The sequence below is a fragment of the Streptomyces piniterrae genome (assembly GCF_005048155.1).
Classification (GTDB): Bacteria; Actinomycetota; Actinomycetes; order Streptomycetales; family Streptomycetaceae; genus Streptomyces; species Streptomyces piniterrae.
Genome location: NZ_SUMB01000010.1, coordinates 228,653 through 390,640, shown reverse-complemented (window position 1 = coordinate 390,640; position 161,988 = coordinate 228,653). Strand labels below are relative to the sequence as shown.

141 protein-coding genes, 5 tRNA genes and 1 pseudogene (1 of these 147 running past the window's edge) are annotated in these 161,988 nt (G+C 71.1%); 45 read left to right on the top strand and 102 right to left on the bottom strand.

Annotated features, from left to right (window positions below):
* The 3 genes and pseudogenes from FCH28_RS38710 to FCH28_RS27625 form a co-directional block, all read left to right on the top strand.
* Window positions 1-270 (top strand): annotated as a pseudogene (locus FCH28_RS38710) (hypothetical protein); the annotation flags it as partial.
* Window positions 271-433: 163 nt separating this feature from the next.
* Entirely contained in the window at window positions 434-1,783 is a 1,350-nt protein-coding gene (gene gabT / locus FCH28_RS27630) for a 4-aminobutyrate--2-oxoglutarate transaminase (protein ID WP_136742847.1), read from the top strand.
* Window positions 1,784-2,340: 557 nt separating this feature from the next.
* Window positions 2,341-3,219, top strand: a complete 879-nt coding sequence (locus FCH28_RS27625; RefSeq protein WP_342781671.1) for a phosphatase PAP2 family protein — start codon at window positions 2,341-2,343, stop codon at window positions 3,217-3,219.
* Here the strand turns inward: FCH28_RS27625 and FCH28_RS27620 are convergent.
* The 6 genes from FCH28_RS27620 to FCH28_RS27590 all read right to left on the bottom strand — a co-directional run bounded on the left by FCH28_RS27620 (window position 3,122) and on the right by FCH28_RS27590 (window position 10,618).
* Entirely contained in the window at window positions 3,122-4,540 is a 1,419-nt protein-coding gene (locus tag FCH28_RS27620) for an NAD(P)/FAD-dependent oxidoreductase (protein ID WP_246103261.1), read from the bottom strand. The two genes, FCH28_RS27625 and FCH28_RS27620, sit on opposite strands and share 98 nt — an antisense overlap.
* A gap of 5 nt (window positions 4,541-4,545) precedes the next feature.
* Complete coding sequence (locus FCH28_RS27615; protein WP_136742846.1) at window positions 4,546-5,385, bottom strand: ABC transporter permease; 840 nt, start codon at window positions 5,383-5,385, stop codon at window positions 4,546-4,548.
* Window positions 5,385-6,320 carry an ABC transporter permease gene (locus FCH28_RS27610; protein WP_136742845.1) on the bottom strand — a complete coding sequence of 312 codons (936 nt, stop codon included), beginning with the start codon at window positions 6,318-6,320 and terminating at the stop codon, window positions 5,385-5,387. Before FCH28_RS27610 ends, FCH28_RS27615 begins: the two co-directional genes overlap by 1 nt.
* Window positions 6,317-7,513: an ABC transporter ATP-binding protein gene (locus tag FCH28_RS27605; protein ID WP_136742844.1), complete on the bottom strand. Its 1,197-nt coding sequence runs from the start codon at window positions 7,511-7,513 to the stop codon at window positions 6,317-6,319. The genes FCH28_RS27610 and FCH28_RS27605 overlap by 4 nt, the downstream gene beginning before the upstream one ends.
* A gap of 117 nt (window positions 7,514-7,630) precedes the next feature.
* The gene (locus FCH28_RS27600; protein WP_136742843.1) at window positions 7,631-8,878 is read right to left on the bottom strand and encodes a polyamine ABC transporter substrate-binding protein; all 1,248 of its coding nucleotides are present in this window, start codon (window positions 8,876-8,878) and stop codon (window positions 7,631-7,633) included.
* A 213-nt stretch (window positions 8,879-9,091) separates the two neighbouring features.
* Complete coding sequence (locus FCH28_RS27590; protein ID WP_136742842.1) at window positions 9,092-10,618, bottom strand: gamma-aminobutyraldehyde dehydrogenase; 1,527 nt, start codon at window positions 10,616-10,618, stop codon at window positions 9,092-9,094.
* Between the two features lie 201 nt (window positions 10,619-10,819).
* Here FCH28_RS27590 and FCH28_RS27585 point away from each other — a divergent pair, with 201 nt between their 5' ends.
* Window positions 10,820-11,527 (top strand): riboflavin biosynthesis intermediates N-glycosidase, encoded by a 708-nt coding sequence (locus tag FCH28_RS27585; protein ID WP_246103259.1) that lies wholly within the window; start codon window positions 10,820-10,822, stop codon window positions 11,525-11,527.
* A 62-nt stretch (window positions 11,528-11,589) separates the two neighbouring features.
* Entirely contained in the window at window positions 11,590-12,663 is a 1,074-nt protein-coding gene (locus FCH28_RS27580; protein ID WP_425472008.1) for an adenosine deaminase, read from the top strand.
* 78 nt (window positions 12,664-12,741) lie between these two features.
* On the opposite strand, the gene FCH28_RS38295 is transcribed toward FCH28_RS27580, so the two are convergent.
* Complete coding sequence (locus tag FCH28_RS38295) at window positions 12,742-13,227, bottom strand: Imm1 family immunity protein (RefSeq protein ID WP_169314261.1); 486 nt, start codon at window positions 13,225-13,227, stop codon at window positions 12,742-12,744.
* Between the two features lie 314 nt (window positions 13,228-13,541).
* Here FCH28_RS38295 and FCH28_RS27570 point away from each other — a divergent pair, with 314 nt between their 5' ends.
* A complete protein-coding gene (locus FCH28_RS27570) occupies window positions 13,542-14,237 on the top strand; it encodes a hypothetical protein (RefSeq protein WP_136742839.1) in 696 nt (231 codons plus the stop codon).
* Between the two features lie 27 nt (window positions 14,238-14,264).
* On the opposite strand, the gene FCH28_RS27565 is transcribed toward FCH28_RS27570, so the two are convergent.
* Complete coding sequence (locus tag FCH28_RS27565) at window positions 14,265-15,635, bottom strand: alpha/beta hydrolase family protein (protein ID WP_136742838.1); 1,371 nt, start codon at window positions 15,633-15,635, stop codon at window positions 14,265-14,267.
* Window positions 15,636-15,844: 209 nt separating this feature from the next.
* Here FCH28_RS27565 and FCH28_RS27560 point away from each other — a divergent pair, with 209 nt between their 5' ends.
* The gene (locus tag FCH28_RS27560; RefSeq protein WP_136742837.1) at window positions 15,845-16,831 is read left to right on the top strand and encodes an ArsR/SmtB family transcription factor; all 987 of its coding nucleotides are present in this window, start codon (window positions 15,845-15,847) and stop codon (window positions 16,829-16,831) included.
* A 57-nt stretch (window positions 16,832-16,888) separates the two neighbouring features.
* Here FCH28_RS27560 and FCH28_RS27555 read toward each other — a convergent pair whose 3' ends face one another.
* Together FCH28_RS27555 and FCH28_RS27550 are read right to left on the bottom strand one after the other, a co-directional pair.
* The gene (locus FCH28_RS27555) at window positions 16,889-18,070 is read right to left on the bottom strand and encodes an ABC transporter substrate-binding protein (protein ID WP_136742836.1); all 1,182 of its coding nucleotides are present in this window, start codon (window positions 18,068-18,070) and stop codon (window positions 16,889-16,891) included.
* A gap of 182 nt (window positions 18,071-18,252) precedes the next feature.
* Window positions 18,253-19,707: a gamma-aminobutyraldehyde dehydrogenase gene (locus FCH28_RS27550; RefSeq protein ID WP_136742835.1), complete on the bottom strand. Its 1,455-nt coding sequence runs from the start codon at window positions 19,705-19,707 to the stop codon at window positions 18,253-18,255.
* A 170-nt stretch (window positions 19,708-19,877) separates the two neighbouring features.
* Between FCH28_RS27550 and FCH28_RS27545 the strand changes: the two genes are divergently transcribed.
* From FCH28_RS27545 to FCH28_RS27520, 6 genes are all read left to right on the top strand, one after another.
* Complete coding sequence (locus tag FCH28_RS27545; RefSeq protein WP_187363936.1) at window positions 19,878-20,372, top strand: Lrp/AsnC family transcriptional regulator; 495 nt, start codon at window positions 19,878-19,880, stop codon at window positions 20,370-20,372.
* A 2-nt stretch (window positions 20,373-20,374) separates the two neighbouring features.
* Entirely contained in the window at window positions 20,375-21,736 is a 1,362-nt protein-coding gene (locus tag FCH28_RS27540; protein WP_136742833.1) for an aspartate aminotransferase family protein, read from the top strand.
* Window positions 21,737-21,979: 243 nt separating this feature from the next.
* Window positions 21,980-22,720, top strand: a complete 741-nt coding sequence (locus tag FCH28_RS27535) for an ABC transporter ATP-binding protein (RefSeq protein WP_136742832.1) — start codon at window positions 21,980-21,982, stop codon at window positions 22,718-22,720.
* On the top strand, window positions 22,702-23,856 hold the full coding sequence (locus FCH28_RS27530; protein WP_136742831.1) for a hypothetical protein: 1,155 nt from the start codon (window positions 22,702-22,704) through the stop codon (window positions 23,854-23,856). The genes FCH28_RS27535 and FCH28_RS27530 overlap by 19 nt, the downstream gene beginning before the upstream one ends.
* Before the next feature lie 28 nt (window positions 23,857-23,884).
* Window positions 23,885-25,039 carry an LOG family protein gene (locus FCH28_RS27525; protein ID WP_136742830.1) on the top strand — a complete coding sequence of 385 codons (1,155 nt, stop codon included), beginning with the start codon at window positions 23,885-23,887 and terminating at the stop codon, window positions 25,037-25,039.
* A gap of 177 nt (window positions 25,040-25,216) precedes the next feature.
* Window positions 25,217-26,236: a DMT family protein gene (locus FCH28_RS27520; RefSeq protein WP_246103256.1), complete on the top strand. Its 1,020-nt coding sequence runs from the start codon at window positions 25,217-25,219 to the stop codon at window positions 26,234-26,236.
* 87 nt (window positions 26,237-26,323) lie between these two features.
* On the opposite strand, the gene FCH28_RS27515 is transcribed toward FCH28_RS27520, so the two are convergent.
* The 9 genes from FCH28_RS27515 to rpsB all read right to left on the bottom strand — a co-directional run bounded on the left by FCH28_RS27515 (window position 26,324) and on the right by rpsB (window position 36,288).
* Window positions 26,324-27,394: an ABC transporter ATP-binding protein gene (locus FCH28_RS27515; protein ID WP_136742829.1), complete on the bottom strand. Its 1,071-nt coding sequence runs from the start codon at window positions 27,392-27,394 to the stop codon at window positions 26,324-26,326.
* Window positions 27,395-29,050 carry an ABC transporter permease gene (locus tag FCH28_RS27510; RefSeq protein WP_136742828.1) on the bottom strand — a complete coding sequence of 552 codons (1,656 nt, stop codon included), beginning with the start codon at window positions 29,048-29,050 and terminating at the stop codon, window positions 27,395-27,397. It lies immediately after the preceding gene.
* Between the two features lie 38 nt (window positions 29,051-29,088).
* Window positions 29,089-30,171, bottom strand: coding sequence for a thiamine ABC transporter substrate-binding protein (locus FCH28_RS27505; RefSeq protein WP_136742827.1), 1,083 nt, complete (start codon window positions 30,169-30,171; stop codon window positions 29,089-29,091).
* A 257-nt stretch (window positions 30,172-30,428) separates the two neighbouring features.
* Window positions 30,429-31,535 carry a dual-specificity RNA methyltransferase RlmN gene (gene rlmN, locus FCH28_RS27500; RefSeq protein ID WP_136742826.1) on the bottom strand — a complete coding sequence of 369 codons (1,107 nt, stop codon included), beginning with the start codon at window positions 31,533-31,535 and terminating at the stop codon, window positions 30,429-30,431.
* Window positions 31,536-31,637: 102 nt separating this feature from the next.
* Complete coding sequence (locus tag FCH28_RS27495) at window positions 31,638-32,801, bottom strand: phosphatidate cytidylyltransferase (protein WP_136742825.1); 1,164 nt, start codon at window positions 32,799-32,801, stop codon at window positions 31,638-31,640.
* On the bottom strand, window positions 32,801-33,358 hold the full coding sequence (gene frr / locus FCH28_RS27490) for a ribosome recycling factor (protein ID WP_136742824.1): 558 nt from the start codon (window positions 33,356-33,358) through the stop codon (window positions 32,801-32,803). The genes FCH28_RS27495 and frr overlap by 1 nt, the downstream gene beginning before the upstream one ends.
* A 175-nt stretch (window positions 33,359-33,533) precedes the next feature.
* Window positions 33,534-34,304, bottom strand: coding sequence for a UMP kinase (gene pyrH / locus FCH28_RS27485; protein WP_136742823.1), 771 nt, complete (start codon window positions 34,302-34,304; stop codon window positions 33,534-33,536).
* A 162-nt stretch (window positions 34,305-34,466) separates the two neighbouring features.
* Window positions 34,467-35,303, bottom strand: a complete 837-nt coding sequence (tsf, locus tag FCH28_RS27480) for a translation elongation factor Ts (RefSeq protein WP_136742822.1) — start codon at window positions 35,301-35,303, stop codon at window positions 34,467-34,469.
* Between the two features lie 106 nt (window positions 35,304-35,409).
* Window positions 35,410-36,288 carry a 30S ribosomal protein S2 gene (gene rpsB / locus FCH28_RS27475; RefSeq protein ID WP_136742821.1) on the bottom strand — a complete coding sequence of 293 codons (879 nt, stop codon included), beginning with the start codon at window positions 36,286-36,288 and terminating at the stop codon, window positions 35,410-35,412.
* A gap of 341 nt (window positions 36,289-36,629) precedes the next feature.
* Between rpsB and FCH28_RS39940 the strand changes: the two genes are divergently transcribed.
* Window positions 36,630-38,033 carry a murein hydrolase activator EnvC family protein gene (locus tag FCH28_RS39940; RefSeq protein ID WP_342781670.1) on the top strand — a complete coding sequence of 468 codons (1,404 nt, stop codon included), beginning with the start codon at window positions 36,630-36,632 and terminating at the stop codon, window positions 38,031-38,033.
* A gap of 143 nt (window positions 38,034-38,176) precedes the next feature.
* Here FCH28_RS39940 and FCH28_RS27460 read toward each other — a convergent pair whose 3' ends face one another.
* From FCH28_RS27460 to FCH28_RS27375, 17 genes are all read right to left on the bottom strand, one after another.
* A complete protein-coding gene (locus FCH28_RS27460) occupies window positions 38,177-38,716 on the bottom strand; it encodes a TetR/AcrR family transcriptional regulator (RefSeq protein ID WP_136742888.1) in 540 nt (179 codons plus the stop codon).
* Between the two features lie 106 nt (window positions 38,717-38,822).
* The gene (gene whiG / locus FCH28_RS27455) at window positions 38,823-39,659 is read right to left on the bottom strand and encodes an RNA polymerase sigma factor WhiG (protein ID WP_136742819.1); all 837 of its coding nucleotides are present in this window, start codon (window positions 39,657-39,659) and stop codon (window positions 38,823-38,825) included.
* 359 nt (window positions 39,660-40,018) lie between these two features.
* Window positions 40,019-41,341, bottom strand: a complete 1,323-nt coding sequence (gene dprA, locus FCH28_RS27450) for a DNA-processing protein DprA (protein ID WP_246103254.1) — start codon at window positions 41,339-41,341, stop codon at window positions 40,019-40,021.
* A 126-nt stretch (window positions 41,342-41,467) separates the two neighbouring features.
* Window positions 41,468-43,075 carry a YifB family Mg chelatase-like AAA ATPase gene (locus FCH28_RS27445; RefSeq protein ID WP_136742818.1) on the bottom strand — a complete coding sequence of 536 codons (1,608 nt, stop codon included), beginning with the start codon at window positions 43,073-43,075 and terminating at the stop codon, window positions 41,468-41,470.
* Window positions 43,075-43,395, bottom strand: a complete 321-nt coding sequence (locus FCH28_RS39435) for a YraN family protein (protein WP_246103277.1) — start codon at window positions 43,393-43,395, stop codon at window positions 43,075-43,077. The genes FCH28_RS27445 and FCH28_RS39435 overlap by 1 nt, the downstream gene beginning before the upstream one ends.
* A gap of 612 nt (window positions 43,396-44,007) precedes the next feature.
* A complete protein-coding gene (locus FCH28_RS27435) occupies window positions 44,008-44,316 on the bottom strand; it encodes a DUF2469 domain-containing protein (RefSeq protein ID WP_003980220.1) in 309 nt (102 codons plus the stop codon).
* Window positions 44,317-44,354: 38 nt separating this feature from the next.
* Window positions 44,355-44,840: an NUDIX hydrolase gene (locus FCH28_RS27430; protein WP_136742886.1), complete on the bottom strand. Its 486-nt coding sequence runs from the start codon at window positions 44,838-44,840 to the stop codon at window positions 44,355-44,357.
* 136 nt (window positions 44,841-44,976) lie between these two features.
* Window positions 44,977-45,714: a signal peptidase I gene (lepB, locus tag FCH28_RS27420; protein WP_136742816.1), complete on the bottom strand. Its 738-nt coding sequence runs from the start codon at window positions 45,712-45,714 to the stop codon at window positions 44,977-44,979.
* A gap of 51 nt (window positions 45,715-45,765) precedes the next feature.
* Window positions 45,766-46,539: a signal peptidase I gene (gene lepB, locus FCH28_RS27415; RefSeq protein ID WP_425472010.1), complete on the bottom strand. Its 774-nt coding sequence runs from the start codon at window positions 46,537-46,539 to the stop codon at window positions 45,766-45,768.
* 94 nt (window positions 46,540-46,633) lie between these two features.
* A complete protein-coding gene (gene lepB, locus FCH28_RS27410; RefSeq protein WP_136742814.1) occupies window positions 46,634-47,701 on the bottom strand; it encodes a signal peptidase I in 1,068 nt (355 codons plus the stop codon).
* The gene (lepB, locus tag FCH28_RS27405) at window positions 47,694-48,458 is read right to left on the bottom strand and encodes a signal peptidase I (protein ID WP_136742813.1); all 765 of its coding nucleotides are present in this window, start codon (window positions 48,456-48,458) and stop codon (window positions 47,694-47,696) included. Before lepB (FCH28_RS27405) ends, lepB (FCH28_RS27410) begins: the two co-directional genes overlap by 8 nt.
* A gap of 92 nt (window positions 48,459-48,550) precedes the next feature.
* Window positions 48,551-48,898: a 50S ribosomal protein L19 gene (gene rplS, locus FCH28_RS27400; protein ID WP_136742812.1), complete on the bottom strand. Its 348-nt coding sequence runs from the start codon at window positions 48,896-48,898 to the stop codon at window positions 48,551-48,553.
* Window positions 48,899-49,031: 133 nt separating this feature from the next.
* The gene (gene trmD, locus FCH28_RS27395; protein ID WP_136742811.1) at window positions 49,032-49,847 is read right to left on the bottom strand and encodes a tRNA (guanosine(37)-N1)-methyltransferase TrmD; all 816 of its coding nucleotides are present in this window, start codon (window positions 49,845-49,847) and stop codon (window positions 49,032-49,034) included.
* A complete protein-coding gene (gene rimM, locus FCH28_RS27390) occupies window positions 49,847-50,416 on the bottom strand; it encodes a ribosome maturation factor RimM (RefSeq protein WP_136742810.1) in 570 nt (189 codons plus the stop codon). The genes trmD and rimM overlap by 1 nt, the downstream gene beginning before the upstream one ends.
* A gap of 85 nt (window positions 50,417-50,501) precedes the next feature.
* Window positions 50,502-50,741 carry an RNA-binding protein gene (locus FCH28_RS27385; RefSeq protein ID WP_003980229.1) on the bottom strand — a complete coding sequence of 80 codons (240 nt, stop codon included), beginning with the start codon at window positions 50,739-50,741 and terminating at the stop codon, window positions 50,502-50,504.
* A gap of 2 nt (window positions 50,742-50,743) precedes the next feature.
* Window positions 50,744-51,184 (bottom strand): 30S ribosomal protein S16, encoded by a 441-nt coding sequence (gene rpsP, locus FCH28_RS27380; protein ID WP_006602842.1) that lies wholly within the window; start codon window positions 51,182-51,184, stop codon window positions 50,744-50,746.
* Window positions 51,185-51,340: 156 nt separating this feature from the next.
* Window positions 51,341-51,931 (bottom strand): hypothetical protein, encoded by a 591-nt coding sequence (locus FCH28_RS27375; RefSeq protein ID WP_136742809.1) that lies wholly within the window; start codon window positions 51,929-51,931, stop codon window positions 51,341-51,343.
* Between the two features lie 586 nt (window positions 51,932-52,517).
* Between FCH28_RS27375 and FCH28_RS27370 the strand changes: the two genes are divergently transcribed.
* The 7 genes from FCH28_RS27370 to FCH28_RS27340 all read left to right on the top strand — a co-directional run bounded on the left by FCH28_RS27370 (window position 52,518) and on the right by FCH28_RS27340 (window position 59,097).
* On the top strand, window positions 52,518-53,405 hold the full coding sequence (locus FCH28_RS27370; protein ID WP_136742808.1) for a methyltransferase domain-containing protein: 888 nt from the start codon (window positions 52,518-52,520) through the stop codon (window positions 53,403-53,405).
* 117 nt (window positions 53,406-53,522) lie between these two features.
* The gene (locus tag FCH28_RS27365; RefSeq protein ID WP_136742885.1) at window positions 53,523-53,927 is read left to right on the top strand and encodes a transcriptional antiterminator; all 405 of its coding nucleotides are present in this window, start codon (window positions 53,523-53,525) and stop codon (window positions 53,925-53,927) included.
* Window positions 53,924-54,283: a DUF2620 family protein gene (locus FCH28_RS27360; RefSeq protein ID WP_136742807.1), complete on the top strand. Its 360-nt coding sequence runs from the start codon at window positions 53,924-53,926 to the stop codon at window positions 54,281-54,283. Before FCH28_RS27365 ends, FCH28_RS27360 begins: the two co-directional genes overlap by 4 nt.
* A 5-nt stretch (window positions 54,284-54,288) precedes the next feature.
* On the top strand, window positions 54,289-55,632 hold the full coding sequence (locus FCH28_RS27355) for a YhfT family protein (RefSeq protein ID WP_136742806.1): 1,344 nt from the start codon (window positions 54,289-54,291) through the stop codon (window positions 55,630-55,632).
* Between the two features lie 63 nt (window positions 55,633-55,695).
* Window positions 55,696-56,649 (top strand): phosphotriesterase family protein, encoded by a 954-nt coding sequence (locus FCH28_RS27350; protein WP_136742805.1) that lies wholly within the window; start codon window positions 55,696-55,698, stop codon window positions 56,647-56,649.
* Window positions 56,646-57,926 carry an aminotransferase class V-fold PLP-dependent enzyme gene (locus FCH28_RS27345; protein WP_136742804.1) on the top strand — a complete coding sequence of 427 codons (1,281 nt, stop codon included), beginning with the start codon at window positions 56,646-56,648 and terminating at the stop codon, window positions 57,924-57,926. The genes FCH28_RS27350 and FCH28_RS27345 overlap by 4 nt, the downstream gene beginning before the upstream one ends.
* Window position 57,927: 1 nt before the next feature.
* A complete protein-coding gene (locus FCH28_RS27340; protein WP_136742803.1) occupies window positions 57,928-59,097 on the top strand; it encodes an alanine racemase in 1,170 nt (389 codons plus the stop codon).
* Between the two features lie 271 nt (window positions 59,098-59,368).
* Here FCH28_RS27340 and ffh read toward each other — a convergent pair whose 3' ends face one another.
* The 5 genes from ffh to nsdA form a co-directional block, all read right to left on the bottom strand.
* The gene (gene ffh / locus FCH28_RS27335; RefSeq protein WP_136742802.1) at window positions 59,369-60,919 is read right to left on the bottom strand and encodes a signal recognition particle protein; all 1,551 of its coding nucleotides are present in this window, start codon (window positions 60,917-60,919) and stop codon (window positions 59,369-59,371) included.
* Window positions 60,920-61,047: 128 nt separating this feature from the next.
* Window positions 61,048-63,447 (bottom strand): [protein-PII] uridylyltransferase, encoded by a 2,400-nt coding sequence (locus FCH28_RS27330; protein WP_246103276.1) that lies wholly within the window; start codon window positions 63,445-63,447, stop codon window positions 61,048-61,050.
* Between the two features lie 282 nt (window positions 63,448-63,729).
* Window positions 63,730-64,068 (bottom strand): P-II family nitrogen regulator, encoded by a 339-nt coding sequence (locus FCH28_RS27325; protein WP_136742800.1) that lies wholly within the window; start codon window positions 64,066-64,068, stop codon window positions 63,730-63,732.
* Window positions 64,065-65,438, bottom strand: a complete 1,374-nt coding sequence (locus FCH28_RS27320; protein ID WP_136742884.1) for an ammonium transporter — start codon at window positions 65,436-65,438, stop codon at window positions 64,065-64,067. Before FCH28_RS27320 ends, FCH28_RS27325 begins: the two co-directional genes overlap by 4 nt.
* 294 nt (window positions 65,439-65,732) lie before the next feature.
* A complete protein-coding gene (gene nsdA, locus FCH28_RS27315; RefSeq protein ID WP_136742799.1) occupies window positions 65,733-67,229 on the bottom strand; it encodes a transcriptional repressor NsdA in 1,497 nt (498 codons plus the stop codon).
* A gap of 473 nt (window positions 67,230-67,702) precedes the next feature.
* On the opposite strand from nsdA, the gene FCH28_RS27310 reads away from it, so the two are divergent.
* The gene (locus FCH28_RS27310; RefSeq protein ID WP_136742798.1) at window positions 67,703-68,410 is read left to right on the top strand and encodes a bifunctional DNA primase/polymerase; all 708 of its coding nucleotides are present in this window, start codon (window positions 67,703-67,705) and stop codon (window positions 68,408-68,410) included.
* Window positions 68,411-68,578: 168 nt separating this feature from the next.
* Here the strand turns inward: FCH28_RS27310 and ftsY are convergent, their stop codons facing one another.
* A complete protein-coding gene (gene ftsY, locus FCH28_RS27305; protein ID WP_136742797.1) occupies window positions 68,579-69,811 on the bottom strand; it encodes a signal recognition particle-docking protein FtsY in 1,233 nt (410 codons plus the stop codon).
* 420 nt (window positions 69,812-70,231) lie between these two features.
* Between ftsY and FCH28_RS27300 the strand changes: the two genes are divergently transcribed.
* Complete coding sequence (locus tag FCH28_RS27300) at window positions 70,232-71,707, top strand: purine-cytosine permease family protein (protein WP_136742796.1); 1,476 nt, start codon at window positions 70,232-70,234, stop codon at window positions 71,705-71,707.
* A 418-nt stretch (window positions 71,708-72,125) separates the two neighbouring features.
* Here the strand turns inward: FCH28_RS27300 and FCH28_RS27295 are convergent, their stop codons facing one another.
* From FCH28_RS27295 to FCH28_RS27280, 4 genes are all read right to left on the bottom strand, one after another.
* Window positions 72,126-73,544 carry a sugar porter family MFS transporter gene (locus FCH28_RS27295; protein ID WP_136742795.1) on the bottom strand — a complete coding sequence of 473 codons (1,419 nt, stop codon included), beginning with the start codon at window positions 73,542-73,544 and terminating at the stop codon, window positions 72,126-72,128.
* A gap of 217 nt (window positions 73,545-73,761) precedes the next feature.
* Window positions 73,762-77,715, bottom strand: coding sequence for an AAA family ATPase (locus FCH28_RS27290; RefSeq protein WP_136742794.1), 3,954 nt, complete (start codon window positions 77,713-77,715; stop codon window positions 73,762-73,764).
* A gap of 347 nt (window positions 77,716-78,062) precedes the next feature.
* On the bottom strand, window positions 78,063-78,266 hold the full coding sequence (locus FCH28_RS27285) for a hypothetical protein (protein WP_006602857.1): 204 nt from the start codon (window positions 78,264-78,266) through the stop codon (window positions 78,063-78,065).
* Between the two features lie 380 nt (window positions 78,267-78,646).
* Window positions 78,647-78,928 carry an acylphosphatase gene (locus FCH28_RS27280; RefSeq protein ID WP_136742793.1) on the bottom strand — a complete coding sequence of 94 codons (282 nt, stop codon included), beginning with the start codon at window positions 78,926-78,928 and terminating at the stop codon, window positions 78,647-78,649.
* Window positions 78,929-79,105: 177 nt separating this feature from the next.
* Between FCH28_RS27280 and FCH28_RS27275 the strand changes: the two genes are divergently transcribed.
* Window positions 79,106-80,029 (top strand): CAP domain-containing protein, encoded by a 924-nt coding sequence (locus tag FCH28_RS27275; protein ID WP_169314260.1) that lies wholly within the window; start codon window positions 79,106-79,108, stop codon window positions 80,027-80,029.
* A 117-nt stretch (window positions 80,030-80,146) separates the two neighbouring features.
* Here FCH28_RS27275 and FCH28_RS27270 read toward each other — a convergent pair whose 3' ends face one another.
* The 10 genes from FCH28_RS27270 to FCH28_RS27225 form a co-directional block, all read right to left on the bottom strand.
* Window positions 80,147-80,371, bottom strand: coding sequence for a hypothetical protein (locus FCH28_RS27270; RefSeq protein WP_136742792.1), 225 nt, complete (start codon window positions 80,369-80,371; stop codon window positions 80,147-80,149).
* 164 nt (window positions 80,372-80,535) lie between these two features.
* Complete coding sequence (gene mutM, locus FCH28_RS27265; RefSeq protein WP_136742791.1) at window positions 80,536-81,471, bottom strand: bifunctional DNA-formamidopyrimidine glycosylase/DNA-(apurinic or apyrimidinic site) lyase; 936 nt, start codon at window positions 81,469-81,471, stop codon at window positions 80,536-80,538.
* Window positions 81,472-81,549: 78 nt separating this feature from the next.
* Window positions 81,550-82,422: a ribonuclease III gene (rnc, locus tag FCH28_RS27260; RefSeq protein ID WP_169314259.1), complete on the bottom strand. Its 873-nt coding sequence runs from the start codon at window positions 82,420-82,422 to the stop codon at window positions 81,550-81,552.
* A gap of 7 nt (window positions 82,423-82,429) precedes the next feature.
* Entirely contained in the window at window positions 82,430-82,603 is a 174-nt protein-coding gene (gene rpmF / locus FCH28_RS27255; RefSeq protein ID WP_028802425.1) for a 50S ribosomal protein L32, read from the bottom strand.
* Between the two features lie 2 nt (window positions 82,604-82,605).
* Window positions 82,606-83,205 carry a YceD family protein gene (locus FCH28_RS27250; protein ID WP_246103250.1) on the bottom strand — a complete coding sequence of 200 codons (600 nt, stop codon included), beginning with the start codon at window positions 83,203-83,205 and terminating at the stop codon, window positions 82,606-82,608.
* Between the two features lie 193 nt (window positions 83,206-83,398).
* Window positions 83,399-84,589 carry a cell division initiation protein gene (locus FCH28_RS27245; protein WP_136742788.1) on the bottom strand — a complete coding sequence of 397 codons (1,191 nt, stop codon included), beginning with the start codon at window positions 84,587-84,589 and terminating at the stop codon, window positions 83,399-83,401.
* A 129-nt stretch (window positions 84,590-84,718) separates the two neighbouring features.
* Window positions 84,719-85,201, bottom strand: coding sequence for a pantetheine-phosphate adenylyltransferase (coaD, locus tag FCH28_RS27240; protein ID WP_281289767.1), 483 nt, complete (start codon window positions 85,199-85,201; stop codon window positions 84,719-84,721).
* Window positions 85,202-85,227: 26 nt separating this feature from the next.
* Complete coding sequence (gene rsmD / locus FCH28_RS27235) at window positions 85,228-85,827, bottom strand: 16S rRNA (guanine(966)-N(2))-methyltransferase RsmD (RefSeq protein ID WP_136742786.1); 600 nt, start codon at window positions 85,825-85,827, stop codon at window positions 85,228-85,230.
* Between the two features lie 159 nt (window positions 85,828-85,986).
* Window positions 85,987-89,022, bottom strand: a complete 3,036-nt coding sequence (locus FCH28_RS27230) for a helicase-related protein (RefSeq protein WP_136742882.1) — start codon at window positions 89,020-89,022, stop codon at window positions 85,987-85,989.
* 174 nt (window positions 89,023-89,196) lie between these two features.
* Window positions 89,197-90,867: a DAK2 domain-containing protein gene (locus tag FCH28_RS27225; protein WP_136742785.1), complete on the bottom strand. Its 1,671-nt coding sequence runs from the start codon at window positions 90,865-90,867 to the stop codon at window positions 89,197-89,199.
* Between the two features lie 232 nt (window positions 90,868-91,099).
* On the opposite strand from FCH28_RS27225, the gene rpmB reads away from it, so the two are divergent.
* Window positions 91,100-91,285 (top strand): 50S ribosomal protein L28, encoded by a 186-nt coding sequence (gene rpmB, locus FCH28_RS27220; protein ID WP_006602870.1) that lies wholly within the window; start codon window positions 91,100-91,102, stop codon window positions 91,283-91,285.
* A 111-nt stretch (window positions 91,286-91,396) separates the two neighbouring features.
* On the opposite strand, the gene thiD is transcribed toward rpmB, so the two are convergent.
* Window positions 91,397-92,227: a bifunctional hydroxymethylpyrimidine kinase/phosphomethylpyrimidine kinase gene (thiD, locus tag FCH28_RS27215; protein ID WP_136742784.1), complete on the bottom strand. Its 831-nt coding sequence runs from the start codon at window positions 92,225-92,227 to the stop codon at window positions 91,397-91,399.
* A 10-nt stretch (window positions 92,228-92,237) separates the two neighbouring features.
* Window positions 92,238-93,206, bottom strand: coding sequence for a thiamine-phosphate kinase (locus FCH28_RS27210; RefSeq protein WP_136742783.1), 969 nt, complete (start codon window positions 93,204-93,206; stop codon window positions 92,238-92,240).
* Between the two features lie 158 nt (window positions 93,207-93,364).
* On the opposite strand from FCH28_RS27210, the gene FCH28_RS27205 reads away from it, so the two are divergent.
* Together FCH28_RS27205 and FCH28_RS27200 are read left to right on the top strand one after the other, a co-directional pair.
* Window positions 93,365-93,598, top strand: a complete 234-nt coding sequence (locus FCH28_RS27205) for an Lrp/AsnC ligand binding domain-containing protein (protein ID WP_136742782.1) — start codon at window positions 93,365-93,367, stop codon at window positions 93,596-93,598.
* A gap of 9 nt (window positions 93,599-93,607) precedes the next feature.
* Entirely contained in the window at window positions 93,608-94,096 is a 489-nt protein-coding gene (locus FCH28_RS27200; protein WP_136742781.1) for a DUF3515 domain-containing protein, read from the top strand.
* A 40-nt stretch (window positions 94,097-94,136) separates the two neighbouring features.
* On the opposite strand, the gene FCH28_RS27195 is transcribed toward FCH28_RS27200, so the two are convergent.
* The 3 genes from FCH28_RS27195 to FCH28_RS27185 form a co-directional block, all read right to left on the bottom strand.
* Window positions 94,137-95,273 carry a D-alanine--D-alanine ligase family protein gene (locus FCH28_RS27195; protein ID WP_136742780.1) on the bottom strand — a complete coding sequence of 379 codons (1,137 nt, stop codon included), beginning with the start codon at window positions 95,271-95,273 and terminating at the stop codon, window positions 94,137-94,139.
* Window positions 95,274-95,495: 222 nt separating this feature from the next.
* On the bottom strand, window positions 95,496-96,497 hold the full coding sequence (locus FCH28_RS27190) for an NAD(P)H-dependent glycerol-3-phosphate dehydrogenase (RefSeq protein ID WP_136742779.1): 1,002 nt from the start codon (window positions 96,495-96,497) through the stop codon (window positions 95,496-95,498).
* Window positions 96,494-97,360 (bottom strand): lysophospholipid acyltransferase family protein, encoded by an 867-nt coding sequence (locus FCH28_RS27185; protein ID WP_136742778.1) that lies wholly within the window; start codon window positions 97,358-97,360, stop codon window positions 96,494-96,496. Before FCH28_RS27185 ends, FCH28_RS27190 begins: the two co-directional genes overlap by 4 nt.
* Window positions 97,361-97,497: 137 nt before the next feature.
* On the opposite strand from FCH28_RS27185, the gene cofC reads away from it, so the two are divergent.
* Window positions 97,498-98,187 carry a 2-phospho-L-lactate guanylyltransferase gene (gene cofC, locus FCH28_RS27180; protein WP_246103248.1) on the top strand — a complete coding sequence of 230 codons (690 nt, stop codon included), beginning with the start codon at window positions 97,498-97,500 and terminating at the stop codon, window positions 98,185-98,187.
* A 677-nt stretch (window positions 98,188-98,864) separates the two neighbouring features.
* Here the strand turns inward: cofC and FCH28_RS27175 are convergent.
* From FCH28_RS27175 to leuC, 5 genes are all read right to left on the bottom strand, one after another.
* The gene (locus FCH28_RS27175; protein ID WP_136742776.1) at window positions 98,865-99,077 is read right to left on the bottom strand and encodes a hypothetical protein; all 213 of its coding nucleotides are present in this window, start codon (window positions 99,075-99,077) and stop codon (window positions 98,865-98,867) included.
* 89 nt (window positions 99,078-99,166) lie between these two features.
* Complete coding sequence (locus tag FCH28_RS27170) at window positions 99,167-99,820, bottom strand: HU family DNA-binding protein (RefSeq protein ID WP_136742775.1); 654 nt, start codon at window positions 99,818-99,820, stop codon at window positions 99,167-99,169.
* Window positions 99,821-99,945: 125 nt separating this feature from the next.
* The gene (locus FCH28_RS27165; RefSeq protein ID WP_136742774.1) at window positions 99,946-100,191 is read right to left on the bottom strand and encodes an SCO5555 family protein; all 246 of its coding nucleotides are present in this window, start codon (window positions 100,189-100,191) and stop codon (window positions 99,946-99,948) included.
* Window positions 100,192-100,327: 136 nt separating this feature from the next.
* Window positions 100,328-100,936, bottom strand: coding sequence for a 3-isopropylmalate dehydratase small subunit (gene leuD / locus FCH28_RS27160; RefSeq protein ID WP_136742773.1), 609 nt, complete (start codon window positions 100,934-100,936; stop codon window positions 100,328-100,330).
* 5 nt (window positions 100,937-100,941) lie between these two features.
* A complete protein-coding gene (gene leuC / locus FCH28_RS27155) occupies window positions 100,942-102,372 on the bottom strand; it encodes a 3-isopropylmalate dehydratase large subunit (protein WP_136742772.1) in 1,431 nt (476 codons plus the stop codon).
* 173 nt (window positions 102,373-102,545) lie between these two features.
* Between leuC and ndgR the strand changes: the two genes are divergently transcribed.
* The gene (gene ndgR / locus FCH28_RS27150; RefSeq protein WP_030414225.1) at window positions 102,546-103,262 is read left to right on the top strand and encodes an IclR family transcriptional regulator NdgR; all 717 of its coding nucleotides are present in this window, start codon (window positions 102,546-102,548) and stop codon (window positions 103,260-103,262) included.
* Between the two features lie 235 nt (window positions 103,263-103,497).
* Here the strand turns inward: ndgR and FCH28_RS27145 are convergent, their stop codons facing one another.
* Complete coding sequence (locus tag FCH28_RS27145; protein WP_187363935.1) at window positions 103,498-103,977, bottom strand: DUF4188 domain-containing protein; 480 nt, start codon at window positions 103,975-103,977, stop codon at window positions 103,498-103,500.
* 154 nt (window positions 103,978-104,131) lie between these two features.
* Here FCH28_RS27145 and FCH28_RS27140 point away from each other — a divergent pair, with 154 nt between their 5' ends.
* The gene (locus tag FCH28_RS27140; protein WP_187363934.1) at window positions 104,132-104,779 is read left to right on the top strand and encodes a MerR family transcriptional regulator; all 648 of its coding nucleotides are present in this window, start codon (window positions 104,132-104,134) and stop codon (window positions 104,777-104,779) included.
* A gap of 44 nt (window positions 104,780-104,823) precedes the next feature.
* On the opposite strand, the gene FCH28_RS27135 is transcribed toward FCH28_RS27140, so the two are convergent.
* The 9 genes from FCH28_RS27135 to FCH28_RS27095 form a co-directional block, all read right to left on the bottom strand.
* A tRNA-Glu gene (locus FCH28_RS27135) sits at window positions 104,824-104,896 on the bottom strand.
* Window positions 104,897-104,956: 60 nt separating this feature from the next.
* Window positions 104,957-105,028 (bottom strand) — tRNA-Gln (locus FCH28_RS27130).
* A gap of 16 nt (window positions 105,029-105,044) precedes the next feature.
* Window positions 105,045-105,117: transfer RNA gene (locus FCH28_RS27125), tRNA-Glu, on the bottom strand.
* Between the two features lie 62 nt (window positions 105,118-105,179).
* Window positions 105,180-105,252 (bottom strand) — tRNA-Glu (locus FCH28_RS27120).
* Between the two features lie 21 nt (window positions 105,253-105,273).
* Window positions 105,274-105,345, bottom strand: a tRNA-Gln gene (locus tag FCH28_RS27115).
* Window positions 105,346-105,433: 88 nt separating this feature from the next.
* On the bottom strand, window positions 105,434-106,159 hold the full coding sequence (locus FCH28_RS27110) for an HAD family hydrolase (protein ID WP_136742771.1): 726 nt from the start codon (window positions 106,157-106,159) through the stop codon (window positions 105,434-105,436).
* Between the two features lie 272 nt (window positions 106,160-106,431).
* Window positions 106,432-107,919, bottom strand: coding sequence for a glutamate--tRNA ligase (gene gltX / locus FCH28_RS27105; RefSeq protein WP_136742770.1), 1,488 nt, complete (start codon window positions 107,917-107,919; stop codon window positions 106,432-106,434).
* Window positions 107,912-108,673: a fumarylacetoacetate hydrolase family protein gene (locus tag FCH28_RS27100; protein WP_136742769.1), complete on the bottom strand. Its 762-nt coding sequence runs from the start codon at window positions 108,671-108,673 to the stop codon at window positions 107,912-107,914. The genes gltX and FCH28_RS27100 overlap by 8 nt, the downstream gene beginning before the upstream one ends.
* A 111-nt stretch (window positions 108,674-108,784) precedes the next feature.
* The gene (locus tag FCH28_RS27095) at window positions 108,785-108,997 is read right to left on the bottom strand and encodes a hypothetical protein (protein WP_136742768.1); all 213 of its coding nucleotides are present in this window, start codon (window positions 108,995-108,997) and stop codon (window positions 108,785-108,787) included.
* Between the two features lie 637 nt (window positions 108,998-109,634).
* Between FCH28_RS27095 and FCH28_RS27090 the strand changes: the two genes are divergently transcribed.
* The 8 genes from FCH28_RS27090 to FCH28_RS27055 all read left to right on the top strand — a co-directional run bounded on the left by FCH28_RS27090 (window position 109,635) and on the right by FCH28_RS27055 (window position 120,123).
* Entirely contained in the window at window positions 109,635-113,342 is a 3,708-nt protein-coding gene (locus tag FCH28_RS27090; RefSeq protein WP_136742767.1) for a sensor histidine kinase, read from the top strand.
* Entirely contained in the window at window positions 113,343-113,765 is a 423-nt protein-coding gene (locus FCH28_RS27085) for a roadblock/LC7 domain-containing protein (protein WP_136742766.1), read from the top strand.
* 104 nt (window positions 113,766-113,869) lie between these two features.
* On the top strand, window positions 113,870-114,280 hold the full coding sequence (locus FCH28_RS27080) for a DUF742 domain-containing protein (protein ID WP_136742765.1): 411 nt from the start codon (window positions 113,870-113,872) through the stop codon (window positions 114,278-114,280).
* On the top strand, window positions 114,261-114,854 hold the full coding sequence (locus FCH28_RS27075; RefSeq protein ID WP_136742764.1) for a GTP-binding protein: 594 nt from the start codon (window positions 114,261-114,263) through the stop codon (window positions 114,852-114,854). Before FCH28_RS27080 ends, FCH28_RS27075 begins: the two co-directional genes overlap by 20 nt.
* 464 nt (window positions 114,855-115,318) lie before the next feature.
* The gene (locus FCH28_RS27070) at window positions 115,319-118,420 is read left to right on the top strand and encodes a nitrate- and nitrite sensing domain-containing protein (protein WP_136742763.1); all 3,102 of its coding nucleotides are present in this window, start codon (window positions 115,319-115,321) and stop codon (window positions 118,418-118,420) included.
* 10 nt (window positions 118,421-118,430) lie between these two features.
* On the top strand, window positions 118,431-118,844 hold the full coding sequence (locus FCH28_RS27065) for a roadblock/LC7 domain-containing protein (protein WP_136742879.1): 414 nt from the start codon (window positions 118,431-118,433) through the stop codon (window positions 118,842-118,844).
* A gap of 84 nt (window positions 118,845-118,928) precedes the next feature.
* Window positions 118,929-119,564, top strand: coding sequence for a DUF742 domain-containing protein (locus FCH28_RS27060; RefSeq protein WP_136742762.1), 636 nt, complete (start codon window positions 118,929-118,931; stop codon window positions 119,562-119,564).
* Window positions 119,545-120,123, top strand: a complete 579-nt coding sequence (locus FCH28_RS27055) for a GTP-binding protein (protein WP_073447656.1) — start codon at window positions 119,545-119,547, stop codon at window positions 120,121-120,123. Before FCH28_RS27060 ends, FCH28_RS27055 begins: the two co-directional genes overlap by 20 nt.
* Window positions 120,124-120,283: 160 nt before the next feature.
* On the opposite strand, the gene FCH28_RS27050 is transcribed toward FCH28_RS27055, so the two are convergent.
* From FCH28_RS27050 to ureA, 13 genes are all read right to left on the bottom strand, one after another.
* Complete coding sequence (locus FCH28_RS27050; protein ID WP_136742761.1) at window positions 120,284-120,940, bottom strand: DUF4360 domain-containing protein; 657 nt, start codon at window positions 120,938-120,940, stop codon at window positions 120,284-120,286.
* A 300-nt stretch (window positions 120,941-121,240) separates the two neighbouring features.
* Window positions 121,241-121,450, bottom strand: a complete 210-nt coding sequence (locus FCH28_RS27045) for an acyl-CoA carboxylase epsilon subunit (protein WP_136742760.1) — start codon at window positions 121,448-121,450, stop codon at window positions 121,241-121,243.
* Window positions 121,451-121,510: 60 nt separating this feature from the next.
* Complete coding sequence (locus FCH28_RS27040) at window positions 121,511-123,094, bottom strand: acyl-CoA carboxylase subunit beta (RefSeq protein ID WP_136742759.1); 1,584 nt, start codon at window positions 123,092-123,094, stop codon at window positions 121,511-121,513.
* 253 nt (window positions 123,095-123,347) lie between these two features.
* A complete protein-coding gene (locus tag FCH28_RS27035; protein WP_136742758.1) occupies window positions 123,348-125,753 on the bottom strand; it encodes a polysaccharide lyase 8 family protein in 2,406 nt (801 codons plus the stop codon).
* A gap of 128 nt (window positions 125,754-125,881) precedes the next feature.
* Window positions 125,882-127,522, bottom strand: coding sequence for a citramalate synthase (gene cimA, locus FCH28_RS27030; protein WP_246103246.1), 1,641 nt, complete (start codon window positions 127,520-127,522; stop codon window positions 125,882-125,884).
* A 287-nt stretch (window positions 127,523-127,809) separates the two neighbouring features.
* Window positions 127,810-129,210 carry a S28 family serine protease gene (locus tag FCH28_RS27025; RefSeq protein WP_246103244.1) on the bottom strand — a complete coding sequence of 467 codons (1,401 nt, stop codon included), beginning with the start codon at window positions 129,208-129,210 and terminating at the stop codon, window positions 127,810-127,812.
* Between the two features lie 192 nt (window positions 129,211-129,402).
* A complete protein-coding gene (locus tag FCH28_RS27020) occupies window positions 129,403-130,734 on the bottom strand; it encodes an MFS transporter (protein ID WP_136742757.1) in 1,332 nt (443 codons plus the stop codon).
* Between the two features lie 128 nt (window positions 130,735-130,862).
* The gene (locus FCH28_RS27015; RefSeq protein ID WP_246103242.1) at window positions 130,863-131,237 is read right to left on the bottom strand and encodes a hypothetical protein; all 375 of its coding nucleotides are present in this window, start codon (window positions 131,235-131,237) and stop codon (window positions 130,863-130,865) included.
* Window positions 131,234-131,647: a hypothetical protein gene (locus FCH28_RS27010; RefSeq protein WP_222852454.1), complete on the bottom strand. Its 414-nt coding sequence runs from the start codon at window positions 131,645-131,647 to the stop codon at window positions 131,234-131,236. Before FCH28_RS27010 ends, FCH28_RS27015 begins: the two co-directional genes overlap by 4 nt.
* A 120-nt stretch (window positions 131,648-131,767) precedes the next feature.
* Window positions 131,768-132,376, bottom strand: coding sequence for a TetR/AcrR family transcriptional regulator (locus FCH28_RS27005; protein ID WP_136742756.1), 609 nt, complete (start codon window positions 132,374-132,376; stop codon window positions 131,768-131,770).
* Between the two features lie 79 nt (window positions 132,377-132,455).
* Complete coding sequence (locus tag FCH28_RS27000; RefSeq protein WP_136742755.1) at window positions 132,456-133,496, bottom strand: agmatine deiminase family protein; 1,041 nt, start codon at window positions 133,494-133,496, stop codon at window positions 132,456-132,458.
* A 119-nt stretch (window positions 133,497-133,615) separates the two neighbouring features.
* Window positions 133,616-135,316 (bottom strand): urease subunit alpha, encoded by a 1,701-nt coding sequence (locus FCH28_RS26995; RefSeq protein WP_187363933.1) that lies wholly within the window; start codon window positions 135,314-135,316, stop codon window positions 133,616-133,618.
* A complete protein-coding gene (ureA, locus tag FCH28_RS26990; protein WP_136742754.1) occupies window positions 135,313-136,029 on the bottom strand; it encodes an urease subunit gamma in 717 nt (238 codons plus the stop codon). Before ureA ends, FCH28_RS26995 begins: the two co-directional genes overlap by 4 nt.
* A gap of 257 nt (window positions 136,030-136,286) precedes the next feature.
* Here ureA and FCH28_RS26985 point away from each other — a divergent pair, with 257 nt between their 5' ends.
* On the top strand, window positions 136,287-137,741 hold the full coding sequence (locus FCH28_RS26985; protein WP_136742753.1) for a cytosine permease: 1,455 nt from the start codon (window positions 136,287-136,289) through the stop codon (window positions 137,739-137,741).
* Window positions 137,742-137,837: 96 nt separating this feature from the next.
* On the opposite strand, the gene FCH28_RS26980 is transcribed toward FCH28_RS26985, so the two are convergent.
* Window positions 137,838-138,935 (bottom strand): branched-chain amino acid aminotransferase, encoded by a 1,098-nt coding sequence (locus FCH28_RS26980; protein ID WP_136742752.1) that lies wholly within the window; start codon window positions 138,933-138,935, stop codon window positions 137,838-137,840.
* 378 nt (window positions 138,936-139,313) lie between these two features.
* Window positions 139,314-140,354 (bottom strand): 3-isopropylmalate dehydrogenase, encoded by a 1,041-nt coding sequence (locus FCH28_RS26975; RefSeq protein ID WP_136742751.1) that lies wholly within the window; start codon window positions 140,352-140,354, stop codon window positions 139,314-139,316.
* Window positions 140,355-140,483: 129 nt separating this feature from the next.
* On the opposite strand from FCH28_RS26975, the gene FCH28_RS26970 reads away from it, so the two are divergent.
* A complete protein-coding gene (locus tag FCH28_RS26970) occupies window positions 140,484-142,076 on the top strand; it encodes a purple acid phosphatase family protein (protein ID WP_187363932.1) in 1,593 nt (530 codons plus the stop codon).
* Between the two features lie 99 nt (window positions 142,077-142,175).
* On the opposite strand, the gene FCH28_RS39765 is transcribed toward FCH28_RS26970, so the two are convergent.
* Window positions 142,176-142,307 carry a hypothetical protein gene (locus FCH28_RS39765; RefSeq protein ID WP_281289762.1) on the bottom strand — a complete coding sequence of 44 codons (132 nt, stop codon included), beginning with the start codon at window positions 142,305-142,307 and terminating at the stop codon, window positions 142,176-142,178.
* Window positions 142,308-142,666: 359 nt separating this feature from the next.
* Between FCH28_RS39765 and FCH28_RS26965 the strand changes: the two genes are divergently transcribed.
* From FCH28_RS26965 to FCH28_RS26950, 4 genes are all read left to right on the top strand, one after another.
* The gene (locus FCH28_RS26965) at window positions 142,667-143,299 is read left to right on the top strand and encodes a CDP-alcohol phosphatidyltransferase family protein (RefSeq protein ID WP_136742750.1); all 633 of its coding nucleotides are present in this window, start codon (window positions 142,667-142,669) and stop codon (window positions 143,297-143,299) included.
* A gap of 92 nt (window positions 143,300-143,391) precedes the next feature.
* Entirely contained in the window at window positions 143,392-144,201 is an 810-nt protein-coding gene (locus tag FCH28_RS26960) for a phosphatidate cytidylyltransferase (protein ID WP_246103272.1), read from the top strand.
* Entirely contained in the window at window positions 144,198-145,106 is a 909-nt protein-coding gene (locus tag FCH28_RS26955) for a lysophospholipid acyltransferase family protein (protein ID WP_246103240.1), read from the top strand. The genes FCH28_RS26960 and FCH28_RS26955 overlap by 4 nt, the downstream gene beginning before the upstream one ends.
* A gap of 145 nt (window positions 145,107-145,251) precedes the next feature.
* The gene (locus FCH28_RS26950; protein WP_136742748.1) at window positions 145,252-145,926 is read left to right on the top strand and encodes a Uma2 family endonuclease; all 675 of its coding nucleotides are present in this window, start codon (window positions 145,252-145,254) and stop codon (window positions 145,924-145,926) included.
* A 59-nt stretch (window positions 145,927-145,985) separates the two neighbouring features.
* On the opposite strand, the gene pruA is transcribed toward FCH28_RS26950, so the two are convergent.
* Window positions 145,986-147,617 carry an L-glutamate gamma-semialdehyde dehydrogenase gene (gene pruA, locus FCH28_RS26945; RefSeq protein ID WP_136742747.1) on the bottom strand — a complete coding sequence of 544 codons (1,632 nt, stop codon included), beginning with the start codon at window positions 147,615-147,617 and terminating at the stop codon, window positions 145,986-145,988.
* 118 nt (window positions 147,618-147,735) lie between these two features.
* Complete coding sequence (locus FCH28_RS26940; protein ID WP_136742746.1) at window positions 147,736-148,662, bottom strand: proline dehydrogenase family protein; 927 nt, start codon at window positions 148,660-148,662, stop codon at window positions 147,736-147,738.
* Window positions 148,663-148,900: 238 nt separating this feature from the next.
* Between FCH28_RS26940 and FCH28_RS26935 the strand changes: the two genes are divergently transcribed.
* Window positions 148,901-150,244, top strand: a complete 1,344-nt coding sequence (locus FCH28_RS26935) for a helix-turn-helix domain-containing protein (protein ID WP_136742872.1) — start codon at window positions 148,901-148,903, stop codon at window positions 150,242-150,244.
* Between the two features lie 47 nt (window positions 150,245-150,291).
* Here the strand turns inward: FCH28_RS26935 and FCH28_RS26930 are convergent, their stop codons facing one another.
* From FCH28_RS26930 to FCH28_RS26895, 8 genes are all read right to left on the bottom strand, one after another.
* Window positions 150,292-150,900, bottom strand: coding sequence for a TetR/AcrR family transcriptional regulator (locus FCH28_RS26930; RefSeq protein ID WP_136742745.1), 609 nt, complete (start codon window positions 150,898-150,900; stop codon window positions 150,292-150,294).
* Window positions 150,901-151,006: 106 nt separating this feature from the next.
* Entirely contained in the window at window positions 151,007-151,975 is a 969-nt protein-coding gene (locus FCH28_RS26925) for a DUF2382 domain-containing protein (RefSeq protein WP_136742744.1), read from the bottom strand.
* A 257-nt stretch (window positions 151,976-152,232) separates the two neighbouring features.
* Window positions 152,233-153,837 (bottom strand): phosphoglycerate dehydrogenase, encoded by a 1,605-nt coding sequence (gene serA, locus FCH28_RS26920; protein ID WP_136742743.1) that lies wholly within the window; start codon window positions 153,835-153,837, stop codon window positions 152,233-152,235.
* Window positions 153,838-154,105: 268 nt separating this feature from the next.
* Window positions 154,106-155,104: a ketol-acid reductoisomerase gene (gene ilvC, locus FCH28_RS26915; RefSeq protein WP_136742742.1), complete on the bottom strand. Its 999-nt coding sequence runs from the start codon at window positions 155,102-155,104 to the stop codon at window positions 154,106-154,108.
* 101 nt (window positions 155,105-155,205) lie between these two features.
* Complete coding sequence (gene ilvN / locus FCH28_RS26910; protein WP_136742741.1) at window positions 155,206-155,730, bottom strand: acetolactate synthase small subunit; 525 nt, start codon at window positions 155,728-155,730, stop codon at window positions 155,206-155,208.
* 26 nt (window positions 155,731-155,756) lie between these two features.
* Complete coding sequence (locus FCH28_RS26905) at window positions 155,757-157,619, bottom strand: acetolactate synthase large subunit (protein WP_136742740.1); 1,863 nt, start codon at window positions 157,617-157,619, stop codon at window positions 155,757-155,759.
* Between the two features lie 208 nt (window positions 157,620-157,827).
* Entirely contained in the window at window positions 157,828-160,812 is a 2,985-nt protein-coding gene (locus tag FCH28_RS26900) for an EAL domain-containing protein (RefSeq protein WP_136742739.1), read from the bottom strand.
* A gap of 314 nt (window positions 160,813-161,126) precedes the next feature.
* Window positions 161,127-161,988, bottom strand: partial view of a 2-hydroxyacid dehydrogenase gene (locus FCH28_RS26895; RefSeq protein WP_136742738.1) — the 3' portion only. Its footprint extends 125 nt past the window's final position; only the last 862 of its 987 coding nucleotides appear in the window; its start codon lies beyond the right edge, outside the window — the gene reads right to left on this strand; it ends in the stop codon at window positions 161,127-161,129.

The following is a 161,988-nucleotide window of genomic DNA, read 5'->3' as shown; positions in this document are numbered from 1 at the left end:
GCCGGCATGGCGGGCGGGGCGGCGGGCGGTGGCGGGGCGGCCGGCGCGGCGGGCGGCGGAGTGGCCGGTGCCGCCTGGCTCGGCACCGCCGGTTCGGGTCGGTGCGCTCCGCCGGACGGCGGGGCGGCGGTCTGCGGTGCGTCGTGCGTGCCCTCGGTGTCCATCCTGTGCCCCTGTTCCCCCTTGATCAGCCGCGATCGGCCCGGATCGGACGTGATCGGCATCGACCGGCCCGGACCGGCCGCGATCGGCGATGCCGGTATGCCGTGATGCCGCGGGGTCAATCTACTGGCCGTACGCCCTCGCTATGTCCGGTGCGGACAACGCAACACGCGCACTTCTCCCAACCGGAACATGCCAGACCCGGCGCCCCGCCCCTAGCCTGCGAGAACAACACTTCCGTACGTCCGTGTTCCACCCCCAGGAGACTGCTATGACCGAACTGTCCGGAGGCCCCGCCGTCCCCCAGGAGCGTCGCGTCGTCACCGCGATCCCCGGGCCCAAGTCGCAGGAGCTGTGGGCCCGTAAGCAGGCGACGGTGGCCAACGGCGTCGGGGCCGTGCTGCCCGTCTTCGTCAAGCGCGCGGGCGGCGGTGTCCTCGAGGACGTGGACGGCAACTCCCTCATCGACTTCGGCTCCGGTATCGCGGTGACCTCGGTCGGCAACAGCGCCGAGGCCGTGGTGCGCCGCGCCACCGCGCAGCTCAACGACTTCACCCACACCTGTGCGATGGTCACGCCGTACGAGCCGTACATCGCGGTCTGCGAGGCGCTGGCCGAGCTGACCCCGGGCGACCACGCCAAGAAGTCCGCGCTCTTCAACTCCGGCGCGGAGGCCGTGGAGAACGCCGTCAAGGTGGCCCGCGCGTACACCAAGCGCCAGGCGGTCGTCGTCTTCGACCACGGCTACCACGGCCGGACGAACCTGACGATGGCGCTCACGTCGAAGAACATGCCGTACAAGCACGGCTTCGGCCCGTTCGCGCCCGAGGTCTACCGGGTACCGGTCGCCTACCCCTACCGCTGGCTGACCGGCCCGGAGAACTGCGCGAAGGAGGCCGCCGCCCAGGCCATCGAGCAGATCACCAAGCAGGTCGGCACGGACAATGTCGCGGCCATCATCATCGAGCCGCTGCTCGGCGAGGGCGGCTTCATCGAGCCGGCCAAGGGCTTCCTGCCCGCCATCGCGAACTTCGCGAAGGAGAACGGCATCGTCTTCGTCGCGGACGAGATCCAGTCCGGCTTCTGCCGTACCGGCCAGTGGTTCGCGTGCGACGACGAGGGGATCGTCCCGGACCTGATCACCACCGCCAAGGGCATCGCCGGCGGTCTGCCGCTGGCCGCCGTCACCGGCCGCGCCGAGATCATGGACGCCGCGCACGCGGGCGGCCTGGGCGGCACCTACGGCGGCAACCCGGTGGCCTGCGCCGCGGCGCTCGGCTCGATCGAGACCATGCGTGAGCAGGACCTGAGCGCCAAGGCCCGCCGGATCGGCGAGATCATGAAGCCGCGCCTGGAGGCGATGGCGGAGAAGTTCGACATCATCGGCGAGGTCCGCGGCCGCGGCGCGATGATCGCGATCGAGCTGGTGAAGTCCGGCTCCAAGGACCCCAACCCGGAGGCCACCGGGGCGCTCGCCAAGGCCTGCCACCAGGAGGGCCTGCTGGTCCTCACGACCGGCACCTACGGCAATGTGCTGCGCTTCCTGCCGCCGCTGGTCATCGGTGAGGACCTGCTCAACGAGGGCCTGGACATCATCGAGGCGGCGTTTGCCGCGCTCTGAGCTCCGTAGGAGCTGAGCCGGCGAGCGCGACGACGAGACCGGGCGCGGCCCGGGGAACGGCATCCGCCGCTCCCCGGGCCGCGCGCCCTTTTCCGCCCCCTTTCGCGCCCCCCCCAAATGCCCATATTTGCCGGCGCTCCGGCGTCGCCGCACACGCAACTGGCGGCATGGAGTGAAGAAGATGTGCGGGGCCGATGGCGGCCGGGTGATCCGCCTGTCGGCCGTGCCGTGCGTGCCGTACGGTTTCTGCAGATGAGAAACACCCCGCTCGCAGGGGACTGCGGGCGACGCCCGGTCGGCGCTTCCCCGGCTCCGTCCAGGCTGTGCCCTCGCGCACAACACCGGGCCCCCTTCCAGGGGATCCGGGAATCCTCACCGATCGGACGCCCGCCCGCCCCACACCCCCCGGGGCGCGCGGGACACCGGTCCGCGCGGCCGCCTCGGAACCACCCCCCTGTCCCGAGGCGGCCGACCCCTTTTTCGAGTTTTTCGAGGTTCTCAAGGTCTTCAGGGGTTCCGAGGTTGCCTAGGGTGCCCGGGTGCCCAGATTTTCCAGGTTGCCGAAGTTTTCCGCGCTCCCCAGGTCTCCGAAGCCTCCGGGCCTCGCCGCCGGCCTGCTGAGCGCGCTGCTCTTCGCCGTACTCACCTGGCAGGTGGCCTGGCACGGCCCGCTGCGCACCCTCGACGAGCGGCTCGGCCGCACCGTCGCCGCCGGCGCCATCCCTGCCCGGGCCGCCGAGCTCTTCGCCGATCTGGGCAACACGGTCGTGGCGCTGCCGGTGCTGCTGACGGCCGCCGCATGGGCCGCGTGGCGCGGCTGGCGGACGGGGCGACGGGCGGACGTCAACGACCCTGCTGCCGCCGTGCGTTGGTGGCTGCCGCCGCTCGCCGCCGCGCCGGCGTTGGCCGCGGTGCCCGCGCTCGTCGTCCCGCTGAAGCTCTGGCTCGCCCGGCCGGGACCGCCGCAGATGCGCGGCGGCACACACGACGGCTTCTATCCGTCGGGCCATGCCGCCACGGCGGCCGTCGCATACGGCGCGGCCGCCCTGCTTCTGACGCACAGTCAGTGGCACAGCGGTCGGCGACGGAGCAGCCGGCCACGTAGCGGCCGGCGGGCAGCCGCCCGGGTCCCGGCCCCGCTCGTCCTCACCACCGGCGCCGTACTCCTCAATATCGCCGTCGGCATCGGTCTGGTGCGCCAGGGCTATCACTGGCCGCTGGACGTGCTCGGCAGCTGGTGCCTGGCCGGGGTGGTCCTGTCGGTGTGGTGGGCGGTGTGCGCGCGGTGGGCGGCCGGGCCGGTGAGCGGGTCCGGCCGCCGACCGCCGAAGGCGTGGCTCAGCTGTCGAAGCCCAGCCCCATCTTGTCCATCGCCTTCAACCACAGATTGCGCCGCCCGCCATGCGTGTCGGCGCGGGTCATCGACCACTGGGTGATGCCGATTCCGGCCCAGCGCAGCGGCTCGGGCGGGAACGGCAGCGGCTTGCTGCGCACCATCTCCAGCTCGGTGCGTTCCGTGCGCTCGCCGCTGAGCAGGTCGAGCATCACGTCCGCGCCGAAGCGGGTGGCGCCCACGCCCAGGCCCGTGTATCCGGCGGCGTACGCGACCCGGCCGGCGTGTGCGGTGCCGAAGAACGCGGAGAAGCGGGCGCAGGTGTCGATCGCGCCGCCCCAGGTGTGGCTGAAGCGCAGGCCCTCCAGCTGCGGGAAGCAGCGGAAGAAGTGCCGGGCGAGCTTCTCGTACGTGGCCGGGTGCTGGTCGTATTCGGCGCGTACGCCGCCCCCGTAGCGGTAGACGATGTCGTAGCCGCCCCACAGGATGCGGTTGTCGGCGGTGATGCGGAAGTAGTGGAAGTGGTTGTTGCTGTCGGAGAGGCCCTGGCGGTTCCGCCAGCCGATGGCGGCGAGCTGGTCGTCGGAGAGCGGCTCGGTCATCAGGGCGTGGTCGTAGACCGGGACGATGTACGGGCGGATCCGTCGTACGAGGGACGGGAAGGCGTTGGTGCCGAGCGCGATGTGCCGGGCGAAGATCCGCCCGTAGGGGGTGCGGACGGCCATGCCCAGGCCCTCGGACGCCAGGGCGGTGGCCCGGGTGCGCTCGTAGATCCGTACGCCGAGGTCCAGGCAGGCCTTCTTCAGGCCCCAGGCGAGGCGGGCCGGGTTGAGCATGGCGACACCGTCGCGGTCCCACAGGCCTGCGCGGAAGGTCGGTGAGTCGACCTCGGCGCGGAGTTCGTCCTGGTCGAGGAACCGGTGGCGGTCCAGGCCGAGCCGGGCGGCCTCCTCGGCGGCCTCCCGGAGCTCGGCGACCTGGTGCGGCTCGGTGGCGATGTCGATCTCGCCGGTGCGCTCGAAGGCGCAGTCGATGCCGTAGCGGGCGACGGCGTCCTCGATGGCGTCGAGGTTGCGGATGCCGAGCTCTTCCAGCTTGGCGAGTTCGCCCGGCCAGCGGGCCAGGCCGTTGCCGAGGCCGTGGGTGAGGGAGGCGGCGCAGAAGCCGCCGTTGCGGCCGGAGGCGGCCCAGCCGATCTCGTTGCCCTCGACGAGGACGACATCGCGCTGCGGGTCGCGTTCCTTGGCGATCAGGGCGGTCCACAGTCCCGAGTAGCCGCCGCCGACGACGAGCAGATCGCAGGTCTCGTCGCCGACGAGGGCGGGCAGGGCCTCGGGCCGGTCGGGATCCTCCAGCCAGAAGGGTGTGGGGGCGGCGTCCGCGAGCGCGCGGACCGGGTTGGGGCTCATGGCAGCTCGTGCCATGGTTCTCAGCTCCTCTTGGGGCGTTTGCCGGCCAGTTGGCCGACGACTACGCACAACACGGCGACCAGGAACATCGCCGTTCCGATGACATTGATCTGGACAGGTGTGCCCCGCTGTGCCGATCCCCAGACGAACATGGGGAAGGTCACGGTGGAGCCGGCGTTGAAGTTGGTGATGATGAAGTCGTCGAAGGAGAGCGCGAACGAGAGCAGCGCGCCGGCCGCGATGCCGGGGGCGGCGATCGGCAGCGTCACCCGGAGGAAGGTCTGCGCGGGGGACGCGTAGAGGTCCTGGGCGGCCTGTTCCAGGCGCGGGTCCATGCTCATCACACGGGCCTTGACGGCGGTGACGACGAAGCTCAGGCAGAACATGATGTGGGCGATGAGGATCGTCCAGAAGCCGAACGCGATGCCCATGTTGAGGAACAGGGTGGCCAGCGAGGCGGCCATGACGACCTCGGGCATCGCCATCGGCAGGAAGATCAGGGTGTTGACGCCGGACCGGGCGCGGAAGCGGTAGCGGGCCAGCGCGAAGGCGATCATCGTGCCGAGGACGGTCGCGCCGAGGGTGGCCCAGACGGCGATCTGGAGGCTGAGGCCGAGGGAGCCGCACAGGTCGGCGACGCCGCACGGATCGGTCCAGCCGTCCGTGGAGAAGCGCTGCCACTGGTAGTTGAAGCGGCCGTTGGGCTTGTTGAACGAGAAGACCATCACGACGAGGTTGGGCAGGACCAGATAGGCCAGCGTGCACAGGCCCGCGATCGTGATGAGGTTGCGGCGCAGCCAGCGCAGCCCCCTGTTGGGGGCACGTCCCGCCGTGGTCGCTGTGGTGTCGGATGCCGCCATCAGACCAGATCCTCCGTCCCGGACTTGCGGATGTAGATCGTGACCATCGTGAGGATGGCCGCCATGAGGATGAAGGAGAGCGCGGCGGCTGTCGGGTAGTCCAGGACCCGCAGGAACTGGGACTGGATGACGTTGCCGATCATCTTCTGGTCGGTGGAGCCCAGCAGTTCGGCGTTGATGTAGTCGCCGGCGGCGGGGATGAAGGTGAGCAGGGTGCCCGCGACGACGCCCGGCATGGACAGCGGGAAGGTGACCCGGCGGAAGGTGGTGGCCGGGCGGGCGTAGAGGTCGCCGGCGGCTTCGTGCAGCCGGGGGTCTATGCGCTCCAGAGAGGTGTAGAGCGGCAGGACCATGAACGGCAGGAAGTTGTAGGTCAGTCCGCAGACCACCGCGAGCGGGGTGGCCAGCACCCGCTGCCCTTCGGTGAGCCCCAGCCAGCTGGTGACGTCCAGGACGTGCAGCGAGTTGAGGACGCCGACGACGGGTCCGCCGTCCGCCAGGATCGTCTTCCAGGCCAGCGTACGGATCAGGAAGCTGGTGAAGAACGGGGCGATGACCAGGATCATCACGAGATTGCGCCAGCGGCCGGCCTTGAAGGCGATGAGGTAGGCCAGCGGATAGCCCAGGAGCAGGCAGAGCGCGGTGGCGGTGCCGGCGTACAGCACCGACCGGAGGAACTGCGGCCAGTATTCGGCTATCGCGTCCAGGTAGGTCGCGAAGTGCCAGGTGACCTTGAAGCCGTCCTCGAGGGAACCGGTCTGGATGGACGTGGACGCCTGGTAGACGAGCGGGGCGGCGAAGAAGACCAGCAGCCAGAGGATGCCGGGCAGCAGCAGCCAGTAGGGGACGAGGCGCTTGCGGGTGGGGGCCTTGCGTATGTCGAGCGGCTCGGCCTCGGGCTCGGCGGGTGGCGCGGGGGCCTCTGTAGTACTCATGCGGCCTCCTCGTCGAGGTCCGCACCCGCGTCTGCGTCCACTGTCCCGGCAAGCAGGGACTGATCCGCGTCGAGCCCGAAGGTGTGCCCCGGGCTCCAGTGCAGAACGACCTCGGCCCCGGGCACCAGCCGCCCGTCGCGCTCGATGTTCTGCTCGTAGACGGCGAGTTCGCCCAGCCCTGCCGCGTCTATGACGTACTGCGTGGAGACGCCTATGAAGCTGGCGTCCTTGATGCGTCCGGGCAGCCGGTTGCGTCCGTCGGCTATGGACCCGGCGTCGTCGGCGTGCGCCAGGGAAACCTTCTCGGGACGTACGCCGGCCAGCACCTTTCCGCCCGTGCGGGCAGCGGCGCTACATCGTTCGGCGGGCAGCCGGAGCTTGGCGTCGCCGGCCTTGAGGAGCAGGTCGCCGTCTTGCCGGCCCCTCGCCTCGACAACTTCCGCCTCGATGAGGTTGGAGGTGCCCAGGAAGTTGGCGACGAAGGTGGTGCCGGGGTTCTCGTAGAGGTCGGCGGGAGCGCCGAGCTGCTCGACCCGGCCGCCGTTCATCACGGCCACGGTGTCGGCCATCGTCATGGCCTCCTCCTGGTCGTGGGTGACATGCACGAAAGTGATCCCGACCTCGGTCTGGATCCGCTTGAGCTCCAGCTGCATCTGGCGGCGCAGCTTGAGGTCGAGGGCGCCGAGCGGCTCGTCGAGCAGCAGCACCTGGGGGTGGTTGATCAGGGCGCGGGCCACCGCCACGCGCTGCTGCTGGCCGCCGGAGAGCTGCTGCGGCTTGCGGCGCGCCATCGGGCCGAGCTGGACGAGGTCGAGCATCTCCTCGACCTGCTTCTTGACGGACTTGATGCCGCGGCGGCGCAGCCCGAAGGCGACGTTCTCGAAGATGTCCAGGTGCGGGAAGAGCGCGTAGTTCTGGAAGACGGTGTTGACCTGGCGCTTGTAGGGCGGCAGGTCGGTGACGTCCTGGCCGGAGAGTTCGACGGTCCCGGTGGTGGGGTCCTCCAGCCCGGCGATCATCCGCAGCGTGGTGGTCTTGCCGCAGCCCGAGGCGCCCAGCAGCGCGAAGAACGAGCCCGCGGGGACGGTGAGATCGAGCGGGTGGACGGCGGTGAAGGATCCGTAGGTCTTGCTGATGCCGTGGAGGCGGACGTCGCCGCCGCTGCTGCTTTGGGGGGTCGCGGTGTGGGTCATGTCGTTCGTCCCGTGTGTCGGAGGGCGGAACAGCTCATACGGGCCTGGCGGGGTGTGGGGGCCCAGGCGAGGGTGGGGGTACCCCCTGCTCGAACGGAGCTGAGAGCTTGGGGGAGGTCAGGCGCCGGTGAGGTCGGAGAACTTCTGCGCGAACGCCTTGCTCTCCTTCGCGGACAGGGCGCGGAAGGAGTGGGACCTCTCGGCCATCTCCTCGTCCGGGATGATCAGCGGGTTGCGGGCCGCCTCCTTGTCGATCTTGGCGAGTTCCTCGCGTACGCCCTCCACGGGACAGACGTAGTTGATGTACGCCGCGATCTTCGCCGCCACCTTCGGCTCGTAGAAGTAGTCGATGAGCCGTTCGGCGTTCGCCTTGTGACGTGCCTTGTTCGGGACCATGAGGTTGTCGGTCGACGTCATACAGCCGGCCTTGGGGATGGCGAACTCGATGTCCGGGTTGTCGTTCTGCAGCTGGACGACGTCGCCGGCCCACGCCACACAGGCGGCGAGGTCGCCCTTGTCCAGGTCGGTGGTGTAGTCGTTGCCGGTGAAGCGGCGGATCTGCTTGGAGTCGACGCCCTTCTGGAGCCGGGCGATGGCCGCGTCGAAGTCGTCCGCGGTGACGTCCTCGGGCTTCTTGCCCATGTCGAGGAGGGTCAGCCCGACGCTGTCGCGCATCTCGGTGAGGAAGCCGACCCGGCCCTTGAGCTTGGGGTCCTCCAGCAGCTGGCTGACCGAGTCGACCTTGCGGCCGCCGGTGGCCTTCTTGTTGTACGCGATGAGCGCCGGGATGCCCTGCCAGGTGTAGGAGTGCGCGCGTCCCGGGTCCCAGGCGGGGCTGCGGAACTGCGGCGAGAGGTTGGCGTAGGCGTGCGGCAGATTGGCCGGGTCCAGCTTCTGGATCCAGCCGAGGGAGATCATCCGCGCGCACATCCAGTCGGTGAGCACGATCAGATCCCGGCCGGTGTCCTGGCCCGCCGCGAGCTGGGCCTGGATCTTGCCGAAGAACTCGTCGTTGTCGTTGATGTCCTCGGTGTACTTGACGGCTATGCCGGTGCGCTTGGTGAAGGCTTCCAGCGTCGGGCGGTGCTTGCCGTCGTCGGTGACGTCGATGTACTCGGTCCAGTTGGAGAAGTTGATGCGCTTCTCCGCCTTGGAGTGGTCCTCGGAGCGGCCGGCGTCCGTACGGCCCGCGGGCGGGATGCCGCAGCCGGACAGGGCGCCGAGGCCGGCCGTCGCGGCGGCCGCGATTCCGCTCGCACGCAGCAGTGAGCGCCTGGTCATGGCCAGCCGGCCATGGGTCAGACTGCTCCGCATCGCGGTGAGTTCGGCCTGGGACAGGGGTTCGGGCTGCTCGTGGTGCTCCATGCGCGGTGCCCTTTCAGGGGGTGAGCCCGGCGCTCGGCCGGTGGTGACGATGCCGCGCGGCGCTGGCCGCAGAGGGGGCGGGGGCGTGGGGCGTGGTGGGGGTGGGGGCACGCCGTGATCGGGGGACGGGCGGGGGCGCGTCCTTGCGGGTGGGGCTGGGGGCGAACCTCATGGGTGGGGTGCTGTGCGGAACTCGTCGGCGGCCGGCGTCCCTTACGGGCGGTCCCCGAAGACCGTGCGGTGCCAGTCCTTCCTGGCGACCGCGGTGTTGTCGTACATGACGTGCTTGACCTGCGTGTACTCCTCGAAGGAGTAGGCCGACATGTCCTTGCCGAAGCCGGACGCCTTGGCGCCGCCGTGCGGCATCTCGCTGATGATCGGGATGTGGTCGTTGACCCAGACGCAGCCCGCCTTGATCTCGCGGGTGGCGCGGCCGGTGCGGTAGACGTCCCGGCTCCAGGCGGAGGCGGCGAGCCCGTAGGGGGTGTCGTTGGCGAGCGCGATGCCCTCGTCGTCGCTGTCGAAGGGCAGCACGGCCAGCACCGGGCCGAAGATCTCGGACTGCACGATCTCGCTGTCCTGGGGCGCGCCGGCGATGAGCGTGGGCCGGTAGTACGCGCCCCTGGCCAGCTCGCCGCCGGGGGCCTCGCCGCCGGTGACCACGGTGGCGTAGTCACGCGCGCGGTCGACGAATCCGGCCACCCGGTCGCGCTGGGCGTGCGAGATCAGCGGCCCGAGGTCGGTGGACGGGTCGAAGGGGTCGCCCAGCCGTACGGTCGCCATCAGGTCGGCGACGCCGCTGACGAACGCGTCGTAGAGCGGGCGCTGGACGTAGGCGCGGGTGGCGGCGGTGCAGTCCTGGCCGGTGTTGATCAGCGATCCGGCGACCGCGCCGTGCACGGCGGCCTCCAGGTCGGCGTCGTCGAAGACCACGAACGGCGCCTTGCCGCCCAGCTCCAGATGCAGCCGCTTGACGGTGCCGGTGGCGATCTCGGCGACGCGTTTGCCGACGCCGGTCGAGCCGGTGAAGGAGGTCATGGCGACGGCCGGGTGGCCGACGAGGTGTTCACCGGCGTCCCGGCCCGCCCCGGAGACGATGTTGATCACGCCGTCCGGCAGCCCGGCGCGCTGTGCGGCCTGCGCGAACAGCAGCGAGGTCAGCGGGGTGATCTCGGCGGGCTTGAGGACGATGGTGTTGCCCGCGGCGACGGCCGGCAGGATCTTCCAGGCGGCCATCTGGAGCGGATAGTTCCAGGGCGCGATGGAGCCGACGACGCCGATCGGCTCGCGGCGGATCACGGAGGTGTGGTCGGCGCTGTACTCGCCGGCCGCCTTGCCCTCCAGGTGGCGGGCGGCGCCGGCGAAGAACGCGGTGTTGTCGATCGAGCCCGGCACATCGAACTCGTCACTGAGCTTGATCGGCTTTCCGCAGTTCAGGGATTCGGCGAAGGCGAGGTCCGCGGCGTCCTCGGTGAGTTCGGCGGCGAAGCGGTGCAGCGCGTCCGACCGCTCGCCGGGCGTCGCACCGGCCCATACGGGGAAGGCCCGCTCGGCGGCCTCGACGGCCGCGTCCACGTCCGCCGTCGAGGCGAGTTCGTAGGAGTACACCGTCTCGCCGGTCGCCGGGTCCACGACCGCCTGCGTACGGCCGGACGTGCCGCCGCGGAGGCTCCCCGCGATGAATTGCGCGCCCTCGGCGAATCGCTCGCTCACATCGAATCGCTGGAACCGTTGATTCATCGTGCTCTCCTCCGCCGGTGCGCCGGGCTGCTCGGCGGCAGGTCCTGGCGTAGCTATTTCCGGAATCGATGGCTGATCCTGACAGAGGCGCAGGGCCTCAACAAGTGATTCCGTTGTTGCCATTTGGTTACGCAACGAAATCTGCGGTTTCTGCGCTCGGGGCCCCGACACGTTGTCAGTGCCCGCTGACAGAATCCCGGCATGATGCACGACATCACGGGGGACAGCATGGGGATCATGGCGGGGAACGGCGTGGGGGACGGCACGGGCGCCGGTACGGACGTCGGTACGAACGTCGGTACGGGCGCCGGCGCGGCGGCCGAGGCGGGAAGTGCGGTCCGGCGCGCCGCGGACGGGCCGCGCTCGGTCGAGGAGCTCCGTGCGGCGGCGGCCGCCGGGAAGCGCCTGAAGTACGTGCACTTCTGGGGTCACACCCCGCGGCGCGACGGCAGCCTCGGAGCCGGCTGCTTCAGCCAGTGGTGGCCCTCCCCCTTCACCGTCGACGGGGTCACCTACGCCACCGCGGAACACTGGATGATGGCCGGCAAGGCCCGGCTCTTCGGCGACGCGGAGGCGGAGCGGCGCGCGATAGCCGCGAGCCACCCCAAGCAGGCCAAGGGCATAGGGCGTACGGTCCGCGGCTTCGACGACGCGATCTGGCAGCGGCACCGCTTCGACCTGGTCGTCGAGGGCAGTGTGCACAAATTCGGCCAGGACCCGGAGCTGCGGGAGTACCTGCTGGCCACGAATTCCCGGGTGCTGGTCGAGGCCAGCCCGCTGGACCGGGTGTGGGGCATAGGACTGGCCGCCGACGACGAGCGCGCCGCGCAGCCGGAGCGCTGGCGGGGCCTGAACCTGCTCGGCTTCGCCCTGATGGAGGCCCGGCAGCGGCTGGCCGAGGAGGCGTAGCGGGCCGGCGGCGCGTGGGTGCGCAAGCCCTGCCCCGCGCCGCCGGCCGGCCCCCGCATACCATGGCCAGTCCGTTCCGCACCCGCCGCACACGCCTTGACCTGGAGGAACCGTTGTCCGATCTCGATGCATTCATCGCGGGCCTGCCCAAGGCTGAGCTGCATGTCCACCACGTCGGATCGGCCTCTCCGCGGATCGTGTCCGAGCTGGCCGCCCGCCACCCGGACTCCGCCGTCCCCACCGACCCCGAGGCGCTCGCCGACTACTTCACCTTCCGCGACTTCGCGCACTTCATCGAGGTCTACCTCTCCGTCGTGGACCTGATCCGCGACTCCGAGGACGTCCGGCTGCTGACCTACGAGGTCGCCCGGGACATGGCGCGCCAGAACATCCGCTACGCCGAGCTGACCATCACCCCCTTCAGCTCGACCAGCCGCGGCATCCCGGACGCCGCCTTCGTCGAGGCCATCGAGGACGCCCGCAAGGCCGCGGAATCCGAGCTGGGCGTGGTGCTGCGCTGGTGCTTCGACATTCCCGGCGAGGCCGGTCTGGCGGCCGCGGAGGAGACCGCCCGGATCGCCTGCGACCTGCAGCCCGAGGGCCTGGTGTCGTTCGGTCTCGGCGGCCCCGAAATCGGCGTCCCGCGCCCGCAGTTCAAGCCGTACTTCGACCGCGCCATCGCGGCCGGCCTCCGCTCCGTACCGCACGCCGGTGAGACGACCGGCCCCGGCACCATCTGGGACGCCCTCACCGCACTCCGCGCCGAGCGCATCGGGCACGGCACCAGCGCCACCCAGGACCCCGCGCTGCTGGCCCATCTCGCCGAGCACCGGATCCCGTTGGAGGTGTGCCCCACCTCCAACATCGCCACCCGGGCCGTGCGCACCCTGGACGAGCACCCGATAAAGGAGATGGTCGACGCCGGCGTGCTGGTCACCATCAACAGCGACGACCCGCCGATGTTCGGCACCGACCTCAACACCGAATACGGCGTCGCCGCACGGCTGTTGGAGCTGGACCGGACCGGGCTGGCCGACCTGGCCAAGAACGCCGTCACGGCCTCCTTCATGGACGCCTCCGCCAAGGCCCGGCTCACCGCCGAGATCGACACCTACACGGCCGGCTGGCGCGGGTAGCCGGGCGGGCGGCCGGAGCGGCGGGGCGGCCGTGCGGGCCGGAGGCGCGGTGACGGCCGGGCACCCTCGTGCCCCCGCCTACTCCACCCGCCACGGCGCGCCGAGCCCGTCCGGGAAGCCCGCGAGGAACTGCCGGACCGCCCACCGTGCGGCCGCCGCGTCGACCAGCTCGTCCGCGGGGAAGTACGCGCCCTGGCCGCCGCACACCAGCCAGACGGACTCCTCGGGGACGTGGTTCGGGTCCTCGTCCGGATGCCGGGCGCCGCGGTCTCCCGTGCGCGCCCGGTAGCCCGCCGCGTTCGCGGTCCGCTCCCCCGCCCGGCACAGCTGGAGCAGCGCGCCGTCATCACGCTCACCGGTCACCAGAAAGACGCCCGGCCCCCCGCTGATCGTGAGGCAGCCGCCGCCCTCTTCCCAGCGGTCGAGCGAGAGTTCCGTACAGACGTCGCCGTCCAGTTCCGCCAGCGCCGCCTCCAGCGCGGCGCGGTCCGGGTCGCGCAGCACCCTCGACCGGCAGATTCCCGCCTCCCAGCGGCTGACCGCCGCCTTCATGCCGTACGCCACGGGTGACCGCAGCCCGCCGGCCCGTGGACGGAGTCCTGGCGGGCACGGGGCGTAAAGGGTGCGGGGGGACCTTGCTTGGCGCGGGCCGAGGTGGGGACCCGGGCGCGGAGCGGGCTGCGGCTCATGTGCGGAGCATACGGTCGCCGCGCCCTGACCTGCACACTTCCGGCCGCGGACGGTGGTCGTCGGGACGGTGCCGGCGGCGCACCGCGGCAGAAGTCGCCCTGCCGGGCGGGGACTTGCCACATTGTCGAGAACTTGTCCCATCCGGCAGGAATCGGTCCGTTGTCAGACCTCTGCGCTTTCATGGAGGGGTGACTGTTCTCGACGTAGTAAGCCGGCTGCCGGACGTTCCCGTGCTGCGGGACCTGTGCCGGTCCTTGGCCATGCTCGATGCGATCCTCAGTCCCGACCACCTCCTTCGCTCCTACTCCTTCGACCGGCGCTGGGGCCCGTCCCAGGAGATGGCCTCGATGGACAACGGCCAGGGCGACGACTTCTCCCTGGTCCTCGTGCCGGCCGGGGCATGTCTGCGCGGCTTCGACCACGAGTCGCCGATGAGCCCGTATGCCGGGGACGCGGACGGGACCTGGCCGGGGATATGCGACGGCATTCCGGACGAGCTGCGGTCGGCGGGCATCACGGAACCCGCGTTCTGCGACGAGGACGGGCTGCCGAGGGTGACGGCCTGTGTGTGGCGGACGCCGGACAGTCCGGTGTGGCGGGCCGGGGACATCGACTTCCCCCAGGGCCACCCCGACCCGGACGGCTCCGACCGCCTCTTCCGGCTGCTGCTGGACCCGACGCCGGACGCCTACCACGCCTTCGCGCAGGAGTACCACGGGGCGCGGCCGGAGCTGTCCGCCGTACAACACCTCTACGCACTCAGGCCGTTGACCCCCGAGATCGTCATGGCCCTCAACCCGGAGGTCACCCTGGACGCGCTCTCCGACGACATCGAGTCCATCGGCTATCCGCACTCAGCCACCCCGGAGGGAGAGGACGGGTGAGCGGCCCGCGTCGGCCGCCATCCCCCGTCAGCCCGCGGGCAGTTGCCTGTCGAAGAACGAGCGGAGGTCATGCCGCACCCGGGGCACCGATTCCGCCGGATCGATCGCGCCGACCAACCGGTTCCGGTCGTCGGCGGTCATCAGCCCGGCGGCCTGCAACTGGGGGGCCATGGCGGCGTAGTCGGTGAACACCCAGTGCGCGGCGCTGTCCAGCTGCGTCCGGCGGGTGCGTCCGCCCGGATGCGCGAGCATGGCCGACCACGAACGCCCCAGGGCCCTCCTTTCGGGGAAACCGTCGGTGCCGACCAGGAGCAGCGGCCGGTCCACCCCGTGCCGGGCGACCGGGAAGAGCTTTCCTTCCCGGCCGGGCTTGTCCGGCGGGTAGTCCAGATAGCCCTCCAGGTTGACCGCCGCGGCGATCCGCCGGTCCTCGTACAGCGCCTCGGCCGCGGCCGTCCCGCCGGCCGAGTGGCCATAGACGCCCACCCGCCGCAGGTCCAGCACGCGATCCAGGTGCTCCGGCAGCGCGCGCCCTTCCGCGTCGGGATTCCGCCCGGCCGCCAGCACCTCCAACTGGTCCAGCACAAACCGGATATCCGCGATCCGGGTATGAATCACGGTGCGGAAGATCTTCGGGTCCCTCCGGGGATCGGCGCGGAAAACGGTGGGCCGGATCCTCTCCGGCCGCTCCGCCGTCGTGTTCGGGAACTCGACCTCGCCGGCGTCGCCGGGGTGATCGATGATCACCACCACATAGCCGTGACTGGCCAGTTCTTCGGCGACCCCGGTGCCCATGGTGCGCGGGTCCCCGCCTCCCGGGGTGTAGAGCAGCACCGGCCGCCGCGCGCTCCGCGCGGGAGCCGCGGCCGGCGCTCCCGCATGGGAATGGGTCGTGGTGGCCGCCCAGTTCACGCCCTTCTTCGGCAGCCGGTGCACGGAAACATCGATCATCTTGAACATGCCCGCGGCCCCCTCGGTCATCTGCCGCGCGACCGGATGACCGCGGACGGTGCGGGCCGGATAGAACACGTCGACCATCACTTCCCGGACGGGAATCTTCGGGTCCCACGGGTCGCGCCGGGTGCGATCGACCAGATGGAGCGTGGTGACCCCGACCTGATGCGGGCCGGTCGGCGCCGGCAGCCGCACGGTGCGCCCGCCCCCCTCCCCCGTCCCCGCCTTCGGGCCGGGTGTCTTAGGGGCACCCGCCTTCCCCTGCCGCCCCGTCGCGGCGCCCGTATCTCCTCCGCCGGCACCGCCGCAGCCCGCGAGCACCAGCGAGGCGCCCAGTGTGGAAGCCCCCAGCACTGCCGACCTGGTGACGGCCCGTCGGCCCACGACCGCCCCGGCGGCCGGGTAGCCCGTACCCTCGTCCCCGCCGGTCTTCTTCTGAACCATGGCTCCCCCTCGCACCTCTGTGACGTCGGTCCTTGCCCTTCCGGCGGCCCCCTGAGTGAATGCAGCAGGCACGGCCGCCCATGACTGTCCACGGCTGTCCATGACTGTCGATGACCGGGCATGACCCGAATGCTGACGTCCGGCGGGGTGCGCGGTCGATCGTTCAGCCCCTGTCCGAAACGATGGCGCGGCGGCGCCCGGGGAGAGTAGTGATCCGGATCCACTTCACCGCGGCCGACTTCGCCCGGGTCCGGTTCGCGTCCCGGCCGGCCCCGCTGCAGGAGCTGAACACGGCCCTGCTGAAGATGTGCGTCCGCGACGACGGGCTGCTTTTCGGCCGCTGGAGACAGCGGCTGCTCCACTCCTTGCCGGTCACCGTGCTGCCGCTGCGAGACCTGGTCCCCGGCGTCGAAGCCCCCAGCTTCATCGACGTGTTCAGCGAGACCCTGAAGGAGGGGCTGGACACCGTCCGAGCGTCCCGCCCCGACGTGGTCCGTGCCGAGATCGAGCGGGTGTACGCCCGCCGCCCGTCCCCCGCTCCGCCATGGATCCACGATCTGCACCGAGGGGACGCCGACGCCTGGCAACTCCTCCGTCGCGCCCAGCACGCGGCCTTCGACACGGTGCTGCGCCCGGTATGGCCGTTGGTGCAGGACCTGCACCAGGCGGAGTTCACCCGCCATGCCCTGGCCACGGCCGAGCACGGCATCGGAGCCGCTCTCGCGGAAGCCGTCCCCGGCTCCCGACTACGCGACGACGTCTGGGAGTTCGCGGCTCCCGGCGGGCGGGACATCGAGCTGCGCGGTCGCGGTGTGCTGCTTCTGCCCACCTTCCACTGGACCGGCCACCCCCTGGTCTCCGACCTGCCCGACAGCCCGGTGGCCGTGACCTATCCCGCCGGTCCGGGCCTGCCGCTCCCGTCCGCCGGACCGGGCCGCACGGACGACGCGCTGGCCGGAGTGCTCGGACGGACCCGCTTCGCCATGCTGCTGCTGCTCGCCGAGGAGCACAGCACCAGCGAACTCGCCCGGCGGCTGCGCGTCAGCAATGCGACCGCCTCCACCCACACCGCGGCACTGCGCGGCGCGGGCCTGATCACCTCGGTCCGCGCCGGACGAGCCGTCCTGCACCGGCGCACCCCGCTGGGCGGTCTGCTGGTCCGGCGACGCGCCGTACCAGGCACCACGCACCTCTGACGGCCCCCACGGCGAGCCCCACCTCACGGCGAGCCCCACCCCGTACAGCGCCACCCCCTACAACCCCACGATCCCGTTCCACTCCTTGGCGAACCCCGCCCGCTCCTTGGACGTGATGTCCCGGGCGATCGCCAGCCGCTTGCGTATCGCGTCGTCGGGGAAGATCAGCGGATCCTCGGCGAGTGCGGCGCGTTCCTTGTCCTTGGAGGAGGCGAGGATGTCGCGCGCGGCGGGAACGGGGCAGACGTAGTTGACCCAGGCGGCCAGGTCCGCGGCGACCTCCGGCCGGTAGTAGTAGTCGATCAGCCGCTCCGCGTTGCGCTTGTGATCCGCGAGGTCGGGGATCATCAGGCTCTCCGCCCACAGCTCGGCGCCTTCCTCCGGCACCACGAACTCGATGTCGGGGTTGTCCGCCTGGAGTTGGATCACATCGCCGGAGTAGGCCTGTGCGGCGAGCACGTCACCGGAGTCCAGGTCCTTGATGTAGTCGTTGCCGGTGAACCGCCGGATGTGCCCCTTGCGGACGAGGGCGCGCACCCGGTCGGTCATCCGGTGGAAGTCGTCGGCGGTCCAGCGGGTGATGTCCACGCCGTCGCCCTGCATCAGCATCGCGAACGCCTCGTCGAGGCCGGAGAGCAGGCTGACCCGGCCGCGCAGATCGTCTTTCCACAGGTCGGCGGTGTGCCGGATCTCCCGGCCGAGCTTCTTGCGGTTGTACGCGATGCCGGTGATCCCGGACTGCCAGGGCACGGAGTGCCTGCGGCCGGGGTCGAAGTGCGGGGAGAGCAGCAGCGGATCGAGGTTCTCGGTGACATGGGGCTGGGCCGCCCGGTCCATCTCCTGGACCCAGCCCAGCCGGACGAACCGGGCGCACATCCAGTCGCTGATGACGATCAGGTCGCGGCCGGTGGGCTGGTGGTTCATCAGCGCGGGGCTGATCTTCCCGAAGAACTCGTCGTTGTCGTTGATCTCCTCGGTGTAGGTGACGGAGATACCGGTGCGCCGCCGGAACGCGTCCAGGGTGGGCCGGCGCTGTGCGTCGTGGTCGTCGACGTCGATGTAGAGCGGCCAGTTGGCGAAGACGAGCTTCCGGTCCCGGTCCGAGCGGTCCCCGGCGGCGCGGTCCGCGGCCTCGACGTACGCGGGCGGCACCCCGCAGCCGGCCACGGCGGCCAGCGCCCCCGCCGAACCGATTCCGCCCATGCCCCGGAGCAGCGAACGCCGCGAAAGATCAGCCATGGTCGGCACTCTCACGTGCCGCGGGCGGAGGCGGCAAGAGACAGATCGTCAGTTGCCGGGCCTCCGCCCGCGACGGTGTGTCGAGCGGTCCGCGCCGCCCGACGGTGTGAACCCCCGGATCCGCGTTACGAGTTCGCCTTCGGATCCGCCTTACGGGTTCGCCTTACGGGGACCCTTGCGGCTCAGCCGTCCAGCGAGGTCATCACGTGCTTGATGCGGGTGTAGTCGTCGAAGCCGTAGGCCGAAAGGTCCTTGCCGTAGCCGGACTTCTTGAATCCGCCGTGCGGCATCTCGGCGACCAGCGGGATGTGGGTGTTGATCCAGACGCAGCCGAAGTCGAGGCTCTTGGACATCCGCATGGCGCGGGCGTGGTCCTTCGTCCACACCGAGGACGCCAGGGCGTACTCGACGCCGTTGGCCCACTCCACCGCCTGCTTCTCGTCGCTGAAGGACTGGACGGTGATGACCGGGCCGAAGACCTCCTGCTGGACGATCTCGTCCTCCTGCTTGAGGCCCGAGACGACGGTCGGGGCGAAGAAGTAGCCCTTCTCGCCGACCTGCTCGCCGCCGGCCTCGATCTTGGCGTGTGCGGGCAGCCGCTCGATGAAGCCCTTGACCTGCTTGAGCTGGTTGGCGTTGTTGAGCGGGCCGTACAGCACGTCCTCGTCGTCGACCGCACCGGTCTTGGTCTCCGCGGCGGCCTTGGCCAGCGCGGCGACGAACTCGTCGTGGATGGAGTCCTGGACGAGCACCCGGGTGGCGGCCGTACAGTCCTGGCCGGCGTTGAAGTAACCGGCGACCGAGATGTCCTCGACGGCCTTGGCGATGTCGGTGTCCTCGAAGACGACGACCGGCGCCTTGCCGCCCAGTTCCAGGTGGACCCGCTTCAGGTCCTTGGACGCGGACTCGGCGACCTGCATACCGGCACGGACCGAGCCGGTGATCGAGGCCATCGCGGGGACCTTGTGCTCGACCATCAGGCGGCCGGTCTCGCGGTCACCGCAGATGACGTTGAACACGCCGCGGGAGTGGCCGAGTTCGTCCAGCACGCTGCCGATGATGTCGGCGATGAGCACCGTCGAGGCGGGGGTGGTGTCGGACGGCTTGATGACGACGGTGTTGCCCGCGGCCAGGGCCGGCGCGAACTTCCACACGGCCATCATCATCGGGTAGTTCCAGGGTGCGACCTGGGCGCAGACGCCGACCGGCTCACGCCGGATGATGGAGGTGAAGCCGTCCATGTACTCGCCGGCCGAGCGGCCCTCCAGCATCCGGGCGGCGCCCGCGAAGAAGCGGATCTGGTCCACCATCGGCGGGATTTCCTCGGAGCGTACGAGGGCGATCGGCTTGCCGCAGTTCTCGGACTCGGCGGCGATCAGTTCCTCGGCACGCTCCTCGAAGCGGTCGGCGATCTTGAGCAGGACCTTCTGGCGCTCGGCCGGGATCAGGTCGCGCCAGGCGGGGAAGGCGGCCTCGGCGGCGGCCATGGCCGCGTCCACGTCGGCGGCGGCCGACAGAGGGGCGGTGGCGTAGGCCTCACCTGTCGCGGGGTTGACCACCTCCGTGGTCCGGCCGTCGGCGGCGTCCCGGAACTCCCCGTCGATGTAGTTGCGCAGACGACGCAGTGCGGTGGTCACTGTGCGCCCCCTTCAGTCAGATGTCCGGTGGTTGAGACACCCAGCCTAGCCATGAACTCGACGTTTTCAACACACCCACCCCCCACGAACAACGGAATCGGTGAAATTCTGATCGCGACACGACTGATTTCATTGATTTGGGGTTGCCATACTGACGAGGCTCGTGCACAGTGAATGACGTGGCGCCTCCTCGTAACAGTCATGACAGAACCGGCACTCCGTCGATCGACTCCGTCTCCCTGGCGATCATCGAGCAGCTCCAGGAAGACGGACGCCGTCCGTACGCCGCGATCGGCAAGGCCGTGGGCCTGTCCGAGGCGGCGGTACGGCAGCGCGTACAGAAACTGCTCGACCAAGGCGTGATGCAGATCGTCGCCGTCACCGACCCCCTCACGGTCGGTTTCCGGCGACAGGCAATGGTCGGCATCAACGTCGAGGGCGACCTCGATCCCGTGGCCGACGCCCTGACGACCATGGAAGAAGTCGAATACGTCGTCATGACCGCAGGCTCCTTCGATCTCATCATCGAGATCGTCTGCGAGGACGACGATCACCTCCTGGAAATGATCAACAAGCGGATCCGCACGCTGCCCGGCGTCCGATCCACCGAGAGCTTCGTTTACCTCAAGCTCCGGAAGCAGACCTACACCTGGGGAACGAGATAGACATGAGCGCGGACCTGTCAAAGACGGCATACGACCACCTGTGGATGCACTTCACCCGCATGTCGTCGTACGAGAACGCCCCCGTGCCGACGATCGTGCGCGGCGAGGGCACCAACATCTACGACGACAAGGGCAAGCGCTACATCGACGGGCTCGCGGGCCTCTTCGTGGTCAACGCCGGGCACGGCCGGGTGGAGCTCGCCGAGACCGCCTACAAGCAGGCCCAGGAGCTGGCCTTCTTCCCCGTGTGGTCGTACGCCCACCCCAAGGCCGTGGAGCTGGCCGAGCGGCTGGCCCACCACGCCCCCGGCGACCTGAACAAGGTCTTCTTCACCACCGGTGGCGGCGAGGCCGTCGAGACCGCCTGGAAGCTGGCCAAGCAGTACTTCAAGCTCACCGGCAAGCCCACCAAGCACAAGGTCATCTCGCGTGCGGTGGCGTACCACGGCACCCCGCAGGGCGCCCTGTCGATCACCGGCCTCCCCGCCCTCAAGGCCCCCTTCGAGCCGCTGGTCCCCGGCGCGCACAAGGTGCCGAACACCAACATCTACCGCGCCCCGATCTTCGGTGACGACCCGGAGGCCTTCGGCCGCTGGTGCGCCGACCAGATCGAGCAGCAGATCCTCTTCGAGGGCCCGGACACCGTCGCCGCGGTCTTCCTGGAGCCGGTGCAGAACGCCGGCGGCTGCTTCCCGCCGCCCCCCGGTTACTTCCAGCGGGTCCGCGAGATCTGCGACCAGTACGACGTACTGCTCGTCTCCGACGAGGTCATCTGCGCCTTCGGCCGCCTCGGCACGATGTTCGCCTGCGACAAGTTCAACTACGTCCCGGACATGATCACCTGCGCCAAGGGCATGACCTCGGGCTACTCCCCGATCGGCGCCTGCATCATCTCCGACCGCCTGGCCGAGCCGTTCTACAAGGGCGACAACACCTTCCTGCACGGCTACACCTTCGGTGGCCACCCGGTCTCCGCCGCCGTCGGCATCGCCAACCTCGACATCTTCGAGCGCGAGGGCCTCAACCAGCACGTCCTCGACAACGAGGGCAACTTCTACGGCACCCTGCAGAAGCTGCACGACCTGCCGATCGTCGGCGACGTCCGCGGCAACGGCTTCTTCTACGGCATCGAGCTCGTCAAGGACAAGGTCACCAAGGAGTCCTTCACCGACGAGGAGACCGAGCGCGTCCTGTACGGCTTCCTGTCCAAGGCCCTGTACGACGCCGGCCTCTACTGCCGCGCCGACGACCGTGGCGACCCGGTGATCCAGCTCGCCCCGCCGCTGATCGCCGACCAGCCGGTCTTCGACGAGATCGAGCAGATCCTGCGCGGCGTCCTCACCGAGGCCTGGGCCAAGCTCTGACCTCACGTCACCCCTCGTCCGGCAGAGCACACGCGCCCGTGCTCTACCGGTAGAGCACAACTAAATATCCAACGGCTCAGATTTCGCTCACTTCAATCCATACGAGTGAATCTGGGCCGTTGTGCGTGCCCAGCGGCGAATACGGGGGGCAACCACTCCTTACCGTGCTAGTGACCGATAGCCTGCATGGTCGTTCACCCGGTCAGGGGAACGAGTCGACGCGAACAAGCAAGAGGTGCGCAGATGGTGGCCCCGCCTGACAACGACGTTCTCTGGGCTCGCGGCCTGCACCACACACACGGCTGCACCACCGCCCTCACCGGTGTCTCCCTCGGCGTCCGCGAGGGCGAGATCCTCGCCGTCACCGGCCCACGCGGCAGCGGCAAGACGACCCTGCTCAAATGCCTGTCCGGTCAACTCACCCCGACCGAGGGCGAGGTCTGGTTCAACAGCTCACCCGTCCACACCCTCTCCTCCCCCAGCCGCGAACGGCTGCGCCTCGACCGGTTCGGCTGGATCGACACCGAACCGCAGCTCGTCCCCGAGCTCACCGCCTGGGAGAACGCCGCCCTCCCGCTCCTGCTGCGCGGCACCGGCCAGCGCTCCGCCAAGCACACCGCGATGGAATGGCTGGACCGCCTCGACGTCGGGATGTGCGCCCGCCGCCGCCCCGCGCAGCTCGACCAGTCCCAGCGCCAGCGCATCGCCGTGGCCCGCGCGCTAGCCAGCAACCCGCAGGTCCTCTTCGCGGACGAACCCACCGCCCCGCTGCACCTCTCCGACGGCACGCAGCTGCTGCGCACCCTCACCACCGCGGCCCGCTCGCACCAGATCACCGTGGTCCTGGCGACCCACGACCCCGAGATCGCCACGATCGCCGACCGGACCGTCTGCCTCGTCGACGGCCGCCGGTCGGGCGCGGCTCCGAGCGACGCCGAGGACGACGACGCGGAAAGCAGGGCAGCGTGCTCGCTCTCCGTCTAGCCCGCGGCTCCCACCCCCTCGTCAAGCTGCGCCGGCTCGGCGTCACCGCCGCCGCGGCCGGCACCGGCTTCCTCCTGCTGTCCGCCCTCGGCCATGCCGCCGGCCACCCCGACTCGACCGGCGACTCCCTCATGCGCCTGCTGTGGTGCGCCGCCCCGCTCGCCGCCACCGCGCAGTTCGCCGTATCCGTGGCCCGTACGGACCCCGCGGCCCGCCTCCACCGGGGCATGACCGCCGCCGGCCTGGGCCCGGTCCGGCTCACCCTGCTCGCCGCGGCCTCCACCGCGCTGCTCTGTGTCCTCGGCGTCCTGCTCTCCTTGTTCGCCTTCTTCCGGTTCCGCGGCGACATCGGCAGCGCCCCCGGCCTCATCGACTCCCGGATGCTCGGCGCCGGCCACCCCGTGCCGCTCGTCGGGGCGCTCATCCTGCTGTCGGTCGTGCCGGTGACCGCCGTCGCGGCGACCGCGGTGGCGCTGCGCCCCCGTGACGAGGCCCCCGCCCCCGAGACCGAGGCCCGCCCCAAGACGGTCCCGCCCGTCGGGCTGCCCTGGGGGATGGCCCTCACGGCGGCCGGCCTGGCACTGGAGGCGTACACCAGCCCCGGCTCCCCCGAGGGGCTGCTGCCGCTGCCCGGCCGTCTGACCGGCAGCCCCCCGGGTGTGCTGGCCGGCTGGACACTGTCCGCCTTCGGCCTCGTCCTCGCCGGCCCCGGCCTGGTGTATCTGTGCGGCTGGCTGCTGTGCGCGGCCAGGCCGGGCGCGCTGCGACTGCTGTCGGGGCGCGTGCTCCAGGAGGAGTCGCGCCGCATCGGCCGCCCGCTCGGTGTGCTGTGCGCGGTCGCCTCCGGCGCCTACGCGGGGGTGAACCTGTACGAAGCCGCTCCCTCCCATCCGTTCGGACCGCTGACCGCCATCGGGGCCGCCGTCGTCCTCGCCTGTGCCGCCGCCAGTGCGCTCACCGCCGCGCTGGAGTCCCGCTCGGCCCGTGCCCACACCACGGCTGCCCTGCGCCGGCTCGGCACCCCCGGTTCCGTCCTCCGCCGCGCCGCCGCTCTGCGCGCCGCCGCTCTTGTGCTCGTGCTGGGTCCGTTGACCTGGGCGGTCGCGGGGATGGCGACCCTTCCGCTGGTGCAGTGAAGGGGCGTGGGGTCGCTGCGCGCCTAACATGACGTGCGTGCAGCCGAATTCACAGCCCCCAGCGCCCCGCCGTGCTCACGGCCACGACTACGAGATCGAGTCCCTGGAGGAGTTCGACCGCGTCGTCGCCTCCGGCAGTCTCGCCGGACACCGCGTGCAGTCGGTCGACCTGACGGACCGTACGTTCGCCCTGCTCGGTACGGACACCGCGGAATCCGTGTTCCTCGGCTGCGAGATGGAGCCCGACGCCGCCGCGAAGGTGCGTGCCGGAGGCGCCCTGGTCTTCCCGCCGATACCGGGCCTGCCGTTCGATCCGTACCGTGGTGACCTGCACGGGCCGGACGAGCTGTTCGAGGGGCTGGTCGACTCCGGTTACGACACCACACCGGACGCCCGCACCTACCGCTGGTACCAGGAGACCAGGACGGACGGCGACATCTTCGCCTCGATGCTGCGGAGCATCCACGACGACGCCATCTCGGACGCCCTGGACGAACATGTCGCGGGCGCACGGGTGGTGGGCATCATGGGCGGGCACGCGCTGGAACGCGACTCCGCCGCGTACGCGGGCGCGGCCCGGCTCGGCCGCCGGCTCACCCGCAGCGGCCTGACCGTCGCCACGGGCGGCGGCCCGGGAGCCATGGAAGCCGCGAACCTCGGCGCGTACGCCGCTCCCTTCGACGACGGCATGCTCGACTCGGCGCTGGAACTCCTGGCCAAGGCCCCGCACTTCACCCCCTCGATCACGGACTGGGCGCGGACCGCCTTCGACGTCCGCCGGAGCTGGCCGGGCGGCGGTGCCTCGATCGGCATCCCCACCTGGTTCTACGGCCATGAGCCGCCGAACGCCTTCGCGTCCCATGTCGCGAAGTTCTTCGTCAACGCGGTGCGCGAGGACGGCCTGCTGGCGCGCTCGAACGCCGGCGTGGTGTTCCTGCCGGGCGCCGCCGGGACCGTGCAGGAGATCTTCGACAACGCGACCCCGAACTACTACGAGTCGCGGGGCGAGCCGACCCCGATGGTGCTGGTGAACCGTGCGCACTGGACCGAGAAGCTGCCCACCTGGCCGCTTCTCCAGGCGCTCGCCGCCGACCGCCCGATGGCACCGCGGATCGCCCTGGTCGACTCGGTGGAGGACGTCCCGGAGGCGCTGGCCCGTCTCACCACCGGGGCGGCCTCCTGAGGCAGCGGGCCGAGGTCCGGCGCTTCGGCCCTGCGCTCCGTTACCGGCCCGTCCGGCCGGCCGCGCCGCCGTCGAAATATCTGCCTGCCCTCCGGAGGCAACTTCGGTCCCGAATTGCACGTCTGCCAAGCCAGGTAATGAACAGGTAATGCAGGCAGTGCGGGAACGGAGCTCTTGGTGATCATCGGCCTTCTGACGGCCGTGGCGGCGTCGGCCTGCTACGGCACGGGTTCGGTCCTCCAGGCGGTGGGGTCACGCAAGTCCGCCCGCCGGGAAGCGGCCGCCGCTTCCACCACAGGTGTCACCCAGCACGGCGGGCCCAGCCTGTCCTCCACCGCCAAGGCCGCCGTGACCTGGGAGTTCATGGTCGGCACGGTGCTGGACTTCATAGGGTTCGGGCTCGGCGCGCTGGCCGCGCGTCTGCTGCCGCTGTTCCTGTCCCAGACGGTGATCAGCGCCAACCTCGTGATCACGGCCGTGCTCAGCATCAAGCTTCTCGGCATCCGGCTCACCCGCCCGGAGTGGGCGTCCATCGCGGTGGTCTGTTCGGCGCTGGTGCTGCTGGCCACCGCCGCGGGACCGGAGGGCGGCGGCGACGCGTCGACCACCACCCACTGGTGGCTGCTGGCCGCCTCCGTCGTCCTCATCGGCGGCGGCACGCTGATCGTGCGGCTGCTCGGCGGACGGGCCGCGATCCTCGCCGGACTGCTGTCCGGCCTGGGCTTCGGGGCGCTCGGCGTCGGCGTGCGGGTGCTGAACGGGGTCGACCCGTTCCACCTGCCCACCCTGCTCGCCGACCCCGCCCTCTACGCGATCCTGGTCGCCGGCATCGGCGGCATGTATCTCCACACGGTCGCCCTGCAGATCGGTTCGGTGAACGGCGCCACGGCGGCTCTGGTGGTGGGCGAGACGGTGGTCCCGGGCATCCTCGGGGTGCTGTGGCTGGGCGACTCCTCCCGTCCGGGTTTCGCCTGGGTCGCCGTCCTCGGTTTCGTGGTGGCGGTGGCCGGGGCCGTGGCGGTCGCCTGGTTCGGCGAGCCGGAGCCGCAGCCGGACACGGCCGACGGAGCAGAGCCGGGGGCGTCGGACGGTGCCTCGGGCTCCGGTGCGGGGACAGCGGACGACGCGGGGTCCGGCCACGGCCCCGCCGACCGGCCCGCCCGCTCCCTCGCCGGCAATCACCCCGGCGCCCCGTAGTCACGGTCCCGCTCCCACCGCGCCCTGCCCGCTCTCCGCGGGCAGGGCGCGGCTCGTGTGCGGTGCGGGCGGCCGTACGCCGCGCCCTTATTCCGGCGCGGCGTCGAGGACCACCACGTCCTCCGAGGCGAAGGCGATGCCCACCCTCTCCCCGGTCTCCGGCGCGTCCCGCAGCGCGCAGGCGGCCTCCAGTCGCGGTCCCGCGGTCGGCTGAAGCAGCAGGGCGACGTGGGTGCCGCGGAACGTCCGGGCCGTGACCGTGCAGGGCAGGCCTTCCGGGGCAGGCGTCAGCCGTACGCCGGCCGGGCGGACCAGCAGCCGGCACGGCCCGTCCGCAGTGCCCTCCGGGACCGGCACCTTGCCCCAGGGGGTGACCGCCGCCTCGCCCTGGACCGTCGCCGCCACCACATTGTCGAAGCCCAGGAAGCGGGCGACGAATTCGGTGGCGGGCCGCTGCCAGACCTCCAGCGGGGTGCCCGTCTGCGCGATCCGTCCGTTCTGCATCACCACGACCCGGTCGGCGAGCGCGAACGCCTCGCCCTGGTCGTGCGTGACCGCGAGCACCGTCGTGCCCAGCTCGCGGAAGAGCCGCCGCAGTTCGACGACCAGGCGTTCGCGCAGCCCGCGGTCGAGCTGGCCGAGCGGCTCGTCCAGCATCAGCAGCCGGGGGCGCGGGGCGAGCGCGCGGGCCAGCGCCACCCGCTGCTGCTCGCCGCCGGACAGCGACGCCACGGCGCGCCGCTGGGCGCCCGGCAGCCCGACGAGTTCCAGCAGTTCGGCGACCGTGCGCTCCTGTTCGGCGCGGGAGCTGCCGCGCATCCGCAGTCCGAAGGCGACGTTGCCGGCGACGTCGCGCTGCGGGAAGAGCTGGTGGTCCTGGAACATCAGCCCCACGCCGCGCCGGTGCGTGGGCACCTGCGACTGGTCCCGGCCCGCCAGCAACACCCGCCCGGCGTCGGCCTGTTGGAGTCCGGCCACCACGCGCAGCAGGGTGGACTTGCCGCTGCCGCTCGGCCCCAGCACACACACGATCTCGTGCGGGGCGACATCCAGGTCCACCGCGTCGAGCGCCGGCTGCCCCTCGGACGTGCCGAAGCGGACGGTCACCCCGCCCAGCCGCAGCATTTCCCGCGCCGTGGTGTCGGCCTGTGCCGTCATCTAGAACTCCCCGGAGTGGTCGGTCGGGCGGATGCGCTCCAGGGCCAGCAGGGCGCCGGCGCACACCACCATCAAGATGGTCGACAGGGCCATCGCCTGGCCGTAGTTGAGCTCGCCGGCCCGCCCCAGCAGCCGCGCCACGGCCACCGGCAGGGTCGGCTGGTCGGGCCGGGCGATGAAGACCGTCGCACCGAACTCCCCCAGCGACACGGCGAAGGCGAAGCCGGCCGCGATCAGCACGGCCCGCCGTACGATCGGCAGATCCACCTCGCGCCAGACGCGCCAAGGGGAAGCGCCGAGCACCGCCGCCGCCTCCCGGAGCCGGCCGTCCACCGCCCGTAGGACGGGCAGCATCGTCCGGACCACGAACGGCACACCCACCAGCGCCTGGGCGAGCGGCACCAGCCACCACGAGGAGCGCAGGTCCAGCGGCGGTTCGTCGAGGGTGATCAGAAAGCCGAAGCCGACGGTCACCGCGGAGACGCCGAGCGGCAGCATCAGCAGCGCGTCGAAACCGCGCACCAGCTGGCCGGCCGCAGGGGTCTCGGCGGAGCGGGTGCGGAGGGTGAGTGCGGCCGCCGCCAGCCCGCCCACGACCAGCGCGATCAGGGTCGCCGCCGCGCCGTAGGCGAGGGAGTTCCACAGGGCGTCGAGCGGGGCGACGGCGAAGGTGCTGTCCGCCGAGCCGGCGGACAGCAAGGTGTCGTAGAAGGCGGGACCGTAGCCGCCCGGGGCGGCGAACGACCGCTCGACCAGCACGGCCAGCGGCATGACGAGCAGGACGGCGATGACGGCGAGCGTTCCCCACAGCAGCGCCCACTGGCCGCGGCCGCGCGGCCGCCGCGCGGTCTGCGCGGCGTCGACCAGGCGGAGGGCGGACTCCCGCCGGCGCACGGTCCATGCGTGCAGCGCCAGCAGTCCCAGCACCGCCGCGAACTGGATCATCGTGAGGACGGCGGCCGTCGGCAGATCCAGGAAGTCCGCGGTCTGCCGGTAGATCTCCACCTCCAGCGTGGAGAAGGTGGGCCCGCCCAGAATCTGCACCACCCCGAAGGAGGTGAAGGTGAAGAGGAAGACCATCAGCGCGGCGGCGGCGACGGCCGGCCCGAGCGCGGGCAGCGTCACCCGCCGCCAGGCCGTGAACCGTCCGGCCCCCAGCACCCGGGCCGCCTCTTCCTGACGCGGATCGAGCTGCCCCCACAGCCCGCCGACGGTCCGTACCACCACCGCGTAGTTGAAGAAGACATGCGCCAGCAGGATCGCCCACACCGAGGTGTCCAGGCGCACTCCCCACAGGTCGTCGAGCAGTCCGCCGCGCCCCACCAGCGCCAGAAAGGCCGAGCCGACGACGACGGTGGGCAGCACGAACGGCACCATCACCACCGCCCGCAGCACCTGTTTGCCGGGGAAGTCGAAGCGCGCGAAGACATACGCGCCGGGCAGCGCGATCAGCAAAGTGAGTGCAGTCGAAGCCGCCGCCTGCCAGACGGTGAACCACAGCACATGGAGCACATCCGGATCGGCCACCACCTCGCCGATACGGCCGAGCCGCCACTGTCCGCCGTCCTTCAGCCCCCGGCCGACGATCGCGACGACCGGGTAGGCGAAGAACAACGCGAAGAAGGCGAGCGGCAGGGCCATCAGGCCGAGCCGCACCGCCGTTCCCCGCCGGGGCCTCCCGCGGAGCGCCCGCGTTACTTCAGAACGAGCGAGGACCACTGCTTGATCCACTGTTCACGGTTCTGGGTGATCGTCGCCGGGGCCAGCGTCGCCGGCTTGTCGATCTTCGCGCCGTACTTCGTGAACAGTTCCGGCACCTTGGCGTCCTTGCGGGCCGGGTTGACGAACATCTGCAGCGGCTCGTCCTCCTGGAACTTCCTGCTCAGCAGGAAGTCCAGCAGCGCCTTGCCGCCCTTCTCGTTCCGCGCGCCCTTCAGCAGACCGCCGAACTCGATCTGCCGGAAGCAGGTGCCGGTGGCGACTCCGGTCGGCGCCTCCTTGGGCGCCGGCTTCTTGCCGATCACCTCGGCGGGCGGGCTGGAGGCGTAGGAGACCACCAGCGGCTTGTCGCCCTTGCCCTTGCCGCCCGCGGAGCCCGAGAACCGGTCGTTGTACGCCTGCTCCCAGCCGTCGACGACCTCGACTCCGTTGGCCTTGAGCTTCTTCCAGTAGCCCTGCCAGCCGGATGCGCCGTACTTGGCGATGGTGCCCAGCTGGAACGCGAGACCCGGGGAGGAGGTCGCGGAATTCTCCGTGACGAGCAGGTTCTTGTACGCGGGCTTGATCAGGTCGTCGAAGGTCTTCGGCGGCGCGATCTTGTGCTGGGTGAAGTAGGCGCGGTCGTAGTTGACGCAGATGTCGCCGTAGTCGAGCGGCGTGACGCGGTGCTCGTCCTTGTCGAGCTGCAGCGCCGCCGGGACGCTGTCCAGGCCCTTGGCCTCGTACGGGCTGAAGAGGTCCTCCTTCAGGCCGCGCGACAGCAGCGTGTTGTCGATGCCGAAGAACACGTCGCCCTGCGGGTTGCCCTTGGACAGGATCGCCTGGTTGACGGCCTTGCCGGCGTCTCCGCCCGGAAGCAGCTTGATCTTGTAGCCGCTCTCCTTCTCGAAGGCGGCCAGCACCGACTTGGAGGCGAAGAACGAGTCATGGCTGACGAGCCTGACGGTCTTGGCGTCCGCCGCGCTCCCGCTGCCGCCCGAGCCGCCGCATGCGGCGAGGCCGGACACGCCGACCGCGGCGGCGAGCGCTGTCGCGGTGATCCTGCTGGTGGTGCTCACTGATTTCCTCCTGGCTGGCCAGGAGAAGACGCGGCCCCGCCCGGTGACCGCCGCTCCGGCGTCGTAGGACGCACGGCGAACGGCCCCGGGCAGGGCGCAACAGCATGAGTGGTGACCGAACTTCCTACCCGGAATGACCCGGGCGAGGTTCAAGGGTCTGCGGGCGCCGCGTTGCTACGACGTCTCCGCACTCTCAGCGCTGTGGCGCTCCCCTGTCGGAATGTGCATTTGTTCGATCACACAGTACCAGCGGGCTGTCAGCGCTCCGAGGCCGCGAGCTGGCCGCAGGCGCCGTCGATCTCCTGGCCGCGGGTGTCCCGGACGGTCACCGGCACGCCGTGTGCCTCGATGGCCCGTACGAACGCCCGCTCGTCCTCGGGCCGCGAGGCGGTCCACTTCGAGCCGGGCGTCGGGTTCAGCGGGATCAGGTTCACATGGACGCGCTTGCCCTTCAGCAGCCGTCCCAGCAGGTCGCCCCGCCATGCCTGGTCGTTGATGTCGCGGATCAGCGCGTACTCGATGGAGATGCGGCGGCCGGACTTCTCGGCGTACTCCCACGCCGCGTCCAGGACCTCGCGCACCTTCCAGCGGGTGTTGACGGGGACGAGGGTGTCGCGCAGCTCGTCGTCGGGCGCGTGCAGCGACACGGCCAGCCGGCATTTGAAGCCCTCGTCGGCGAACCGCAGCATCGCCGGGACCAGGCCGACCGTGGAGACGGTGATGCCCCGCTGGGAAATCCCCAGTCCGTCCGGTTCGGGGTCGGTCAGCCGCCGGATGGCGCCGACCACCCGCTTGTAGTTGGCGAGCGGCTCGCCCATCCCCATGAAGACGATGTTGGAAAGCCTCGCCGGGCCGCCCGGGACCTCGCCGTCGCGCAGCGCGCGCATCCCGTCGACGATCTGGTGCACGATCTCGGCGGTCGAGAGGTTGCGGTCCAGCCCCGCCTGGCCGGTGGCACAGAACGGGCAGTTCATGCCGCAGCCGGCCTGCGAGGAGATGCACATGGTGACCCGGTCCGGGTAGCGCATCAGGACGGACTCGACGAGCGTGCCGTCGTGCAGCTTCCACAGGGTCTTGCGGGTGGTGTCGTTGTCGCACGAGATGTGCCGCACCACGTTCATCAGGTCCGGCAGCAGCTCCGCCGCCAGCTTTTCGCGCGCCGCCGCCGGGATGTCGGTCCACTGCGCCGGATCGTGCGCGTAACGGGCGAAGTAGTGCTGCGACAGCTGCTTGGCGCGGAACGGCTTCTCGCCGATCGCGGCCACCGCTTCGCGGCGCTCGACAGGGGTGAGATCGGCAAGGTGCCGCGGGGGCTGCTTGGCTCCGCGCGGCGCGACGAAAGTGAGTTCTCCGGGTGCAGGCATGGTCCGTCCAGTGTCGCAGACGTCGGAAGTGGCGATCGCCGATGGACGACGAGGGGCCCGCCACATCCCGCGGCAGGCCCCTACGTCGTACGAATCCGCTGGTCAGCCAGACCCCACGAAGATCACATACAGCAGCCAGACCACCGGCGCGGTCGGCAGCAGCGAGTCGAGCCGGTCCATGATGCCGCCGTGGCCGGGCAGCAAAGTGCCCATGTCCTTGATACCGAGATCCCGTTTGATCATGGACTCGCCGAGGTCGCCGAGGGTGGCGCTGGCCGCGACGGCGAAGCCGAGCAGCAGCCCCTGCCACCAGGCGCCGTTCGTGATCAGGAACTGCATGCACAGGGCGCCGGCCGCCATCGCGAACAGCAACGCACCGGCGAGGCCCTCGCGGGTCTTGCCGGGGCTGATGCGCGGCGCGAGCTTGTGCCGGCCGAACCGCCAGCCGACCGCGTAGGCGCCGGTGTCGCTGACGACCGTCAGCAGCAGGAACGTCAGCACCCGCTGCGGCCCGTCGTCCTCGGCCGCGAGCATCAGGGCCACGAACGTCGCCAGGAACGGCACATAGAACGCCGCGAAGACACCGGCGGTGACATCCCGCAGATAGTTCTCGGGCGCCTCCGTCATCCGCCAGACGAGGACGGCGAGCGCGGTCAGCGCCATCGCCACCCAGGCGCCCTCGGCGCCGCGCACATACCCGGCGACGACCATGGCGGTGCCGCCGACCGCGAGCGGCACCAGCGGCACCCGGATGTCCTTGCGTTCCGCCAGCCGCGAGGTCAGCTCCCACAGGCCGACGACGACGGCGATCGCGATCACGCCGACGAAGACGGGCTTGTAGACGAAGAGCGAGGCGAGGATGACCGCGCCGAGGCCCACGCCGACCCCTATCGCGGCGCGCAGATTTCGTCCCGCGCTCTTCTTCTTCGGCTTGTCCGAGTCCTGCGGGCTGTCGTGCCCGGGAGAACCGGGGAAAGCAGTGGGCATGGGCTCCTGCGGCTTTTCGTCGCGGAACGGGGGGCCGCTCGGTCGAGCAGCCCCCCGGTCGTCCCGGTGTTCCCGAATTTCCCGGTAGTCCCGGGTGTCGTCCTGGTGTCCGCCTGCGCCGGGCACGAGGGGCATGGGCCGAGTCTGCGCGGCGTCGCCCCCGCTGTGCAGGGGGACCGCCGAGGCGGGGGGCGCCGCCCGGAGCGAGGGGGCCGCTCCCTGATCGGGTGGTCCCCATTGACCGGCGCCGGGCGGGGCTCCCCAGGATGACTCGTTCATCAGACCTCGAGGAGCTCGGATTCCTTGTGCTTGAGCAGCTCGTCCACCTGCGCTACGTACTTCGCGGTGGTGTCGTCGAGCTCCTTCTCCGCACGGCGCACCTCGTCCTCGCCGGACTCCTTGTCCTTGACGAGCTTGTCGAGGGATTCCTTGGCCTTGCGGCGGACGCTGCGGATCGAGATCTTCGCGTCCTCGCCCTTGTTCTTGGCGACCTTGATGAACTCCTTGCGGCGCTCCTCGGTCAGCTCCGGGAACGTCACCCGGATGATGCTGCCGTCGTTGCTCGGGTTGACGCCGAGGTCGGAGTCGCGGATCGCCTGCTCGATGTTGCGCAGCGCGCTCTTGTCGAACGGGGTCACCACGGCCATCCGCGGCTCGGGAACCGAGAACGACGCCAGCTGGTTGATCGGCGTCATGGCACCGTAGTAGTCCGCCACGATCTTGTTGAACATCGCCGGGTGCGCACGCCCGGTGCGGATCGCGGCGAAGTCCTCCTTGGCGACCACGACGGCCTTCTCCATCTTCTCCTCGGCTTCGAGGAGGATCTCTTCGATCACCACTTGCTCCTGGTCTTTTCGGTAAGAAGCAGAGCCTCGCCCCTGCCGCGCGTCTTCTCCTGCACGGTGTCCGACCGGCAGGCGGTTGTCCATCCCCGTACCGAGGTCTTCCCCCGGCCGGGAGTTGCCGCCCGTACAGGCCGTTGCCCGTACGGAATCGCGGCAGTTGGGGCCGTCAGGCCCGGGTGCCCTGATCGCTGACGAGCGTGCCGATCTTCTCACCCTTCACCGCGCGCGCGATGTTGCCCTCCGCGAGCAGCTCGAAGACGAGGATCGGGAGCTTGTTGTCGCGGCACAGGGTGATGGCGGTGGCATCGGCGACCTTGAGGTTACGGGTGATGACCTCGCCGTATTCCAGGGCGTCGAACTTGACCGCGTCCGGGTTCTTCTTGGGGTCGGAGTCGTAGACCCCGTCCACGCCGTTCTTGCCCATCAGCATCGCCTCGGCGTCGATCTCCAGAGCGCGCTGGGCGGCGGTGGTGTCGGTGGAGAAGTACGGCATGCCCATACCGGCGCCGAAGATGACGACCCGGCCCTTCTCCAGGTGGCGCACCGCGCGCAGCGGAATGTACGGCTCCGCGACCTGGCCCATGGTGATGGCGGTCTGGACGCGGGAGTCGATGCCCTCCTTCTCCAGGAAGTCCTGGAGGGCCAGGCAGTTCATGACCGTGCCGAGCATGCCCATGTAGTCGGAGCGGGCCCGGTCCATGCCGCGCTGCTGGAGCTCGGCTCCGCGGAAGAAGTTGCCGCCGCCGATCACGATGGCGATCTCGTAACCGTCGCGCACCACGGCGGCGATCTCGCGGGCCATGGCATGCACGACATCGGGATCGACACCCAGCCCGCCGCCACCGGCGAACGCCTCGCCCGACAGCTTCAGCAGGAAGCGTCGCCTGTCGCCCTTGGCGGCTTTGTCTGTGTCCGCGCCGTCGGCACCGTGATTCATTGAGCTCTCCTCGTGCACATACGAAGAAGGCCACTGCCGTGGGTCTGGTCCAGATCCCTGTGCGGCAATGGCCTCCTCGTCACATCTGCGGCCGGCCGGTGAGCGGCCGACTGCGTACGACCCTAGCGGGGTCGCAGGTCATTCGCTGCCTTCGCGGCAGGCTCAGATGCCGACCTTGATGCGCGAGAAGCGCTTCAGGGTGACACCGGCCTCCTGGAGGACCTTCTCGACGGACTTCTTGTTGTCGAGCGCGTACGGCTGGCCGAGCAGCGTCGCGTCCTTGAAGAAGCCGTTGAGGCGACCCTCGACGATCTTCGGCAGCGCGGCCTCGGGCTTGCCCTCGGCGCGGGTGGTCTCCTCGGCGACGCGGCGCTCGGCCTCGACGACCTCGGCCGGGACGTCGTCCTTGGCGAGGTACTTCGGGGCGAAGGCGGCGATGTGCTGCGCGACACCCTTGGCGACCTCGGCGTTCTCCTTGTCGAGCTCGACGAGGACACCGATCTGCGGCGGCAGGTCGGGCATGGTGCGGTGCATGTACGCCGACACGTAGCCGTCGGAGAACTGCGCGAAGCGGTCCAGGACGATCTTCTCGCCCAGGTTGGCGTTGGCCTCGTCCACGTACGCCTGGACGGTCTTGCCGGCCTCGATCTCGGAGGCGAGCAGGGCCTCGATGTCGGCGGGGTTGGTCGCGGCGACGTGCGCGGCGAGCGCGTTGGCGACGGACTGGAACTTCTCGCCCTTGGCGACGAAGTCCGTCTCGCACTTCAGCTCGACGATGACACCGGAGGTGTTGTCGTCGGCGATCAGGGAGACCACGGCGCCGTTCTCGGCGGAGCGGCCCTCGCGCTTGGCGACGCCCTTCTGCCCCTTGATGCGCAGCGCCTCGACGGCCTTGTCGACGTTGCCCTCGGCCTCGTCCAGGGCCTTCTTGCAGTCCATCATGCCGGCGCCGGTGAGCTCGCGGAGCTTCTTGACGTCAGCGGCGGTGTAGTTCGCCATGGTCTGTGAATCTCTTCTCGAAATCTCGAAGTCGAAAGATCTACGGGTGGACGGCGGGGGCGGCGCTCGTGGCGCCTGCCCCCGCCGTCGTCAACCGGTCCTGAGGTCAGGCCTGCTCGGCGTCCGCGGCCGGCTTCTCAGCCTCGGCCTCGGCCGCCGGAGCCTCGGCCTTGGGGGCCTCCGCCTTGGGCGCCTCGTCGTCAGTCTTCTTCTCGCCCTCGAGCAGGTCGCGCTCCCACTCGGCGAGCGGCTCGCCGGCCTTCTCGCCCGGCTTCTGGTCGCCGGTGGCGGCGCCGGAACGGGCGATGAGGCCCTCGGCGACGGCGTCGGCGATCACGCGGGTGAGCAGGGTGACGGAGCGGATCGCGTCGTCGTTGCCCGGGATCTTGTAGTCGACCTCGTCCGGGTCGCAGTTGGTGTCGAGGATCGCGACGACCGGGATGTTGAGCTTGCGCGCCTCACCGACGGCGATGTGCTCCTTCTTGGTGTCCACGATCCAGACGGCGCTGGGCACCTTCTGCATCTCGCGGATACCGCCGAGGGTCTTCTCCAGCTTGGCCTTCTCGCGGGAGAGGACGAGGAGCTCCTTCTTGGTGAGGCCGGACGCGGCCACATCCTCGAAGTCGATCTGCTCGAGCTCCTTCAGGCGCTGCAGGCGCTTGTAGACGGTCGAGAAGTTGGTCAGCATGCCGCCGAGCCAGCGCTGGTTCACGTAGGGCATGCCCACGCGGGTCGCCTGCTCGGCAATGGCCTCCTGGGCCTGCTTCTTCGTGCCGACGAACATGACCGAACCGCCGTGGGCGACGGTCTCCTTGACGAACTCGTAGGCGCGGTCGATGTACGACAGCGACTGGAGCAGGTCGATGATGTAGATGCCGTTGCGCTCGGTGAAGATGAAGCGCTTCATCTTCGGGTTCCAGCGGCGGGTCTGGTGCCCGAAGTGGACGCCGCTCTCCAGCAGCTCCCGCATCGTGACGACGGCCATGGCCGTACTCCTTGTTGTTTCTCGGTTCCACTACGGCCGGTCGGCCGCGGTGCCTGACGCCCCGACGCGCCTGCCGAGGAAGGAACCTTGCGGAGCCTTCCGAGGACCGAGGAGCGCGGCCATCGTGCTGCCCGAAAGGGACTGGTGCACTGATGGCGGGGCGTGCGAAGTCGACCCGGTGACCCGGATCGCCACAAGAAGTGTACGGGACGGCCGACGCACCGGGCGACACGCTCCTTTTCGAGCCCCACGCGAGTGACACCGTTGTCCACAACCGCCCGGTAATCCACAGCTTCGGACCAAGATCCCCACGCTGCGGCGGATTACGCCACCGTCGGGACATGCGACGAATCACGCGACACAGGCCAGGAAACTCCGGCCCGGCTCCGACCTCTCCCTCTCCCCTCTCCCGCGACGGGGTCACGCCGCGGCGACCGCGACCGCGACCGCGACTGCGACCGCGACCGCGACCGCGGGGGGCCGGCGGGTGGCACGGGTTGAGGGCGGCACTCGGGTCGGGCGACCCACGAGGCTCATGGGGCTTGCCCGGCTTATGGGGCTCGCCTGGCTTGTGGGCCCTGTCTGGCCGGTGGGGTTTGCCCGGCTGGTGGGCCGCCCCACCTGGCTGGGGCGGCCCACCCGGCGCCGCTGGTGAACCCGCCCCGCTGACCTTCCCCTCTCCCTTCCCCTCTCCCTTGCGGCCACCCTCCCCACGAGGGGTGCCGGACAGGTACGGCCCCAGCTGCTTCTTCCCGGCGCGCGACGCGCGTGCCTCCGTAGCCGTCGCGGTGGCCGCGCTGGCTGCGGCGCTCTCCGTGCCGACGCTGGGGGTGGGCACCGCGTCCGCGACGGGGGTCCCGGTCTCCGCATCGACGATCTCCGCGCCGACGGGCTTTGCGCCGACGGGCTTCGCGTCGGGCCGGGGCGCGGACACCGGGGCGGTGCGAGGAGCAGAGCGCGGGGCGGAACGCGGGGCGGAACGCGGGGCGGTGGGCGCAGTGAAACGCGTGACCTGGCTCGGTGCGGCACGGCTTGAGCGATCTGCAGCATCGGCGCCGGCGACGGACCGGGCCTGGCCGGTGGACGGACCAGCCGGATTTCGCCCCACCGTGTTACGCGGCTGGGAGCCGCCTCCCTCACCCTGGGCGGCGGGCCACCGCGGCGTGGATCTTGCGACCACGGTCGGCGCGACGGTACGAGCGGCCGCCCCTGGCAGAGTGGCCTTCGCCGGGACGGTAGCCGGCCGGGGAGTCCTCACCATCGAACTGCCCCACTCCGGCCGGCCCCCGCTACGCACCACCTACGAACCGGTGCGGCCCACCGCCCATAAGGGGGAACGTGTCACGGCGGGCGAACCGGTCGCCGTAGTACAACGCGGCCCGTTCCATTGCCGGGGGCCATGTCTCCACTGGGGCCTGCGCCGCGGGAAGTCCTACCTCGACCCGCTCTCGCTCCTGCCCCCACCCATGATCCGCGGCGGCCCGTCGCGCCTGCTCCCCGTCATCGGCGTCCCGGTACCCGACGCCGCGGGCCGTACGGGGCCGGCCCCCGCAGAGCCTGAGCGGACAGGGCCCGGCCGGACAGATCCAACGGCCGACGAGGCAGCTGCCACGCCAACGGGAGCTGCACTGGCAGGAGCGGTCGCGCTCACCGCCGCAACACTCTGGGCGCTGGGCCGGCTCGCCACGGCGGCGCATGGGAGGCGCGTGGGCAGGGAGGGCGAAGGAGTGCGTCGCGCGGCGTAGGCGCAGCGCCGGGTGCGGGGGGGGGCGCTGCGCCGGGTGCGGGGGGGGGGACGCCACCACTGCGAGCTGCGGGGCGCGGGGCGGAGGGAGGTGGAGGTGGCGGGGGGGGAGGAGGGGGAGGGGGAGGGGGAGGGCCCCCGGGGTTAGCCGCGGACGCCTCGTAGGGCCATGCCCACCGCCGCCTCCGTGATCTGGTCCGGGTTCTCGGCGGCACCGAGTTCGATGCGCCGGACAGCGGCGTCCACGACGCCCTGCAGGAGCATGGCCGCGAGGCGGGGCTGTTCGTGGCCCAGGGCGGCAAGAGCCTCGACGATCATGGCGATCAGTCCGCCGTGCGCCGCGCGGATCTTTTCGCGGGCGCCGGCGTCCAGTTCACCGGCCGAGATGGCGACGACGGCGCGGTGGCGGCGATCGCCGACCAGGGCCAGCTGCCGCCGTACATACGCCTCGATCTTCCCCTCGGGCGTATCGACGCGCTCCATCGCCGCTTCGACCTCCGCGGCCCACACCGGGAAGTCGACGGCACACAGCTCTTCGACGACGGCCGCGCGGGAGCGGAAGTACTCGTATACGGAGGAGCGGGCGAGTCCCGTGCGTTCGGCGAGGGCGGGGAAGGTCAGCGCTTCCGTTCCGCCTTCGGACAGCAGGGAGCGGGCGGCGTCCAGAAGGGCGCCGCGCTGCATCGTCCGGTGCTCGGCCACAGAGGCCGCTCGAATCCTTGGCACACCACCACTCTACGGATGGCACGCCGGCGGTGGCACTCCGCATCGCGACACGGCGCCATCGGGCTCAGCGTCCGACGTCGGCAAGTTTCGCCCGGAGCTGCAGTACGGACTTGGTGTGGATCTGGCTGACCCGGCTCTCCGTGACACCGAGGACATTGCCGATCTCGGCGAGCGTGAGGCCCTCGTAGTAGTAGAGGGTCACCACGGTCTTCTCGCGTTCGGGGAGGGTGTTGATGGCGCGCGCGAGCAGTCGCCGCAGCTCGCGGTCCTCGGCGATCTCGACGGGATTGTCGGCGGCGGTGTCCTCGAGCGTGTCCATGAGGCTCAGCCGTTCACCGCCCTCGCCGCTGACGTGCAGGAGCTCTTCCAGCGCGACCACGTTCGCCAGGGACAGCTGGCTGAACACGCTGTGGAGTTCCTCCAGGGCGATGCCCATCTCGGCGGCGACCTCCGCCTCGGATGGAGTACGGCGCAGCTGCGCTTCGAGCGTGGCGTAGGCCCGTTCGACGGCGCGGGCTTTCTGTCGTACGGATCGTGGGATCCAGTCCAGCGCGCGGAGCTCGTCGATCATGGCGCCGCGGATGCGGGTGATGGCGTAGGTCTCGAACTTGATGGAGCGTTCGGGTTCGAACTTCTCGATGGCGTCGATCAGCCCGAAGACTCCGGAGGAGACGAAGTCCGCCTGTTCGACGTTGGGGGGCAGCCCGACGCTGACTCGGCCGGCGACGTACTTGACCAGCGGGGAGTAGTGCAGGATCAGCTGCTCCCGCAACCGCCCGTCGCCCGATGCCTTGTAGGAGCGCCACAGCTCGTTGAGGGAGGTGGGCGCGGCGGGGCGCACGCTGGCCCGCGCGGCGGGTGGTACTGCCGCGCGGTCAGACCCGGAGGTGTGCTGGGGCATTCGTCGCCTTGAGCCGTTCTGCCGAGACACTGGTCGGTGGATGTGTGCGGGTGAATTGTGTGTGAGCGTAGCGTGACTACCGTGTCGCGGTGTGCGAGGAAGCGAGGTTGGCGGTACGCAGATACGTTCCGCTGCCCGCACCTCGGGGTTACCTCGTACGGCGTGGCGACACGCGCACACCGTGCCGGATGCGAGACCCCGCCGGGTGGTGGGGCCGGGCGAGGTGGCGCGGCGGGCGGTTTCCCGCGTGTCCGTTGCGCCACATCGTCGTCTCCCTGCGGGTCGGCCCGGCGCGCCGAAGCGAGGCAAACCTGGATTCTGCGGTCATTCCCCTCACCCTTTCACCCGTTCGCCCCAGGTCAAGTACCGCCTCGCCGGGAAGCGTCGGTGGTCTCGGCGCGTCGCGCCAACTCCCAGCGTTCACCGCACTTTTGCACGAATCCGAGGGATTGCAGCTCAAGGAGCTTGCCTTGCGCGAGGTCGCGGGGTGTGCCCGACTCCCGTGCCAGGTGGGCGGTGTCCGCTGCGCCGCGGGCGGGCAGCGCTTCCAGGACGCGCGTGGCGATGGGGTCCAGGAGGTCGCGGGCGAGGGTCGGACCGCGTCGCTCGGGGGCGAGGTCGCCGATGCTTCCGACGAGTTCGACGACTTCGTCGGCGTTGGTGACCACCATGGCCTCGGCGCGCAGGAGTTGGTGTACGCCGGCGGAGAGTCCACTGGTGACGGGTCCCGGCATGCCCATCGTGAAACGTCCGAGGGCGAGTGCTCGGCGGGCGGTGACCAGGGAGCCGCTGCGGACTTCGGCTTCCACGACGACGGTGCCTCGGGTGAGTGCGGCGATGACGCGGTTGCGTTGCACGAAGCGGCTGCGGGTGGGGTGGTCGCCGGGTGGTAACTCGGCTGCCACCAGGCCCTGTTCGGCGATGCGTCCGATCAACTCGGTGTGGCCGCGCGGGTAGGCGTAGTCGACGCCGGAGGCGAGGACGGCGATGGTCGCGCCGTCGGCGGCCAGTGCACCACGGTGGGCCGCTCCGTCGACGCCGTATGCCGCGCCGGATACGACCGTCCAGCCACGGTCGGCGAGGCCGGCGCTCAGGGTGGCGGCCAGGTGGGCGCCGTAGTCGGTGCAGGCCCGGGCGCCCACGATGGCGACTGACCGCAGTGCCCAGAGCCGGAGGTTCGCCGGGCCGCGTACCCATAGGCCGATGGGGCGGGCGTCGCCGAGGTCGTCCAGCTGCCGGGGCCATTCCTCGTCGCCGGGGCAGATGAACCGGCCGCCGAGCGCGGCGACGGCGGCGAGGTCCGCGCCGGGGTCGGTGGCTCGTGCGGCGCGCAGCCGCAGGCCGTCGACCTTGGTCGTCGACGCGCCTTTGGGTGGGGCCGTGTCACCGGACAGTGCGTGCCACAGGGCTTCCGGGCCCATCTCGCGCAGCCAGCGGCCGGCGGTTTCGTCGCCTGGTTCGAGAATGCGGGTGAGTGCCGCGCGCGCCGTGCGCTGTGGCTCGTCCGCGGCGTGCCGTGCCGGTTCGTTCACGTCAGTCGTACGTGTGGGGTGGTGCGGCTGGTCCGTCGTACGCGGCACCTGTCGTTGCCCGGTCGCCATCGCGTCGGTCGTGTGGCTTGGTCTGTGGTCGTCGGCGTTCGCCGCGTTCTTGGCGAAGCCCCATGCGTCTGTCCCGTTCATCGTTCCCCCTGCTGGTGGTGCGTCCGCGCGGTCGCGGTCTGCCCCCCTGGTGTGCCCCTCGCGGTGCGAGCTCTTCGGTTCTCGCCCAGTCGCGTGCCGTCCGCGCTCCCCGGCTGCCGCCGCCGCTTACCCGGCCACCGTCGTTACCGCGCCGCGGCGTACTCCGGTGCGTAGTTCCAGGGCCCAGTTGACGTCTTCCGTTGTGGGGCGGTCGCGGGCGGCGAGGTCGGCGGCTGTCCAGGCGACGCGGAGGACCCGGTCGAGTCCTCTGGCCGTCAGCAGGCCGCATTCCAGGTCGCGTTCGGCCTGTGCCAATGCGCCTGGGTGTACCTGCCATCGCGTTCTGAGTTCGTGGCCGGGGACTTCGCTGTTGGTCTGCCATGGGGTGCCGGCGAAGCGGGCGGCGGCGCGTTCGCGGGCCGCCCGTACGCGGTCGGCTACTTCCGCGGTGGATTCGGCGCCCCTGCCGAGGGTGATGAGTTCGGAGCGGGCGACTGGTTCCACAGCGATCCGCAGGTCCACGCGGTCCAGCAGGGGACCGGAGAGCCTGGCCTGGTAGCGGCGGATCGAGGACGGGCGGCATTCGCAGCCGCCGCCGCTGGTGCCGTGCCGCCCGCAGGGGCAGGGGTTGGCCGCCAGGGCCAGGAGAAAGCGTGCCGGCATGCGCATCATGCCGGCGGCGCGGGCGACGACGACATGGCCGGATTCCAGTGGCTGGCGCAGTGCGTCCAGGACCTTTGCGCTGCATTCGGCGGCCTCGTCCACGAACAGGACGCCGTGGTGTGCCAGCGAGACGGCTCCGGGGCGGGGCAGTCCGGTGCCGCCGCCGACGAGGGATGCCATGGTCGCGGAGTGGTGCGGGGCGCAGTAGGGCGGCCGGGCGACGAGTGGTTGTCCTGGTGGGAGGGTGCCGGCTACCGAGTGGACGGCGGTGACCTCCAGTGATTCGTTGGGTGACAGGGGTGGCAGCAGCCCGGGGAGGCGTTCGGCGAGCATGGTTTTGCCGGCTCCGGGCGGGCCCTTGAAGAAGATGTGGTGGCGTCCGGCGGCGGCTACTTCCAGGGCGCGTCGGGCGTTGTGCTGGCCTGCGACGTCGGACATGTCGAGGGTGCGGTCCCCGGGTGGCAGGCCTGCGCCGATTCCGGTGCCGGGTACGACCAGGCCGGCCAGCAGTGGGTCGGGGCGTCCTTCCTCCAGGGGGTCGTCCTCTTCGGGCACGGGTTCGTCGCTGAGGACGGCGATGAGCTGGCGCAGGCTGCGCACGCCGAGGACGGACATGCCGGGGACGAGCGAGGCCTCGGCGACGGTCTGTTCGGGCACGACGACCTGGCGGTATCCGGCGTCGGCCGCGGCCAGGACGGCGGGCAGTACGCCGCGTACGGGGCGGACCCTGCCGTCCAGTCCGAGTTCGCCGATCATCATGAGGTCGGTGAGTTCGCGGGGGTCGAGGCGCTCGGCGGCGCCGAGGACCGCGCAGGCCACGGCCAGGTCGAAGCCGCTGCCGCTTTTGGGGACGGATGCCGGGCTGAGCCCTACGGTGAGTTTCTTCTGGGGCCATTCGGCGCCTGAGTTCGCCACCGCGGCGCGCACGCGGTCCTTGGATTCGATGAGGCTTTTGTCGGGCAGCCCGACCAGGGTGAAGTTCGCGACTCCGGGTTCCAGGTCGGCCTGGACCTCGACGACGACTCCTTCGACGCCGACCAGGGCGACGGAGCAGGTGCGGGCGAATCCCATCACGCCACCCCGCGTACGTGTTCGACGACGGGTGCGCCGCGGGCCGGCAGGAGCACGCCGACGACGTCGATGCGTACGCCGCCCTGTGGTGGGCCGCCGTGCCGTTCCAGCCAGCGTTCCGCGAGCATGCGTAGGCGGGCGGTCTTCTCGGCGCGTACGGCCGCCATGGGGTGTTCGTACGGTCCGGCGCGGCGGGTTTTGACTTCGCAGATGACGAGTGCGTCGCCGTCTGCGGCCACGATGTCGATCTCGCCGTCGCGGCAGCGCCAGTTGCGGTCCAGGATGCGCATGCCGGCCTCGCTGAGGCGGCGGGCGGCCAGGTCCTCCCCATAGCGTCCGAGGGCGCGCCTGGGGTCGGTGGGGGTGACGGCGGTGTGGCGTTCTGCGTGGCGGCCCGGTTTGCGGTGGGGGCGGGTCCGTGCCGCGCTGCCGGAGGCCTTCCGTGCCCGGCTCCGCGGTCCGCTGCCTGCTTCGTCGCCTGGTCTGCTGCCTGGCCCGCTCCCCGGTGTCGTCCCCCGCGCCGTGGCCCCCTTGCGCTCCGCGCCGTCCGCGGCTCCGGCGGTCTCCCTGCCGGTCTCGGTCTGCGGCCCGGCAACGGCCTTCGACGGGTCGTCTGCCTGCGTTGTGTCCCTGGGGCGCGTCGGCTCCCCGGCTCCCTGGCCGGCCTGCATGGTGTTCATGCGGTACCACCTCCGGCACCGACTGTGACGCCCCCGCCCAGATCTGTTGGATCTTGGTGGACAACGGGCCGGTTGTGGATAACCCGGTCACCCACAGGCGCCACAGCGGCCGGCTGGGAAGGCGGGGCGGCGAAAAACGGGAGGCGGGAGGCGAGAGCCGGGCAGGCGGGAGGACGAGATCAGGCCCTGGGAGCCCTCGCGGTCCCCCGAAGCCCTGGCAGCCCGCGGCGCCCCTCCGCGAAGCGCTGCCCGTCAGCTCCCCGGAAGATCGAGATCGCTCTTGTTGAGCTCCTCGATATTCACATCCTTGAACGTCAGTACTCGCACCTGCTTGACGAACCGGGCCGGGCGGTACATATCCCAGACCCATGCGTCGGCCATCGAGACCTCGAAGAACACCTCCCCCTGGACCGAGTGCACCTGCATCTCGTAGTCGTTGGTGAGGTAGAAGCGACGTTCGGTCTCGATCACATATTTGAACAGCCCGACGACGTCGCGGTACTCCCGGTAGAGCTTCAGCTCCATCTCGGTCTCGTACTTCTCGAGGTCCTCGGCGCTCATGGCAGATCCCCTTCAGCCGTGCGTCCCCCTATTGTGCGTCAGACCCTCTCGGTCTCCAGGAGCACCGGCGCACTTGGGGGCCCTTCGTCGAGCAGTGTGCGCAGCAGCTCGGCGAGTCTGGTCGGATACACCGTCTCATGCGACGCGGACAGTTCCTCCGAAGTCCACCACCTCAGTCCCGATACGCTGCGCCGCTCCAGGTCCGTCAGCCCGGCGGTGTGGGTCGCCGTGCGGTCGGTTCGTCCCAGGTAATACCACTCGTCCTGGTCCCAGCGTCGCCCGTCGAACGGGAAGGAGCAGTGGCGTTTCCACAGGACGGGCCCGATGACAACGTCCGTGATGCCGGTCTCCTCGGCGAGCTCGCGGCGGGCCGCCTCCTCGCGGGTCTCGTTGCCCTCCAGGCCGCCGCCGGGGGTGAACCACCAGGTGTCGGTCGGGTCGTCCGGTTCGAAGCCGTGCAGCAGCAGGATCCGGTCGTCGGGGTCGAGGAGGACGACACGCGCGACCTGGCGGATCTCAGCCATCGGCTCGCCGGCGCCCGCGCCACGGTCCAGCTCCCCGCCCGCGTCCCGGCCAGCGTCCACGTCCGCGTCCAGCCCGCCGTCCCGGTCCGTGCCCCCGTCTGGTCCGCTGACCGCCTCCCGGCCCGTCCCACGCCCCTCAGGCACGCTTACGGCCCTTCCGTCGGGCGATCGGCCCGTGGGCCGCGCCGGCGAGGACCAGGACCGCGCCGGCGAGGACGGCGTAGGTGATGGGCTGCACCGGGCCGGGCTGTGAGATGCCGCCCGGCAGCTCGGCGAAGGCCGCGGGGCGCCGCATCACACCGATGCTGTCGAGCGGCCAGGCGAGGGCGTCCACCCGGGCGTGCACGGCGCCGCGCGGTACCGAGCCGTGGTCGCCGTCGGTGAGGTGGACGCGGGAGTCCATGGAGTCGCTGCGGTGGTCGCCGAGGAGGAAGAGCTGGCCCTTGGGCACGGTGGCCTTGAAGCCGACGGGCGAGGCGGGTCCGTCGCCCTGGAGATACGGTTCCTCGATCGGGGTTCCGTTGACGGTGAGGCGGCCGTCCTTGGTGCAGCAGGCGACCTTGTCGCCGCCGACGCCGACGACGCGCTTGACCATCGGCAGGTCGCCCCAGACCTTGTCCTTGAAGACGACGACGTCGCCGCGGCGTATCTCGGCGCCATCGACCTTTTCGGCCAGGACCCGGGCCCCGGCGGAGATCGTCGGCGACATCGAATCGGTCGGCACCGTGTACGGGCGGTAGATCAGTGCCCCCCATACGAAGCCGCCGAGGAACAGCGCACAGCCAAGGGCCACGGCCAGACCGGACAGCACACTGCCCATGGTCCGGCCGCGGCCAGTGTGCTGTCCGGTCCGGCGTTCCGTACTGCTGCTCATCCCAGCTCCCACCCCGCGGGCGCCCCCGCATCGAAGATCTGGGACGGCACCCTACCCGGGGGTACGTTCTCCGGTCAGCCTACGGCGACGCCACAAAACGATCGGTACGGCGCCGACGAGGCCCAGCGCGGCCGGAGCCGCGGCCATTGTCTCGTTGATCCCGGGCTGGTCGAAGGTGTCGGGCACCGGGAGGGTCGACCAGCGGTTGATGGGCCAGGCGATGGTGAAGGCGCGGCCGACGACCTCGTTGACGGACACGGTGCCGTTGTACTTGAGGTTCTGGTGGTAGCGGGAGTCGAGGGAGTCGTCACGGTGGTCGCCCATGACCCAGATCCGGCCCTTGGGGACGTGGATCGGGCCGAACGGCCGGTCGCCGCAGGGGGTGACGCCCGGGAAGATGTAGGACTCCTCCTTGAGGGCCTTGCCGTTGACCCTGACCGGGCCGGTGCCCTTGCATTCGACGGTGTCGCCGCCGACCGCGATGACCCGCTTGATCAGGTCCTTCTCCTCGGCGGACGGCATCAGTCCGATGAAGCTGAGGACCTTCTGGATGGGGTTGGGCTCGGGCGTCGGCGTCTCGTTGAGCCAGCCTCCGGGGTCGTGGAAGACGACGACCTCGCCGCGCTGCGGCTCCGAGCCGAACCACGGTGTCAGCTTGTCGACGAGGACCCGGTCGCCGCGCTGCAGGGTGTCCTGCATGGAGTCCGAGGGGATCGAGAAAGCCTGCACCAGAAACGTTTTGATCAGCAGCGCGAGCAGCAGGGCGATGCCGATGAGGATGGGCAGTTCTTTCCAGAAGGCGCGCGGCTTCTTGGCCTTCTTCACGCTGCCGATCTCCTCCCGGCCGGCGGGCCCGTCGGACTGTGCTGACCGCTGCGGCTGCGACTGATGCACGGAACTCGCCGCCGGCTGGGGGGACTCACCCTGCCCCGCCGGCTCCTCGGGCTCTTCGGTTCCGGACCGCGCGCCGACCGCCAAGTCCCCCACATCTGCTCCTTACTCCACGCTTTCGCCTGCCCGTCAACCGGTGCAGGCCCACCACTCCCATAACGAGCGGGAGTTCCGCAGGGGTCGGGAGTACAGCCAAAGTCTCGGGAGATACCCTATGCGGCGCTGCGGCGGCGGACGGCTTCGCGCCCGGCGCGTCGCGCACCGTCGCAAAAGTGTCATTCTCCTCAAGGCGCCGCCAGTGGCTGAGCGGCCAGGCGATCCAGGCGGCGCTGCCGACCACGTTCTCCTCCGAGACCGTGCCACGGTACGGCTCGTCCAGGTGGAAGCGCGAATCCGCGGAGTCGGAGCGGTGGTCGCCCATGACGAAGATCCGCCCGGTGGGGACGGTGACGGTGAATTTCAGCTGGGAGGGCGGGTTCCCCGGATGGACGTAGGCTTCGGTGAGCGGGGTGCCGTTGACCGTGATGCGGCCCTGTTTGTCGCAGCATTTGACGGTGTCGCCGCCGACGCCGATCACGCGCTTGATGAGGTCCTGTTCATCGGCGGACGGCAGCAGACCGATGAAGGTCATGAATTCCTTGAACTGCTTGACGCCCGGCGGATCGTCGCCGAATTTCTTCTTCTCGGCGGGCGGCAGCCATCCTCCGGGGTCCTTGAAGACGACGACGTCGCCGCGTTCGGGCTTCGAGCCGAACCAGGGCGTGAGTTTGTCGACGAGGACCCGGTCGCCGATCTTGATCGTCTGCTCCATGGAGCCCGACGGGATGACGAACGCCTGGACCAGGAAGGTCTTCAGGACGAGGGCGATGGCCAGTGCCACGCCGATGAGGATGGGGATTTCCTTGAGGTAGGAGCGTTGCCTGCGGCGTTTGATACGTCGGGCCTGGCGGCGTCGTTCCGCCCGTCCGCCGGTCGCCGGGCGGCCACCGGGCGCGCCATCGGCGTCGCTCGGCTCCTGGGTGCCGGCGCGGCGGGCGCCATGGCCCCGTCCTATGGTGCTCGGGCCCCCGTGGCGGGGCCGTCCGCGCTTACCCATGGGAGCCTGCCGGCGCGGGTATGCCGTCGTAGGACCGCGGGCGGTCGAGGGTGGTCCAGCGGCTCACCGGCCAGCTGATCCAGTCGGCCCGGCCGATCACCTTGTCGAGCGGGACGGTGCCGCCGCCCGGCTCACCGAGGTGGTCGCGGGAATCGCGGGATCTGGCGCGGTGGTCCCCCATGACCCACAGCTTCCCCTCCGGCACCACGATGTCGAATGCCACCGAGGACGGCGCGTCCCCGGGGTGGAGCATCCCCTCGGTCACGGGCTTGCCGTTCACTTTGATCCGCCCCCGTTTGTCGCAGCAGGTCACACGGTCACCGCCGACGCCGATCACGCGTTTGACGTAGTCGGTCTCGGCGGGCCGGGCCAGGCCCAGCGCCGCGCCGGCGCCGCGCAGCAGTCCCGTGACGGGATTCTCCCCCGGCTCCCTGTGAACGAAGGAGCCGGTGCCGTCGAACACGACGACATCGCCCCGGCGCGGCTCGCCGCCGAAACGGTACGCCAGCTTGTTGACCAGCACTCGGTCGCCGATCCGCAGGGTGTTCTCCATGGAGGAGCTGGGGATCAGAAAGGGCTGCATCACAAAGTTGCTCAGCAGCAGGAGGAAAACCAGACAGAGCGCGAGGAGGGTGGCCGGCCGGTGCCGGAGGCCGGCGATACCGGCGAGGAAACGCGCGGAGCGCGACCGCTGCTCCGGCCCCGTGGTGGGGGCGGGAGAGGGGTCGCGCTCCGAGAGCTTTGCGTCGGTGTCCATCGGGTCCTGAGCCTATCCGGCCGGGCCCCGATGCCCGACGTGAGCGTCGCCATGCGTTGCCCCGGCGCAAAAAATCGCCGGGGCGGCACGGCTCAGCTGTCGCGCTTCTCCTTGATCTTCGCGGCCTTGCCGCGGAGCTCACGGAGGTAGTACAGCTTGGCGCGACGGACGTCACCGCGGGTCACGACCTCGATCTTCTCGACGATCGGGGTGTGCACCGGGAAGGTGCGCTCGACGCCGACGGAGAAGCTGACCTTGCGGACCGTGAAGGTCTCGCGCACGCCGGCGCCCTGACGGCGGATGACAACGCCCTTGAACTGCTGCACACGGGAGCGGTTGCCCTCGATGACGCGGACGTGGACGTTGACGGTGTCGCCGGGGCGGAACGCCGGGACGTCGCTGCGCAGCGACGCGGAGTCGACGGAGTCGAGAAGGTGCATGACCTGCTGCTTTCTTCGCTGATGCCACAGGTCATCAGCGGAATGTCGTAAGGAGAGTTTCGGCTGCCGTTCCGTCGGACGGGCGTCGTTCCCCCTGTGGCAGGGGCGCGCGCCGGACGCACACAGCAGCGGCCTATTCTTCCACGGCCTCGCTCGTACGCCCAAATCGGCCGTCCGTTCCCGGTGACCAGCCCAGTGCCGCGAGGATTTCGCGGTCCTTCTTGTCGAAGGCGGCGGGGTCGGCGCGCTCGATCAGGTCGGGGCGGTTGAGGTCGGTACGGCGGAACGCCTCGTCGCGGCGCCAGCGGGCGATCTTCCCGTGGTGGCCGCTGAGCAGCACGTCGGGGATGCCGCGGCCGCGCCACTCCGGGGGCTTGGTGTAGACGGGGCCCTCCAGGAGGTCGGCCATCGCCCCGGGGGCGAAGGAGTCGTCCTGGTGGGAGGCGGCGTTGCCGAGGACGCCGGGCAGCAGCCTGGCGATGGCCTCGACCATGACGAGGACCGGGGCCTCGCCGCCGGCCAGGACGTAGTCGCCGATGGACAGTTCGCGGACGTCGCAGCGGTCGCCGTATTCCTCGATGACACGGCGGTCGATGCCCTCGTAGCGGGCCGGGGTGAACACCAGCCAGGGCTTGGCGGAGAGTTCGACGGCGAGCTGCTGGGTGAACGGCCGGCCGCTGGGGGTGGGGACGACGATCACCGGCCGGTCGTCGCCCTCGGCGGACCCGATGACGGAGTCCAGTGCCTCGCCCCACGGCTCCGGCTTCATGACCATGCCGGGGCCGCCGCCGTAGGGGGTGTCGTCGACGGTGTTGTGCTTGTCGTGCGCCCAGTCCCGCAGGTCGTGTATGCGCACATCGAGCTGTCCCCGGGTGCGGGCCTTGCCGACGAGGGAGACGTTCAGCGGCTCCAGGTACTCGGGGAAGATCGTGACGATGTCGAGGCGCATCAGCTGTCCTCACGGCTGCTGGCACTGTGCTCATCAGCGCCGTCGGCGCGGACGGCCTGGCTCTCGTCGAGCAGGCCGGGCGGCGGGTCGATGACCGCGCGCTGCTCCTCCAGGTCGATCTCCGGGACGATCTCGCTGACGAAGGGGACCATGACCTCGCTGCCGTCGGGGCGCTTGACGATCAGCAGGTCCTGGTAGGGCAGATGCGAGATCTCCAGGATGCGCCCGACGACGGTGCCGTCGCGGGTGACGACATCGAGGTCGATCAGCTGGTGGTCGTAGAACTCCTCGGGGTCCTCCGGGACCTCCTCGGGGTCGACCTCCGCGATCAGCAGGGTGTTGCGCAGCGCCTCCGCGGCCGTACGGTCGAGGACCCCGTCGAAGCGCAGCAGCAGCCGGCCGCTGTGCACCCGTCCGGAGGCGATGGTCAGCGGCCCCGCGGAGGCGGGGTCGGTGGCGAGAACGGCGCCGGGCGCGAGCCGCAGCTCGGGCTCGTCGGTGCGCACCTCCACCGTGACCTCGCCCTTGATGCCGTGGGCGCGGCCGATCCGTGCCACCACTAGCTGCACTGTGCAACTCCTTCTGTGCGGTCCACGGCAACGGGCCGGGGACGGCTCGAAAGCCCTCCCCGGCCCGAGCCGGTGTTCAACTTGTTCAGCGAACCTGGTCGACGTCGACGAGGTCGACGCGGATTCCCCGGCCGCCGATGGCGCCCACGACGGTCCGCAGCGCGCGGGCGGTACGGCCGTTGCGGCCGATCACCTTGCCGAGGTCGTCGGGGTGGACCCGGACCTCGAGGACGCGCCCGCGGCGCAGGGTGCGCGAGGCAACCTGTACGTCATCGGGGTTGTCGACGATGCCCTTCACGAGGTGCTCGAGGGCTTCCTCGAGCATGCTCAGGCCTCGGTCGACTCGGAGGTGGACTCGGCCGCAGCCTCGTCCGCCTTCTTGTCAGCCTTCTTCGCCTTCGGGGTGATGGCCTCACCCTTGGGCTCGTCGCCGGAAGCCTTGGCGGCGGCCTCGAAGAGGGCGCGCTTGTCGGCCTTCGGCTCGGCGACCTTCATGGGCGCCGGGGCCGGCAGACCCTTGAACTTCTGCCAGTCGCCGGTGACCTTGAGGATGGCCATGACGGGCTCGGTCGGCTGCGCGCCGACACCCAGCCAGTACTGGACACGCTCGGAGTCGACCTCGATGCGCGAGGGGTTCTGCACCGGGTGGTACAGGCCGATCTCCTCGATGGCCCGGCCGTCACGGCGGGTACGGGAGTCGGCGATGACGATGCGGTAGTGAGGCGCGCGGATCTTGCCCAGACGCTTCAGCTTGATCTTGACTGCCACGGGAGTGGTGTCTCCTGGTCTTGACGTGGTGGGGCACAACGGGATGCCACGTGGGGTTGCGGTACTCGGAGTGCCCGATGGACGCGTCAGCCGGAGGAGAGAGGGGTCCTGTGCGGCTGTCGAGTACAGCTGTTCATTGTGCCACACGCCGTAAGGTCAGCCGACCGCGGCCACCTCGGGGATCCGGAAGGGTTTGCCGCAGCCGCCGCAGACGATGGGGGCCTGGGCCAGCACCGACGGGACGACCCGGACGTTGCGCCCGCAGTCGCAGACGGCCTTGACGCGGACGCCGCCCCCGGAGGAGCCGTGCCGGGCGGCCGGGCCGCGGAAGCTGCGGGTGGTGTCGGTGGCTGTGGCGGCGGTGTGTGCCTTGAGCGCTCTGGCCAGCCGCTCGATGGTGGGGCGGTAGCGCCTCCTGGCTTCGGGGCTGAGTGTGACCAGCGAGAAGCCGCTGCTGGGATGGGGCTCGTCGACATGGTCCAGGCCCAGCTCCTCGGCGATCGCCAGGAACCGGCGGTTGTGGTAGCGGCCTGCGCGGGAGGTGTCGCGGATGCCGCGGGCGGCGGCGATGCCGTGTACTGCCTCGTGGAGCAGCCGTTCGAAGGAGAGCTCGGCGCCGCAGGCGGACGAGGATTCTCCGATCAGGGACTCGGGCGCGGCCAGGTCCGGCAGCTCGGGGTGGTGCCGTTGAATATCGGCCCACGCGAGCGCCAGCTCGGCGGCGAGGACTGGTGGTGTCGTGCTCACGTCGTGACAACGAGCCGGGGTCGCCCAGTGTTCCGATTCCGGGCCATCCCAAATAATTTGCACGTACCAGTCAGTTTCTGGTCATGCGTGGTGCCACGGGCGGCTGCACCGATCTGCGGATAAGGCGCCTACCAGCCCCTAAGCCGGTATGTACCCCCACGTACGCCGCAGCGAAGCCGGTCGTATCCCGGGGCAACGATCATCGCGGGAATGGTAGGCCCGCCCGATGGACCGGGGCCCGGTGGGGTGTTTCCCGCGTTCGCACCGGCCCGTCGCCGGGCCGTCCGGCCCCGCCCCGTGAATCATTCCGGCCGGTGAATCATCCCGGTAGGCACCACCGTAGGGCCAGGGGGCACGGGCCCGCGGCCGTTGCGTGGCGGAACGGCGCGCGCCGGGGCACCCTGGAACGGCGCTCCGGGTGCGGGCCCGGCGCATATGGGGGCGCGCGGGAGACAACCCCGGCGCACCCCCTGGACGCCCGGACGGTTGCGCAGTTGTCTGGATTGCGGGGGCGCACAACGCGCGGAAACACGGGGGCGGACGGCACTGATCAGCTTCGGGTTCTCGGCGAATAGGGGCGCTTTCGATGTCACCCACGCTCGTGCGGCACCAGCTTCCGACTTCTGTGTCCATGGATTCCGACGGCCTTCCCGCGCCGGTCGGTTCGCGGGCGCGGGCCCGTGACTGGGCGGAGATCCAGGAACGGATGCTGGTGCCGCTGTATGAGGCCGCGTACGACCGTTTGGGGGTCGGGCCCGGCACCCGTTTGCTGGGGCTCGGCTGCGGCTCGGGGCTGGCGCTGTTGCTGGCGGCGGCGCGCGGTGCGCGGGTGAGCGGGGTGGACGCGGACGAGAGCCGGCTGGAGCTGGCGCGGGAGCGGCTGACGCCGGACGTCGGGCCTGCCGCGCCCCGGCTGGTCAGCGGCGGGCCGGAAGCAGCGGCGTTCGGGGATTCCGACGCCGCCTCCGCGTCCGCGTTTGACGTAGTGACGGCGTTTCATCCGGTGGGTTGTGTGAGCACCGTCGAGGGGCTGACGGCGTCGCTGACCGCGGCGGCCGGTCTGACGGAGCGGGGCGGTGCGGTGGTGCTGGGCGGCTGGGGCCCGGTGGAGCGGTGTGCGACGGCGGGGGTGCTGCGGGCGGCGCGGCGGCGGCTGGCCGATCCGCCGGGGGACTACGCAGCCGATTCGGCGGTCTGGCGGCCCACCCACCGGGACGATCTGGAGGAGCTGGCGGAGCGGGCCGGGCTGCGGCCGGACGGCTCGGGCCGGGTGGCCTGCCCCTTCGGGTACGCGGATCCGGCGAGCGCGGTGCGCGGGCTGCTGTCGACGGGGCTGTTCGACGCGGCGCTGGCGGTGACCGAGCGGCGGCTGGTGGAGAAGGAGCTGGGCGAGGCGCTGCTTCCGTATCAGCGGGCGGACGGCACGGTGTGGATGCCGAATGTGTTCCGGTATCTGATCGCGCGGACGCCTTAGGGGGCGCCGGGGCGGCCCGGACGGGGGGACGGGTGGTGTGCCGCGCATACGCGTCGACGGTTTGGGGGATATGTCCCCATCGTGGCTACCGTTGCCGTCGAGGAAGGGCGGCCGCCCATGGATTCCCAGCTCGCCCGGCGTATCCGGCTCTTCCGTGAGAGCGGCCGGGTGCGGCCGGAGGTCACCGCTTTCGTGACGGCGGAGCTGGCGGCGCTGGCCGCCGAGGGCCACCGGGTCACCGAGGACAGTGCGGGGATGCTGACGAGTCATCTGATGATGGCGCTGACGCGGCTGTTGGACGGCGAGCCGGTGACGGAGTTCCGCACCGACGGGGCGGTGGCCGCTGAGCTCGCGGACCATCCCGACGCGGTCGCCAGGGCCCGTGCCGTCGCGGTACGGGCGGGCCGCGAACTGGGCGCCGCGCTCCCCCGCTCGGAGATCAACTTCCTGGCCCTGCACCTCGCCGTCCTGTGTGCCGGCGCCGTGCGGGCGGACACCTCGCCGCGAAGGGACACCCCATGACGAAGATCCTCACCGGTGGCGTCGGCAAGTCCGAGGTGGTCGGCGCCGTGACCGGACTCGGGCTGCCGGGCGTCGAGATCGTCGTCAGCAGTGACATGGACGCGGCGGTGCTGCTGCGGGCGGGGCGGGCCGACTACTTTCTCGGCACCTGTCACACCGGTGCCGGCGCCTCGCTGGGCGTGCTGGTCGGTCTGCTGGGGGCGGCCGCTTGCCACACCTTCGGGCGGTCGGTGCCCAGCGGGGCGCAGATCGAGGCGCTGCTGGACGAGGGCAAGCGGGTCTTCGGGTTCGCCGTGGACCAGATCGACGCGGTCGCGCCCGCGCTCGTCCGTGCCCTCGCGGCCCGTACCCTCTGACCTCCGTGGGCGCCCAACTCGCCGCCGCCGCGGGCGGACTGGACTTCGCTCCGGCGCAGCGGCTGACGGTGATCGGGCTGTGTGCGCTGACCGCGTTCGTCTCGCACCGGGCGCTGGCGGTGTTCAACGACGGGGTGCGGCCGTTCCTGCTGGACTTCGTCCAGGGGCGGACCAGGCGCGGCGCGACCGGCGCGGTGTCCTTCGGGCTCTCGGCGGGTTTCGTCTTCGGGCTCGGCGCGCCGATGGCGTTGTCGTCCGGTGTGCTCAATCCCTGGCTGGTGTTTCTGCCGACCGACGTTCTCGGCATCCTCGCGCCGCGGAAGTGGCTGGCGCCGGTGCTGGGCGGTGCCTGGGGCGCGGTGGTCGTCTTCGGTCTCAAGGGGGCGAATGACGCGGCGCACCGGCTGCCGGTGGACTTTCTGACGGCCATGCAGCAGATGTCGACGCCGATCCTGTTCCTGTTCACGCTGTTTCCGGTGCTGGCGGTCTGCAAGCAGTTCGGCAGGGCGCGGGGCGCCGTCGCGGGCGCGGTGGAGCTGGTGCTCGTCGTGCTGACGATGAAGCTGTGGCCGAAGGTGTTCGCGGGGTCGTTGGCGATGGCGGCCGGGGTGCTGATGCTGATCGGTTTCGCGGTGGCCAGGGATCTACGGGAGCGGCGGGACGGGGCGACGACGGATCAGGACGCCGGAAACGAGACGGGCGTCGACGACCCGATGGCCTCGCTGTTCAGCGCGAGCGCTGCCCGGCTGCGACAGCACCTACCACTGTTCATGGCGCTGGGCGCCGGTGTGTGCCTGCTGTCCCAGACGCACATATTCGGCGGCGGTGAGGCGACCAGCTTCCTCATCGCCCAGGGGCAGTACGCGGAGGCGGCCCAGGTCGACTTCTACCGGGCGTTCGGGTTCCTCCCGTTGATCGCCACCACCGCACTGGCCTCCGGGGCGTACGGCATCGCCGGTTTCACCGTCGTCTACCCGCTCGGCTATCTGCTGCCGAACCCGTGGCTGGCGGTGGTGTGCGGTGCGCTGGTCTTCACCGTCGAGGTGCTGGCGCTCAGCGGGATCGGCCGGGTGCTGGGCAGGCTGCCGTCCGTACGCGACTCCTCCGAACGGCTGCGGAGCGCGATCGGCGACACCCTCCAACTGGCCGTCCTCTTCGGTTCGTTGCTGGCCGCGCAGACGATGGGCGGCGGGCTCGGCCTGCTGATCGTCGGCGGGCTGTATCTGCTGAACGAGGCGATGGGGCGGGTCGTGGTCCGGATGGCTGCCGGCCCCGCCGCGGTCCTCGCCGGCGGTGTGCTCCTCAACGTCCTGTACTGGCTGGACCTGTTCACCCCCCTCACGTCCTGAGCGCGGGCGCACACCGCCCGGAGCGGGACGCGGCCGCGTACGACACGGCCGGGAAGGACCTCCATGACCGACCGGCACAGCCCGCCCGGCCCGCTGCGCACCGTCGCGGGCCCGCTGCCCGCCTCCGCCGTGCGCGGCCCGGTGCTCGCCCATGAGCATCTGGCCCTCGATCTCGCCCGTGGCGGCGACCGTACGGCCACTCTCACCGCACCGCACCGGCCCGCCGTCACCCGTGAACTGGCCGCGCTGCGCGCCGGGTTCGGGCTCGCCCTCGTCGTCGAGCTGACCTGCCGGGGCATGGGGCGGGACGTCCGGGCGCTGGCCCGGATCGCCGAGGAGTCCGGTGTCGCGGTCGTCGCCGGCACCGGCTGGTACCACGAGGCGTTCCACCCGCCGGAGGTCGCCACCGCGGACACCGGGCGGCTGACCGCGTCACTGATCGACGAGATCGAGCACGGGTGCGACGGCACCGGCATCCGGCCGGGCGTCATCGGCGAGGCCGGCAGCCACGGCGATGTGCCGAGCGGGCCGGAGCGGCGGACGCTGACCGCCGCCGCCCGTGCGGCCGTCGCCACCGGCCTGTCGCTGGCCACCCATGCGCGGCTCGGCCGCGGTGGCCTGGCCCAGCTGGAGCTGCTGACCGCGGCGGGGCTGCCGCCGCACCGCATCAGCGTCGGCCATCAGGACCTGCTCGACGATCCGGGCGTGCACCGCGAGCTGGCGGCGGCCGGCGCGTATGTCGCGTTCGACACCGTCGGCAAGGAGGGCTACCAGAGCGACGCGGTACGGCTGCGGCTGCTGCTGGCGCTGCTGGAGGCCGGGCACGCGGACCGGGCGCTGCTCAGCTGCGACATCTCCCGGCACGGCTATCTGGCGGACGCGGGCGGAGGCGGGTACGGGCACCTCTTCCGGTCGTTTCTGCCGCGGTTGCGGGCGGCCGGGGCGGACGAGGAGCTGATCGACGGGCTGACGCGGCGCAATCCGCTGCGGTTCCTGACCGGAGGGGAGCCGAGGTGACCACGCGCCCCACTCGCCCCCGTCGACCGGCTCCTCCGGCGGAGCCGCCGCGTCTCCCCCGCACCTTCCCCCTCCCGACCGTCCCCCTCCCCGACGCGCTGACCCGCCAGTTCCGGCTGCTGGAGTGCACCGCCCGGCACTTCGAGGGGCCGCAGCTCTTCGAGGCGGACGCCGGTGTCGTACCGGGTCACGGGCGGCCGCGGAGCACCGCCCGGGTGGAGGCGGTGCTCGCCGACTTCTTCGGGGCCGAGGCCGCGGCACTGGTGCAGGGCGCCGGCACGGGCGCGATCCGGGCCGCGCTCGGCGCCGTCCTGGGGGCGGGCGAGCCGCTGCTGATCCACCGCGCGCCGGTCTACCGCACCACCGCCGTCACCCTGCGCGGCCTGGGCGTCCATACCGTGGAGGCGGATTTCAACGACCGGCGCGAACTGGCCCGTGCGCTGGCGGCCGGGCGGTTCGGGTGGGCGTATGTCCAGCACACCCGGCAGCGGCCGGCGGACTCCTACGACCTGGGGGCGGTGCTGGCGGAGTGCCGGGCGGCGGGGGTGCGCACCGTCGTGGACGACAACTACGCGGTGCTGCGGGTCCCGGCGTGCGGGGTGGAGCTGGGCGCCGACGCGTCCTGTTTCTCGCTGTTCAAGCTGCACGGCCCGGAGGGCGTCGGCGCGGTCCTCGGCAGCGCCGACCTGGTGGCACGGGTGCGGGCGGACAACTACTCGGGCGGCGGCCAGGTCCAGGGCCACCAGGCGCTGGACGCGCTGCGGGCGCTGACCCATGTGCCGGTGATGTGGGCGGTGCAGTCGCAGGTGGCGGCCGAGGTCGCGGAGCGGCTGGCGGCCGGCGAGGTGCCGGGCGTCGCCGAGGTGACGCTCGCCAACGCGCAGGACCGCTGTGTGCTGGTGCGCCTGGACCGCCCGCTGGCCCGCGCGCTGCCGACCGCCGCCGCGCGGCACGGCGCCGCCCCGTACCCGGTGGGCGCCGACTCCCGCTACGAGATCGCCCCGCTCTTCTACCGGCTGTCCGGCTCCGCACTGGCCGATGCGCCCGAGCTCGCCGACTGGGCCGTACGGATCAACCCGATGCGGGCCGGAGCGGATCTCGTCCTGGACATCCTCCGGCGGGCGCTCGCCGACCTGCGCGGGGGCGGCGGCGGGCGGGCTCCGGACGACCCGTGCGAGCCCGCGGACCAGGCCTCGCACGACGGCCTCCCGCCGCACGCCCACCACTCACCGCACGCCTGCCCCAAGGACCATGTCTCCCTCAAGGACAACGACTGACGTGTTCCTCGACACCGTCCTCGCCCGCAATCCCCGGCTGGTCGCCTTCGCGACCGAGCTGCACGAGGCCGGCGCCATCCCGCCCGACAGCTATGTGCTGGACCTGGACGCCGTGGAGTCGAACGCGGCGCTGCTCGCCGCCGAAGCCGGGCGCCTGGGCCTGCGGCTCTGGCCCGTGGTCAAGCAGGTGGGCCGGAATCCCGAGCTCATCCGGGCCGTCGCCCGGCACCTCCCGGCGTTCGCCGCGATCGACGCGCCCGAGGCCCGGACGCTGTGTGCGGCGGGCGCGCGGGCCGGGAACCTCGGGCATCTGGTGCAGATCCCGTTCCGTGCGCTGCCGGAGCTGCTCGCCTGGCGCCCGGAGGCGGTCACCGTCTACGACCTCGCCAACGCCCGCGCGGTCTCGGACGCGGCCCGGCGGCTCGGCCTCGTCCAGGACATCCTCGTCCGCGTCGAGGGCGTGCCGGGCAGCGTCCATCCGGGCCAGGAGGGGGGTGTACCGGTCGCCTCGCTGGACGCCTTCGCCGCCGCGGCCGCGCGCCTTCCCGGCGTACGTGTCGCGGGGGTGACGGCGTTCCCGTGTCTGGCGTGCGCACCGGACACGGGCCGCCCGCTCCCCGCCCCGAACCTCCAACTGGCTTGCGAGGCAAGGGAGTTGCTCGCCTCCCGCGCCGGGGTGGCCGCCGCCCGGCTGACGCTGAGCGCGCCCGGCGTCACCTCGATGGCGAGCCTTCCGCTGCTGGCCCGCCTCGGCGCGACCCACGGGGAGCCCGGACACGCGCTGACCGGCACCACTCCGCTGCACGCCGTCGACCCGAGGCAGCCGGAGCGGCCCGCGTACGTGTACGTCAGCGAGGTCGCGCATCTGCTCGCGGACGGCCGCCCGGCGCTGTTCGGCGGCGGTTTCTACCCCCGGGCCTCGATCCGGTCCGCGCTGATCCCGCGCACCGGCGCCCGCCTCGCGGTGCGGGCGGCGCCGGCGGCGAACATCGACTACTACCGGCTGCTGGAGCCGGGCGACGCACGGCCCGGCGACACGGCCGTGCTGGCCTTCCGTACCCAGGTCTTCACCACCCGCAGCACGGTCGCCGTCGTGTCCGGACTCGACGGCGGCGCAGGGAAGTTGACGGGGCGATACGACCCTTGGGGACGGCCGGTCGTGGAGCCGTGAGGACCGGGGCGCCCCTGGCCCGTGGCCCAACCGCCCCTTGGCCCTGCCCTGCGGCCCAACCATCCCTTTGGCCCTGCCCTGCGGCTCAACCGCCCCTTTGAACCTGGCCCGCGGCTCAACCGCCCCTTGGCCCTTCCCCGCCGCCCACCCCGCACCTTTGTTTTTTCCCCGCCGCCCACCCCCCTTCGGGGGGTGGGCGGGTGTGGAGGCTCGGTTTCGGGTGCGGAGCCTCGGATTCCGCGCCGGCAAGCGGACGGGCCGGCTCAGGACCTCAGCCCATGAACTTCTTGAACTCCTCCGGGAGTTCGAAGTTCTGCGGGTCCTGCCCGCCCTGCGGCAGCCCCAGCGGGTTGCCGGCCTCGGCGGCCTCGCGGCGGGCGGCCGCGGCCTGCTCCTCGGCCTTGCGCTTCATCGGGTTGCCGCTCTTGCGCTTGCCCTTGGCCTGCTTGACCTGCTTCTTCTTCCGGGAGGCGCCGCCACCCATGCCCGGCATCCCCGGCATGCCCGGCATGCCGCCGCCCTGGGCCATCCTCGACATCATCTTGCGGGCCTCGAAGAACCGCTCGACGAGGTTCTTCACGGTGCTGACATCGACGCCGGAGCCCTTGGCGATACGGGCGCGGCGCGAGCCGTTGATGATCGTCGGCTCCTGGCGCTCGGCCGGGGTCATCGACTTGATGATGGCGGCCGTGCGGTCGACCTCGCGCTCGTCGAGGTTGTTGATCTGGTCCTTCATCTGCCCCATGCCGGGCAGCATGCCGAGGAGCTTCGAGATGGAGCCCATCTTGCGGACCTGCTCCATCTGGGCCAGGAAGTCGTCGAGCGTGAACTCCTTGGGGCCCTTCTGGAGCTTGGCCGCCATCTTCTCGGCCTCGGCCTGGCTGAAGGTCTGCTCGGCCTTCTCGATGAGCGACAGCATGTCGCCCATGCCGAGGATGCGGGACGCCATGCGGTCCGGGTGGAACGCGTCGAAGTCGTCCAGCTTCTCGCCGTTGGAGGCGAACATGATCTGCTTGCCGGTGACGTGCGCGATGGACAGCGCGGCACCACCGCGGGCGTCACCGTCGAGCTTGGAGAGCACCACGCCGTCGAAGCCGACGCCGTCGCGGAACGCCTCGGCGGTGTTGACCGCGTCCTGGCCGATCATCGCGTCGACGATGAAGAGGATCTCGTCCGGGCTGACCGCGTCGCGGATGTCCGCGGCCTGCTGCATCAGCTCCTGGTCGATGCCCAGGCGGCCGGCGGTGTCGACGATGACGACGTCGTGCTGCTTGCCGCGGGCGAACTCGATGGAGTCCTTGGCGACCTTGACGGGGTCGCCGGTGCCGTTGCCGGGCTCGGGCGCGTAGATCGCGACACCGGCGCGCTCGGCGACGACGGAGAGCTGGTTGACGGCGTTGGGACGCTGGAGGTCACAGGCGACGAGCAGCGGGGCGTGGCCCTGCGCCTTGAGCCAGCGGCCGAGCTTGCCGGCGAGGGTGGTCTTACCCGCACCCTGGAGACCGGCCAGCATGATCACGGTCGGCGGGGTCTTGGCGAACCGCAGCCGGCGGGTCTCGCCGCCGAGGATGCCGATGAGCTCCTCGTTGACGATCTTGATGACCTGCTGGGCGGGGTTCAGCGCCTGGGAGACCTCGGAGCCGGTGGCCCGGTCCTTGACCTGCTTGATGAAGGCCCGTACGACGGGGAGGGCGACGTCGGCCTCGAGCAGGGCGATACGGATCTCACGCGCTGTGGCGTCGATGTCCGCCTCGCTCAGGCGGCCCTTGCCCCGGAGGTTTTTGAAAGTACTCGCCAGGCGGTCGGAAAGCGTATCGAACACGGCGGTCGTCGATCCTCAGGGGTCGGGGGCGGAGGTAATCGCCTCCTAGGGTATCCGGCCTGGCAAGCGACCCACCGCGGACCGGCGGCGTGCGGGCGGCCGACGGCCCGCCGGCATGGTGACGCGGATCACTCCAGCGCGCTCTGCACCCCGCGGACGAGGGCCGCGGACTGGTCGGCGGGCAGCGGAGCGCCCTTGGTGTCCGTCACATAGAAGGCGTCCACGGCGTTCGATCCGAGCGTGCTGATGTGGGCGCTGCGGACGCTGACGCCCGCCTCCTCCAGCGCGCGCCCGATCCGGTGCAGCAGGCCGTGCGCGTCCTGGGCGCGGACCTCGATGACGGTCGCGGTGCGGGACGTGCCGGGGGCGACGGTGACGCGGGGCGGCGGGGCGAGGACGGCACGGGAGCGGCGGGCGTAGGCGCGTTCGCGTTCGGCGAGGCGGGCCGGGATGTCCAGCGAGCCGTCGAGGGCGCGGACCAGGTCGGCGCGGAGCCGGACGGCCTGCGGCAGCGAGCCGTATTCGGCGGCCACCCGCCAGCTGAGCAGCAGGACCGGGCCCTCCCCGATGGGGTCGACGGTGCCCAGGTCGGCGGCGCGGACGGTGAGCCGGTGCAGGGCAAGGACGCCGGCCGCGGCGGCGAGGACACCGGGCTGGTCGGGGACGGCGATGAGCAGTTCGACGCCGACCGGCTCCGGGCCGTCGCCGGACTCGGTCGCGTGCTCGCCCACGGGGGCCTCGTCGCGGGTGCGCAGGGCCAGGACCGGGCCGCCGGTGCGGGCCGCCTCGATCGCCAGCCGCTCCTGCTCGGCGGTCGGCTCGTCCGTCGGACGGCCCTCCGGTACGGCCTCCCCCGCGAGCTGCGCGCCGACGCGTTTGACGAGGTCGGCGACGAGTCCGCCGCGCCAGGCGGACCAGGCGGCGGGCCCGGTGGCGAGCGCGTCGGCCTCGGTCAGGGCGTGCAGCAGTTCCAGGGTGCCGGCGCTGCCGACGGCGTCCGCGACCGCGCCGACGGTCTCCGGGTCGTCCAGGTCGCGGCGGGTGGCGGTCTCGATGAGCAGCAGATGGTGCCGTACGAGGGTGGCGATCACCGCGACGTCGCGGGCGTCGAAGCCGAGCCGGGTGGCCATGTCGCGGGCGATGGTCTCGCCGGCCACGGAGTGGTCGCCGGGCCAGCCCTTGCCGATGTCGTGCAGCAGGGCGGCGATCAGCAGCAGGTCGGGGCGGTGCACCCGGCGGGTCAGCGCGGAGGCCCGGACGGCGGTCTCGACCAGGTGGCGGTCGACGGTCCAGGTGTGGACAGGATTGCGCTGCGGACGGCAGCGGACGCGCTCCCAGTCGGGCAGCAGCTGTGTGATGACGCCCTCGGCCTCCAGGGACTCCCATACGGGCACGGTGTGCGCGCCCGCGCCGAGGAGCGTGATCAGCTGCTCGCGGGCCTCGGCGGGCCACGGCACGGGCAGGTCGGCGGCGGCACGGGCGCACCGGCGGATCGCGTGCACCGCCAGCGGCAGCCCGGCCTGGGCGGCGGCGGCCGCGGCGCGCAGCACCAGCACCGGGTCCCGTTCCGGGCGGGCGGTGCGGGCCAGCACCGCCTCGCCGTCGAGTTCGACGACGCCCTCGGCGAGCGGCGAGCGCTCCCCCTTGGCGGCGCCCCGGCCGGGCAACAGCCCGCGCAGCATGGGTTTGACGGAGCGGGCCCGCAGTACCCGGCCGACCTCGCGCCAGGTGACGTCGGCGGCGTAGGAGATGGTGCGGGCGGATTCGTAGGTCTGCCGCAGCAGGGTGTCCGCGTCGAGCAGGCCGAGGGCGTCGGCGACCTGGGGCTGCTCCTGGAGGGAGAGCCGGTCGGTGGCGCGCCCGGTGACCAGGTGGAGCGCGTCGCGGGTGTCGAGCAGGCGGGTGCGGGCGGCTTCCAGGCCGCCGCGGGGGGCGTCGGCGAGCCAGGACGCGGCGACCGCCCGGAGCGCGGTGGCGTCCCGCAGTCCGCCCCTGGACTCCTTGAGGTCGGGTTCGAGGAGGTATTGCAGCTCGCCCTGCCGTTCGGCGCGCTCCTGGCACATCTCGTGGAGTTCGGGCAGTCGCTTGGGGGCGCTCTCGCGCCAGTCGGCGTACGCGGCGGTGCGCAGCGCGGCGGTCAGCTCCGGGTCTCCGGCCAGGTGGCGGGCGTCGAGCAGGCCCAGTTGCACCTTGAGGTCCTCGCGGGCCGCGGTACGGGCCTCGGCGGGGGTGCGTACGGAGTGGTCGAGGTCCAGGCCGAGGTCCCAGACGGGGTACCAGAGGCGGTCGGCGAGGGCGGCGACGGCGCCGGGGTCGGCGCGTCCGTCGTGCAGCAGCAGGAGGTCGAGGTCGCTGCGCGGGGAGAGTTCGCCGCGGCCGTATCCGCCGACGGCGACGAGGGCGGCGCCGTGCACGCCGGAGGCGCTGGCGGCGCCGGCGAGGAGAGCGGTGAGCCAGTCGTCGGTCAGCCGGGCGAGGGCGGCGCGGCGGTCCGGGCCCGTGGGGGCGTCGTCCTGGAGGAGCCGCAGCCGGGCCGCGGGATAGCCGCCTTCGGGGGCGGGCGCGGGGGTGGCCCCGGGGTCGGTGTGCGGGCCCGGTACTCCGCCCGGCCCTGCCGTTTCCTCGACTCTCTCCGTCAACTCGGGCGCTCCTTGGTCGTGTTGTTGCCCGCGGTCACCGCTGTCCCCGTTGTCGCGTACCGCTCGTCCCGTGCCGGCTGCCCCCGTAGGTACTCCGGCTCCGGCCTCCGGCGGCGGTTGCCGCGCCGGGGGCCGGAGCCGGGTCACTCGGACGTGCTGGCTGTAACACCGTTACAGTGCGTCCGGGCCGCGCTCGCCCGTCCGTACGCGCACCGCCTCGTCGACGGGCACGCTCCACACCTTTCCGTCGCCGATCTTGCCGGTGCGGGCCGCCTTCACGACGACGTCCACCAGTCCTTCGGCGTCCGCGTCCTCGACGAGCACCTCGATCCGGATCTTCGGCACCAGGTCGACGGTGTACTCGGCGCCGCGGTACACCTCGGTGTGCCCGCGCTGCCTGCCGTAGCCGCTGGCCTCGGTGACGGTCAGACCGTGCACCCCGAAGGCCTGCAGTGCTTCCTTCACCTCGTCCAGCCGGTGCGGCTTGATTACTGCCGTGATGAGCTTCACGCGTCCACCTTCTTCGTCTTGCCCTGCTTGCCGGCCGGCTCGGCGGTCGCGCCGCCGGTCGCGGGGACCGCTGCCGTACGGGCGACCGAGCCGCCGCCGGTGCCGGTGAAGTCGTACGCCGTCTCGGCGTGCGCGGCCTGGTCGACGCCGGAGATCTCCTCGTCCTCGCTGACCCGGAAGCCCATCACCAAGTCGATGACCTTGGCAAGGACGAACGAGGCGATCAGCGAGTAGGCCAGTACCGCGCCCACACCGATGGCCTGCTTGCTCAGCTGCTCGACGCCGCCGCCGTAGAAGAGGCCCTGGGCCTTGCTCTGTCCTTCGCCGGTGGCGAAGAGGCCGATGAGCAGCGAGCCGACGACACCGCCGACGAGGTGGACGCCGACGACGTCCAGGGAGTCGTCGTAACCGAGCTTGTACTTCAGGCCGACGGCCATGGCGCACAGCACACCGGCGATGGCGCCGACCGCGATCGCGCCGAGCGGGCTGACCGCGCCGCAGGCCGGGGTGATGGCGACCAGACCCGCGACCGCACCGGAGGCGGCGCCCAGCGTGGTGAACGAACCGTGGCGCAGCTTCTCGTACGCCAGCCAGCCGAGCATCGCGGCGGCGGTGGCGACCTGGGTGTTGACGAAGGCGAGCGCGCCGATGCCGTCGTCATTGCCGAGCCAGGAGCCGGCGTTGAAGCCGAACCAGCCGAACCAGAGGAGACCGGCGCCGAGCATGACCAGCGGGAGGCTGTGCGGCCGCATCGGGTCCTTCTTGAAGCCGATGCGCTTGCCGATGACCAGGATGACGCCGAGGGCGGCGGCACCGGCGTTGATGTGGACGGCCGTACCGCCCGCGAAGTCGATCACGCCGAGCTCGAAGAGCCAGCCGCCGGCACCCCACACCCAGTGGGCGACCGGGAAGTACACGATCGTGACCCACAGGACGATGAACAGGGACCAGGCGGTGAACTTCACGCGGTCCGCGAGGGCACCGCTGATCAGCGCCGGAGTGATGATCGCGAACATCAGCTGGAAGGCCGCGAAGACCGAGACCGGAATGGTGTAGCCGGGCCACAGATCGGTGAGGCCGATACCGCTGAAGCCGACGTAGTCGCCGGTCCAGCCGATGATCGAACCGTGGTCGGTGCCGAAGGCCAGGCTGAAGCCGTAGAGCACCCACAGCAGGGTCACCAGACCGAGACTGATGAAGCTCATCATCAGCATGTTCAGCACGCTCTTCACGCGGACCATGCCGCCGTAGAAGAACGCCAGGGCGGGCGTCATCACCATCACCAGCGCGGTGGCGATCAGCATGAATCCGGTATTGGCCGGGCTCAGCTCGACCTTGTCTGCTGCGAGCGTCAGGATGCCTGGGGGCATCGGCGTCTCCTCGTCGTCGATGCGGCCCGTGCGGGCGTGTTTCTGGTGGGCCGACTTGGCCATGAGGTTGTCGCAGCGTGGTTTCGGCCAAACCTTGCCGGTGTTTCACGGCAGTGACGAAGACGGCGGCAGTGTTACGCGCCGGTGAACTGGGGGATCAACACGCGATGCCGCGTTTCAACCCCCGAAACCACCAACCCGGCCACGGTCCCCACCCTCGTTGACCAGGCGGCGGGGGAGCCGAGTCGGGCTGTACGGGGTGGGTGGCCGTGGCCGGGAGTCCTGGGGGTGCGGTCAGCCGACCTCCGCCGCGGTTTCCGGCAGCTGGCGGGAGAGCTCGTCACTCAGCTGGACCACCTCGGCGACACCGCCGAATTCCCGGGCCGCGGTGTCCACCGTCTTGCGCAGCCGGGTGTTGACCCGCTCCGAGCGGACCTGCTTGGCGAACGGGATGGCCTTGTGCGCCATCTCCGCGCAGGCCTCCGGCTCCTTCTGCAGCAGCCGCACCGTCGCCATCCCGATGAGGTTGAGCGCATACGAACGCTGGTGCTCGGGGTCCTGGCGGAACAGGTCGACGGCGCGCTCCATGACGGGCTCGGCGAGCGAGGCGTACGTGGGGCTGCGGCCGGCCACGTAGGCCAGGTCGCGGTAGGAGTGGGCGTTCTCGGCGTTCAGCTCCGCCTCGGAGAAGAAGCGGATCCAGTCCGGCTCCGGCTCGCCGGGCATCGCGTCGGAGAAGGTGTCCTCGGCCATCCGGACGGCCCGCTTGACCTTGCTGGGCTGGCCGATCCCGGCGTACGCGCGCGCCTCCATCGCATACAACATCGCCTGGGTGCGCGGGGTCGCCGTCTCACGGCTGCCGTACTGGGCGAGATGGATCAGCTCCAGCGCGTCCTCGGACCGGCCGAGATGGATCATCTGCCGGCTCATGCTGGAGAGGATGTACGAGCCGAGGGGACGGTCGCCGGCCTCCTTGGAGGCGTGCAGCGCCAGCACGAAGTACTTCTGGGCGGTGGGCTGCAGTCCGATGTCGTAGCTCATCCAGCCGGCCAGCTCGGCGAGCTCCGCGGCGACCTTGAAGAGCCGCTTGGCCACCGATTCCGGGTGCGGCTCCTGGAGCAGGTCGGTGACCTCGTGCAGCTGGCCGACCACCGCTTTGCGCCGGAGCCCGCCGCCGCACTGCGCGTCCCACTGCCGGAACATCGCGGTCGTCGACTCCAGCAGATCGAGTTCCGGCTTGGAGAGCCTGGCCGACCGCCGCACCCGGTCCGGCTGCGCCTCCGCGTCGCCCTGTCCGGCGGGCACCGGCACCAGCCAGCGCTGCATCGGCTCGATGAGGGTCGGCCCGGCGGCCAGCGCGAGCGAGGTGCCCAGGAAGCCGCGGCGCGCCAGCATCAGGTCGCTGCGGGAGAACTCGCTGATGAGGTTGACGGTCTGGGGCCCGGCCCAGGGCAGATCCACACCGGAGACGGACGGGGACTGGTGCGCGGAGCGCAGGCCCAGCTCCTCGATGCCGACCACACAGCCGAAGCGTTCCGAGAACAGCTCGGAGAGGATCCGCGGAATGGGCTCGCGCGGCTGCTCGCCGTCCAGCCAGCGGCGCACCCGCGAGGTGTCGGTACTGATGTGGTGGGCGCCCATCGTCCGCGCCCGGCGGTTGACCTGTCGTGCCAGCTCGCCCTTGGACCAGCCGCTGCGTACGAACCATGAACCCAACTGCGCGTTGGGACGCTTGACGGCGTCGGTGCCGCCTGAACCGCCGGAACCGGCGGTGCCGCCGTTGCCGCCCACTGGAACGCCCCCATCCCTTGCCGCCGCCGAAGCTTCGTCGCGAACCACCCACAGGCTGCCGCCCGTCGCGGCGCCTGTCCCGGGTACATCTACCCGATGCCGGATTCCGGCCACACCTCCAGCCGGTGAGCTACCGGCGGGTTGCCACCGGCATACCCGTGCGAATGATGCCTCTCCGGGGTTCGTGCACTGAAAGTAATCCTACGATCACGCCCCTCGCGAGGGCGATTGCGGAAACGCCACCATTCGCCACCCCTTCGAATGAACTCCCCGGCGGAGTCTCGCGATTGACTTGACACAGGTCGACAACGGCCGGGCGGAGCGAAGCACGCGACGGCGTGCGCACCGCCCCACACCACCCGGCGCACGACACCACATCACCGGCAGCGCGGACCGACGACGGAGCGTCAACACCGCTCCGCGTCAACGCGCCGACTCGTAACCGCAGGCACGGACCACCCGTTGGAGGGGGCATGGGCTTCACGATCGGCGGCATCCGGGAGCGTTCCGGCTCGCGGCGCCGCGCCCGCTCGACCGAAGGCACGGCGGTGGCGGAGTACACCGGACTGTGGGGCTGGGACGTCGTCCCCGGCGCCCGCGCGGTCCGCGCAGGCGGCCGTACGGACTGCTCGTGCGGGGCCGCGGACTGTCCGGCGCCCGGCGCGCACCCCCTGGGCTTCGGCCATGAGCTGGCCGCCGGCGCGACATTAGAGAAGGCCGCGGATGCCTGGGCGGAGACCCCGGGCGCGGCCGTACTCCTCCCGGTGGGCAGGTTCTTCGACGTCCTCGACGTACCGGAAGCCGCGGGCCGGTGCGCGCTGGTGCGCCAGGAGCGGATGGGGCTGCCGCTCGGCCCGGTCGCGGCCACCCCGACCGGCCGCGCGCTGTTCTTCGTCGCCCCCGGAGCCGCCGCCGACCTGCCCGGCCTGCTCTACCGGATGGGCTGGGACGACGCCGATCTCGATCTGCGGCCCCTGGGCCGCGGCGACCACGTCACCGCGCCACCGTCCGACCACGGCGGCCACGGCCCGATGCGCTGGCTGCGTCCCCCGACCCTGGACACCGCGGGCCGGCCGCCGGAGGCCCGGCTGCTGGTGGGCACCCTGGCCTACTGCCTCTTACGCCTGAACCGGCGGCTGCCCCTTGCGCCTAAGCCGGCGCCGCTCTCGCGCAAGCGGTGACTCGCTGCCCTTGCGCCTGAACCGGCGCCGCTCTCGCGTAGGTGGCTGAGCACCGTTGGGGTGCCTCAATCGATGGTTGCTGTACGGGCAGGCGAAGGGCCCCACCGCATGTCCAGCGGTGGGGCCCTTCGGTGATCACGCCCCCGATGGTTCCGGGGGTCGGCGGCGCTAGTCGCCGATAAGAGCATCGACGAACGCCTCGGGCTCGAAGGGCGCCAGGTCGTCCGCGCCCTCGCCCAGGCCCACCAGCTTGACCGGTACGCCGAGCTCGCGCTGGACGGCGACGATGATGCCGCCCTTGGCGGTGCCGTCGAGCTTGGTCAGCACCACGCCGGTGATGTCCACGACCTCGGCGAACACGCGCGCCTGCACCAGGCCGTTCTGGCCGGTGGTGGCGTCCAGGACGAGCAGCACCTCGCCGACCGGGCCGTGCTTCTCGACGACCCGCTTGACCTTGCCGAGCTCGTCCATCAGACCGGTCTTGGTGTGCAGCCGGCCCGCGGTGTCGATGAGGACGACATCGGCGGTCTCGGCGATACCTTCCTTCACCGCGTCGTAGGCGATCGACGCGGGGTCACCGCCCTCGGGCCCGCGGACCGTACGGGCACCCACCCGCTCGCCCCACGTCTGCAGCTGGTCGGCGGCCGCGGCACGGAACGTGTCGGCCGCGCCGAGGACCACGGACTTGCCGTCGGCGACCAGGACGCGCGCGAGCTTGCCCGTGGTCGTGGTCTTCCCGGTGCCGTTGACGCCGACGACCAGGACGACGCCGGGGATCTCGTCGCCGCCGTTGCCGATGCCGTTGGCGGTGTGCACGGAACGGTCCGCGTCCGTGCCGATGAGGGCGAGCAGCTCCTCACGCAGCAGGAGGCGCAGATCCTCGGGCGTACGGGTGCCGAGGACCTTGACCCGCTCGCGCAGCCGGTCGACGAGCTCCTGGGTGGGGGCGACGCCGACGTCCGCGGTCAGCAGGGTGTCCTCGATCTCCTCCCAGGTCTCGTCGTCGAGGCGCTCGCGGGAGAGCAGCGTCAGCAGGCCCTTGCCCAGGGAGGTCTGCGAGCGGGAGAGCCGGGCACGCAGCCGGACCAGCCGGCCGGCGGTGGGCTCGGGGACCTCGACCGCCGGCGCGACGGGCGCCTCGGGCTCGGCCACCTCGACCGGCGCCTCGGCCTCCGCCGTCGGCAGGCCGACCTCTTCGATGGTGCGGCGGGCTTCTTCTCGTGGGGTCTCGGCCTCCTCGCCGACCTGCGGTTCGGCGGGGGGCGCGGTAACGGGTGGGGTGACGGGGGCAGCCGGCGGGGGCGGCGGCAGCTGCTTCTTCTTGCGGCCGCTGACGACGAGCCCGCCGACCGCGCCGAGCACGACCACGGCGATGAGTACAGCAAGGATGACGGTTTCCATAACTCCTTCAGTATCAGCCACGCGCGTCCCGCGGGGGCGCTGCGCATCGCTTCGCTCGGGCCGCTTTCGGTTTCCCACCGCGGGGGCTGTTCGCCGTCGCCCCCCACCGGCCGCCGGGCAGCCCCGCGCGGCGGACCGGCCCGCCGCGGCCGCCACGGCGAGCAACCGCCACGGCGGGACAGCCGAGAACAACCCAGGCCAAAGGGTGGCGGATGGGCTCTCCGACGAGGCCCTGGCGAGCCCGTCCTCGTCGGCCCGCCCAACAGGACGTACAGGCAGAACTTGGATCAAAGTACGATGGTCGTCAGCCACGCAACGCGCGTAGAGTCCTGGCAACCAAACGGCCAGGCATCACAGCCGCTGCCTGCACCTCCTCCCCGGGGGTGCCTTCCAGACCCCCGCGCACGGAGATACCTGCACATGGGCACCACGTCCGCTCCCGAAACCGAAGGCGCCGTCGAGACACGGGGCATCGAGCCCGTCCCCGACAACGAGCGCCAGGGCCGCGTCCGCGAGCTCTTCCCGACCTGGGTCGCCGCCAATATCAGTGTGTTGCTGCTCACCATGGGCGCCTCGCTCGTCGTCAACAACGGACTGAACTTCTGGCAGGTCCTGCTGGTGGCCGCGGTCGCCGCCGCCGTCGCCTTCGGCATGGTCGGCGTGCTGTCGGTCTCCGGTAAGTGGGGCGGCGCGCCCGGCGCGATGCTCTCCCGGGCCGCCTTCGGCGTCCGCGGCAACTACTTCCCCGGGGCGATCCTGTGGGTCGCCCGCTTCGGCTGGGAGACGATCAACGCGGTCACCGGCGCGTACGCCGTGCTGACCGTGCTGAACCTGCTGTTCGGCATCAAGAGCAACAACGTCCTGGTCGTCGTCACACTGCTGGCCTTCGTGGCCGTCACCTACCTGGTGAGCGGGCTGGGCCGCAAGGCGCTGAACGTCTGCAACAAGTACTCGACGTACCTGTTCGGCCTGTTCAGCATCATGGTGCTGGTCTACCTGATCGCCACCATGGACTGGGACGCGGTCTTCGCGAAGAAGGCCGGCACCACCGCGATGGTGATCGCGGGCATCGGCACGATCGCGGCCGGCGGCATCAGCTGGGTCCCGACCGGTCCCGACTTCGCGCGCTACCTGCCGCACTCCGCGTCCGGCAAGAAGATCGTCGGTACGACCGTCTCCGGCGCGGCCCTGGTGCTGCTCCCGATGGTGCTGATGGGCGGCGTGATGGCCGTCTCCAGCCCCAAGCTGGCCGGCCAGAACACCGACCCGATGTCGTTCCTCGGCAGCATCCTGCCGACCTGGCTCGCGGTTCCGTACCTGGTCACCGCGCTGGTCGGGATGGTGCTGATCAACAGCCTCTCGATGTACTCCGCGGGCTTCACCGCACAGACGATGGGCGTCAAGCTGCCGCGCGCCCTGGCGGTCAGCATCAACGCCATCATCAGCCTGGTCGGCGGCCTGTTCATGATGCTGGTCGCGAAGGACTTCATCGGCCAGTTCATCGCCTTCCTGACGCTGCTCGCGGTGTCCTTCTCCGCCTGGATCGGCGTCTACGGCATCGACATGGCGCGGCGGCGCAAGCTGGCGGTCCGCTACGACGCCGACAGCCTGATGGACACCGGCCGCACCAGCCGCTACTGGTACGTCGGCGGCTTCTGCTGGCAGGCCATGACGGCCTGGTCGGTGGCGCTCGCCGCGGGCCTGTGCTTCACCAAGGTCCAGTGGTTCACCGGCCCGCTGGCCACCACCTGGATCGGTGAGAACGGCCTGGGCTGGGCGGCCACCATTCTGATCGCCGCGGTGGTCTTCGCGGCACTGCCGACGCCCAAGGAGACCGCGCCGGCGGCGGCCGGAAGCCGGTCCGCCGAGGAGCGGGAGCCGGTCGAGGTCGGCTGACGGCCACACCGGGCCCGGATCGGGCCGCCGCTGAGCGGCCCGACGCAACGTAGGCCGACATCCCCTTCGCCACCGTCCTGGCGGAGGGGATGTTGTTTTGTGGGGGCGGTTGCGGCGGCGGGTGGTTTCCGGCGGCGGGCGGTTTCGGCGAAGACAGGGCCGGCGCCCTAGGCTCACCCACTGCCTTTTCCGGGCCCAGCCGCCCAGGGGTGGCCGCTCCAGTGCCCGCCCACCCGGGGGTGGCCGTGTCACCGGCGGGCGGGGACGGACCGTAGGACCGGAGACCTGGGACCCGGCCCCGCAAGCCCCACTGCGCGGCACCCGGCAACGTGGGAAGCGGCACACGCACAAGCAACTGCGCCCCGGCTCGGAGTGAGCCGGGGCGCAGCCAGTACTGAGGAGAGGGGCTGGCGGGGGGTTAGCCCATCTCCTCCAACGCCTTGCCCTTCGTCTCCTTGACGTACTTCAGCACGAAGGGGACCGAGAGCAGAGCGAAGATCATGTAGATCACGTACGTGCCGGACAGGTTCCAGTCCGCCAGGCTCGGGAAGCTGGCCGTGATGGCCCAGTTGGCGATCCACTGCGCGGAGGCGGCGACGCCCAGCGCGGCGGCGCGGATCCGGTTCGGGAACATCTCGCCGAGGAAGACCCAGACCACGACGCCCCAGGAGAGGGCGAAGAAGAGCACGAAGACATGTGCCGCGATCAGCGCCACGGTGCCCTCGGTGGTCGGCAGGGTGCCGGCCGCGGTCTTGGCGGAGAAGGCCCAGGCCTCCAGGCCCAGGGAGACGGCCATGCCGATCGAGCCGACCAGCGCCAGCGGGCGGCGGCCGATCCGGTCGACGAGGAGCATCGCGATCACGGTGCCGATGATGTTGATGATCGACGTCGTGAAGCTGTAGAAGAACGAGCTGCTCGGGTCGACGCCGACGGACTGCCACAGCGTCGAGGAGTAGTAGAAGGCGACGTTGATGCCGACCAGCTGCTGGAAGACGGAGAGGCCGATACCGACCCAGACGATCGGCAGGAAGCCCATCTTCCTGCCGAGCAGGTCCTTGAACGTCGACTTGTGCTCGCTGCGCATCGCGTCCTCGATCTCGGCGATGCGGGTGTCGAGGTCGACGGTGTGGCCCTCGACCTCGGCCAGCACCTCCTTGGCGCGGGTGGCCTTGCCGACGGAGATCAGGTAACGCGGCGACTCGGGGATCGCGAAGGAGAGCAGACCGTAGAGCACGGCCGGGACGACCATCACGCCGAGCATCCACTGCCAGGCCTCCAGGCCGGCGATGGTGCCGCGCTGGTCGCCGCCGGCCAGGTTGAGGATGCCCCAGTTGACGAGCTGGGAGACGGCGATGCCGATGACGATGGCGGCCTGCTGGAAGGCGCCGAGCCGGCCCCGGTAGGCGGGCGGCGAGACCTCGGCGATGTAGGCCGGGCCGATGACCGAGGCCATACCGATCGCGAAGCCGCCGATGACCCGCCAGAAGGCGAGGTCCCACAGGCCGAACGGTACGGCGGAGCCGACGGCGCTGATGGTGAACAGCACCGCGGCGATCTGCATCACCCGGATCCGGCCGATGCGGTCCGCGATCCGGCCGGCGGTCGCGGCGCCGACGGCGCAGCCGATCAGGGCGACGGCGATCACCTGGGCCAGGACGGCGGACCCGACGTCGTAACGGCCGCGGATCGCCTCGACGGCACCGTTGATCACGGAACTGTCGTAGCCGAAGAGGAAGCCGCCCATCGCGGCAGCCGCGGTGATGAAGATGACATGGCCGAGGTGGTCCGGGTGGGCCTTGCGGCCTTCCGGGACCGTCGGCGGCGCGGTGCTGGTCAACGTGAACTCCAGTTGCCCGGCTGCGCTGCCGGGCGTCGGGGGCTGGCCCTTCCAGTGGCGCACGGGTGAGGGGCACCCACCACTTGAAGGTAAAAGCAACGTTGCAGAGACTATGCCTTCAAGTTTCGAAGTCAATAGGACGTGACGAATTCGTTTCTCGGCCACCCGAGGGCCAATACGTTCAAGTTGTGAAGGTAAGGAAGATGCGGGAACGGGGTCAGTGGAGCCGCTGGCTGATGACCTTGGATACGCCGTCCCCCTGCATGGACACCCCGTAGAGCGCGTCCGCGACCTCCATCGTGCGCTTCTGATGGGTGATCACAATCAGCTGGGAACTCTCCTGGAGCTCCTCCATGATCCGGATCAGCCGCTGCAGATTGGTGTCGTCGAGCGCCGCCTCGACCTCGTCCATGACATAGAAGGGGCTGGGGCGCGCCTTGAAGATCGACACCAGCAGCGCCACGGCCGTCAGGGACCGCTCGCCGCCCGAGAGCAGCGACAGCCGCTTGACCTTCTTGCCCGGCGGGCGCGCCTCCACCTCCACTCCGGTGGCGAGCATGTCGTCCGGGTTGGTCAGGATCAGCCGGCCCTCGCCGCCGGGGAAGAGCCGCGAGAAGACGCCCTCGAATTCACGGGCGGTGTCGTGGTACGCCTCGGTGAAGACCTGCTCCACCCGCTCGTCGACTTCCTTGATCACCTGTAGCAGATCGGCCCGGGTCTTCTTGAGGTCCTCAAGCTGTTCGCTGAGGAACTTGTGGCGCTCCTCCAGCGCCGCGAATTCCTCCAGCGCCAGCGGATTCACCTTCCCGAGCTGCTGATACGCCCGTTCGGCGGCCCGCAGCCGCTTCTCCTGCTCGGCCCGTACGTAGGCCACCGGCTGGTTCCGTGGGTGTTCGGGGTCATCCGGCAGCTGCTCGCCCTCGGCCGGCGGCGACGGCGGTACGGGCTGGTCGGGCCCGTACTCCGCGATCAGCCCGGCCGGCTCCACCCCCAGCTCCTCCAGCGCCTTGGTCTCCAGCTGCTCGATCCGCAGCCGCTTCTCCGCGCCCAGCACCTCGCCCCGGTGCACCGAGTCCGTCAGCTTGTCCAGCTCGGACTTCAGCTCCCGGCCCTGGTTGCGCTCGGCCACCAGGGCCGCTTCCCGCTCGGCCTTGGCCCGCTCGGCGGCGCCGCGCTCCTCCTCGGCCCGTACGACCGACACCTCGACATGGGCCAGCAGCTGCCGGGCGCCGGAGGCCACCGCCCCGGCCACCTCCGCCTCGTGGCGCAGCCGGGCGCGCCGCCGCTCGGCGCGCGCCCGTGCCTCCCGCTCGGCGCGAGCTCCCCGGTCCAGGGAGTCCGCCCGCCCGGCGAGCGCCTTCACCCGCTCCTCGTGGGTACGCGCCTGGAGCCGGGCCTCCATCTCCGTCTGCCGGGCGTTGGCCCCGTCGGCGGCCAGCCGGTCCCGTACGGACGTGTCGGGCTCCTCGTCGCCGGCGCCGGGGTCCTCCTGGGCCACCGCGAGCCGCTCGGCCAGTTCCTCGGCCTCCTCGGTGGCCCGCAGCAGCGCCTCCTCGGCCCGCGCGGCCGCCGCGCCGGAACGCTCCGCCTCGCCGGCCGCCGCCCGCGCCTGACCGGCGAGCCGCCCCAGGTCCCCGGCGATCTTGGACTTCTCCCGGTCCGCGGCGCGGCGCCGCTCGCCCAGCTCCTCGACCAGCGCGGCGCACTCCGTACGCCGCTCCCCCGCGGCTCGCTGGGCCTCGGCCAGCTCCGCGCAGCGCGCGGCAAGCTCCGCCATCTCGGCGGCCGCCTCGTCGACGGACGCCTGCACCTCCAGCAGACTCGGCGCGCCGGCCGACCCGCCGTGTGCGAAATGCGCGCCGAGCAGATCGCCGTCACCGGTCACCGCCGTCAGCTCCGGCCGCGCGGCCACCAGGTCCTCGGCGTCCTCCAGCGTGCCGACCACCACCACGTCCCGCAGCAGCCGGGCCACCGCGGCCATCAACTCCTGTGGTCCGCGGACGAGTTCCACGGCGCGTACGGGCGCGGAACGCGGGCCGGGAACACAGGGCGTGGAGGGTGGGAGGAGGCTGCGCGTGGAGGGTGGGAGGAGGCTGCGCGTGGAGGGTGGGAGGAGGCTGCGCGCGGAGGGTGGGAGGAGGCTGCGCGCGGACGACGCGGGCAGGCCGGTCCGCTCGTCGCCGTGGGATGCGTCCGCCGTGTCCTGCTGGGGCGCGCCGTCCCCGCCCGTCGCCTGCGGTCCGATCACCGGATGCTCGGGACCCGCTCCGGCCAGCGCCGCCGCCTCGGGCTCCCGTGCCGGGCCCGGGACCCGTGCCACCTGCTCCGTGCCGACGGGGGCGGCCGGGCCGCCGACGTGCCCGGCCCGCTCACCCGGCTCCCCCGGCTCACCGTCCCCGACGGCTCCGGCGAGCGCGGCGGCCTCAGGAACCGCGACGGCACCAGCGGGCCGCACCGCCCCCAGCACCATCGCCGCCCGGCCCCCGTCCTGCTTCCGCAGCAGCCGGATGGCCTCGGCGGCGGTGGCCGGGTCGGTGACCGCGATGGCGTCCGCGGCGGCGCCGAGGGCGGCCGCGACCGGGATCTCGAACCCGGGGGTGACGGTCAGCAGCTCCGCGGCGGGGCCGAGCAGTCCGGTGAGCCGGTCCGCGGCGGCCAGCAGCGCGCCCGTGCCGTCCTTGCGGCGCAGCCCGAGCGCCAGCGCGTCGTGCCGGGCGGAGGTCGCGGCCCGCTTGCGTTCCGCAGCGGTCAGCGCCTCCCGCGCGGCGGTCAGTGCGGCCTCCGCCTCGGCCAGCTCCCGCCGGGCCGCGTCGTGCCGGCCCGCGAGTTCCTCGTCGTCCGCGTCCAGCCCGTCGACCTCGGCCTTGAGTTGCTCGTACGCCTCCTGGGCCGCGGCCGCCCGCTCCCGGGCGCCGTCCCTGGCCTCGGCCAGCCGGCCGATCTCCGCCTGGGCCGAGGCGGCCCGGCCGCGGGCCGCGGTGACCTGCCCGTTCAGCCGGGCGAGGCCCTCGCGCCGGTCGGCGATGGCGCGCGCCACGTCCCGCAGCCGCCGCTCCTCCTCCGCCAACTGCCGCTCCAGCCCGGCGCGGTGCTCGACGGTGTCCTCCAGCGCCCGGCTCGCCGCCTCCAGCGCGGCCGCCAACTCCGCCTCCTGCTCGCGGATCCGGGCCGCCTCGCGCTCCATGTCCTCGGGGTCGCGCCCCTGCCGCTCGTCCGGCGGGGCCGCCGAGGCGCTCTTGACCCGCGCCTCGGCCAGCGAGATCGTGCCGCGCACCCGCTCCGCGAGCTGCGACAGCTCGTACCAGGTCTGCTGGGCGCGCTGCACCCGCGGCGTCAGCGTGCGGACCTCCTCCTCCAGCACCGCCTCGCGCTGCTGGGCGGCGCGCAGCTGCGCCTCCGCGGTCTCCTTGCGTTCCTTGAGCGCCGCCTCGTCCGCGATCTCGGCGCGCAGCGCCTCGCGCAGCGTGACGAGATCATCGGCGAGCAGCCGCAGCCTGGCGTCCCGCAGGTCGGCCTGGATGACGGCGGCCCGCCGGGCGACCGCGGCCTGCCGGCCCAGCGGCTTGAGCTGGCGGCGCAGCTCGTCGGTCAGGTCCTGGACGCGGGCGAGGTTGGCCTGCATCGCGTCCAGCTTCCGCAGCGCCTTCTCCTTGCGCTTGCGGTGCTTGAGGACGCCGGCGGCCTCCTCGATGAACGCCCGGCGCCCCATGGGATCGGCGTGCAGCACGGAATCGAGCTGCCCCTGCCCGACGATGACATGCATCTCGCGCCCGATGCCGGAGTCGGACAGCAATTCCTGGATATCCAGCAGTCGGCAGGTATCACCATTGATCTGGTATTCGCTGCCGCCATTGCGGAACATGATCCGGGTAATGGTGACTTCGGCGTATTCGATGGGCAGTGCGCCGTCGGAGTTGTCGATGGTGAGGGAGACCTCGGCCCGGCCCAGCGGCAGCCGGCCGGTCGTCCCGGCGAAGATGACGTCCTCCATCTTGCCGCCGCGCAGCGACTTGGCACCCTGCTCGCCCATGACCCAGGACAACGCGTCCACGACATTCGACTTGCCGGAACCGTTGGGGCCCACCACACAGGTGATACCGGGCTCGAAGCGCAGCGTCGTGGCGGAGGCGAAGGACTTGAAGCCTCGCAGGGTCAAACTCTTGAGGTGCACGCCGTTGGACTCTACCGGCCGCGCCCCGGCGGGCGGCCCCAACATTCCGCCGCCGCTCCCGGCCCGGTACGGGGGACGGGTATGCCGCGCCGTTCATTTTCGGTTTCACCGGTGAAGGCGCAGGGCACATCAAGCGGTAAGCAAGGCGCCCGGCCGGCGGAACCACGCGGAAGTCGGGCGGGAGCGGGGCGGGAATTCGGGACGACGGGCGAGCAGCCGGAAAGCAACGGGACCGGAAACGACGAAGGGACGCCGAAGCGTCCCTTGCAGATCTTGAAAGAGCTGCAGATCTTGAGAGCGGTGCCTCAAGCGGCTGGCGAGCAGCCCGACTGGCCCTTGGGTGCGGGTCAGGTGAGCGCGGGCTCCGCCTGGGGTACGTCGATGTCCAGCATCGAGTCGTCGCGACGTGCGGCAGCGGACAGCATGTCGTTTTCGGCCTGCATCCGAATAAGCTCGGATTCGAGGTCTTGGACGCGCTGCTGAAGCCGTCGCATCTCGGAGAGGACTCGGGGGTCGGAGCCGCCGACGTAACCGAGAAGCGCCTTTGCCATGATGGATGGTCCTCCACACTGAGTGACCGACCGAAGCGGTGTGGGTCGTGAGGGATTCGCACCCGCGGTGCTTGTCATTACTGGTGTCTTCAATGCCAAACAGCTAAGGTGCGCGGGGATTCCAGAGTCTCACCAAACGGTTTGAGGGTCAACACGATCACACCCCGTATCCTCGGGCACCCGGGAGCACGCGGCCGCGAAGGCACTGCGTCGGCTCCCCAGAAAGGCCCCGCGGGGTGTGGAGATCATCCGTACAGCGGCAGCCTTGCACGGGTCGGCCGAGTTGGCAACCACCAGCCCTTATCTCCTGTAAGCAGCTGACAAAGGCATACCCGGGAGATCGTTTTTGACGGCCGTACGGCCGGTTTCACCGGGCCCGCTCAGCGGATCTCGAAGCCGTCATAACCGCCCCGCGGCGTGTCCCAGATCTCAGTGACTCCATCGACCCGGCCGGGCGTGTCTCCCGTACGCAGCCATTCCAGCAGCTGCTCGACGCGGTCCTTCGGCCCCTCGGCGACCACTTGCACACGGCCGTCGCCCAGATTGACCGCGAATCCGGCGAGTTCACCGATTCGCAGGGCATTGGCACGGGCGAACCAGCGGAATCCGACGCCCTGGACCCGGCCGCGCACCCAGGCGGTCATCCGCACTTCTTTGTTCATGTGCGCACGCTAACCGGCCAATTGCTCCGTGGACACCTCGGCCCCCCCGCGCCATGGCGTACAGTCCCCCGTCAACGAGACTCACTCTTTCGGGTGAATCGTATTGACGCCAGACGGCTGTGCGGCGTGAGCCGCTCCAGTGGAGCCGGTGCTTGCACCGGGGAAGGAAGTCAGCGGATGGGCCGCCATCGACGCTCTGCTCCGCAAGCGCCCGTGTCTTCCGGGGCTCCGCCTGTTGACGCGCCGACGGCCTCGTCCGTCGCGCACGCCCCGGCGCGGCACGGCGCCCACCGCGCGCGCGGCCGCCGGACGGCGCCGGTCCGTACCGGGCTGCTCGGCGCCTCCGCCGCCGTGGCGATGGGTGCGGTGGCGGTCGCGTCCGGACTGATCCCGGGCGGTGGCCAGTTCGGGCTGGGCGGGAGCGACGACCGCGCCGACCGGGTACGCGCCGACGCACTGCCGGACGCGTCACCCCAGGGCAGCCTGTCGGCGACGCCGGCGGACCGCGGCGGCGAGACCGCGAGCCGCGGCGGCGCACGCCCCACGGCCCCGGACACCGACCGCCCGTCCTCGGCGGCCGCACCCTCGACCTCCCCCTCGCCGCGCCGGCCGAGCAAATCGCCCACCGAGGAGTCCGGTTCGCCTGCGCCCGCGAAGAGCACCGGCCGGACCACCGCGGCGACGCCGAAGCCGTCGGCGACCCCCTCGAAAACTCCGGACGCCGGATCGTCCGCCGAGGCCCAGGTGCTGTCCCTCGTCAACCAGGAGCGCGCCCAGGCCGGCTGCTCCCCGGTGACCGCGGACAAGGAACTGGCCGTTCTGGCACAGCGGTTCAGTGACGACATGGCTGCGCGCGACTTCTTCGACCACACCGACCCGGACGGCGACACGCCGTGGGACCGGGCCCGTGAGCTGGGCATCACCGACCTCGGCGGCGAGAACATAGCCCGCGGCCAGGCCAACGCCCAGTCGGTGATGGACTCCTGGATGGACAGTCCGGGCCATCGCGCCAACATCCTCAACTGCGACTACAAGACCCTGGGCGTCGGCGTCCACTTCGGCCCTGGCGGCCCGTGGTGGACCCAGGACTTCGGGTTCTGAGCAGGGCGTTCCCGCCCGCCTCGGCTGCGTCAGCCGATCGGCCGGGCCGTCCCCCGGAGGGCCGCCCCGGCGGGTAACCGCATGGCCAGCAGTTTGATCATTCCGCGCTTCCCGAGCTCAGCGCTGCGGCTGGTCGACCGGCCAGCCACGCTTCTCGGAGAGTCGCGCCACTCGTTCGGCCAGGTCACCCGGTATGTCCACGCCCATCCGGCGGGCGGCACCGAGGCGATGCCTGACGATCCCGAGCATCCAGTCCAACTGGTCATCGCTGCGCGACGCAAACTCCTGGAGCGCTTCCTCCATGAGCTGCTGCCGGTCGATGCTCTCGGCGTCCTGTGTCATGGGCGCTGAACCTACCGGCGCCATCCGCCGGGGTACATCCGCGGAGTGCAGGAGTTATCGGACTGCTACGTTCCGGTACCCCCCGTGCACCGCCCGCCACCCCGCTGCTACCTTCCCGCCATGATCGCGTACCGAAGGGGCCGTGCCGCGTGGACCTGCCGGCTCTATGGCCGGCTCGGCCGGGGCGGGCGCTGGCAGCGGGGGCAGAAGTAGCTGGAGCGGTTCATCCAGGGGCGCCGGCGGATCGGTGTGCCGCAGCGGCGGCAGGGCTCGTCCTCACGGCCGTACGCGTCCAGCGAGCGGTCGAAGTACCCGGATTCGCCGTTGACGTTGACATAGAGGCTGTCGAAGCTGGTGCCGCCGACGGCCAGCGCGGCGTTCATCACGTCCCGTACGTGGCCGAGCAGCTCGGCGGTGCGGGGCCGGGTGAACGTGGCGGTGGGGCGGTCGTAGTGGAGCCTGCTGCGCCACAGCGCCTCGTCGGCGTAGATGTTGCCGACACCGCTGATCAGCGACTGGTCGAGCAGTGCCCGCTTGATGGTGGTCCGGCGGCGGCGCAGCGCGGTGTGGAAGGCGGCGTCGTCGAAGGCCGGGTCGAGCGGGTCGCGGGCGATGTGCGCGATGACGTCGGGGAGGTGGTCGGCGTCGCCGGGGACGGTGTCGTGCACGGAGAGGCCGCCGAAGGTGCGCTGGTCGACGAAGCGGAGCTCGGTGCCGAGGTCGTCGGCGAAGCGGATGCGGATGCGCAGATGCTTCTCGTCGGGGGCGTCCTGCGGCTGGACCAGCAGCTGGCCGCTCATGCCGAGGTGGGCGAGGATCGCCAGGCCGTGGGTGACGGACGGCGTGATGATCGGCGGGATGCCTTCCGCGGCGGTCTGCGCGGCGGGGCCGCCGCCGGTCACCGGGAGCCAGAGGTATTTGCCGCGGCGGCAGGCGGTGCCTATGCGGAGCCCCTTGAGGCGGGCCGCGAAATCGGCCGCGCCGGCGGCGTGCCGGCGGATCGCGCGCGGGTGCAGCACCTCGACCGCGTCGATGGTGCGGCCGCTGATCCACCGCTCAAGTCCGCGGCGTACGACCTCGACCTCGGGCAGCTCGGGCACGACGGGCTCCTAGACAAAGACTTCTGACCCCGTCCGTGGCGACGCGCGGTCGCCCCGGACGGGGTCAGAAACGGTGATTCAGTGTGCCGACGACGTGGTGTCGCCGGAAGCCGGAGCCGGGTCGTCGGCCGCCGGGGCCGCGTCGCCGGACGCCGCCTCCTTGGCCTTGGCCGCCTCGTCCGCCGCGGCGCGAATCGATCGCCACGCGGACTCCGCCGCCTGCTGCTCGGCTTCCTTCTTGCTGCGGCCGGTGCCGGTGCCGTACGAGACACCACCGACGCGGGCAGCAGCAGTAAAGGTCTTCTCATGGTCGGGGCCGGTCTCGCTGACCAGGTACTCCGGGACGCCGAGACCTTCGGTCGCGGTGAGTTCCTGGAGGCTCGTCTTCCAGTCCAGGCCGGCGCCCAGGCTGGAGGACTTCTCGATCAGCGGGTCGAAGAGCCGGTGCACCAGCTCGCCGGCCGCGTCGAGGCCCTGGTCGAGATAGACCGCGCCGATCACCGCTTCAAGGGTGTCGGCGAGGATCGATGCCTTGTCCCGGCCACCCGTGCCCTCTTCGCCCCTGCCGAGGCGGATGAAGGCGCCGAGGTCGAGGCCGCGGCCCACCTCGGCCAGCGCACGCGAGTTGACCACCGCGGCCCGCAGTTTGGCCAGCTGGCCTTCCGGCAGATCGGGGTGGACGCGGTACAGCGTGTCCGTGACCACCAGGCCGAGCACCGAATCCCCGAGGAATTCGAGCCGCTCGTTGGTGGGCAGACCGCCGTTCTCGTACGCGTACGAGCGGTGGGTCAGCGCACGCACCAGAAGGGCGGACTCGAGTTTGTACCCGAGCCGCCCTTCCAGAAGCGTGTGGGACGAGGCTGTGTCCGCCGGAGCCGGTTCCTCCGCGCGCTTGCGCGAGGACGAATTGGCGTCTTCCGCCTTCTTGGGGCTAGACACGGTGCCTGTCACCAGCCGCTCAGACCTCGAGGACCTGGCGCTTGTTGTAGGTGCCGCAAGCGGGGCACGCGATGTGCTGCTGCTTCGGCTCGTGGCAGCGCTCGCACGCCACCAGGGTGGGGACCGCAGCCTTCCACTGCGACCGGCGGTGGCGCGTGTTGCTGCGCGACATCTTCCGCTTCGGAACAGCCACGGCTACTTCTCCTGCTTCTCGTCGACGCCCGCTTCGGCGCCGCCCATGTTGTCCTTCTCGCCGTCCTGGTTGGTCCCGGCGAGTCCCTGCAGTGCCGCCCAACGAATGTCGACGGCGTCGTGGTGGTGGTCCGGGTCGTCCGCGAGCCGCACTCCGCAATCGGAGCACAGACCCGGGCAGTCGTCCTGGCACACCGGCTGCAGCGGCAGTGCGAGCACCACCGTGTCCCGCAGCACGGGTTCGAGGTCGAACAGATCGTCCTCGATGAAGAGGGTGTCCTCCTCGTCCTCCGCGTCCTCGCCGGATTCCGCTGGGCGGGTCCGGGCGTCGGCTTCGGGGTAGGCGAACAGCTCCTGGAAGTCCGCGTCGAGCTCTCGCTCCAGCGGCTCCAGACACCTTACGCACTCCCCCTTCACGGTTGCACGGCCGGTGCCTGTGACAAGCACCCCGTCCATGACCGATTCCAGGCGGAGGTCGAGCTCGATCGGCGCGCCCTCGGGCACTCCGATGACCTCATTGCCGAGGTCCCGGGGGGCCTCGACAGTGCGGGAGAGCCGCTTGAGCGCACCGGGACGACGGCCCAGCTCGCGTGTGTCGAACACGAGCGGGGAACGGTGGTCGAGGCGGGCGTTGATGGCTTCCTGCTTTCTGTACTGCTGGTTTGCGAGCTGCCCGGCACCGGAACGGTGAGTGGGCAGCAGAGATCGCGGACGTGCACACGACCGAACAGTCAGGATACTGGACGGGCCCCGATAGGCCCAATCCGCTTCCGGACGGGCGACGGCCCGGCCGACGTTACTGCCGGCCTTCCTCGTACTGCCGGAGCTGGTCGAGGTTGATCATGCTGGTGTCGAAGAGGCTGGTCTCGTCGAGCGCGCCGGGCTGCGCGGCCTGGCCCTGCGGGGCGTGCTGGGGCTGCTGGGGCGCCTGCTGCTGCGGGAGATAGCCGGTGTTGGGGTCGTAGGCCTGCTGCTGGGGCTGCTGCTGCCAGCCGTAGCCGTAGGGGTCCTGCTGCTGGAGGTACGGGTCCTGCTGCGCCTGCTGGGGCTGCTGCTGATAGCCGTAGACGTCCTGCTGCTGGTAGGCGGCCGGGTCCTGGTAGTAGCCCTGGTCGGGGTGGAGCTGGGCCTGGGGCTGGAGCTGCTGGTCGTCCTGGTACGGCTGGTCGGCCTGGTACTGATGGCCGTCCTGATACTGCGGGAGCTCCTGGGGCTGCGCCGGCAGCTGATGCGTCTGGGGCGGCTGGGGGGCCTGCTCCGCACCGATGCCCGCCAGCTCGGCGAGGTATTCCGCGTCGGCCTGCGGCTGCCCGGACTGCGGATCGCCCTGCGCCGCCAGGTGGGCACCGAGCTCGTCGATCGCCCGCGCGCCCTGGAGCTTGTCGCGGCCGCGGCCGACGGCTTCCAGCGTCTTGGTCAGCACGGCCTGGAAGGCGCCGAACTTGGCGTCCACATAGACGTCGGCGCGCTGCTTGAGGGTCTCCGGGTCGGCGCTTCGCTCCGGCGCCTCGGCGTCCGCCTGGCCGTGCTCGTCCAGTCCCGGGCCCTGGCCGAGCAGCTTCTCGCGGCCGCGGTCGACGGATCCGATGGTCTTGGTGAGGACGACCTCGAAGTTGGCGAGCTTGCTGTCGACGTAGTCGTCGGCCTCGGCGCGGATCTCCTCCGCCTCCCGGCGGGCCTCGGCGAGGATCCGGTCGGCCTCGTCCTGGGACTGCCGGGCGACCTCGGTGTCGGAGATCAGCGAACCGCGCTGGGCGTGCGCCGACTCGATGATCCGCTCCGCCTCGGCGCGGGCCTCCTCGACCATCTGCTGCCGTCCGCCGAGCAGCTCCTGCGCCTGGGCGAGGGAGCCGGGCAGCGCGGCGCGCACCTCCTCCAGCATGGCCAGCAGTTCAGCGCGGTTGACCACGCAGGAGGCCGACATGGGCATGGACCGGGCGTTGCCGACGGTCTCGACGATGTCGTCGAGCTTCTTCTGCACGTCCACCTTGCACTCGCCACTCTCTGAAGGGATGGAACGACGGATCGGGACGACTGTACGGCCACCGGCCCCCGGCCCGACACCTGCCTGACGCCTCATCAGTCGGACGTCGGGTTCAGCGCGGCGGGTGCCGTGTCACTGCTTGTTCTTGAGGCGTTCGGTGAGGGCTTCGAGGACGAAGGGCGGGACCAGGTGGGCGACGTCGCCGCCCCAGGCCGCGACCTCCTTGACGAGGCTGGAGGAGAGGAAGCTGTAGGTGGGGTTGGTGGGGACGAACAGGGTCTCCACTCCGGACAGCCCGTTGTTCATCTGGGCCATCTGGAGCTCGTAGTCGAAGTCGCTGACGGCACGCAGGCCCTTGACGATCGCGGGAATGTCGCGCTGCTTGCAGAAGTCGACGAGCAGACCGTGGAAGGACTCGACCTCGACGTTGCCGTACTCGGCGGTGGCCCGGCGGATCAGGTCGATCCGTTCGTCGACCGTGAACAGCCCCTGCTTGGACTGGTTGATCATCACAGCGACATGGACCACGTCGTACAGCTTGGAGGCACGGGCGATGATGTCCAGGTGCCCATTGGTGATGGGGTCGAATGACCCCGGACAGACGGCGCGGCGCAACTTCGGTTCCTCGCTCTCCGATCCGGTCATGACACGCTTGTTGACGTCGATTCGGCGGACGTCGAAGCGGCGCGACCGTACCAAAGCGTCCCCTCGCCGTAGCGACGGGCCTTGATCGCTTCGAAACCGTCCGGCCATGGGAACGTGCCGCCTCTGGTGCTGCGTTCCACGGTGACGAGTGCCTCCTCCGCTAGCCACCCCTGACCACGGAGTGTGAGGAGGATCTCGCGGAGATCCGCGTCGGTCATGTCGTACGGCGGGTCCAGGAACACGATGTCGTACGGGTCTCCGGGAGCCTGGCCGGCGGCGGTCTGCTCGGCCCTGCCGACCCGCACCTCGGCGCCGGGCAGGCCCACCGCCCGGACGTTCTCGCGGATGGTGCGGGCGGCGCGGGCGTCGGCCTCGACGAGCAGGACATGGGCGGCGCCCCGGGAGAGCGCCTCCAGGCCGACGGCGCCGGAGCCGCCGTACAGATCGAGGACCCGGGCGCCGGCCAGCGTGCCCTCCAGCGACTCCCAGGTGGAGAACAGGCCCTCGCGGGCCCGGTCGGAGGTCGGGCGGGTGCCGTTTCCCGGTGGTACGGCCAGGCGGCGGCCGCCGGCCGTACCGGCGATCACGCGGGTCATGGTCCCGTCCTTACGTGGGTTGGGTGGTGGGAGGTGGGGAGTGCGTGGTCGGTGGTGAGCGGTGGAGCCCGGTGGGCTCCGCTCTCCCACGATATTCCGTCAGGTCGGGGTCAGCGCCCGGCCCGGTGCCCGGACGCGGCGGGAGTGCGGTGATCGATCTCACCCCTTGTCCAAGTAGCGCTCCCGTTCGTCGTCCAGCAGGGCCGACAGCGTGGTCCGCAGCTCGGGGCAGCCGGTCAGCTCGGGGTCGGCGGTGACCAGCGCGGTGGCCTCCTCGCGGGCGGCCGCGATGACCTCCTCGTCGTCGATGACGGTGAGCATCCGCAGCGACGACCGGACGCCGGACTGCGCCTGGCCCAGGACATCGCCCTCCCGCCGCTGCTCCAGGTCGATACGGGAGAGCTCGAAGCCGTCCAGGGTGCCGGCCACCGCGGCGAGCCGGGCGCGGGCCGGGCTGGCCTCGGGCATCTCGCTGACCAGCAGGCACAGCCCCGGCGCCGCACCACGGCCCACCCGGCCGCGCAGCTGGTGCAGCTGGGAGACGCCGAAGCGGTCGGCGTCCATGATCACCATGACGGTGGCGTTCGGGACGTTCACCCCGACCTCGATGACCGTCGTCGCGACCAGGACGTCCAGCTCGCCGGCGCCGAACCGGCGCATCACGTCGTCCTTGTCGTCCGGTGCCATCCGGCCGTGCAGCACCGCCACCCGCAGCCCTTCGAGCGGCCCCTTGGTGAGCTGCTCGGCGACGTCGAGCACCGCGAGCGGCGGCCGCTTCTCCGCCACGTCCTCGGGTGAACTCGCCTTGGTCGCCGCGCCCTTGGTGCCCGCCCCCTTCTTCGCTCCCTTGGGCGCCTCGTCCTCGTCGTCGCCGATCCGGGGGCACACCACATACGCCTGGTGCCCGGCTTCGACCTCTTCGCGGACCCGCTCCCAGGTGCGCGCCAGGAAGTGCGGCTTGTCCTTGGCGGGCACCACATGGCTGGCGATCGGCGAGCGCCCGGCGGGGAGTTGGTCCAGTACGGAGGTCTCCAGATCGCCGAAGACGGTCATCGCGACGGTGCGGGGAATGGGCGTCGCGGTCATCACGAGAAGGTGCGGCGGCTGTTTGCCCTTGCCGCGCAGGGCGTCCCGCTGCTCGACGCCGAAGCGGTGCTGTTCGTCGACGATGACCAGGCCGAGGTCGTGGAACCGCACCTTGTCCTCGATCAGGGCGTGTGTGCCGATGACGATGCCGGCCTCGCCGGTGACCAGATCGAGCAGCGCCTGGCGGCGGGCGGCGACACCCATCGAGCCGGTCAGCAGCACCACCTTCGTGCCGTGGTCGGCGCCGCCGAGCATGCCTCCCTCGGCGAGCTCGCCCATCATCTCGGTGATCGAGCGGTGGTGCTGCTGGGCGAGGACCTCGGTCGGCGCGAGCATCGCGGTCTGGGCGCCGCTGTCCACGACCCCGAGCATGGCGCGCAGCGCGACCATGGTGTTGTGCGTGACGGTGAAGTGGTCGGTCACATAGGCGTGGCGGGGGTGCGCGACGCTGATGCACTGGACGGGCTTGCGGCCGACGTACTCGATGGACCGGATGGCGCGGCGGAAGCCACGGCCACTCTCGCATGGCTCAGCATCCCCTCCGGCTCGCTCACGGAAGGGCGGAGACAGCCTGGGCAGTGCCACGTAGACGCGATGCGGGCCGTGCCGCAGGGGCATGACCGTGGCGTGGCCGCCCAAGGAGCGCACCAGCCAGGCCAGGTCGTCAGCCAGCGGGCCGGCCGCCTCGTAGAAGACCGCGGCACCGCCCGCGGGCGCGCCCCCGGCGTCCATCAGCCCCTGCACCACGGCCAGCCGGTCCTTGAGCGGCGCGTTCCGGTAGGCCTCGGGCACGCGGTCCTCAGGGTCACCGCCGCCGCCCACCGCCTTCCCCAGCTCGTACGGATCGAGCGGCCGCTCCCCGCCCCCTTCCAGGTCCACCGGGGTGGCCGGCGGGATGGACCACTTGGGGCGCCCGTCACCGTCGAGGAGATCGGCGCGCAGCTCGCGCGTGGTCAGCACCCGCTCCCCCGCGTCGCGGGCCCCGACGATCCAGAGATGCTCGTCGTCGCATTCCACCGCGCTGCCGTCGGACAGGACCAGCCGCCAGACCTCCCGCTCCCCCTGCGGGAAGACGCCGTCCACCACGGCGAGCTCGCCGCTCGGCACCACCACCTCCGTGCCGACAGCCATCTCCCCCATGGGCCGGAACCCGTGGGGTGTCAGCACCAGCGCGTCCAGCGGCTGCGCCTTGCCCGAGCCGACCTCGCCCTGGAGGAGGCGGTGCATGGGGTGCTCGGTCGCCAGGTCGTCGAAGATCTCCTTGCTGACCTTGCGCTGCCCGTCGGTGAGGGTGAAGGGCAGTTTGGCGTCGAACGCGTCGAGGATGCCGCCCTTGACCAACTTCCTCGGCACGGCGGGGAGTTGGGTCTCGGCGAGGCGGCGCCGGGCGAGCGCGACCTGGAGGACGAATGCCTCGTCCCACTTCAGCCGGGCCCGCGCATCGGCGATGTCGGCCTTGCTGCCGGGCCGGTGGATCTTCAGCAGCGCCTCGGTGAGCGGGACCAGGCCGCGGCCCTCGCGCAGCGACTCCGGCAGCGGGTCGACGGCGTCCTGCGCGCTGGGGAGCACCGCGTCGACCGCTTTGGAGAGTTTCCAGGACGCCATCTGCTGGCAGGCCGGATAGATCGGGAGCAGCTGATTGGCGAATGCGTTGATCGCGCCGGCTCCGGTGTCACTGTCGGCGTCCCGGTCGAGGAGTTCGTATTCGGGGTGGGCCAGCTGGAGTTTGCGGTTGAAGAGGGAGACCTTTCCGGCGAACATCGCGCGGCGGCCCGGCAGCAGGTCCTTGTGCGGTTTGTGGATGCCCTTGCCGAAGAAGACCAGCTGGAGCCGCCCGCTGCCGTCGGTGAGTGTCACCTCCAGGCGCTGGCCCCTGCCGCCGTTGAATTTCAGTACGCGGGCGTCCGCGACCTGCGCGACGACCGTGACATGTTCGTCCAGCGGCAGGTCGGCGAGGCGGGTCAGCTCACCGCGCTCGGCATAGCGCCGTGGGTAGTGGTGCAACAGGTCGCCGACCGTATGCAGATCGAGATGCTCGGCCAGCACCTTCGCGGTGGTGCCACCGAGGATTTTCTTCAGAGGTTCGTCGAGCGCTGCCACGCCGTCTATTGCACACCACGCCACTGACAACGGCCAGAATCACCGCTTTTCGCGCCTCCGGCCGGGAGGACGGCGCGTGGGGAGACGCGGTAAGACGGCACGTTTCTTTCCGCCGTCTCGGCCACTCGGGTCTTTCCGTCGGATCGGCCCCTCGGGCGCTTTTCGGCTTCGGCGCACCGGGCCCTATTCGACGCCGATCAGCAGCGGTGCCGCGTACGGTCCGCCTTCGTAGACGACCGTGTCCACCGCGAGGTGCCGCTCGCGCACATGGCGCTCCAGCCGCTCGGCGAGAGCCTCCGGAGCGTCCGCGCCGAGCACGAGGGTGACCATTTCCCCGCCCGCCGACAGCATCCGGTCGAGCACCGTCATCGCCGTGCCGGCCAGGTCGGAGCCGATCACCGCGACGTCGCCGTCGATCAGGCCGAGGACGTCCCCGGCCTGGCAGACCCCGGCCATCGTCCAGGACTGCCGCTCCGCGACGGCCAGCTCGGCGTAGCGGGTGGCGCCGGCGGCCGCGGTCATCGCCACCACGTCCTCGTCGAAGCTGCGGCCCGGCTCGTGCACGGCCAGTGCCGCGATGCCCTGCACGGCGGAGCGGGTGGGGATCAGCGCGACCCGTACGCCTTCGGTGCGGGCCTGCTCCGCGGCGGCGGCGGCGGTGTGCCGCAGCTCGGGGTCGTTGGGCAGCAGCATCACCTCGCGGGCGTGTGCCTGCCGGATCGCCTGGACCAGTTCGCCGCTGGCGGGCGGCTCCCCGGGACGTACCGACACCACGGTCGCGCCCGCCTCCGCGCACAGTCCGGCGAGCCCGTCGCCCGGCACCACGGCGACGACGGCCCGCGCCGCCATCTCCGGCTCCCTCGTACGGCCCGTGGTGCCGCCGAAGTGGGTGATGCCGATCCGGTACGGGCGGCCGGCCTCGATGCCCGCCTCCACGGCGGCTCCCGCGTCGTCGACATGGACGTGGACGTTCCACAGGCCGTCCCCGCCGACCACCACCAGGGAGTCGCCGAGGCCGTCGAGCCGCGTCCGCAGGCGTGCCACGGCATCGTCGTCGGCCTCCAGGAGGTAGATCACCTCGAAGGCGGGCCCGTCCTCATGCGGATCGCGGCAGCCGTCCGGCTCCCCGGGGGCCGCCGTTTCGCAGCCCGCCGCCCCGGGGAGCGGGGCATCGGCCGGTACGACGACGGGGACCGCCGAGACCTCCCCGGACAGGGTGTCGGCGAGCGCGCCCAGCAGCGCGACGACTCCGCAGCCGCCGGCGTCCACCACACCGGCCCTGCCCAGGACGGCCAGCTGTCCCGGGGTGGCCTGGAGGGCGAGGCGGGCGCCTTCGTGGGCGGCCCGCGCCACCTCGGAGGCGTCGCCGCCGGCCCGCTCCGCGGCGTCGGCGGCGGCGGTCGCCACGGTCAGTACGGTGCCCTCCACCGGGTGCGCGACCGCCTCGTAGGTCGCTGCCGCGGCCCGGCGCAGTGCCAGGCGCAGCGCCTCGCCGGCGGACGGGCCCGCCGCCCCGCCCGGTGCCGTCGCGGCCGTCAGCACCTCCGTCATCCCGCGGAGCAGCTGCGCGAGGATCGTGCCGGAGTTGCCGCGGGCCCCGATGAGGGCGCCGTGCGCCATGGCGCCCATGGCGTCGGCGAGGCCGGGTGCGGTGCCGGTGGAGGCGTGCCCGTCGAAGGCGGCCTCCACGGCGCGGGTGGCGGATTCGAGGGTGAGATAGAGGTTGGTGCCGGTGTCGCCGTCGGGCACCGGGTAGACGTTGATCGCGTCGATCCGCTCGCGTTCCCGGCCGACCGCCTCCAGGGCCAGCCCGCACCAGGCGCGTACCGCTGCGGCGTCGAGCGGGTACGGCACGTCGTCCTCCTGGTTAACGGGATGCACCCGCACAGTAGCCGCGCTCGGGCGGGGAGTCCGGGGCGGGGGCCGGAGGGCGCGTGATAGTTTCGTTCTACGGGAGCGGCCGTTGTATGCTGCTCCGGTTGCCCGATGAAAATCGGGCCATTCCTCTCCTGGCGACGCCGGCGGTCAATGCACTCGGCTCGTCGGGATTTCACCGTAAGTGCATCTGAAGTCTTTGGAGTGACCCGTGGCTGCCAACTGCGACGTCTGCGGCAAGGGGCCGGGCTTCGGCAAGAGTGTCTCGCACTCGCATCGCCGTACCAACCGTCGTTGGAACCCCAACATCCAGACGGTGCGTGCAGTGATCGGGCGCACGCCGAAGAAGCTGAACGCCTGCACCTCGTGCATCAAGGCCGGCAAGGTCTCGCGCTGACGTCTTAGCCGTAGCGCAGCCCAGCCGGTTGCCTCTGAAGCCGGTCCACCCAGTGGTGGACCGGCTTCCGCCGTTTCCGCGGTATCCGTCCCTCCGGCGCCCGTGTCCCCCTCACTGCCGGCCACGAGAGCGCCAGCCGTGGTCCACGGGCCCGATGCCCGCGCCCAGCCGGAAGCCGGCCGCGATGGCGCCGGTGACATAGTCCTTCGCCGCCGCGACCGCCTGCGGGACGGTGTCCCCCTTGGCGAGCTGCGCGGCGACGGCGCTGGCGAGGGTGCAGCCGGTGCCGTGCGTATGCCGGTTGTCGTGGCGGGGGGCGCGCAGCCAGTGCTCCTCGGTGCCGTCGGTGATCAGGTCGACGGCACCCTCCCCGGCGCCGCCGTCCCCGCCGCCGCCACCGGCCGGCAGGTGGCCGCCCTTGATGAGCGCCCAGCGCGGCCCGAACTCCAGGATCGCGGCGGCGGCCCGGCGCATCCCGGCCTCTTCGACGACGCGCATGCCGGTCAGCTGGGCGACCTCGTCCAGGTTGGGGGTGGCGACAGTGGCGGCCGGCAGCAGCTTGGTGCGGACCGCGTCCAGGGCGGTGTCGGCGAGCAGCGCGTCACCGTGCTTGGAGACCCCTACCGGGTCGACGACGACCGGCACCCGCAGCCCCGCGAGCAGTTCCGCGACGGTCTCGACGAGTTCCGGCGAGGAGAGCATCCCGGTCTTCACCGCCTGCACGCCGATGTCGTCGACGACGCTGCGGAACTGGGCCCGTACGGCGTCGGCGGGCAGCTCCCACGCGCCCTGCACTCCCAGCGAGTTCTGCGCGGTGACGGCGGTGACGACGCTCATGCCGTGGGTGCCGAGCGCCAGCATCGTCTTCAGGTCGGCCTGGATGCCCGCGCCACCGCCGGAGTCGGACCCGGCGACGGTCAGCACGCGTGGGGGTGTCTGCATGCCGCCGAATCTACTCGGCTTCGCCGTTGTCCCCGAAGTGGTCCCAGCCGCCCTTCGCCCACGGCGCACCGTCCACCGTCACCTGGGGCAGCGCGGACGGGTTGAGCACCTCGCCGATGACCTTCCACCGGGCCGGCAGCTTCACGTCCGGCGGGAAGGTGGCCACGATCGCGTGGTCCTCGCCGCCGTTGAGCACCCACTGCATCGGGTCCACGCCGACCGCGGTGCCGATGTCGGACATCTGCGAGGGGATGTCGATCTTCGCGGAGCGCAGGTCGATACGGACCTTGCTGGCCTCCGCGATATGCCCGAGGTCGGCGACCAGTCCGTCGCTGACGTCGGTCATGGCGGTGGCGCCGAGTCCGGCGGCCGCCGGGCCCGCGTGGTACGGCGGCTCGGGCCGGCGGTGCGCCTCCACGAAGGCGCGCGGGGAGCGGAAGCCGCGGGAGAGCACGGCGTGCCCGGCGGCGGACCAGCCGAGCCAGCCGGTGACCGCGACGACATCGCCTGGCTGGGCGCCGCCCCGGGTGACCGGCTCCGCGTTGCGCAGATCGCCGAGTGCCGTGATGGCGACGGTGATGGTGTCGCCCCGTACGACGTCGCCGCCGACGACGGCGGCGCCGGCCACCTGGCACTCGTCGCGCAGCCCGTCCATCAGCTCGGTCGCCCACGTCGCGGGCAGTTCCGCCGGGACGACCAGCCCGAGCAGGATCGCGGTGGGCACCGCGCCCATCGCGGCGATATCGGCCAGGTTCTGTGCGGCGGCCTTGCGGCCCACGTCGTACGCGGTGGACCAGTCACGCCGGAAATGCCGTCCTTCGAGGAGGATGTCCGTACTGGCCACGACCCTCCGGTCGGGCGCGGTGACCACCGCGGCGTCGTCCCCCGGCCCGATCCGTACCGCCGGGGTGGTGGTGAGCCGGGAGGTGAGCTCCCTGATCAGCCCGAATTCCCCCAGCTCACCCACGGTGCCCTTCATGCTGTTGCCCTTCCCATGTGTACGGACGGTCCGTACGTGGCCGACGACTGCGCCGCACTTGCCGAGTTCACCGCGCGGGTCTCCCCGCTCCGCGCGGTGACGCGGTACCGTGGCGTCCCTTCTTCCCACATGATCCTCGTAGCCGCCCTGGAGGTTCCGTGGTACAGGCGTACATCCTGATCCAGACCGAGGTCGGCAAGGCCTCCGCCGTAGCCGAGGTGATCGCGAAGATCAACGGCGTACTGACCGCCGAGGATGTCACCGGCCCCTACGACGTCATCGTGCGCGCTCAGGCCGACACGGTCGACGAGCTGGGCCGCATGGTGGTGGCGAAGGTCCAGCAAGTGGAAGGCATCACGCGCACGCTCACCTGCCCGGTCGTCCATCTCTAGCTCCCCCGTATGCTCGGCCGGGTGATCTCTTCGCGCCGTCGGTTCCTGGCCCTGCCCCTGCTCACCATGCTGTTCGCCGCGGTGAGCTGTTCTTCCGGCGAAGTCGCCGTGCCCTCCCCCAAGGGCGAGGCCGTACGCCAGTGCCGGGCGCTCCACAAGGAGCTGCCGCGGACCGTCGACGGGCTCGAGCGGGGTACCGCGGAGCCCGTTTCCGACTTCACTGCCATATGGGGCGATCCTGCCGTGCAACTGCGCTGTGGAGTGCCGAAGCCCGACGTTTTGACGGCCGGGAGTGAACATTACAACCCCAACGCTGAAGGCGCGGAAGTCAACGGCGTCAGATGGCTCTTCGAGAAGCAGGACGACGGCTATCGCTTCACGGTCGTGCTGCGCAAGGTCTACGTCGAGGTGACCGTTCCCGGGGAGTACGCCCCCGAGGTCAATGCGCTCACCGACCTCGCGGACGCCGTGAAGAAGACCATTCCGGCAGGGGTCTAGGACCCGCACTCTGCGCGCGGGTCCGGGCCCCTGCGGCGCCTCAGCGCAGGCCCGTCGAGCGGCGCAGCGCCGCCTGGATGAGCCGGTCGATCAGCTCCGGGTAGCTCACACCGCTTTCCTGCCACATCCGCGGGTACATCGAGATGGGCGTGAAGCCGGGCAGCGTGTTGATCTCGTTGATCACGAACTCGCCGTTGTCCTGCAGGAAGAAGTCCGCGCGGACCAGGCCCTCGCAGGACGCCGCGTCGAAGGCCGCGACGGCCAGCTCCTGGACCTCGGCGGTCTGCTCGGCGGTCAGCGGCGCGGGCACGATCCCGGCGGCCGAGTCGATGTACTTCGCCTCGAAGTCGTAGAAGTCGTGCGCGGTGACCGGCGGGATCTCGGCCGGCACGCTGGCCCGCGGGCCGTCCTCGAACTCCAGCACCCCGCACTCGATCTCGCGGCCGCTCAGCAGCGACTCGACGATGATCTTGGGGTCGTGGCGCCGGGCCTCCTCGACGGCCTCGTCCAGGCCGGACAGGTCGTCGACCTTGGTGATGCCCATGGACGAGCCGGCCCGCGCGGGCTTCACGAACAGCGGCCAGCCGTGCTCGGCGGCGAAGTCCACGATCTTCTTGCGGGCGGCGGCGGGGTCGTTGTCCCACTCGCGCGGGCGGATGACCTCGTACGGGCCGACCGGCAGCCCGAAGGAGGCGAACACCCGCTTCATGTAGTCCTTGTCCTGGCCGACGGCGGAGGACAGGACACCCGAGCCGACGTAGGGGACGCCGGAGAGCTCCAGCAGGCCCTGGAGGGTGCCGTCCTCGCCGTACGGACCGTGCAGGACGGGGAAGACGACGTCGACCTCGCCCAGCGCCTTGGGCACCGAACCCGGCTCGCTGTAGACGACCTCGCGGTTGATCGGGTCGACCGGGAGCAGCACACCGCCCTCGGTGGTTTCGGCCAGCTCGGCCACATTGGGCAGCCGCCGGTCCGCGATGGCCATCCGCGCCGGGTCGTCGGCGGTCAGCGCCCAGCGTCCGTCGGTCGTGATGCCGATGGGCAGCACGTCGTACTTGTCGCGGTCGATGGCGGCCAGCACGGCTCCGGCGGTCACCACGGAGATGGCGTGCTCGGAGCTGCGGCCGCCGAACACGACGGCGACGCGGGGCTTGTGGGAGGAGGTCTCGCTGCTCATATCGCGTCGAGGGTACCTGCTGACCGGCCGGTAGTCAGTGCCGCGGCGGTCGTTGGCGGTGCCGCGTCGCCGCCCACGCGCCGGCGCGGACGGCCGATCTGACGGACCGCTGTCGCCCCGTACCACTGAGTACCGCCGGTCGCGCGCTGTTCCGCGCCCCTTTGCCGCCCCATGCGGGTGTTCCGCCCCGTGTGGGCGTATCGCGCAGTGCGGTGGTGGCGCTCAGTGCCGTTCGGGCTTGGCGGTGCGCGACATCAGGTCCTTGAGGGCCAGCATCGGCGGCTTGCCCCCGTGGACGATGTCCACGACCGTCTCGGTGAGCGGCATGTCGACGCCGTGCCGGCGGGCCAGATCCAGCACGGACTCGCAGGACTTGACGCCCTCGGCGGTCTGCTTGGTGACCGCGATGGTCTCCTCCAGCGTCATCCCGCGCCCGAGGTTGGTGCCGAAAGTGTTGTTGCGGGACAGCGGCGAGGAGCAGGTGGCGACGAGGTCGCCCATGCCGGCCAGGCCCGCGAAGGTGTGCGCGTCGGCGCCCATGGCGAGGCCGAGGCGGGTGGTCTCGGCGAGGCCGCGGGTGATCAGGGACGCCTTGGCGTTGTCGCCCAGGCCCATGCCGGTGGCGATGCCGACGGCCAGCGCGATGACGTTCTTGACCGCGCCGCCCAGTTCGCAGCCCACGACATCGGTGTTGGTGTACGGGCGGAAGTACGGGGTGTGGCAGGCGGTCTGCAGCCGCCGGGCGACCGCCTCGTCCGCGCAGGCGACGACGGCCGCGGCGGGCTGCCGGGCGGCGATCTCCTTGGCGAGGTTGGGGCCGGTCAGCACCGCGACGCGCTCGGCGGGAACCTTGGCGACCTCCTCGATGACCTCGCTCATGCGCTTGGCCGTGCCCAGTTCGACGCCCTTCATCAGGGAGACCAGGACCGTGTCCGAGGGCAGCAGGGGCGCCCATTCGGTGAGGTTGCCGCGCAGCGTCTGCGAGGGGACGGCGAGGACGGTGAACTCCGCGCCGCGCGCCGCTTCCGCCGGGTCGGTGGTGGCCCGTACGGACGCGGGCAGCTCGACCCCCGGCAGATAGTCCGGGTTGGTGTGGCCGGTGTTGATGGCGTCGGCGAGGGCCGCGCGGCGCGCCCAGAGGGTCACCTCGCATCCCGCGTCGGCCAGCACCATCGCGAATGCGGTGCCCCAGGACCCCGTGCCGAAGACGGCGCAGCGCGTCACTTGCTTTCATCCTCCTGTGCCTGCTGGGTGCTTCGGGACTGCTGCGTACGGGCGGCGGTTTCCACCGGTTCCGCCGGTGCCGCCGTTTCCGCCGGTTCGGCGGAGGCGTCCGCGGCTTTCGCGGCCTCCCGGGCGGCGCGCCGCTCCCGGGCGATGACCTTGCGGTAGTCGAACGGCTCGGCCGGTGCGGGCTCGCCGCGGAGCTCGGCCAGCTGCTCGGTGACGGCGGCCATGATGGTGTCCGTGACGGCGCGCAGGATCTCGGCGGTCGGCTCCTTGCCGTAGAACGCGCTCAGGTCGACCGGCGGTCCCGCCTTCACCCGAAGCGTCTTGCGCGGGAAGAGCCGGAGCTTCTTCTCCTTGGCGTACGGCGGCATCGCGTCATTGGCGCCCCACTGGGCGACGGGAATGACCGGGGCCATGGTCAGCAAAGCCACCCGCGCCGCACCGGTCTTGCCCTGCATGGGCCACATCTCGGGGTCGCGGGTCAGGGTGCCCTCGGGGTAGAAGGCGACGCATTCGCCGCGGTCGATCGCGGCGACGGCGGCCCGGAACGCGGTGGCGGCGTCGGTGGTTTCGCGGTAGACGGGGATCTGTCCGGTACCGCGCATCATCAGGCCGACAAATCCGCTCCGGAAGAGTCCGGCCTTGGCGAGGAATCGCGGGACCCGCCCGGTGTTGTACTGATAGTGCGCATAGGAGAGCGGATCGAGATACGAGTTGTGGTTGACCGCGGTGATAAATCCGCCGTCGGCCGGAATGTGCTCCATTCCGCGCCAGTCCCGCTTGAACAGAACCAGGAGCGGCGGTTTGCAGATGACCGCGGCCAAGCGGTACCAGAAGCCGATTCTGCGGCGGGACACTGGGACACCCTCCTTGTGGGAGCTGAGCTGCTGCGAGCCGGCAGCCGCACGATTGTCGCCCCAGGTACCCGCTATGTCGAGAACACCGTAACCCCGCGGCTCCCGAACGTCGGCGGCAGCGGGTGAGAATGGGCCCGATGCGAAGAGACGGAGCGGACGGCGGCGCGGAGGCGGCCTGGAGCCTGGTGGTGCCGCTGAAACCGCTGGTGCGGGCCAAGAGCAGGCTCTCCCGGGCCACCGGCGAGGAAGTCCGGCCCAAACTGGCGCTGGCCTTTGCCCTGGACACCGTCGCCGCGGCCCTGGCCTGCGAATACGTGGGCGATGTGGCGGTTGTCACGGACGATCCGGTGGCCGGGGAGCGACTCGCGGCACTGGGCGCGCGCATCGTGCCCGACACACCGGCCCGCGGACTCAACGCCGCGCTGACGCATGGAGCGAGCGCGGTACGGGCGCGCCGCCCGGATGCCGCGGTCGCCGCGCTGAACGCCGACCTTCCCGCGCTGCGTCCGGCCGAGCTCGGTCGGGTGCTCCATTCCGCCGCGGAATTTCCGCGCGCATTTCTCGCGGATGCGGCGGAAATCGGGACAACACTTCTGACGGCGACTTCCGGCGTGGAATTGGCACCGGCATTCGGGGGGCCGTCGCGGGCCCGTCACCTCGCTTCCGGTGCGCGCGAGATCCTTGCGCCGGATGTGCCGTCGGTACGCCGGGACGTGGATACCGTCGAGGATCTGCGGGCGGCGCTGAAGCTGGGCGTGGGCCCGTATACGGCGCGACAGGCCCCACTGCTCGCGGACGGGGCGACGGCTCCGGCGGGGGCGCCGTAGTGGCGGCCGGCGGACCCTTAGGGGATGGTCGAACAGATCCCCTAGGGGACGCGAGGGCCCCCTGCGGGTCCACAACGCGGGGGCGCTGGAAGGTATTCCCGTGACGGCCGCTCAACGCGCCAACGCGCCAACGCGCCGGGAGCCGGATTCCGCGGCGCGGAGCGGGATACAGCGATGCGGAGCGCGACTCGGCACGTCCCGAGTCGGATTCGGCCGCGCCCGCAGCCGGATTCGGCAGCGCCCGCAGCGGGATTCGGCAGCGTGCGCAGCGGGATTCAGGCGCCCGGAGCCGGATTCGGCACGTCCGGAGCGGCATACAGCGACGCGGAACGGAATCAGCACGTCCCGAGCGGGATTCGGCCCATCCGGAGCGCGATTCAGGGCGCCCGGAGCCGGATTCGGCGCGCCTGGAGCGGGGATTCCCTCGTCTGGTGCGGATTCGGCCCGTCCTGAGCGGGGATTTCCTGGTCTGGGGCGGGATTCAGCCCGTCCGGAGCGGAGATTCCCCGGTCCCAGGCGGGATTCAGCCCGCCCGCAGCCGGAACCCCGGGCCCGCAGCCGTATTCGGCGCGTCCACGACGCTGTTCAGCACGTCCACGCCGCCGTTCAACGCATCAACGCATCGATGCCGCCATTCAGCGCGCCCACGCCGCCATTCGCCGCGCTCGCGCCGCCATTCAGAGCGTCTGGAGCGTGATGAGGACGATCCGGCGGGCGTCGCCCTCGCCCGGTTCCTGCTCGACCTCGATGCGTACGCGCTGGCCGGGGCGCAGCAGCCGCAGGCCGCCCGCGTCGAAGGCCGCCGCATCGAAGGGCAGCGGGGTCCCGTCGTCCAGCAGCACGCTGCCGGTGCGGGTCTCGGAGTCGTAGGTGTACGCGGTGGCCTGCATGGGAGAGAGCCTAGACGGCCCCCGAACACACCGCGGGCCGGGCTCCCCGAAGGGAGACCGGCCCGACGCCTGGCGTCGCCGCTGCTGAATTACCGCTTGCGGGCGGTGGCCTTCTTCGCGGTCGTCTTGCGGGCGGTGGTCTTCTTGGCGGGGGCCTTCTTCGCCGTCGCCTTCTTCGCGGGGGCCTTCTTCGCCGTGGCCTTCTTGGCGGTGGTCTTCTTCGCCGGTGCCGCCTTCTTCGCGGTGGCCTTCTTGGCGGTGGTCTTCTTCGCCGTCACCTTCTTCGCGGTGACCTTCTTGGCGGGAGCCTTCTTCGCCGCGGCCTTCTTCGCCGTCGTCTTCTTGGCGGCGGCCTTCTTGGCGGCGGCCTTCTTCGCGGCGGCCTTCTTGACCGTCGGAGCAGCCGCACCCGTAAGGCTGCCCTTGGGAGCCTTCTTGACGGCGACCTCGCCGCCCTTCGGGAGCTTCTTCGAGCCGCTGACCAGGTCCTTGAAGCCCTGGCCCGCACGGAAACGCGGCACCGAGGTCTTCTTGACCCGCACGCGTTCACCCGTCTGCGGGTTACGGGCGTAGCGGGCCGGGCGGTCGACCTTCTCGAACGAGCCGAATCCGGTGACCGAAACGCGGTCGCCGGTGACAACTGCACGGACGATTGCGTCCAGTACCGCGTCAACCGCGTCCGCTGCGTTCTGACGGCCGCCGAGCTTGTCGGCAATGGCTTCTACGAGCTGCGCCTTGTTCACGTCTTCCCCTTCGGAGACATTGCTGGAACGAAAGTTTCCAAGCTTTTTCGCACGTTAGGCAGATATATACCGCAAATCAAACACGAAACGGGCTAATCACCCTTGTGCCGCAACGGACTCGACCTTCACGGACTTCCGTCGGTGTGCACATCTTCGGGATAACGACCTTCGTCGAGGTCTTCCATGAACCACTCCAGACGCCTTGCCGCGTCCGCAAGATCGTGTTTAGCCGCGGCCGTGATGACGAGCAGCTTCCGGGTCAGCGCCATCCGTACGCCCTCCGGGACTTGCAGTGTCCGCACTCTTGCGTGTGCGACCTTGAGCCGGTCGGCGACGTAACCGTAGAGCTCGAGTTGGCCGTCGCGTTCCATGCGCTAATTGTGCCATCTGCGGCGAGTTGTCGCTTCACGGGGCCTCAACAGCCGCCCCGACAAGCGGATGCGCCCCCTGCCAACTGCACAGGGGGCGCATCGTACGCAATATGGCTTTGAGCCATAAAACCCGAGGTCAGACCTCGATCGTACGCGGTTTGAACGACGGCCTGTTCGCCTCGTAATCCACGATCGAGGACTCCTCCCGAAGGGTGAGGCTGATGTCGTCCAGACCCTCCAGCAGACGCCAACGGGCGTTTTCGTCCAGCTCGAAGTCGGCGGTCAGCTTGGATTGTCCAGGGGCCTCCGCCCTGACCTGCCGGTCGACCAGGTCGACGGTCACCTCGGCGGTCGGGTCGGCCTCCACGAGCTGCTGCAGCCGGTCCACCGTCTCCTGCGGCAGCACCACCGTCAGCAGGCCGTTCTTGAGGGAGTTACCGCGGAAGATGTCCGCGAACCGCGAGGAGATGACGGCCTTGAAGCCGTAGTTCTGCAGCGCCCACACGGCGTGCTCGCGCGAGGAGCCGGTGCCGAAGTCGGGGCCGGCGACGAGCACCGTGGCGCCCTTGTACGCCTCCTGGTTGAGGACGAACTCCGGGTCCTTGCGCCAGGCCTCGAACAGCCCGTCCTCAAAACCGTCGCGGGTGACCTTCTTCAGCCAGTGCGCGGGGATGATCTGGTCGGTGTCGACGTTGCTGCGGCGCAGCGGGACGGCCCGGCCGGTGTGCGTGGTGAAAGCTTCCATGGTTCTCAGACTCCCGCGGGCGTGGCGACGTCGGTGTCGGACAGGTCGGCCGGTGAGGCCAGATGGCCGAGAACCGCCGTTGCGGCGGCGACCTGCGGCGAGACCAGGTGCGTACGGCCGCCCTTGCCCTGTCGGCCTTCGAAGTTGCGGTTGGAGGTGGACGCGGAGCGCTCACCGGGCGCCAACTGATCGGGGTTCATGCCCAGGCACATCGAGCAACCGGCATGCCGCCATTCGGCCCCGGCGGCCGTGAAGACCTTGTCCAGGCCCTCGGCGACGGCCTCCAGGGAGACCCGGACCGAGCCGGGAACGACCAGCATCCGTACGCCGTCGGCGACCTTGCGGCCTTCCAGGATCGAGGCCGCGGAGCGCAGGTCCTCGATACGGCCGTTGGTGCACGAACCTACGAAGACGGTATCCACGTTGATCTCGCGCAGCGGCTGTCCCGCCGTCAACCCCATGTATTCCAGGGCCTTTTCGGCGGCGAGGCGCTCCGAGGCGTCCTCGTACGAAGCCGGGTCGGGGACGCGGGCCGAAAGCGGTGCGCCCTGGCCGGGGTTGGTGCCCCAGGTAACGAACGGCGCCAGCGTGGCGGCGTCGATGACGACCTCGGCGTCGAAGACCGCGTCGTCGTCGGTGCGCAGGGTCTTCCAGTACGCGACGGCGGCGTCCCAGTCCTCGCCCTTGGGCGCGTGGTCGCGTCCCTGGAGGTAGTCGAAGGTGGTCTGGTCGGGGGCGATCATGCCGGCCCGCGCGCCCGCCTCGATCGACATGTTGCAGATGGTCATCCGGGCTTCCATCGACAGTTTCTCGATGGCGGAGCCGCGGTATTCCAGGACGTAGCCCTGGCCGCCGCCGGTGCCGATCTTGGCGATGATCGCCAGGATCAGGTCCTTGGCGGTCACCCCGTCGGGCAGCTCACCCTCGACGGTGATGGCCATGGTCTTGAAGGGGGCCAGCGGCAGCGTCTGGGTGGCCAGGACGTGCTCGACCTGGCTGGTGCCGATGCCGAACGCCAGCGCGCCGAAGGCGCCGTGGGTGGAGGTGTGGCTGTCACCGCAGACCACGGTGGTGCCGGGCTGGGTCAGTCCCAACTGCGGTCCCACAACGTGGACGACGCCCTGCTCGACGTCGCCGAGCGGGTGCAGCCGGACGCCGAACTCCGCGCAGTTCTTGCGCAGCGTCTCCAGCTGGGTGCGCGAGACCGGGTCGGCGATCGGCTTGTCGATGTCGAGGGTGGGGGTGTTGTGGTCCTCGGTGGCGATGGTGAGATCCGTCCGGCGCACCTGGCGGCCGGCCTTGCGCAGGCCGTCGAAGGCCTGCGGGCTGGTCACCTCGTGCAGCAGGTGCAGATCGATGAAGAGCAGGTCGGGCTCGCCTTCGGCGCGCCGGACGACATGGTCGTCCCAGACCTTCTCCGCCAGTGTCCGTCCCATCGCTTTCCCTCCGGCCGGCCGCTGTGCCGGCCTAACTCGACAGTGCGCGATATGCCCGCGATCCCCGTGCCGGGCCCTACGCCGGGCCCTGGTCGAGGGCCACAACTACAGAGTGACGACTTCGCTGGAAAATTGAACTTGCGTTTCACAGTGTGAGACGTGAGTATCGTTGCATGGACAACTCTAGCGGCGTCGGCGTTCTCGACAAGGCAGCACTGGTTTTGAGCGCCCTGGAGTCCGGTCCGGCCACCCTCGCCGGGCTGGTCGCGGCGACAGGGCTCGCACGACCCACGGCACACCGGCTGGCCGTGGCACTGGAACACCACCGGATGGTGGCGAGGGACATGCAGGGCCGGTTCATCCTGGGCCCCCGGCTGTCCGAGCTGGCCGCGGCGGCCGGCGAGGACCGCCTCCTGGCCACGGCCGGACCGGTGCTCACCCACCTGCGCGATGTGACGGGCGAGAGCGCCCAGCTCTATCGCCGGCAGGGCGACATGCGGATCTGCGTGGCGGCGGCGGAACGGCTGTCCGGACTGCGGGACACCGTCCCGGTCGGCTCCACGCTCCCCATGAAGGCGGGCTCGGCCGCTCAGATCCTGATGGCCTGGGAGGAGCCGGAGCGGCTGCACCGCGGCCTCCAGGGCGCACGCTTCACGGCCACCGCCCTGTCCGGCGTACGGCGCCGTGGCTGGGCCCAGTCGATCGGCGAGCGGGAGCCGGGCGTGGCGTCCGTCTCCGCGCCCGTACGCGGCCCCTCCAACCGCGTGGTGGCCGCCGTGTCCGTCTCCGGCCCCATCGAGCGGCTGACCCGCCACCCGGGCCGGATGCACGCCCAGGCGGTCATCGACGCGGCCGCCCGCCTCTCCGAGGGCCTGCGGCGCAACGGCTAGTACCCCGAGAAGGGGCCGGCCGGGGCAGGAGCCGTTGTCGGTTGCTGTGGCGCCCTGCACGAACGCGGCGCAACGGCTAGAACCCCGAGAAGGGGCGGGCCGGGGCAGGAGCCGTTGTCGGTTGGTGCGGTGGCACCCTGTGTGAACGCGACGTAACCGCCCGACGACGGACGGCGCCCGGCCCGTACGGAGGTGTCTCCGTACGGGCCGGGCGCCGCCGTGTGCCCCCCGCGGCTCAGGCCGCCAGCCGGTCCGCCGCCCGCTCGCCCCGGCGGCCGACCGGCACCACCCCCCGGACCGCGCCCAGCCCGGACGGCGGCATGTTGGCGTAGATGCTCTCGTACGAGCCCGCCGGGACCACGTAGGTCTCGTGCCAGATGCCGACCTTGCCGCGCCCCTCCCGCACCCGCCGGTTGAAGGCGGCCCACGCCGGCCGGTGCTCGCCGTTCTGGTCACTGGCGTAGGCGAGCAGCTTCTCCTTGGACTCCCAGTACTGGAGGATCCCAAAGGTCCGCAGTCCCGGCAGGCCCCGGTAGCCGAGCATTCCCCGTTCCCGGTCCCGTGCCAGCTCCTTGATCATCGGCGGCATCGCCCGGAACACCGGCAGCCAACTGCGCACCGCCCGCCAGCTGTTGACCCGCATCCCGATCAGGAACACCACCACCTCCCCGTCGCCGTCCGCCGTCATCCGTCCCTGCACCGGCTTGGCGCTCATGACAACAACCCCCTTGACCACAGCCACATTGGATAGCCTCACCATCCATGCTTAGATAGTGCCACTCTCCAACATGGGGTGCAAGCGGAATCCGGAACGGGAAACCGGAGCGGGAAACCGGAGCGGGAAACCGACGAGGAAGGGCGCAGGCGCGGTGCGACTGGCGGAGCTGAGCGAACGCAGCGGGGTCTCCACCCCGACGATCAAGTACTACCTGCGCGAGCGACTGCTGCCGCCGGGCCGCCGGATCACCGCCACCCAGTCCGAGTACGGCGAGGAGCATCTGCGCCGGCTGCGGCTGGTACGGGCGCTGATCCAGGTCGGCCGGATTCCCGTGACCACCGCCCGCGACGTGCTGGCCGCCATCGAGGACGACTCGCTCAACCACCACCACCGCCTGGGCACGGCCGTCCAGGCACTCCCCCACGGCCCGGAGGCGGACGAGGCGGATCCCGCGACCGCCGCCGCCCGGCGCACCGCCACCGAGCTGCTGGATCTCCTCGACTGGCGCTTCAGCCGCGAAGTCACCGACATCTCCCGCCCCTTCGGCATGCTCGTCGCCGCCATCGCAGCGCTGGACCGGCTCGGCTACGCCTGCGACACCGCGCATCTGCTGCCGTACGCCCGCCAGGCGGAGCAGCTGGCCGTCGTCGACCTGGACCTGGTCGAGGAGTTCAGGACGCCGGAGGAACAGGTGGAGGCTGCCGTGGCCTTGACGGTGCTCTACGAGCCGGTGCTGCTGAGCCTGCGCCGCCTGGCGGAGGCGGAGGAGTCCAACCGGCGCTTCGGCACCGGGAGTTGAACGCGAGAAGGCCCCCCGCACGAGGCGGGGGGCCTTCTTCTCTGTACCCCCGACCGGATTCGAACCGGCGCTACCGCCTTGAGAGGGCGGCGTGCTAGGCCGCTACACAACGGGGGCAAGTCTTGCTGCAGTTGAGATTCTCGGCTGCAGTTGAGCCTGTCGCGAGGACATGCTGCGCTGGGCTACCAGGACTCGAACCTAGACTAAATGAACCAGAATCACTCGTGCTGCCAATTACACCATAGCCCATGGTGGTATAGACCAGTACCCCCGACCGGATTCGAACCGGCGCTACCGCCTTGAGAGGGCGGCGTGCTAGGCCGCTACACAACGGGGGCCCTAGCGATCCTGCATGAGAAGCAGCGGGTGCGACCCGGACTGTTTCCCTGGGAAGGATCTGTACCCCCGACCGGATTCGAACCGGCGCTACCGCCTTGAGAGGGCGGCGTGCTAGGCCGCTACACAACGGGGGCGTTGCAGATGAGCTCTGCGAGCTGGCCTACCAGGACTCGAACCTAGACTAACTGAACCAGAATCAGTCGTGCTGCCAATTACACCATAGGCCATCAAAGCGCAACCCCCCGTGGGGGGCTTGATTTGATCTGCGCTTCCCGGCCGGGCCTTTCGGCCCTCTCGGGCGGCGCAGGAAGAACATTACCTGATCGTGGACGGGGCTCCAAAACCGATAACTCCGCGCAACAGCGCCGGCAGCTCGGCCAGGCCCGCGATCCGGCGCACATCGGGCGGCAGGTCGTCGCCGGTGTCCTTACGGTCCAGCCATACGGCCGTCAGACCCGCGTCCCGGGCGCCGAGGGCATCGATGTCGAGCCGGTCACCGACATAGGCGACGTCGGCGGGCGGCAGGTCCAGCGCGGCGCAGGCGGCGTGGAACGCCTCGGCGGCCGGTTTGGCGTGCCCCAGCTCTTCGGCGCACAGGACCGCCTCGAAGCGGTCGCGTACGCCGAGGACGCGGAGCTTGCGGTCCTGGTTGCGCAGGGAGGAGTTGGAGAGCACCCCGTGGCGGTGGCTGGTGGCGAGGGCGTCCAGGACGGGGAGGACGTCCGGAAAGAGGGCCCAGGCCGCCTCGAAGTGGGTGAGATAGCGGCCGAACCAGTCGTCGGCCTCGGCGTCGCTCAGGGCCGCCGCCACAAAGTCGCGGACGCGGTCCCGGCGCTGCTCCTCGAAGGCGATGCCGCCCGCCTCGAACCGCCGCCAGTGGATCTCCGTCAGCTCCTTCCAACGGCGAAGGGCCTGGTCGACGGAGGCGAATCCGCTCACCAGGCCCTCGGCCAGGAGGTGCTTCCGCATACCGACGTGATCGGCGTGGGCGTAGTCGAAGAGCGTGTCGTCGATGTCCCAGAGGACGGCGCGGAGCGGCATGGGAGCGACCGTAGCCCAGGTGCGGCCGGGGTTCAGGTGCTCAGCGCACCCAGGCCTTGAGGGGCTCGGTGCCGAGGTCGATGCCGACCGGGCCGGGGAGGGTCACCCGCTCGCCGAACGGGGCGGCCACGACCTTCTTGTACCGGTCCCCATCGGGCTCGGAGTAGACGGTGACCTAGCGGGGATCGCGGATGAGCGACCGCTGACGGTCGTCCATACACGAAGGGTCCGGAAGCCGAGGTGGCTTCCGGACCCGGTGTACCCGTGCGAGGTCAGCCCGCCAGTTTCGCCAGTGCGGCGTCGATGCGGGCGATGGTGCGCTCCTGGCCGAGGATCTGCAGGGACTCGAAGAGCGGCAGGCCGACAGTGCGGCCGGTGGCCGCGACGCGGACCGGGGCCTGGGCCTTGCCGAGCTTGAGGCCGTGCTCCTCGCCGGCGGCCAGGACGGCCTCCTTGAGGGACTCGGGGCTGTTCCAGTCGGCGCCGAGGAGCTTGCCACGGGCCGTCGCCAGCAGGGCCGCCGGGTCGCCCTTCATCGCCTTCGTCCAGGACGCCTCGTCCTCGACCGGCTCCTTGAGGAACAGGAAGTCGACGTTGGCGGTGATGTCGGAGAGGACGGTCAGGCGGGTCTGGGCGTACGGGGCGATCGCCTGCCAGGCGGCCTCGTCGAAGTCCTCGGGGGCCCAGTTGGCGTGCGGGGCCTTCAGCCAGGGCTCACAGGCCGCGATGAAGGACTTCACGTCCAGCTGCCGGATGTGGTCGGCGTTGATCGCCTCGGCCTTCTTGAGGTCGAAGCGGGCCGGGTTGGCGTTGACGTCCGCGATGTCGAACTTCTCGATGAGTTCGGCGATGGAGAAGATGTCCTGGTCGGCGGAGAAGGACCAGCCGAGCAGCGCAAGGTAGTTGAGCAGGCCCTCGGGCAGGAAGCCGCGGTCGCGGTAGAGGTTGAGGGACGCCTGCGGGTCGCGCTTGGAGAGCTTCTTGTTGCCCTCGCCCATGACGTACGGGAGGTGCCCGAAGGCCGGGATGTCCTTCGCCACGCCCAGTTCGATCAGCGCCTTGTAGAGGGCGATCTGGCGGGGGGTGGAGGAGAGCAGGTCCTCGCCGCGCAGGACGTGGGTGATCTCCATCAGGGCGTCGTCGACCGGGTTGACGAGGGTGTAGAGGGGCGCGCCGTTGGCCCGGACGATGCCGAAGTCCGGGACGTTCTCCGGGGTGAAGGTCAGCTCGCCGCGCACCAGGTCGGTGAAGGTGATCGGCTCGTCGGGCATCCGGAAGCGGACGATCGAGACGCGGTCCTCGGCCTCGTAGGCGGCCTTCTGCTCGGCGGTCAGCGTGCGGCACTTGCCGTCGTAACCGGAGGGCTTGCCGGCCTTGCGGGCGGCGTCGCGGCGCTCGTCCAGTTCCTCGGTGGTGCAGTAGCAGTGGTAGGCGTGGCCGGCGGCGAGGAGCTTGTCGGCGACGTCCTTGTAGAGGTCCATCCGCTGCGACTGGCGGTAGGGGGCGTGCGGGCCGCCCACCTCGGGCCCCTCGTCCCAGTCGAAGCCCAGCCACCGCATGGAGTCCAGCAGCTGCTGGTAGGACTCCTCGGAGTCGCGGGCCGCGTCGGTGTCCTCGATGCGGAAGACCAGGGTGCCCTGGTGGTGCCGGGCGAACGCCCAGTTGAACAGGGCGGTGCGGACCAGGCCCACGTGGGGGTTGCCGGTCGGGGAGGGACAGAAACGTACGCGGACGGGGGTGCCGGGGGTCGCGTTAGCCACGCTTGATCACCTTGTTGGTGAGAGTGCCGATGCCTTCGATGGTGACGGCGACCTCGTCGCCGACGTTGAGCGGGCCGACCCCGGCCGGGGTGCCCGTGAGGACGACGTCGCCGGGGAGCAGCGTCATCGCCTCGGTGATGTGGACGATGAGGTCCTCGACGGTGCGGACCATCTCGCTGGTGCGGCCCAGCTGGCGCTGTTCGCCGTTGACCGTGCACTGGATGGTGAGGTCGCGGGGATCCAGCTCGGTCTCGACCCAGGGGCCCAGCGGGCAGGAGCTGTCGAAGCCCTTGGCCCGCGCCCACTGCGACTCGCGCTGCTGGACGTCGCGCGCGGTGACGTCGTTGGCGCAGGTGTAGCCGAGGATGACGTCCTTGACGCGGTCGCGCGGCACCTCACGGCACATCCGGCCGATGACCACGGCGAGCTCCGCTTCGTGGTGCAGCTCCTGCGAGAAGGAGGGGTACGCGATGGGGTCGCCGGGGCCGACCACGGAGGTGGAGGGCTTGAAGAAGGTGACCGGGACGTCGGGGACGGTGTTGCCCAGCTCGGCGGCGTGCGCGGCGTAGTTGCGGCCGATCGCCACGACCTTGTTGGGCAGCACCGGCGGCAGCAGACGGACCTTGTCGAGGGGGACCTTCTGGCCCGAGCGCTCGAATTCCGCGAAGGGATGCCCCTTGATGACGTCGAGTTCGTCGCCTTCGACGACACCGAAGCCGACGTTGCCGTCGATGGAGAATCTGGCGATGCGCACGGGTTGCCGCTGCCCCTCAATTGATCACTGGCCGGAGTTGACACTCCAGGCTATCGCGGGGAAGCGGCCGATCCGCTGCGGTATACCGCCGGTGCCGCCGGGCCGGTCGGGTCAGACGGCGGCGACGACCTTTTCCGGCTTCTCCGTTCCCTCCGGGGCGTCCATCAGGACGGTGCGGCGGGGGTTGGCCGTCTGGGTGGGCAGTTCGACGGTGTGCTCCGGTGCCTCGGGGGCCGCGGGGGCGAGCTCGTCGGCGTCCTTGAGGTGCGCCAGGGTCGTGCGCCGCGGGTTGGCTATGTTGCGGAACATCATCGTGGTCTTCACTGCTTCATGCCTCGCGAGGGGATGCGGAATCGGGGAAACGACATGCCCGCATACCGACATACGGCATCGGGCGTCGGGCATGCCGAAAGGGCTGCCCTTGTCAATCGGGGCAACCCTGTAAAGCGTCAGGCTATGCGCGCTATTCCCTGCGATGTGGTGGACAAGTCAATGATCTTCCTGTGAGTTTCCTCACGAAGGGTGTGACAAATGCCGCATTTCCCATGATCAACATCCAGGGGCGAATCGGACAATGCCGGATTGAAGCGCACGTTCCGCTCCCGATCACCGCACCTGGGACAGTGCGGCCGACCGGTCGAATCGCGGCTAAAAGTCCGTTATTGGTAGCCCAATCCTCTACGTGTCGTAACGCGATCCATACATTGCGTCACCCATGTCACAGCCACTGGTTCCGCTCTTGTTGCAATTCCTCCACTGTGCTGGAATTCCACGGACCGCCGCACGTTTCAGCCGGCGCGCAGGGCGCAAAGTGGCGCCGCGCGGTGGTGCCGCTCTCTCGGCCAGAGGGGGCAGCCCGCCGGTCACTCACGACCGCCATGGGGGACTTGCGGTCCCCTACGACTCGACACCGTCCCGCCGTTAGCGCGGAGGGACGCCTGGTCCAGAGGTTGCGACGCTAGTGCAGGGACGTTTCAAGAGGGATGGCAGCGCTGCGGCGGACCCGGAGCTGCGCGGCGGAACCGACCGCGCCTCCACGCCCCAGCGCGCCCAGAGCAACGGTCCGACGGGCGGCGGCAGTGTGCCGGCCGACCGTAACGGCCAGGCGCCCGGCGCCGACTCCGCGGACAGCGGCAAGCCCAAGGCCGCGAAGGGCCCCAGCGGGCCCGGCTCGCGAATAGCGCTGCGCAACTGGCGCATCAGCACCCGTCTGGTCTCCCTGCTCGCGCTACCCGTCGTCGCCGCGACCACCCTGGGTGCGTTCCGTATCCAGGACTCGATGGAGAACATCGACCAGCTGGACAAGATGCAGCTGCTCACCGAGATGACGCGGCAGGCGACCGAGCTCGCCGACGCGCTCCAGGTGGAGCGGGACAAGTCGGCGGGCCCGATCGCGGGCAGCGGCAACACCAAGGACGACGCGAACGTTGTCGCGCCCCGCGAGGCGACCGACCGCGCCCGGCTCTCCTTCAACCAGGCCACCGGCGACATCCGGGGCCTGGACTCCTCGATGGCCGGCGTCCACGCGACCGTCCTGGAGATCAGCCGCCAGCTCAACACCCTCAACGAGATCCGCAGCAACGCGTACCAGGACGAGGACAACGCGGCGCGGACCGTCACCAGCTACAACCAGCTGATCACCTCGCTGCTCTCGCTCTCCCAGGACATGGCGCAGGCGACCAGCAACCCGGAGATGATCCGCAGCACCCGTGCGCTGGCGGCGTTCTCGAACGCCAAGGAGTACGCGTCGATCCAGCGCGCCCTGGTCAGTGCCGGCCTCGCCCACCAGGGCGGCCCCGAGCTGTCCCCCAACGACCGGCTCGCCGGCCGTAACGCGGAGGACAACGAGAAGGCCGCCCGGGACCGCTTCTCGCAGATCTACAGCAACAACGCCGGCGCGCTCACCCGCGGCCTGGACGGCAACAACGACGAGATCAAGTCCGCGGTCGCCTTCGCGCACCGCTCCTTCGCCAGCGGCCAGGGCATCCGCAGCCAGGAGTACAAGTACCTCGACTGGTACGACTCCGACACCGTCAAGATCGCCGAGATGTCGCGGATCGAGTCGCAGCTGCTCTCCGAGATGGAGCAGAAGTCCAAGGAGCTGCGCAACGAGGCCACCCAGGTCGCGATCATCAACGGTGCGATGATCCTGCTCGTCCTCGGTGTCTCGCTGGTCGGCGCGTTCGTCGTGGCCCGCTCCATGGTCCGCTCGCTGCGCCGCCTCCAGGACACCGCGCAGAGGGTCGCCCAGGACCGGCTGCCCGAGCTGGTCAAGCAGCTGTCCGAGGCCGACCCGCAGGACGTGGACACCTCCGTCGAGTCGGTCGGTGTGCACAGCCGGGACGAGATCGGCAAGGTGGCCGCGGCCTTCGACGACGTGCACCGCGAGGCCGTCCGGCTCGCCTCGGAGCAGGCGCTGCTGCGAGGCAACGTCAACGCGATGTTCACCAACCTCTCGCGCCGCAGCCAGGGCCTGATCCAGCGCCAGCTGTCGCTGATCTCCGAACTGGAGTCCCGCGAGGCCGACCCGGACCAGCTGTCCTCGCTGTTCAAGCTCGACCACCTCGCCACCCGTATGCGCCGTAACGGTGAGAACCTCCTCGTCCTCGCGGGTGAGGAGCCGGGACGCCGGTGGACGCGGCCTGTGCCGCTGGTCGACGTCCTGCGTGCGGCCGCCTCCGAGGTGGAGCAGTACGAGCGGATCGAGCTCAACGCCGTTCCGCAGACCGAGGTCGCCGGCCGGGTCGTCAACGACCTGGTGCACCTGCTCGCCGAGCTGCTGGAGAACGCCACGTCGTTCTCGTCGCCGCAGACCAAGGTCAAGGTGACCGGTCACGCGCTGCCCGACGGGCGGGTGCTGGTCGAGATCCACGACACCGGTATCGGCCTGTCCCCCGAGGACCTCTCCGCGATCAACGAGCGGCTCGCCAGCCCGCCGACCGTGGACGTCTCGGTGTCCCGCCGGATGGGTCTGTTCGTGGTCGGTCGACTCTCGCTGCGGCACGGCATCCGTATCCAGCTGCGGCCCTCCGACTCCGGTGGCACCACCGCGCTGGTCATGCTCCCGGTCGATGTGGCGCAGGGCGGCAAGAAGCCCGCGCCGAGCACGGCCAAGAGCGGCGTCGGCGACATCGGCGGCGCACCGTCCAGCCGGCTCTCGGGGCTCACGCCGCGCGGCCAGGTCGGCTCGGGCCCGTCGGCCGGTGGGCGCCCCGCGCTGCCCGGTCGTGGCGGTCCCGGTGGCGGAGCGCCGGGCGGCTTCGGTGCCCCGGCTCCCGCGGGACGCGCTCCTGGCGCGCCTCAGGGCGGCGACCAGCGCCCGGCCGCCGGGCACCCCGGCGCCGGCCGTCCCGGACTGCCCGCCCGCGGCGGGAATGACCAGCAGACGCCGAGCGTGGCGCCGCCGACCGGCGCGCCGCGCCGCGAGGAGCGTCCGCAGCTGCCGCCGCGGGGTGCCGCGGCCGCGCTGCCGGGCGGTTCCGGCCCGCAGGGCGGCCAGAGCGACCAGCAGCCGGGCACCACGAGCTGGGGCGCGCGCCGTGAGCGCGGCGACTCCGGTGACGACTGGCCGCTGGCGCCCCGCGAATCGCAGGACCGCCCGCGTGGCCACGAGGAGCCGGAGACCACCGGCAGCTTCGAGCGTCCCTCGGCCGGCGGCCCCGCCGACACCACCGCGTTCGCCCGTCCCGACGTGTCCGCCCCGGCGGCCGGCGCGGACCAGGGTGGGCACGGCACGGGTGGCGGCCGGTTCGCGCCGCAGGGCGGCCGCGACGCCGGCGAGTTCGCCCGGCCCGCCGAGCGGCCTGCCGGCCAGGGCGCGGGCAACGGCCCCGGTGACACCGGTCAGTTCGCCCGGCCCGAGAGCGGCGCCGGTCAGTACGAGACGGGTCAGTACGAGACGGGCCAGTTCCGGCAGCCGGACAGCGACACGGGCCAGTACGAGACCGGCCAGTTCCGCCAGCTCGACAGCGACACCGGCCAGCACCAGACCGGGCAGTTCCAGCAGCTCGACAGCGACACCGGCCAGCACGACACCGGCCAGTACGAGACAGGCCGGTTCCCGGCGGCTCAGCCGCAGGACAGCGGTGCGCCGTCCGGTGACGCGCTGAGCGGCCCCGACGCGGGACCCGGTGACGGGCGTACGCCGATCTTCGACACGATCGAGTCGAACTGGTTCAGCCATCCGGCGTCCGCGGCCGCGGGTGTACCGCCGCGCCGCCCCGACGAGCCGGGTGCCTCCGGTGCGCCGTCGGCACCGCGCCGTGGGCCCGCCCGCGACGAGGCCACGGGCGGCGGCGCGCGCAACGGCGTGCCGGCGCAGGGCCCCGGAGCACAGGGGCCCGGAGCGCAGGGCGACAGCCGGGCGCAGTGGCGTACCTCGCCGAACGATGAGACGTGGCGGCAGGCGGAGCAGATCCGCCAGCCCGCCGCGGGCGGTATCACCACCTCCGGGCTGCCCCGTCGCGTCCCCCGTGCGAATCTCGTAGCGGGTACGGCGCAGCAACAGCAGTCCACACCGTCCGGTCCGCAGGTCTCGCGTGCGCCCAGTGATGTGCGCGGGCGGCTGACCAATCTCCGTCGGGGTATCCAGCAGGGCCGGCAGGCCGGCGGCACCTCCGCCACCGGCAACCACGGCATTGTCGACCCCACTCACCAGCAGGAGCGTTAGTTGAGTCCGATGAGCCAGGCGGCGCAGAATCTGAACTGGTTGATCACCAACTTCGTGGAGCACACCCCCGGGGTGTCCCACACGGTGGTGGTCTCCGCGGACGGGCTGCTCCTCGCCATGTCCGAGGGGTTCCCGCGCGACCGCGCCGACCAACTGGCGGCGGTCGCCTCCGGCCTGACCTCGCTGACCTCCGGCGCGTCCCGCATCTTCGAGGGCGGGACCGTCAACCAGACCGTGGTGGAGATGGAGCGCGGTTTCCTCTTCATCATGTCCGTCTCCGACGGATCGTCCCTGGCCGTTCTGGCGCACCCCGAGTGCGACATCGGCCTCGTCGGTTACGAGATGGCCCTGCTGGTCGACCGCGCGGGCACCGTTCTTACGCCCGATCTGCGTGCCGAACTGCAGGGCAGCCTGCTTCACTGAGACGCCCGCAGCGCCTCACCACACGTCAGTACGCCAACCGTCACCCCGCCGAACCCCCCACCGGCCCAATCCGACGACAGTCAGTTGTCCCGTCCGGAGGACCCATGACACCGCCACCTGCCACTTCCGGCCCGTACGGCGCCTACAGCCAAGCGCCGTACGGGGGCGAAGGTGACCAGCCGCTGGTGCGCCCGTATGCCATGACCGGAGGCCGGACCAGGCCGCGCTACCAGCTCGCCATCGAGGCGCTGGTCAGCACGACCGCCGACCCCTCCCAGCTGCCCGGGCTGCTGCCCGAGCACCAGCGGATCTGCCACCTGTGCCGCGAGGTGAAGTCGGTGGCGGAGGTCTCGGCGCTGCTGCACATCCCGCTGGGTGTGGCCCGGATCCTGGTCGCGGACCTGGCGGAGGCCGGGATGGTGGCGATCCACCAGCCGGGCGGCAGCGGCGAAGCCGGCGGCACGCCGGACGTGACCTTGCTGGAGAGGGTGCTCAGTGGACTTCGCAAGATCTGACGACGGCGCCGCCGGGGCCGCGGCCCGCGCGACGACCTCCGCCAAGATCGTGGTGGCGGGCGGCTTCGGCGTGGGCAAGACCACGTTCGTCGGCGCGGTCTCGGAGATCAATCCGCTGAAGACGGAGGCCGTGATGACCTCCGCTTCGGCGGGGATCGACGATCTGAGCCATGTCACGGACAAGACCACGACGACCGTGGCGATGGACTTCGGCCGGATCACGCTGGACCAGGACCTGATCCTGTACCTGTTCGGTACGCCGGGTCAGGACCGCTTCTGGTTCATGTGGGACGACCTGGTCCGGGGTGCCATCGGGGCGGTCGTCCTCGTCGACACCCGCCGGCTCGCCGACTGCTTCCCGGCCGTCGACTACTTCGAGAACAGCGGCCTGCCCTTCGTCATCGCCCTCAACGGCTTCGAGGGGCATCAGCCGTACACGCCCGACGAGGTGCGCGAGGCGCTCCAGATCGGGCCGGGGACGCCGATCATCACCACCGACGCGCGGCACCGCAGCGAGGCCAAGAGCGCGCTCATCACGCTGGTCGAGCACGCGCTGATGGCGCGTCTCCAGTAGCGGGTGCCGACGGCCCGCTCCGAGGCGGTGCGGGCCGGGCGCCTGTTGTTACCGGAACGCCGTTCCGAGGGCCCATTTGAGAAGGCCATTTCGGAAAGCACTTTCCGAAGACTGGTTTCCGGGGCGGTTTTCTGTTGCTTCGGGCCGGTTCCGTGCAGCGGCGTATGGATCTGTGTCCTTCGACACGCCCACAACGGCGTTCATAACGTTTCGACAGTGAATCGACAAGGTGTCGACACCCCTCGCGCACGCGTCGCTTCGCTGTGCTCACATTTCTCCCGCCTTTTGCAGCGGCTCGTCCTTAACGCCCCTTTTATCTCGCCCTCTTGGACGCCCACTCCGACTTTGTCCAGTGTTTGGAAGGCAACGGCCTGACGTGCTGAAATTCGCTGAACTCCGGAGTAGTAACGCCCAGAAGAAACGGCACAGCAAGTCAGTGCCGGCGCCGAGAGGTTGTTGGTCGAGTGAGGCGAAGCAAGTCGAGCCCCGAGCCGCAGGAACCGCGGCGGGGCAACTTCACGCCGCCGTCGCGAGGTACGGCGGCACCGGCTTCCGACGCGTCCGAAAACACGGTCGCGAAGCCTCCGGTGAGCGGCGGAAAGTACTCCCCGCGCAACTGGCGGGTGACCACGCGCCTGAACGCCATTCTGCTGATCCCCGTACTGCTCGCCCTTGTCTTCGGCGGCCTGCGGGTGAACAGCTCGGTCGCCACCTGGCAGGAAGCGCAGGACGCCGAGCACACCGCGAAGCTCGTACGGGCCGCGCTTTCCTACAGCAACGCCCTGATCGACGAGCGTGACCGCACCGCGGAGCCGCTGCTGAAGGGCAGGAAGGACGACCCGGCCGTGGCGGAGGCGCGCAGCGCCACCGACGACGCCGCGGACGCCTTCCACGAGGCCGTCAAGAACATGCCGGACAAGCCGGGCCTCAAGCGCCGGCTCGCGGCGTTCGAGGAGAGCGAGCCCAAGCTCGACCAGCTGCGCAACACCGCCTACACCTCCAAGCTGCGCGGTGTGCAGACCGAAGAGGGCTTTGTCGCGATCCAGCACCCGCTGATGGAGTTCGCGAACGAGCTGGGCCTGGGCACCGGCAACATCACCTCCTACGGCCGCACCGTCTACGCCGTGGCGCTGGCCCAGGCCGCCGAGTCGCTGCAGCGTTCCATCGGCACCCACCTCCTGATCGACCCGGCGGCCCCGCAGGGCGGCAAGGAGCACAAGCTCCAGCTGACCGCGTTCGCGTCGTATCGCTACCTGGAGGGCATCGCCATCGGCGAGTACACCTCCGGCGGCACGCCCGAGGACGTCGCCCGGCTGAAGGACGACGCCGCCGAGCTGAAGGCGGCCGCGCAGCAGAAGATCGCGCAGGCGAAGGCGCAGGCGGCCGCCACCGGGCAGCCGTTCCGCACGCCGCCGCCGATCGACACCATGTCGACCTACATCGCCAGCGGCGCGGCACCCGAGGTGCTGGGCGCCAAGGGCGTCACGTCCGAAACCTGGTTCGCGGCCTCGACCGGCAAGTTCGACATGTACCGGGCCATCGAGAAGGACCTCGCGGACAAGGCGGTGAACGAGGCGGCGCAGATCTCCGACGACGCCAGGCGCTCCACCTTCACCGACTCCGCCATCGCGGTGGCGGCCCTGATCATCGCCTTCCTCGTGGCCGGCATGATGGCCCGCCGGATGAGCCGCAACATGCGCCAGCTGCGCAACGCCGCCTTCGGCATCGCCGAGCAGCGGCTGCCGATGCTGGTCGACCAGCTCTCCCGGACGGACCCGGGCCGGGTCGACACCCGCGTCCAGCCGATCCCGATCTCCACCACCGACGAGATCGGCGAGGTCGCCCGCGCCTTCGACCAGGTGCACCGCGAGGCCGTCCGGCTCGCCGCCGAGCAGGCGCTGCTGCGGGGCAACGTCAACGCGATCTTCACCAACCTGTCGCAGCGCAACCAGAGCCTGATCGAGGGCCAGCTGACCCTGATCACCGACCTGGAGAACAACGAGGCCGACCCGGACCAGCTGGAGAACCTCTTCAAGCTGGACCACCTGGCGACCCGTATGCGGCGCAACGGCGAGAACCTCCTCATCCTCGCGGGCGAGGAGCCCGGCCGCCGCTGGAACCAGCCGGTGCCGCTGATCGACGTCCTGCGGGCGGCGACCTCCGAGGTCGAGTCGTACGAGCGAATAGAACTCACCGGCGTCCCGGAGAGCGAGATCCACGGCACCGCCGTGACCGACCTCGTGCACCTGCTGTCCGAGCTGCTGGAGAACGCCACCACGTTCTCCTCCCCGCAGACCAAGGTGCGGGTCGCCGCGACCCGGCTGCCGGACGGCCGCGTCATGATCGAGATCCACGACAAGGGCATCGGGCTCACCCCCGAGGACTTCGCGGACATCAACCACAAGCTGGCCAACCCGCCGAGCGTGGACGCCGCGATCTCCCAGCGCATGGGCCTGTTCGTGGTCGGCCGGCTGGCCGACCGGCACGGCATCCGGGTCCAGCTGCGCCCCTCCGGCGAGCAGGCCGGCACCACGTCCCTCGTCATGCTGCCCGAGGCGATCACCCACGGTGGTGGCGGCGAGGACCAGTTCGACGACGACTTCACGGTCTCCCGGATCGTGCCCGAGCACCGTCAGCCGGTGTACGAGGGCGGCCACCGCACGGCCGCCGAGCTGGGCTTCGACGACGCCGGTTACGGCCCGTCCGTGGACCCGGCCGAGCTGGACCCCGTGGGCCGCTCGCTGCTCCGCGAGGAGCGCCGTGCGGCGCTGGAGGCGGCCCAGTCGAACGATCAGGGCGGCCGGCCGCACTTCCGCGACGAGGCGCCGTCCGACGGCGGCTTCCAGGGTCATCCCGAGCAGGGCTATGTGGAAGCCGATCAACCGCTCTACGACGACCGGTCCTTCGGCGGCCAGGCGTTCGGCGAGCCCGGCTTCTCCGAGACCACCGGCCAGCAGCCATACGTCTCGCCCGAGACCGCACAGCAGGACGATTGGTCCGAACGGCCCGCGTTCGGCGGTTACTTCGGAACCGAAGCGGAATCTGACCGGAATACAACTGCCGCTCCCGCTGATGCGTCTGAGCGCGTAACATTCGAGCGTCCGGGCTCCTCCTCGAGCGACTCCCACTCGCGGACCGACGCCGGCCTTCCGCGCCGCGGAGGCGGCTCGCCGCAGGCTCAGCAGCAGTGGCAGCAGCGTGAGGAGCCGGTGGCCCCGCAGCAGCGGAACGCGCCGGAGACCGGCCAGGACGGCACCGACTGGCGCAGCTCCAACGACGAGCGCTGGGAGCGGGCGGAGCGGCTGCGCGAGCCTAAGGCGGGCGGAGTCACTGCCTCCGGCCTCCCCCGGCGTGTGCCCAAGGCCAACCTGGTCGAAGGCGCCGCGGAGCAGACCCCACAGGGCGGCCCCCAGGTCTCCCGCGCCCCGGAGGACGTCCGCGGCAGGCTGAGCAATCTGCGCCGCGGTGTCCAGCAGGGACGCACCGCCGGCCTGGACCGCTCGGAGGTTCCCCAGAATGACCAGCAGGGCTTCGGCCCCGGCAGCACCTACGATCAGGAGCGTTAGTGTGAGCCCGATGAGCCAGGCGGCGCAGAATCTGAACTGGTTGATCACCAACTTCGTGGACAACACCCCCGGGGTGTCCCACACGGTCGTGGTCTCCGCGGACGGGCTGCTCCTCGCCATGTCCGAGGGTTTTCCTCGTGACAGAGCCGATCAGTTGGCGGCGGTGGCCTCCGGCCTGACGTCTCTGACTGCCGGCGCGTCCCGCATCTTCGAGGGCGGGAGCGTCAACCAGACCGTGGTGGAGATGGAGCGCGGCTTCCTCTTCATCATGTCCGTCTCCGACGGATCGTCGCTGGCCGTTCTCGCGCACCCCGAGTGCGACATCGGCCTCGTCGGTTACGAAATGGCCCTGCTGGTCGACCGCGCGGGCACCGTTTTGACGCCCGATCTGCGAGCCGAACTGCAGGGCAGCCTGCTCAACTAGCAGACAGGCAGTGCGTTTCCCGCCATCGCGCCATAGGGTGCGATGGCGCGACCGGCGTCAGACAGGCAAGTTGGAGGAGGAGACGTGGCAACGCCCCCGAGCGGATACCCGTACGGATCCGGGCAGGAGTCCGGGCCCCAGGGCGAGACCCATAACAACCGCTTCAACTTCCCGTCTGCGCCGAGCCGCCGGCCGCAGCGGCCCGCGCCGCCGCAGCCGCAGCGTCCCCCGCAGCACCAGCAGCCGCGGCCGTACGGTTCCCAGTCCTACGACTCCCAGCCGTACGAGCCGTCGGTGTACGACCAGCCGCAGGCACCCCGCATCCAGCCGGTGCAGCCGCAGCGGCGCGCGCCCGAGCCCTCCCCCACCGGGGGCACGCACAACCCGCTGGTGCGCCCGTACGCCATGACCGGAGGCCGGACCAGGCCGCGCTACCAGCTCGCCATCGAGGCGCTGGTCAGCACGACCGCCGACCCCGCCAAGCTGCAGGGGCAGCTGCCGGAGCACCAGCGCATCTGCCACCTCTGCCGCGAGATCAAGTCAGTAGCCGAGATCTCCGCGCTTCTCTCCATCCCCCTCGGCGTCGCCCGGATCCTCGTCGCCGACCTGGCGGAGGCCGGACTCGTCGCCATCCATCAGCCCGGCGGGGACGAGACCGCCGGCGGACAGCCAGATGTGACACTGCTCGAAAGGGTGCTCAGTGGACTTCGCAAGCTCTAGCGGTGCAGCCCGCTCCACCACCTCCGCGAAGATCGTGGTGGCGGGCGGCTTCGGCGTGGGCAAGACCACGTTCGTCGGGGCCGTCTCAGAGATCAATCCGCTGCGTACCGAAGCCGTGATGACCTCCGCCTCGGCGGGGATCGACGACCTCACGCACGCGCCGGACAAGACGACCACGACCGTGGCGATGGACTTCGGCCGGATCACGCTGGACCAGGACCTGATCCTGTACCTCTTCGGTACGCCGGGACAGGACCGCTTCTGGTTCATGTGGGACGACCTGGTCCGAGGTGCCATCGGCGCCGTCGTCCTCGTCGACACCCGCCGCCTCGCCGACTGCTTCCCGGCCGTCGACTACTTCGAGAACAGCGGCCTGCCCTTCGTCATCGCCCTCAACGGCTTCGACGGGCACCAGCCGTACACGCCCGACGAGGTGCGCGAGGCGCTCCAGATCGGGCCTGACGCGCCGATCATCACCACCGACGCGCGGCACCGCAGCGAGGCCAAGAGCGCGCTCATCACGCTGGTCGAGCACGCGCTGATGGCCAGACTGCGGTAGTAGCCCCCGCGCCTCCGGGCTCCCCGTGCCCGCTCGCGCCGTATGACGAAGGCCCCCGCACGCACGCCGCGCGGGGGCTTCGTCGCGCCGCGTACGAGACAGCGCAGGGCCCGCGCCCGCCGGAGATGCCGGGCGGGCGCGGGCCCCTTGTCGCGTCAGCTCATCTTCGCTTCTCCGGGCACTGCTTCCAGGCGAAGTGGTAGAGGGTGTTGATGCTGCCGTCCGTGGAGTCCATCGCCATGAAGCTGGTGGTCTGCGGATCCGCACCGGACGCGTCCACGCGCAGTTCGGTGTTGATGTTGAAGTAGCGCTCCTCACCGCACGGTGCGTACACCAGCGAGTCGATGTCGGTCTCGTCCGATGCCTGCCAGTTGGCCTCGGACGGACCGGTGAAGGTGTGGCTCTTACGGACCGTCTGCTGCTGGCCCTGGAAGTAGTAACCCGCCTGTTCCACGCCCTTGGCGCCGGCTGCCAGGGACGCGTAGCCCCGGTAGTCGGCCCGTGCGATCGCGTATGTGAAGCCCTGCGGGACGTGGACGCTCAGCGCGATCTGGCAGTTCTTGCGGGAGTCGGTCGGCTTGCTGCCCTTGCCCGCCTGGGCGAGGTATTCGCTGTAGGTGACGGTGAACGCGGTGTTGTCGGGCGCGACGGCCACCGCGGCGCTGCCGGGGCGGCAGCCCGAGCCGTTGACGGTGGCGACGGTGATAGTGATCTTGCCGGTGGGCGGTTCCTCACCGAACCGTGCTGAGGTGGGGGATGCCGATCCGGCGAGGAGCAACGATGCCACTGCGGCACCAGCACTCAGGGTGCTGAGCATGGGCACTTCCTTCCGGTCGTCCTAGGGCCCGGCAGGCGGGACCAGGAGCGGATTGACGAGCGCATGCCAGCACGGGGATCGCGGCTTGAACAGCTGTGTCACCACGGATTGGTCCGAACCTACGCCTGAATTCGGCCGCCGTGGATATGCCAAGCCCCCGCACCCCCTTTGCGCCTGAACCGGCGCCGCTTTCGCGGAGGTGGCAACTCGCCGTGGGGGTAGCTCAATTGATGGTCGCTGCACAAGCGAAAGCCCCCGCATCTGGGACAGATACGGGGGCCGTTCGTCGTGCGGGCTGTGCTAGCGCTGCCAGCTCGTCGCGCCGTGGAAACCGTGCTGGCGCTCCAGGCGGCGCCAGCGGGCGGCCGTGGCGCGGGGGGCCGGGGCGGCGGCCGGCCGGTGGGCGGCGCGGGCCAGGAGGACGGCGGTCAGGGCGGCGAGCTCTTCCTCGCTGGCCTGGCCCTTCTCCACGCGGATGGGGTGGGCACTGAGGGTCTGGGCGGAATTCACGGGCGTTCGTCTCCGTAGTCGCAGTAGTGGCAGTGGTCGCAGCAGCCGGGTGCGGGCCGGTTACTGGGGTGGGTTGCCGTGCTTGCGGGCGGGCAGGTCCGCGTGCTTGGTGCGGAGCATGTCCAGGGAACGGATGAGGACCTGGCGGGTGTCGGCGGGGTCGATGACGTCGTCGACGAGACCGCGTTCGGCGGCGTAGTACGGGTGCATCAGCTCGGACTTGTACTCCTTGACCATGCGCACCCGCATGGCCTCGGGGTCGTCCGCATCGGCGATCTGCTTGCGGAAGATGACGTTGGCCGCGCCCTCGGCGCCCATGACGGCGATCTCGTTGGTGGGCCAGGCGTAGGTGAGGTCGGCGCCGATGGACTGGGAGTCCATGACGATGTAGGCGCCGCCGTAGGCCTTGCGCAGCACGATGGAGATGCGCGGGACGGTGGCGTTGCAGTAGGCGTAGAGCAGCTTGGCGCCGTGCCGGATGATGCCGCCGTGCTCCTGGTCGACGCCGGGCAGGAAGCCGGGGACGTCCAGGAGGGTGATGATCGGGATGTTGAAGGCGTCGCACATCTGGACGAAGCGGGCGGCCTTCTCGGACGCCTCGATGTCGAGCACGCCGGCCAGCGACTGCGGCTGGTTGGCGACGATGCCCACCACGCGGCCGTCCAGGCGGGACAGGGCGCAGATGATGTTGGTGGCCCAGCGCTCGTGGACTTCGAGGTACTCGCCGTCGTCGACGATCTCCTCGATGACCTTGCGCATGTCGTAGGGGCGGTTGCCGTCGGCCGGGACCAGGTCGAGAAGCGCGTCGCCGGAGCGGTCGGCGGGGTCCTCGCAGACCACCGTCGGGGGGTTCTCGCGGTTGTTGGCCGGCAGCAGGGAGAGCAGGTAGCGGACCTCTTCGAGGCAGGTGACCTCGTCGTCGTAGGCGAAGTGCGCGACACCCGAGGTCTCGGCGTGCACATCGGCGCCGCCCAGCCCGTTCTGGGTGATCTCCTCACCCGTCACCGCGCGGACCACGTCCGGGCCGGTGATGAACATCTGCGACGTCTCACGGACCATGAACACGAAGTCCGTCAGCGCCGGGCTGTAGGCCGCGCCGCCGGCGCACGGGCCCAGCATCACCGAGATCTGCGGGATGACACCCGAGGCCTTGGTGTTGCGCTGGAAGATGCCGCCGTAGCCGGCCAGCGCCGAGACGCCCTCCTGGATACGGGCACCCGCGCCGTCGTTCAACGAGACCAGCGGCGCGCCCGCCTGGATCGCCATGTCCATAATCTTGTGGATCTTGGTGGCGTGGGCCTCGCCCAGCGCGCCGCCGAAGATCCGGAAGTCATGCGCGTAGACGAACACGGTCCGGCCGTGGACGGTGCCCCAGCCGGTGATCACGCCGTCGGTGTAGGGCTTCTTCGCCTCCAGGCCGAAACCCGTCGCCCGGTGCCGCCGCAACGGCTCCACCTCGTTGAACGAACCCTCGTCCAACAGCAGCTCGATCCGCTCGCGGGCGGTCAGCTTGCCCTTCGCGCGCTGAGCCTCGGTCGCACGCTCGCTGGGGCCTCGCCGAGCCTGCTCACGGATGGCGTTCAGCTCAGCGACGCGCCCGCGGGCGTCGTTCGCGCCGGCGGGCACGTCTTCGACAGTGGTCATGTGTCGACGGTACGTGGGCGAGGGCTCCGGCACCGATGTCGGTTTCGTACAACGTCGGATGCGATTTCGTGGGCAGGCAGCACAGAAGCTTCCTGTACGCGGCCTGCGTCCCGGCCTCCGTACGGGTGGACGCGGTGTCCACCGTCTGTGAGAGCCGCACAAACGGCCGCGGAGTGGCGTTGTGGCGATCAGTGCATCGGACGCACCCGATCGGGGGAGCAGAACGGGCCATATCGCCGCTCGCTTCCGCTGGTCAGGCGAGTGCGACGGTGCAGGTGTGGGTGGCACAGGTGGTGCCGGGGGTGACGCGGAGCCGCAGCGCCGGGCCGGTCGCCAGCACCTCCACGGCCGGATCATGGGCGAGCACGGCGGCCACCGGTCGGGCCCAGGTGATCTCCAGCGTCTCGCCGGAGCGTTTCGGGGCGGCGACGCACAGCCGCGCCGTCCGGCTGCGCCTCCTGTGCTCCCCCTCGCGGACGAGGACCCCGGCCGGTCCCCCACTGCTGATCGGTCCGGCGCGGCCGGCCCGCCAGAAGTTGGCGGCCGTGACACCGAGCGGGCCGACGGCGATCGCCTGCCGGTCCGGGTCGTTGGCGAGCACGGTCAGCCAGTGGCGGTCGGCGGCGCGGGCCGCGAGGGTGCGCGGGGTGGCGCCCGGCATCAGGAGGTACGCGTAGGCCGCGTCGGTGGGGTCGGTTCCGTGGTCGTGCCAGAGGGTGAGGTAGCGGCGGGTGAGCGGCTCGGGGGACGAGCCGGCGTTGATGTCGTGCCAGGAGCCGGTACGGGCCTCGCGCAGCACGGTCACCGGCGCGCCGCCGGGGAAGACCCAGCCGCCGTGCCCGTCGAGGTGTGCCCAGCGGGCGTGCCGGAAGCGGCGGGTTTCGCCGAGGGTACCGGGCTGTCGCAGGCCGTCGACGGTGAGGGCGGCGGTGCCCGACTCCCCCAGCGCCCGGTTGTCGACGATGGTCTCGGCGGGCACGCCGTCGCGGGCGGTGATCCCGGCGCCCAGGCAGACGACGGTGTCGGCGAGACAGAACCAGGACTTCTTCGCGGCGAGGGTCGAGGCAAGGCCGCGTACGTCCTGGCCGATCGCGGCGAATTCGCCGTCGGTGGTGCCGCCGACCCAGCGCACGGCGGGTTTGGGCTCGCCCCAGCCGCCGCCCTCGTTGTCGGCGAGCCGCTTCGTCGAGACGGTGGTGCCGGGCAGCCGGTAGGGGTCGACGGTGGGCCAGAACCCGTCGGTGTACTGGTCGCCCCCGAAGTCGGCGCCCCACCAGGAGAGCATGCCCGCACCGGTGTGCCAGCCCCGCGGGTTCTCGCCGTTGCCGTTCTCGTAGTACGCGATGCGGTCGGAGGCCATGGCGAGGCCGGCCACCCAGCCGGGGCGGCGGTGCACGGCGCGGTCCATGGCCGGAAAGAGGCGGTGGCCGACGGGTTCGGGGGCGGCGGGCGCGGGGTCGTCCGCGATGGCGTTGAGCCGGGCCAGGTCGGCGACGGCGTACTGCCGGTCGGTGCGGACCGGCAGCGTACGGTCGCGCTCGATCCACCCCTTGACCCTCGCCTGCCAGCGGGTGCGCTCGGCGGCGCTCGCGGCCTGACCGAGCAGGGCGACGGCGGCGATCAGCGCATGCCCATGGTAGTGGTCGCTGCGCATCACCCGCCGCTCGTCTCTGGTGAGGTAACCGCGGCTGATGGCACGCCCGTTGACGCTGTCCATCATCAGACCGTTGTAGAGCAGCGGGGCGTACGCCCGCTCCACGCTGTCGAAGATGATCTGCCGCGCCGGGTCGGTCACCGCCCACTCCGAGCCGTCGAGCAGGGTGAAGAGCCGGCCGAGGCCGTCCAGCAGGACATAGCCGTAGGTGCCGGAGTAGGCGACCCAGGTGTGCTGGATGAAGGAGCCGTCGGCGTAGAGCCCGTCGCCCCGGGTGACGTACGGGAAGACCGGGGAGAGGGCGTCGCGGGCCAGCGCGATCTTGTCCGGCGCACGGCCGAGGATGCCGCGCAGCGCGACGACGCGGCAGAGGTCGACGCGGTTGGCGCCGGTGCTGGTGCCGGTGTAGTCGCCGAGCATCGAGTCGGGCACGAAGTGATCGACCGCGGCGAGCCACCGGGCGCGCTGAGCCTCCGTCAGCCCGCCGTCCGCCACCCGCTCGTCGAGGATCGCGACGGTGTCCAGCAGGAGCCGGGGACTGCCGATCTGCCACTCCCACCAGTTGCCGTAGCGGGTGGTGCCGGTGTGGTAGATGGTGGCGCCGAGGTGGTCGAGGCCCTTGATGACGTCGGCGGTGAGGCCGGGGTCACCGGTGAGACCGGTGCCGGGCTGGGCGTACGCCTGGGCCATGGTGTTCAGCCGCTCGTAGCTCCGGGTGATGCCGGAGGGCGGATCGTAGGGACAGTCCGCCCAGAGCGAGTGGCCCTCGGGCCGCATGCCCGACCGGTGCGCGGCCGCGAGGTCGCCGGTCTCCTTGAGGGCCGTGGAGTACGGCGGGGCGGCCGGGTCGAATCCGCTGCCGAGGGTGAGGTCGCACCAGCGGCGGCGCAGGGTCGCGTACGCGTCCGCGGCGGACGCGATTCCGGCGGCCGGCCCCAGGCCGAGCGCACCAGCGGCGGAGACGGTGAGAAATCCTCGGCGGGTCCATGCTGAGGTGGCAGACATGGAGGGGGTATCCCCAGGTTTTCGGCTCTCCCACCGGTCCGCCGCGTTTTGCCCGAGCCGTGTTCGTGTGCCCCGCTGCGGCGGCCCGCCGTCCCGCCCGCTGCGGGAGAGCCGAAAACCGGCGGAGGCTACTGCTGCGGGTCGACCCCCGCCCGCAACAGCCCGTACGCATAGGCGTCGTCCAGCGCCTGCCAGGACGCCGCGATGACGTTCTCCGCGACGCCGACCGTGGACCACTCGCCCCGCCCGTCGCTGGTGGAGACCAGCACCCGGGTGATCGAGCCGGTGCCCTGGGTGCCCTCCAGGATGCGGACCTTGTAGTCCACCAGCTCCATATGGGCCAGCTGCGGATAGATCCGCTCCAGGCCCACCCGCAGCGCCCGGTCCAGCGCGTTGACCGGGCCGTTGCCCTCGGCGGTGGCGACGATCCGCTCGCCCTTCGCCCACAGCTTCACGGTCGCCTCGTTGGCGTGCGTACCGTCGGGCCGGTCCTCGACGATCGCCCGCCAGGACTCCACCTCGAAGTACTTGCGCGGCCGCCCCTCGACCTCGGCCCGCAGCAGCAGCTCGAAGGACGCGTCCGCGGCCTCGTACGTGTAGCCCGCCAGCTCGCGCTCCTTGACCCGCTCGACGACCCGGCCGACCAGCTCGCGGTCGTCGCCCAGGTCGATGCCGAGCTCCTTGCCCTTGAGCTCGATCGAGGCGCGTCCGGCCATGTCGGAGACCAGCATCCGCATGGTGTTGCCGACCAGCGCCGGGTCGATGTGCTGGTACAGATCCGGGTCGACCTTGATCGCGGAGGCGTGCAGCCCGGCCTTGTGCGCGAACGCGGAGACGCCGACGTACGGCTGGTGGGTGGAGGGGGTGAGGTTGACGACCTCGGCGATGGCGTGCGAGATCCGGGTGGTCTCGGCGAGCTTTCCCTCGGGCAGGACCTGGCGCCCGTACTTGAGCTGCAGGGCCGCGACGACCGGGAAGAGGTTGGAGTTGCCGACCCGCTCGCCGTAGCCGTTGGCGGTGCACTGGACGTGGGTGGCGCCCGCGTCCACCGCCGCCAGGGTGTTGGCGACCGCGCACCCGGTGTCGTCCTGCGCATGGATGCCCAGGCGCGCCCCGGTGTCCGCGAGCACGGTCCGTACGACCGCGGTGACCTGCGCGGGCAGCATCCCGCCGTTGGTGTCGCAGAGCACCACGACATCGGCGCCGGCCTCGCTCGCGGTCCGTACGACCTGCTTGGCGTAGACCGCGTCCAGGGCGTAGCCGTCGAAGAAGTGCTCGCAGTCGAGGAAGACCCGGCGGCCCTGGGCGCGCAGATACGCGACGGTGTCCCGCACCATCGCGAGGTTCTCCTCCGGTGTGGTGCGCAGCGCCAGCTCCACATGCCGGACATGGGACTTGGCGACCAGCGTGATCACCGGTGCCTGGGACTCCAGGAGCGCGGCGACCTGCGGATCGTCCTCGACGCGGACGCCGGCCTTGCGGGTGGCGCCGAACGCGACCAGCTGGGCGTGCCGGAAGTCGATCTCCGCGCGGGCGCGTTGGAAGAACTCGGTGTCCCGGGGGTTGGCGCCGGGCCAGCCGCCCTCGATGAAGCCCACCCCGTAGTCGTCCAGGTGCCGGGCGATGGTCAGCTTGTCGGAGACGGTCAGGTTGATGCCCTCGCGTTGCGCGCCGTCGCGCAGGGTGGTGTCGAAGACATGGAAGTCGTCGGACACCGCACCGGCGGGACGTGGGGCGGGCGTGCGGGAGGGTTCGTGTGCGTCCGTCATGCTGGTCTGGCTCCTGTCGGGGATCTCGGTCTACCGGAATAACCGGCTCCACCGTCCCTCCATGATCCCTCGCGCTCCGCTTTCCGGTGAAAGGTGGGCCGGAAACGAAAAAACCTCTCGCGGGTGCGAGAGGTCTGCGCGCGGGTCTGGGACGACGATGGCCGCGCCGTACTCGGTTCGTACGGGGCGGTCACTGCGGACCGGCGCGCCTGCTGCCAATAATCATGGCGAACGAGAGCACGGTCCGCAGTGTGCCACACCTGCGCACGGCATACGGGACGGTCTCACTATGCGGGCGGAGCGTCCATATGACTGCCCGCGGCCGCCCAGCGGCGGAGCGTGGCGGTGGCCCGCTCCCGGTCACCCGGCGACAGCTTGTCGAGGCGCACATGGTGGCCTGAGTGCGGGGCCACGTAGATGTGGGCGTCACGGCTGCCGGGGCCCGTACGGAACGGCTCGGACCGGACGGGGTCGTTCTCGCCGTAGACGAACATCAGCTCACTGCCGTGGCGGCGCACCCAGCGGTCGATGTCGGGCATGGCCGCCGGCTGGAAACGCATCGGGATGTTGCGCGGCACGAGGGTGCGGATCTGCTGGATTCCGGGGTAGCGCAGCATTCCGGCCAGCTGCGGGGCGGCTCGCTCGGTCATGCCGAGCTGGGTGCCCAGCTGGTAGAAGGACGCGGTGACCAGGGAGAGGTAGGGGTCGGTGTAGCCCTGGAGGCCCATCACCCCGTCGAGCCAGGCGTAGAGCTCCGCACCGGTGGCGGAGCGCCCGGGGATGCGGCCGCAGCCCGCCTCGCCCTGCGCCATCCAGAAGCGCTCCGGCAGCATCAGCGTGGTGAATTCCAGCAGCCGGTCGGCGCTGCCGACGATGTGCAGGGTGTCGCCGTGGGCGGCGGCCGCGCGGGCTATACGGCCCGCCATCTGCGTCCTGCGGGCTCCCAGCAGCTCGCGCTGGACCGCGGTGAGCGCGGCCCGGCAGTCGGGGGTGCCGACCCGCTCCAGGAAGCGGTCCTCGGCGGTGTCGTCCCGGTCGTCGGTGTTGTTGAGTGCCGAGTACGCGACGGAGCCGGCCACGTCGTGCGGGTAGAAGCGCCGGTGGTAGACCGTCGCCATCCCGCCCTTGCTGCCGCCCGTGGAGATCCAGGCGGCACGGTAGATCGTCCGGAGCGCCCGCACGATCCGGTGGTGGTCGGTGGCCGCCTGCCAGATGTCAAGCTTGGTCCAGTCGGTGGGATGGGGCGTGGAGGTGCCGAAGTACCGCTGCTCGACGCTGATCTGATTGCTCTTCAGAATCTCGGTCGGCTCGGCGCGCAGGGCGGGGTCCTGGTAGTCGAGGTCGTAGCCGTTGGTGTTCAGCACCATCGGCCGGTCGCTGGCGCGGTGCAGCAGGAACAGCCGCTGCTCGAAGGTGCCCCGGCCGGGGTGCCGGTGGTCGACCGGCTGGCGGTAGCGGAGCTCGATCGAGCGGTAGCCGGCCGGGGCGGGGTTCTCCTTGACCACCCGCATACCGGGGATGGCCGAGAGCCGGGCGGAGAGTTCGTCGGCGGCGGGGCCGGGTGCGGCGGTGTGCTGCGCGGTTGAGTGGGGCACGGCAGGGTGGCCGCCGGCCGCTGCCGGGGCCGGGGCGGCGCCGGCCGAAGCCAGCAGCCCTGCCAGCAGCAACGGCACGGCCAACTGCCTCACGCGTACATACCGGCCCCTCGCACATCCGGCGTTTGCATTTCCGGCGCTTGAGCGCATGACCTTCTTCATGCCGCCAGCCAATCCGACCGGGCCCGGGGCGAGGATCCCCCGGGAACGGGAACGGCCTCCCCCGGGCGGGGGAGGCCGTGGACCGGCCGGGGGGAGGGACGGCCGGTCGTCCGGGGAGTGCGCTCAGTCGGCGGCCGGTGTCCCCACCGGCGCCCGGTCGGCGCCCTCGTCCGCGTCCCGCTCGCCGACCCGGTGCAGATCGATGGACCGGGTCTCCCGCATCGTGACGTACACGATCAACGAGACGGCGGCGCAACCGGCGACGTACCAGTAGTAGCCCGACTCGATACCGCCGTTCTTGAACCACAGCGCCACATATTCCGCCGTACCGCCGAACAGCGCGTTGGCGATGGCGTACGGGAGAGCGACCCCCAGCGCACGGATGCCGGTCGGGAACAACTCGGCCTTCACACAGGCGTTGATGGAGGTGTAGCCGGTGACGACGAGCAGTGCGAGCAGGGACAGCCCCAGGGCCGGCCAGAAGCTGCCGGCGTGCCGCAGCAGCGTCATGATCGGCACGGTCAGAAACGTCGAACCGACCGCGAAGGTGATCAGCAGCGGCCGGCGGCCGATCCGGTCGGACAGCTTGCCCGCCAGCGGCTGGATGCACATGAACACGAACAGCGCACAGAAGCTGACCAGCGAGGCGGTCGGCTTGTCCAACCCGGCGCTGTTGGACAGGTACTTGGTGAGATACGTCGTGTAGGTGTAGTACGCGACGGTGCCGCCCATGGTCAGCGCGATGACCAGGAACGCCTCGCGCTTGTGGGCCAGCAGCGCCTTGGTGGTCCCCCGGTCGGGGTCGGAGTGGGCGCCCTCGTCCTCGGCGTAGACCTCGGTCTCCAGCATGTTCCGGCGCAGATATAACACGATGGCGGCGCCCAACGCCCCGACGATGAACGGGATCCGCCAGGCCCAGCTGTGCAACGCCTCCTCGGCCAGAGTGCGTTGCAGCACGATCTGGAGCCCGAGGCCGAGCAGCTGCCCCGCGGTCATCGACACATACTGGAAGCTGGACGCGAAGCCGCGCCGGCCGGGCGCGGACGCCTCGGTGAGATAGGTCGCGCTGGCCGCGTACTCCCCGCCGACCGACAGCCCCTGGAGCATCCGGGCGACGAGCAGCACGGCGACGCCCCCGTAACCGGCCACAGCGTACGTCGGCGCGACGGCGATCAGGATCGCCGACGCGGACATCAGCGTCACGGTCAGCGTGAGCGCCGCCTTACGGCCCTTGCGGTCGCCGACCCGGCCGAGCACCCAGCCGCCCACCGGGCGCATGAAGAAACCGACCGCGAAGATCCCCATGGTGTTCATGAGGTTCGCGGTGTCATTCCCCTTGGGAAAGAACGAGTCCGCGAAGTACACGGCGAAGCTCGCGTACACAAACCAGTCGAACCACTCGACCATATTGCCGGCCGAGCCGACCCAGATCTTCTTCCACTGCTCTCGTCCCATAGCCGATCACGCTCGCGGAGGAAGGCCCCGTCGGCAAGAGCCGGTTCGGCAACGATCTTGCTTACTTGCGTGCGTTGCGGTCATGGGCGGGCCCCGTGTTGGGGGGGGTGCCGCCTCGCAGACGGGACCTACAGCGTGTCCGGCCGGTAGAACTTGCGGTAGAGCGCAATGGAGTCCGACGGAGGACGAAGCGAGACGCTGCAGATTTCGCCGGTGTCCTTCGCTACGACAACACAGGTACCGCCGGGACTTCTGGGACGTACGCGTTCCCCCGTGGGCGTCGTTTTCGGGTGGGGCGCGAGCTTCGGATACACGAGGTAACCGATGTCGAACTCCAGGACCTTGAGCGGGGCCGGCGTGCCATCCGGCCACACCGGGGCGTACTGCGTCCGGGCAATCTCCAGGGCGTCCTCTGCGCTTGTCGGCAGTCGTCGCTCGGGCTGCGGAGAGCTGGGCAGTCGCGGAGGATCTTCCAGGGCCGGCCGGTGCTCGCTGCCGGTCATGGGGACAGCGCGGCGGACACACGCGCCAGTCGGTCGTCTGCAAGGGCGAACTCGTTGACCGGGTTCCGGAAGGAGTACCTGCCGTTGTTGATGCGGACGCCGCCCTGGACGGTGGCCCACTGTGCAGGGCCTGCCGGCCCCTGGCTTTCCAACAGGGCGGCGGCGAGGGGCTGCGGGGCCTTCACCCCCAGGCGGGCGCTCAGTGCGGCAGCCAGACGGGAGACGGCTTGCTCGGGGACCGCGTTGTCGCCGAGCGCGGGCAGGAGGAGCAGCAGGTTGGCATGGGGGTCGGCAGTGGTCCCGCCGGGTAGGGCATGGTCCGCGGCGGCGACCCGCGCCCCGCAGCAACCTGCCCGCGTCGCCCTGAGCGCAGGAGTAGAGGTGGCCGTGCCAGAACAGCCTCTGGTCAAGAAGCTCGAGACGCCGGGCGAAGGGGCCGTCGTGGTAGCCCGGTATCCGGTCGGGGTGTAGGTCGGCAGCGTTGCGGCCCGGGTGGTTCGCAGCCGGCTCTCGGCTGGTTCGCGGCCGGTTCACGGCGTGAGCGACTCGTCCAGGAACTCCGTTATGTGGCGCTGCACTTGTTCCCGGTCCGTTCCCGGGAGCCCCACCACCAGATGCGTGCCGAAACCGTCGAGCAGGGCGCGGATGCGGGTGGCCAGGCGTTCGGCGTCGACGGGGCGGAATTCGCCGCGGGAGGCGCCCTCGACGAGCAGGGCGACCAGGTCGCGGTGCCAGGCGAGCTCCAGGTCGAGCTGGCGCTCGCGGGTTTCGTCGTCGGCGTTCTGGGAGCGGTTCCAGACCTCCAGCCACAGGGTCCAGCGCGGATCGCGGTGGCCTTCGGGGAGGTAGAGGTCGACCAGGGCGTCCAGGCGCTCGCGGGCGGGGACGCGGCGGGAGAGGGCGGCCCGGCGCTCGGCGCCGAGCTGCTCCTCGCTCCACTGGAGGGTCTGGAGCAGCAGCTCGTCCTTCGTACCGAAGTAGTACAGGATGTGGCCGCTGCTCATGCCGACCTCGCGGCCCAGGCCGGCCATGGTCAGCCGGTCCAGGCCCTCCGCGGCGATGGTGGCCATCGCCGCGGCCAGGACCTGCTCGCGGGGCTGGTTGAGCCGTCGCCGGGGGCGGCGTACGGGACCGGACACGGGGACCTCCGGGGTCGGGCTGGACTCCTCAAGCCTGCCGCATCACACCTGGTGCATCGGATGCCTCAGACGTGCCGCATCAGACCTTCGGCTGCTGCTGGGTGATGCAGTGGATACCGCCACCCGCTGCGAAGATCGTACGGGCGTCCACCAGGGTCACCGTCCGCTCGGGGAAGAGCCGGCGGAAGATCGCGGCCGCCTCCTCGTCCCGCGGGTCGTCGAAGGCGCAGAGCACCACGCCGTCATTGCAGAGGTAGTGGTTGATGTAGGAGTAGTCGACCAGCTCGCCGTCCTCCTCGATGACGGTGGGCGCGGGGACCTCCACGACCTCCAGCTGCCGGCCGCGGGCGTCGGTGGCGGAGCGCAGCAGCTTGGTGATCTCGTCGCAGATGGCGTGGTCGGGGTGGTCGGGGTCGGGCTGGGTGTGGACCAGGACGACGCCGGGGCGGGCGAACGCGGCGACGATGTCGACATGGCCGCGGGTGCCGAACGTCCCGTAGTCGGCGGCGAGCCCGCGCGGCAGCCAGATCGCCTTGGTGGTGCCGAGGTGGGCGTGGATCTCGGCCTCGACCTCCTCGGCGGTGCGGCCGGGGTTGCGGCCCGGGTCGAGCTGGACGGTCTCGGTGAGCAGCACGGTGCCCTCGCCGTCGATGTGGATGCCGCCGCCCTCGTTGACGAGGGGGGTGGCGTAGCGGCGGGCCCCGGCGAGGGCGGCGACCTGCTCGGCTATCTTCCCGTCGTGCTCCCAGCGGGCCCACTCCTGGGCGCCCCATCCGTTGAACACCCAGTCGGTGGCGGCGAGCCGGCCGTTTCCGTCGGTGAGGAACGTGGGGCCGATGTCGCGCATCCAGGCGTCGTTCAGCGGCCGCTCGACGAGGTCGATGTCCGGGCCGAGCAGGGCGCGGGCCCCGTCCGCCTGGCCGGGTCCCGTGACGACGGTGACCGGCTCGTAGCGGCGTACCGCTCGGGCCACCGCGGCCCAGGTGGCGCGGGCCTCGGCCAGTGCCTCGCCGCCCTCGTCGCCGAAGGTGAAGTTGGGGCCGGGCCAGGCCATCCAGGTGCGCTCGTGCGGAGCCCACTCCGGGGGCATGCGGAAGCCGTCGGCGACAGGGGTGTTCATATGTGGGGTCCTCACGGGATCAGGAGTGGGCTGGCTGGGACCAGGGCCTGTAACGGCGTCACAGGCTGTAGTGCTGACGAGGAGTGCAAGCCCGCTTGCGAGGCGGATGGCAAGGCGGCTTACAGGAAGTACAAACGGGACAGCGAAACCGTCTCCGCGGGCTCCGAGCGCATCGGATCGCCGTCGAGCGTGACCAGCCCGCTGTGCCCGTCGACCTGCACATCTCCGACGCGGGAGTTGTGGATGAGGTCGCCGGGCCCGATGCCGCGGGTGCCGCGGACGGCGACCCGGCGGCGGCGGGTGGGCATGCCGTCGCCGCCCTGTTCGGCCGCGGCGCGGGCGACGAAGGCGACGGAGATCTCGGCGGGAGTGGCGCCGTGCGCCCCGAACTGCGGGCCGAGCACCAGGGGTTCGCAGGTGTCGGTGGCGGCGTTCGGGTCGCCGGTGACGCCGTACGCGGGGAAGCCGGACTTCAGCACCAGCTGGGGCTTGGCACCGAAGAACTGCGGGAGCCAGAGCACGATGTCGGCCATCTTGCCGACCTCGATCGAGCCGATCTCGTGCGCGAGGCCGTGGGCGATGGCGGGGTTGATGGTGAGCTTGGCGACGTAGCGCAGCACGCGGGCGTTGTCGTCGTGGGCGCCGTCGCCCTCCATGGGCCCGAGCTCGGCCTTCATCTTTCCGGCCATCGCGAAGGTGCGGCGTACGGTCTCGCCCGCGCGGCCCATGCCCTGGGCGTCGGAGGAGGTGATGCCGATCGCCCCGAGGTCGTGCAGGACGTCCTCGGCGCCCATCGTGCCGGCCCGGATGCGGTCGCGGGCCATGGCGGCGTCGCCCGGCAGGTCGGTCTTCAGGTCGTGGACCGAGACGATCATGCCGTAGTGCTCGGCGACCGCGTCCCGCCCGAAGGGGAGGGTGGGGTTGGTGGAGGAGCCGATGACGTTGGGGACGCCGGCCATCTTCAGGACGTTGGGGACGTGACCGCCGCCGCAGCCCTCGATGTGGAAGGCGTGGATGGTCCGGCCGTCCAGGACGCGCAGGGTGTCCTCGACGGTGAGGCATTCGTTGAGGCCGTCGCTGTGCAGCGCGACCTGGACGTCGTGGTCCTCGGCCACCCGCAGCGCGGTGTCCAGGGCACGGGCGTGCGCGCCCATGTCCTCGTGGACCTTGAAGCCGCAGGCGCCGCCCTCGGCGAGCGCCTCGACCAGCGGGGCCTGCCCGGAGGAGGAGCCGCGGCCCAGGAAGCCGATGTTGACCGGCCAGGCATCGAAGGCGCTGAAGGCGTGGCCGAGCGCCCAGGGGGAGTTGACGCCGACGCCCCAGACGGGCCCGAATTCCTGGCCGATGATCGTGGTGACGCCGGAGGCCAGCGAGGCTTCCATGACGCGTGGCGAGAGCAGATGGACATGGGTGTCGACGGCGCCCGCGGTGGCGATCATGCCCTCGCCGGAGACGATCGACGTGCCGGTGCCCACCACCACATCAACACCGTCGACGGTGTCCGGGTTGCCGGCCCGTCCTATGGCGTGGATCCGGCCCTCGCGGATGCCGATGGACACCTTGCGGATGCCCTGGATCGCGTCGATGACCAGGACGTTGCTGATCACCACGTCGCAGGTCTCGCGGACCGAGGCCGCCTTCAGGTGCAGACCGTCGCGGGCGGTCTTGCCGAAGCCGGCCAGGAACTCGTCACCGGGCTTCTGCGCGTCGGACTCGACGCGGACGACCAGGCCCGAGTCGCCGAGGACGACCCGGTCGCCGGCCCGCGGACCGTGGACCGACGCGTACTCCCGCGGGTCGATGCTGCCGCCGCCACTCATGCCTGCTCCTCCGCTCCCAGGTAGCCGCAGGCGGCCGCCCGCCGCAGCGCTTGTGCCTTCGCGCCCGGCGCGTCCAGCGGGCCGTCGACGAGACCGGCGAAGCCGATCGCGATCCGGTCGCCGCCGATCGGCACCAGACCGACCTCCGAGGCGCCGCCGGGGTCGAACCGCAGCGACGAGCCGGCCGGCACGCACAGGCGCATGCCGTAGGCGGCGCCGCGGTCGAAGTGCAGCCGGGGGTTGACCTCGAAGAAGTGGAAGTGGGACGTGACGCTGATGGGCACCGTCGCGGTGTTGCGCACGGTCAGCACCACGGCGGGCTCGGGCTCGGGGTCGGCCGGCCCCGGGAGTACGGCGCCGGGCGCGCTCTCCCCCCGGTCACCGCCCTCCGCGCCGTCGCCGCCCGTGCCGCCGAGGATCGGGTCGCTGACCACCGCGAGCCGGGAGCCGTCGTCGAAGACGGCCTCCACATGCACCTCGGTGACCACGTCGGCCACGCCCGGCAGCACATCGTCCGGGCCGAGCACACCGCGTGCCGCCTCGATGGCCTGAGCGAGGCGGCGCCCGTCCCGCGCCGCCTCGCAGACTGTGTCCGCGATCAACGCGGTCGCCTCGGGCACATTCAGCCGCAGTCCACGGGCCCGGCGCGCCCGCGCCAGCTCGGCCGCGCCGAACAGCAGCAGCCGGTCGCGTTCCGTCGGGGTCAGCCGCATCCCGTCACCTCCAGCTCGATCACTCGATTAGAGCAACACTCTAACCCGCAAATAGTCAAGCCGAAAGCATTGACCTGGGGAGCAAGCATGAGTCACATTGAGCGCTGCTCTAACTAAGCGGATTTTAGAACTCCGCTCAAAGGGCGACACGCAGGAACCAGCCACAGAATCCGCGCGAAGAACGCGCACGGAGCACCGCTCGCACATGCGCCGAGCGCCGCTCGCACACAGTTGTCCGGCCTCTCAGGGGAGCCCTCATGCCGATAGAACAACGCGGAGTCGACACCATCCCTGACGAGGAGCGCACCAGCGGCCCGCGCGACCTCGTCTCCATCCTGCTCGGGTCGAACCTGGCCCTGGGCGTGATCATCTTCGGGTGGCTACCGGTCTCCTTCGGACTGGGCTTCTGGCCGTCCGTGACCTCGCTCGTCCTGGGCACCCTCGTGGGCACCGTGCTCACCGCGCCGCTCGCGCTCGTCTCGCTGCGCACCGGCACCAACCTGTCCACCAGCAGCGGCGCCCACTTCGGCGTCCGCGGCCGGCTGATCGGCTCGGTGATCGGTCTGCTGCTGTCGCTCGGCTACACCGCACTGACCCTGTGGGTCGGCGGTGACGCGGTGGTCGGCACGCTCTCCCGCCTCTTCGGCCTGCCCGCCTCCGGCCTGACGTACGCCGCGGTCTACGCCCTGCTCGCGGGCTGTACGGCGCTCGGCGCGGTCTACGGTTACCGCCTGCTGCTCCGGATGAGCCGGGTGCTGGCCATCGGCATGACCCTGCTGCTGGCCGTCGGCCTGATCGCGTACGCCCCGCACTTCAGCACCGCGGCCCCCGCCGGCTCCGAGTACCTGCTGGGCGGCTTCTGGCCGACCTGGCTGCTGGCCGTGGTCTCGGCCGGGCTCAGCGGCCCGATCGCGTTCATCACGCTGCTCGGCGACTACACCCGCTACATCTCGCCGCGCCGGCACGGCTCCCGCAAGGTGTTCTGGGCCACCTGCCTGGGCCTGGTCGCCGGTCTGCTCATCCCGCAGCTCTTCGGTACGTTCACCGCGCTCGCGGTGGACTCGGCCCTGGACTACGCGGGTCCCCTGGTCGCCGGCGCCCCCTTCTGGTTCCTGATCCCGCTCTTCCTCGCCGCCTCGGCCGGGTCCGTGGGCAACGCCGGGCTGATGCTCTACTCCATGGGCCTCGACCTGGACGCCATCCTGCCGCGCGCCACCCGCACCCAGGCGACCTATGTGGTCGCCGCGCTCGCCACGGGTTTCGTGTACTTCGGTCACTTCGCCTGGGAGGCGCAGGACGCCATGACGTCGTTCGTGCTGCTGCTGACCGCGGTCGGCACGCCGTGGGCGGTGATCACCGTCATCGGCTTCCTGCGCTGCCGCGGCGAGTACGACGCGGAATCGCTCCAGGTCTACAACCGGCGCACCAAGGGCGGCCGGTACTGGTTCCGGGCGGGCTGGAACCCGCGCGCCACGATCGCCTGGGCCGCGGGCTCGGCGATCGGCGTGACGGCCGTCGAGACCCCGCTCTACCACGGGCCGCTGGTCGACTACACGGGCGGCGTCGACGTCAGCTTCCTGCTGGCGGCGGCCGTGGCCGCCGCGGTCTTCCTGGTGCTGTCCCCGGGCAAGGGCGCGCCCGCCGCCCCGGCGGACACCCCGGACGGCGAGGCGGACGGCAGGCCGGAGGCGGCCGCGGTCCCCGCCGGTTAGTCCGGCTCGTACGGCGACATCCACAGCAGAGACACAGAGGGCCGCCCGGCGCGCGAGATGCGCACCGGGCGGCCCTCTGCCGTACTTCCTGGTCGGCTAGCCGAGCGGGTGCATCCAGCCGTGGGTGTCGGCGCTCGCGCCGGTCTGGATGTCCAGCAGCGCCTTGCGGAGCTTCATGGTGACCTCGCCCGGCCGGCCGTCGGCGACCGTCCAGCCGGCGCGGGTGGACTTCACCGAGCCGACCGGAGTGATCACGGCGGCGGTGCCGCAGGCGAACACCTCGGTGAGGGATCCGTCGGCGTTGCCGTTCTTCCAGTCGTCGACCGAGATACGGCCCTCGGCGACCTCGTAGCCCAGGTCCTGGGCGATCCGCAGCAGAGAGTCACGGGTGATGCCGGGCAGCAGCGAACCGGTGAGCTCGGGGGTGACGATGCGCCGCCGCCCCGCGTCTCCGCCGTACACGAAGTACAGGTTCATGCCGCCCATCTCCTCGATCCAGCGGCGCTCGATCGCGTCCAGCCAGACCACCTGGTCGCAGCCGTGCTCGGCGGCCTGGGCCTGGGCGACCAGGGAGGCGGCGTAGTTGCCGCCCGCCTTGGCGGCACCCGTGCCCCCGGGGCAGGCGCGCACATACTCCTCCGACAGCCACACCGAGACCGGCTTCACCCCGCCGGGGAAGTACGCGCCGGCCGGCGAGGCGATGACCAGGAAGAGGTACTCGTTGGCCGGCCGGACGCCCAGGCCGACCTCGGTGGCGAACATGAAGGGCCGCAGGTAGAGCGACTCCTCGCCGCTGGCCGGCACCCATGCCTTGTCCTGGGTGACCAGCGCGTCGCAGGCCGCGATGAAGGTGTCGACGGGCAGCTCGGGCATGCCGAGGCGGCGGGCGGAGGCCTGGAAGCGGCGGGCGTTGGCGTCCGGCCGGAAGGTGGCCACGGTGCCGTCGGGCTGGCGGTACGCCTTCAGCCCCTCGAAGATCGTCTGCGCGTAGTGCAGCGTCATGTTGGCCGGGTCGATGGACAGCGGCGCGTACGGCACGAGCTCGGCGTCATGCCAGCCCCGGCCCTCGGTCCACTTGATCGTCACCATGTGGTCGGTGAAGTGGCGGCCGAAGCCGGGGTTGGCCATGATCTGCTCCCGCTCCGCGTCGGACAGCGGGTGCGAGGAGGGCTTGAGCTCGATCGTCGTCGTCATGAATGCGTGTCCTTCACTGCGTGTTCCGATACCTGGGCCCCTCCCAGCGCGAGCTGGGGGAGGGTCACCGGCCCAGCCCTCCGGCCGGGGACCGGGGGCCTGTCCCCCGGGATGCGGCACCGGTGCGGTTGCGGCGGCCGCGCACACGGCCTGGTGCTGGACGTACCGGTCGTTACGTGGACGTCCAAGTTTTCTCGCGGACGGCGACCCACGTCCGATTATCGCTCGTGGGAATCCGCGGTCGGAACCGTGTGCGCGGTGCCGGTCCGATGGTCGCATCCAACCCGGCGGTAGCCCAGACCGGGTGAACAGGCCGAACGCCGACAGCGCCGGGACCACGAGGGCCCGGCGCTGTCGGTGACGGTGGGTGCGCGGGCGTCAGCCCGCTACTCGTGCAGCGAGCGCGTCGCCGATCTCGTCCGTGCTGCGGGCGGTCCCGTCCCGGGCCTCCAGGTCGGCCGCGACCTCGGCCTCGATGCGCGCGGCCTCGGTCTCGTATCCGAGGTGGCGCAGCAGCAGGGCGACGGAGAGGATGGTCGCCGTCGGGTCGGCCTTGCCGGTGCCCGCGATGTCCGGTGCGGAGCCGTGCACCGGCTCGAACATCGAGGGGAACTCGCCGGTCGGGTTGATGTTCCCGGAGGCGGCCAGGCCGATGCCGCCGGTGACGGCCGCGGCCAGGTCGGTGAGGATGTCGCCGAAGAGGTTGTCCGTGACGATCACGTCGAACCGCTCGGGCTGCGTGACGAAGAAGATCGTCGCGGCGTCGACATGCAGATAGTCGGTGGTGACCTCGGGGTACTCCGCGCCGACCTTGTCGAAGATCTTCTTCCACATGTGTCCGGCGTAGACCAGGACGTTGTTCTTGTGGACCAGCGTCAGCTTCTTGCGGGGGCGGGCGTTGGCCCGCTCGTACGCGTCCCGGACCACCCGCTCCACGCCGTAGGCGGTGTTGACGCTGACCTCGGTGGCGACCTCGGCGGGGGTGCCGGTGCGCAGGCTGCCGCCGTTGCCGGTGTAGGGGCCCTCGGTGCCCTCGCGGACCACGACGAAGTCGATCTCGGGGCGGCCCGCCAGCGGGGTGCCGGTGTTCGGGAACAGCTTCGACGGACGCAGATTGACGAAGTGGTCGAAGGCGAAGCGGAGCTTGAGCAGCAGACCGCGCTCCAGCACACCGGACGGTACGGAGGGGTCGCCGATCGCGCCGAGCAGGATCGCGTCGTGGTTCTTGAGCGACGCCAACTCCTCGTCCGGGAGCGTGTCGCCGGTCGCGTGCCAGCGCTTGGCACCAAGGTCGTACTCCTTGGTTTCCAGCTTGACGTCCTGCGGGAGGACCGCGGTCAGGACCTTGAGGCCCTGGGCCACGACTTCCTGGCCGATACCGTCACCGGGGATCACTGCGAGGCGAATGCTGCGAGACATGTTTGGACCCTACTCTTCGTCCCATTCATTGACACGTAACGTCCGCCATACGGACACATGGGAATCCGGTCAGCCGGCGTTCACCCCGAGGACCCGTAACTGTCGGGTGGCGATGGGAAATTCGGGGCCATGACTGCACAATCCCGGGGGAACCCCCTGCCCTCGCACACCCCTCGCGTCGGTATACCGGAGCAGCTCGCGACCCGGATGAGCATGCCCGAGCAGCACGAGTACCTGCGGACGAAACTGAGCCGCCGGGGCCTGCTGCGCAGCTCCGCCGCCACCGCCGGTGTGATCGCCGGCACCGGTCTGCTGGCCGGCTCGGCCCAGGCCGGCGCGCCCTCGCTGCTCGTGTCGCGGGCCGCGACCGCGGTGGACGGCTCGCTGGTCGCGCCGTTCGGCCGGCATCTCTCCTTCGGCGCCGACCCCAGGACCCAGATGCGGGTGGCCTGGCAGGTGCCGTTCGCGGTCCGGCGGCCGTATCTGCGGGTGGGTCTCAAGCCGTGGGACCTGGGACGCAAGATCGAGGCCGAGGTGCGCGACCTGCACACCCCGTCGCTGTCCTCGAAGCTGCCGGCGGTGCAGCAGTACTACCTGCACGCCGCGCTGGACGGGCTGCGGCCCGGCACCACGTACTACTACGGCGTCGGCCACGACGGTTTCGACCCGGCCGACCCGCGCCACTTCTCGACCGTCGGCACGTTCCGCACGGCCCCGGCGCGCGCCGAGAGGTTCGTCTTCACCGCCTTCGGCGACCAGGGCGTCAGCTACGACGCGCTCGCCAACGACCAGTTGATCCTGGGTCAGAACCCGGCGTTCCACCTGCACGCGGGCGACATCTGCTACGCGGACACGGACGGCGACGGCTCCGAGGACGACGCCTACGACGCACGGGTGTGGGACCAGTTCCTGGCCCAGACCGAGTCGGTAGCCAAGTCCGTGCCGTGGATGGTGACCACCGGCAACCACGACATGGAGGCCTGGTACTCCCCCAACGGCTACGGCGGCCAGAACGCCCGCTGGACACTGCCCGACAACGGCCCCGACGCCGAGAACGCCCCCGGCGTCTACTCCTTCACCTACGGCAATGTCGCGGTCGTCGCGCTGGACGCCAACGACATCTCGTACGAGATCACGGCCAACCAGGGCTACACCGGCGGCAAGCAGACCCGCTGGCTGGACCGCCGCCTCGGCGAGCTGCGGGCCGCCGACGGCATCGACTTCATCGTGGTGTTCTTCCACCACTGCGCCTTCTCCACCACCAACTCGCACGCCTCGGACGGCGCGGTGCGCGACGCCTGGCTGCCGCTGTTCGAGAAGCACCAGGTGGATCTGGTCGTCAACGGCCACAACCACGTCTACGAGCGGACCGACGCCATCAAGGGCGGCCGGGTCTCCAAGAAGGTGCCGGTCGGCGAGCGCGTCGACTCCTCGCGGGAGGGCATCGTCTACGTGACGGCGGGCGGCGCGGGCCGGAAGCTGTACGACTTCCCGGTGCCCGACAGCTACGAGGGCCATGTGAAGGACCTCGACGCGGTGAAGACGTACCACTGGACCAAGGACCAGAAGAAGGCCACGGAAACGGTGGAGTGGTCGCGGGTGCGCTACACCGGCTTCTCGTTCATCGCGGTCGAGGTCGAGCCGGGGCACCGGCCCCGGATGAAGGTCACCGCACTGGCCGAATCGGGTGAACGCGTGGACCACTTCGAGGTGACCCGCTAGCGGGACGCTTCCGGGGGCCGACGATTAGGCCATCGGGGCGGGCCCGCACCGCGGGTCCGCCCCCGGCGCGCTGCGGATCGGTGTCCGGCGCGCAGTGGATCAGTGTCCGGTGGAGCCGCCGTTGTCGCGGCGGTCGAGCGCCCGCTGGAGGGCGGCAGCGGCGGCCCTGCGGTCGGCTTCGTTGGTGGTGCGGGCGCTGTGACGGGTCCTGCGGACGGCAGTCTCGGCCATGATTCACGTCTCCTATGCCAGAGCCCCGAGAACAAGAGGGATGCGTCGATCCAGAAGCGGCCGGAAGGGGCGGGGGCCTCGGCACGGCAGGGGTCACCTGCGCTCGCGCACCGGGCCGCATCCGCCGTCGCTCGATGGAGCGAGACGTTCGGCTTCTACAACGCTAAGACAGCTCGGCCGTGATGTCTGCACAATTACTTGGGCTTCCTACTATCTGAGACGAACGCCACCTCAGAGCCCCCGCCAGCCTCGCCAGACCGTCCCGTCGCAGTACTTACGCAGGTCGGGCCCGGGTTGAGTACCGCTCATGAGTACGAGCGCCGTACCGCGGCCGGCGGCGCACGGCGAGAGTGAGCCTCATGAACGGCCTGTACGCACTCAAGCCCTGGTACGCGGCCCGGCTCGGCGGGATCCGCGGCGCGCTGGCCCGCCGGGAGGTCTCGCCGGACGCGCTGACCGCCGCCGGTGTGCTCTCCGCCGCGGGCGCCGCCGCCGCGCTCGCCTGGCTGCCGGCCCCGCTCGCCGCCCTGCCGGTCGCGGCGCTGCTGGCCGCCCGGCTGGCCTTCGCCAACCTCGACGGCGCGCTGGCCCGGGACACCGGACGCTGCACCCGGCGCGGCTCCGTACTGAACGAACTCGGTGACCGGGCCGCCGATCTGCTGGTGCTCGCCGGGTTTCTGACGCTCGCTCCGCTGTGGCTGGTGGCGGTCGCCGCGCTGGCCGCGACGCTGCCGTCCTGGGTCGCGCTGGCCGGCGCGGCGGCCGGGGCACCGCGCCGCAACGGCGGCCCGGTCGGCAAGACCGAGCGCTGCCTGCTGGCCGTGGTGGCCGCGGCGACCGGCTGGGCGGTGCCCGTCCTGGTCGTGCTCGCGGCCGGGTCCGCGCTGACGGCGGTGCTCCGACTCGCCTGGCTGTGGCGGCAGTTGGCGGAAGGCGAGCCGGTCGGGCCGGCCGGTTCGGTGGCGTCGGCCGAGGCCGGTGCCGCCCGATGAGTGCCCTCGCGGGTCTGGGCTCCCTGGGCGGCACCGGGCTGCTGCTGACCGGCGGCGAGGCCGTCGGGCGGGTCGCGCCGGTGGTCGGCGGGATGCTGGGCCTGGGCGGCGTGGCCGTCGCGGCGCTGCCCGCCCGGGTGCGGATGCGCCGTGAACTGCGCCGCCGCTGGCGCACCTGGGCGCTGGCCGCCCCGGTGTTCCTGGGCTCGCTGTTCTTCGGCGGGGCCGGCGCGGCGGTCCTGGCGGCGGGCCTCGGGCTGATCGCCGTGCACGAGTACGCACGGATGGCCCCCGAAGGCACCGCCGGCGCGGAGCGCCGGGTGCTCGCCGCGGCGGCCGTCGTCCTGCCGCTGCTGGCCTGGCTGCGGCCGCAGTGGCTGGATCTGCGGGCGATGGCGGTGCTGCTGCTCGCCGCCGCGCTGCCCGCGCTGCTCTCCGGCGACCACACGGCGGGCGCCGCCCGCGCCGCCCGCGCCCTCTTCGGCCTGCTGTGGATCCCGGTCGCGCTCACCGGACTGGTCCTGCTCGGCGGCACCGCCGTCGCGGTGGGCGTCGCGGTCGCGCTCGGCGATGTCGGTGCGTGGTGCGGCGGTACGGCGCTGGGGCGGCGTGGTCCGCCGGCCCGTCCGCTGTCGCCGCTCTCCCCCAACAAGACCTGGGCCGGGGTGCTGGGCGCGGCGGTCGCCACGGCCGGCGCGCTGGCCGCCGCCGGTGCGTTCACGCCCTGGCTGTGGACCGCGGTACTGCTCGGCTGCGTCCTCGGTGACCTGCTGGAATCCATGGTCAAGCGGGAGGCCGGGGTGAAGGACGCCGGAAGCTGGCTGCCCGGCTTCGGCGGGCTCCTGGACCGTATCGACTCGCTGCTGGTGGCACTGCTGCTGGCGATGGTGGTGACGCTGTGACGACCGTGCCGGACAACCAGACCGCGGCTGTGCTGCGCAGGAGGGGCCGGGGACGCTCGGGCGAGGGCCGTACGAGCGGCCGCCGACGGCCGCGCCGGCCGCAAGGCGCCCTCGGCGCGCGCCACGCCCGCCGCCGCGACCTCCACACCGCCCGCACCCGCACCCGCAGGCGTCTGCACCGCCCGCTCGCCCTGCGCGGCACCCGCCGGCTGCTCCACCACCGCGCGCGCCCGCACCGCCGCGCACCCCGACTCCCCACGGGCGCCCCGCTCCCCCGGGTGGCGCTGCCCTCCACCGGCGCCGCCTGGCTGCGCCGCGCGCTGTGGACGATCGCCCTCACCCTCACCGGCGGCGTCACCCGCGAGGGCCGCCTCCCCCGCGGCGGCTGCGTCGTCGTCGCGAACCACTCCTCGCACGCCGACACCGCGGCGCTGCTCGCCGCCCTCGACGCCCGGCACGCCCCGCTGATCGGCGCCGCCGCCGACTACTGGTTCGCCACGCCCTGGCGCCGCCGGGTCTGCCGCCGCCTCGCCGCCGGCTTCCCCGTGCGGCGCACCGGCGGCGGCCTGGACGATCTGCTGGACATGGCCGGCGCGCTCCGGGCGGGCCGTGCCGTGGTCCTCTTCCCCGAGGGCACCCGCGCCCGTGACGGCGCGGTCGGCGACTTCCGCCGCGGCGCCCTGCTGCTGGCCCGGCACGCCGGCGTGCCGGTCGTCCCGGTGGGCCTCGCCGGCACCGACCGGCTACTGCCCAAGCACGGCAGGCTCCGCCGCACCCACGTACGCGTCCACATCGGCACGCCCCTGTACGGCGCCGTCGCCCCGGCCACCGCCCGCGACGCCGTCCAGGCGCTGTCCGACCGGGCCGCCGCCTGGGCAGCGGGTTCGCCATCGGCCTCGGCCTGATCGTCAACAACTGGGAGCTGACATTCGTACGAACTGGTGAACCGCATCGGTCTCGCAGGTCCGCGGTGTGTCGCGGCCGTAGCTTGGCGGCGTCGCTTGTGCCGCCAGGCCAAGCCCGCCCACACTAAGGAGGAGGTGTTGCCCCATGACTGCTCTCGCCCACGAGGTGCCCGCGATGACCGAGATGACCGAGTCCACGCCCCGCCCCGATCTGGACGAGGTGCTGTGGCAGGTATGGAAGGCCATGGAACTCCCCGAGGGCCTTCGCGCCGAGATCTTCGAGGGGTTCATCGAGGTGTCGCCCACAGGCCGCCAAAGCCACAGCAGGATCTGCTTTCTGCTCCGCCGACAGCTGACTCAGTACCTCACCGAGCGGTCGAGCGCCTACGCAGTCACTAACGACACAAACATCGTCCACGGCCGCAAGGTCTGGATCCCGGACGCCCTCGTCGCCCCCGAAGACGCCATCACCGCCTTCGCAGACGACACCGAATTCGTCGCCGAAGACGGCGTCGGCCTCGATGTCCGCTGCGTAGGACTCGTCGCCGAGGTGGTCTCGCCCGGTCACGGCTGCAAGGAGCGCGACCGCGACCGCAAACGCCGCGCCTACGCCCGTGCCGGCATCCCCGTCTACGTCATCATCGACGACTACGACGGACAGGGCACCGTCACCGTGCTGGCGCAGCCCCGCCCCGACAAGGGGATCTACGCCGAGAGCCACCGCGTGCCGTATGGCAAGGACGTCACCATCCCCGACGGCCCGGCCAAGGGCTTCACCATCACCGAGGCGATCACCGGACCGCTGCGCAGCAGCACCTGACGAACGCCGGCGGCCCGGCACCCCCCACGGGTGCCGGGCCGCCGTCATGCGCGCGGGCATCAGCCCATGTGCGGGTACCGGTAGTCCGTCGGCGGCACCAGCGTCTCCTTGATGGAGCGGGTGGACGTCCAGCGCATCAGGTTCTGCTTGGCGCCGGCCTTGTCGTTGGTGCCGGACGCCCGGCCGCCGCCGAAGGGCTGCTGGCCGACGACGGCGCCGGTGGGCTTGTCGTTGATGTAGAAGTTGCCGGCCGCGAAGCGGAGCTTCTCGCAGGTCTCGGCCGCGGCGGCGCGGTCCTGGGCGATGACGCAGCCGGTCAGGCCGTAGGCCGACGCCGACTCCATCTGCTCCAGCATCGCGTCGTAGTCCGCGTCGTCGTAGACGTAGACGCCCAGGATCGGGCCGAAGTACTCGTCCTTGAAGATCTCGTTCTCCGGGTCGGTGGAGACCAGGACGGTCGGCCGGACGAAGTAGCCCTCGGAGTCGTCGTAGGTGCCGCCGGCGACGACCTCGATGGTCGGGTCGGCCTTGGCGCGGTCGATCGCCGCCTTGTTCTTGGCGAACGAGCGGTCGTCGATGACGGCGCCCATGAAGTTGGCGAGGTCCGCGACGTTGCCCATGGTGAGGGAGTCGACCTCGGCGGCGAACTCCTCCTTGAAGCCGGCGTTCCAGAGGGAGGCCGGGACGTAGGCGCGGGAGGCCGCGGAACACTTCTGGCCCTGGAACTCGAAGGCGCCACGGGTCATGGCGGTCTTCAGCACGGCGCGGTCGGCGCTCGGGTGGGCGACGATGAAGTCCTTGCCGCCGGTCTCGCCGACGAGCCGGGGGTAGGTCTTGTACTTCTCGATGTTGGTGCCGACCGTCTTCCACAGGTACTGGAAGGTCCTGGTCGAACCGGTGAAGTGGATGCCCGCCAGGTCGGGGTGGTTCAGGGCGACCTCGGAGAGGTCCTTGCCGTCACCGGTGACCAGGTTGATGACGCCCTTGGGCAGCCCGGCCTCCTCCAGCAGCTGCATCAGCAGCACGGCGGCGAGGGTCTGGGTCGGGGACGGCTTCCAGACGACGACGTTGCCCATGAGGGCGGGCGCGGTCGGGAGGTTGCCGGCGATCGCGGTGAAGTTGAACGGCGTGATCGCGTAGACGAAGCCCTCCAGGGGGCGGTGGTCCGAGCGGTTCCACACGCCGGGGGCGTTCGCCATCGGCTGCTCGGCGAGGATCTGGCGCGCGAAGTGCACATTGAAGCGCCAGAAGTCGATCAGCTCGCAGGGCGTGTCGATCTCGGCCTGCTGGGCGGTCTTGGACTGGCCGAGCATGGTGGCGGCGGCCAGCGTCTCGCGCCAGGGTCCGGCGAGCAGGTCGGCGGCCTTGAGGATGATCGCGGCACGGTCGTCGAAGGACAGCGCACGCCAGGCGGGGGCGGCGGCCAGCGCGGCGTCCACCGCGTCCTGGGCGTCCTGGGCGGTCGCGTTGGCGTACGTGCCGAGACGGGCGGAGTGGTTGTGCGGCTGGACCACATCGAAACGCTCGCCGCCGCCCATCCGCTGCACGCCGCCGATGGTCATCGGCAGCTCGATCGGGTTGTCGGCCAGCTCCTTGAGCTTGGTCTCCAGCCGCTGGCGCTCGGGGCTGCCGGGGGCGTAGGTGTGCACCGGCTCGTTCACCGGCGCGGGGACCTGGGTCACAGCGTCCATGGGGCCGTGTCTCCTTCGCTTTCGATCTCGGTTTTCGTACGTGGGTCGAGCGGTGCGGCCCGGGTTTCCAGCATCCACCCATATCCGCCGCGACGGGGCGATCCGCCCCGGATGGCCGTCAGCCCCGGGTCGCGAGCGACCGCAGGAAGAACGCCAGGTTGGCGGGGCGCTCGGCGAGACGGCGCATGAAGTAGCCGTACCAGTCCGTGCCGTACGGGATGTAGACCCGCATCCGGTGGCCCTCGGCGACCAGCCGCTGCTGCTCGGTCTCGCGGATGCCGTACAGCATCTGGAATTCGAACTCGGCAGGCTTACGCCCATTGCGGTGGGCGAGCTCCTGGCCGATGGCGACCATGCGCGGGTCGTGCGACCCGATCATGGGGTAGCCGTCCCCCGCCATCAGGATCTTCAGACAGCGCACATAGGCCTTGTCGACCTCCCGTTTGTCCTGGAAGGCGACGGTCGCGGGCTCCTTGTAGGCGCCCTTGACCAGCCGCACCCGGGAGCCCTCGCCGGCGAGGGCGTGGCAGTCGTCCTCGGTACGGAAGAGGTAGGACTGCAGCACCGCACCCGTCTGGGGGAAGCGCTCGCGCAGCTCGGCGAGGATCGCGAGGGTGGAGTCGACCGTGGTGTGGTCCTCCATGTCGAGGGTCACGGTCGTACCGGCCTCGGCGGCGGCCTCGACCACCGGGGTGACGTTCTTCAGCGCCAGCTCGTGGCCGCCGGGCAGCGCCTGGCCGAAGGCGGAGAGCTTGACGGACATCTCGGCCCGTTCGCCGAGGTCCTGCTCCTTGAGCGCCTCGGTCAGCTGAAGGTAGGCGTCGCGGTTGCGCAGCGCCTCGGCCGGGTCGGTGATGTCCTCGCCCAGATGGTCGAGAGTGACCTCCATACCGCGCGCGGCCAGCTCCCGGACGACCGCCATGGACTCGTCCAGACGCTCGCCGGCGACGAAGCGGTCCACCACGGGCCGGGTGACCGGGGTGGCCGCGACAATGCGACGGATGCTGTCGCTGCGCGCTGCGGCGAGGAGCACGGGACCCAGCATGGGCACCTCCACGATTCAGGTTGACGGATGCCGGGCAGGCGCCGGACCGGCGAGCGCGACGGCAACATGAGCCACCTGAAACTTAAGGATCTCGCCATCTTCCGGCCATCGACAGCTGTCACGCCTTCGTGGCCGGGATCTCAGACAGATGTATGAGAATGGGGGGAGGGGGACGGAAGTGACGGCAGCGGTGTCGGTCGGAGCCGTGGCGACGATCAGGAGAGGGGCCGGGCGGCGGATGCGGGGCGATTACCAGCAGCTCGTGGACGAGATCTCGGCGGCGCTCGGTGCGCCGGCCACGCTGGAGGACCGTGATTTCGGGCTGATCGCGTTCGGTGCGCACGAGGGCGAGGACGACGAGGTCATGGACCCGGTACGCACCCGGTCGATCCTTCAGCGGCGGTCGTCGGCGGCGGTACGGGCCTGGTTCGAGGCGTTCGGGATCGCCCGCGCCAAGTCGCCGCTGCGGATCCCCCCGGATCCGGCGGCCGGGGTGTTCAGAGGCCGGATCTGTCTGCCCGTACGCCACCGCGGGATCGTGCACGGCTATGTCTGGCTGCTGGACGACGGGCATCTGAGCGATCTCGCGCTCGGCGGCCAGGGCGCGCCCGCCGACCCCCGGATCGCGCAGGCGATGGAGACCGCCGCCCGGATCGGCGCGCTGCTGGCGGACGAGGCCCGCGCCGGAACCGAACTGGCCGACCTGCTGCGGGAGTTGCTGGTTTCCGGGCCCGCCGGGCGGCCGGCCGCGGCGGCCGCGCTGGGCGATGCGCTACGGGACACGCTGCGGTTCACCCCGGGCGGCCCGCTCACACTGGTGGCCGTACTGCCCTGGGACACCTCGGACACCGACACGGCGCCACTGCCGGGCCTGCCCGGCCTGCTCGCGGCGTGCGGGCTGCCGGCGGGCGGCGGCCTCCCGGACACCACGGCGCCCCAGCCGCCGGAGGCCGCGGACACCGGTGCGCACCACCGCGCCGGCCGCCCGCGTGCGGCAGCGGCCGTGCCGGCCCTGGCCGCACTGGTGCGGCTGCGGTCCACGGGCGCCCTCGCCCCGGCCCGGACGGTGGCCGAACATCTGCTGCGTTCGCCGCGCGCGGGCGGCGCGCCGGCCGCCGAGGGCCGGCCGCCGGCGCGGAGCGGTTCCCGTACGGCCGGTTCCGCCGCGCCCCGGCCGGGCGCCGCCGGCATCGGCTCCGGCACAAGCGAGTTGGCCGAGCTCACCACCACCTGGCAGGAGGCTCTCGACGCGGCACGCGCGGCACGCGCCGAACCCCGGCTCGGTCCCGTCGCCCAGTGGGACGCCATCGGCTCGTACCGGCTGCTGACCGGCCTGCCAGCGGCGGCACCCGACCCGGCCGTCGGCCCGCTGCTCGCGCCCGCCCACACCGAACTCGCCCGCACCGCCGAGGCGTTCCTCGACTGCGCGGGCCAGGCGAGCCGCACCGCCCAGCTGCTGGGCATCCACCGCCAGACGCTCTACTACCGCCTGGGCCGGGTGGAGAAGCTCACCGGCCTCCATCTCGACGACGGCGAGGACCGGCTGCTGCTGCATATGGCGCTCAAGGCGGCGCGGTTGTGACCCCCGGAGCCTGTCCCGACGGGTCAGGCCCGAGGACCTGACCGGCCCTACGCGTCCTCCTCCGCCTTCCCGAGCACCTCGCCCGCGCTGACCCGCCGCAGCGCGTCCGCGAGATCGCGACCCGACAGCATCGTGTCCGGGGTGATCAGTGACTGCACCATCAGGCCGGTGAGCAGGGCCTGGTAGAAGGAGCCGACGACGCGGGCCGCCTCCGCGTCGACCTCGTCGTCCGGTACGCCTTCGAAGAGCGCGACGAGCCCCTCGCCCCCTTCCGGCAGCACCTCGCCGATCGCCTCGCGCAGCGCCGCGTCGCGCGGCAGCAGGCCCAGCACCTCGACCTGCGCGGCGATGAACTCCCGCTCGGTGGCGATGCGTTGCAGGACCTTGTCCCACACGGCGGCGAAGCGTTCCAGCGGCTCGCCGTCCGCCGTCGCCGGGTCGTCGGCGCCCGGCACCTCGGCCACCCTCGCGCCCCACTCCTCGGTGGACGCGATGAGCGCCTGCCGCATCAGGGCGTCCTTGGAGCCGTAGTGGTAGCCGATGGAGGCGAGGTTGGCGCCGGACGCGGCCACGATGTCGCGGGCGGTGGTGCGCGCGTACCCCTTCTCCAGCAGGCACCGCTTGGCGCCCTCCAGAAGATCTTCACGGTGTCCCATACGGGCAGCCTACCGCCGCGCCATACACCCGTACCAGACGACCGTCTTATACGTACGTCTACGCCGCATCCCGGCCTCCGTGCGGTCGGCGACCCCTCGCGCCCCCTCAGCGGCCCAGGTCCCGCCCCGTCCCCTTCGGGTCCGTCCTGCGGACGCCCCGGCCGTCGTCGAGCTCCAGCTCCTCCCGGCGGACCTTGGCGGTGACCTCCTTCTGCTCGGTGACCCGCTCGGTCGTCAGCCGCACCCGCTCGACCGGTACGGTCCGCCTGCTGATCACGGCCTGCTCCTCGTACAGGACGACCTCCACCTGGCCCTCGCCGAGCCGTGGGGCGGTCCCGCCGGCCGCCCGCTCCTCGTCGGTGATCTTCGTCCGGACCACCCGCACCTCCTCGTGGCTGAGCGGGATCGTACGGTGTACGTCCTCGGTGACCACATGCTTGCGCAGATGCGCCCGCCCGCTCGCGCGCTCCTCGGTGCCGATCTGTATCTCCTCCCCGAAGAGGACGATCTCCTCCAGCTGCTCCGGCCGCCTGGCCTCCTCCTCGCCCCGCCCGCGCGACGCCATCGCCCCGGCTCCCGCCCCCGCAAGCGGCCGCTCGGCGAGTTCCCCGGGCCCCTCGTCGAGCATCTCGTGGTCGCGCTCGGGGATGCCCACATACCGCGCGCGCTCCGCCAGAATGTCGTCCTCGGTCATACCGGACCGCTCGCCGGGCTCCGTACGGGCCTCCGGACGCATGGCGAGTCCGACGGAGGCCGGCCGGGTCATCCCGTAGTGCCGGTAGAGCTCCTCCTCCTCGGACGGGTCGAGATGGCCCTCGGCGTCGATCCGCGGCGCTTCCTTGATCGCCTCCTTGCTGTGCGGAACGTGGAGTTGATCGCCCTCGCGCCGTGCCCCGGCCAGCGGGATGAAGGTCTCCTTCATGCCGAACAGCCCGGTGCGCACGGTGACCCACTCGGGCTCGTTGGTCGCGTCGTCCCGATAGACCTGCTGGACCGTACCCACCTTCGCGCCCTCCGCGTCGACCACATGCGCACCGGTCAGCTGCTGAAAAGTTTCACCCAGGGGTGCATTCATGGCGTCTCTCTCCTTCCACACGCACCGGCGGGGGCACGCGCAGTTCCCATTGCGCGTCGCGCCCCTCCCCTCAGCGACTCGGGAGGACGGCGGCCGCCGGGCCTCGGCGGCGTCAGGACGGCACTGGCGCCGCCCGCCACCTCCGCTTCCGGTACGCCGTTCGGGTGAACGGCGCTCACGAGCGCCCCGGGTACGCGAACGGGCCCGGACGCCGCCGAAGCGGGGTCCGGGCCCGTTGACCCGCGAAGACCGGTGGCTCAGTGGTTGAGGTTCACCGCGCGTACGGAGGTCGCCTCGATCTCCTCGGCGATCTCGGCGAGCACCTGCGCCGGGATGGTGTCGTCGATGGTCAGCGCGACCAGCGCCTCACCGCCGACGTCGGACCGGGAGACCTGCATCCCGCCGATGTTGATGCCGGCCTCGCCCAGGATCCGGCCGACGGTGCCGACGACACCGGGACGGTCGCTGTAGCGCAGGAACGCCATGTGGTCGGCGAGCGCCAGGTCGATGGAGTGGTCGCCGACCGCGACGATCTTCTGGATGTTCTTGTGGCCGGAGAGCGTGCCGGAGATCGAGACCTCGTCGCCGCCCGCGAGGGTGCCGCGCACGGTCACCACGTTGCGGTGCTCGGGCGACTCGCTGCTCGTCGTCAGCCGCACCTCGACGCCGCGCTCCTGCGCGAACAGCGGGGCGTTGACGTACGACACCGTTTCGTCCACGACGTCCTCGAAGACGCCCTTGAGCGCGGAGAGTTCCAGCACCTTGACGTCGTGCTGGGTGATCTCGCCGTACACCTCGACGTCCAGCCGCAGCGCGACCTCGCCGGCCAGCGCGGTGAAGATCCGGCCGAGCCGCTCGGCCAGCGGCAGCCCCGGCTTGACGTCCTCGGCGATGACCCCGCCCTGGACGTTGACCGCGTCCGGCACCAGCTCGCCGGCCAGCGCGAGACGCACCGACTTGGCGACCGAGATACCGGCCTTCTCCTGCGCCTCACCCGTCGACGCACCGAGGTGCGGGGTGGCGACGACCTGGTCGAACTCGAAGAGCGGCGAGTCGGTGCAGGGCTCGACGGCGTAGACGTCCAGACCGGCGCCGGCGACCCGGCCCTCCTTCAGCGCGGTGGCCAGCGCCGCCTCGTCCACGATCCCGCCGCGCGCGGCGTTCACGATCCGGACCGACGGCTTGACCTTGTGCAGCGCCTCGTCACCGATGAGACCGACCGTCTCGGGCGTCTTGGGGAGGTGGACGGTGATGAAGTCCGAGACCTCCAGCAGCTCGTCGAGGGAGAGCAGCTTGACGCCCATCTGCGCGGCGCGGGCCGGCTGCACGTAGGGGTCGTAGGCGACGACCTTCATGCCGAAGGCCGACATCCGCTGCGCGACCAGGACACCGATCCGGCCGAGGCCGACCACACCGAGGGTCTTCTCGCTGAGCTCGACGCCGGTGTACTTGCTGCGCTTCCACTCGCCGTTCTTCAGGGCGGTGTTGGCCTGCGGGATGTTGCGGGCGGTGGCGACCAGCAGACCGCAGGCGAGTTCGGCGGCGGTGACGATGTTGGAGGTCGGGGCGTTGACGACCATCACGCCGGCCTTGGTGGCGGCGGAGACGTCGACGTTGTCCAGGCCGACGCCGGCGCGGGCGACGACCTTCAGCTTCTTCGCGGCGGCGATGGCCTCGGCGTCGACCTTGGTCGCGCTGCGCACGAGGATGGCGTCGACATCGGCGATGGCGGGCAGCAGCTCGGCGCGGTCCGCGCCGTTGCAGTGCCGGATCTCGAAGTCCGGACCGAGAGCGTCGACCGTGGCGGGCGACAGTTCTTCGGCGATCAGTACAACGGGTTTACCCGTCTGGGCAGTGCTCACGTGGTCTTCAGTCCTCACTAGTCCTTCGCGGACGGCCGTCCCGACGGCCGAAGGCGGTGAAGGGGGCAGCCGCGTGGAAGACGCACGACGTTGTGAGCCTGAACGCGCTTGTGGTGTCGAGTGTAGTGGCGGTTCCGGGCGGGCCCTGCGCCGAAGCGTCAGGATCACCCGTGCGGGTTCTACGCGGTGGACAAGGCGATGATGCCCCATCGGCGGCCTCAAGGACGAGGGGGCCGCGACTCTCGCCGCGACCCCCTCTCCTTCGGGCTTACGCCTCGTCGTCCACCCAGCTCATCAGCTTGCGCAGCTTCTTGCCGGTGGTCTCCAGGAGGTGGTCCTCGTCGGCCTTCTTGTACTCGTTGTACTTCGGCAGACCGGCGTTGTACTCCGCCATCCAGTTGTTGGCGAAGGTGCCGTCCTGGATCTCGGCGAGCACCTTCTTCATCTCGGCCTTGGTGTTCTCGTTGATGATCCGCGGGCCGGTGACGTAGTCGCCCCACTCGGCGGTCTCGGAGACCGACCAGCGCATCTTCTCCAGGCCGCCCTCGTACATGAGGTCCACGATCAGCTTGAGCTCGTGGAGGCACTCGAAGTACGCGATCTCCGGCTGGTAGCCCGCCTCGACCAGGGTCTCGAAACCGGCCTTGACCAGCGCCGAGGCGCCACCGCACAGAACCGCCTGCTCACCGAACAGGTCGGTCTCGGTCTCCTCGGTGAAGGTGGTCTTGATGACGCCGGCGCGGGTGCCGCCGATGCCCTTGGCGTACGAGAGGGCCAGCGCGAAGGCGTTGCCGGAGGCGTCCTGCTCGACACCGGCGATGCACGGCACGCCGCGGCCTTCCTCGTACTGGCGGCGGACCAGGTGACCCGGGCCCTTGGGGGCGACCAGGGCGACGTCCACGCCGGCCGGGGGCTTGATGAAGCCGTAGCGGATGTTCAGGCCGTGGCCGAAGAACAGCGCGTCGCCGTCCTTGAGGTTGTCCTTGATGGACTCCTCGTAGACCTTGGCCTGGATCGGGTCCGGCACCAGGATCATGATGACGTCGGCCTCGGCGGCCGCCTCGGCCGGGGTCACCACGCGCAGGCCCTGCTCCTCGGCCTTGGCCTTGGACTTGGAGCCCTCGTGCAGACCGACCCGCACGTCGACACCCGAGTCACGCAGCGACAGCGCATGGGCGTGGCCCTGGCTTCCGTAGCCGATGACCGCGACCTTGCGGTTCTGGATGATGGACAGGTCGGCATCGTCGTCGTAGAACAGCTCGGCCACTTCGGGTATCTCCTTGGATGTAGCTGGTTGCCCACACAGTACGCGGGCGGAGTGGGAAAGGTTCGGGGGTCTCGCCATGCGGTCCGGGGGACCGGGGCGGGTCAGGCCGAGCGGTCCAGTGCGCGCAGCGAGCGGTCCGTGATGGACCGGGCGCCGCGCCCTATGGCGATGGTGCCGGACTGCACCAACTCCTTGATGCCGAACGGCTCCAGCATCTTGAGCATCGCCTCGAGCTTGTCACTCGATCCGGTGGCCTCGATCGTGACGGCGTCCGGGGAGACGTCCACCGTCTTGGCGCGGAAGAGCTGGACGATCTCCACGATCTGCGAGCGGGTCTCGTTGTCGGCGCGGACCTTGGCGAGGACCAGTTCGCGCTGGATCGCGGAGCCCGGCTCCAGCTCGACGATCTTCAGGACGTTGACGAGCTTGTTGAGCTGCTTGGTGACCTGTTCGAGGGGCAGCGACTCGACGTTGACGACGATGGTGATGCGGGAGATGTCGGGGTGCTCGGTGACCCCGACCGCGAGCGAGTCGATGTTGAAGCCGCGGCGGGAGAACAGGGCGGCGATCCGGGCCAGGATGCCGGGGGTGTTCTCCACCAGGACGGAGAGCGTGTGCTTGGACATGGGTCTCGTTCCTCTTCCTACGGCTCTCAGTCGTCTTCGTTGTCGCCGAAGTCGGGACGCACGCCCCGGGCGGCCATGACCTCGTCGTTGGAGGTGCCGGCGGCGACCATCGGCCACACCTGCGCGTCCTCGTGGACGATGAAGTCGATCACGACCGGGCGGTCGTTGATGGCGTTGGCCTCCGCGATGACCTTGTCCAGGTCGTCGGGGGACTCGCAGCGCAGCGCGACACAGCCCATCGCCTCGGACAGCTTCACGAAGTCCGGGATGCGGGTACCCGCCGACGGCTGCTTGCCGTCCGCCTCGGGGCCGCTGTGCAGCACGGTGTTGGAGTAGCGCTGGTTGTAGAACAGGGTCTGCCACTGGCGGACCATGCCCAGTGCACCGTTGTTGATGATCGCGACCTTGATCGGGATGTTGTTCAGCGCGCAGGTGACCAGTTCCTGATTGGTCATCTGGAAGCAGCCGTCGCCGTCGATCGCCCAGACCGTACGGTCCGGCTGACCGGCCTTGGCGCCCATGGCGGCGGGGACGGCGTAGCCCATCGTGCCGGCGCCGCCGGAGTTCAGCCAGGTCGACGGCCGCTCGTAGTCGATGAAGTGGGCGGCCCACATCTGGTGCTGGCCGACGCCCGCGGCGTAGATCGTGTCGGCCGGGGCGAGCTTGCCGATCCGCTCGATGACCTGCTGCGGGGACAGGCTGCCGTCGTCCGGCAGGTCGTAGCCCAGGGGGTAGGTGTCGCGCCAGCGGTTGAGGTCCTTCCACCAGGCGCTGTAGTCGCCGCGGTGGCCGGCGTCGTACTCCGCCTGGACGGCGACGATCAGGTCGGCGATGACCTCGCGGGCGTCGCCGACGATCGGGACGTCGGCGGCGCGGTTCTTGCCGATCTCCGCCGGGTCGATGTCGGCGTGCACGACCTTGGCGAACGGGGCGAAGGAGTCCAGCTTGCCGGTGACCCGGTCGTCGAAGCGGGCGCCGAGGGTGATCAGCAGGTCGGACTTCTGGAGGGCGGTGACCGCGGTGACCGCGCCGTGCATGCCGGGCATGCCGACGTGCTGGGGGTGGCTGTCGGGGAAGGAGCCCAGCGCCATCAGGGTCGTGGTGACCGGGGCGCCGGTCAGCTCCGCCAGGACCTTCAGCTCGGCGGTGGCGCCGGCCTTCATCACACCGCCGCCGACGTAGAGCACCGGGCGCTTGGACTCGACGATCAGCCGGGCGGCCTCGCGGATCTGCTTGGCGTGCGGCTTGGTCACCGGGCGGTAGCCGGGCAGGTCGGTGTGCGGCGGCCAGGCGAAGGTGGTCCGGGCCTGGAGGGCGTCCTTGGCGATGTCGACCAGGACCGGGCCCGGACGTCCGGTGGAGGCGATGTGGAACGCCTCGGCGATCGTCTTGGGGATGTCGGCCGGGTCGGTGACCAGGAAGTTGTGCTTGGTGATCGGCATCGTGATGCCGCAGATGTCCGCCTCCTGGAAGGCGTCCGTGCCGATCGCCTTGGAGGCGACCTGGCCGGTGATCGCGACCAGCGGGACGGAGTCCATGTGGGCGTCGGCGATCGGCGTGACCAGGTTGGTGGCACCCGGGCCCGAAGTCGCCATGCACACGCCGACCTTGCCGGTGGCCTGGGCGTAACCCGTGGCGGCGTGCCCGGCGCCCTGCTCGTGGCGCACCAGGATGTGCCGCACCTTCGAGGAGTCCATCATCGGGTCGTACGCCGGAAGGATCGCACCGCCGGGAATGCCGAACACGGTGTCGGCCCCGACCTCCTCGAGCGAACGGATGAGGGACTGCGCGCCCGTGACGTGCTCGACGGTCGCGGGCTGCTGCTGCGGTCCGCCGGAGTTACGGGCCCGCGGCTGCGGATGGTGGGCCCCGGAGGCCTGCTCGGTCATCTGCGTCTCTTCTCGAAGCTGAGGGTTTTGGCGGGATTTGTGAGGTTGCTATGCAACAAAAAACCCCTCGTGCCGTGAGGCAAGCGAGGGGAGCGCGTCGGTGCGGTCAGCTGGGCTTCATCAGGGCCCAGCTTCAGCCGACGCGCTTTCCAAGTACGAGAATTCGGGTGCGCATGGCACTGACCCTCCCCCTCCCGCACCATGAGTGTCAAGTGGGTGGGATGGGGGTCTCACTATTTGAGCGCAATGGGGGATGCGCGATGGCGTCGGGACCGGCCACACCGCCGTGCCGGACGGGCAGGCCACTGCCGCTGAGCACCACGGCGCGGGCGGCCTGCCCCGGGCTCCGCCCCTCGCCGGCCAGGTCCGGCACCGGGTAGCTGCCGACCGTCAGGGCGCGGCGCAGCCGGTGTTCGTCCAGCGGCCCGGAGAAGGCCATGCCCTGGCCGTGGGTGCAGCCCATGGAGCGCAGCGCGAGGACCTGCTCGGGAAGATCGACGCCGTCGGCGACGGACTGCATCCCGAGATCGGCGGCGATCCGCAGCAGCCCGGCGGTGATCTTGTGCAGCCGGGCGGACTCCACCACACCGTCGACCAGCCCGCGGTCCAGCCGCAGGACGTCGATGGGCAGCCGGCGCAGCGCGCTCATGGCGGCGTAACCGCTGCCGAAGCCGTCGAGGGCGATGCGTACGCCCAGCCGGCGCAGCGCGACCAGCCGCCGCTCCAGTTCGTCGAGGGGGATGCGGGGATCGCTTTCGGACAGTTCCAGGACGAGCGCGCCGGAGGGCAGGCCATGCCGGGTGAGCAGGGCCTCGACGCTCTTGGGGGGCATCCCGTCCCGCGCGCTGTCCAGCAGCCGGCGGGCGGAGACCCGGACGGCGACCGGCACGGTGTGGCCCGCGCGGTGCCGCGCCGCGGCCTGCTCGACGGCCTGTTCCAGCTGCCAGCGGCCCAGCTCGGCGGTGCGGTCGGCGTCGTCCGTGGGCCGGCCGCGCTCGGCGACGCGGAGGAACTCGGCGGGGGTGAAGAGGATGCCCTGGGCCGATCGCCAGCGGGCGTGCGCGGCGACCGCGGTGACCCGGCCGCCGGCCAGCTCGACGACCGGCTGGTGCAGCAGCACGAACTCGCCGTCGCGCAGGGCCGTACGGAGGGTGGTGGCGAGCTCGGCGCGGTCCATCACCTCGGCCTGCATCTGCGGGGCGTAGAGCTCCACCCGGCCCTTTCCGGCCTGCTTGGCGCGGTACATCGCGAGGTCGGCGTTGCGCAGCAGCCCCGCCGGGGTGACGCCCGGCTCGGCGAAGGCGACGCCGATGCTGGCCGCGACGCGGACGTCGCGGCCGTCGATCCGGTACGGCTCGGAGAGCTTGATGCGCAGCCGGTCGGCGATCTCGTGCATACGGAACTCGCGGGCGGCGCGGTCGCGGGTGCCGTCGCCCGTGATGAGCGCGGCGAACTCGTCGCCGCCGAGCCGGGCCGCTATGTCCCCCGAGCGGACGGACTCGCCGAGCCGGCGGGCCGCCTGCACCAGGAGTTCGTCGCCCGCCTGATGCCCGATGGTGTCGTTGACCTGCTTGAAGCCGTCGAGGTCGATGTAGAGCACGGCGGTGCCGTGGTCGCTGGCGCGGCGGCCGGTGACGGCCTGGCTGACGCGTTCGGTGAACAGGGCCCGGTTGGGCAGGTCGGTGAGCGCGTCGTGGGAGGCGTTGTGCTGGAGCTGGGCCTGCAGACGGACCCGCTCGGTGACATCGCGGGAGTTGAAGATCAGGCCGCCGTGGTGGCGGTTGACGGTGGATTCGACGTTGAGCCAGCCTCCCCCACTCTCGGCTTCGCTCGAGCGGGAGGTGCCCCCACCGCCGGTCCGCAGCTCGCCGGCGCGGAAGCGGCATTCGATACGGGTGGTCGGCTCGGCGGCGGGGTCCGCGGCGAGGAATCTGCGGACCTCGTGCACCACCCGCCCCAGGTCTTCCGGGTGGATCAGCGCGGCGAGCTCGGAGCCGACCAGCTCCTCGGCGTCGCGCCCGTAGACGCCGGCGGCGGCCGGGCTCACGTAGCGGAGCACTCCGGTCGGCGCGGCGATCATGATGACGTCGCTGGAGCCCTGGACCAGGGAGCGGAAGTGGTTCTCCTTCTGGGCCAGTTCCTGGGTGAGGGTGATGTTGTCGAGCAGCATGATGCCCTGGCGGACGACCAGGGCGAGGACGACCGCGCAGCCGGTGAACAGCACCACGTGGTCGATGCGCCGGCCGTCCAGGACGTTGGTGAGGATGCCCAGGGTGCAGACGGCGGCGGCGAGATACGGGGTGAGGGCGGCGAGCGAGCCCGCGATGGGGCGGCTGCCGTGCGGCTGGAGGCGCGGTGCGGCCGACTGGACCTCGTCGTCGGCGCACTCGTTCTGATTGCGCCGGGCTACCCAGGGCGCGTAGGCGAGCAGCATGGAACCGGCGAACCAGCCGGCGTCCAGGATCTGGCCGGACCGGTAGTGCTCGCGCAGCAGCGGCGAGCTGAACAGGGCGTCGCACAGCACCGTCAACGCCAGTGCGGCGATTGCGGTGTTGACGGCGGAGCGGTGCACCGAGGAGCGTTTGAAATGCAGCGCGAGGACCATGCTCACCAGCACGATGTCCAGCAGCGGATAGGCGAGGGACAACGCGCTCTGCGCGACGCTGCTGCCCTGGAAGTGGGTCGTGTGGGCGAGCGCCAGGCTCCAGGAGAGCGTGAGCAGCGAGCCGCCGATCAGCCAGGCGTCCAGTCCGAGGCAGACCCAGCCGGCCCTGGTCACCGGCCTCTTGGCGAGCACCAGCAGGCCGACGATGGCGGGCGGGGCGAACAGCAGAAAGCAGAAATCGGCCAGCGAGGGGCTGGGGACGGTGGTGCCGAGGACGACCTCGTACCAGCCCCAGACGCCGTTCCCGAGGCCGGCCATCCCGGACGAGACGGCGAACAGCATCCACGCCGGCCGGAAGCGGCTCTGGTGCTTGCGGGCGTACAGACCGCAGGAGACGGCCGCGATCAGGGCCGCGAGGCTGAGCCCGAAGTCCCCCATGAACATGGCGACTTCGGCCGAGCCCCAGCCGAACGCGGCGCCGATGGCATAGCCGGCGCAGACGGCGGCCAGCGCGATCTGCGGCACCACGCTCGGCGGACCGCTGGTCTGGGTCTGCGGCCTGGAGAGCACCGCCCCGGGGGCGCTCACCGTTCTCTCCCGCTCGCCCGTGCCCGGCAGTGCGGCGATCGGAGCACTCGGCGCTTCCGGGGGTCCTGCGGTATTTCCGCGGGCGCTCGTGGATCGCGCGTCTCGCGATTCGCCCATCGACCGTACATCGCCCGTCGCCCCCCTCGAGTTCCGGATCTCGCACCGCGTCGTATACAGCACGCCGCGGTCCCCGCTCGGGACGATACACCAATTCAGTCACTCAGGGACATAGCCCCTCTACAGAGCGTGACCAGCTAACCAAATGTGAACACAGCCCGCATTCGTACGGCCTCGTAGAGCGATGCGCAGCCGTCTCAGTCTGCTGTTGCGATCACGTTCCCGACGGGTTCCCCACCCGCGAAAAGCGCCAGCTGCTCGCGCAGAAGCCGCTTCGCACGGGGCAGAAAGGCAGAGCTGGGGCCACCGACGTGTGGAGTGATGAGCACGCCCGGAGCGTGCCACAGCGGATGGCCCGCCGGCAGGGGTTCGGGATCGGTCACATCGAGCGCCGCGCGCAGCCGGCCCGACTCCAGTTCGGCGAGCAACGCGTTGGTGTCGACGATTCCGCCGCGGGCGATGTTGACGAGGAGTGCGCCGTCCTTCATCCGCGCCAGGAAATCGCTTCCGACCAGGCCATGGGTCTCTTCGGTGAGCGGAGTGGCGAGTACGACGACGTCCGCGTCGGGCAGGAGGTCGCTCAGGGCGGAGAGTGGAAGCACTGGACCGCGCACAGTGTCACGTGCGGTGCGCGCGATGCGCGCCACCCGCGCGCACTCAAAAGGTGTGAGCCGCTCTTCGATGGCACTGCCGATCGAACCGTACCCCACTATGAGGACCGACTTGTCGGCGAGGGCCGGCTGAAAACCGTGCCGCCACTCCTCCGCGTCCTGACCCCGTACGAAATCCGGGATGCCGCGCAGCGACGCCAGGATCAGGGTGAGCGCGAGCTCGGCGGTGCTGGCGTCGTGCAGTCCGCGGGCGTTGCACAACTGGGCGCCGGCCGGCATCCGGGGCAGTCCGGGCAGCATGTGCTCGATACCGGCGGTCAGCGTCTGTACGACCCGGACATTGCGCATGAGCGGCAGCGGCCGCAGTGACGGCTCGGCGCCCTTCATGTAGGGCACGCAGTAGAAGACGCACCGGGCGGGGTCGGCCGGGTATGCGGGGCCGGCGTCC

Excerpts from the sequence above, each read along its gene's own strand:
- FCH28_RS27065 (WP_136742879.1), top strand. The coding sequence starts at position 118,431 with ATGAGCCAGGCGGCGCAGAATCTGAACTGGTTGATCACCAACTTCGTG.
- FCH28_RS27620 (WP_246103261.1), bottom strand. The coding sequence starts at position 4,540 with ATGGCACGAGCTGCCATGAGCCCCAACCCGGTCCGCGCGCTCGCGGAC.
- FCH28_RS26965 (WP_136742750.1), top strand. The coding sequence starts at position 142,667 with ATGAACGGCCTGTACGCACTCAAGCCCTGGTACGCGGCCCGGCTCGGC.
- cimA (WP_246103246.1), bottom strand. The coding sequence starts at position 127,522 with ATGACGGACGCACACGAACCCTCCCGCACGCCCGCCCCACGTCCCGCC.
- FCH28_RS27435 (WP_003980220.1), bottom strand. The coding sequence starts at position 44,316 with ATGAGCGCCGAGGACCTCGAGAAGTACGAGACCGAGATGGAGCTGAAG.
- FCH28_RS39940 (WP_342781670.1), top strand. The coding sequence starts at position 36,630 with ATGCGACGAATCACGCGACACAGGCCAGGAAACTCCGGCCCGGCTCCG.
- FCH28_RS26960 (WP_246103272.1), top strand. The coding sequence starts at position 143,392 with ATGCTGGGCCTGGGCGGCGTGGCCGTCGCGGCGCTGCCCGCCCGGGTG.
- FCH28_RS27515 (WP_136742829.1), bottom strand. The coding sequence starts at position 27,394 with ATGACGGCACAGGCCGACACCACGGCGCGGGAAATGCTGCGGCTGGGC.
- FCH28_RS27040 (WP_136742759.1), bottom strand. The coding sequence starts at position 123,094 with ATGACCACTGTCGAAGACGTGCCCGCCGGCGCGAACGACGCCCGCGGG.
- pyrH (WP_136742823.1), bottom strand. The coding sequence starts at position 34,304 with ATGAATCACGGTGCCGACGGCGCGGACACAGACAAAGCCGCCAAGGGC.
- FCH28_RS26925 (WP_136742744.1), bottom strand. The coding sequence starts at position 151,975 with ATGAATGCACCCCTGGGTGAAACTTTTCAGCAGCTGACCGGTGCGCAT.
- FCH28_RS27300 (WP_136742796.1), top strand. The coding sequence starts at position 70,232 with ATGGGCACCACGTCCGCTCCCGAAACCGAAGGCGCCGTCGAGACACGG.
- FCH28_RS27015 (WP_246103242.1), bottom strand. The coding sequence starts at position 131,237 with ATGACCGGCAGCGAGCACCGGCCGGCCCTGGAAGATCCTCCGCGACTG.
- rpsB (WP_136742821.1), bottom strand. The coding sequence starts at position 36,288 with ATGGCCGTCGTCACGATGCGGGAGCTGCTGGAGAGCGGCGTCCACTTC.
- FCH28_RS27525 (WP_136742830.1), top strand. The coding sequence starts at position 23,885 with ATGACGTGCGTGCAGCCGAATTCACAGCCCCCAGCGCCCCGCCGTGCT.
- FCH28_RS27035 (WP_136742758.1), bottom strand. The coding sequence starts at position 125,753 with ATGTCTGCCACCTCAGCATGGACCCGCCGAGGATTTCTCACCGTCTCC.
- FCH28_RS27600 (WP_136742843.1), bottom strand. The coding sequence starts at position 8,878 with ATGGAGCACCACGAGCAGCCCGAACCCCTGTCCCAGGCCGAACTCACC.
- rlmN (WP_136742826.1), bottom strand. The coding sequence starts at position 31,535 with ATGCCTGCACCCGGAGAACTCACTTTCGTCGCGCCGCGCGGAGCCAAG.
- lepB (WP_136742813.1), bottom strand. The coding sequence starts at position 48,458 with ATGGACACCGACGCAAAGCTCTCGGAGCGCGACCCCTCTCCCGCCCCC.
- thiD (WP_136742784.1), bottom strand. The coding sequence starts at position 92,227 with ATGCAGACACCCCCACGCGTGCTGACCGTCGCCGGGTCCGACTCCGGC.
- FCH28_RS27020 (WP_136742757.1), bottom strand. The coding sequence starts at position 130,734 with ATGGGACGAGAGCAGTGGAAGAAGATCTGGGTCGGCTCGGCCGGCAAT.
- FCH28_RS27200 (WP_136742781.1), top strand. The coding sequence starts at position 93,608 with ATGCTCGGCCGGGTGATCTCTTCGCGCCGTCGGTTCCTGGCCCTGCCC.
- FCH28_RS27195 (WP_136742780.1), bottom strand. The coding sequence starts at position 95,273 with ATGAGCAGCGAGACCTCCTCCCACAAGCCCCGCGTCGCCGTCGTGTTC.
- FCH28_RS27445 (WP_136742818.1), bottom strand. The coding sequence starts at position 43,075 with ATGGGATTCGCCCGCACCTGCTCCGTCGCCCTGGTCGGCGTCGAAGGA.
- FCH28_RS27605 (WP_136742844.1), bottom strand. The coding sequence starts at position 7,513 with ATGACCCACACCGCGACCCCCCAAAGCAGCAGCGGCGGCGACGTCCGC.
- FCH28_RS27370 (WP_136742808.1), top strand. The coding sequence starts at position 52,518 with ATGTCACCCACGCTCGTGCGGCACCAGCTTCCGACTTCTGTGTCCATG.
- FCH28_RS27615 (WP_136742846.1), bottom strand. The coding sequence starts at position 5,385 with ATGGCGGCATCCGACACCACAGCGACCACGGCGGGACGTGCCCCCAAC.
- ilvN (WP_136742741.1), bottom strand. The coding sequence starts at position 155,730 with ATGTCCAAGCACACGCTCTCCGTCCTGGTGGAGAACACCCCCGGCATC.
- FCH28_RS27365 (WP_136742885.1), top strand. The coding sequence starts at position 53,523 with ATGGATTCCCAGCTCGCCCGGCGTATCCGGCTCTTCCGTGAGAGCGGC.
- trmD (WP_136742811.1), bottom strand. The coding sequence starts at position 49,847 with ATGCGCCTCGACATCGTCACGATCTTCCCCGAGTACCTGGAGCCGCTG.
- FCH28_RS39765 (WP_281289762.1), bottom strand. The coding sequence starts at position 142,307 with ATGGCCGAGACTGCCGTCCGCAGGACCCGTCACAGCGCCCGCACCACC.
- FCH28_RS26940 (WP_136742746.1), bottom strand. The coding sequence starts at position 148,662 with ATGCTGGGTCCCGTGCTCCTCGCCGCAGCGCGCAGCGACAGCATCCGT.
- rplS (WP_136742812.1), bottom strand. The coding sequence starts at position 48,898 with ATGCACCTTCTCGACTCCGTCGACTCCGCGTCGCTGCGCAGCGACGTC.
- FCH28_RS27385 (WP_003980229.1), bottom strand. The coding sequence starts at position 50,741 with ATGCTCGAGGAAGCCCTCGAGCACCTCGTGAAGGGCATCGTCGACAAC.
- ureA (WP_136742754.1), bottom strand. The coding sequence starts at position 136,029 with ATGCGGCTGACCCCGACGGAACGCGACCGGCTGCTGCTGTTCGGCGCG.
- FCH28_RS26970 (WP_187363932.1), top strand. The coding sequence starts at position 140,484 with ATGACTGCACAATCCCGGGGGAACCCCCTGCCCTCGCACACCCCTCGC.
- FCH28_RS27350 (WP_136742805.1), top strand. The coding sequence starts at position 55,696 with ATGACCGACCGGCACAGCCCGCCCGGCCCGCTGCGCACCGTCGCGGGC.
- dprA (WP_246103254.1), bottom strand. The coding sequence starts at position 41,341 with ATGAACGGGACAGACGCATGGGGCTTCGCCAAGAACGCGGCGAACGCC.
- pruA (WP_136742747.1), bottom strand. The coding sequence starts at position 147,617 with ATGGACGCTGTGACCCAGGTCCCCGCGCCGGTGAACGAGCCGGTGCAC.
- FCH28_RS27285 (WP_006602857.1), bottom strand. The coding sequence starts at position 78,266 with ATGGCAAAGGCGCTTCTCGGTTACGTCGGCGGCTCCGACCCCCGAGTC.
- leuC (WP_136742772.1), bottom strand. The coding sequence starts at position 102,372 with ATGGGACGGACACTGGCGGAGAAGGTCTGGGACGACCATGTCGTCCGG.
- FCH28_RS27540 (WP_136742833.1), top strand. The coding sequence starts at position 20,375 with ATGAGCGCGGACCTGTCAAAGACGGCATACGACCACCTGTGGATGCAC.
- FCH28_RS27275 (WP_169314260.1), top strand. The coding sequence starts at position 79,106 with ATGGGCCGCCATCGACGCTCTGCTCCGCAAGCGCCCGTGTCTTCCGGG.
- tsf (WP_136742822.1), bottom strand. The coding sequence starts at position 35,303 with ATGGCGAACTACACCGCCGCTGACGTCAAGAAGCTCCGCGAGCTCACC.
- FCH28_RS27175 (WP_136742776.1), bottom strand. The coding sequence starts at position 99,077 with ATGCAGGCCACCGCGTACACCTACGACTCCGAGACCCGCACCGGCAGC.
- lepB (WP_136742816.1), bottom strand. The coding sequence starts at position 45,714 with ATGAGCAGCAGTACGGAACGCCGGACCGGACAGCACACTGGCCGCGGC.
- FCH28_RS27585 (WP_246103259.1), top strand. The coding sequence starts at position 10,820 with ATGATGCACGACATCACGGGGGACAGCATGGGGATCATGGCGGGGAAC.
- FCH28_RS27320 (WP_136742884.1), bottom strand. The coding sequence starts at position 65,438 with ATGCCCCCAGGCATCCTGACGCTCGCAGCAGACAAGGTCGAGCTGAGC.
- ftsY (WP_136742797.1), bottom strand. The coding sequence starts at position 69,811 with ATGGAAACCGTCATCCTTGCTGTACTCATCGCCGTGGTCGTGCTCGGC.
- FCH28_RS27610 (WP_136742845.1), bottom strand. The coding sequence starts at position 6,320 with ATGAGTACTACAGAGGCCCCCGCGCCACCCGCCGAGCCCGAGGCCGAG.
- FCH28_RS26935 (WP_136742872.1), top strand. The coding sequence starts at position 148,901 with ATGCGGGGCGATTACCAGCAGCTCGTGGACGAGATCTCGGCGGCGCTC.
- leuD (WP_136742773.1), bottom strand. The coding sequence starts at position 100,936 with ATGGAAGCTTTCACCACGCACACCGGCCGGGCCGTCCCGCTGCGCCGC.
- FCH28_RS27580 (WP_425472008.1), top strand. The coding sequence starts at position 11,590 with ATGGCCAGTCCGTTCCGCACCCGCCGCACACGCCTTGACCTGGAGGAA.
- FCH28_RS27495 (WP_136742825.1), bottom strand. The coding sequence starts at position 32,801 with ATGAACGAGTCATCCTGGGGAGCCCCGCCCGGCGCCGGTCAATGGGGA.
- FCH28_RS27555 (WP_136742836.1), bottom strand. The coding sequence starts at position 18,070 with ATGGCTGATCTTTCGCGGCGTTCGCTGCTCCGGGGCATGGGCGGAATC.
- FCH28_RS27165 (WP_136742774.1), bottom strand. The coding sequence starts at position 100,191 with ATGGAACGCGACGGCCAACTCGAGCTCTACGGTTACGTCGCCGACCGG.
- FCH28_RS26905 (WP_136742740.1), bottom strand. The coding sequence starts at position 157,619 with ATGACCGAGCAGGCCTCCGGGGCCCACCATCCGCAGCCGCGGGCCCGT.
- FCH28_RS27565 (WP_136742838.1), bottom strand. The coding sequence starts at position 15,635 with ATGGTTCAGAAGAAGACCGGCGGGGACGAGGGTACGGGCTACCCGGCC.
- FCH28_RS27535 (WP_136742832.1), top strand. The coding sequence starts at position 21,980 with ATGGTGGCCCCGCCTGACAACGACGTTCTCTGGGCTCGCGGCCTGCAC.
- whiG (WP_136742819.1), bottom strand. The coding sequence starts at position 39,659 with ATGCCCCAGCACACCTCCGGGTCTGACCGCGCGGCAGTACCACCCGCC.
- FCH28_RS27210 (WP_136742783.1), bottom strand. The coding sequence starts at position 93,206 with ATGAAGGGCACCGTGGGTGAGCTGGGGGAATTCGGGCTGATCAGGGAG.
- cofC (WP_246103248.1), top strand. The coding sequence starts at position 97,498 with ATGCGAAGAGACGGAGCGGACGGCGGCGCGGAGGCGGCCTGGAGCCTG.
- lepB (WP_136742814.1), bottom strand. The coding sequence starts at position 47,701 with ATGGGTAAGCGCGGACGGCCCCGCCACGGGGGCCCGAGCACCATAGGA.
- FCH28_RS27430 (WP_136742886.1), bottom strand. The coding sequence starts at position 44,840 with ATGGCTGAGATCCGCCAGGTCGCGCGTGTCGTCCTCCTCGACCCCGAC.
- FCH28_RS27590 (WP_136742842.1), bottom strand. The coding sequence starts at position 10,618 with ATGAATCAACGGTTCCAGCGATTCGATGTGAGCGAGCGATTCGCCGAG.
- FCH28_RS27145 (WP_187363935.1), bottom strand. The coding sequence starts at position 103,977 with ATGAGCGCCAAGCCGGTGCAGGGACGGATGACGGCGGACGGCGACGGG.
- FCH28_RS27280 (WP_136742793.1), bottom strand. The coding sequence starts at position 78,928 with ATGAACAAAGAAGTGCGGATGACCGCCTGGGTGCGCGGCCGGGTCCAG.
- FCH28_RS26985 (WP_136742753.1), top strand. The coding sequence starts at position 136,287 with ATGCCGATAGAACAACGCGGAGTCGACACCATCCCTGACGAGGAGCGC.
- FCH28_RS27080 (WP_136742765.1), top strand. The coding sequence starts at position 113,870 with ATGACACCGCCACCTGCCACTTCCGGCCCGTACGGCGCCTACAGCCAA.
- FCH28_RS26980 (WP_136742752.1), bottom strand. The coding sequence starts at position 138,935 with ATGACGACGACGATCGAGCTCAAGCCCTCCTCGCACCCGCTGTCCGAC.
- FCH28_RS27110 (WP_136742771.1), bottom strand. The coding sequence starts at position 106,159 with ATGCCGCTCCGCGCCGTCCTCTGGGACATCGACGACACGCTCTTCGAC.
- FCH28_RS27050 (WP_136742761.1), bottom strand. The coding sequence starts at position 120,940 with ATGCTCAGCACCCTGAGTGCTGGTGCCGCAGTGGCATCGTTGCTCCTC.
- FCH28_RS27270 (WP_136742792.1), bottom strand. The coding sequence starts at position 80,371 with ATGACACAGGACGCCGAGAGCATCGACCGGCAGCAGCTCATGGAGGAA.
- FCH28_RS26930 (WP_136742745.1), bottom strand. The coding sequence starts at position 150,900 with ATGGGACACCGTGAAGATCTTCTGGAGGGCGCCAAGCGGTGCCTGCTG.
- gabT (WP_136742847.1), top strand. The coding sequence starts at position 434 with ATGACCGAACTGTCCGGAGGCCCCGCCGTCCCCCAGGAGCGTCGCGTC.
- FCH28_RS26950 (WP_136742748.1), top strand. The coding sequence starts at position 145,252 with ATGACTGCTCTCGCCCACGAGGTGCCCGCGATGACCGAGATGACCGAG.
- FCH28_RS26975 (WP_136742751.1), bottom strand. The coding sequence starts at position 140,354 with ATGTCTCGCAGCATTCGCCTCGCAGTGATCCCCGGTGACGGTATCGGC.
- rsmD (WP_136742786.1), bottom strand. The coding sequence starts at position 85,827 with ATGACCCGCGTGATCGCCGGTACGGCCGGCGGCCGCCGCCTGGCCGTA.
- FCH28_RS27310 (WP_136742798.1), top strand. The coding sequence starts at position 67,703 with ATGGGCTTCACGATCGGCGGCATCCGGGAGCGTTCCGGCTCGCGGCGC.
- ndgR (WP_030414225.1), top strand. The coding sequence starts at position 102,546 with ATGGACAACTCTAGCGGCGTCGGCGTTCTCGACAAGGCAGCACTGGTT.
- FCH28_RS27000 (WP_136742755.1), bottom strand. The coding sequence starts at position 133,496 with ATGAACACCCCTGTCGCCGACGGCTTCCGCATGCCCCCGGAGTGGGCT.
- FCH28_RS27360 (WP_136742807.1), top strand. The coding sequence starts at position 53,924 with ATGACGAAGATCCTCACCGGTGGCGTCGGCAAGTCCGAGGTGGTCGGC.
- FCH28_RS26995 (WP_187363933.1), bottom strand. The coding sequence starts at position 135,316 with ATGAGTGGCGGCGGCAGCATCGACCCGCGGGAGTACGCGTCGGTCCAC.
- FCH28_RS27460 (WP_136742888.1), bottom strand. The coding sequence starts at position 38,716 with ATGCAGCGCGGCGCCCTTCTGGACGCCGCCCGCTCCCTGCTGTCCGAA.